The 224,386-nt window shown below is 71.0% G+C and carries 205 protein-coding genes, 2 tRNA genes and 2 pseudogenes (2 of these 209 running past the window's edge); 89 read left to right on the forward strand and 120 right to left on the reverse strand.

What is annotated here, in order from left to right; translation table 11 throughout:
• The 3 genes from OG514_RS09270 to OG514_RS09280 form a co-directional block, all read left to right on the forward strand.
• On the forward strand, window positions 1-1,167 hold the 3' portion of the coding sequence (locus tag OG514_RS09270; protein WP_266892763.1) for an FG-GAP-like repeat-containing protein. It extends 549 nt beyond the left edge of the window; only the last 1,167 of its 1,716 coding nucleotides appear in the window; the start codon falls outside the window, past its left edge; it ends in the stop codon at window positions 1,165-1,167.
• Window positions 1,168-1,433: 266 nt separating this feature from the next.
• Window positions 1,434-3,140: a VCBS repeat-containing protein gene (locus OG514_RS09275; protein ID WP_266892765.1), complete on the forward strand. Its 1,707-nt coding sequence runs from the start codon at window positions 1,434-1,436 to the stop codon at window positions 3,138-3,140.
• A gap of 175 nt (window positions 3,141-3,315) precedes the next feature.
• Window positions 3,316-5,019, forward strand: coding sequence for an FG-GAP-like repeat-containing protein (locus OG514_RS09280; RefSeq protein ID WP_266892767.1), 1,704 nt, complete (start codon window positions 3,316-3,318; stop codon window positions 5,017-5,019).
• A 79-nt stretch (window positions 5,020-5,098) separates the two neighbouring features.
• On the opposite strand, the gene OG514_RS09285 is transcribed toward OG514_RS09280, so the two are convergent.
• Entirely contained in the window at window positions 5,099-5,941 is an 843-nt protein-coding gene (locus OG514_RS09285; RefSeq protein WP_266892769.1) for a trans-aconitate 2-methyltransferase, read from the reverse strand.
• 163 nt (window positions 5,942-6,104) lie between these two features.
• On the opposite strand from OG514_RS09285, the gene OG514_RS09290 reads away from it, so the two are divergent.
• Window positions 6,105-6,602 (forward strand): MarR family winged helix-turn-helix transcriptional regulator, encoded by a 498-nt coding sequence (locus tag OG514_RS09290; protein ID WP_266892771.1) that lies wholly within the window; start codon window positions 6,105-6,107, stop codon window positions 6,600-6,602.
• Here OG514_RS09290 and OG514_RS09295 read toward each other — a convergent pair.
• The 8 genes from OG514_RS09295 to OG514_RS09330 form a co-directional block, all read right to left on the reverse strand.
• Window positions 6,561-7,361 (reverse strand): response regulator transcription factor, encoded by an 801-nt coding sequence (locus OG514_RS09295; protein ID WP_266892773.1) that lies wholly within the window; start codon window positions 7,359-7,361, stop codon window positions 6,561-6,563. The genes OG514_RS09290 and OG514_RS09295 overlap by 42 nt on opposite strands.
• 273 nt (window positions 7,362-7,634) lie before the next feature.
• Window positions 7,635-8,774 (reverse strand): galactokinase, encoded by a 1,140-nt coding sequence (galK, locus tag OG514_RS09300; protein ID WP_266892775.1) that lies wholly within the window; start codon window positions 8,772-8,774, stop codon window positions 7,635-7,637.
• Entirely contained in the window at window positions 8,771-9,769 is a 999-nt protein-coding gene (gene galE, locus OG514_RS09305; RefSeq protein ID WP_266892777.1) for a UDP-glucose 4-epimerase GalE, read from the reverse strand. The genes galK and galE overlap by 4 nt, the downstream gene beginning before the upstream one ends.
• Window positions 9,766-10,809 carry a galactose-1-phosphate uridylyltransferase gene (gene galT, locus OG514_RS09310; RefSeq protein ID WP_266892779.1) on the reverse strand — a complete coding sequence of 348 codons (1,044 nt, stop codon included), beginning with the start codon at window positions 10,807-10,809 and terminating at the stop codon, window positions 9,766-9,768. Before galT ends, galE begins: the two co-directional genes overlap by 4 nt.
• A 134-nt stretch (window positions 10,810-10,943) precedes the next feature.
• Window positions 10,944-11,627: a LuxR C-terminal-related transcriptional regulator gene (locus tag OG514_RS09315; RefSeq protein ID WP_266900801.1), complete on the reverse strand. Its 684-nt coding sequence runs from the start codon at window positions 11,625-11,627 to the stop codon at window positions 10,944-10,946.
• 160 nt (window positions 11,628-11,787) lie between these two features.
• The gene (locus OG514_RS09320) at window positions 11,788-13,674 is read right to left on the reverse strand and encodes a PQQ-binding-like beta-propeller repeat protein (protein WP_266892781.1); all 1,887 of its coding nucleotides are present in this window, start codon (window positions 13,672-13,674) and stop codon (window positions 11,788-11,790) included.
• Between the two features lie 13 nt (window positions 13,675-13,687).
• Window positions 13,688-15,577 (reverse strand): PQQ-binding-like beta-propeller repeat protein, encoded by a 1,890-nt coding sequence (locus tag OG514_RS09325; RefSeq protein ID WP_266892783.1) that lies wholly within the window; start codon window positions 15,575-15,577, stop codon window positions 13,688-13,690.
• A gap of 112 nt (window positions 15,578-15,689) precedes the next feature.
• Window positions 15,690-17,495 (reverse strand): ABC-F family ATP-binding cassette domain-containing protein, encoded by a 1,806-nt coding sequence (locus OG514_RS09330; RefSeq protein ID WP_266892785.1) that lies wholly within the window; start codon window positions 17,493-17,495, stop codon window positions 15,690-15,692.
• A 93-nt stretch (window positions 17,496-17,588) separates the two neighbouring features.
• Between OG514_RS09330 and OG514_RS09335 the strand changes: the two genes are divergently transcribed.
• Both OG514_RS09335 and OG514_RS09340 read left to right on the forward strand, forming a co-directional pair.
• Complete coding sequence (locus tag OG514_RS09335; RefSeq protein ID WP_266892787.1) at window positions 17,589-17,861, forward strand: CopG family transcriptional regulator; 273 nt, start codon at window positions 17,589-17,591, stop codon at window positions 17,859-17,861.
• Window positions 17,858-18,277 carry a PIN domain-containing protein gene (locus tag OG514_RS09340; RefSeq protein ID WP_266892789.1) on the forward strand — a complete coding sequence of 140 codons (420 nt, stop codon included), beginning with the start codon at window positions 17,858-17,860 and terminating at the stop codon, window positions 18,275-18,277. Before OG514_RS09335 ends, OG514_RS09340 begins: the two co-directional genes overlap by 4 nt.
• Here OG514_RS09340 and OG514_RS09345 read toward each other — a convergent pair.
• Window positions 18,264-19,556 (reverse strand): acyltransferase, encoded by a 1,293-nt coding sequence (locus OG514_RS09345; protein WP_266892791.1) that lies wholly within the window; start codon window positions 19,554-19,556, stop codon window positions 18,264-18,266. The genes OG514_RS09340 and OG514_RS09345 overlap by 14 nt on opposite strands.
• Before the next feature lie 113 nt (window positions 19,557-19,669).
• Window positions 19,670-19,810 carry a hypothetical protein gene (locus OG514_RS09350; protein WP_266892793.1) on the reverse strand — a complete coding sequence of 47 codons (141 nt, stop codon included), beginning with the start codon at window positions 19,808-19,810 and terminating at the stop codon, window positions 19,670-19,672.
• Window positions 19,811-20,036: 226 nt separating this feature from the next.
• On the opposite strand from OG514_RS09350, the gene OG514_RS09355 reads away from it, so the two are divergent.
• Complete coding sequence (locus OG514_RS09355; protein WP_266892795.1) at window positions 20,037-21,032, forward strand: hypothetical protein; 996 nt, start codon at window positions 20,037-20,039, stop codon at window positions 21,030-21,032.
• On the opposite strand, the gene OG514_RS09360 is transcribed toward OG514_RS09355, so the two are convergent.
• From OG514_RS09360 to rsmI, 6 genes are all read right to left on the reverse strand, one after another.
• Window positions 21,029-21,958, reverse strand: coding sequence for a 4-(cytidine 5'-diphospho)-2-C-methyl-D-erythritol kinase (locus tag OG514_RS09360; RefSeq protein WP_266892797.1), 930 nt, complete (start codon window positions 21,956-21,958; stop codon window positions 21,029-21,031). The two genes, OG514_RS09355 and OG514_RS09360, sit on opposite strands and share 4 nt — an antisense overlap.
• Entirely contained in the window at window positions 21,955-22,827 is an 873-nt protein-coding gene (gene rsmA / locus OG514_RS09365; RefSeq protein WP_266892799.1) for a 16S rRNA (adenine(1518)-N(6)/adenine(1519)-N(6))-dimethyltransferase RsmA, read from the reverse strand. Before rsmA ends, OG514_RS09360 begins: the two co-directional genes overlap by 4 nt.
• A 60-nt stretch (window positions 22,828-22,887) precedes the next feature.
• Complete coding sequence (locus OG514_RS09370; protein WP_266892801.1) at window positions 22,888-24,168, reverse strand: resuscitation-promoting factor; 1,281 nt, start codon at window positions 24,166-24,168, stop codon at window positions 22,888-22,890.
• Window positions 24,169-24,289: 121 nt separating this feature from the next.
• On the reverse strand, window positions 24,290-25,159 hold the full coding sequence (locus OG514_RS09375; RefSeq protein WP_266892803.1) for a TatD family hydrolase: 870 nt from the start codon (window positions 25,157-25,159) through the stop codon (window positions 24,290-24,292).
• 73 nt (window positions 25,160-25,232) lie between these two features.
• Window positions 25,233-25,652, reverse strand: a complete 420-nt coding sequence (locus OG514_RS09380; RefSeq protein WP_266892805.1) for a hypothetical protein — start codon at window positions 25,650-25,652, stop codon at window positions 25,233-25,235.
• A 139-nt stretch (window positions 25,653-25,791) separates the two neighbouring features.
• Entirely contained in the window at window positions 25,792-26,679 is an 888-nt protein-coding gene (gene rsmI, locus OG514_RS09385) for a 16S rRNA (cytidine(1402)-2'-O)-methyltransferase (protein ID WP_266892807.1), read from the reverse strand.
• Between the two features lie 52 nt (window positions 26,680-26,731).
• Here rsmI and OG514_RS09390 point away from each other — a divergent pair, with 52 nt between their 5' ends.
• The 6 genes from OG514_RS09390 (at window position 26,732) to OG514_RS09415 (ending at window position 33,387) form a co-directional block, all read left to right on the forward strand.
• On the forward strand, window positions 26,732-28,486 hold the full coding sequence (locus OG514_RS09390) for a dolichyl-phosphate-mannose--protein mannosyltransferase (RefSeq protein ID WP_266892809.1): 1,755 nt from the start codon (window positions 26,732-26,734) through the stop codon (window positions 28,484-28,486).
• Between the two features lie 219 nt (window positions 28,487-28,705).
• Window positions 28,706-29,629, forward strand: a complete 924-nt coding sequence (locus OG514_RS09395; RefSeq protein WP_266892811.1) for a serine hydrolase — start codon at window positions 28,706-28,708, stop codon at window positions 29,627-29,629.
• A gap of 98 nt (window positions 29,630-29,727) precedes the next feature.
• The gene (locus OG514_RS09400) at window positions 29,728-31,374 is read left to right on the forward strand and encodes a penicillin-binding transpeptidase domain-containing protein (RefSeq protein ID WP_266892813.1); all 1,647 of its coding nucleotides are present in this window, start codon (window positions 29,728-29,730) and stop codon (window positions 31,372-31,374) included.
• Between the two features lie 120 nt (window positions 31,375-31,494).
• Window positions 31,495-31,989 (forward strand): YbaK/EbsC family protein, encoded by a 495-nt coding sequence (locus tag OG514_RS09405; protein WP_266892815.1) that lies wholly within the window; start codon window positions 31,495-31,497, stop codon window positions 31,987-31,989.
• Complete coding sequence (locus OG514_RS09410) at window positions 31,986-32,837, forward strand: DMT family transporter (protein WP_266892817.1); 852 nt, start codon at window positions 31,986-31,988, stop codon at window positions 32,835-32,837. Before OG514_RS09405 ends, OG514_RS09410 begins: the two co-directional genes overlap by 4 nt.
• A gap of 142 nt (window positions 32,838-32,979) precedes the next feature.
• On the forward strand, window positions 32,980-33,387 hold the full coding sequence (locus tag OG514_RS09415) for a nuclear transport factor 2 family protein (protein WP_266892819.1): 408 nt from the start codon (window positions 32,980-32,982) through the stop codon (window positions 33,385-33,387).
• Window positions 33,388-33,559: 172 nt separating this feature from the next.
• On the opposite strand, the gene OG514_RS09420 is transcribed toward OG514_RS09415, so the two are convergent.
• Together OG514_RS09420 and OG514_RS09425 are read right to left on the reverse strand one after the other, a co-directional pair.
• Window positions 33,560-34,561 (reverse strand): hypothetical protein, encoded by a 1,002-nt coding sequence (locus tag OG514_RS09420; RefSeq protein ID WP_266900802.1) that lies wholly within the window; start codon window positions 34,559-34,561, stop codon window positions 33,560-33,562.
• 191 nt (window positions 34,562-34,752) lie between these two features.
• Window positions 34,753-35,535, reverse strand: a complete 783-nt coding sequence (locus tag OG514_RS09425; RefSeq protein ID WP_266892821.1) for an SDR family NAD(P)-dependent oxidoreductase — start codon at window positions 35,533-35,535, stop codon at window positions 34,753-34,755.
• 196 nt (window positions 35,536-35,731) lie between these two features.
• On the opposite strand from OG514_RS09425, the gene OG514_RS09430 reads away from it, so the two are divergent.
• Window positions 35,732-36,469, forward strand: a complete 738-nt coding sequence (locus tag OG514_RS09430; RefSeq protein ID WP_266892823.1) for a 2OG-Fe dioxygenase family protein — start codon at window positions 35,732-35,734, stop codon at window positions 36,467-36,469.
• A gap of 109 nt (window positions 36,470-36,578) precedes the next feature.
• The gene (locus tag OG514_RS09435; protein WP_266892825.1) at window positions 36,579-37,196 is read left to right on the forward strand and encodes a LysE family translocator; all 618 of its coding nucleotides are present in this window, start codon (window positions 36,579-36,581) and stop codon (window positions 37,194-37,196) included.
• A gap of 18 nt (window positions 37,197-37,214) precedes the next feature.
• Here OG514_RS09435 and OG514_RS09440 read toward each other — a convergent pair whose 3' ends face one another.
• The 6 genes from OG514_RS09440 to OG514_RS09465 form a co-directional block, all read right to left on the reverse strand.
• Complete coding sequence (locus OG514_RS09440) at window positions 37,215-37,709, reverse strand: YbaK/EbsC family protein (RefSeq protein WP_266892827.1); 495 nt, start codon at window positions 37,707-37,709, stop codon at window positions 37,215-37,217.
• 57 nt (window positions 37,710-37,766) lie between these two features.
• Window positions 37,767-38,801 carry a helix-turn-helix domain-containing protein gene (locus tag OG514_RS09445; RefSeq protein ID WP_266892829.1) on the reverse strand — a complete coding sequence of 345 codons (1,035 nt, stop codon included), beginning with the start codon at window positions 38,799-38,801 and terminating at the stop codon, window positions 37,767-37,769.
• Between the two features lie 133 nt (window positions 38,802-38,934).
• A complete protein-coding gene (locus OG514_RS09450) occupies window positions 38,935-40,125 on the reverse strand; it encodes a serine hydrolase domain-containing protein (RefSeq protein WP_266892831.1) in 1,191 nt (396 codons plus the stop codon).
• 60 nt (window positions 40,126-40,185) lie between these two features.
• Window positions 40,186-40,935, reverse strand: coding sequence for an energy-coupling factor ABC transporter ATP-binding protein (locus OG514_RS09455; protein WP_266892833.1), 750 nt, complete (start codon window positions 40,933-40,935; stop codon window positions 40,186-40,188).
• Entirely contained in the window at window positions 40,932-41,693 is a 762-nt protein-coding gene (gene cbiQ, locus OG514_RS09460) for a cobalt ECF transporter T component CbiQ (protein WP_266892835.1), read from the reverse strand. The genes OG514_RS09455 and cbiQ overlap by 4 nt, the downstream gene beginning before the upstream one ends.
• A 1-nt stretch (window position 41,694) precedes the next feature.
• On the reverse strand, window positions 41,695-42,735 hold the full coding sequence (locus OG514_RS09465; RefSeq protein WP_266892837.1) for an energy-coupling factor ABC transporter permease: 1,041 nt from the start codon (window positions 42,733-42,735) through the stop codon (window positions 41,695-41,697).
• A gap of 135 nt (window positions 42,736-42,870) precedes the next feature.
• Between OG514_RS09465 and OG514_RS09470 the strand changes: the two genes are divergently transcribed.
• Window positions 42,871-43,281: an SsgA family sporulation/cell division regulator gene (locus tag OG514_RS09470; RefSeq protein ID WP_266892839.1), complete on the forward strand. Its 411-nt coding sequence runs from the start codon at window positions 42,871-42,873 to the stop codon at window positions 43,279-43,281.
• Between the two features lie 27 nt (window positions 43,282-43,308).
• Here the strand turns inward: OG514_RS09470 and OG514_RS09475 are convergent, their stop codons facing one another.
• Entirely contained in the window at window positions 43,309-45,513 is a 2,205-nt protein-coding gene (locus OG514_RS09475; RefSeq protein WP_266892841.1) for an MMPL family transporter, read from the reverse strand.
• A 119-nt stretch (window positions 45,514-45,632) separates the two neighbouring features.
• Window positions 45,633-46,205 (reverse strand): TetR/AcrR family transcriptional regulator, encoded by a 573-nt coding sequence (locus OG514_RS09480; protein WP_266892843.1) that lies wholly within the window; start codon window positions 46,203-46,205, stop codon window positions 45,633-45,635.
• A gap of 321 nt (window positions 46,206-46,526) precedes the next feature.
• Between OG514_RS09480 and OG514_RS09485 the strand changes: the two genes are divergently transcribed.
• A complete protein-coding gene (locus OG514_RS09485) occupies window positions 46,527-49,859 on the forward strand; it encodes a S41 family peptidase (protein WP_266892845.1) in 3,333 nt (1,110 codons plus the stop codon).
• Window positions 49,860-49,935: 76 nt separating this feature from the next.
• On the opposite strand, the gene OG514_RS09490 is transcribed toward OG514_RS09485, so the two are convergent.
• Window positions 49,936-50,442 (reverse strand): GNAT family N-acetyltransferase, encoded by a 507-nt coding sequence (locus OG514_RS09490; protein WP_266892847.1) that lies wholly within the window; start codon window positions 50,440-50,442, stop codon window positions 49,936-49,938.
• Window positions 50,443-50,583: 141 nt separating this feature from the next.
• Between OG514_RS09490 and OG514_RS09495 the strand changes: the two genes are divergently transcribed.
• Window positions 50,584-51,684, forward strand: a complete 1,101-nt coding sequence (locus OG514_RS09495) for a barstar family protein (protein WP_266892849.1) — start codon at window positions 50,584-50,586, stop codon at window positions 51,682-51,684.
• A 78-nt stretch (window positions 51,685-51,762) separates the two neighbouring features.
• Here the strand turns inward: OG514_RS09495 and OG514_RS09500 are convergent, their stop codons facing one another.
• The 4 genes from OG514_RS09500 to OG514_RS09515 form a co-directional block, all read right to left on the reverse strand.
• Complete coding sequence (locus OG514_RS09500) at window positions 51,763-51,948, reverse strand: hypothetical protein (protein WP_266892851.1); 186 nt, start codon at window positions 51,946-51,948, stop codon at window positions 51,763-51,765.
• A gap of 155 nt (window positions 51,949-52,103) precedes the next feature.
• Window positions 52,104-52,994, reverse strand: coding sequence for an SDR family oxidoreductase (locus tag OG514_RS09505; RefSeq protein WP_266892853.1), 891 nt, complete (start codon window positions 52,992-52,994; stop codon window positions 52,104-52,106).
• Window positions 52,991-53,896, reverse strand: coding sequence for an alpha/beta fold hydrolase (locus OG514_RS09510; protein WP_266892855.1), 906 nt, complete (start codon window positions 53,894-53,896; stop codon window positions 52,991-52,993). The genes OG514_RS09505 and OG514_RS09510 overlap by 4 nt, the downstream gene beginning before the upstream one ends.
• Window positions 53,893-55,443: an NAD(P)/FAD-dependent oxidoreductase gene (locus tag OG514_RS09515; RefSeq protein ID WP_266892857.1), complete on the reverse strand. Its 1,551-nt coding sequence runs from the start codon at window positions 55,441-55,443 to the stop codon at window positions 53,893-53,895. The genes OG514_RS09510 and OG514_RS09515 overlap by 4 nt, the downstream gene beginning before the upstream one ends.
• A gap of 284 nt (window positions 55,444-55,727) precedes the next feature.
• Between OG514_RS09515 and OG514_RS09520 the strand changes: the two genes are divergently transcribed.
• Complete coding sequence (locus OG514_RS09520) at window positions 55,728-56,366, forward strand: MerR family transcriptional regulator (protein WP_266900803.1); 639 nt, start codon at window positions 55,728-55,730, stop codon at window positions 56,364-56,366.
• A gap of 247 nt (window positions 56,367-56,613) precedes the next feature.
• On the opposite strand, the gene OG514_RS09525 is transcribed toward OG514_RS09520, so the two are convergent.
• Window positions 56,614-57,417, reverse strand: coding sequence for an exodeoxyribonuclease III (locus tag OG514_RS09525; RefSeq protein WP_266892859.1), 804 nt, complete (start codon window positions 57,415-57,417; stop codon window positions 56,614-56,616).
• A 50-nt stretch (window positions 57,418-57,467) separates the two neighbouring features.
• On the opposite strand from OG514_RS09525, the gene OG514_RS09530 reads away from it, so the two are divergent.
• Window positions 57,468-57,947: a GNAT family N-acetyltransferase gene (locus OG514_RS09530; protein WP_266892861.1), complete on the forward strand. Its 480-nt coding sequence runs from the start codon at window positions 57,468-57,470 to the stop codon at window positions 57,945-57,947.
• 96 nt (window positions 57,948-58,043) lie between these two features.
• Here the strand turns inward: OG514_RS09530 and OG514_RS09535 are convergent.
• From OG514_RS09535 to galU, 7 genes are all read right to left on the reverse strand, one after another.
• Window positions 58,044-58,117, reverse strand: a tRNA-Ala gene (locus OG514_RS09535).
• 93 nt (window positions 58,118-58,210) lie between these two features.
• Window positions 58,211-59,239 (reverse strand): gephyrin-like molybdotransferase receptor GlpR, encoded by a 1,029-nt coding sequence (glpR, locus tag OG514_RS09540; protein WP_266892863.1) that lies wholly within the window; start codon window positions 59,237-59,239, stop codon window positions 58,211-58,213.
• A gap of 137 nt (window positions 59,240-59,376) precedes the next feature.
• Window positions 59,377-59,988 (reverse strand): GNAT family N-acetyltransferase, encoded by a 612-nt coding sequence (locus OG514_RS09545; RefSeq protein ID WP_266892865.1) that lies wholly within the window; start codon window positions 59,986-59,988, stop codon window positions 59,377-59,379.
• The gene (locus tag OG514_RS09550; RefSeq protein WP_266900804.1) at window positions 59,985-60,488 is read right to left on the reverse strand and encodes a molybdenum cofactor biosynthesis protein B; all 504 of its coding nucleotides are present in this window, start codon (window positions 60,486-60,488) and stop codon (window positions 59,985-59,987) included. Before OG514_RS09550 ends, OG514_RS09545 begins: the two co-directional genes overlap by 4 nt.
• A gap of 68 nt (window positions 60,489-60,556) precedes the next feature.
• Window positions 60,557-61,042 carry a cyclic pyranopterin monophosphate synthase MoaC gene (gene moaC, locus OG514_RS09555; RefSeq protein WP_055600182.1) on the reverse strand — a complete coding sequence of 162 codons (486 nt, stop codon included), beginning with the start codon at window positions 61,040-61,042 and terminating at the stop codon, window positions 60,557-60,559.
• Between the two features lie 57 nt (window positions 61,043-61,099).
• Window positions 61,100-62,368, reverse strand: coding sequence for a gephyrin-like molybdotransferase Glp (gene glp, locus OG514_RS09560; RefSeq protein WP_266900805.1), 1,269 nt, complete (start codon window positions 62,366-62,368; stop codon window positions 61,100-61,102).
• Between the two features lie 169 nt (window positions 62,369-62,537).
• Window positions 62,538-63,449, reverse strand: coding sequence for a UTP--glucose-1-phosphate uridylyltransferase GalU (gene galU / locus OG514_RS09565; protein WP_266892873.1), 912 nt, complete (start codon window positions 63,447-63,449; stop codon window positions 62,538-62,540).
• A 104-nt stretch (window positions 63,450-63,553) separates the two neighbouring features.
• Between galU and OG514_RS09570 the strand changes: the two genes are divergently transcribed.
• The gene (locus OG514_RS09570; protein WP_266892875.1) at window positions 63,554-64,147 is read left to right on the forward strand and encodes a 5-formyltetrahydrofolate cyclo-ligase; all 594 of its coding nucleotides are present in this window, start codon (window positions 63,554-63,556) and stop codon (window positions 64,145-64,147) included.
• Here the strand turns inward: OG514_RS09570 and OG514_RS09575 are convergent, their stop codons facing one another.
• On the reverse strand, window positions 64,148-66,892 hold the full coding sequence (locus OG514_RS09575) for a penicillin acylase family protein (RefSeq protein WP_266892877.1): 2,745 nt from the start codon (window positions 66,890-66,892) through the stop codon (window positions 64,148-64,150).
• Window positions 66,893-67,195: 303 nt separating this feature from the next.
• Here OG514_RS09575 and OG514_RS09580 point away from each other — a divergent pair, with 303 nt between their 5' ends.
• The 6 genes from OG514_RS09580 to mscL all read left to right on the forward strand — a co-directional run bounded on the left by OG514_RS09580 (window position 67,196) and on the right by mscL (window position 72,952).
• Window positions 67,196-68,719, forward strand: coding sequence for a potassium/proton antiporter (locus tag OG514_RS09580; RefSeq protein WP_266892879.1), 1,524 nt, complete (start codon window positions 67,196-67,198; stop codon window positions 68,717-68,719).
• A gap of 252 nt (window positions 68,720-68,971) precedes the next feature.
• Window positions 68,972-70,243: an MFS transporter gene (locus OG514_RS09585; protein ID WP_266892881.1), complete on the forward strand. Its 1,272-nt coding sequence runs from the start codon at window positions 68,972-68,974 to the stop codon at window positions 70,241-70,243.
• A 68-nt stretch (window positions 70,244-70,311) separates the two neighbouring features.
• On the forward strand, window positions 70,312-70,638 hold the full coding sequence (locus OG514_RS09590) for an FmdB family zinc ribbon protein (protein WP_266892883.1): 327 nt from the start codon (window positions 70,312-70,314) through the stop codon (window positions 70,636-70,638).
• Window positions 70,639-70,773: 135 nt separating this feature from the next.
• On the forward strand, window positions 70,774-71,619 hold the full coding sequence (locus OG514_RS09595; RefSeq protein WP_266892884.1) for an S-methyl-5'-thioadenosine phosphorylase: 846 nt from the start codon (window positions 70,774-70,776) through the stop codon (window positions 71,617-71,619).
• Between the two features lie 211 nt (window positions 71,620-71,830).
• Entirely contained in the window at window positions 71,831-72,319 is a 489-nt protein-coding gene (locus tag OG514_RS09600) for a hypothetical protein (protein WP_323181509.1), read from the forward strand.
• Between the two features lie 114 nt (window positions 72,320-72,433).
• On the forward strand, window positions 72,434-72,952 hold the full coding sequence (gene mscL, locus OG514_RS09605; RefSeq protein WP_266892888.1) for a large conductance mechanosensitive channel protein MscL: 519 nt from the start codon (window positions 72,434-72,436) through the stop codon (window positions 72,950-72,952).
• Between the two features lie 19 nt (window positions 72,953-72,971).
• Here mscL and OG514_RS09610 read toward each other — a convergent pair whose 3' ends face one another.
• The 9 genes from OG514_RS09610 to OG514_RS09650 form a co-directional block, all read right to left on the reverse strand.
• Window positions 72,972-73,193, reverse strand: coding sequence for a hypothetical protein (locus OG514_RS09610; protein WP_266892890.1), 222 nt, complete (start codon window positions 73,191-73,193; stop codon window positions 72,972-72,974).
• 93 nt (window positions 73,194-73,286) lie between these two features.
• A complete protein-coding gene (locus OG514_RS09615) occupies window positions 73,287-73,727 on the reverse strand; it encodes a hypothetical protein (protein WP_266892892.1) in 441 nt (146 codons plus the stop codon).
• Window positions 73,724-74,383, reverse strand: coding sequence for a Rieske (2Fe-2S) protein (locus OG514_RS09620; protein WP_266892894.1), 660 nt, complete (start codon window positions 74,381-74,383; stop codon window positions 73,724-73,726). Before OG514_RS09620 ends, OG514_RS09615 begins: the two co-directional genes overlap by 4 nt.
• Window positions 74,380-74,979 (reverse strand): 4Fe-4S dicluster domain-containing protein, encoded by a 600-nt coding sequence (locus tag OG514_RS09625; RefSeq protein ID WP_266892896.1) that lies wholly within the window; start codon window positions 74,977-74,979, stop codon window positions 74,380-74,382. Before OG514_RS09625 ends, OG514_RS09620 begins: the two co-directional genes overlap by 4 nt.
• Window positions 74,980-74,986: 7 nt before the next feature.
• The gene (locus OG514_RS09630) at window positions 74,987-77,299 is read right to left on the reverse strand and encodes a molybdopterin oxidoreductase family protein (RefSeq protein WP_266892898.1); all 2,313 of its coding nucleotides are present in this window, start codon (window positions 77,297-77,299) and stop codon (window positions 74,987-74,989) included.
• The gene (locus tag OG514_RS09635) at window positions 77,296-78,351 is read right to left on the reverse strand and encodes an MFS transporter (protein ID WP_266900806.1); all 1,056 of its coding nucleotides are present in this window, start codon (window positions 78,349-78,351) and stop codon (window positions 77,296-77,298) included. Before OG514_RS09635 ends, OG514_RS09630 begins: the two co-directional genes overlap by 4 nt.
• Window positions 78,352-78,514: 163 nt before the next feature.
• Window positions 78,515-79,312, reverse strand: coding sequence for a pyruvate formate-lyase-activating protein (gene pflA / locus OG514_RS09640; protein WP_266892900.1), 798 nt, complete (start codon window positions 79,310-79,312; stop codon window positions 78,515-78,517).
• A 93-nt stretch (window positions 79,313-79,405) separates the two neighbouring features.
• Window positions 79,406-81,703, reverse strand: a complete 2,298-nt coding sequence (gene pflB, locus OG514_RS09645) for a formate C-acetyltransferase (protein WP_323181511.1) — start codon at window positions 81,701-81,703, stop codon at window positions 79,406-79,408.
• A gap of 157 nt (window positions 81,704-81,860) precedes the next feature.
• Entirely contained in the window at window positions 81,861-83,282 is a 1,422-nt protein-coding gene (locus OG514_RS09650) for an MFS transporter (protein WP_266892904.1), read from the reverse strand.
• A gap of 466 nt (window positions 83,283-83,748) precedes the next feature.
• Here OG514_RS09650 and OG514_RS09655 point away from each other — a divergent pair, with 466 nt between their 5' ends.
• From OG514_RS09655 to OG514_RS09670, 4 genes are all read left to right on the forward strand, one after another.
• Complete coding sequence (locus OG514_RS09655; RefSeq protein ID WP_266892906.1) at window positions 83,749-84,972, forward strand: low temperature requirement protein A; 1,224 nt, start codon at window positions 83,749-83,751, stop codon at window positions 84,970-84,972.
• A 68-nt stretch (window positions 84,973-85,040) separates the two neighbouring features.
• On the forward strand, window positions 85,041-85,217 hold the full coding sequence (locus OG514_RS09660; protein ID WP_266892908.1) for a hypothetical protein: 177 nt from the start codon (window positions 85,041-85,043) through the stop codon (window positions 85,215-85,217).
• A gap of 9 nt (window positions 85,218-85,226) precedes the next feature.
• Window positions 85,227-86,309 carry a P1 family peptidase gene (locus OG514_RS09665; RefSeq protein WP_266892910.1) on the forward strand — a complete coding sequence of 361 codons (1,083 nt, stop codon included), beginning with the start codon at window positions 85,227-85,229 and terminating at the stop codon, window positions 86,307-86,309.
• Window positions 86,310-86,392: 83 nt separating this feature from the next.
• The gene (locus OG514_RS09670; RefSeq protein WP_266892912.1) at window positions 86,393-87,241 is read left to right on the forward strand and encodes a DUF6227 family protein; all 849 of its coding nucleotides are present in this window, start codon (window positions 86,393-86,395) and stop codon (window positions 87,239-87,241) included.
• A gap of 45 nt (window positions 87,242-87,286) precedes the next feature.
• Here the strand turns inward: OG514_RS09670 and OG514_RS09675 are convergent, their stop codons facing one another.
• Window positions 87,287-88,354, reverse strand: a complete 1,068-nt coding sequence (locus tag OG514_RS09675) for a glycosyltransferase (RefSeq protein ID WP_266900807.1) — start codon at window positions 88,352-88,354, stop codon at window positions 87,287-87,289.
• A 302-nt stretch (window positions 88,355-88,656) separates the two neighbouring features.
• Here OG514_RS09675 and OG514_RS39345 point away from each other — a divergent pair, with 302 nt between their 5' ends.
• Window positions 88,657-89,721: a hypothetical protein gene (locus OG514_RS39345; protein ID WP_323181512.1), complete on the forward strand. Its 1,065-nt coding sequence runs from the start codon at window positions 88,657-88,659 to the stop codon at window positions 89,719-89,721.
• A gap of 265 nt (window positions 89,722-89,986) precedes the next feature.
• Here the strand turns inward: OG514_RS39345 and OG514_RS09685 are convergent, their stop codons facing one another.
• Window positions 89,987-91,522, reverse strand: a complete 1,536-nt coding sequence (locus tag OG514_RS09685; protein WP_266892914.1) for an MFS transporter — start codon at window positions 91,520-91,522, stop codon at window positions 89,987-89,989.
• Window positions 91,523-91,584: 62 nt separating this feature from the next.
• On the opposite strand from OG514_RS09685, the gene OG514_RS09690 reads away from it, so the two are divergent.
• On the forward strand, window positions 91,585-92,544 hold the full coding sequence (locus OG514_RS09690; RefSeq protein WP_266900808.1) for a YafY family protein: 960 nt from the start codon (window positions 91,585-91,587) through the stop codon (window positions 92,542-92,544).
• 80 nt (window positions 92,545-92,624) lie between these two features.
• Here the strand turns inward: OG514_RS09690 and OG514_RS09695 are convergent, their stop codons facing one another.
• Window positions 92,625-93,626, reverse strand: coding sequence for an RNA polymerase sigma factor RpoD/SigA (locus tag OG514_RS09695; RefSeq protein ID WP_266892916.1), 1,002 nt, complete (start codon window positions 93,624-93,626; stop codon window positions 92,625-92,627).
• 406 nt (window positions 93,627-94,032) lie between these two features.
• Between OG514_RS09695 and OG514_RS09700 the strand changes: the two genes are divergently transcribed.
• Entirely contained in the window at window positions 94,033-95,079 is a 1,047-nt protein-coding gene (locus OG514_RS09700; protein ID WP_266892918.1) for a questin oxidase family protein, read from the forward strand.
• Window positions 95,080-95,104: 25 nt separating this feature from the next.
• On the opposite strand, the gene OG514_RS09705 is transcribed toward OG514_RS09700, so the two are convergent.
• Window positions 95,105-95,893 (reverse strand): dioxygenase, encoded by a 789-nt coding sequence (locus OG514_RS09705; RefSeq protein ID WP_266892920.1) that lies wholly within the window; start codon window positions 95,891-95,893, stop codon window positions 95,105-95,107.
• Window positions 95,894-96,023: 130 nt separating this feature from the next.
• On the opposite strand from OG514_RS09705, the gene OG514_RS09710 reads away from it, so the two are divergent.
• Window positions 96,024-96,512, forward strand: a complete 489-nt coding sequence (locus OG514_RS09710) for a MarR family winged helix-turn-helix transcriptional regulator (RefSeq protein ID WP_266892922.1) — start codon at window positions 96,024-96,026, stop codon at window positions 96,510-96,512.
• Between the two features lie 37 nt (window positions 96,513-96,549).
• Here the strand turns inward: OG514_RS09710 and OG514_RS09715 are convergent, their stop codons facing one another.
• On the reverse strand, window positions 96,550-98,079 hold the full coding sequence (locus tag OG514_RS09715; protein WP_266892924.1) for an MFS transporter: 1,530 nt from the start codon (window positions 98,077-98,079) through the stop codon (window positions 96,550-96,552).
• A 106-nt stretch (window positions 98,080-98,185) separates the two neighbouring features.
• Complete coding sequence (locus OG514_RS09720; RefSeq protein WP_266892926.1) at window positions 98,186-98,872, reverse strand: TetR/AcrR family transcriptional regulator; 687 nt, start codon at window positions 98,870-98,872, stop codon at window positions 98,186-98,188.
• Window positions 98,873-99,143: 271 nt separating this feature from the next.
• On the opposite strand from OG514_RS09720, the gene OG514_RS09725 reads away from it, so the two are divergent.
• Window positions 99,144-100,415 carry a M6 family metalloprotease domain-containing protein gene (locus OG514_RS09725; protein ID WP_266892928.1) on the forward strand — a complete coding sequence of 424 codons (1,272 nt, stop codon included), beginning with the start codon at window positions 99,144-99,146 and terminating at the stop codon, window positions 100,413-100,415.
• A 9-nt stretch (window positions 100,416-100,424) separates the two neighbouring features.
• Here the strand turns inward: OG514_RS09725 and OG514_RS09730 are convergent, their stop codons facing one another.
• Window positions 100,425-102,065, reverse strand: coding sequence for a class I adenylate-forming enzyme family protein (locus tag OG514_RS09730; RefSeq protein WP_266892930.1), 1,641 nt, complete (start codon window positions 102,063-102,065; stop codon window positions 100,425-100,427).
• Window positions 102,066-102,204: 139 nt separating this feature from the next.
• Here OG514_RS09730 and OG514_RS09735 point away from each other — a divergent pair, with 139 nt between their 5' ends.
• The 3 genes from OG514_RS09735 to OG514_RS09745 are packed head-to-tail and all read left to right on the forward strand — an operon-like array spanning window position 102,205 to window position 104,816.
• The gene (locus OG514_RS09735) at window positions 102,205-102,792 is read left to right on the forward strand and encodes a helix-turn-helix domain-containing protein (protein ID WP_266892932.1); all 588 of its coding nucleotides are present in this window, start codon (window positions 102,205-102,207) and stop codon (window positions 102,790-102,792) included.
• A 58-nt stretch (window positions 102,793-102,850) separates the two neighbouring features.
• Entirely contained in the window at window positions 102,851-104,104 is a 1,254-nt protein-coding gene (locus OG514_RS09740) for an MFS transporter (RefSeq protein ID WP_266892934.1), read from the forward strand.
• Between the two features lie 22 nt (window positions 104,105-104,126).
• The gene (locus tag OG514_RS09745) at window positions 104,127-104,816 is read left to right on the forward strand and encodes a hypothetical protein (protein ID WP_266892936.1); all 690 of its coding nucleotides are present in this window, start codon (window positions 104,127-104,129) and stop codon (window positions 104,814-104,816) included.
• A gap of 96 nt (window positions 104,817-104,912) precedes the next feature.
• Here the strand turns inward: OG514_RS09745 and OG514_RS09750 are convergent, their stop codons facing one another.
• A complete protein-coding gene (locus tag OG514_RS09750) occupies window positions 104,913-109,070 on the reverse strand; it encodes a GDSL-type esterase/lipase family protein (RefSeq protein WP_266892938.1) in 4,158 nt (1,385 codons plus the stop codon).
• A 140-nt stretch (window positions 109,071-109,210) separates the two neighbouring features.
• Window positions 109,211-109,741 carry a hypothetical protein gene (locus OG514_RS09755; RefSeq protein WP_266892940.1) on the reverse strand — a complete coding sequence of 177 codons (531 nt, stop codon included), beginning with the start codon at window positions 109,739-109,741 and terminating at the stop codon, window positions 109,211-109,213.
• A gap of 812 nt (window positions 109,742-110,553) precedes the next feature.
• On the opposite strand from OG514_RS09755, the gene OG514_RS09760 reads away from it, so the two are divergent.
• The 8 genes from OG514_RS09760 to OG514_RS09795 all read left to right on the forward strand — a co-directional run bounded on the left by OG514_RS09760 (window position 110,554) and on the right by OG514_RS09795 (window position 118,697).
• Entirely contained in the window at window positions 110,554-111,087 is a 534-nt protein-coding gene (locus OG514_RS09760) for a hypothetical protein (protein WP_266892942.1), read from the forward strand.
• 50 nt (window positions 111,088-111,137) lie between these two features.
• Window positions 111,138-111,974, forward strand: coding sequence for a DUF4097 family beta strand repeat-containing protein (locus OG514_RS09765; protein WP_266892944.1), 837 nt, complete (start codon window positions 111,138-111,140; stop codon window positions 111,972-111,974).
• A gap of 110 nt (window positions 111,975-112,084) precedes the next feature.
• Window positions 112,085-112,672 (forward strand): hypothetical protein, encoded by a 588-nt coding sequence (locus tag OG514_RS09770; RefSeq protein ID WP_266892946.1) that lies wholly within the window; start codon window positions 112,085-112,087, stop codon window positions 112,670-112,672.
• 129 nt (window positions 112,673-112,801) lie between these two features.
• Complete coding sequence (locus OG514_RS09775; protein ID WP_266892948.1) at window positions 112,802-115,054, forward strand: MMPL family transporter; 2,253 nt, start codon at window positions 112,802-112,804, stop codon at window positions 115,052-115,054.
• Between the two features lie 341 nt (window positions 115,055-115,395).
• On the forward strand, window positions 115,396-116,427 hold the full coding sequence (locus OG514_RS09780; protein ID WP_266892950.1) for an ATP-binding cassette domain-containing protein: 1,032 nt from the start codon (window positions 115,396-115,398) through the stop codon (window positions 116,425-116,427).
• Complete coding sequence (locus tag OG514_RS09785; RefSeq protein ID WP_266892952.1) at window positions 116,424-117,257, forward strand: ABC transporter permease; 834 nt, start codon at window positions 116,424-116,426, stop codon at window positions 117,255-117,257. Before OG514_RS09780 ends, OG514_RS09785 begins: the two co-directional genes overlap by 4 nt.
• Before the next feature lie 184 nt (window positions 117,258-117,441).
• Entirely contained in the window at window positions 117,442-117,978 is a 537-nt protein-coding gene (locus OG514_RS09790; RefSeq protein WP_266892954.1) for a hypothetical protein, read from the forward strand.
• 218 nt (window positions 117,979-118,196) lie between these two features.
• On the forward strand, window positions 118,197-118,697 hold the full coding sequence (locus OG514_RS09795; protein ID WP_266892956.1) for a hypothetical protein: 501 nt from the start codon (window positions 118,197-118,199) through the stop codon (window positions 118,695-118,697).
• A gap of 153 nt (window positions 118,698-118,850) precedes the next feature.
• On the opposite strand, the gene OG514_RS09800 is transcribed toward OG514_RS09795, so the two are convergent.
• Window positions 118,851-119,255, reverse strand: a complete 405-nt coding sequence (locus OG514_RS09800; RefSeq protein WP_266892958.1) for a peptidase inhibitor family I36 protein — start codon at window positions 119,253-119,255, stop codon at window positions 118,851-118,853.
• A gap of 570 nt (window positions 119,256-119,825) precedes the next feature.
• Between OG514_RS09800 and OG514_RS09805 the strand changes: the two genes are divergently transcribed.
• Window positions 119,826-119,898, forward strand: a tRNA-Arg gene (locus OG514_RS09805).
• Window positions 119,899-119,969: 71 nt separating this feature from the next.
• Here OG514_RS09805 and OG514_RS09810 read toward each other — a convergent pair.
• From OG514_RS09810 to OG514_RS09825, 4 genes and pseudogenes are all read right to left on the reverse strand, one after another.
• A complete protein-coding gene (locus tag OG514_RS09810; protein ID WP_266892960.1) occupies window positions 119,970-121,115 on the reverse strand; it encodes a site-specific integrase in 1,146 nt (381 codons plus the stop codon).
• Complete coding sequence (locus OG514_RS09815; protein WP_266892962.1) at window positions 121,115-121,297, reverse strand: helix-turn-helix domain-containing protein; 183 nt, start codon at window positions 121,295-121,297, stop codon at window positions 121,115-121,117. The genes OG514_RS09810 and OG514_RS09815 overlap by 1 nt, the downstream gene beginning before the upstream one ends.
• Window positions 121,294-122,685, reverse strand: a pseudogene (gene repSA / locus OG514_RS09820) (replication initiator protein RepSA). Before repSA ends, OG514_RS09815 begins: the two are co-directional and overlap by 4 nt.
• A gap of 120 nt (window positions 122,686-122,805) precedes the next feature.
• Window positions 122,806-123,756 (reverse strand): annotated as a pseudogene (locus OG514_RS09825) (FtsK/SpoIIIE domain-containing protein); the annotation flags it as partial.
• Between the two features lie 201 nt (window positions 123,757-123,957).
• Between OG514_RS09825 and OG514_RS09830 the strand changes: the two are divergent.
• Together OG514_RS09830 and OG514_RS09835 are read left to right on the forward strand one after the other, a co-directional pair.
• Window positions 123,958-126,591 (forward strand): tetratricopeptide repeat protein, encoded by a 2,634-nt coding sequence (locus tag OG514_RS09830; protein WP_266892964.1) that lies wholly within the window; start codon window positions 123,958-123,960, stop codon window positions 126,589-126,591.
• Window positions 126,591-126,971, forward strand: a complete 381-nt coding sequence (locus OG514_RS09835) for a hypothetical protein (RefSeq protein WP_266892966.1) — start codon at window positions 126,591-126,593, stop codon at window positions 126,969-126,971. The genes OG514_RS09830 and OG514_RS09835 overlap by 1 nt, the downstream gene beginning before the upstream one ends.
• 486 nt (window positions 126,972-127,457) lie before the next feature.
• Here the strand turns inward: OG514_RS09835 and OG514_RS09845 are convergent, their stop codons facing one another.
• The 4 genes from OG514_RS09845 to OG514_RS09860 all read right to left on the reverse strand — a co-directional run bounded on the left by OG514_RS09845 (window position 127,458) and on the right by OG514_RS09860 (window position 129,125).
• The gene (locus tag OG514_RS09845) at window positions 127,458-128,141 is read right to left on the reverse strand and encodes a GntR family transcriptional regulator (RefSeq protein ID WP_266900809.1); all 684 of its coding nucleotides are present in this window, start codon (window positions 128,139-128,141) and stop codon (window positions 127,458-127,460) included.
• Window positions 128,138-128,362, reverse strand: a complete 225-nt coding sequence (locus OG514_RS09850) for a hypothetical protein (protein WP_266892968.1) — start codon at window positions 128,360-128,362, stop codon at window positions 128,138-128,140. Before OG514_RS09850 ends, OG514_RS09845 begins: the two co-directional genes overlap by 4 nt.
• Window positions 128,363-128,534: 172 nt before the next feature.
• Entirely contained in the window at window positions 128,535-128,834 is a 300-nt protein-coding gene (locus OG514_RS09855; protein WP_266892970.1) for a hypothetical protein, read from the reverse strand.
• A gap of 12 nt (window positions 128,835-128,846) precedes the next feature.
• Window positions 128,847-129,125: a hypothetical protein gene (locus OG514_RS09860; protein WP_266900810.1), complete on the reverse strand. Its 279-nt coding sequence runs from the start codon at window positions 129,123-129,125 to the stop codon at window positions 128,847-128,849.
• A gap of 78 nt (window positions 129,126-129,203) precedes the next feature.
• Between OG514_RS09860 and OG514_RS09865 the strand changes: the two genes are divergently transcribed.
• Window positions 129,204-129,959, forward strand: a complete 756-nt coding sequence (locus tag OG514_RS09865) for a GntR family transcriptional regulator (protein WP_266892972.1) — start codon at window positions 129,204-129,206, stop codon at window positions 129,957-129,959.
• Between the two features lie 110 nt (window positions 129,960-130,069).
• On the opposite strand, the gene OG514_RS09870 is transcribed toward OG514_RS09865, so the two are convergent.
• The 4 genes from OG514_RS09870 to OG514_RS09885 form a co-directional block, all read right to left on the reverse strand.
• Window positions 130,070-130,513, reverse strand: a complete 444-nt coding sequence (locus tag OG514_RS09870) for a hypothetical protein (protein WP_266892974.1) — start codon at window positions 130,511-130,513, stop codon at window positions 130,070-130,072.
• Window positions 130,514-131,128: 615 nt separating this feature from the next.
• Window positions 131,129-131,422, reverse strand: coding sequence for a hypothetical protein (locus OG514_RS09875; RefSeq protein WP_266892976.1), 294 nt, complete (start codon window positions 131,420-131,422; stop codon window positions 131,129-131,131).
• Window positions 131,423-131,639: 217 nt separating this feature from the next.
• Window positions 131,640-133,325 carry an MFS transporter gene (locus OG514_RS09880; protein ID WP_323181514.1) on the reverse strand — a complete coding sequence of 562 codons (1,686 nt, stop codon included), beginning with the start codon at window positions 133,323-133,325 and terminating at the stop codon, window positions 131,640-131,642.
• A gap of 380 nt (window positions 133,326-133,705) precedes the next feature.
• Complete coding sequence (locus OG514_RS09885) at window positions 133,706-136,069, reverse strand: D-alanyl-D-alanine carboxypeptidase family protein (protein WP_266892978.1); 2,364 nt, start codon at window positions 136,067-136,069, stop codon at window positions 133,706-133,708.
• Between the two features lie 195 nt (window positions 136,070-136,264).
• Here OG514_RS09885 and OG514_RS09890 point away from each other — a divergent pair, with 195 nt between their 5' ends.
• The 3 genes from OG514_RS09890 to OG514_RS09900 all read left to right on the forward strand — a co-directional run bounded on the left by OG514_RS09890 (window position 136,265) and on the right by OG514_RS09900 (window position 138,491).
• The gene (locus OG514_RS09890) at window positions 136,265-136,963 is read left to right on the forward strand and encodes a GPP34 family phosphoprotein (RefSeq protein WP_266892980.1); all 699 of its coding nucleotides are present in this window, start codon (window positions 136,265-136,267) and stop codon (window positions 136,961-136,963) included.
• A gap of 266 nt (window positions 136,964-137,229) precedes the next feature.
• Window positions 137,230-138,090 carry a helix-turn-helix transcriptional regulator gene (locus OG514_RS09895; protein ID WP_266892982.1) on the forward strand — a complete coding sequence of 287 codons (861 nt, stop codon included), beginning with the start codon at window positions 137,230-137,232 and terminating at the stop codon, window positions 138,088-138,090.
• A gap of 200 nt (window positions 138,091-138,290) precedes the next feature.
• The gene (locus tag OG514_RS09900; RefSeq protein WP_266892984.1) at window positions 138,291-138,491 is read left to right on the forward strand and encodes a DUF397 domain-containing protein; all 201 of its coding nucleotides are present in this window, start codon (window positions 138,291-138,293) and stop codon (window positions 138,489-138,491) included.
• A 162-nt stretch (window positions 138,492-138,653) separates the two neighbouring features.
• Here the strand turns inward: OG514_RS09900 and OG514_RS09905 are convergent, their stop codons facing one another.
• Entirely contained in the window at window positions 138,654-139,499 is an 846-nt protein-coding gene (locus OG514_RS09905) for a hypothetical protein (RefSeq protein ID WP_266892986.1), read from the reverse strand.
• Window positions 139,500-139,581: 82 nt separating this feature from the next.
• Here OG514_RS09905 and OG514_RS09910 point away from each other — a divergent pair, with 82 nt between their 5' ends.
• The gene (locus OG514_RS09910; RefSeq protein WP_266892988.1) at window positions 139,582-140,364 is read left to right on the forward strand and encodes an SDR family oxidoreductase; all 783 of its coding nucleotides are present in this window, start codon (window positions 139,582-139,584) and stop codon (window positions 140,362-140,364) included.
• Between the two features lie 175 nt (window positions 140,365-140,539).
• Entirely contained in the window at window positions 140,540-142,096 is a 1,557-nt protein-coding gene (locus OG514_RS09915; RefSeq protein ID WP_266892990.1) for a sodium:solute symporter family protein, read from the forward strand.
• Here OG514_RS09915 and OG514_RS09920 read toward each other — a convergent pair.
• From OG514_RS09920 to OG514_RS09930, 3 genes are all read right to left on the reverse strand, one after another.
• Window positions 142,081-143,199 carry an ADP-ribosylglycohydrolase family protein gene (locus OG514_RS09920; protein WP_266892992.1) on the reverse strand — a complete coding sequence of 373 codons (1,119 nt, stop codon included), beginning with the start codon at window positions 143,197-143,199 and terminating at the stop codon, window positions 142,081-142,083. The genes OG514_RS09915 and OG514_RS09920 overlap by 16 nt on opposite strands.
• Before the next feature lie 132 nt (window positions 143,200-143,331).
• Window positions 143,332-145,917, reverse strand: a complete 2,586-nt coding sequence (locus tag OG514_RS09925) for a bifunctional FO biosynthesis protein CofGH (RefSeq protein WP_266892994.1) — start codon at window positions 145,915-145,917, stop codon at window positions 143,332-143,334.
• A 168-nt stretch (window positions 145,918-146,085) separates the two neighbouring features.
• Window positions 146,086-146,916: an LLM class F420-dependent oxidoreductase gene (locus OG514_RS09930; RefSeq protein WP_266892996.1), complete on the reverse strand. Its 831-nt coding sequence runs from the start codon at window positions 146,914-146,916 to the stop codon at window positions 146,086-146,088.
• A gap of 100 nt (window positions 146,917-147,016) precedes the next feature.
• Between OG514_RS09930 and OG514_RS09935 the strand changes: the two genes are divergently transcribed.
• Complete coding sequence (locus tag OG514_RS09935; RefSeq protein WP_266892998.1) at window positions 147,017-148,495, forward strand: CehA/McbA family metallohydrolase; 1,479 nt, start codon at window positions 147,017-147,019, stop codon at window positions 148,493-148,495.
• Between the two features lie 15 nt (window positions 148,496-148,510).
• On the opposite strand, the gene OG514_RS09940 is transcribed toward OG514_RS09935, so the two are convergent.
• The gene (locus OG514_RS09940; RefSeq protein WP_266893000.1) at window positions 148,511-149,170 is read right to left on the reverse strand and encodes a hypothetical protein; all 660 of its coding nucleotides are present in this window, start codon (window positions 149,168-149,170) and stop codon (window positions 148,511-148,513) included.
• Window positions 149,171-149,275: 105 nt separating this feature from the next.
• On the opposite strand from OG514_RS09940, the gene OG514_RS09945 reads away from it, so the two are divergent.
• Window positions 149,276-150,028, forward strand: a complete 753-nt coding sequence (locus OG514_RS09945) for a GNAT family N-acetyltransferase (RefSeq protein WP_266893001.1) — start codon at window positions 149,276-149,278, stop codon at window positions 150,026-150,028.
• 146 nt (window positions 150,029-150,174) lie between these two features.
• A complete protein-coding gene (locus OG514_RS09950; protein WP_266893002.1) occupies window positions 150,175-150,642 on the forward strand; it encodes a carboxymuconolactone decarboxylase family protein in 468 nt (155 codons plus the stop codon).
• Here the strand turns inward: OG514_RS09950 and OG514_RS09955 are convergent.
• A complete protein-coding gene (locus OG514_RS09955) occupies window positions 150,608-151,120 on the reverse strand; it encodes a GNAT family N-acetyltransferase (RefSeq protein WP_266893003.1) in 513 nt (170 codons plus the stop codon). The genes OG514_RS09950 and OG514_RS09955 overlap by 35 nt on opposite strands.
• Before the next feature lie 45 nt (window positions 151,121-151,165).
• On the opposite strand from OG514_RS09955, the gene OG514_RS09960 reads away from it, so the two are divergent.
• Complete coding sequence (locus OG514_RS09960; RefSeq protein WP_266900812.1) at window positions 151,166-151,612, forward strand: carboxymuconolactone decarboxylase family protein; 447 nt, start codon at window positions 151,166-151,168, stop codon at window positions 151,610-151,612.
• 67 nt (window positions 151,613-151,679) lie between these two features.
• Window positions 151,680-151,895 carry a hypothetical protein gene (locus OG514_RS09965; RefSeq protein WP_266893004.1) on the forward strand — a complete coding sequence of 72 codons (216 nt, stop codon included), beginning with the start codon at window positions 151,680-151,682 and terminating at the stop codon, window positions 151,893-151,895.
• Between the two features lie 89 nt (window positions 151,896-151,984).
• Here OG514_RS09965 and OG514_RS09970 read toward each other — a convergent pair whose 3' ends face one another.
• From OG514_RS09970 to OG514_RS09995, 6 genes are all read right to left on the reverse strand, one after another.
• Window positions 151,985-153,550, reverse strand: a complete 1,566-nt coding sequence (locus OG514_RS09970) for an APC family permease (protein WP_266893005.1) — start codon at window positions 153,548-153,550, stop codon at window positions 151,985-151,987.
• 238 nt (window positions 153,551-153,788) lie between these two features.
• Window positions 153,789-155,240 carry an aldehyde dehydrogenase family protein gene (locus tag OG514_RS09975; RefSeq protein ID WP_266893006.1) on the reverse strand — a complete coding sequence of 484 codons (1,452 nt, stop codon included), beginning with the start codon at window positions 155,238-155,240 and terminating at the stop codon, window positions 153,789-153,791.
• Complete coding sequence (locus tag OG514_RS09980) at window positions 155,237-156,964, reverse strand: amidohydrolase family protein (protein WP_266893007.1); 1,728 nt, start codon at window positions 156,962-156,964, stop codon at window positions 155,237-155,239. Before OG514_RS09980 ends, OG514_RS09975 begins: the two co-directional genes overlap by 4 nt.
• Window positions 156,965-157,514: 550 nt before the next feature.
• The gene (locus OG514_RS09985; protein WP_266893008.1) at window positions 157,515-158,639 is read right to left on the reverse strand and encodes an LLM class flavin-dependent oxidoreductase; all 1,125 of its coding nucleotides are present in this window, start codon (window positions 158,637-158,639) and stop codon (window positions 157,515-157,517) included.
• A 121-nt stretch (window positions 158,640-158,760) separates the two neighbouring features.
• Window positions 158,761-159,522 carry an SDR family NAD(P)-dependent oxidoreductase gene (locus tag OG514_RS09990; protein WP_266893009.1) on the reverse strand — a complete coding sequence of 254 codons (762 nt, stop codon included), beginning with the start codon at window positions 159,520-159,522 and terminating at the stop codon, window positions 158,761-158,763.
• Between the two features lie 11 nt (window positions 159,523-159,533).
• Window positions 159,534-160,451, reverse strand: coding sequence for an LLM class F420-dependent oxidoreductase (locus tag OG514_RS09995; RefSeq protein ID WP_266893010.1), 918 nt, complete (start codon window positions 160,449-160,451; stop codon window positions 159,534-159,536).
• A gap of 260 nt (window positions 160,452-160,711) precedes the next feature.
• Here OG514_RS09995 and OG514_RS10000 point away from each other — a divergent pair, with 260 nt between their 5' ends.
• Window positions 160,712-161,254, forward strand: coding sequence for an RICIN domain-containing protein (locus OG514_RS10000; RefSeq protein WP_266893011.1), 543 nt, complete (start codon window positions 160,712-160,714; stop codon window positions 161,252-161,254).
• A 191-nt stretch (window positions 161,255-161,445) separates the two neighbouring features.
• On the opposite strand, the gene OG514_RS10005 is transcribed toward OG514_RS10000, so the two are convergent.
• Window positions 161,446-162,666 (reverse strand): amidohydrolase family protein, encoded by a 1,221-nt coding sequence (locus OG514_RS10005; protein ID WP_266893012.1) that lies wholly within the window; start codon window positions 162,664-162,666, stop codon window positions 161,446-161,448.
• A gap of 184 nt (window positions 162,667-162,850) precedes the next feature.
• Between OG514_RS10005 and OG514_RS10010 the strand changes: the two genes are divergently transcribed.
• Together OG514_RS10010 and OG514_RS10015 are read left to right on the forward strand one after the other, a co-directional pair.
• Window positions 162,851-166,030 (forward strand): AfsR/SARP family transcriptional regulator, encoded by a 3,180-nt coding sequence (locus tag OG514_RS10010; protein WP_266893013.1) that lies wholly within the window; start codon window positions 162,851-162,853, stop codon window positions 166,028-166,030.
• A 222-nt stretch (window positions 166,031-166,252) separates the two neighbouring features.
• Window positions 166,253-166,441, forward strand: a complete 189-nt coding sequence (locus OG514_RS10015; protein ID WP_266893014.1) for a hypothetical protein — start codon at window positions 166,253-166,255, stop codon at window positions 166,439-166,441.
• Between the two features lie 357 nt (window positions 166,442-166,798).
• On the opposite strand, the gene OG514_RS10020 is transcribed toward OG514_RS10015, so the two are convergent.
• A complete protein-coding gene (locus tag OG514_RS10020; RefSeq protein WP_266893015.1) occupies window positions 166,799-168,817 on the reverse strand; it encodes a cell wall metabolism sensor histidine kinase WalK in 2,019 nt (672 codons plus the stop codon).
• 40 nt (window positions 168,818-168,857) lie between these two features.
• Window positions 168,858-169,532 (reverse strand): response regulator transcription factor, encoded by a 675-nt coding sequence (locus OG514_RS10025; RefSeq protein ID WP_266893016.1) that lies wholly within the window; start codon window positions 169,530-169,532, stop codon window positions 168,858-168,860.
• Between the two features lie 94 nt (window positions 169,533-169,626).
• Here OG514_RS10025 and OG514_RS10030 point away from each other — a divergent pair, with 94 nt between their 5' ends.
• The gene (locus OG514_RS10030) at window positions 169,627-171,129 is read left to right on the forward strand and encodes a DUF2079 domain-containing protein (RefSeq protein ID WP_266893017.1); all 1,503 of its coding nucleotides are present in this window, start codon (window positions 169,627-169,629) and stop codon (window positions 171,127-171,129) included.
• Window positions 171,130-171,177: 48 nt separating this feature from the next.
• Here OG514_RS10030 and OG514_RS10035 read toward each other — a convergent pair whose 3' ends face one another.
• Window positions 171,178-172,719 (reverse strand): FadD3 family acyl-CoA ligase, encoded by a 1,542-nt coding sequence (locus tag OG514_RS10035; protein WP_266900813.1) that lies wholly within the window; start codon window positions 172,717-172,719, stop codon window positions 171,178-171,180.
• 116 nt (window positions 172,720-172,835) lie between these two features.
• Between OG514_RS10035 and OG514_RS10040 the strand changes: the two genes are divergently transcribed.
• Genes OG514_RS10040 through OG514_RS10050 form a run of 3 tightly spaced genes read left to right on the forward strand, consistent with a single transcriptional unit; the run spans window position 172,836 to window position 175,182 of the window.
• Window positions 172,836-173,978, forward strand: a complete 1,143-nt coding sequence (locus tag OG514_RS10040; protein WP_266893018.1) for a lipid-transfer protein — start codon at window positions 172,836-172,838, stop codon at window positions 173,976-173,978.
• Window positions 173,979-173,983: 5 nt separating this feature from the next.
• Window positions 173,984-174,409, forward strand: coding sequence for a Zn-ribbon domain-containing OB-fold protein (locus OG514_RS10045; protein WP_266893019.1), 426 nt, complete (start codon window positions 173,984-173,986; stop codon window positions 174,407-174,409).
• Window positions 174,406-175,182, forward strand: coding sequence for an enoyl-CoA hydratase/isomerase family protein (locus OG514_RS10050; RefSeq protein ID WP_266893020.1), 777 nt, complete (start codon window positions 174,406-174,408; stop codon window positions 175,180-175,182). The genes OG514_RS10045 and OG514_RS10050 overlap by 4 nt, the downstream gene beginning before the upstream one ends.
• Before the next feature lie 42 nt (window positions 175,183-175,224).
• Here OG514_RS10050 and OG514_RS10055 read toward each other — a convergent pair whose 3' ends face one another.
• Window positions 175,225-175,773, reverse strand: a complete 549-nt coding sequence (locus OG514_RS10055) for a hypothetical protein (protein ID WP_266893021.1) — start codon at window positions 175,771-175,773, stop codon at window positions 175,225-175,227.
• A 124-nt stretch (window positions 175,774-175,897) separates the two neighbouring features.
• Here OG514_RS10055 and OG514_RS10060 point away from each other — a divergent pair, with 124 nt between their 5' ends.
• Window positions 175,898-176,500 (forward strand): hypothetical protein, encoded by a 603-nt coding sequence (locus OG514_RS10060; RefSeq protein ID WP_266893022.1) that lies wholly within the window; start codon window positions 175,898-175,900, stop codon window positions 176,498-176,500.
• Between the two features lie 41 nt (window positions 176,501-176,541).
• On the opposite strand, the gene OG514_RS10065 is transcribed toward OG514_RS10060, so the two are convergent.
• Window positions 176,542-178,962, reverse strand: a complete 2,421-nt coding sequence (locus OG514_RS10065) for a PQQ-binding-like beta-propeller repeat protein (protein ID WP_266893023.1) — start codon at window positions 178,960-178,962, stop codon at window positions 176,542-176,544.
• Between the two features lie 137 nt (window positions 178,963-179,099).
• On the reverse strand, window positions 179,100-179,885 hold the full coding sequence (locus OG514_RS10070) for a VOC family protein (protein WP_266893024.1): 786 nt from the start codon (window positions 179,883-179,885) through the stop codon (window positions 179,100-179,102).
• Between the two features lie 319 nt (window positions 179,886-180,204).
• On the opposite strand from OG514_RS10070, the gene OG514_RS10075 reads away from it, so the two are divergent.
• Window positions 180,205-180,852 carry a TetR family transcriptional regulator gene (locus OG514_RS10075; protein WP_030315615.1) on the forward strand — a complete coding sequence of 216 codons (648 nt, stop codon included), beginning with the start codon at window positions 180,205-180,207 and terminating at the stop codon, window positions 180,850-180,852.
• A 104-nt stretch (window positions 180,853-180,956) separates the two neighbouring features.
• Here OG514_RS10075 and OG514_RS10080 read toward each other — a convergent pair whose 3' ends face one another.
• The 3 genes from OG514_RS10080 to OG514_RS10090 form a co-directional block, all read right to left on the reverse strand.
• Entirely contained in the window at window positions 180,957-181,628 is a 672-nt protein-coding gene (locus tag OG514_RS10080) for a DUF4097 family beta strand repeat-containing protein (protein ID WP_266893025.1), read from the reverse strand.
• A gap of 232 nt (window positions 181,629-181,860) precedes the next feature.
• The gene (locus OG514_RS10085; protein ID WP_266893026.1) at window positions 181,861-182,331 is read right to left on the reverse strand and encodes a nitroreductase family deazaflavin-dependent oxidoreductase; all 471 of its coding nucleotides are present in this window, start codon (window positions 182,329-182,331) and stop codon (window positions 181,861-181,863) included.
• Entirely contained in the window at window positions 182,332-183,576 is a 1,245-nt protein-coding gene (locus tag OG514_RS10090; protein ID WP_266893028.1) for an acyl-CoA dehydrogenase family protein, read from the reverse strand.
• Window positions 183,577-183,681: 105 nt separating this feature from the next.
• Here OG514_RS10090 and OG514_RS10095 point away from each other — a divergent pair, with 105 nt between their 5' ends.
• The 3 genes from OG514_RS10095 (at window position 183,682) to OG514_RS10105 (ending at window position 186,909) form a co-directional block, all read left to right on the forward strand.
• Entirely contained in the window at window positions 183,682-184,857 is a 1,176-nt protein-coding gene (locus tag OG514_RS10095; RefSeq protein WP_266893030.1) for an acetyl-CoA acetyltransferase, read from the forward strand.
• A 109-nt stretch (window positions 184,858-184,966) separates the two neighbouring features.
• Complete coding sequence (locus OG514_RS10100) at window positions 184,967-186,259, forward strand: FAD-dependent monooxygenase (protein WP_266893032.1); 1,293 nt, start codon at window positions 184,967-184,969, stop codon at window positions 186,257-186,259.
• Window positions 186,256-186,909 (forward strand): pyridoxal 5'-phosphate synthase, encoded by a 654-nt coding sequence (locus OG514_RS10105; RefSeq protein WP_266893034.1) that lies wholly within the window; start codon window positions 186,256-186,258, stop codon window positions 186,907-186,909. Before OG514_RS10100 ends, OG514_RS10105 begins: the two co-directional genes overlap by 4 nt.
• A gap of 13 nt (window positions 186,910-186,922) precedes the next feature.
• Here the strand turns inward: OG514_RS10105 and OG514_RS10110 are convergent, their stop codons facing one another.
• The 5 genes from OG514_RS10110 to OG514_RS10130 form a co-directional block, all read right to left on the reverse strand.
• Complete coding sequence (locus tag OG514_RS10110) at window positions 186,923-188,788, reverse strand: long-chain fatty acid--CoA ligase (protein ID WP_266900814.1); 1,866 nt, start codon at window positions 188,786-188,788, stop codon at window positions 186,923-186,925.
• A 162-nt stretch (window positions 188,789-188,950) separates the two neighbouring features.
• Window positions 188,951-189,595, reverse strand: coding sequence for a TetR/AcrR family transcriptional regulator (locus OG514_RS10115; RefSeq protein WP_266893036.1), 645 nt, complete (start codon window positions 189,593-189,595; stop codon window positions 188,951-188,953).
• Between the two features lie 69 nt (window positions 189,596-189,664).
• Window positions 189,665-190,063 carry a hypothetical protein gene (locus OG514_RS10120; protein WP_266893037.1) on the reverse strand — a complete coding sequence of 133 codons (399 nt, stop codon included), beginning with the start codon at window positions 190,061-190,063 and terminating at the stop codon, window positions 189,665-189,667.
• Between the two features lie 166 nt (window positions 190,064-190,229).
• Complete coding sequence (locus tag OG514_RS10125; RefSeq protein ID WP_266893039.1) at window positions 190,230-191,555, reverse strand: dicarboxylate/amino acid:cation symporter; 1,326 nt, start codon at window positions 191,553-191,555, stop codon at window positions 190,230-190,232.
• Window positions 191,556-191,928: 373 nt separating this feature from the next.
• The gene (locus tag OG514_RS10130) at window positions 191,929-192,195 is read right to left on the reverse strand and encodes a DUF4229 domain-containing protein (RefSeq protein ID WP_266893041.1); all 267 of its coding nucleotides are present in this window, start codon (window positions 192,193-192,195) and stop codon (window positions 191,929-191,931) included.
• A 144-nt stretch (window positions 192,196-192,339) separates the two neighbouring features.
• On the opposite strand from OG514_RS10130, the gene OG514_RS10135 reads away from it, so the two are divergent.
• The gene (locus tag OG514_RS10135) at window positions 192,340-192,873 is read left to right on the forward strand and encodes a GNAT family N-acetyltransferase (RefSeq protein ID WP_266893042.1); all 534 of its coding nucleotides are present in this window, start codon (window positions 192,340-192,342) and stop codon (window positions 192,871-192,873) included.
• Between the two features lie 80 nt (window positions 192,874-192,953).
• Window positions 192,954-193,832: an AraC family transcriptional regulator gene (locus OG514_RS10140; protein ID WP_266893043.1), complete on the forward strand. Its 879-nt coding sequence runs from the start codon at window positions 192,954-192,956 to the stop codon at window positions 193,830-193,832.
• 51 nt (window positions 193,833-193,883) lie between these two features.
• Here OG514_RS10140 and mqnE read toward each other — a convergent pair whose 3' ends face one another.
• Both mqnE and OG514_RS10150 read right to left on the reverse strand, forming a co-directional pair.
• Window positions 193,884-195,062, reverse strand: coding sequence for an aminofutalosine synthase MqnE (gene mqnE, locus OG514_RS10145; RefSeq protein WP_266893045.1), 1,179 nt, complete (start codon window positions 195,060-195,062; stop codon window positions 193,884-193,886).
• 64 nt (window positions 195,063-195,126) lie between these two features.
• Complete coding sequence (locus tag OG514_RS10150) at window positions 195,127-195,582, reverse strand: Lrp/AsnC family transcriptional regulator (protein WP_266893047.1); 456 nt, start codon at window positions 195,580-195,582, stop codon at window positions 195,127-195,129.
• Between the two features lie 113 nt (window positions 195,583-195,695).
• On the opposite strand from OG514_RS10150, the gene OG514_RS10155 reads away from it, so the two are divergent.
• Window positions 195,696-195,833, forward strand: coding sequence for a hypothetical protein (locus OG514_RS10155; protein WP_167346897.1), 138 nt, complete (start codon window positions 195,696-195,698; stop codon window positions 195,831-195,833).
• Here OG514_RS10155 and OG514_RS10160 read toward each other — a convergent pair.
• Genes OG514_RS10160 through OG514_RS10170 form a run of 3 tightly spaced genes read right to left on the reverse strand, consistent with a single transcriptional unit; the run spans window position 195,830 to window position 198,896 of the window.
• Window positions 195,830-196,507 (reverse strand): UbiX family flavin prenyltransferase, encoded by a 678-nt coding sequence (locus tag OG514_RS10160; RefSeq protein ID WP_266893051.1) that lies wholly within the window; start codon window positions 196,505-196,507, stop codon window positions 195,830-195,832. The genes OG514_RS10155 and OG514_RS10160 overlap by 4 nt on opposite strands.
• Before the next feature lie 32 nt (window positions 196,508-196,539).
• The gene (gene mqnP, locus OG514_RS10165) at window positions 196,540-197,442 is read right to left on the reverse strand and encodes a menaquinone biosynthesis prenyltransferase MqnP (protein ID WP_266893053.1); all 903 of its coding nucleotides are present in this window, start codon (window positions 197,440-197,442) and stop codon (window positions 196,540-196,542) included.
• Window positions 197,439-198,896 (reverse strand): menaquinone biosynthesis decarboxylase, encoded by a 1,458-nt coding sequence (locus OG514_RS10170; RefSeq protein WP_266893055.1) that lies wholly within the window; start codon window positions 198,894-198,896, stop codon window positions 197,439-197,441. The genes mqnP and OG514_RS10170 overlap by 4 nt, the downstream gene beginning before the upstream one ends.
• 90 nt (window positions 198,897-198,986) lie before the next feature.
• Here OG514_RS10170 and OG514_RS10175 point away from each other — a divergent pair, with 90 nt between their 5' ends.
• Together OG514_RS10175 and OG514_RS10180 are read left to right on the forward strand one after the other, a co-directional pair.
• Window positions 198,987-199,382: a PLD nuclease N-terminal domain-containing protein gene (locus tag OG514_RS10175; protein ID WP_266893057.1), complete on the forward strand. Its 396-nt coding sequence runs from the start codon at window positions 198,987-198,989 to the stop codon at window positions 199,380-199,382.
• A gap of 1 nt (window position 199,383) precedes the next feature.
• The gene (locus tag OG514_RS10180; protein WP_266893059.1) at window positions 199,384-200,268 is read left to right on the forward strand and encodes a LysR family transcriptional regulator; all 885 of its coding nucleotides are present in this window, start codon (window positions 199,384-199,386) and stop codon (window positions 200,266-200,268) included.
• Here OG514_RS10180 and OG514_RS10185 read toward each other — a convergent pair.
• From OG514_RS10185 to OG514_RS10200, 4 genes are all read right to left on the reverse strand, one after another.
• Complete coding sequence (locus OG514_RS10185; RefSeq protein ID WP_266893060.1) at window positions 200,171-201,100, reverse strand: DMT family transporter; 930 nt, start codon at window positions 201,098-201,100, stop codon at window positions 200,171-200,173. The two genes, OG514_RS10180 and OG514_RS10185, sit on opposite strands and share 98 nt — an antisense overlap.
• 139 nt (window positions 201,101-201,239) lie before the next feature.
• On the reverse strand, window positions 201,240-201,431 hold the full coding sequence (locus tag OG514_RS10190) for a hypothetical protein (RefSeq protein ID WP_266893061.1): 192 nt from the start codon (window positions 201,429-201,431) through the stop codon (window positions 201,240-201,242).
• Window positions 201,432-201,578: 147 nt separating this feature from the next.
• Entirely contained in the window at window positions 201,579-201,899 is a 321-nt protein-coding gene (locus tag OG514_RS10195) for a hypothetical protein (RefSeq protein WP_266893062.1), read from the reverse strand.
• Between the two features lie 32 nt (window positions 201,900-201,931).
• Window positions 201,932-202,291 carry a hypothetical protein gene (locus OG514_RS10200; protein WP_266893063.1) on the reverse strand — a complete coding sequence of 120 codons (360 nt, stop codon included), beginning with the start codon at window positions 202,289-202,291 and terminating at the stop codon, window positions 201,932-201,934.
• Window positions 202,292-202,454: 163 nt separating this feature from the next.
• Here OG514_RS10200 and OG514_RS10205 point away from each other — a divergent pair, with 163 nt between their 5' ends.
• The 5 genes from OG514_RS10205 (at window position 202,455) to OG514_RS10225 (ending at window position 207,915) form a co-directional block, all read left to right on the forward strand.
• A complete protein-coding gene (locus OG514_RS10205) occupies window positions 202,455-202,718 on the forward strand; it encodes a GntR family transcriptional regulator (protein WP_266893064.1) in 264 nt (87 codons plus the stop codon).
• A 31-nt stretch (window positions 202,719-202,749) separates the two neighbouring features.
• Window positions 202,750-203,202, forward strand: coding sequence for a nucleoside deaminase (locus tag OG514_RS10210; RefSeq protein WP_266893066.1), 453 nt, complete (start codon window positions 202,750-202,752; stop codon window positions 203,200-203,202).
• A complete protein-coding gene (locus tag OG514_RS10215) occupies window positions 203,195-204,118 on the forward strand; it encodes an isopenicillin N synthase family oxygenase (protein WP_266893068.1) in 924 nt (307 codons plus the stop codon). The genes OG514_RS10210 and OG514_RS10215 overlap by 8 nt, the downstream gene beginning before the upstream one ends.
• 161 nt (window positions 204,119-204,279) lie before the next feature.
• Window positions 204,280-206,340: a hypothetical protein gene (locus tag OG514_RS10220; RefSeq protein ID WP_266893070.1), complete on the forward strand. Its 2,061-nt coding sequence runs from the start codon at window positions 204,280-204,282 to the stop codon at window positions 206,338-206,340.
• 3 nt (window positions 206,341-206,343) lie between these two features.
• The gene (locus OG514_RS10225; RefSeq protein ID WP_266893072.1) at window positions 206,344-207,915 is read left to right on the forward strand and encodes an ABC transporter substrate-binding protein; all 1,572 of its coding nucleotides are present in this window, start codon (window positions 206,344-206,346) and stop codon (window positions 207,913-207,915) included.
• A gap of 6 nt (window positions 207,916-207,921) precedes the next feature.
• Here OG514_RS10225 and OG514_RS10230 read toward each other — a convergent pair whose 3' ends face one another.
• From OG514_RS10230 to hemL, 8 genes are all read right to left on the reverse strand, one after another.
• Window positions 207,922-208,455, reverse strand: a complete 534-nt coding sequence (locus OG514_RS10230) for an SRPBCC domain-containing protein (RefSeq protein ID WP_266893074.1) — start codon at window positions 208,453-208,455, stop codon at window positions 207,922-207,924.
• Window positions 208,456-208,492: 37 nt separating this feature from the next.
• Complete coding sequence (gene ccsB / locus OG514_RS10235) at window positions 208,493-209,578, reverse strand: c-type cytochrome biogenesis protein CcsB (protein WP_266893076.1); 1,086 nt, start codon at window positions 209,576-209,578, stop codon at window positions 208,493-208,495.
• Window positions 209,575-211,365, reverse strand: coding sequence for a cytochrome c biogenesis protein ResB (locus tag OG514_RS10240; protein ID WP_266893078.1), 1,791 nt, complete (start codon window positions 211,363-211,365; stop codon window positions 209,575-209,577). Before OG514_RS10240 ends, ccsB begins: the two co-directional genes overlap by 4 nt.
• Window positions 211,366-211,370: 5 nt before the next feature.
• A complete protein-coding gene (locus OG514_RS10245) occupies window positions 211,371-212,108 on the reverse strand; it encodes a cytochrome c biogenesis CcdA family protein (RefSeq protein WP_266893080.1) in 738 nt (245 codons plus the stop codon).
• 4 nt (window positions 212,109-212,112) lie between these two features.
• The gene (locus tag OG514_RS10250; RefSeq protein ID WP_266893081.1) at window positions 212,113-212,718 is read right to left on the reverse strand and encodes a TlpA disulfide reductase family protein; all 606 of its coding nucleotides are present in this window, start codon (window positions 212,716-212,718) and stop codon (window positions 212,113-212,115) included.
• 77 nt (window positions 212,719-212,795) lie between these two features.
• A complete protein-coding gene (locus OG514_RS10255) occupies window positions 212,796-214,076 on the reverse strand; it encodes a hypothetical protein (protein ID WP_266900815.1) in 1,281 nt (426 codons plus the stop codon).
• Between the two features lie 243 nt (window positions 214,077-214,319).
• Entirely contained in the window at window positions 214,320-215,024 is a 705-nt protein-coding gene (locus OG514_RS10260; RefSeq protein WP_266893083.1) for a histidine phosphatase family protein, read from the reverse strand.
• Window positions 215,021-216,367 carry a glutamate-1-semialdehyde 2,1-aminomutase gene (hemL, locus tag OG514_RS10265; RefSeq protein WP_266893085.1) on the reverse strand — a complete coding sequence of 449 codons (1,347 nt, stop codon included), beginning with the start codon at window positions 216,365-216,367 and terminating at the stop codon, window positions 215,021-215,023. Before hemL ends, OG514_RS10260 begins: the two co-directional genes overlap by 4 nt.
• A 230-nt stretch (window positions 216,368-216,597) precedes the next feature.
• Here hemL and OG514_RS10270 point away from each other — a divergent pair, with 230 nt between their 5' ends.
• On the forward strand, window positions 216,598-217,224 hold the full coding sequence (locus OG514_RS10270) for a hypothetical protein (RefSeq protein WP_266893087.1): 627 nt from the start codon (window positions 216,598-216,600) through the stop codon (window positions 217,222-217,224).
• A 62-nt stretch (window positions 217,225-217,286) separates the two neighbouring features.
• Here OG514_RS10270 and OG514_RS10275 read toward each other — a convergent pair whose 3' ends face one another.
• Window positions 217,287-219,269, reverse strand: coding sequence for an APC family permease (locus tag OG514_RS10275; RefSeq protein WP_266893089.1), 1,983 nt, complete (start codon window positions 219,267-219,269; stop codon window positions 217,287-217,289).
• Between the two features lie 136 nt (window positions 219,270-219,405).
• Here OG514_RS10275 and OG514_RS10280 point away from each other — a divergent pair, with 136 nt between their 5' ends.
• A complete protein-coding gene (locus tag OG514_RS10280; protein ID WP_266893091.1) occupies window positions 219,406-219,825 on the forward strand; it encodes a MerR family transcriptional regulator in 420 nt (139 codons plus the stop codon).
• A 64-nt stretch (window positions 219,826-219,889) separates the two neighbouring features.
• On the opposite strand, the gene OG514_RS10285 is transcribed toward OG514_RS10280, so the two are convergent.
• A complete protein-coding gene (locus OG514_RS10285) occupies window positions 219,890-220,738 on the reverse strand; it encodes an ABC transporter substrate-binding protein (RefSeq protein ID WP_266893093.1) in 849 nt (282 codons plus the stop codon).
• Between the two features lie 270 nt (window positions 220,739-221,008).
• On the opposite strand from OG514_RS10285, the gene OG514_RS10290 reads away from it, so the two are divergent.
• Window positions 221,009-221,257, forward strand: coding sequence for a hypothetical protein (locus OG514_RS10290; protein WP_266893095.1), 249 nt, complete (start codon window positions 221,009-221,011; stop codon window positions 221,255-221,257).
• 185 nt (window positions 221,258-221,442) lie between these two features.
• Here the strand turns inward: OG514_RS10290 and OG514_RS10295 are convergent, their stop codons facing one another.
• Window positions 221,443-222,027 (reverse strand): TIGR03086 family metal-binding protein, encoded by a 585-nt coding sequence (locus OG514_RS10295; protein WP_266893097.1) that lies wholly within the window; start codon window positions 222,025-222,027, stop codon window positions 221,443-221,445.
• 84 nt (window positions 222,028-222,111) lie between these two features.
• Here OG514_RS10295 and OG514_RS10300 point away from each other — a divergent pair, with 84 nt between their 5' ends.
• Together OG514_RS10300 and OG514_RS10305 are read left to right on the forward strand one after the other, a co-directional pair.
• The gene (locus OG514_RS10300) at window positions 222,112-222,969 is read left to right on the forward strand and encodes a helix-turn-helix domain-containing protein (RefSeq protein WP_266893099.1); all 858 of its coding nucleotides are present in this window, start codon (window positions 222,112-222,114) and stop codon (window positions 222,967-222,969) included.
• 14 nt (window positions 222,970-222,983) lie between these two features.
• Entirely contained in the window at window positions 222,984-223,526 is a 543-nt protein-coding gene (locus OG514_RS10305; RefSeq protein WP_266893101.1) for a GNAT family N-acetyltransferase, read from the forward strand.
• A 6-nt stretch (window positions 223,527-223,532) separates the two neighbouring features.
• On the opposite strand, the gene OG514_RS10310 is transcribed toward OG514_RS10305, so the two are convergent.
• The gene (locus OG514_RS10310; RefSeq protein ID WP_266893103.1) at window positions 223,533-223,982 is read right to left on the reverse strand and encodes a GNAT family N-acetyltransferase; all 450 of its coding nucleotides are present in this window, start codon (window positions 223,980-223,982) and stop codon (window positions 223,533-223,535) included.
• A gap of 134 nt (window positions 223,983-224,116) precedes the next feature.
• Here OG514_RS10310 and OG514_RS10315 point away from each other — a divergent pair, with 134 nt between their 5' ends.
• Window positions 224,117-224,386, forward strand: partial view of an NAD(P)H-binding protein gene (locus OG514_RS10315; protein WP_266893105.1) — the start only. 582 nt of this gene lie beyond the right edge of the window; the window shows 270 of its 852 coding nt (coding positions 1-270); its start codon is at window positions 224,117-224,119; its stop codon lies off the right edge, out of view.

The raw sequence follows: 224,386 nt of genomic DNA on the forward strand, positions 1-224,386 counted from the left end.
GCCGACCTGCTGGCCCGTCAGTACAACGGCGATCTCTACTACTACCGGGCGACCGGCACGACCACGGCGCCCTTCGCCGGCCGCGTGAAGGTCGGCCCCGGCTGGGGCGTCTACGACCAGGTCGTGGGCATCGGTGACAACAGCGGCGACGGCCGCGGTGACGTCGTGGCCCGCGCCACGGACGGCCGGCTGTACTTCTACGGCAGCACCGGCGACCCGGCGTCGCCGTTCAAGCCGCGCAAGGAGCTCGGCAAGGGCTGGAACACGTACAACCAGATCGTCGCCCCCGACGACCGCAACGGTGACGGCAGGGCCGACCTGCTCGCCCGTGACCAGGCCGGTGCGCTCTGGGCCTACAGCGGTCTCGGCAACGGCTCGTACTCGACCCGGGTGAAGCTCTCCGGCAGCTGGCTCGGCGTGGACCAGTTCGCCGGGGCGGGCAACATCCCCACCGCCGGCCGGAGCGGGTTCCTCGGCCGCGACAGGGCCGGGACGCTCTTCTGGTACGGCGACCAGAACAACGGCAAGCTCACCGCACGCGCGCAGTGGGGCACCACCGGCGGCTGGACCGGCGCGAACCTCGCGTACGTCTCCGCCCTGGACGAGGGCGCGTTCGCCGACCTCCTGGAGATCTACCGGGGTCACCTGTACAACAACGACAGGGACCTCGGCGGCGGCTGGCAGATCTACAACCTGCTCGTCGGCCCCGGCGACCTGAGCGGCGACGGCAAGGCCGACCTGCTGGCGCGCGACGGCTCGGGGGTCCTCTGGCTGTACCGGGGCAACGGCTCGGGCAGCGGCGTCGCCTCCCGCATCCGGGTCGGTGACGGCTGGAGCGGGTACAACCGGATCCTGGGCGCGGGCGACTACTCGGGCGACGGCCGTACGGACCTGCTGGCCCGCGACCGCGCCGGCTCGCTGTGGCTGTACCGGGGCACCGGCTCGGCGACGGCCCCGTTCGCCGGCCGGGTGCAGATCGGCGGCGGCTGGAACGCGTACACCAAGCTGGTGGCGCCGGGTGACCTGAACGGTGACGGCAAGGGCGACCTGCTGGGCGTGAACGCGGCGGGTGAGCTGTACCGCCACCTGGGCACGGGCACCGGCTCGGCCCTCTCCCCCGGGGCGAAGATCGGCTACGGCTTCCAGACGTACTCCGACCTGTACTAGGGGGTGACGGGCGCCCCGCACCGGTCCTCCGGTGCGGGGCGCCCGTGCGTTCACGGTGCCTTCGGACCGGTGCCGCCGTCGGGCCCGGAAAAGACCTCTGGCATACGACGCGCACGCGGGTAGACTCGCGTTCAACATCCGGGGGGGTGTTCCGATGTTCGAACGAGGTCGTCTCCGTGTGCCCAGAGGCCTGCGCTGACGCCGTTCGACGCCGTGCGAACCCCCTCTGTTTGGTTCTGTCGAACCTCTGATCCCTGGGGGGGATCTTGCTCTTCCTGAACTCCAAGCGTGCCCGCCGTGTCGCCGCCTGCACCACGCTCGCCCTCTCGGCCGGCATGCTGCTCTCGGGCCCGGCGTCCGCCGACACTCCGTCGCCGGTTCCCTCGGTCGAGAAGGCGGCGCCTTCCTTCGCGCCGCCGAAGCTGACGCTTCCGAAGAAGGACGGCGCCCGTGCGGGCGTCGCCTCGGCCGAGGCCGTCTCCCCGCCGCTGTCCGACCTGGACGGGGACGGCGCCGAGGACATCATCTTCCGCACTGTCGACGGCGACCTCTACGCGAGCACGACCACGGCGCCCGGTGGCGCCTTCGACCTCTACCGCTTCGAGGACGTCGCCAAGGACATCATCCCGATCGGCAACCAGAGCGGCAGCACGACCGAACCCGAGGTGCTCGTCCTCTCCGAGAACGGCACTCTCACCCTGTACACCGACGCCGATCCGACCGGCACCCCGTACTCCTCGGTGGTGGGCGGCGGCTGGCAGGTCTACAACAAGATCGCCTCGCCCGGCGACGTGAACGGCGACGGCCGTGCCGACGTGATCGCCCGCACCCAGGACGGCACGCTGTACCTGTACCTGGGCACCGGCAGCGCGACCCAGCCGCTCAGCGGCCGGATCCTGGTCGGCAGCGGCTGGGGCGTCTACGACCAGCTCGTGGGCCTCGGCGACGGCAACGGCGACGGCACGGGCGACCTGTACGCCCGCGACACCGCCGGCACGCTGTGGTTCTACGCCGGCACGGGCGACAAGAACAAGCCGTTCGGCACCCGCAAGGCCATCGGCGGCGGCTGGGGCGTCTACAACCAGATCCTGCGCGGCGGCGACGGCCACCTGCTGGCCCGGGACAACGCGGGCACGCTCTTCTTCTACCCCGGCAACGGCAACGGCACCCTGGGCGGCCGCCAGCAGCTCGGCGCCACGGGTGACCTGCTGGGCGTCGCACAGCTCGCGGGCGCCGGCAACAACCCGTACTCGGGCAAGGAGGGCGTCTTCGCGACGACCCCCGGCGGAGCTCTGTACTGGTACACCAACTCCACCACCGGCAAGCTGATGCCGCGCGAGGAGTTCCTCGGCGCGGGCGGCGTGAGCGGCCTGACCGTCACGAACCTCTCCTCGCTGAACGCGGACGGCCTGTCCGACCTGGCCATGCAGGAGAACGCCGACCTGACGGGCACCCTGTACGTCGACGGCAACGAGATCGGCAGCGGCTGGAACATCTACACCGCGATCGTCGGCCCGGGCGACCTGAGCGGCGACGGCAAGGCCGACCTGCTGGCCCTCGACCGCATCGGCGCCCTGCACCTCTACAAGGGCAACGGCAAGGGCACGGCCTTCGCGACGCGCGTCACGGTCGGCAACGGCTGGGGCGCGTACAACAAGATCATCGGCGCCGGTGACTTCACCGGCGACGGCCGCACGGACATCGCGGCCCGCACCCCGGGCGGCGACCTGTACGTGTACCCGGGCACGGGCAACGCGACGTCCGCTTTCAAGACGCGGGTGAAGGTCGGCAGCGGCTGGAACACCTACTCCAAGGTGATCGCCCCGGGCGACCTCAACGCCGACGGCAAGGCCGACCTGCTGGGTGTCACCGCGGGCGGCGACCTCTACCGCTACCTGAACACCGCGCCGAACAAGTTCTCCGTGCGGACCAGGCTCGGTGGCGGCTTCCAGATCTACAACAACATCCAGTAACACCGCCCCACGCGTTCCCCGTGCGCCGGGAGTCGTGTCACTCCCGGGCGATATGCTCCCGGGACACCCGGGTGGGTGTTTCGCCCTCCGTACGCGCTCCTGCCGCACGAGGTGCCGCGAACCCCGTTCCCGGTCCGACGACATTCTGATCCCTGGGGGGGATCTCTTGCGTTCTGTGCACACCACGCGTGCCCGCCTCGCGGCCTGCACCGCTCTCGTCCTGTCCGCGGGCATGCTGCTCGCAGCCCCGGCCTCGGCCGGGGAGCCCACGCCGCTCCCCGCGGTCGAGCGGCCGGCGGCCGACTTCACCCCGCCGACGCTGACGCGTCCGTCCGCCGGCGCGGCCCGGGCCGGTGCCGCCGCGGCCGAGGGGCCCAGGGTCGCCGATCCGCTGTCGGACTTCGACGGCGACGGGGTGAGCGACCTGATCTACCGCGCCTGGACCGGCGACGTCTACACGGCGACGACCACGGGCACGGGCGGCCTCTTCAACGGCACCGCCGCCCAGCCCCCGAAGGACATCGTTCCGATCGGCAACCAGGACGCGACCGGCGGCGGTCCCGAGGTCCTGATGCTCTCGGAGCAGGGCGCGCTCACGATGTACGCCGACGCGACGTCCACCGCCGCGACGTACGCGTGGCGGGGCTACGGCTGGCAGATCTACAACAAGCTCGTCTCACCCGGCGACGTGAACGACGACAACCGGGCGGACCTGCTCGCCCGCGACAACAGCGGCAACCTGTACCTGTACTACGCCACCGGCAACCGCACCGCGCCGTTCTCGGCGCGGGTGAAGCTCGGCCCCGGCTGGAACGCCTACGACCAGATCGTGGGCTACGGCGACAACAACGGCGACGGCTGGGCCGACCTGTACGCCCGCGACACCACCGGCACCCTGTGGTTCTACGCCGGCAGCGGCGACAAGAGCGGGCCGTTCGCGGGCCGGGTGAAGGTCGGCTCCGGCTGGGGCGCCTACAACCAGATCATTCCCGTCGGCGACGACAACGGCGACGGCGCGGGCGAGATGCTGGCCCGCGACACCAAGGGCACCTTCTGGTACTACAGCGGCAAGGGCGACGGCACCCTCGCGCCCCGCACGCAGTCCGGCGACGCGGGCTACTGGCACTTCGTCCCGCAGTTCGGCGGGGCGAGCAACAGCCCGGTCGCCGCCACCAAGGAAGTCGTCCTGGCGCGGGACGCGTCCGGCACGATGTTCCTGTACGGCGCCCGGACCAACGGTCTGCTCAGCACGCGCACCCAGTTCGGCCCCACGAGCGGCTGGCAGGGCGCGGACTTCACGCACCTGGCCTCGCTGGACCCGGACGGCGAGTCCGACATCGCGCAGCTCTTCGACAACGGCCTCTACATCGACGGCACCTACATCGGCTCGGGCTGGGGCGTCTACAACGCCCTGGCAGGCCCCGGTGACCTGACCGGCGACGGCAAGGGCGACCTGCTGGCCCGCGACCGCTCCGGCAACCTGTACCTGTACAAGGGCAACGGTCAGAGCACGGGCTTCGCGTCGCGCATCAAGGTCGGCGGCGGCTGGGGCGCCTTCAACAAGATCCTCGGCGCGGGCGACTACACCGGCGACGGCCGCGCGGACGTCGTGGCCCGCACCTCGGGCGGCGACCTGTACGTGTACCCGGGCACGGGTAACGCGGCCACGCCGTTCGGTGCGCGGCTGAGCATCGGCGGCGGCTGGAACACGTACACCAAGCTGGTCACGCCGGGCGACCTGAACGCCGACGGCAAGGCCGACCTGCTGGGTGTCACCTCGTCGGGCGACCTCTACAACTACCTGAACACGGCCCCGGGCAAGTTCGGCACCCGGACCAAGACCGGCTCCGGCTTCCAGATCTACAACGCCATGTCGTAGCACTGTCGCCGCACCCGTACCCGCGGACGCCCCGCACCGGAGTTCCGGTGCGGGGCGTCCCCGTGTCCTGGCGCGCCTGTCAGGACGGCTTGCGGGCGACCGCGAAGATCCGGCGGAACGGGAACACCGTGCCGTGCGGACCTTGGGGGTAGGCGTCGCGCAGGAGGTCGCGGTACTGGCCGAGGAAGGCGTCGATCGCCTCCTGGTCGTCGCCCAGGGTGGTGAGGACGGGCCGCAGGGCCGTGCCCTTGACCCAGTCGAGCACGGGGTCCTCGCCCTGGAGCAGCTGGCAGTACGTGGTCTCCCAGACATCCGTCTCGCAACCCAGGTCGGTGAGGCGGGTGAGGTAGTCGGAGGCGTCGAGGATGTGGACGAAGCGGCGGCCCTGGTCGCCGAGGCGGTGGCGCCACTCGGGGGTGTCGCAGAGTTCGCCGAGCAGGGCGTGGCTGGGCGAGGTGAAGTTGCCGGGGACCTGGAAGGCGAGGGTGCCCCCGGGGCGGAGTCCGTCGATCCAGCCGGCGAAGGACTCGGGGTGGTTGGGCACCCATTGGAGGGCCGCGTTGGAGACGATCAGGTCGTAGGGCTCGGCGGGGGTCCAGTGGGCGGCGTCGGCGGGCCGGAAGTCGATCCAGCCGCCGCCCCGGGTGGTGCCGGACCAGTCCTTCTCCGCCTGTTCCAGCATGTCGGGCGAGAGGTCGAAGCCGGTGATGTGGGCGTCGGCCCAGCGGTCGGCGAGGAGGACCGTCACGTTGCCGGGTCCGCAGCCGAGATCGGCGATGCGGGCGGGCCGGTCCTGGGCGGGCAGGTGCGGTATTCGGGTGAGCAGGTCGAGGAAGGGCCGGGTGCGGTGCCCGGAGTGCCGGAGGTACTGCTGCGGATCCCATGTCGGTGCGGTTGGTGCGGCGGATTCCACGGAATGCATGTTCGAAGCCCCCTTGCTGGAACGAGTTGCCGAAGCGGAACGGAGTTCCGGCCGGGTCCCTTCCCCATAGTCCAGGGAAATATATCTTGATTCCAAGATACTTGACATGGAGAAACTCGACCCCAAGAGACTTTATGTCAACAGACCCTCTACACTGATCGACATGGAGGACGAGGTCGACCGACTGGTCGCAGCATGGCGCCGCGAGCGCCCCGACCTCGACGTGGAACCGCTCGAGGTGCTCAGCCGCGTCTCACGGCTCGCCCGGCACCTCGACCGCGCCCGTCGGCTCGCCTTCTCGGAGCACCAGCTGGAGCCCTGGGAGTTCGACGTCCTCACTTCCCTGCGCCGCGCCGGAGCGCCCTACCAGCTCTCCCCCGGCCAGCTCCTGACCCAGACCCTGGTCACCTCCGGCACCATGACCAACCGCATCGACCGGCTCACCAAGAAGGGCCTCGTCGAGCGGCTCCCCGACCCCAGCGACCGGCGCGGCGTCCTGGTCCGGCTCACCCCCGAGGGCCGCGACCGCGCCGACGAGGCGCTCGCCGGACTGCTCGCCCAGGAGCGCGCCATCCTGGCCCAGCTCTCCCGGACCCAGCGCGGCGAACTGGCCGGGCTGCTACGCCAGCTGACCGCCCCGTTCGACAACGTCCCCGGATAGTCCGGCCCCCGAGAGCCCGGACAGCGGCGCCTCGCCCAGCTGGGCCGGCCCCACCCCCGCCCGCCTGGCCAGGGCCACCGCCGCCAGGGTCGAGTGCACGCCCAGCTTCCCCAGCACGTTCTGCATGTGCGTACGGACGGTGTGCGGGGACAGGAAGAGGCGCTCGGCGACCGCCTTGCGGCCCAGGCCCGCGACCATGCAGCGCAGCACCTCCCGCTCGCGCGGGGTCAGCGACTCCACCAGCCGCTCGCTGTCCGTCCGATGCTTGCGGGCCGCCGTCAACTCCCGCAGGACACCCGTGAGCAGCGCCGGCGGCAGATGCGTCTCGTCCCGCAGCACCCCCCGGACCACCGCGAGGAGCCGCTGGAGCGAGCAGTCCTTCGCCACCCAGCCGGACGCCCCGGCCTGCAGCGCGAGGGCGGCCCGCTGCGGGTCGTCCCTCTCCGCGAGGACGACGGTGCGGACCGCGGGCTGGACCGCGCGCACCCCCGCGACCAGGGAGATCCCGTCGACGGCGCCCTCCGCGTCGTCCGGCACCGCACGGGCCACGGCCCCCGCGGGCCCGGCGCCGAGCTCGGCGTCGACGAGCAGCACGTCGAACCTGCGGCCCTCCGAGGCGCCGCGCTCCAGGCAGCGCAGGGCGGCCGGGCCGCTTCCCGCGGCGGCGACGTCGACATCGGGCTCGGCCGCGAGTGCGGCGGCCAGCGATTCGGCGAAGACGCGGTGGTCGTCCACCACGAGGACACGGATACGTGCCACGGGCACCCCCAAGTGTCGAGGAACGGAACCGACGCGGGCACGGCGCCGGAGGCGGGTCCGTCATACGCGCGGCCGCCGCCGTGCGTTGACTGTTACCCCGCTTCCGGCGCCGTACCCGACCGGGTCTCGCCCCCTGAACAGCACCGGCCCCCACCGGCGCTGCCCCTCAGAGTAGGGGCGGGGCGTCGCGGTGGGGGCCGATTCACGGAACTGTCCGAAGTCGTACGGGCGTACGGGGGGTGTCGGAGGCTCCGTACGGGGTGTCCTCGGGGGTCAGAGCCGGCGGGCGCCTGCCGAGGGGATGGCCGGGAAGATGCCGGGGGCCGCGTATCCGGCCCCGGCGAAGGCCTTCTCGACGGCGGCGGCGACCGCGTCCGCCCGGTCGGTGTCGACCAGGACCAGGGCCGATCCGCCGAAGCCGCCGCCGGTCATCCGGGCGCCGAGCGCCCCGGCGGCGTTCGCCGCCTCGACGACGAGGTCCAGCTCGGGGCAGGAGACCCGCAGATCGTCCCGGAGGGAGGCGTGCCCCTCGGTGAGGACGGGACCGACGGCCCGGGTGTCCCCGGCGTCGAGCAGCGCGATCGTCCGCTCCACACGGGCGTTGTCGGTGACGACGTGCCGCACATAGCGCAGAATCGTCTCGTCGCCCAGGAGTGCGAGGGATTCGGATAGATGCGCGGCACTCACGTCGCGCAGGGCCCGGGCGCCGAGCGCCCGCGCACCGGCTTCGCACCCGGCGCGCCGCTCGGCGTACGCGCCGTCCCCGAGCGCGTGCTTCACCCGGGTGTCGACGACGAGCAGCCGCAGCCCCTCCCGGGCCAGGTCGAAGGGGACCTGACGGTACGAGAGGTCCCGGGTGTCGAGATGGAGGGCGTGGCCCTCCTCGGCGCAGGCGGAGGCCATCTGGTCCATCACGCCGCAGGGGACGCCGACGAAGGCGTTCTCGGCGCGCTGGGCGAGCTCGGCGAGTTCGGGCCGGGAGAGCCCGAGGCCGAACAGGTCGTTCAGGGCGAGCGCGGTGACGACCTCCAGGGCCGCCGAGGAGGAGAGCCCCGCGCCGGTCGGCACGGTCGAGGTGAGGTGGACGTCCGCGCCCGCCACCGGGTGTCCGGCCTCCCGCAGCGCCCAGACGACACCGGCCGGGTAGGCCGCCCAGCCGCCGCCGGAGAGCGGTTCGAGGGAGTCGACCGCCAGCTGGACGATGCCGCCGTCGATGTCGGCGGAGTGCAGGCGCAGCACCCCGTCGTCGCGGCGGGACACGGCGGCGACGGTGGTGTGCGGCAGGGCGAGCGGCAGCACGAAGCCGTCGTTGAAGTCGGTGTACTCCCCGATGAGGTTGACCCGCCCGGGGGCGGCCCAGACACCGTCGGGGGCGGCGCCGTACAGCGCCTCGAAGTCGGCGGCGACGCTCATGCGAGTCCCCCCTCGTGCTGCTGCCGGGCGAAGGCCCAGGCGTCGGCGACGACGTCCGCGAGGTCGGGGCGGGACGGCGTCCAGCCGAGCCGTTCGCGGGCGGCCCCGGCGGAGGCGACGAGGACGGCGGGGTCGCCGGCCCGGCGGGGGGCGGTGATCTCCGGGATCGGGTGCCCGGTGACCTTCCGTACGGTCTCGACGACCTCGCGGACGGAGAAGCCGTTGCCGTTGCCCAGGTTGCAGATCAGGTGCTCGCCGGCCGGCACGGTGTCCGCGGTCATGGCGTCGAGCGCGAGGAGGTGGGCCTCGGCGAGGTCGGCGACGTGGATGTAGTCGCGGACGCAGGTGCCGTCGGGGGTCGGGTAGTCCTCGCCGTACACGGAGATCGCCTCGCGCCGGCCGAGGGCGACCTGGAGGACGAGCGGGATCAGGTGCGACTCGGGCTCGTGCCGCTCGCCGAGGGAGCCGTACGCCCCCGCCACGTTGAAGTAGCGCAGCGAGACGGCGGCCAGGCCGTGGGCGGTGCACTCCCCGCCGATCATGTGGTCGACGGCGAGCTTGCTCGCCCCGTACGGGCTGGTGGGGGCGGTCGGCGCGGTCTCGGTGATCGGCACCGTCTCCGGCTCGCCGTAGGTGGCGGCGGTGGAGGAGAAGACCAGCTTGCGGACCCCGGCGGAACGCAGGGCGGCGAGCAGGGCCATGGTGCCGCCGACGTTGTTCTCCCAGTACTTCCCGGGATCGGCGACGGACTCGCCGACCTGGGAGAAGGCGGCGAAGTGCAGGACGCCGTCGTAGGAGTCGTCGAGCCACTTCGCGGCGTCCTGGACGCGGCCCTCGATGAACTCGGCGCCCGCCGGGACGGCTTCGGCGAAGCCGGTGGAGAGGTCGTCGAGGACGGTGACCCGGTGGCCCCGCTCCAGGAGGTGGGCGGCGACGACGCTGCCCACGTATCCGGCCCCGCCGGTCACCAGGTACTTCTTCACGGCCTCGGTCACTTGCTTGCCACCTCTCGGAGTCGCCGGGCCGCCGTCTCCGGCGGTACGTCGTTGCTGAACGCGCTCATGCCGGACTCGGTGCCCGCGAGGTACTTGAGCCTGCCGGACGTCCGACGGACGGTGAAGAGTTCCAGGTGGAGCCCGAACTCCTCGCGGTCCTCGCCGGTGAACGGCGCCTGGTGCCAGGCGGAGATGTACGGCGTGGGCGGCTCCCCCGGTCCGAAGATCCGGTCGAAGCGCCTCAAGAGTTCCAGATAGATCTGTGGGAACTCTGTGCGGGCCGCCTCGTCGAGCGCGCGCAGGTCGGGCACCCGGCGGGTCGGGTAGAGGTGGACCTCGTACGGCCAGTGGGCGGCGTACGGCACGAAGGCGATCCAGTGCTCGGTCTCCAGGACGATCCGCTCGGCGTCGGCGCGTTCCCGGGCGAGGACGTCGTCGAAGAGGTTGCCGCCGGTGCGGGCCCGGTGCTCGGCCGCGTGGCGCTGCATGAGGGCGGTCCGGGGCGTGGCGGACGGGTAGGCGTAGATCTGCCCGTGCGGGTGGGCGAGGGTGACGCCGATCTCCGCGCCGCGGTTCTCGAAGCAGTACACCTGCTCGACGCCGGGCCGCTCGGCGAGTTCGGTGGTCCGGTCGATCCAGGCGTCGAGCACCAGCGCGGCGCGCTCGGGGGTGAGGTCGGCGAAGGAGGCCTCGTGGTCGGCGGTGAAGCAGACGACCTCGCAGCGGCCCGACTCCCCGGCGAGGGTGGGGAAGCGGTTCTCGAAGACGGCGACCTCGTAGTCGGGGGCCGGGATCTCGCTCTGCCGTCCGTCGGCGGACGGGCAGAGCGGGCACTCGCCCACGGGCGGGTGGTACGTCCGGCCCTGGCGGTGCGAGGCGACGGCGACGGAGTCCCCGAGGAGCTCGTCGTACCGGAGCTCGGTGGCCGAGGCGACGGGGTCGAGCGGGCGGGTGTCGACGGCGGTGCGGACGGCGTCGTCACGCGTGTCGTAGTAGATCAGCTCGCGCCCGTCGGCGAGCGTGGTGACGGTCTTCTTCACGGGGTGCCCTCCGGCGGGATCAAACATAACCACGCACAAGGAATCACATTCGAACATCACCGTCAACGCCGAAGCCCGGCCCCACCTCCAGGAGGGGCCGGACGGGGAGATTTCTCAGGTCGGAGGGGAAGCGATCAGGAGGATCGCCGCGGCCCCGGCAGCGCGCGGTCGAGCAGCCCCGTGCGGGCCGCGAGGGCCGCCGCCTCAAGGCGCGACCCCACCCCCAGCTTCATCAGGACCCGCTGCACATGTGTCCGGGCGGTGCTCGGCGCGATCCTCATGCCCTCCGCGATCAGCCGGGTGTCCTCCCCCTCCGCGACCCGGACGAGGACCTCCACCTCCCGCTGGGTCAGGAGCCGCAGCAGCCGCTGGCCCTCGTCGTCCGGCTGCACCGAGGGGTGGAGCAGCTCCGCGAAGGCCGACTGGAGCAGCTGCGGGGCCACCGCCGACTCTCCCGCCCTGGCCTTCACCAGGGCGCGCTCGACGCCCTCGATGCGCTCGTCGTGCCGGACGTATCCCGAGGCCCCGGCCGCGAAGGCCGCCGCGATACCGCGCGGCGAGGGCACCGGCCCGAGGACGACCACCGCCACCTGCGGCCGCTCCCGCTTGATCCGTACGACCACGTCGAAGGCCCCCGGCTCGGCCGGGGCCGCCGTGCCCAGGAGACAGACCTCCGGCGCCCGGCTCACCACCAGCTCCGCCGCCCCGGCCACCGGCGCGGCCGCCGCGAGCACCCGGTGCCCGCGCAGCTTCAGTGCCGAGGCGAGCGCCTCCGCGAGCAGGCGGTGGTCGTCCACCACCACGAGCCGTACGCCCATCCCGGTCATCCCCCATCCTCCGGGCCGCCGTCCGCCGGCCACCCGCTCGACCTCGAATTCCTCACCCACCGGCACCGTGCGCAAACGGCCCGGCGCGTCGGGGTGAACCGACGCGCCGGGCCGCGCGAACCTCACGAACATCCGTGCGATGTCAAGGAGTTCAGCGGTTGCTGAACGACACCGCCAGATACTCCTTGTCGGTCGGCGAAGCCGACGCCCGCGGCTTGGAGAGCATCATGTCGGACATGAACAGCCGCCCGTCGCCGTACAGGATCTCCGAGTAGTCCGGGGAGAAGGCCTTCTCCAGGTTCCGGTTGGTGGAGTTCGACGGGTTCTCCAGGAGGAGCGTCTCCTTCATCGTGCCGCCGTCGACCGAGACGATCTGCCCGCCCTTGTCGTAGGGCGGCTCCTTGTACGCGATGATGTTGCCGCCGTCCATGCGGAGCGGGACCAGGGTGTACTTGTCGCCCGCGTCCGCCTTCTCCGGCGCCGTCCTGCCGGTCGCCAGGTCGAAGGCGATCAGCTCGTTCGTCTCGTCGCCGAACTCGCCGGTGGAGCCCTCGTGATCCTCGGTCGGCACGTACAGCCGGCCGTTGCCGACGAGCGCCTGCGTGCAGGCCTCGACCTTGGTCGCGCGGCAGCGGGCCCCGTACTGTTCGGCGTCCGCCGTGATCTTCACCTTCAGCTTCCCGGTCTTCTCGTCGAGGGAGAAGAAGTCCGAGATGCCGCTGCCGTCGCCGGCGCTCTCGCCGACGTCGGCCGCGACGACCAGCGGCTTGGTGGAGACGATCGACGCGTACTTCACACCGGTCGGCATCTTGAACTGCGAGACCGGGGCGCCCGTCACCGGGTCGAGGTTCTGGATCATCACGTACTGGGTCTCGTACGGGCCGCACTTGCGGACCGCGACGAGACCCGCGCCGCCGCCGTACCCCAGGTCGAAGCAGTTCTGGTCGTTGGCCTGCGGCTTCCAACGCGGGTTGCCGTTGGCGACGTCGAAGGCGGCGCCGCCGTCGCTGCCGCCGGCCGCGACCGTCTTCCCGCTGACAGTGACCTCGCCGAACCGGACCTTCTCGTCCCCGCCGGTGCCGCCGGTGACCGAGGTGGACCACAGCAGCTTGCCCGTGTTCAGGTCGACCAGGCCGACCTCGGTGCACTGCTGGTAGTAGCGCGGCGCGACCCGCTTCTTGGCCTCGAAGAGGATCGCCAGCTTGTTGTCCTCGGTCAGATGACGCGAGCTGCCGCAGACCTGACCGGTCAGGGGCAGCGTCCACAGGACGGTGCCCTTGTCGCGGTCGTAGGCGACGACCGAGTTGACGCCCGTCTTCACGTACGCCTTGTCGGTGAGCCAGGAACCGGTGACATCGGTGATGTCCGGGACCACCGGCGGCTCCAGCTGGAAGGCCTTCCTCGCCTTGGTGTTCGCCGGCGCCTTCTCCTTGCCGCCGCCACCGATGCCCTTGGTGTCACCGGAACCACCGTCGCCGGTCGAGCCCTGCGAGGTACCGGCCGTGCCCTTGGCCTCGTCGTCCTTGCCCCCGCCGTCACCGGAGTTGGCGTACCAGATGCCGACTCCGACGATCAGGACGACGGCGACGACCGCCGCGATGACGATCTGGAGCTGTGCCGACAGCTTCCTGCCGCCCGGCGCCGCGGCCGGGACCGCGGCCGTGGCGGGCTGCTGGTAACCGCCGTAGGGCTGCTGCGGCTGAGGCGGATAGCCGTACGGGGGCTGGGCCGGCTGCTGGTACCCGGCGGCCCCGTAGGGCTGCTGCGGCTGCGTGGGCGGCTGCGCCGGGTAGCCGTAGCCCTGGTCCGGCTGCTGCGGCTGGCCGTACGGCTGCTGCGGCGGCGTCGCCGGGGGCTGCTGCGGATAGCCGTAACCCTGGTCCGGTGCCTGCTGCGGGTACCCGTACCCCTGGTCCGGCTGCTGCGGCTGCGGGTAGCCGTAGCCGGGCTCCGGCTGCTGCGCCGGGGGCGGCGTCGGCGCGCCGAAGCCGCCCTGCGGGTCCGGGGGCTGGTTCGGTGGAGGGGGTGGCTGCGTCATCGGTCCGTGTACCTCACTTGCTGAAGGCCATCATCGTCTTGACCAGCTTTTCTTCCTTGTCGTTCGACGCGGAGACGCGCCCGGCCGCCACGACGAAGGTGCCGGCGCCGTACGCGTAGCCCGGGCTGTAGAAGTTGTTCTCGACCTGGGCCGTCGACGCCGGGTGCTGGAGCACGATCTTCGGCGCACCGCCGGTCGGGGCGATCGTCGCGACGGCGCCGCCCTTGTCGTACGACGGGTCCACGTACACCAGGACCTGGCCGCCCTCCATGCGGAGCGGGAGCATGGACTGCTCACCGGGCGCCTTGGAGCGCCACTTGGCCTTGCCGTTCTTCAGATCGAAGGCGACGACCTCGTTGGGGGTGCCGTACGAGGTCTCGGTGGCCATGTAGAAGGTGTTCGCGTCGGCCGCGACTCCCGTGCAGCCCTGCAGGTTCTTGCCGAAGACCACGAAGCCGCCGCCGCACGAGGGGGCGAACTTGTCCTTGCCGCCCTGGATCTGCGAGCGGAGCGAACCGTTGGCGTTGAGCGCGAAGATGGTCCACTTCTTCTGCTCGCGCTGGGTGGCGGAGACGACCAGCGGGTCGATCGAGTAGACCCGGTCCACCTCCCAGTCGGCCTCCAGCTTGAAGGTCCACTTGGCCTTGCCCGTGTTCGGGTCGACCTGGCTGACGCCCTGGATCTTCTTGGTGGTGCTGCCCGAAGGGCAGTTGACGGCGGCGATCAGCTTGCTGCCGCCGGCGTACGCGAAGGGCTTGCAGCCGGTGGTCGCGCCGGTGAAGAGCTGCTTGCCGTCGGCCAGCGAGAAGCCGTAGGCGCTGCTGGAGCCGGAGACGGTCACCGTGTTGCCGCTGATGGACAGGGTGTTGTCCGAGAAGGCGAACAGGCCCGTGGGCTTCGGTACGGCCTTCTTCCAGCCCGTCTTACCGGTCTTCAGGTCGATCTGCTGGAGCGAGGTGCACTTGGCGCCGTCCTTGGCGCTCTCGGCGTAGGCGAAGACCATGACGCCGCTCGGCGAGGGGTCCGCGGGCGCGGCGCACAGTTCGAACGGCACGTCCACGTGCCACTTCGGGGCGCCGTCGCTCAGGTTGTAGCCGGAAATGCCCTTGTACATGGCCTTGACGACGGTGTCGCCGACGATCCACGGGCCGTAGACGTCGGCGCCGTTGCGGGGCAGGTCGACGTCGTTCTGGAGCAGCCAGTTGACCTTGGCCTCGCCGGCCTCACGGCCGGCGTTGAGGTCGTCGTCGCCCTTGTCTCCGTCACCCGTTCCGTCGCCCTTGTCCACCGACTCGGTGGGCTTGGGGGCGGCGGAGGAGGTGGCGGTGGTGGTCGGCCCGGCGATCGGCTTCTCGTCGTCACCACCGCCGACGACGGCCCAGGTGGTGACGGCGGCCACCAGGACGGCACCGGCGGCCACGGCGGCGACGAGACCGGTACGGCCCTTGAGGCCGCCGCCGGAGGGCGGCGGGGTGGGGGCGCCCTGGTACATCGGCTGGGTGGGGTACCCGCCGTAGGGGTTCTGCTGCTGGCCGTACGGGCCCGGCTGCTGCTGGCCGTAGCCGGGCTGCTGGCCCTGCTGCGGGTAGCCGTACGGCTGCTGCGGAGGCTGCTGACCGTACGGGCCGGGCTGGCCGGGGGCGCCGGGCTGGCCCTGCTGGCCGTAACCGGGCTGGCCGGGCTGGCCCTGCTGCGGGTATCCGTAACCGGGCTGCGGCTGCTGTCCGTACGGTCCGGGCGCGGCCGGCGGCGCGGTCGGCGGCGGGCCGGCGGGCGGCGGCGGGGTCTGCGGTGCCTGCGGCGGGACAGGCGGCACGGGCGGCGTGCCCTGGTGCGGGCCCTGGTTCGGATCCTGGGGAGCTCCGAAGCCCCCCGGCGGCTGGTTGCTGGGCGGCTGGGTCATCAGCAGTTCCCCCTTGACGTGAGCGGGTTTTCTTTCTACCACTCACGCACTGGCGCAAAAGCGACCGGTCCACCCCTTGTACCCAAGGGAGGACCGGCCTGTGATGCCCTCGTTATGCGTCCTCGGCCAGTTCGAGCCAGCGCATCTCCAATTCCTCGCGTTCACCCACGAGTTCCCGGAGCTCCGCGTCGAGCTTCGCGACCTTCTCGAAATCGGTGGCGTTGTCGGCGATCTGCGCGTGCAGCTTGGCCTCCTTCTGGGAGACCTTGTCGAGCTGTCGCTCGACCTTCTGCAGCTCCTTCTTGGCGGCGCGGGAGTCCGCGGCGGAGACGCCGGGCTTGGTCTGCGCGGGCGCGGCGGCGGGCGTCGGGACGGACGCCTCGATCATCTTGCGGCGGCGCTCCAGGTACTCGTCGATGCCGCGCGGCAGCATCCGAAGCGTCTGGTCGCCGAGCAGCGCGAGCGTCCGGTCGGTGGTGCGCTCGATGAAGAACCGGTCGTGGGAGATGACGACCATGGAGCCCGGCCAGCCGTCGAGGAGGTCCTCCAGCTGGGTCAGGGTCTCGATGTCGAGGTCGTTGGTGGGCTCGTCGAGGAAGAGGACGTTCGGCTCGTCCATCAGCAGTCGGAGCAGCTGGAGACGGCGGCGCTCACCGCCGGAGAGGTCGCCGACCGGCGTCCACTGCTTCTCCTTGGTGAAGCCGAACTGCTCGCAGAGCTGTCCGGCCGTCATCTCGCGGCCCTTGCCGAGGTCGACCCGGTCGCGGATCTGCTGGACGGCCTCCAGGACCCGCAGGGTGGCGGGGAGTTCGGTGACGTCCTGGGAGAGGTAGGCGAGCCGGACGGTCTTGCCGACGGTGACGCTGCCGGCGGCGGGCTGCGTCTCGCCCTGGGTGGCGGCCGCGTCCGCGAGCGCGCGCAGGAGTGAGGTCTTGCCCGCGCCGTTGACGCCGACGAGGCCGATGCGGTCGCCGGGGCCGAGCTGCCAGGTGAGGTGCTGGAGAAGGGTCTTGGGACCGGCGGTGACGGTCACGTCCTCCAGGTCGAAGACGGTCTTGCCGAGCCGGGCGTTGGCGAACTTCATCAGCTCGGAGGTGTCGCGCGGCGGCGGCACGTCGGCGATCAGCTCGTTGGCGGCCTCGATGCGGTAGCGGGGCTTGGAGGTACGGGCGGGGGCGCCGCGCCGCAGCCAGGCCAGCTCCTTGCGCATCAGGTTCTGCCGCTTGGTCTCCTCCGTGGCGGCGATGCGTTCGCGCTCGGCACGGGCGAAGACGTAGTCGGAGTAGCCGCCCTCGTACTCGTGGACGTCACCGCGCTGCACGTCCCACATGCGGGTGCAGACCTGGTCGAGGAACCAGCGGTCGTGGGTGACGCAGACGAGCGCGGAGCGGCGCTCCTGGAGGTGCTTGGCGAGCCAGGCGATGCCCTCGACGTCGAGGTGGTTGGTGGGCTCGTCGAGGACGAGCAGGTCCTGGTCGTCGATGAGGAGCTTGGCGAGCGCGATCCGGCGGCGCTCGCCACCGGAGAGCGGGCCGATGACGGTGTCGAGGCCGTTCTCGAAGCCGGGCAGGTCGAGCCCGCCGAAGAGCCCGGTGAGCACGTCGCGGATCTTGGCGCTGCCGGCCCACTCGTGGTCGGCCATGACGCCGATGACCTCGTGCCGGATGGTGGCCTTCGGGTCCAGCGAGTCGTGCTGGGTGAGCACGCCGAGGCGCAGCCCGCCGCTGTGGGTGACGCGGCCGGTGTCGGCCTCCTCCAGCTTGGCGAGCATCCGGATGAGGGTGGTCTTGCCGTCGCCGTTGCGGCCCACGACCCCGATCCGGTCCCCCTCGGAGACGCCGAGCGAGACGCCGTCGAGCAGTGCACGGGTGCCGTACACCTTGCTGACTGCCTCGACATTGACCAGGTTGACGGCCACGTTGACTCCTGTACGGGGGATCGATCGACGTCCCAGGGTACGTCGCCGGGCCCTTCCCGCCCGACGGGTGGCATCAGCGGTAGCATGAGGAGCATGAGCGAGCCCACCCAGAAGTACTCGATCAGCATGCCCCGGGACCTCGCGGAAGCGGCACGCGCGCGCGGAGGCCCCTCCGGGCTCTCGGCCTACGTCGCCGCCGCCGTCGCCCGTCAGATGGAACGGGACGACCTCAACGAGCTCATCGCCGTCGCCGAGGCCGAGCACGGGCCCGTCACGGACGAGGAGGTCCAGGCACGGCGCGAGCAGCTGCGGCAGGCACGCGAGGCACAGAGCGGGACGGCACCCGGCCGGTCGAGTGCGGCGTGACGCCGCCCCGCGCCGAAGCCGCACCCGGCGGCACCCTGGTGCTCGACAGCGAGGGACTCGCCAGGGCCGTCCTGCGTGACCGCGAGGTCACGGGCTGGCTCGCTCTCGCCCGCGCCGACGACCTGCGGGTCGTGACGAGCGCGGCCACGCTGGTGGAGGTGATGCACCCCCGCATCAACCGGGCCGCGCTGGAATGGACCCTGTCCCGCATCGTCGTCGAACCCGTGACCGCCGCCATCGCGCGCCACGCGGCGGCCCTGCTCGGCGAAGCCGGGCTGCACGGCCACAAGTACGCCATCGACGCGATGGTCGCCGCGACGGCCCTCTCGGCCCCGGGGCCGGTCACCGTACTCACGTCCGCCCCGGAGGATCTCCTCACCCTCTGCGGAGGCCGGGCGACCGTCATCGCGATCTGATCCGCCCCGCCCGCTCCACCAGCAGCCACCCCGCCAGCGCGAGACCGACGGCCTCGGGCGCCGTGACCGGGACGGCGATCAGGGTCGCCGCGTGACCGTCGAGCAGCCCGACGAAGCCCGTCAGGGAGAGACCGAGGACGCCGAAGAGCGCCAGCGTGATCCCGAGGGCTGCGCCGGGACCGCCCCTCCCGGTCGACGGGGCCGCCGGCACCGGCGCCTCGAAGCGGCGGAACACCGCGACCAGCAGTGCCGTCAGCAGACCGGCCGCGGCGAACCGCAGTGGGACCTGCGCCCACCAGGCGGCCGACGCCGGGGCCGGCAGCTCCGCACCGAGCCCGAGCATCGCCCCGTACACCCCGAGCATCGCCGTCAGGTGCCAGAGGAACGCCGTCATCGCGATCCCGTTGGCGGCGACCACCGCGCGCCACACCCCGGCGCGGGCGACGAGCCGCGCCCCCGGGCCCCTGAGCAGCTCGACCGCGCCGACCAGCCAGAGTCCGTGGCAGAGCAGGGCGAGCGTCGGCGGGGCCATGTTGGAGACCTTCTCGCCGGGCATCCCCACCATCGACAGCGGATACGGCCCCAGGGCGACCAGCGCCGTCGCACCGACCAGGCCCGCGCCGGCCAGCAGGGCCGGGCGGCGGATCATGCCGTCGGCGCGCAGGAAGCCGAGCTGGTGGACCGCGAGCCACACGAAGGCGAAGTTGAGGAACTCGACGAACGGGACGTCCGCGGCGAACCGCAGCACGTCCACCGCGACCGCGCCGCCCGCGAGCGCCGCGAACGCGCCCCACCCCCACCGCTCGTGCAGCCGCAGCAGCGGCGGTGTGAAGGCGACCATCGCCAGATAGATCCCGATGAACCAGAGCGGCTGCGTGACGAGCCGCAGGGCGACCCCGGTGAGCCCCCCGTCCGCCCCCGAGAGCTGCAGCACGAGCGCGGCGGCGCCCCAGACACCCACGAAGACCATCGTCGGCCGCAGCAGCCGCTGGAGCCGGGCCCGCAGGAAGGCCGCGTACTGCGGGCGGGAGCGGTGGGCGAGGGCGTGCGAGAAGCCCCCGACGAAGAAGAACACCGGCATCACCTGGAACACCCAGGTCACCACCTGGAGTTCGGGCACGACGGCGAGCAGGTTGCCGACCTGCCCGTCGCCGGTGACGGCCGCCATCAGCCAGTGTCCGAGCACCACGACGCCGAGCGAGGCGACCCGAAGCAGATCGACGTACCGGTCCCGGCTCGCCGGCGTGGCGGCGGCGAGCTCACGCGCGCTGAATCCCATGTCCGTACGGTCCCGCGGGGGCCCGGCCGGGCGACAGGGTGCGGGTACTCAACTGCCGGGTGAGTACGGCCCTGTGGTCCGCCGGGCGCCGCGGCGGCGCGTCCGGTGGACGTTCAGGCTCCGGAGCCCAGGTCCGACGGAGGACGCCGGTCGCGCCACTCCAGCCAGGCGAGCGAGGCGGACCGGTAGCAGCCGATGGGCCCGAGTAAGAGGCCAGTGAGCGCGAACCAGTGCCAGAAGCCCGTCCACTTCATATGACGCCCCCCCACAGGCCAGTTCGAGCGAACGGTCCCGTGGTGGCACGCGCCGCCCTCGGACGGGGTGAGTACGGGCCTCCCGGCCCCCGGGCACAGTGCCAACCGGCCCCATGCCGTCGGCCACGCGGGCGACCCCTCGGCCATGGCTGCCGGACCCCGCCACCGGCGACCCGTCAAGTTCTCCTCGGGCCACCGCCCCCGAGCTCCCCCGAAGGAGAGACCCATGACGAGACACCCACGCCTCGCCGCCGTCGCCACCGCCACCGCCGCCCTCGCCGTGCTCGCGGCGGGCCCCGCGTCGGGCGGGGACCCGACCGTGTCCGACCCCCGCGTCGTCGCCCACTTCGACTTCGCCGCCGGGCAGAACGCGGAGAACATCGCCCTCGAACCCGACGGCTCCGCCGACATCACCTTCGCCTTCGCCCGTCAGGTGGCCCGCGTCACCGAGGAGGGCGACACGACGATCCTCGCCACCCTGCCCGAGGTGCCCGGCGCGCAGACCCCGGTCGGCGGGGCCGTGGTCCTGGGCATCGCCCGCGCCCACGACGGCACCCTGTACGTCACCTACGTCACCGGCAAGGAGCAGACCGGCGTCTGGCGCATCGCGCCCGGCGGTGGCGAGCCGGAGCAGATCGGGTTCTTCCCGGCGGACGCCTTCCCCAACGGGCTCGCCCTCGACGAGGAGTGCGGCACCCTCTACACCGCCGACTCGGGGCTCGGCACGGTGTGGTCCCTCCCGGTGACCGGCGGCACGCCCACGGCCTGGGCCACCGGGGCCGCGCTCGAACCCACCGAGCAGATCGCGTTCGGCGCCAACGGCCTCAAGGTCCACCACGATGCCGTCTGGGTGTCCAACACGGCCCGCGCGACCCTGCTGCGCATCCCGAACGGGTCCGGTCCCGACCACGCGGCCGGCCCGATCGAGACCCGGTCGACCGGCCTCACGTCCATCGACGACTTCGCCTTCACCGGACACGGCGACACGGTCCTCGCCGCGCTGAACCAGGTCGACGAGCTGGAGCTCGTACGGCCCGACGGCACCCACAAGACCGTGCTCACCCGGACGGACGGGCTCGACAACCCGACCTCGGTCGCGGTGCGTGCCAAGACCGTCTACGTGAACAGCGCGGCCTTCTTCAACACGCAGGACCCGGACCCGAACCTGCTCCTGGCCCGGATCTCCAAGAACAAGCTCCAGAACTCCGGGAACCGGCTCTAGAGGACCGCGGCGCCCGGCGCCGGCGACGTCGCCACGCGCGCCGTGCGGCAGGTTCCCGAGGCGATCAGGGCGGCGGCGACCGTCTCGGCGGCCTCCGCGTCCTTCACCAGGAACGCCGTCGTCGGGCCCGAGCCGGAGACCAGGGCCGCGAGCGCGCCCGCCTCCGTGCCCGCCGTCAGGGTCTCGGCGAGCGACGGGCGCAGGGAGAGCGCCGCCGCCTGGAGGTCGTTGGCGAGGGCGCCCGCGAGCGCGGACGTGTCGCCGGTGCGCAGGGCGTCCAGGAGGACCGGGGAGGCGGCCGGCTCGGGGACCTCGACGCCCGAGGTGAGCCGGTCGAACTCGCCGTACACCGCCGGGGTCGAGAGCCCCCCGTCGGCGACGGCGAACACCCAGTGGAAGCCGCCGCCGACCGGCAGCTCCGTCAGCTTCTCGCCGCGCCCGGTGCCGAGCGCCGCCCCGCCGACCAGGCTGAAGGGCACGTCGCTGCCGAGCTCCGCGCAGATCTCCAGGAGTTCCTCGCGGGAGGAGTCCAGACCCCACAGCGCGTCGCAGGCGAGCAGGGCGCCCGCGCCGTCCGCGCTGCCGCCGGCCATGCCGCCGGCGACCGGGATGTCCTTGGCGATGTGCAGGTGCACGTCCGGGGAGATGCCGTGCCGGGCGGCGAGCAGCTCGGCGGCCCGCGCGGCCAGGTTGGTGCGGTCGAGCGGCACCTTGTCGGCGTCGGGGCCCTCGCAGGTGACGGTCAGCCCGTCGGCCGGGGTCGCGGTGACCTCGTCGTGGAGGGAGACCGCGAGGAAGACGTTGGCCAGGTCGTGGAAGCCGTCGGGGCGGGCCGCGCCCACCGCCAGCTGGACGTTGACCTTGGCGGGGACGCGGACGGTGACGCTTCCCGTAGCGGTGGACGTGGCGGTGGACGTGGCGGTCACGCCTTGGCCTCCGCGATCCGGGCGAACTCCTCCACCGTCAGCGCCTCGCCGCGCGCCTGCGGCGAGATCCCGGCCTTCACCAGGGCCTCCTCCGCCGCCGCGGGCGAACCCGCCCAGGTAGCGAGGGCCGCGCGCAGGGTCTTGCGGCGCTGCGCGAAGGCCGCGTCGACGACCGCGAAGACCTCCTGCCGGGTGGCGGTGGTCGCGAGCGGCTCGGTGCGGCGGACCAGGGACACCAGACCGGAGTCGACGTTCGGCGCGGGCCAGAACACGTTGCGGCCGATGGACCCGGCGCGCTTGACCTCCGCGTACCAGTTGGCCTTCACCGACGGCACGCCGTACACCTTGTTGCCCGGCTTGGCGGCCAGCCGGTCGGCGACCTCGGCCTGGACCATGACGAGGGTCCGCTCGATGCTCGGGAACCGCTCCAGCATGTGGAGCAGGACCGGCACGGCGACGTTGTACGGCAGGTTGGCGACGAGCGCGGTCGGCGCCGGGCCCGGCAGCTCCTGGACGTGCATGGCGTCGGAGTGCACGAGCGCGAAGCGGTCGGCGCGCGCGGGCATGCGGGCGGCGATCGTGGCGGGCAGCGCAGCGGCGAGCACGTCGTCGATCTCGACGGCCGTCACCCGGTCCGCGGCCTCCAGGAGGGCCAGGGTGAGGGAGCCGAGTCCGGGCCCCACCTCCACGACGACGTCGTCGGGCCGCACTCCGGCCGTGCGGACGATCCGCCGGACGGTGTTGGCGTCGATGACGAAGTTCTGGCCCTTCTGCTTCGTGGGGCGCACGCCGAGGGCGGCGGCCAGTTCACGGATGTCGGCGGGGCCGAGGAGGGCGTCGGGGCTTTCGGGGCCGGTGGTGGTGCTCACCGGTACAGCCTACGGGCCACCGGTGGGGCATCCCTACGACTCACCCCGTCCCACCCCGTCTCACCCGTGCAGCCGCCGCCCGCAGTGGGGCCAGGGGCTCGCCCCCCGCTGGACGTACAGCTTCTTCGCCCGGAACGTCTGCTCGGCGGCGGGCGCGTCCTGCGCGGTGCCGCTGCCGCCGAGGGAGCGCCAGGTGCCGGGGTCGAACTGGTAGAGCCCGCCGTACGTCCCCGAGGGGTCGACGGCGTTCGGCCGGCCGCCGGACTCGCAGGCGGCGAGCGCGCCCCAGTCGAGGCCGTCGGCGCCGACGACGGAGGTGGGCATCGGTTTCGTGCCGACCCGGACCTGGCGGCTGACGGGTTCGCGGACGATCTCCTCGCCGATCCGGCGAGGTCTCTGCTTGACGCCGTTGACCGTGCGCAGGCTGTACGTGACACGGCGGACGCCGGCCGCGCCCTGCCGTGCGACGACCTCGGTGCCGGTGAACAGTTCCGGGTCGCGGGTCCGCTCCACGGCGTACGGGATGGCCTCCTCCCGCACCTGCCGGGAGCCGGTGATCCGCAGCACGTTCACCGTCTGGCCGTCGCGCGGGAAGGAGCCGGGGGTGACGGAGGTGGCGTCCTGCGCGGAGAGCGTGATCCCGGCCTCGGCGAGGGCCTCGCGGACGGTGGCGGCGTTCGTCCGGACGGTCCGCTCGCGCCCGTCGGCGAGGAAGGTCACCGTCCGCTCGGTCCGTACGTCGAGGGCGAGGCCCTGACGGGAGATGGGGGCGCCGCGGGAGACCGACAGGTACGCGCCCTCCGCGCGGACCCCGAGCTGACGCAGCGCGCCCTCGACGGTCCGGGCGGTCGTCCACACCTGGCGGCGCTGCCCGTCGAGGGTGAGGGCGACGGGCCGCCCGTACCGGACGACGATCTCGTCGCCGCTGGCCAGGGCCTCCGCGGGGGCGGGGGCGACGATGTCGTGGTCACCGACGGCCACGCCCTCGTCGGCGAGCAGCTCGTCGATGTCGTCGGCGAAGGTGTGGAGGGTGCGCGGGACACCGTCGACGGAGAGCCGGACGGCCTTGTCGTCGGCGACGAAGGCGCTGGTGCCGCCGGCGAGGAAGGCGACGACGAGGGCTTGCGGGACGAGCCTGCGCAGCCCCTCCCCGGCGGGCCCGGACGCCTTGCGGCGGCGGGCGGCGCGCCGGGACCCGGCCCGGGTGCCCTGCCCGGGGACGAGGCCGGGCGCGGCGCCCGGGGCGGGGGCGACGAGGGGCGCCACCTGGGTGGGCTGTTCGTGGACGGGGACGGCCGCGCCCCGCCGTCCGGCGCGGTGACTGCCCTGGGAAGTGCTCACGAGGCCGGGACACTAGCCCCGGCGGCGGTCACCCTGACGGTCGACGCGACTACTACACGTAATCGTTATGGATCGCGGGGCGCCTGTCCCGACCGGTTCACCGTCTCAGTAACCAACCGTCTCAGTAGTCGAAAGCGCGGGCCGTGTTCACGGCGATCGCCTCGGCCAGCTCGTTCTCCCCGATCCCGCGGACCTCCGCCATCGCCCGGAGGGTGACCGGGATCAGGTACGGGGCGTTGGGGCGGCCCCGGTAGGGCGCCGGGGTGAGGAAGGGGGCGTCGGTCTCGACGAGGACGAGGTCGAGCGGGGCGACGGCGAGCGCGTCGCGCAGGTGCTGGGCGTTCTTGAAGGTGACGTTGCCGGCGAAGGACATGTAGTAGCCCTTGGCGGCGCAGATCTCGGCCATGGCGGCGTCGCCGGAGTAGCAGTGGAAGACGGTCCGCTCGGGGGCGCCCTCCTCGTCCAGGACGCGCAGCACGTCGGCGTGGGCCTCGCGGTCGTGGATGACGAGCGCCTTGCCGTGCCGCTTGGCGATCTCGATGTGGGCGCGGAAGGAACGCTCCTGCGCGGCGATGCCCTCGGGGCCCGTACGGAAGAAGTCGAGGCCGGTCTCGCCCACGCCGCGGACGTACGGGAGGGCGGCGAGCCGGTCGATCTCGGAGAGCGCGTCGTCGAGGGCCGCGTCTCCGCCGCCCTCGCGGGCGCCCTGCCGGGACCATCCGTCGGGGTCGCCGAGGACGATGCGGGGGGCTTCGTTGGGGTGCAGGGCGACGGCGGCGTGCACGTGCTCGTGGGCGGCGGCGGCCTCCGCGGCCCACTGGGAGCCCTTCACGTCACAGCCGACCTGCACGACCGTGGTCACTCCGACGGCGGCGGCCTTGACCAGTGCCTCCTCGACGGTCCCGGACTGGAGGTCCAGGTGGGTGTGCGAGTCCGCGACCTCCACGAGGAGGGGTTCGGGCAGCGGCGGCGGGGCGTCCTTGGCACTCATGACCCCGATCGTACGAGGGTCACGAGTGCGGGCGCGCGGGGTGTCTCGGGGCCGTGGATCCCCGTGGGCGGCGCTACGGGCGGCGCCTGAAGGGGTGCAGGAGGTCGGACAGGTGCCAGTGGTGCGGCACCGGGGGCTGCTCGGAGCCGTCCTCGGTCAGCTCCTGACCGATGGGACCGGCCATCGAGACGGGCTTGGTGGCCCGCGCCCCCTGCTGGTGCTTCTCCGTCGCGGCGATCAGGTCGAGCACCGACGACACCTGCCCCGCGCGCATGATGCGGACGACGTGGCCGCCGCAGTTCATGCAGGTGGGGCTGGACAGCGGGGACGGGACCCGCTCCCCGTCAGCCTTGTAGACGACGAATTCGTGGCCGGCGGCGTCGACGTGGTGCTCGATGTCGTACGCCTGCTCCCAGCCGTATCCACAGCGCATGCAGGCGAAGGCGTACGCCTCATGAGCGACGGAAATGCCGGTGCCGGTGATCTCGGTCATGCCAGCTCCTCTCCACTGATCCAGTGGACGCCTTTTCGGGCCGGAGCGCATCAGCGCGGGTCGAACCATGGAAGGCTTTTGGCTCTTCCCTTGCCAAGGGCCCTGCGAAGAGTCCCGGCGCCGGGTTCGGCTTTGCCTTTCAGATTAGTCCTTTACCGTTTCCGGGGCCCGGTCCAGCCGCATTCTTTGCCGCCACGACTGCATCGAACACCTCTCGTTTGGGAAGCCCCGCGTCGGCGGCGACGGCGGCGATCGCCTCCTTGCGCCGCTCGCCCGCCTCCTCGCGCACCCGCACCCTGCGCACCAGCTCCTCGGCGTCGAGTTCGGCGGGTCCGGTCTCCGGGGCGCCCTCGACGACGACGGTGATCTCGCCGCGTACGCCCTCGGCCGCCCAGGCCGCGAGCTCGGCCAGCGGGCCGCGCTTGACCTCCTCGTACGTCTTGGTCAGCTCGCGGCAGACGGCGGCCCGGCGCTCGGCGCCGAAGACCTCGGCCATCGCGGCGAGGGTGTCGTCGAGCCGGTGCGGGGCCTCGAAGTAGACGAGGGTGCGGCGCTCGTCGGCGACCTCGCGCAGCCGACCGAGGCGCTCGCCCGCCTTCCTGGGCAGGAAGCCCTCGAAGCAGAAGCGGTCCACGGGCAGACCGGAGAGGGCGAGCGCGGTGAGGACGGCGGACGGGCCGGGGACGGCCGTCACCTTGATGTCCTGCTCGACGGCGGCGGCGACGAGCCGGTAGCCCGGGTCCGAGACGGACGGCATGCCCGCGTCGGTCACGAGCAGCACCCGGGCGCCGCCGACCAGGGCCTCGACCAGCTCCGGCGTACGGGCGGATTCGTTGCCCTCGAAGTAGGAGACGACCTTGCCCGTCGTGTGGATGCCCAGGGCGCGGGTCAGTCCGCGCAGCCTCCGGGTGTCCTCGGCGGCCACGATGTCCGCGTTCTCCAGTTCGGTGGCGAGTCGGGGCGGAGCGTCCGCGATGTCACCGATGGGGGTCCCTGCGAGTACCAGCGTTCCTGTCACACGGCCCATCCTCCCAGCCCGGAGAGGCGACGCGCACAGGCGCGTTCCCTACGATGGCGCGGTGACCAGTACCGCACCCGAGGCCCTGGAGGGCCAGCACCCCATGGCAGAGCCCGTGGCAGAGCCCTCTTCGTGGCAGAAGCGGCTGCGGCGTTTCGGCTATGCGCCGCCCGCCGGAAGCGCCGCGCCCATCGGGCTGCGCGAGCGGCTCGTCCCCTCGTACGTCCGCCCGTCCAAGCGCCTGATGTCGCTGCTCGGCATCGGCCCCGACCGGGCCGAGCGGCTGTGGCGGCTGATGGCCTGGGGCGGTCCGCTCCTGGTCACGGCGGTCGCGGGGCTGCTGAGGTTCTGGAACCTCGGCAAGCCGAACGCGGTGATATTCGACGAGACGTACTACGCCAAGGACTCCTGGGCCCTGATCAACCAGGGGTACGAGGGGGCGTGGCCGAAGGACATCGACAAGACGGTCCTCAGGGACCCCGGCTCGGTGCTCGTGCCGACCGACCCCGGCTATGTCGTGCATCCCCCGATGGGCAAGTGGGTCATCGGTCTCGGCGAGAAGCTGATCGGCTTCGAGCCGCTCGGCTGGCGCTTCATGGTGGCGCTGCTCGGCACGCTGTCGGTCCTGATGCTGTGCCGGATCGGCCGGCGCCTGTTCCGTTCCACCTTCCTGGGCTGTCTGGCGGGTCTGCTGCTCGCCGTCGACGGACTGCACTTCGTGATGAGCCGCACGGCGCTCCTCGACCAGGTGCTGATGTTCTTCGTGCTCGCGGCCTTCGCCTGTCTGGTCCTCGACCGCGACCGGACCCGGAAACGGCTCGCGGGCGCGCTCCCGGAGGACGAGGAGGGCGTGCTTCGCCCCGACGCGGAGATCGCGGAGTCGCTGCGGCTCGGGTGGCGGCCGTGGCGGATCGCGGCCGGTGTGATGCTGGGCCTGGCGGCGGCGACCAAGTGGAACGGCCTGTACGTCATGGTGGGCTTCGGCCTGATGACGGTGCTGTGGGACGTCGGCGGTCGCCGTACGGCCGGCGCGGTCCGCCCGTACCTCGCGGTGATCAAGAAGGATCTGGTCCCGGCGTTCGTGTCGGTGGTCCCGGTGGCGATCGTCACCTATCTGGTGACCTGGACCGGCTGGATCGTCAGCGACAAGGGCTACTTCCGGAACTGGGCCGCCGACCAGGACAAGCTGGACGGCAGCGGGACCTGGGGCTGGCTGCCGCAGTGGCTGCGCAGCCTCTGGCACTACGAGTCCGAGGTGTACAGCTTCCACGTGGGCCTGACCTCGCCCCACACGTACGAGTCGAACCCCTGGTCCTGGATCGTCCTCGGCCGCCCGGTCTCCTACTTCTACGAGTCCCCCGCCCCCGGCACCGCCGGCTGCCCGGCGACCGCGAAGGAGAAGTGCGCGGCAGAGGTCCTGGCCCTAGGCACCCCGCTCCTCTGGTGGGCCGCCTGCTTCGCGATCCTGTACATCCTCTGGCGCTGGGCCTTCCGCCGCGACTGGCGCGCGGGCGCGATCGCCTGCGGCATCGCGGCCGGCTGGGTCCCCTGGTTCCTCTACCAGGAACGCACCATCTTCCTTTTCTACGCGGTGGTCTTCGTTCCGTTCCTGTGTCTGGCGGTGGCGATGATGCTGGGCGCGATCATCGGCCCCGCGGGTTCCTCGGAAAGACGCCGCACATTCGGCGCGGTGGCGGCGGGCTGCATCGTCCTTCTCATCGTCTGGAATTTCATCTATTTCTGGCCCATCTACACCGGCACGCCCATTCCGCTGGACCAATGGCGGAACAGGATGTGGCTCGACACCTGGGTGTAGCGGGGGAATGACGACGAGAGGGCGCGACCGACGGTCGCGCCCTCTCGGTCGTTGTGGGGGCGGCCCCCCTGGGCCGGGCCGCCGGCGACCGTCGGTGGCTCGGCCCAGGGGGCGCCCCGACACCCGGTTCACCGGATTCGTACAACCATCCGCACGCTCAGGAGTCGTACAAGGCGAGAGCGCCGTAGGTGTGTTCGTTTCGCTTCCAGGGGGACCCGCATGACTCACCGCATATCTCTGCGTGCCCGCGTGCTTCCGGCCGTGGCTGCCGCCGGGATGCTCGTGCCCATCGTCGCGGGTGCGGCACCTGCTTCCGCCGCTGCCGCGCCGCAGGTCAGCTGCACGTCCGGCAAGGCCGGGCTCGCCGCCAAGCTGCAGAGGGACATCACCGCCGCCCTCGCCACGCGCGCCGGTACCGTTGCCGTCGGCCTGCGCGACCGCACCACGAACACCACCTGCACCCTGCGCGCGACGACCGCGTACGACTCGGCCAGCGTCGTGAAGGTGACCGTCCTCGCCACGCTCCTCTGGGACGCCAAGAAGACCAACCGGTACCTGACCTCGCGCGAGGCCGGCCTGGCCACCGCCATGATCACCAAGTCCGACAACGCGGCCACCACCACCCTGTGGAACCAGCTCGGCATCACGAAGGTGAAGGGCTTCCTGGCGGCCGCCGGCATGACGCGGACGGTGCCGGGGTCCGGCGGCTACTGGGGGCTCACCCGGATCAACGTCACCGACGAGCAGCGGCTGCTTTCACTGATCACCGCCGGGAACACCGTCCTGAGTGACAACTCCCGCGCCTACATCCAGAAGCTCATGGGCCAGGTCGTCACCTCGCAGAGGTGGGGGACCCCCGCCGGCGCACCCTCCTCCGTCGCCGTGCACGTCAAGAACGGCTGGCTGCAGCGCGCCACGCGCGGCTGGCGTGTGCACAGCATCGGCACGTTCAAGGGCGGCGGCCACGACTACACGATCACCGTGCTCACCGACGGCAACAGCACGATGAACTACGGCGTGGCCACCATTCAGGCCGTGTCCAAGGTGATCCACCGGGATCTCGTCCCGACCGCTCCCACCGCGACGCGGTACGCCCCGACCATCACGCCCCAGGAGGCGTACGTCGCGGTTCCCCAGGGCTGACGCCCACCTCTCCGTGTGACAGAGAAGACCGAAGTGGCTCGACACACGCAGGGGGCGCTGCTTGACTCGTGGGTCCACCTGGGGAGGGGAACGCAGTCATGCGCAGTGGGGCCAAGGTCGCGATAGCCGGAAGCGTGTTCGTCGTCGTGGCGGGCGGGGTCGGCTACGGGGGCTACAACCTCTGGAACGGCGTCACGGGCGGCGACGCGTCCCCGGACCCCCGGTCCGACTCCCCCTCCTCGCCCAGAACCGGGCCCGTCACGGGCGAGGAGATCACGACCACCGCTCGGGACTTCCTGGCCGCCTGGGCCGCCGGGGAGTCGGACAAGGCGGCGCAGCTGACGAACGACCCGGTCACCGCCGGGACCGCGGTCCTCTCGTACCGGGAGGGCGCGAAGGTCACCAAGGCGGTGATCACGCCGGGGGCGGCGGTCGGGGCGACGGTGCCGTTCACCGTGAAGGCGACGATCTCGTACGAGGGCGTCACCAAGGACCTGTCGTACGCGTCCGAACTGACCGTGGTCCGGGGGCAGACCACCGGCCGGCCGCTGGTGAAGTGGCAGCCGACCGTCCTCCACCCCAAGCTCACGGCGGACGCCACCCTGCGCACGGGCGCGGCGAAGACCGCCACCATCAAGGCCGTCGACCACAACGGCGTCGAGCTGACGGCGGAGAAGTACCCCTCGCTGCGACCGGTCCTCGCCACCTTGCGCGAGCGGTACGGCTCCAAGGTCGGCGGCTCCACCGGCGCCGAGACCTGGATCGACTCGGGCAGCGAGGCCGTCCCCGACACCACCCTCCTGGTCCTGTCCAAGGGCAGGCCCGGCACCCTGAAGACCACCATCGACGCGGGCGTCCAGGCCGCGGCCGAGAAGGCGGTCAAGTCCTACGCCCGGACCTCGGTGACGGCGATCGAACCGTCGACGGGCGCGATACGGGCGGTCGCGAACAACCCGGTGACCGAGTTCAACACCGCCCTGAGCGGCGCACAGGCCCCCGGCTCGACGATGAAGATCGTGACGGCGACGATGATGATGCAGCACGGTCTGGCCAAGCCGACCAGCCGCGTCGAGTGCCCGCCCACGGTCGACTGGTACGGCTACACCTTCGAGAACCTCAAGAAGTTCAAGATCGACAACGGCACCCTCACCGATGCCTTCAGCCGGTCCTGCAACACCACCTTCATCAAGGCGATCGGCCCCCTCGACAAGAAGGACCTCGCGGACACCGCCCTCGGCGAGACCGCCCGACGCTCGTTCGGCATCGGCGAGGAGTGGAACATCGGCGTCCCGGCGTCGAACGGCTCCGTGCCCGAGTCGACGGGCACCGAGTCCGCCGCCTCGTACATCGGCCAGGGCAAGATCACGATGAGCGCCCTGAACGTCGCCTCGCTCTCCGCGACCGCGAAGAGCGGCCGTTTCCTCCAGCCGTATCTGGTGGCCAAGGAGCTCGACGACCGGGAGTTCGCCAAGGCCGAGCCGCTCTCCGAAGAGGTCGCCTCGGGGCTGCGCACGCTGATGAAGGCGGCGACGACCGGGAACGGCACCGCGGCCGAGGCGATGGCGGGGGTGCCGTCCCCGAAGGGCGCGAAGACCGGCTCGGCCGAGGTCGGCAGCCAGGCCACGTCCAACAGCTGGTTCACCGGCTACTCGGGCGACCTCGCGGCGGCGGCGATCGTCGAGGGAGGCGGCCACGGGGGCGACGCGGCGGGGCCGGTGGTGGCGCGGGTGCTGAAGGCGGGCTAGGGAGTGTCTTGTCGATCAGGCCGGGCTGATCGACAAGACACTCCCTGGGCGGTCGGGGGCCGTGCCCGAGGGGCGGAAGTCGGTCGCATGCCCCCTACACGGACCGCTAGCGTGCGGGCCATGACCGCTGACGACATCACGTCCCTCGCCCACCCCCGATTCGCCGCCGCACTCCACGAACTGGGCCTCGACGTCGAGATCCGCCGCTTCCCCGACGAGACCCGCACGGCGCAGCAGGCCGCCGAGGCCATCGGCTGCGAGGTGTCGGAGATCGTGAAGTCGCTGATCTTCGCGGCCGACGGGGTGCCGGTCCTCGTGCTGATGGACGGCGCCTCGCGGGTGGACGTCGAGCGCGTACGGGAGGAGCTGGGCGCCGAGAAGGTGACCCGGGCGGACGCGAGGGCGGTCCGGGAGACCACGGGGTACGCGATCGGGGGCGTCCCTCCGTTCGGACACCGCACCGAGACGCGGGTCCTCGCCGACCGTGGCCTGCTCGACCACGCGCTGGTGTGGGCGGCGGCGGGCAATCCGCACACGGTCTTCGCCCTCGACCCGAAGACGCTGGTCTCCCACGCCGGCGGCACCCTGGTCGACGTCCGCGAGCCCTCGGCGTGACCCCGCTCGTCACCCTCGCCGTCCTGATCGCCGCCGTCACCCACGCGAGCTGGAACGCGCTGGCGCACCACATCAAGGACCAACTGCTCTCGTTCACGCTGATATCCGGCGGCGGCGCCCTCATCGGCATGGTCGCGGCCTTCTTCGTACCGCTGCCGGCGGCGGGGGCGTGGCCGTACCTGGTGGTGTCGGCGCTGCTGCACGTGGGCTACATGGTGCTGCTCATGCGCTCGTTCACGCTGGGCGACTTCGGCCAGATGTACCCGATCGCGCGCGGTACGGCCCCGCTGGCCGTGACGGCCCTGGCGGCCGTCTTCGTCGACGAGATACCGGACGGCTGGCAGCTGCTCGGCGTCGCGGTGGCGTGCGCGGGCCTGACGGGCCTCGCGGTGTGGGGCATCCGGGGCAAGGGGTCCCAGCCGCAGTGGCCGGCGCTGCTGGCGGCGGGCGCGACGGGCCTGTCGATCGCCCTCTACACGGTGGTCGACGGCGTCGGCGTCCGCGCCTCGGACACCCCGCTCGGCTACATCGCGTGGCTGATGATCCTGGAGGGCCTGGCGATCCCGGCGTACGCCCTCTGGACCCGCCGCGCGGCCCTCCTCCCCCAACTCCGCCCGTACGCGGGCCGGGGCCTCCTGGGCGCGGTCCTGTCGGTGGCCGCGTACAGCCTGGTCCTCTGGGCCCAGACGAAGGCCCCGCTGGCCCCGATCGCGGCGCTCCGGGAGTCCTCGATCATCGTGGGCGCGGCCATCGGGGCGGTCTTCTTCAAGGAACGCTTCGGCGGCCCGAGGGTCGCCGCGGCGGGCCTGATGGTGGTGGGCATCGGGCTGATGCTGCACGCGGGTTGAGGCGGGGAGCATCACGTACGCCCGGTGGGGCGCCGCCGGCACGGGCCGACGGCGCCCCACTTCCGGCCGAGGGTGTCGACCCGCCGCGTACGGCCGGCTCCGGGATGATGTGGACTTCCGTGTCCGAGACGAGGAGGGCCACGTGTCCCGAACGCCGCAGCAGATCTTCGAGAGGTACGTGTACGCCGGCGCCATCACGAGGAACGCCGACGCCCTCGCCGAGAACTTCACCGAAGACGGCGTCTTCGAGGCGCCGCTCATCTCCGCCGGTGCCGGCTTCCCGAGCAGGATGGTGGGTCGCGAGGAGATCCGCAGCGTGATGGCGGCGTACTACGAGCGGCAGGCGAGTGACAACCGCGCGCCCAACCTGGAGAAGTCGGGATACGTGCTGCACACCACCTCCGATCCCGACGTGTTCATCGCCGAGGTCGACACGGTCTTCGACGGCGACCGGGAGGACGTGTCCGTCTCGCTGGTGCAGATCTTCCGGATCCGCGACGGGAAGATCGCCCGGCTGCGTGACTACTTCGCGCCGGATCTGGTGAGCTGAGGACATCGGAGCACCGCGGCCCGCCTGCTTTCCGGACGCCGGGCGCCCGGCGCCCGGTGAACCCTCCGTTCCTCTGGACCGCCCCCCGCGCCGCTGTCACCATGCCCCCCCATGCGATGAGGCCCCTTCCGGATCGCCGCCTTGGCCCTGCGCCCGGTCCGCCGGACCGGCCCTAGCTGCCCTCGCCGGGGAGGCCGCTCTCGTCGAGGTCCTCGTCCTGCATCATGGCGCCGAAGAAGCCGCCCATGAGCTCTTCCAGGTTCAGCTCGGAGGCTCCGGCCGGGGCGGTGGGCTTGCTGCCCGCGCTCATCTTCAGCGCCAGACCGAACTTCTTGACCTTCGCGTTCTCGGTCAGCTTGGCGAGGTCGACGTGCACCTCGGTCAGCTCGCCGTTCTTGAGGGTGAAGTCGGCGGTGACCTTGGCGTCGGGGGCGTCCTTCAGGTCCGCGTCCGTCGGCAGGGCCGTGCCCATGCCGGGCGGCAGGTCCTTGGCGAACGGACGGATCTCGCCGAGGAGTTCGGTGATCAGCGTGCGGAAGGGGGCCGTGGCGGTGATGTGCTCGGTGCCGTCCTCTCCTCCGGCGGTCTTGAAGTCGACCTCACGGGCGATGACCCCGCGGAGGGCCTCCAGGAGCTTCTTCTCCGTCTTGGTGTCCAGCGTGGGCTCGGGCGACGGCTTGACGCCGGGCTCCTGGGCCATCTCCTGGCCGGCCTTCTCCATCTCCTCGGTGTTGAACGTGACCCACTCGCCGTCCAGCAGCTTCTTGAAGCCCTTGGCCTCCGGGGGCAGCTGGTCGGCGGGCGGCACGGGGGCGCCCATCGCCTTGCCGAGGGCTTCGACGTCGGACCGGATGTAGGTGTGGTCGCCGACGACCCGGTACTCGACGAGGTCGCCGCTGGGGGTGCCGACCTTCACGGCCACACCGACGAAGTCCTTCTCCTCGGACTCGTCGAGCGGCTTCTTCGACTCCACGGTGACGCTGATCTTCGCGCCGCTGATCAGCTCGGCCGCCTCGTCGGGCATCTCCTCGCCGGGCTCCGGGTCCGACTCGGCGTCCATCTGCTTGAGGGTCGCGGCGTCGACGTCCAGGTCCAGCTCGAAGGAGATCGACTTCTGCTTGCCCAGCTTCTCGAAGGCCTGGTCGAGCTTCTTCCCGGCGGACAGCTGCTGCACCGTGCCGCAGGCGGCCGAACCCACCAGGACGGCGCCGACGACTGCGGTGGCGGTGAGGGTCTTGCGTATGGCGGTGATGATGTTCTCCTCGTGGGTGCGAGCACCTGCGTGATCGATCAGGAGACTCTCCACCGCCCTGAAGGGTTGCCCTGCCGCCCGTTTTCTTTGCCTTTGCCCACCGGGGCGGGACCTCAGTCCCCCAGCACCTCCGCGAAGTGCGTGTTCACCGCCAGCAGGCCGCCGTCCACGCGGAGCACCGTGCCGGTGATCCAGGACGCGTCCGGCGAGGCCAGGAAGGCGACCGCCGCCGCCACGTCCTCCGGGGTGCCCACCCGGGACAGGGGGTAGACCCGGTCGGCCAGGGCCCTCAGTTCACGGTCCTTGCCCGACCAGGCCGTCGTCGCGATCGTCCCCGGGTTGATCTGGTTCACCCGGACCCCGCGCGGCGCCGCGTCGCCCGCGAGCGTGCGCGTGAGGGACGCCAGGCCCGCCTTCGCCGCGCTGTATGCGTGGTTGCCGAAGTCCGTCTCGGCGTTGACCGAGCCGATGTTCACGATCGCCCCGCGCCCGCCGGCCGCCGCCAGGTGCGGCAGCGCCGCCCGGGAGCAGCGGACCGCGCCCATGAAGGTGACGTCGTGCTGGACGGTGAACACCCTGTCCGGCTCGTCCTCGAAGCGGTCCCGGTCGGCCTCGACCGGGCCGAGCGCGTTGTTGACGAGGACGTCCAGCCCTCCGAAGGTCCGCACGGCGTACGCCGTCGCCTCGTCCACCGAGGACTGGTCGCTCACGTCGCAGTACCGGTACTCCGCGCCCGGGATCTCCGCCGCCGTCTTCCGCGCCGCCTCCTCGTCCACGTCCGTGACCAGGACCTTCGCCCCCTCCGCCGCCAGCCGTCGGGCGCTCGCCGCGCCGATGCCGCGCGCCGCGCCGGTGATCAGTACCGCGTATCCGCCGAAGCGTTCCCTGAGGTCCATGGGACCGATCTCAGCATCGGGGTCCCGTCCCGCGCCAGCCGTGCGTAACATCCCGTTCATCAATTACCCCCGGCCAAAAGCGAAGAGAAACCCTCCGGTGAACAATTCGGCCAGGACCGAAAGGCTTTGACACACCCCTGGCGCGAATACCACGATCTACTTCGCCGACGACCACGCTTTCATCAGGGGGAAAACCATGTCTTCGTACCAGTCCGGCGTCGAGGAAATAGCCGAGTCCCTTTCCTCCCGGAGCTTCGATCTGATCTCCGGCGAGAAGGTGAAGCAGCTTCTCCTCCAGCGGTCCGAGACCGCCCTCGACGACCTGGAGCCGTTCCGCGACAGCTGGACGCGGATGCCGCTCGACAGCTACATGGCGGACGGCGGCCGTTACCGCCGTCGCCGGCACGCCACGCTGAGCGCGCCGCGGGCGAGCGTCGACTACCGCGTCGAGGAGCACCAGCCGCACTACCAGGGCCTCGACTACAACAACCTCAACGGCGGCGTGGCCCGGCACTACGAGCCGTTCGAGGAGCAGATCCTGCGCGGCCGCACGATGGACAGCCTGCTCACCCTCGGATGTGACATATTCGGCCGCCTCGCCCCGTACTCGGGCTGGCACATCGAGGCCCACCAGTTCCGCATCGAGGTCGACGGCGAGGAGGTCGGCCTGCCCACGCCGGAGGGCGTGCACCGCGACGGTGTCACCTTCGTCCTGATGGCGATGGTCGGCCGCTCGAACGCCACCGGCGGCGAGAGCACCGTCTTCAACCTGGACAAGCAGCCGGTCGAGAAGTTCTCCCTGACCGACCCGCTCGACCTGGCCCTCGTCAACGACGAGCGGGTCTACCACGGCGTCTCGCCGATCGAGCAGATCGATCCCGCCACCGCGGCCTCGCGCGACGTGCTGGTCATCACCTACCGTCACAAGCCCTGATGTCAGGTGCGGGTGCGGGGTGGCGGCGGTGTCTGCGAGGGCAACGCCTCCCCCGCGCCCGCTCACCCCTTGAGTGAGTACGTGAGCGAGAAGGCGGGAAGTCGGGTACATGGGTCAGCTCATCGCCGTGGCGGTCATCACCATTCTGGCTGTCATCAGCCCCGGCGCGGATTTCGCGATGACCGTCCGCAACAGTTATCTGTACGGACGGACCGCCGGAGTTCTCGCGGCCGTCGGAATTGCGCTGGGCGTTCTCGTCCACGTCACCTACACGATGCTGGGCGTGGGACTTCTGGTCTCCCGGACCCCGATGCTTTTCACGGCGATGAAACTGATCGGCGCCGCCTATCTCGTGTACATCGGGTACAAGACATTCGTCACCAAGGCGCAGGTCGACATCGACCTTTCGGAGGGCGCCGGCCTTTCGAAGGCCGGCGCGCTGCGCACCGGTTTTCTGACGAACGCGCTCAACCCGAAGACGATGCTGTTCGTGCTGAGCACGTACACCCAGGTGGTCAGCGCCGACACCCCCGTCTTCCAGCAGGTGGGCTACGGACTCTTCATGTCGTTCGCCCACCTGGTCTGGTTCGCCCTCGCCGCGCTCCTCTTCTCCAACCAGAGCCTGCGGTCCCGGCTGTTGAAGCGGCAGACCGTGCTCAACAAGGTCATCGGGACCGTGCTCGTCGGTCTGGGGATGGTGCTCGCGCTGACGCCCTCCATGGCCTGATCCCGGGCCGGGGAGAGGTCAGTCGGTGGAGACGCGCTCCACGCGCGGCTCGGCGATCGCCTTGTAGTCCTCCGCCGACAGGGCGATCGAGCGGTCGAGCCTCGCCGCGTTGAAGTAGAACTCCGGGTGCGCCAACAGGTCGGGGTCGACGAGGAGTTCGAGCCGCTCGTCGAAGGCGAACGGCAGGATCGTGCCGCTCGGCGAACCGGCGAGCTCCTCCGCGATCTCCGGGGAGGCGAAGGAGACGTACGTGCCGCCGTACAGGGCCTTCACCGCGTTCAGGTCGATCCGCCGGTCACCGGGGACGACGACCAGCGCGAAGCGCTTCTCCTTCTTGCCGATCTTCACCATGGCGATGATGCACTTGGCCGCCTCGGCGAGCGTGTGACCCCGCAGCGCGCTGACCGCCTCGGTGGCACCCTCGGGGGCGTGCTCGATGACCCGGTAGGCGGCCCCGCGCTCGTCGAGCAGGGCAAGCAGCTTCTCGTACGTCTCATGTCCGGCGTCGGTCACGTGGTTCCTCCTCGTTACGGCACTTCTCACATGGTTTCGTTGGACGGCGCGTCGACCCTATGCCTGTGGGTCCAGGTGCCTGAGCAACGCGACGCCGGAGCCGTCCAGTTCGTACAGCACCCGTACGCCGGCCCGGCGCCGGCGCACCACGCCCGCGGCCACCAGCAGCGTGAGGTGTTCGGAGACGGTGCTCGGGGCGAGTCCGAGCGTCGTGGCCAGGTCGGAGGTCGTGGTCGGCGCGGCGAGAGCGCGGACGACGGCGGCCCGGCTGCGGCCGAGCAGGATCTCCAGCCGGTCGCCGCGCGCGGGTTCGTCGGCCCGGCCTTCGGCCCGTCGGCCGGACGGCGGCTCTCCGGCGAGTACGGCGGCTCCCTCGGCCTGGTACGACACGGCCGTCACCCCGTTCGGGGCGGAGTTGAGGAGGGTCGCCCCGCGGCCGAACACCAGGGGTACGAGGACGAGTCGGGAGGCGTCGGCCGCCGCCGAGAGCCCGCCGGGCGTCCCGGCGTACGGCCTCGGGACGCCACCGCACCGGGAGGGGCCCCCGCGCAGGGTGCCGAGGAGGCGGTCCGGGCCCTGGGTGGCGAGCACCCGGGCGCGGAGCAGGATGTCGTCCTCCGTGACGGCCCGCAGGGACGCCTCGTACGGGACGAGGGCGGCCCGTACGTAGCGCGGGAGGAAGGCGCACAGTTCGGCGATCCGCGCCGCGGGATCCGCGTGCAGCGGGCGCACTTCGACGGGGACGCCCTGCGGGAACCACCGCTTGAGCTCCTCGCGTACGCGGGCCGGGGACACGGCGCGGAGGAGGGCGATCTCGTCCGCCAGGCCGGCCTGCCCGGCCGAGGAGGGGACGGGGAGGAGGAACGACGGCAGGCTTCCGCCGCTGACCCGATAGAGGTGAACGAGCCACCCCGGGACGGTCACGTCGGCCCGCGTCAGTGAACGGCGTGCGGCCCGGCCCCAGTCGGTGTACGGCCAGGGTGCGAGTCCCCGGTGCGAGGACAGCAGTCCGATGCTGCCGAACGTCTCCCAGAGCCGGCTGTCGGCGATCCGAACGGCTCGGGCATGGGCCCCGCGTTCGGATGTCGTCAACGGAATCTCGATCACATGCGCCCCCGTGCGCCTGGTCCACCGAACGGTGGAGCGGGCACACGGTAGCGCTCGGATGATCACCGATCCGCGCGCCGGACGCTCAGAATGTCAGGTCCGGGATGGCTCGATCCGGTCAGTGGGCGGCGTCCATGACCGACCTGACCGCCCTCACCAGCGACTGCGCCCGCGGGTCCGCCGTGACCGTCTTGCGCATGCCGTTCGTCACGTACCCGAAGGCGATCCCGGAGTCGGGGTCGGCGAAGCCGAGCGAGCCGCCGCGGCCCGGGTGGCCGAAGGACGACGGGCCGTACAGCGGGGAGGCCGGGCCGTGCAGCATGTGGCCGAGGCCGAAGCGGGTGCCGACGAGCAGCACCTTGTCCGCGCCCACCGACTCCTCGGTCCGCGCCAGTGTCAGGGTGTCGGGGGTGAAGAGGCGCTCGGCGCCGTCCACGGGGCCGAGGGTCGCCGCGTAGAAGCGGGCGAGGGCGCGGGCGGTCGCCACCCCGGCCGAGCCGGGGAGTTCGGCGGCCCGGTAGACCGGGTCGTTCTCGTCGGGCTTGGGGTCGATGACCCCGAAGGCGCGCCGGGTCAGGGAGTTCGGGTCCTGGTACGCCTCGGTGACGGAGCGCTTCGGGCGGAGCTTGAGGGCGCCGCTGCCGGGCGGCTCGATCTCCTCGACGGGGCCGAGCCGGCCGACCCGGTGGGCCTCGGTCTCCGGGAGTCCGATCCACAGGTCGAGGCCGAGGGGGCCGGTGATCTCCTCGGCGGCCCAGCGGCCGATGGTGCGGCCGGTGACCCGGTGGACCAGTCCGGAGAGCAGCCAGCTGAAGGTGTGGGCGTGGTAGCCGTGCGCCGTGCCGGGCTCCCAGACGGGGGCCTGCGCGGCTGTCGCGCGGGTCGCGGTCTCCAGGTCGACGGCCTCAGCGAGGGTGAGCGGCCGGTCCAGGACGGGGACGCCCGCCCGGTGGGCGAGGAGCTGCCGTACGGTCACGCGGTCCTTGCCCGCCGCCTTGAACTCGGGCCAGTACGCGGCGACCGGGGCGTCCAGGTCGAGCAGACCGCGCTGGTGCAGGAGCAGGGGGACGGCGGCGGCGACGCCCTTGGTGGCCGAGCGGACGACCTGGGCGGTGTCCTCGGACCAGGGCGCCTCGCCCTCGACGTCCTTGGTGCCCGCCCACAGGTCGACGACCGGAGCGCCGTCGTGGTGGACGGCGACGGCCGCGCCGCGCTCACCGCGCTGCTCGAAATTGCGCAGGAACGCGTCCCTGACCGGCTCCCAGCCCGCCGCCACCGTGCCCTGGACGTCCACGTCCCACTCCTCCATCGCCGATCCGACCCCCCCATGGTGCAACGCGGAGGGAGGGGGACCGATTCCGGGGCGGCCTCAGGCCACCGACTGCGGCACGAAGCCGAACGGCAGCTCCAGGCGGTGCGCGGCCATCAGCTCCTCGTCGGCGAGGATCTCGCCGGTCCGTCCGTCGGCGGCGATGACTCCCTCGCTGAGGATCACCGCGCGCGGGCAGAGCTCCAGGGCGTACGGCAGGTCGTGGGTGACCATGAGGACGGTGACGTCGAGCGAGCGGAGGATGTCGGCGAGCTCGCGGCGCGAGGCCGGGTCCAGGTTGGACGACGGCTCGTCGAGGACGAGGATCTCCGGTTCCATGGCGAGGACGGTCGCGACGGCGACCCGGCGGCGCTGCCCGAAGGACAGGTGGTGCGGCGGCCGGTCCGCGTACTCCGCCATCCCGACCCGGTCGAGGGCCTTCCGTACGACGGCCTCCAGCTCGGCGCCCCGGAGGCCCGCCGCCGCCGGGCCGAAGGCGACGTCCTCGCGGACGGTCGGCATGAACAGCTGGTCGTCGGGGTCCTGGAAGACGATGCCGACCTTGCGCCTGATCTCGGCGAGGTGCTTCTTGCCGACCGGAAGCCCGGCGACGGTGACGCCGCCCGCGCCGCCCGTGAGGATGCCGTTGAGGTGGAGGACCAGGGTGGTCTTGCCGGCGCCGTTGGGGCCGAGGAGGGCGACGCGCTCGCCGCGCCCGACGGTCAGATCGACACCGAAGAGGGCCTGGTGGCCGTCGGGGTACGCGTACGCGAGCCCGCGTACGTCGAGGGAGGGAGGAGGGGTCGTCATAGCGTCCATCCGAGGAGGCAGATCAGCAGTGCGGTGAGGGGGAGCGCGGCGGCGTACGTCCATTGGGCGCGGGTCGCGGTCACCTCGTCGATGACCGGCATCGTGCCCGTGTAGCCACGGCTGACCATGGCGAGGTGGACCCGCTCCCCGCGCTCGTACGAGCGGATGAAGAGCGCGCCCGCCGACTTGGCGAGGACGCCCCAGTGCCGGACGCCCCGCGCCTCGAAGCCGCGCGAGCGGCGGGCGACGGACATCCGGCGCATCTCGTCGGTGATGACGTCCCCGTACCGGATCATGAACGAGGCGATCTGGACGAGCAGCGGGGGCAGCTTCAGCCGTTGGAGGCCGAGGAGCAGCTCGCGCAGTTCGGTGGTGGAGGCGAGGAGCACGGAGGCGGCGACGCCGAGGGTGCCCTTGGCGAGGACGTTCCAGGCGCCCCACAGTCCGGGGACGGAGAGGGACACTCCGAGGACGGTCGTCTGCTCGCCGGGGACCACGAAGGGCATGAGCAGCGCGAACGCGACGAACGGCACCTCGATGAGCAGCCGTTTCAGCAGGAAGCCGGCCGGGACGCGGGCCTTCGCCGCCACGACCGCGAGGAGCAGGGCGTAGAGGGCGAAGGCCCAGACGGCCTCGCGGGGCGTCGAGACGACGACCACGACGAAGCCGAGGACCGCGGCGAGCTTGGTGTGCGGGGGCAGCTCGTGGACCGGCGAGTGCGCGTGCCGGTAGAGCTTGTGGGCGTGCCCGGCTCCCATGTCAGACGGCTTCCGTACGGGGTTCGGCGTGCGTACGGCGGCGGCGGACGACCCAGAACGCGCCCGTGCCGACGGCGAGGGTCGCGCCCACGCCGATCGTGCCGGCGAGGCCGCCGGAGAGGCGGGCGGTCTCGATGCCCTTGACGCCGTAGTCGGCGAGCGGGGAGTCGGCTGCCGCGTGGTCCTCGACCTTGCTGTCGATGCCCTTGTCGGCGGCGACCTTCTCCAGGCCGTCGGGGCTGGCGGAGGCGTAGAAGGAGACGAAGCCGGCGAGGACGAGCGCGGTGACGACACCGCCGATCCACAGTTTCCTCGGGGAGCGGGCGGGCGCGGCAGGTGCGGCGGCCGGGGTCGCGTCGACCAGTTCGCCGCCGACGCGGAGCTTGAGCGGGGCGGTCAGGCCGCGGGCGCCGTAGACCAGGTCGGGGCGGACGGCGACGACCGCGCCGACGGTCAGCATGGTGATGACGGCCTCGCCGATGCCGATGAGGACGTGCACGCCGACCATGGCCGTGAGGACCTTGGAGACCGGGACGTCGGTGGTGCCGCCGATCGCGTAGAGGACGGTGAAGGCACCGGCCGCGGCCGGTACGGAGACGAGCGCGGCGACGAAGGAGGCCGCGGTCACCGAGGAGCGGGTGCGGGGCAGCAGCAGGACGAGGCCGCGGAAGAGCGCGTAGGCGACGACGACGGTGACGACGCCCATGACGGTGATGTTCACGCCGAGGGCGGTGAGGCCGCCGTCGGCGAAGAGGATGCCCTGCATGAGCAGGACGACGGCTATGCACAGCACGCCGGTCCACGGCCCCACGAGGATCGCCGCGAGCGCGCCGCCGAGGAGATGTCCGCTGGTCCCGGCGGCGACCGGGAAGTTCAGCATCTGGACGGCGAAGATGAAGGCCGCGACGAGTCCGGCGAGTGGAGCGGTCCGCTCGTCCAGTTCCCGCCGTGCCCCGCGCAGGCTTACGGCGACGGCGCCGGCGGCGACGACACCGGCGGCGACCGATACGGGGGCGTTGATGAATCCGTCAGGTACATGCACGCCCTGAATGATGAGCGCTCCTGCAAAGCACTTGCAAGAGCGCACAGGTCACAGAAAAGCGGCGCATGGTTCGTGCGCACGCCGGGAAGGAGTGGGACATTAGTCGATAAGAGGACAAACTGTGAGGAGCCCCCGATGGCCGCCGCAGACGATCGCGAACCCGACCACGAAGCCGACCGCTCAGTCGACCGCGACACCGACCTCGCAGTCGAGGACCACGCCAGGGGACGGATCATCAGCGACGCCCCGCTCTCCCGGCCCGTCCCCGTCGACCTCCGCTACGACCCCGGCTTCTCCCCCGCGACCGTCCGCTTCGTCTTCCCCGGCGACGTCGAGTGGTCCTTCCCCCGCGTCCTCCTGGAGACCGGCCTGCGCGCCCCGACCCGCCGCGGCGACATCGGGGTCTGGCCCTGCGGCCGGGTGCAGACGGTCGTCGAACTCCACAAGGACGACGGCCTTGTCACGGTCGTCCAGTTCGACACCACGGCGCTGACCCGCTTCCTGAAACACACGTACGCCGCCGGCGCGTCGATGACGACGAGCTGACGGCGCACGTGGCGAGCGACCTCGGGATCAGACCTTCACGAGGTCCGGCTTCGGGCCGGAGGCCCCGCCGTCCGCCTCGTCCGCGGGCGCGGTGCCGGCGAGACCCTCACCCTCCACGTCCACGTTCGGCAGGATCCGGTCCAGCCACTTCGGCAGCCACCAGGCCTTGTGGCCGAGCAGCGCGAGGACGGCCGGGACGATCGCCATCCGGACCACGAAGGCGTCGAAGAGGACCGCGATGGCCAGGCCGAAGCCGATCATCTTGATCATCTGGTCCGTCATGCCGATGAAGCCGGAGAAGACCGCGATCATGATCACCGCGGCGGCGGTGACCACCCGGGCGCTGTGCCGGAAGCCGGTCACGATCGCCTCGCCGGGCCGCTCCCCGTGGACGTACGCCTCGCGCATCCGGGTGACGAGGAAGACCTCGTAGTCCATCGCGAGACCGAAGACGACACCCACCATGAAGATCGGCATCATCGACATGATCGGGCCGGTCTGCTCGACCCCGAAGAGGCTTCCGAGCCAGCCCCACTGGAAGACCGCGACGACCGCGCCGAGGGCCGCGACCACCGAGAGCAGGAAGCCGAGGGCCGCCTTCAGCGGTACGAGGATCGAGCGGAAGACCAGGGTCAGGAGCAGGAAGGCCAGGCCGACGACGAGGGCCAGGTACGGCACCAGGGCGTCGTTCATCTTCTGCGAGAAGTCGATGTTCATCGCGGTGGCGCCGGTGACGAGGACGTCGTCGCCGGTGGCGTTCCGGATGTCGTGGACGAGGCTCTCGGTGGCCTCCGAGGACGGACGGTCCTTCGGGATCACCGTGATCATCGCGGCGTCGCCGGCCTTGTTCGGGGTCGCCGGGGTGACGGCGGACCAGCCTTCGAGGCCCTTGATCGTGGAGACCGCCTTGTCGGCGGTCGCCTTGTCGCCGTCGACGACGACGAGCAGCGGGCCGTTGAAGCCGGGGCCGAAGCCGTCCGACAGAGCGTCGTACGCCCGGCGCTCGGTGGTGGAGGTCGGCTTGACGCCGTCGTCCGGGAGGCCCATCTCCAGGGAGGCGGCGGGCAACGCGATCGCGCCGAGGCCGAGGACGCCGATCAGCAGCACCATCACGGGGCGGCGGATGACGAAGCGGGCCCAGCGGGTGCCGCCGTTCGGCTTCGCGGCCTTCGGGTCGCCCGTCGGGGCGGCACCGCCGGCCTTCGCGGCCTTGCGCTGCTTGCGCCCGATGACCTTGTCGCCCGCGAAGCCCAGCAGCGCCGGGATCAGGGTGAGCGCGATCAGTACGGCGATGACGACCGTGCCGGCGGCGGCGAAGCCCATCTTCGTCAGCATCGGGATGTTGACGACGGCCAGGCCGACCAGGGCGATGACGACGGTGAGTCCGGCGAAGACGACGGCGGAGCCCGCCGTGCCGACGGCTCGGCCCGCGGCGTCCTCCTTCTCGCGGCCCTCGGCCAGCTCCGCGCGGTAGCGGGAGACGATGAAGAGGGCGTAGTCGATGCCGACCGCGAGGCCGATCATCATCGCGAGGGTGGAGGTGGTGGAGCCGAGGTCCAGGACGTTCGCGAGCGCGGCGATCGACGAGACGCCGATGCCGACGCCGATGATCGCCGTGAGCAGCGGGAGTCCGGCGGCGACGAGCGAGCCGAAGGTGAGGACCAGGACGATGCCGGCGATGACGACGCCGACGATCTCGCCCGAGCCGGTCTCCGGCATCGTCTGGAGGGCGTCACCGCCGACCTCGACGGTGAGTCCCTTGCCCTGCGCGTTGTGTCCGGCCTGGGTCAGCGCCTCGCGCGTCTCGTCGGTCAGCTCCATCGCGTTGACCTTGTAGGCGACGGAGACGTAGGCGGTGGAGCCGTTCTGGGAGACGGCGTGCGCGGTGTACGGGTCGGTGACCGAGACGATCTGGTCCGAGCCGGACTTCAGCGCGGAGACGGTCTCCTGGACGACGGCCTTGTGCGCCGGGTCGGTCATCTTCTGGCCCTCGGGGGCCTTGAAGACGACGCGGGCGGTGGCCCCGTCGGCTCCGGCGCCCGGGAAGCGCTCTTCGAGCAGGTCGAAGGCGCGCTGGGCCTCGGTGCCGGGGATCGAGAAGGAGCCGGAGGTCGGCGCGGGTGCGGTGGCGGCGCCGATCCCGGCGACCGCCAGGAGGGCCACCCAGAGGAGGGCGACGAGCCGTCGGCGCCGGAAGGCGGAACGGCCCAGCTTGTACAGGAACGTGGCCACGGGGGCGTACTCCCATTTCGTGGTGGGACAGGGCATGGGGAGCCGGCCCGACGGCGTGAGCGGTTCGACGTCAGGTGGTGCGGGTGATGCGAGTGGTGCAGGCCGTGCTGCGGGGAAGGTCAGACGCCGAGTGAGGGGAGCACGACGGCGTTGACGTAGTCGGTGATGAAGGCATGGTCGATCGGCTTGTCCTCGACCAGCGGACGGGCGACGAACGCCCCGATGATCATGTGCGGGACGTACTTCAGTGCCGGATTGTCGGCGCTGACCTCACCCCGTTCCACCGCTCGTTCCAAGGTGTCGCGCATGCTGCTGATCTCGGGTTCGATGAGCAGTTCGCGCAGCGCCTGGAGCAGTTCGGGGTTGGTGTGGACAGCGTGGGCGAGGCCGCGCATCAGCGCGGTGTCCTTCTCCATCTGACAGTCGTCGGTCAGCGCCATCATCGCCTGGAAGTCGCCACGCAAGGTGCCCGTGTCGATCTCCGTGAGCCTGATGGGCTTGTTGTGGCGCAGAGCCCTGGCGACCAGCTCGGGCTTGCTCCCCCACTGGCGATAGAGGGTGGCCTTGCTGGAGTGGGTGCGGGCGGCGACGGCGTCCATGGTGAGGGCGTCGTAGCCGACCTCACGCAGGAGGTCGAGCACGGCTCCGTACAGCTCGGACTCACGCTCTGGGGTGAGCCTGCTGCGGGCCATGACCGAACTCCTGTCGAACGAAACGGTTTCGTACAGTAAGAAGATACCCCCGCCCTCAGCGAAACGAAACCGTTTCGTACGTGTCCTGGGCCACACCGAAGCCGAGCCACGACCACCAAGACGCCCGCGAACGCGTACGGGTTGACGCACCCTCTGGCGACGCCCGCAAGCCCGTACGACTCAACACCCCCCGGCGACGCCCGCAAGCCCGTACGACTCACCACCCCCGGCGACGCACGCATGTACCGGTCGCCGACCCCTCACGCCGCCCGCAAACACGTACGAGTTGCCGCACCCCCTCCGCGCGGAAAGCATGAGGAGGTGAGTGACGACGTCGCGTATCTCCGTTTTCCGCACCTCCACGACGACCTGCTGTGCTTCGCCGCCGAGGACGATCTGTGGATCGCCCCGCTCGTCCCCGGGGACCACCGCCCCGGCCGGGCCTGGCGGCTCACCGTCGACCGGACGCGGGTCGGGCACCCGCGCTTCTCGCCGGACGGCCGGCAGATCGCGTACACGAACTGGCGCAGCCTCGACCCAGAGATCCATCTCGTCCCCATCGAAGGCGGGTCCGCCCGGCGGCTCACCTACTGGGGCTCCACCGACACCCGCGTCTGCGGCTGGACACCCCCCGACAAGGACGGCCGCTCCGACATCCTCGCCGTCTCCTCGCACGGACAGCCCTTCTCGTACTACTCCTGGGCCTACACCGTCCACACCGACGGCTCCCCTGGCAGCCGCCTGCCCTGGGGCCCGGTCTCCGACATCGCCGTCACCGAGGACGGCGGCGAGCACGAGGGCGAGCGCCGCACCCTCCTCCTCACCGGAAAGCCGCCGCACGAACCGGCCGCCTGGAAGCGCTACCTCGGCGGCGCCACCGGCCGCCTCTGGCTGCACGGCGAGCGGCTGCTGCCCGACATCGGCGGCCACCTCGACTCCCCGATGGCCGTCGACGGCCGGGTCGCGTTCCTCTCCGACCACGAGGGCGTCGGCAACCTCTACTCCTGCCTGCCCGACGGCACCGACCTGCTCCGGCACACCGACCACGACGAGTTCTACGCCCGGCACGCCTCCAGCGACGGACGCCGGGTCGTCTACCAGTGCGCCGGCGAGCTGTGGATCGTCGACGCGCTCACCCCCGACTCCCGCCCCCGGAAACTGGAGGTGCGGCTCGGCGGCCAGCGCGTCGGCCGCCGCTGCTACCAGGTGCCCGCCGCCCACCACGTCGACGCGGTCTCCGTCGACGAGACCGGCCGGGCCAGCGCCGTCTCCGTGCGCGGCAGCCTCTACTGGCTGACCCACCGCGACGGCCCCGCACGCACCATCATCGACACCCCGGGCGTCCGGGTCAGGCTGCCCGAGATGCTCGGCAGCGGCGGCCAGGTCGCCTACGTCACCGACGCCGAGGGCGAGGACGCCGTCGAGGTCGCCTATCTGCCGCGGGCCAGCGGCGACCGGCCGCCGCGCCGCCTCGCCTCGGGCGATCTCGGCCGGGTCGAGGAACTCGTCGCCGACTCGGACGGCGAGCGGCTCGCCATCGCCTCCCACGACGGCCGGCTGCTCCTCCTCGACGCCACCGAGGCCTCTGGGGGCACCTCCCGGACGGAGTCTGGGGGAGGCGAGGTCACCGAACTCATCCGGTCCGTCAACGGACCCGTCCGCGACCTCGCCTTCTCCCCCGACGGCGCCTGGCTCACCTGGTCCCACCCCGGCATCGGCCGCTCCCTGCGCTCCATCAAGATGGCCCGGATCTCCGGCCCCGGCGCCCGGACCGTCGTCGACGTCACCAACGGGCGCTTCGAGGACGAGAACCCCGTCTTCACCCGGGACGGCCGCTACCTCGCCTTCCTCTCCTGGCGCGGCTTCGACCCGGTGTACGACGTGCACACCGGCGACCTGTCCTTCCCGCTCGGCTGCCGCCCCTACCTCGTCCCGCTCTCCTCCGCGACGCCCTCCCCGTTCGCGCTGCTCCCCGACGGGCGGCCGGCGGCCGGCGGTCTCGACCCCGCCGACGACGACACGGAGGCCACCACCGACGGCACCGTCACGGTCGAGATCGAGGGGCTCCCCGACCGGGTCACGCCCTTCCCCGTCGCCGCCTCCAAGTACTCCGCCATGCACCCGGTCAGCGGCGGCGGCCTGGTCTGGCTGCGCTGGCCCATCTCGGGCGCGCTCGGCGAGACCTTCGCCAACCCGGCCGACACCTCGGGCCGCCCCACCCTGGAGTACTTCTCCATCACCAAGGCCCGCAAGAGCGAACTCGCCAAGGACCTCGACTGGTTCTCGGTCAGCGGCGACGGCACCCGGCTCGTCGTCGCCGACGAGGGCGAGCTGCGGGCCGTGCCCGCGACCGAGTCCGGGGACGGCGACTCCACCGTCTACCTGGACCTGCGGCGCATCCTCCACGAGGTCGACCCGGGAGCGGAGTGGCGGCAGGCCTTCGACGAGGCCGGCCGGATCGTCCGCGCCTACTTCTGGGAGCCCGGCATGGGCGGGGTCGACTGGACGGCCGTCCTCGACCAGTACCGGCCGCTCGTCGAACGGGTCGCCTCCCCCGACGAGTTCGCCGACCTGCTCCGCGAGGTCGTCGGCGAACTGGGCACCTCCCACGCCTACGTCACCCCCGCCCGCCGCAACGAGGGCCCGCCGCATTACCAGCGGCCCATGGGCCTCCTCGGCGCGAACCTGGTGCCCCGCGAGTCCGGCTGGACGGTGAAGCGCATCCTGCCCGGCGAGTCCTCCGACTCCAAGGCCCGCTCCCCGCTCGCCGGTACGGGCATCCGCGAGGGCGCCGTCCTCACCCATGTCGACGGCCGTCCGGTGGACCCGGTCACCGGCCCGTACCCGCTGCTCTCCGGCACCGGCGGCACCACCGTCGAACTCACCTTCACGCCCGCCGAGGGCGAGGGCCGGGCCCGCCGCGTCGCCGTCGTCCCGCTGATCGACGAACGTCCGCTGCGGTACCAGGACTGGGTCGCCAAACGCCGGGCGGTGGTACGGGAGATCAGCGGCGGCCGCTGCGGCTACCTGCACATCCCCGACATGGGCGGCTCCGGCTGGGCCCAGTTCAACCGCGACCTGCGCATGGAGGTCTCCCGGCCGGCCCTCATCGTCGACGTACGCGGCAACGCCGGCGGCAACATCAGCGAACTCGTCATGGAGAAACTCACCCGCAAGATCCTCGGCTGGGACCTCACCCGCAACGCCCAGCCCGTCGCGTACGCCTCCAACGCCCCGCGCGGCCCGATCGTCGCCCTCGCCGACGAAGCGACCTCCTCCGACGGCGACATGATCACCGCCGCGTTCAAACTCCTCGGCCTGGGACCCGTCGTCGGCCAGCGCACCTGGGGCGGAGTCGTCGGCATGACCGGCCGCCATCGGCTCGGCGACGGCACCCAGATCACGGTCCCGATGAACGCGGCCTGGTTCCCCGAGTACGGCTGGTCCCTGGAGAACCACGGCGTCGAACCGGACCTGGCGATCCTGCGCACCCCGCTCGACTGGGCGGAGGGCCGGCACGCCCAGCTCGACGACGCGGTCGAGCTGGCCCTCGAACTCCTCGCGGAAACCCCGGCGGCGAGCCCCCCGGGCTACGAGGGCCTCCCGGACCGCTCCCGCCCGAAACTCCCGCCGCGAGGGACGGCCGAGGAGTAACCCCCCGCGGGGCCGTTCCGTGCGGCGAGCGTGCGTGCCGGGCCGGCCGGCCCCGACAGGAATGGTCAGACACCCCCTAGGCGGCGCTCCGCCCCACGCCGTCGGCCAGATCCAGCTCGTACGACGTCCCTGCCTGCCCGTCGAGCGTCACGCTCCCGACCGCACCGAAGCCGACCCGCCCGAGCACGACCCTCGACCCGTCGTTGTCGAGGGTCGTGACGGCGGTCAGCCGGCTCAGCCCGTACTCCTCGCGCGCCAGCCGGCACACCTCCCGCACCCCGGCCGTCGCCACCCCGCGTCCGGTCGCCTTCTCGGCCACCCGGTACCCGAGCTCGGCGGCCCCGTCGGCGACGTCGACGAGATTGAACCGCCCGAGGATCTCGCCGCCCTCCCCCACGAGCACATGGAAGTGGATCCCCCCGGTCTCCTGCTCGTCGAGCAGCGCCTGATGCCGCTCCTCGAAGTCGGTGAAGTACGCGTCCCCCCGGTCGGGCACGGACGCGGCGAAATACCCCCGGTTGTCCCGCTCGAAGGCGAGCAGGGCGGGGGCGTGATCGGATCGCAGTCGCTCAAGTACGGCCATGGGCGCCACCGTACGAAGATCCGGAGCCCGGTGCGTACAACTTTTCGGCCCTCTGAAGGTCTGACCAGCTGCGGCGCGCTCTGCCCCGGCCCTCCGGGAGGAGAGGAACGTGCCGTACGCCACCTTCGCACGAGGAACGACATGACCGTGGAACAACGCCCCTCGCCCGCCCCCTTCTCCCTGGTCAGGGAGGAGGACGGCCACGTCTGGGGTGACTTCGCCGAGGTGGAGGGCCTCTTCGGCGAGCCCCGGAGCGGGACGTACGAGCTGTTCGACTGGGTCCCGGAGACGACCGGAGCCCCGGCCCCGGCCCCGGCCCCGGAGTGGCTCGGCAGCACCGTCTGGCTGGTCCCCGAGGACGGGACGCTCGACGCCTGGCGCCTGGCGGACGTCGAGGCCGTCGGCCTCCGGGCGGCGGCGGGACGTCTCGTCCTCCTGGGAGAGGACGACTGCGACGGTCCGCCCGAGGGCCACCGCGGCCCCGTACGGATCCACGACGGGACCCGATGGCTGGGCTCCTGCCAGGAGTTCGCCGCCGTCCTGCCCGCGGAGCCGGCCGCGCCTCCGCTCGTCCTGCGCGGCCTCGCGCCGAGCGAGGAGCTGCGGCGGGCGCTCGCGACCGGGACGCGGAAGGCCCTGGAGCTGGAGACGGCCGTCCTGGAACTCCGGGACGCGCACGGCGCACCCCTCACCGACCGGCGCCTGTGGGCCAGCGTCACCGCATGGCGCCCCTCCGCGCTCGGCCCCGAACTGCTCGACGTGGAGTTCGACGGCTCCTTCGTCGACCCCGTCCCCGAGTTCGCCCGCCCGCTCTGGGAGCGGTGGCTCGCCGGGCCGCCGACCACGCCCGGCGCCTGGGCCGGGCTCGACACCCGGCGGCGCGGGGCGTGGCACGACCTCGTCCGGGAGCGGGCCTGCCGCCGCACGCACGAGGACCGGCCCGCGGGGACCGCGTACACGCTCGACGGGCGGCACGTCACCGACGAGCCGAGTCTCTGGCTCGCGCTCGGCGAGGCCGTGAACGGGCCCGGCGGCTACTTCGGCGGATGCCTCCAGGCCCTCCACGACTGCCAGGGCGGTGGCTTCGGCTTCACCGCCCCCTCCACCCTGACCTGGCGGAACTCCGACGTCGCCCGCGCACACCTCTCCCGGGCGCTGTCCCCGGACGGTGATCCGTACGACCTCTTCGCGGTGACGGTCCACGCCCTGGAGGAGGACGGGATGCGGGTCGTGCGGGCATGAGCGCGCGCGGACGCACGTGAAGGCGCACCCGGTGAACCGGGTGCGCCTCCTCGACACAGCACGCGAGAGAACGACGTGTCAGGCGTCGTAGTCCTGGTCGAGACGGTCCTGGGCCTCCTGCTGGGCCCTGCGCGTCTCGTCGTCGGAGCGCTCGCGGCCCTTGGACGCGCGTTCGGACGCCTCGTCCTTCGCCTTGCCCATGGCCTGCTTGGCCTTCTCGCCGAGCTGCTGCGACTTGTCCTTGAACTGGTCTGCCATGCCCATGAAAGTTCACTCCTAGAAGGGTGTGAGGGAGACAGGGGCGGTGTGCCCCTTGGGCCTCGACCAGCCTTGCACGAGCGAACATTCCACGCATTTCGATCAGTTACGGACGGCTACCGCGCGGCGATCCCCCCGGCCGCCGCGCGGCAGCAGCCCCGTCAGTGTCCGGCCCGGCCCGCCGTCCTCGCCTCCTCGTCGGCCGCGCCGCCCGCGCCCACAAGGCCCTTGGAGACCGAACCGAGGCGGGGCTCGAAGCGCTTCATCTCGCGCCGCCCGACGGTCGCGATCATCCCGGGCAGGTAGCCGCGGACCGACTGCATCCCGCGCAGCCACCACTGCGCGTACACGTGCGGGGAGCGCCGCTCGATGCCCGCCACGATCCGGTCGACGGCCGGGCCGAGGGGGTACGTGCGGTTCGCCGGCCACGGCAGCCGCTGCCGCAGCTCCTTCATCACGTCGTCCTGGTCGGCGCCCCGCACCATGTCGGTGTCGGTCCAGGAGAGGTAGCCGACGCCGACCTTCACGCCCTTGTACGCGACCTCGGCGCGCAGGCTGTGCGCGAAGGCCTCGACGCCCGACTTGGAGGCGCAGTACGCCGTCATCATCGGGGCGGGGGTCATGGCGGCGAGCGAGGCGATCTGGAGGAAGTACCCCCGCGACTCCATGAGGACCGGAAGGAACGCCCGGCCGGTGACCGCGCCGCCGATCAGATTGACCTCGATGACCCGCCGCCAGGCGCCCGGGTCCGACTCGACGAACGGACCGCCCGCCGCGACACCGGCGTTGGCGACGACGATGTCGACCTTCCCGAACCGTTCCTTCACCTCGGCCGCGACCTTGGCCATGGCCTCGTGGTCGGTGACGTCGGCGTGCCACCAGTCGGCCTCGGTGTGCAGCCGCCCCGCGACCTCCTTGAGCTGCTCCGGCTCCAGGCCGACGAGCGCGATCTTCGCACCGCGTGCGGACAGCTTGCGGGCGAGGAGCTCCCCGACGCCGCGGGCGCCTCCGGTGACGACCGCGACCTGTCCTTCCAGGCTCACCCGGCTCATGCCTTCTCCTTCACTTCCAGGTACGTGTCGGTCAGTTCGCGGATCCGCGCGGTGACGGCCTCGGGGGCCTCCACAGGTGTCATATGCCCCGTACCTGCCAGTTCGAGCAGCCCCACGCACTGCGGGAGCGCCTCGGCCATGGCGCGGGAGTGGACGGGCGGGGTGAGCCGGTCGGCGGTGCCGACGACGACCGCGACCGGCAGGTCGAGCGCCCGCAGGCCCGCTTCGAGGTCGAGCTCGGAGAGCACCCTGGACCAGCCGACACGTGCCCCGCGGGGGCAGGCGTGCACGATCCGGGCGCAGGCGTCGACCCGCTCGGGGGCCGAACCGGGGCCCATCGTCGCGTACTTGAGGATCTTCCTGGAGACGGCGTTGACCGGCCCGAGGGGGGCCTTCGCGCCGAGGACGCCCCGGGTGAGCCGGGTCCGCCGGTCGCTCGGCCGGCCCGGTACGACGGTGGCCTCGGCGGTCAGCCGCGAGGGCCCGGTGGAGCAGAGCAGCGCGGCCGCCGCGTGCTCCCGGAAGCCCGGCCGGTCGGCCGCCGCCATGAGGGTCATGCCGCCCATCGAGTGTCCGGCGAGGACGGCCTTCTCACCGGGGGCGAGGGTGTTCGCGAGGACCGCTTCGAGGTCGTCGGCGAGCGCCCGGGTGGCGTATCCGGAGGGCCCGGCCGGGGCCGGGGACCTGCCGTGGCCGCGCTGGTCGTAGGCGATGACCCGGTGGTCGGCGGCGAGGGCCCGTATCTGCTCGGCCCAGAAGGAGATCGAGCAGGTCCAGCCGTGGGCGAGGACGACGGCGGGCGCGCCCTCGGGGCCGTACACCTCGACGTGGATCCGGGCGCCGTCGGCGGAGACGGCGGTGAGTTCGCGGGAGGTGGGGAGCGAGGTCAGGTGCCGGCTCACTGGGCGGCCTCCTTCTTCCGGGAGGTGGTGCGGGCCTTCGCGGGAACGGACTTCGCGGGCTTGGGCGCGCGGATGACCTCGTACTCGGAGAGGTCGACCTGCCGGGTCTCGCGCCGGAACTCGCTCGTCGTGCCCGGCCACAGTGTGGTGTTGCGGCCGTTGGCGTCGAGGTACCAGCTCTCGCAGCCGCCGGCCTTCCAGACGGTCCGCTCCATCCGCGCCTGCACCCTGCGGTTCCAGGCGCCGACGGCGGAGGGCCGGACGGCGAGGGCGGCGCGCCCGCCCGGCCCGGAGGGAGTGAGCAGAGCCAGCTGGCGCAGGTAGTCGGCCATGTAGTTCAGCTGGGACTCGATCATCAGGATCATCGAGGAGTTCCCGAGGCCCGTGTTGGGGCCGATGACCGTCATGAAGTTGGGGAAGCCGGCGGCGGTGGCGCCGCGCAGCGCCTCCATGCCGCCCTTCCAGGTCTCGGCGAGCGTCTTGCCCTCGGCGCCGACGACCCGCTCGGCGATCGGCATGTCGGTGACGTGGAAGCCGGTGCCGAAGATGATCGCGTCGACCTCGGTCTCGGTGCCGTCGGCGGCGACCACGGTCGAGCCGCGGACCTCGCGCAGACCGGAGGCGACGACGTCGACGTTGGGCTGCGCGACCGCCGGGTAGTACGTGCTGGAGAGCAGGATGCGCTTGCAGCCGATGCGGTACGAGGGCGTCAGCTTGGCCCGCAGGACGGGGTCCTTGACGGCCTTGGCGATGTTGGCCTTGGCGAGCTTCTCGATGAGTCCGAGTTCGTTCGGGTGCTTGGTGAAGGCGCCGACCTGCAGTTCGCGGATGCCCCAGAGGAGACCGCGGCGCAGGGTTCCGGTGACGGGCACGGCCCGGTGCAGCCAGCGCTCGGGGCCGCTGATGGCGCGGTCCATCCGGCGCATGACCCACGGGGGCGTGCGCTGGAAGAGGGTCAGCTTCCCGACCTGCGGCTGGATCGCGGGCACGATCTGGATGGCGGAGGCGCCGGTGCCGATCATGGCGACGCGCTTGCCGGTGAGGTCGTAGTCGTGGTCCCAGCGGGCCGAGTGGAAGACCTTGCCGGGGAAGTCGGCGATACCGGGGATGTCGGGGATCTTGGGGTCGGAGAGCGGCCCGGTGGCGGAGACGACGACCTCGGCGCTGAAGGTGCCCTGACTGGTCTCGATCTCCCAGCGGAGCGCCTCGGCGTCCCACTCCATCCGCCGTACCTCGTGGTCGAGCCGGAGGTGGGGGCGGATCCCGAAGGTGTCCGTGACATGCTCCAGGTACGCGCGGATGTGGCGCTGTCCGGAGAAGGTCCGCGGCCAGTCGGGGTTGGGCGCGAAGGAGAAGGAGTAGAGGTGGGAGGGGACGTCGCAGGCGCAGCCGGGGTAGCTGTTGTCCCGCCAGGTGCCGCCCACGGAGTCGGCCCGCTCCAGGACCACGAAGTCGGTGATTCCCTCGCGGCGCAGCCGGACGGCGGCGCCGAGGCCACCGAATCCCGATCCGATCACCGCCACACGTACCTGCTCGTGCTTCGCCATGCCGCCTCCCACGCGCCCGGCCAATCCCGCCAGCAATCACTGGCACAGTCGGGACTGTAGAGCAGCTCCATACCGAGCGGTAGGGGTCGGGCGAGGGAAAGTTACCGGCGGTACAACATAGGCTGGCGTGCGTGGCAGAAGGATCAGGCGAAGGATCGGGACCCGGCACCGTGACACCCGAGGGCGCACGCGGGGGTCGGCGGTCGGGCGCGGGCGAGCCCGAACGCGTACGTGAGGGTCGGCAGTCCGCCGCGGGCGAGCCCGAGGGCGTACGCGAGTACCGCATGGACGAGTTGGCGGCCGCCGCCGGAATCACCGTGCGCACCCTGCGCTTCTACCGCGAGCGCGGTCTGATCCCCCCGCCCCGCCGCGAGGGCCGGATCGCCTGGTACGACGAGCAGCACCTGGCCCGGCTGCGCACCATCGCCGCCCTCCTGGAGCGCGGCCACACCCTCAACGGCATCGCCGACCTCACCACCGCCTTCGAGAGCGGCCGCAACGTCCGCGAGGTCCTCGCCCTCGGCGCCCCCAGCGAGGAGGAGCCGGTCCGCCTCACACCGGAGGAGCTCGCCGACCACTTCGCGGGCGAGGTCACCCCGGAGAACCTCGCCGCCGCCCTCGACCTCGGCTACCTCGTCACCGACGGCGAGGAGATCATCCACATCAGCCGCCGTCTGCTCGACGTCTCCGCCGCCCTCGTCCGCGAGGGCGTCCCGCTCGCCGAGGTCCTCAAGGCCGGCGCCCGCGTCCGCGAGCACGCCGACGCCCTCGCCGAACTCTTCACCGACCTCCTGCGCACCCACGCCGCCGAGGACGACCTGTGGCGGCTGCGCCCGCTCGCGAAGAGCGTGGTGGAGGCCGAACTGTCGATGGCACTCGATCGCCGGCTGCACCAGGAAGGACCGGCGGAACCGGCCTCATGATCGCCTGACAGGTTCTTCGAAAGTTGACGACGAGATCCGGGCGTACGGAACGGATCCGGTCCCATGCGGAACGCCCGTCGGCGACCACCTGGACGGTATTTCCTTCCCGCTCCAGATAGATGCGCATGAGCCGTGACTGCTTTTCGTCGTCCTCGGCGATCAGAATGCACGCGCTCAACAATTCCCCCCACCAGGTCCCGTGGTACGGCAGCACGGGACCGCGCGGGAAACGAACGGCGAAAAGGAACTACATCTCGTAGACGGCGGTCACGGGTGCGTGGTCGCTCCACCGCTCGGCATGGGTCGCGGCCCGCTCGACGTAGGCCTTGACGGCCTTGGCGGCGAGTCCGGGGGTGGCGATCTGGTAGTCGATACGCCAGCCGCTGTCGTTGTCGAAGGCGCGCCCGCGGTAGGACCACCAGGAGTAGGGCCCCTCCTGCTCGGGGTGGAGCGCGCGCACGACGTCGACGTACCCGCCGTCCCCCTCGTCGAGCACCTGCCCCAGCCACTCCCGCTCCTCGGGCAGGAAGCCGGCGTTCTTCTTGTTGGCCTTCCAGTTCTTGAGGTCGGCCTCGTGGTGGGCGATGTTCCAGTCGCCGCAGACGACGACCTCGCGCCCGTCGGCGGCGGACCGCTCCCGGAGCTCCTTCAGATACGGCAGGAACTCCCCCATGAACCGGCACTTCTCGTCCTGGCGCTCGGTGCCGACCTCGCCGGAGGGCAGGTAGAGGCTGGCGACGGTCACGCCGGGCAGGTCGGCCTCGACGTACCGGCCGCTGTCGTCGAACTCGCTCGACCCGAAGCCCACGCGCACCCGGTCGGGCTCGCGCCGCGTGTAGAGGGAGACCCCGGCGCGCCCCTTGGCGGCGGCGGGCGCGTGGACGGTGAACCAGCCCTCGGGCGCCCGCACCTCCTCGGGCAGCTGCGCCTCCTCGGCGCGCACCTCCTGGAGGCAGACGGCGTCGGCGGAGGTACCACCGAGCCACTCGACGAACCCCTTCTTGGCGGCTGCACGAAGACCATTGACATTCACGGACGTCACAGTGAGCATCCCGGGAGAATACCGACACCCAGGCATCGCATACATGTACGATACTCCGCATGAACATCCAGCCCACGCCCTATGACCACCCCGACGCCGTCAAACTCAACGACGCGGTCCAGGCGGAGTACGCCGTCCGCTACGACGACGAGGGCGATGTCACACCGCTGGACGCCGGAATGTTCGCCCCTCCCCGCGGCCTCTACCTCCTCGCGTACGACCCCGCGGGCAGCCCGGTCGCCACGGGCGGCTGGCGCACCCAGGACAAGAACGACGAGGGCTACGAGAACGGCGACGCCGAACTCAAGCGCATGTACGTGGTCCCCGAGGCCCGCGGCCTCGGCCTGGCCCGTCGCATCCTGGCCGCCCTGGAATCCGACGCCCGCGAGGCCGGCCGCACCCGCATGGTCCTGGAAACGGGCACCGCCCAGCCGGAGGCGATAGCCCTCTACACGTCGAGCGGCTACGAACCCTGCGCCAAGTTCGGCCACTACCGCGACTACCCCAACAGCCGCTGCTTCGCGAAGCCGCTGACCTGAGCGGGTCCGGGTCCCGGGAGACCGGGACCCCCACCCGATCCCGGAAAAGCGGAAATCCCGCCCGATCTTTCGATCGGACGGGATTCCCGGTGTCTGTGGACCTGTGGGGATTTGAACCCCAGACCCCCTCGATGCGAACGAGGTGCGCTACCAGACTGCGCCACAGGCCCTTGCGACGTGTGAAACATTAGCATCCCGACCGGCTCAGGCAAAAATCCATTCCCTCGCAGGTCAGCCGGGGGCCGTCGCGGGCCCCCGGTGGGTCATTCGTTGGCCGCCCGGGGGCGGTCGTCGTCCGCGTACTGGTCGAAGAGCGGGGTGCGGCCGTGGTCGCGGGTGCGGCGGGGCTGAGCGGTGCGCTGGCGGGGCGCCGGGGACGGAGCGGGGGCCGGGTCGGCCGCCGTGGAGGAGCGGGCCGCGCTCCAGGTCTCCGGGTCCGTGATGTCGATGCCGCTCGTGGCACGCGGGGCGACCGGGGCGGTGACGTACGTCGGGAGCGGGACCGGGACCGGGTCCCAGCTCTCGCCGCGGGCCGGGCCGCGGTCGCGCTGCTGGTCCACCCACTCCGCGTGGTCGGTCTGCTCGACCAGGGCGCGCCGGTCCGCCTCCTGCGGGGAGGGGGCCGAGGCGGAGTCGGGCTGCGGTTCCGGCGTGGGCGCGGGGCGCCGGCTCTCGCGCAGCCGGGCCGCCGCCGCTTCCGCGCGCCGCCGGTCCATCACGTACACGAACCGGCGGCGTTCCTGGACCCGCAGATGCACGATGTAGGCGCTGAGGAGCAGTGCGGGCACGGCCGGCGCCCACAGGAAGGCGACTCCGCCGACGGCCGCGACGACCGCGCCGAGGGTGAAGCCGGCGAAGAGGAGCGTCGTGGTGCGGCGGCGCCTCGCGAGGACCTTGCCCCGGCGGGCGCGCTCGGCGGCGGCACCCGTGGCCGCGCGGGCCTGGGCGGGATGCGGCGCCTTTTCCCGTTCGGGTTCCGGGAGTTCCAGGCGCGCTTCCGTTCTGGCCGCGGGCGCGGAAAACGCCCGGACGTCGACCGAGCTCAAATGCTCGGTTTCCGCGTCCGGGTCCACGTCGGGCGTCGGACCCTCCGCCGTACGGTCCCGCTCCTTGAGCTCCTTGGCGTACCGGCGCTCCATGCCCGCCCGTCCGGAAAGCAGCCGGATGGCGGTGCTGAAGCGTTCCGTCGGACGGGCTTCGTTCAGCTCGTCCTGCCTGCGGAGCCACATCGGCACCAAGTAGGCGGCCCAGGCCCCGACGATGACTGCGTAGATGAGGCCGCTGCTGCTCACGCCTCACACGGTAGAGGGGTTCGCGGGACGGCATCGGCCAATTGGCCCGGTGTGTCGCACGATCTGGCTGATATCACTGAACTTTTTTGTGATTGTTCCGATCGATTGACTGCCAACTACCGATTGAATTCGAACACTTATTTTATTCTTGCCTGGTGCCAGCGGCGCAGCAGCCCCTCCGGCACCTCCTCCGCCGTCAGCGCGAAGACCAGATGGTCCCGCCACGCGCCGTCGATGTGGAGGTAGCGGGGCCGCAGCCCCTCCTCACGGAATCCCAGTTTCTCCACGACCCGGCGCGAAGGCCCGTTCTCCGGGCGGATGCAGACCTCCATCCGGTGCAGCCCCACCACGCGGAAGCAGTGGTCGACCGCGAGCGCGACCGCCGTCGGCATCACCCCGCGGCCGGCCACCTCGCTGTCCACCCAGTAGCCCACGTGCCCCGAGCACATCGAGCCCCACGTGATCCCGGCGACCGTCAACTGGCCGACGAGCCGCCCCCGGTACTCGATCACGAACGGCAGCATCCGGCCCGCGTTCGCCTCCGACCGCAGATGACGGACCATCTGACGGTACGTCGGCCGCTGCGTCACCGGCCCGCCCGGGGCCGGCGGCGGAACCGTCGCCTCCCAGGGCCGCAGCCACTCCCGGTTGCGCCGGTTCACCTCGCGCCAGGCCGCGTGGTCACGCATCTTTATCGGACGGAGCACCACCTCGCCGTCCACGAGCACCACGGGCCAGGTCGGGATCACGACGGTCTCGGGTGGTCGCCGCCGCGGATCTGGTCGACGGCGTGCCGCAGGATCGGCTCCAGGACGGTCAGCCCGTCCCGTACCCCGCCGGGCGACCCCGGCAGGTTCACGATCAGCGTGCCGCCCGCGACGCCCGCGAGGCCCCGCGAGAGCGCCGCCGTCGGCACCTTCTCCCGGCCGTATGCCCGGATCGCCTCCGGGATGCCCGGGATCTCCCGCTCCAGGACCCGCCGGGTCACCTCGGGCGTCTCGTCGGTGGGCGAGATGCCCGTACCGCCGGTGGTCACGATCGCGTCGTACCCGGCGGCGACCCCGGCCCGCAGCACCGCCTCGACCGGCGCCCCGTCCGGAACGACCTGCGGGCCGTCCACGGCGAAGCCCATCCGGGTCAGGCCCTCGACGATCAGCGGACCGCCCTTGTCCTCGTACACCCCGGCCGCCGCCCGGTTCGAGGCGGTGACGACGAGTGCGGCGTACGGGGCGAGGAGCGCGCCGCCGATGTCGTCGCCGAGCGCCGCCGGGGGCGGCTCCTCGTGCTCGTGCACGCCCGACACCCGGCCCCCGCGCGTCACGACTCGCTCCGCGTCCAGTGGCCCGACTTTCCGCCCGTCTTCTCCTCCACCCGTACGTCGGAGATGACCGCGCCCTTGTCGACCGCCTTCACCATGTCGACCACCGTCAGGGCCGCCACCGAGACCGCCGTCAGCGCCTCCATCTCGACGCCCGTGCGGTCCGTGGTCTTCACGGTCGCCAGGATCTCGACCGCGTCGTCCGTGACCGCCAGGTCCAGGGTCACGCCCGACACGGCGAGCGGATGGCAGAGCGGGATGAGGTCCGGGGTCTTCTTGGCGCCCATGATCCCGGCGATCCGGGCGGTGGCGAGCGCGTCGCCCTTCGGGACGCCCTCGCCGCGCAGCAGCTCGATCACGCGCGGCGAGACGAGCACCCGCCCGCTGGCGCGCGCCGTGCGGGACGTGACGTCCTTCGCCGATACGTCGACCATGCGGGCCGCGCCCGCCTCGTCGATGTGGGTGAGACCTTGCTGCGTGCTCATCGCCGTGACACTCCCGGTCGCTGTGTGGGACGACACCGTACCCCCACCCTCGCCCCCTCAGCCGAGGAGGACCACTTCCAGGACGGCACCCGGCTCCACGCTCTCCGTCTCCTCCGGGACCACGAGCAGGCAGTCCGCGTGCGCGAGGGCCGCGATCAGATGGGAGCCCGCACCGCCCACCGGAGTGACGGTGCCCGCCTCCGGGTCGTACGTCCCCCGGAGGAACTGCCTCCGCCCGGCCGGCGAGGACAGCGCCTTGTCGGCGACCAGCTCCGCCCGCACCCGGGGCCGGTGCAGGTCCTCGACGCCCATCAGGGACCGGATCGCGGGCCGGACGAACAGCTCGAAGGAGACGTACGAGGAGACCGGGTTGCCCGGCAGGGCGAGCAGCGGGATCTGCTCGGCGCCGATCGCGCCGAAGCCCTGCGGCTTGCCCGGCTGCATGGCCAGCTTGCGGAAGTCGACCTGCCCGTCGGCGGTCAGCGCCTCCTTCACCACGTCGTACGCGCCGACGCTCACGCCGCCCGTGGTCACGATCAGATCGGCCCGGATGAGCTGGTCCTCGATGGTGGCGCGCAGCGACTCCGCGTCGTCGGCGACGGCCCCCACCCGGTACGCGAGGGCGCCCGCGTCCCGCGCGGCCGCGGCCAGCGCGAAGCTGTTCGAGTCGTGGATCTGGCCCTCGCCCAGCGATTCGCCGGGCTGTACCAGCTCGCTGCCGGTGGACATGACGACCACCCGGGGGCGGGGCCGCACCCGGACGGTGCCGCGACCGATCGCGGCGAGCAGTCCGATCTGCGGCGGTCCGAGGACCGTGCCCGCCGCCAGGGCCAGCTCCCCGGCCCGGACGTCGCTGCCCCGCTCGCGGACGTGCGCGCCGGCCTCGGCGGCGCGGTGCACCCTGACCTCGCCGGCCGCGCCCTCGGGGGCGGCGCTCGCGGCGGTCATGCCGGTGGCCGCGCCGCCGCCCGTACCGCCGTCGGTCCACTCGACGGGGACGACGGCCTCGGCGCCGGGCGGCAGCGGGGCGCCGGTCATGATCCGGGCGGCCTGGCCGGGGCCGACCTCGGGCAGGCCGCCGGCGCCCGCCGCGACATCGCCGATGACGGTGAGGACGGCGGGGAACTCCTCGGTGGCACCGGCGACATCGGCGATCCGGACCGCGTACCCGTCCATGGAGCTGTTGTCGAAGGGGGGCAGCGCGACCGGCACCGTCACGTCCTCGACGAGGACACAGCCCTGCGCGTCGAGGAGTTGCAGCTCGATGGGGTCGAGCGGGCCGACCGTCGCGAGGATGTCGGCCAGGTGCTCGTCCACCGACCACAGCCCGCGCGCGGGACCCGCGCAGGGGTCGACCGCGCCCGTCCCGTCACCATGGCCGTGATCACCGTGATCACCGTGGTCATGGTCGCCGTGGACGTGGTCCCCGTGTCCCCGGTCGCCGTGATCCTGGTCGTCGTGGGACGGCGACGGTGCCGCGCTGCTGCTCAAGGTGCTACATCTCCTCGCTGACGTATCTCCGGAGCCAGGCCCGGAAGTCCGGTCCCAGATCTTCACGTTCGCACGCGAGTCTGACAATGGCACGCAGATAGTCACCGCGGTCACCGGTGTCATAACGGCGCCCCTTGAACACGACGCCGTGCACCGGGCCGCCGATCTTCTCGTCCGAGGCGAGCTTCTGCAGGGCGTCGGTGAGCTGGATCTCCCCGCCGCGGCCCGGCTCGGTCTCCCGCAGCGTCTCGAAGACGGCCGGATCCAGCACATAACGGCCGATGATCGCGTAGTTGCTGGGTGCCTCGTCCGCGTCCGGCTTCTCGACCAGGTCCGTCACCTTCACGACGTCCGAGTCGACGGTCGCCTCGACCGCCGCGCAGCCGTAGAGGTGGATCTGCGAGGGCTCGACCTCCATGAGGGCGATCACGCTGCCGCCCTCCCGCTCCTGGACCTCGACCATCCGCGCGAGCAGCGGGTCGCGCGGATCGATCAGGTCGTCGCCGAGGAGCACCGCGAAGGGCTGGTCGCCGACGTGCGGGGCGGCGCAGAGCACGGCGTGACCGAGGCCGCGCGGGGCGCCCTGGCGCACGTAGTGCATGGTGGCGAGGTCACTGGACTCCTGGACCTTGGAGAGGCGTTCCGCGTCGCCCTTCCGGCTCAGGGCCTCCTCCAGCTCGTAGTTCCGGTCGAAGTGGTCCTCCAGGGGACGCTTGTTCCGGCCGGTGATCATCAGGACGTCGGAGAGGCCGGCCGCGACGGCCTCCTCGACGACGTACTGGATGGCCGGCTTGTCGACGACCGGCAGCATCTCCTTCGGCGTCGCCTTGGTCGCCGGGAGGAAGCGGGTGCCGAGGCCGGCGGCCGGGATGACAGCCTTGCTGATCCGGCCCAGCCTGGGGAGCGAGTGATTCATGCGGAGCACTTTAGTCGTTCGGAATGAGAGAAAGATGTGGCTCCGATTAACTTCCTCCAGATAAAGACAGTTACGAGAGTTTAGTGAATTCGCATGGGGCCGACATGACACCTGAGATGTCCGAAAAGACCGTGCTGCGCAGTCGGCTTCTGGCCGCCCGCGCCGCGCTGAGCACCGATTCCCTGGCCCGCACGGCCGAATCCCTCGCCCGCCGGGGACTGGAACTGGCCGAACTCGCGGAGGCGTCCACGGTCGCCGCCTATGTGTCCGTGGGCCGCGAGCCCGGCACGCGCGCGTTGCTCGACGCGCTCCACGCGCGCGGGGTGCGGGTCCTGCTCCCCGTCCTGCTCCCCGACAACGACCTGGACTGGGCGGCGTACGAGGGCCCGGAGGGGCTCGCGAAGGCCGGCCGGGGCCTGCTCGAACCGGTCGGGCCCCGGCTCGGACCGGAGGCCGTGTGCGCCGCCGACGCCGTCCTGCTGCCGGGCCTCGCGGTCGACGGGCGCGGGATGCGGCTGGGGCGGGGCGGCGGCTCGTACGACCGGGTGCTCGCCCGGCTCACGCGCGCGGGTGCCGATCCCGCGCTCGTGGTGCTCCTGTACGCGGACGAGGTGGTCGCCCGGGTCCCGGAGGAACCGCACGACCACCCCGTGCACGCGGTGGTGACCCCGGAGGGGGTCACCCGCTTCCGGCCCTGATCAGGGCTTCAGCTTCAGCGTGTCCTTCGTCGCCGCGTCGACGGCCGCCCTGCCGTAGGCCCAGTCGTACAGGTCGCCCTTCGCCCACGCGTCCGTCTGGTCGGTGTAGTGGGAGTTGAAGGCGTGGCCGGAGGCTCCGGTGAGGTTGATCCACCGGGACTTGTCCCAGTCGCCGACGTTGACGACCATCCGCATCGACGGCACCCAGATGACCTCGTAGCCGCCGGCCGCGTTCCAGCCGGTGGCGTCGACGGCCGCCTCGCCGCCGCCCATGTTCCAGGGGCCGCGGTTGAGGAGCTGCTGCACGACGCCGGGACCGGCGGTGCCGAGCGTCTGGTTCTTCAGGGTCAGCTGGTGCAGCCGGCCCCAGCTCCAGGTGGAGACGTCCTTGCCGAGCTTGGCGGTCAGCTCCCAGCGCGCGTCCTTCATGGCGCGGGCGAGCAGCTGGTCACGGGTCTCGGTGGCCTGGTCGGTGCGGTTGCCGGGGGTGACCCACCACTCGCTCTTCTCCTGCTTGAGGAGCGGGCGGACCACCTCGTACCAGCGGTCGCCGCCGTCCGGCTGGGCCGAGTCGGGGTCGCGCTGGCCGCATTCGCGTACGAGCTTGTTCTGCTCGTCGACCGGGCCGGTGGCGTCGGCCGGGCGCACGTTGATGCATTCGCCCTCGACGCGGAGCTCCTTGGGCAGCTTGTCGCCGAAGGACAGCTTGAGGAGGTTGCGCCAGACCGCGTTGAAGTAGGCGGCGGCAGCCGAGTCCGGCTCCTGGGTGTAGTCCCAGCCTTCGAGCAGCTTCTGCGCCTCGCGGACGTACGGGTCCGCGATGTCGATCTTCAGCAGCAGCGGGTTGAGCAGGGTCGCGATCTCGCTGCGGTTGTCCGTCTGCATGGTGCGCATGTCGTCCGGCGAGATCTTTCCGCCGTCCTTGATCTTCGACTCGATGAGGTCGTTGATCCGCTGGCTGCGCGAGCCGTAGCCCCAGTCCTTGGTGAGCAGGTCGGGGTAGGTCTTGGAGTCGATCACGGCCTGGTTGGCGGTGACGATGTAGCCGCGCTTCGGGTTGTACTCGTACGGCAGCCGGTCGAAGGGGATGTAGCCCTTCCACCGGTACGAGGAGTCCCAGCCGGGCGCCGGGAGGGTGCCGTCCCACTTGCTGCGCTGCGGGATCTTGCCCGGGGACTGGTAGCCGATGTTGCCCTGGGTGTCGGCGTAGATCAGGTTCTGGGACGGGACCTCGAAGTTCTTGGCCGCGGCCCGGAAGGTGGTGAAGTCCTTGGCGCGGTCGAGGGCGAAGATCGCGTCCATCGACTTGCCGGGCTGGAGCGCGGTCCACTGGAGGGAGACGCCGTAGCCGGTGCCGCGGTCGGGGGCGGCGTTGCCGACGGGGGCCTTCTGGCCGACCTTCTCCAGCTCGGAGGAGCGGTCGGAGACGAGCGGGCCGCGGTCGGTGGCGCGGATGGTGATCGTCCGGTCCTCGCCGCCGGCGACCTTGATGATCTCGTCGCGGACCGTGAAGGGCTTGACCTTGCCGTCGACGAGGTAGCCGTCGGGGCCGATCTTCTCCAGGTAGAGGTCGGTGACGTCGGCGCCGAGGTTGGTGAGACCCCAGGCGATCTTGTCGTTGTGTCCGATGATCACACCGGGCATGCCGGAGAAGGTGTAGCCGGAGACGTCATAGCGGCAGGTCGCCGAGACCGAGCGGCAGTGCAGGCCCATCTGGTACCAGAGGGACGGCAGCTGCGGCGCCAGGTGCGGGTCGTTGGCCAGCAGCGGCTTGCCGGAGGTCGTGTAGTCCCCGGAGACGACCCAGGAGTTCGAGCCGATGCCGTTGCCGTTGGGGCCGAGGAGGGCGGGGACGCCGTCCAGGACCTCCGAGAGCGCGCCGAGCTGGGACTCGATGCCCTGCGAGGAACCGGAGGAACCGGACGCCGGGGTCTCGCCGGTGGTCAGGCCGTCACCGTCGCCGTCGCCGGGCTTCGCCTTCGGGTCGAACTTCCCGGTGGACTCGTCGACCGCGCCCCGGTCGACGATCGGCTGGTGGAGCGCGTACGGGTACTCCGGGTACAGCGTCTTGATCTGGCTCGCGCTCAGCCGACTCGTCATCAGCGAGCGGTCGATCTCGTCCTGCATGTTGCCGCGCAGGTCCCAGGCCATCGCCTTGAGCCAGGCCACCGAGTCGACCGGGGTCCAGGGCTCGATCGCGTAGTCGTTGGTGAAGGCCAGGGCCGCGTACTCGACGGAGATGTCGGCGGGGTCCCGGTCCTTCAGATAGGCGTTGACGCCCTCCGCGTACGCCTGGAGGTACTTCTTCGTCTCCGGCGTCAGGACCTTGTCGTACTCCTGCTGCGCGACCCGGCGCCAGCCGAGCGTACGCAGGAAGGTGTCCGTCTCGACCTGGCTCTCGCCGAACATCTCGGAGAGCCGGCCCGCGGTCACGTGCCGCCGGACGTCCATCTCGTAGAAGCGGTCCTGCGCCTGGACGTAGCCCTGGGCGCGGAAGAGGTCCGTCTCGTTGTCCGCGTAGATCTGCGGGACGCCGTTGGCGTCGCGCTTGACCTCGACCTCACCGGAGAGGCTGTCGAGCCGGATCTCGCCCGTGGTCTGCGGGAACGAGGCCCGGACGGTGCTCACACCCCAGAACCCGCCGTATCCGACGCCCGCGACCAGGGCGAGGACCAGGACGAGGAGGATCAGGCGGGCGCGCCGCCCTTTCTTCTTGGCGGGAGGCGCGGTCGTGTTGGAGGGCATCGCTGTCCTTCGAGGGGCAGGGTGGTCCTGGAGTACGGGAGCAACCTTAGGCGCAGCGTCCGGACGGCCTGGACGCGGTGTCAGGAAGACAACCGTGAGGAGAACCGTACTGGTGAGCGAGATGCGCAAAGAGGGCGTCAAGAAAACGTTAAAGATTAGGTAAGGTAACGAAGTGTCGGCCGCTGGAGGAACGATCCAGCTGCCTGTGACGGCCGCTGGAAGAACGATCCGGCTGCACGTGAGGGGAAGGAACGGCCACTGACTGTCCACGATCTCAACGAACTCCTGCTCATCAGCTCCCTCGTGCTGCTGATCGCGGTGGCGGCCGTCCGGATCTCGTCCCGGAGCGGGCTCCCCAGCCTGCTGCTCTACCTCGGCATCGGCGTCGCCATCGGCCAGGACGGCATCGGCAACGTCGCCTTCGACAACGCGGAACTGACGCAGGTCATCGGCTATGCCGCCCTCGTCGTGATCCTCGCCGAGGGTGGCCTCGGCACGAAGTGGAAGGAGATCAAGCCGGCGCTGCCCGCCGCGGTCGTCCTCTCCACCGTCGGCGTCGCGGTGAGCGTGGGCATCACCGCCTCGGCCGCCCACTACCTCGTCGGTCTCGACTGGCGACAGGCCCTGATCATCGGCGCCGTCGTCTCCTCCACCGACGCCGCCGCGGTCTTCTCCGTGCTGCGCAAGGTGCCCCTCCCGTCACGGGTCACCGGTGTCCTGGAGGCCGAGTCCGGCTTCAACGACGCCCCCGTCGTCATCCTCGTCGTCGCCTTCTCCACCACAGGACCGGTCGACGACTGGTACGTCCTCGTCGGCACGATCGCCCTCGAACTGGCCATCGGCGTCGTCGTCGGTCTCGCCGTCGGCTTCCTCGGCGCCTACGGGCTGCGGCACGTCGCCCTGCCCGCCTCCGGCCTCTACCCGATCGCCGTCATGGCCATCGCCGTCGTCGCGTACGCCGCCGGTGCCATGGCCCACGGCTCCGGCTTCCTCGCCGTCTACCTGGCGTCGATGGTCCTCGGCAACGCCAAGCTGCCGCACGCGCCCGCGAACCGCGGCTTCGCCGAGGGACTCGGCTGGATCGCGCAGATCGGCATGTTCGTCCTGCTCGGCCTGCTCGTCACCCCGCACGAGCTGGTCCACGACTTCTGGCCCGCCGTCGTCATCGGCCTGGTCCTGACCGTGGTCGCACGGCCCATGGAAGTGCTGGTCAGCCTGCTGCCCTTCCGCATCCCCTGGCAGGAACAGGCCCTGATGTCCTGGGCCGGCCTGCGCGGAGCCGTCCCCATCATCCTCGCCACCATCCCGATGGTGTCCGACATCGACGGCAGCGAGCGGATCTTCAACATCGTCTTCGTGCTCGTCGTCGTCTACACCCTCGTCCAGGGGCCGACCCTGCCCTGGCTGGCGAAGGCCCTCAAGCTCGGCGACTCCGGAGAGGCCGCCGACCTCGGCGTCGAGTCGGCACCCCTGGAACGGCTGCGCGGCCACCTCCTCTCCGTCGCCATCCCGGAGCACTCCCGGATGCACGGCGTCGAGGTCGCCGAGCTGCGGCTCCCCGCCGGAGCGGCCGTCACCCTCGTCGTACGGGAGGAGACGAGCTTCGTACCGGGTCCCGCGACCGTCCTGCGGCGCGGCGACGAACTCCTCGTCGTCGCCACCGACCCGGTACGGGACGCCACCGAGCGGCGACTGCGCGCGGTCGGCCAGGGCGGCAAGCTCGCCGGCTGGCTGGGGACCGGGGGCGCCACGGCGGCCTCGACCCCGACGGACACGTCCCTTCGCTTCCATCGGCACGGCGAGCATCACAAGCGAACATCCGGTTAATCCGAGGCATTAATTCAAGGACAGGAGCGTTTTCCCAGGCAGGAAGACGCTCCTCCCTGTACCATGAAGGCACACCTGATCGAACCAACTCTGCCTGACGCAGAGCTGGCGCGACCGTATGGCGGCCGTGGCGCCCCTCCGCAGTGGGGCCGGCCCGGTATCTACCGCAGTAACGCGCATGAGGACAGCTCTCGGCGACACCCGCACCACAGTGCCGGGGGCGCGCTACCAGGCGGCAGAAAGGCCAGGACCGTGGCGTCCACGGTCATCTCGGACAAGCGGCCCGGCTACGGGCAGCTTCTGCGCACACCCGGTGCGCTGTCCTTCCTGCTTCCCGGCTTCGCCGCCCGGCAGCCCTTCGCGATGCTGACCATCGGCATCGTCCTGCTCGTCCAGCACACCACCGGCTCCTTCGGCAGCGCCGGCGCGGTCGCCGCCGTCACCGGCGTCTCGATGGCGCTGTTCGCTCCGCAGAGCGGCAAGCTCGCCGACCGCTTCGGCCAGCGCGCCGTACTGATCCCCGGCGTCCTCGTCCACACCGCGTCCGTCTCCCTGCTCGTGGTGCTCGCCCTGAGCGGCGCCCCGCTGTGGGCGCTGTTCCTGGCCGCCGTGCCCGCCGGCGCCTCCGTGCCCCAGGTCGGCCCGATGGTCCGGGCCCGCTGGGCCGCCAAGCTCGACGGCACCCCGCTGATGCCGACGGCCGCGGCCTTCGAGTCCGTGACGGACGAGTTCACCTTCGTCGTCGGTCCCGTCCTCGCGACCGCCCTGTGCACCGGCGTCCACCCGGCCGCCGGCCTGATCGCCGAAGCCGCGCTCACGCTCTTCGGCGGACTCTTCTTCGCCGCCCAGCGCGCCACCCAGCCCGCGTTCGGCATCGCCGCGGCCGGCTCCGGCGAACCGCGCCGCTCGGCCCTTTCCATCCCCGGCGTCCGGGTCCTCGTCGTCGCCTTCCTCGGCATCGGCTCCGTCTTCGGCGGCATGCAGGTCTCCCTCACCGCCTTCACCGAGGAGATCGGCAACCCCGGCGCCAACGGTCTGCTGTACGGGGTCTTCGCCGCCGGCAACATGCTCGCGGGCATCGCCATGGGCACCGTCGCCTGGAAGGTCGGCCCCCGCCGCCGTCTGATCCTCGGCTACGCCGGCCTCACCGTCGCCGCGTCCCTGCTGTGGACCACGCACTCGGTGCTGCTCCTCGGCGCCCTGGGCCTGGTCGTGGGCCTGTGCATCGCCCCCGCCCTGATCACCGGCTACACCATCGTCGAGACCCTGATCCCGGCGTCCTCCCGCACCGAGGCCTTCACCTGGCTCACCGGCGCGGTCGCGCTCGGCCAGGCCGCGGCCGTCACGGTCGCCGGCCGCCTCGCCGACGCCCACGGCGCGAGCACCGGATTCCTGGTGCCGATGGTGGGCACGGCGCTCGCCCTGGCCACGCTCCTCGCCCTGCGCTCGCGCCTCAAGCCGCGCGAGACGAGCCGGGTCGCGGCGCGTGGTATCGGTCACCGCGTGCCGGTGGCGGTGGACTGAACCCGCGGAATACGTCAGTATGGATTGTCGTTAGCACTCGATGAGTGTGAGTGCCAGGAGGAAGACAAGTGCCGACCTACCAGTACCAGTGCACCGAGTGCGGCGAAGGCCTCGAGGCGGTGCAGAAGTTCACCGATGACGCGCTGACCGAGTGCCCCCAGTGCAAGGGCCGCCTGAAGAAGGTGTTCTCGGCCGTCGGCATCGTCTTCAAGGGATCCGGCTTCTACCGGAACGACAGCCGCGGCTCGTCGTCCAGCAGCTCGCCGGCCGCGTCGAAGTCCTCGACCCCGTCGTCTTCGTCCACGTCGTCCTCGACGTCGGACGCGAAGCCGGCCGCGTCGACCTCGTCCGCCTCCTCGACGTCCTCGTCGAGCACCGGAAGCTCGGCCGCCTGACGCCTGCCGCCCGACACGCAACAGCTGACGTCCGACGCCTGTTTCAGGACAACGTTCGTACGTTCCTCACCGAGGGCCCCGTCGTTCACGACGGGGCCCTCGGTGTTTCCCCGCACCGCGCATAGGGTGATCGTCATGGCGACCCATGATGCGTACGCGGACATCGGCGTGATCGGCGGCTCCGGCTTCTACTCCTTCCTGGAGGACGTCACGGAGGTGTCCGTCGACACCCCGTACGGCAGCCCCAGCGACTCCCTCTTCCTCGGCGAGATCGCCGGCCGAAAGGTCGCCTTCCTCCCCCGCCACGGCCGCGGCCACAGCGTCCCGCCGCACCGCATCAACTACCGCGCCAACCTCTGGGCCCTGCGCTCCGTGGGCGTACGGCAGATCCTCGGGCCCTGCGCGGTCGGCGGACTCCGCGAGGAGTACGGGCCGGGCACGCTCGTCGTCCCCGACCAGCTCGTCGACCGTACGAAGGCCAGGGCGCAGACCTACTTCGACGGGGAGCGACGGGCCGACGGAGCCGTGCCCCGCGTCGTCCACGTCACCTTCGCCGACCCCTACTGCCCGGACGGGCGGCGGGTCGCGGTCAAGGCCGCCCGGGGGCGCGGCTGGGAGCCGGTCGACGGCGGAACGATGGTCGTGGTCGAGGGGCCCCGCTTCTCCACCCGGGCCGAGTCCCGGTGGCACGCGGCGGCCGGCTGGTCGGTCGTCGGCATGACCGGCCACCCCGAGGCCGTCCTCGCCCGTGAGCTGGGCCTCTGCTACACCTCGCTGGCACTCGTCACCGACCTGGACGCGGGCGCCGAGACCGGCGAGGGCGTCTCCCACACCGAGGTGCTGCGGGTGTTCGGCGAGAACGTGGGACGGCTGCGCGAGGTGCTGTTCGACGCGGTGGGCGCGCTGCCGGCGACGGTGGACCGGGACTGCCTGTGCACGCACGCGCACGACGGCTGGAACCTGGGGATCGAACTGCCGTAAACCGCCTGGGAGGGTGAGGGAGTTGTCCACAGGCAGGGGGTGATCCCCAGGCCGGAGCGGGGAATCGGCGCGGCCCGGAGAGTGGGAGCCGATCCCACTCCCGACCAGGACGGCGGCACCCGCGATGACGACTCCCTTCCCCTCCCCACCGCCTTCCCTTTCCCCCGCTCCTCCCTCTGCCCTTGCCCCTTCCCCCGTCCCGGCGCCGTGCGTGGTGCCGCCCTTCGAGCCCCTACGGGTACGGGGCACCCGGCACCGGCTGCGCAGGGCGCTGCGACGGGGACGGCTCGTACCGGCGGTGCTCCTGGCCCTGGTGGCGGCGGCCCTCGCCGTCGCGAGCGGTACGCCGCCACCACCAGCGCCGTCACCGGGAGCGCCGACCGCCGGCGTCGCCGCTCGCGCGCGGCCGTCCGTCGCCGACCGGCTGGTGTCCGCTCCGGTACGGATCGCCGACGCCGCGACCGTACGGCTGCTGCGTCCCGGTGACCGGGTCGACGTGATCGCCGCGCCCAACTCGCCGCTCGGCGGGGAGGGTGAGGCCCGGGTGGTCGCGACGGGCGCCCGAGTGGCCGAAGTTCCGCACCCGGGCGAGACTCGATCGGACGGTGGGGCGCTCGTCGTCCTGTCCGTGCCGCGGTCGACGGCGACGGCGCTGGCAGGTGCCGGTGTCACGTCCCAACTGGCGGTGACGATGTGCTGATTCGTACTGACTGCCTGTCAAGTCACCGGTCCGCGTGTACGGATTGGACGGCTCTGCGCCGTTCGCGGCCTAATGGCACGGCACACAGCAGCACAAGCGACGAAAGGCACCTTGGTGGCCGAGAACAAGGAAAGTTTGCTGGCGGGCTTCAAGGCCTTCCTGATGCGTGGCAACGTGATCGACCTGGCAGTGGCGGTCGTCATCGGTGCCGCGTTCACCAACATCGTGAACTCGGTGGTCAAGGGCATCATCAACCCGATCGTCGGCGCCTTCGGCACCAAGGACCTGGAGAGCTACGCGTCCTGCATCAAGGACTCGTGCAAGGTCGTCAACGGGGAGGTGCAGGGCATCCAGCTCCAGTGGGGCCTGGTCCTCAGCGCGGTCCTGAGCTTCCTGATCACCGCGGCCGTCGTCTACTTCCTGATGGTCCTGCCGATGGCGAAGATCCTCGCGAAGCGTGCGGCGCACGACAAGGCGAAGGAAGGCGTCGCGGAGACCATGGAGATCAGCGAGCTGGAGGTCCTCAAGGAGATCCGCGACCACCTCGTCGCCCAGCGCGGCCCCTCCACGGGAACGGGCACGGGTACCGGTGCGGGCGCCGGGGGCGGTTCGGGGACGCACCCCACCTCCTGACCGGCGCCTCACGCCGGTGTCAGAGGTGGTGCGGCGGCTTCTCGTCGAGGAAGCGCGCGAGGTCGGCGGCGCTGCTGCCGCCGGCCGGAGGCCGCTCGCCCCATCCACGGTCCGTGTCGTCCGCGGACTGCTGGTCCAGCGGATCGTCGAAGACGAGTGCCGGCTTCGGACTGTTCTCGGGGCTGGGACGTACGCCGGGCCGCTTCGCGTCTCGCGGTCCGTGGGCGGGGGCGGTACTCATACCTCAAGGGTACGCCGCTTCCCCCACCCCGAACCCCGCTGATCTGCGGTCTTTCGGTCCCGTAGGACGTCCGTCCGTACGACGTCCGTCCGTTCAACGGTCCTTCGGGTCGATCAACCAGAGGCCCAGGACCACGAGGAACGACAGACAGAGGAAGCCCGCGCCCCACCAGGCGGTGCCGGTGTCGCCCGCCATCCACTCGTCCACCACGATCGTCAGCCCCCAGAGCTGGCCGATGACGACCGTGAGCGCCAGCGTGAGGCGGGCCGTCAGCTTCGAGGAGCGCTCCGGCTCCTGCTCCGTACCGGCGCCCGGTCCCGGACCGGTGTGGATGATCCGGGGATCGCCGTACCCGCTGGTGGCGCGGATCTGCGGATACCTCTCGTGCACGGGCCGGTTCAGGCGCGGCTGGGCACTGCCGGGGGTGTACGCCGGAGGCCGGGGGGTCTCCGGAACAGCCGGTGCCGCCGGGGCGACGGGGGGCTTCGCCGGCTCCGGGGCCTCCGGGTCGCGAGGGAAGGCGTCCTCGGTCATGTGCGTTCACTCCTCTCCGGCGCCGTGCCCCGCGCGGAGGCGCCGGGGCAGCCCAGACGGTCGGCGAGTTCAGGGCGGTCGTCGCCGAGCTGGCGGCAGAGGCCCTCGCGGGCGCTCTCGCCCGAGCGGGCGGTGCCGATGGCCCAGACGCTGCCGTCGACCTCCTCCACGAGCACCACCTTCGGCAGTCCCCGGGGCGGCGGGCCCGCCGTGACCTCTCCGGTACGGGCATCGAAGATGCCTTCGTGGCAGGGGCAGTACAACTCGCCCTCGCTGCCCCGGTCCTTGCGCCAGAGCACGGCGCAGGCGAGGTGGGTGCAGACGGCGGAGTAGCCGGCGAGGGTGCCGTCCTCCAGGCGGACGGCGACCGCGCGGTCCTCGGAGCCGGGGTAGCGGAAGGCCAGGGATTCGCCGGGCAGGATCACGTCCGCGATCTTCTTCGCCTCGGGCGGCCCGTCGCTGTCCCCGTGCCGGTGCAGGATGCCGGAGGCGACGGCGACACCGCCGACGGCGAGGCCGCCGGAGACGGTGGCGACGATCCGCAGGTAGTCGCGGCGGGTGGTGAGCGAGTCGGCGGCGATCCGGTCGTGGAGCGCTTCCTGGGCCGCGTCGGAGCGGGGGTCCGACGCGGGCGGCTGGGGGTCGGTGACGCTCAACGGACATCCCTTCCGTTGATCTCGACGACGGGAAGGCCGCCGGGTACCGGCCACTGGACCTTGTCGGCGGGGACGACCATCGCCACGCCGGTGGAGACGGTGGTGGTGCCGAAGGTGAAGGAGTCGGCGACCTGGACGCCGGGGCGTTCGGCCTGGAGCTCTTCGAGGGTTCCGTAGAAGAGGGCGCCGGTGGGGCAGACGGTGGCGCACATCGGGGCGAGGCCGTAGGCGGTGCGGTCGTAGCAGAGGTTGCACTTCATCTGGAGCTTCGCCTGGAGGTCGATCTTGGGGACGCCGAAGGGGCAGGCGTTGACGCAGTTGGCGCAGCCGATGCAGCGGGTGGTGTCGGCCTGCTGCACGACGCCGTCGGCGGTGACGAGGATCGCGTCGGCGGGGCAGACCTCGGCACAGGGGGCGACGGGGTCCTCGCAGTGCATGCAGACGGTGGGGAGGGAGGCGACGGAGTGGCCCTCGTCGGGGTAGTCGAGGTGGATCATCGACTTGCCCCGGTGGGAGTCGCATTCGCGGCAGGCGGAGACGCAGGCCTGGCAGCCGATGCAGCGGCCCGGGTCGATGAAGATCGTGCGGCCCATCATGTGCGGGTCAGCTCCTCTCCGCGGTGCCGCGGCCCTGGGGGGAGGTGGGGGGCAGCGGGTCGGTGCGGGAGACCTGGGTCTCCGGGTAGGCCTGGTGGCCCGGTGCGGTGGGTGGGGCGGGGACCTCGTCGACCTGCGGGGCGGCCTCGATGCGGGCGGCGCAGACCTTGTACTCCGGGATCTTGGAGCGCGGGTCGAGGGCGTCGATGGTGAGGGCGTTGGCCGCGGTGGGGACCGGCCAGTGGTACGGGATGAAGACGGTGTCGGGGCGGATGGCCTCGGTGACCAGGGCGGGGAAGACCTCGCTGCCGCGGCGGGTGACGACCCGGACGGGGTCGCCGTTGCGGAAGCCGTGGGAGGGGTGGACCTCGACCCAGGGGCGCGGCGTCTGTTCGACGAGGGCGCCCAGGCGGCGGGTCTGGTTGCCGGAGAGGAAGTGGGCGACGGTGCGGCCGGTGGTCAGCGAGAGGGGGAACTCCTCGCTGTACGGGTCCATGGGCGGGTGCCATTCGACGACCTGCAGGTGGATCTTGCCGTCGGGGTGGTACGTGCGGCCGTCCTCGAAGAGGCGGGGGGTGCCGGGGTGCTCAGTGCTGGGGCACGGCCAGGCGATGCCACCGGTCTCCTCAAGGCGTTCGTAGGTGATGCCGTAGTAGTCGTTGACGGTGCCGGCGGAGGCGATGCGGAGTTCCTCGAAGACGGAGCGGGAGTCGGGGAACGCGAACTTGTCGGCGGCGCCGAGCCGGCGGGCGAGTTCGCAGATGACCCAGGTGTCGGTGCGGACGCCGGCCGGGGGTTCCTGGGCCTTGTTGTGCTTGACGACCCGGGCCTCGGCGTTGGCCATGACGCCCTCGTCCTCGGCCCACACGGTGACGGGGAAGACCACGTGCGCGTTGGCCGCGGTCTCGGAGAGGAAGAAGTCGAACTGGGCGTGGAATTCGAGGGTGTCGTAGCCGTCCTTGACGGTCGCGTAGTTGGGCAGCGAGACGAAGGGGTTGTTGCAGATGCCGACGAGGCCGCGGATCTCCTTGCGCTGCATCTGCCAGACCATCTCCATCATGGAGGTGCCGGCGGGCGGGAGTTCGGCCTCGTCGATGCCCCAGATCTGGCAGATCTGGCGGCGGTGCTCGGGGTTGGTGATGGAGCGGCCGCCGGGGAGGAGGTCGGACTTCTGGCCGTGCTCGCGGCCGCCCTGGCCGTTGCCCTGGCCGGTGATGGTGCCGTAGCCGGCGCCGGGCTTGCCGATGTGCCCGGCGGCGACGCACAGGTTGATGATGCTGAGGCAGTTCTCGACGCCCTGGGAGTGGTGCTCGACGCCGCGGGCGTGCCAGGCCATGGCCCGGTCCGCGCCCGCGAACATGCGGGCGACCTGGACGATCTGCTCCTCGGGGACGCCGCAGATCTGGGCCGACCGGGCCGGCGGGTAGTCGGCGACGGTCCGCTTGACCTCTTCCCAGCCGGTGGTGTGGGCGGCGAGGTAGGCATCGTCGGTGAGGCCCTCGGCGACGACGACGTGGAGGACGGCGTTGAAGAAGGCGGAGTCGGTGCCGGGCTTGATTGCGACATGGACGTCGGCCGTGCGGGCGATGGCGGTCTCGCGCGGGTCGACGACGATGAGAGTGGCGCCCCGGTCGCGGGCTCCCCACAGGTACTGGGTCATGACGGGGAAGCATTCGCCGACGTTGGAGCCCGCGATGAGGAGGCAGTCGGTGAGGAGGATGTCGGAGAAGGGGTTGCCGGCCCGGTCGATGCCGAAGGCGAGTTTGTTGGCCCCGGCGGCGGAGACCATGCAGAGGCGTCCGTTGTAGTCGACGTGCCGGGACTTCAGGGCGACCCGGGCGAACTTGCCGACGAGGTAGGTCTTCTCCGAGTAGAGGCTGGCGCCGCCGAGGAGACCGAAGGCGTCGTTGCCGTACTCGCCCTGGATGCGGCGGATCTCGGCGACGGTGTGGTCGAGTGCCTCGTCCCAGCTGACCTCGCGGAACTCCTCGTCGCGATTGCGCCGCATGAGGGGCGCGGTGAGCCGGTCGGGGTGGTTGACCTGCTGGTAGGCGTTGATGCCCTTGGGGCAGAGCCGCATCCGGTTGATGTCGTGGTTGCGGGGTTCGACGCCGAAGACCTTGCCGCCGCGGTCGACACGGAGGTACATGCCGCACTGCACACCGCAGAAGCAGCAGTGGGTGGGGACGAGGGTCTCGCCGTTCTGGTCGGCGTGCCAGCGGTCGGCCGGAATGCCGCCGGCGTCGCGGAAGTTGCGGGTGCCGGGCGGGGCCAGGGAGGGGTCGAGCGGCAGCGCCCGGTTCGGGTCGGTCGCGGTCACTTGAACCCCTTCTTGACGTGGTCGAGGTAGGCGTTGCCGCGCAGGACGCGCTTGCAGCGGGGGCAGTACTCGGCCCACTCGTCGAAGCCGAGGTCGAGGTCGCGCATGGTGCCCTTGAGGTTCTCCACGTACGGGGCGGTGTCGATGGGCTCGTGGCAGCGGCGGCAGGTGAGCGCCTCCTCGTCCTTGCTGCGGGAGGTGTACTTGAAGAGCTGCATGCCGACGGCGGCGGGCCGCTGGACGATGTGGAAGAACTTCCCGAAGGGGATGTAGATGAGGGTGAAGACGACCGACACCATGTGGAGGATCGCGAGGAACTCGTAGCCTCCGCCGTGCAGGAAGATCGACGAGAAGGTGAGCAGCAGCCCGGTCACGGAGATGACGATGAGGGCGAGCAGCGGCACCAGGTCGTAGGCGAAGCGCTGGCCGGTGATGGCGCCGCGGTCCTTCATGCGGCGCCAGAGGAAGTAGCCCGCGCCGGGGATGACCAGGACGGCGGCGATGTCGAGGCCGTGGAACATCAGCCAGCCGACGACGTTGAGGGCGTCGAAGCCGATGATCTTGAAGCCCCAGATCCGCATCTCGTAGCCGGGACCCGAGCCGGTGGAGGAGGTGAAGGTGAACCAGCCCCAGGTGAGGGGGAAGGTGATCGCCGCGGCCAGCAGGCAGCCCCAGAAGATGAGCTGGTGGGCGGCCCAGCGGGCATGCGAGCGGGCTCCGAGGAACTTCTGGAGGCCGAGGTAGGTGGCGATCATCTTCGGCAGCGCGGTGGGCGCCTTGCGGAAGTTCGCGACGGAGAAGAAGGAGCCCCAGCCCTTGCGGAAGAGGCGGCGGGCGCCGGGGGCGGAGATCCAGACGGTGTAGCGGTAGGCGACGCCGAAGGCGAGGAAGACGGTGGCGACGGCGTAGGGCAGCAGGGCCGAGTCGAAGTCGCGGAGCAGGCGGCTGCCGAAGACGATCGCGAGGATCAGCAGCACGGAGACGACGGTGCCCGCGAGGGTCGCGCGGCGGCGCACGGCGGCCGGGGTCTGCGGCGGGGGCCCGACGGCCATCCGGCCTCCCGGGGCTGGGCCGCCCGGGGCTTGGGTGCCGTGGGTGGGGTCGTCCGGCGGAGGTGTCGGCTCGGCTGTCTGAGGTGGCTCGGTCACGCGGCCACGGTAAGGCCATACGGGGCATTTTGCCCTGTTTTAGAGGGCTGTGGAATGAGGGCGTCGCTCAGACGGCGTTCAGGCCGTGGGCGCGGAAGACCTCGCGGACCTCGGCGACCCGCTCGGGCGTCGGGGAGGGCGTGTCGTGCGGGGTGAACGGCATGGCGAGTGCTTGCCACTTCGCTTCGCCGAGCTTGTGGAAGGGCAGGATGTCCACGCGGGAGACGTTGCCGAGACCCCCGGCGAAGGCGGCGACTCCCTCCACGTCGGCCGGGTCGTCGGTGAGGCCCGGGACGAGGACGAAGCGGACGTGGACCTCCTGGCCGAGGTCGGCGAGACGCCTTGCGAAGTCCAGGGTCGGCGCGAGCGGCCGGCCGGTGACCTTCTTGTACGTGTCGGGGTCCCAGGACTTGATGTCGAGCAGCACCAGGTCGGTGTCGCGCAGCAGGGCGTCGGTGGCGCGGGCGCCCAGGAAGCCCGAGGTGTCGAGGGCCGTGTGCAGGCCGAGCTCGTGCTTCATCCGGTGCATCAGCTCGCCGGTGAAGACGGGCTGGAGGAGGGGTTCGCCGCCGGAGACGGTGGCGCCTCCCCCGGATGCGGAGAGGAAGCGGACGCACTTGCCCGCCTCGGCGATCAGGGCGTCGGCGGATGTCCTCTTGCCGTCGCGCATCTTCCAGGTGTCGGGGTTGTGGCAGTAGAGACAGGTGAGGGGGCAGCCGGAGAGGAAGGTGACGAAGCGGGTTCCGGGCCCGTCGACGCCGGTGGACAGGTCCCAGGAGTGGACCGAGCCCTCGGAGGGACGCCGGGTCACGGCGGCGGCCGGGGTGGCCGTCGGGGTCACGGGTCCGATGGCGAGGCCGGTCATGGCAGGGCCTCCTTCGGAGGGGCCTCGGAGAGTGCGGGCGCGACCCGGGGCCGGGGGTGAGGGCCACCGGCCCCGGGCGCGAGGAGGTGGCGGTTACAGCGAGCCGTGGAAGGTGCGGTTCAGGACGTCGAGCTGCTGCTCGCGGGTGAGCCGGACGAAGTTGACCGCGTATCCGGAGACCCGGATGGTCAGCTGCGGGTAGTTCTCGGGGTGCTCCATGGCGTCCGTGAGCGTGTCGCGGTTGAGGACGTTGACGTTCATGTGGAAGCCGTCGCTGACCATGTAGCCGTCGAGGACGCCCGCGAGGTTCTTGATCCGTTCCTCGGGGGTGCGGCCCAGGCCGTCGGGGGTGACGGTGTTGGTCAGCGAGATGCCGTCCTCGGCGTCCTCGTACGGGAGCTTGGCGACCGACAGGGCCGCGGCCACGTAGCCGTGGGTGTCGCGGCCGTTCATCGGGTTGGCGCCCGGGGCGAAGGGCTCGCCGGCGCGGCGCCCGTCGGGGGTGTTGCCGGTCTTCTTGCCGTAGACGACGTTGGAGGTGATGGTCAGGACGGACTGGGTGTGTTCGGCGTTCCGGTAGGTGGGGTGCTTGCGCACCTTCCTCATGAACTCCTCGACCAGCCAGACCGCGATCTCGTCGGCCCGGTCGTCGTTGTTGCCGTAGGCCGGGAAGTCGCCCTCGACCGTGTAGTCGGTGGCCAGGCCGGACTCGTCGCGGTGCACGGTGACCTTGGCGTACTTGATGGCGGCCAGCGAGTCGACGGCGACCGAGAGGCCGGCGATGCCGAAGGCCATGGTGCGGCGCACGTCGCGGTCGTGGAGGGCCATCTCGATGCGCTCGTACGCGTACTTGTCGTGCATGAAGTGGATGACGTTCAGCGAGTGGACGTAGACGTTCGCGAGCCACTCCATCTGCTCGTCGAACCTGGCCATGACCTCGTCGTGGTCGAGGACCTCGGCGGCCCCCGTCTCCATGGAACGCAGCGCGCCCGTGTCGGGGCCGACCTGGGCGCCGGACGTCTCGTCCCGGCCGCCGTTGATCGCGTACAGGAGGGTCTTGGCGAGGTTCACGCGGGCGCCGAAGAACTGCATCTGCTTGCCGACGGGCATCGCGGAGACGCAGCAGGCGATGGCGGTGTCGTCGCCGAAGCGGGGGCGCATCAGCTCGTCCGACTCGTACTGGACGGAGGAGGTGTCGATGGAGACCTTCGCGCAGAACTCCTTGAAGCCCTGCGGGAGTCGGGGCGACCAGAAGACGGTCATGTTCGGCTCGGGGGCGGGTCCGAGGTTGTAGAGGGTCTGGAGGTAGCGGAAGGAGGTCCGGGTGACCAGCGGACGGCCGTCCTCGCCCATGCCGGCGAGGGACTCGGTGACCCAGGTCGGGTCGCCGGAGAAGCCCTGGTCGTACTCCGGGGTGCGCAGGAAGCGGACGATGCGGAGCTTGACGATGAAGTCGTCGACGAGCTCCTGGGCCCGCTCCTCGGTGAGGAGACCGGCCTCGATGTCGCGCTGGAGGTAGACGTCGAGGAAGGTGGAGGTGCGGCCGAGGGACATCGCGGCGCCGTTCTGCTCCTTCACGGCGGCGAGGTAGGCGAAGTACAGCCACTGGACGGCCTCGCGGCCGGTGACGGCGGGGCCGGAGATGTCGTGGCCGTAGGAGGCGGCCATCGCCTTGAGTTCGCCGAGGGCGCGGATCTGCTCGGCGAGTTCCTCGCGGAGCCGGATGGTCTCCTCGATCGAACGGTTCCCGGCGGGGAGCGAGTTGAGCTCCTCCTTCTCCTCCTTCTTCACCTCGACCAGGCGGTCGACGCCGTAGAGGGCGACGCGGCGGTAGTCGCCGATGATGCGGCCGCGGCCGTAGGCGTCGGGGAGTCCGGTGACGACGCCGGCCTTGCGGGCGGCGCGGATCTCGGGGGTGTACGCGTCGAAGACACCGGCGTTGTGGGTCTTGCGGTACTCGGTGAAGACCTTCTCCAGCTCGGCCGAGACCGGGTAGCCATAGGTCTCCAGGGCGCCCGCGACCATGCGCCAGCCGCCGTACGGCATGATCGCGCGCTTCAGCGGGGCGTCGGTCTGGAGGCCGACGATCAGGTCCTTGTCGCGGTCGATGTAGCCGGGGGCGTGGGCGGTGATGGTGGAGGGTACGTCGTACGAGACGTCGTAGACGCCCTTGTCGCGCTCCTCGGGGAACCTGTCCGTGATGGCCTTCCACACGGCGGTGGTCCGCTCGGTGGGTCCGGCGAGGAAGGAGTCGTCACCCTCGTACGGCGTGTAGTTCTGCTGGATGAAGTCGCGGACGTCGATGGCGTCGCGCCAGAGTCCGCCCTTGAAGCCCTTCCAGGCCCGCTCGTTCACCGTTGCTTCAGCAGGGGTCGCAGTCACTGCCCGCACCGCCTTCTTCGATTCATTCGATGGCGTCGTTGCCTGCTTCCATTCCACTCCTTCTGATCGATCATCTCGGTCGGCATTGGTCACCTCCGGGCGGCCTTTGGTCCCGTTCCGGGTACGCAAAAAGACCCCGCCTCGCGGGGTCTTTTTCCGGAGTGGCTCAGCTGGGCGCCTCGGCGTTCTTGCGGGCGTAGAACCACCAGGTCACGACCATGCAGCTGGCGTAGAAGGCGACGAAGCCCCACATCGCGCTGGTCACGGCCACCGAGCCGAACAGGGCGGGGATGAAGAAGAAGCCGTAGGCCGCGATGGCCGAGGTGAATCCGGTGACGGCGCCGGACTCCATTTCCGCCTGCTTCAGCGCCCTCGCGTATTCCGGGGTGCCTTCCGTGAGTCCCTTCAGGTGGGTGCCGCGGAAGATGACCGGGATCTGACGGAAGGTCGAGCCGTTGCCGATTCCGGAGAAGAAGAACGCGGCGAGGAAGCAGAAGAAGAAGCCGTAGAACGAGCCGCCGTCACTGCCCGAGGGCAGGAAGTCGATCACGCCGACGATCGAGACGGCCATGCCCACGAAGGACAGGATGGTGACCCGGGCGCCGCCCCACTTGTCGGCGATCCAGCCGCCGCCCCAGCGGGCGAGCGCGCCCACGGCGGGGCCCATCCAGGCGTAGGTGGCGATCGAGTAGTCCGGGAAGGTGGTCTTGATCAGCATCGGCAGGGCGGCGGCGAAGCCGATGAAGGAGCCGAAGGTGCCGACGTACAGCCAGGTCATCAGCCAGTTGTGCTTGCGCTTGAAGATGATCTTCTGCTGCTTGAACGGGGTCGAGGCGACCTTCAGGTCGTTCTGGCCGAACCAGGCGACGGCCGCGAGGACCAGCAGGACCGGGACCCAGAGGAACGCGGCGTTCTGCAGGTGGACGGGGGTGCCGTCGGCCTTGTGCTGGGCCGAGCCGATGGCGATCGTCGACCAGGTGATGACGATCGGGGTCAGCAGCTGTACGACGGAGACGCCGAGGTTGCCGAGCCCGCCGTTGATGCCGGTCGCGGAGCCCTTCTTCGCCTTGGGGAAGAAGAAGCCGATGTTGGCGAGCGAGGAGGCGAAGTTCGCGCCGCCGATACCGCAGAGGGCGGCGATGGCGACCATCACGGCGTACGGGGTGGTCGGGTCCTGGATGGCGATGCCCAACCAGATCAGCGGCACGATCAGCACGACCGTCGACAGCGCGGTGAAGCGGCGCTGGCCGACCATCGGACCGAGGAAGGTGTAGAGGATCCGGGCCGTGCCGCCGGTCAGACCGGGGATGGCCGTCAGCCAGAACAGCTGGGAGGTCGAGAAGCCGAAGCCGACGTCCTTCAGATTGGTCGCGGTGACCGACCACACCTGCCAGACGACGAACGCCACGAGCAGCGCCGGCACCGCGATCCACAGATTGCGGTGGGCGACCTTCCTGCCGATCGACTTCCAGAAGAGCTCGTTCTCCGGCTCCCAGTCGGTGATCGGCTTGCCGGGGCGGTACTGCTCCGTGTCGTACGAGGCGGCGGGCGCGCCCCTCCTTCTGCTGTCCTGGACTACGGAACTCATGGCGCTTCCCTGACTTCCCTGTTCGGGCTGACCTCGGGCTGTCCTTCGAGGATTTCCTTGCTCTTCCAGGCTGCGCCGCGGGGTAGGGGGGACGTGAGGGCCGATGGTCGTCGGGTGGGGCGGGCCCAGGTCGGGCCGTCGGGCGGTCCTAGGTCCCCTCAGGGACGGGCCATAGGCACCGGAAGGAGTCCGGCGACTGGGCCGGCTCCTGCCGGTGCCGGTGACCCCGGCCTACCGAACACGCACGCGTGGCGGGCGTGGTGGCGGCGCGCGACGAGGGGCGGGGGTACCGGCATCGGTGGAGGCGCGGGCATCGGTGCGGGAACGGGCATCGTGGGAGGCGCGGGCATCGCTGGAGGCGTCGGCATCGGAGGGGCACGGGCCGCCTGACGTCCCCGGTACCGGCGGTACCGGCCTCCGCGTGGCAGGCGAGCGGGAACACCGCCCGCTCTGCTGTGCTGGGGTCATGACACAACCGTTCCTCCCTCTCACCGCACGCTCCCGCGACGAGTCGCACCGGGCGGCCACGCCCCTGGAGCTCTTCTTCGACCTGTGCTTCGTCGTCGCCGTCGCCCAGGCGGGCGCGGAGCTGGTGCACGCGGTCGCCGAGGGCCACCCGGGCGAGGGGATCATCAACTACGCGATGATCTTCTTCGCGATCTGGTGGGCGTGGATGAACTTCACCTGGTTCGCCTCGGCCTACGACAACGACGACGTCCCGTACCGCGTCGTCACCCTCGTCCAGATCGCGGGCGTCCTCATCCTCGCGGCCGGGGTCTCCCGGGCCTTCGAGGACCACGACTTCCTCGTCGTCTTCATCGGTTACGTCGTGATGCGCCTCGCGCTCGCCTCGCAGTGGCTGCGGGCCGCGCACCACGCCACCGACCCGGCCGAGCGGACGATGTGCCGGCGGTACGCGGGCGGGGTCGTCGTCGTGCAGATCGGCTGGAGCGCACTGCTCTTCGTGCCGGAGTCGGCCCTCCCGTGGGTCTTCCTCGTCATGGCGCTGGCCGAGATGGCCGTACCGCTGTTCGCGGAGAGGGACGCGCCCAGCACCTGGCACCCGCACCACATCGCCGAGCGGTACGGCCTGTTCACCATCATCGTGCTCGGCGAGACCGTCGCCGCCGCGACCGTGGCCGTGAAGACCGGCATCGCGGAGAACGACGCCCTCGGCGAGGTGCTGCCGATCGCCGCCGGCGGTCTGCTGCTCGTCTTCGCCGCCTGGTGGATCTACTTCGTCGTCCCCGCCCACGACCGGCTGACCTCCAGCCGCGAGGCCTTCCGGTGGGGCTACGGCCACTATGTGATCTTCGCGGCGGCGGCGGCCGTCGGCGCCGGCCTGGAGATCGCCGTGGAACAGGCCGTGGGCAAGGCCCACATCTCCACCCTCGCCGCCTCGGGGGCGGTGACGATCCCGTCGGCCGTCTTCCTGCTGTCCGTGTGGCTCCTCCATGCCCGCTACTTCAAGGTCGGCATCGCCCAGCAACTCGTCCTGCCCGTCTCGTCGCTCGCGATCCTGCTGTGCTCCTTCGCGGGCCGCTGGGCGGTCCTGGCCGCCGGCCTCGTCGCGGCGGCCACGGTCGCGGTCGGCGTGACCCTGACGGCGAGGAACCCGGCGACGCGGCCGGGTGCGAGCACGGGCACGGGTCCGGGTGCGGGCACAGGACCGGGTACAGCGACCGGCTGAATTGCCGCAGGCCGCGCGACGATCCGGCTCGGATGTACGGGTGCCGCGACCGGCTGAACCGCCGTACCGTGCGCGAGAATCCGGCCATGCTCGTCCGCGTCCTCGGCCCGCTCTCCGTGCCCGACGCCACCGGCGACCCGATACCCGTCTGCGGCGGCCCCGAGGTGCGCGCCCCGCTCGCTCCTGATCGACACCTCGGGTGGCACGTACCTCGGCCCGAAGCGCTGAACCAAGCAGCGTGGTAGGCAGGGAACATGACACAGGCCGAGCAGACGCGCGAACGCGAACGCGACGGAATCACCGATGTGAGGGGTCTGCGCGTGGGGCACGCGCGCGTGGACGGGGACGGGGCGCTGAGCGGGACCACCGTGGTGCTCGCTCCGGCCGGCGGGGTCGTCGCCGCCGTGGACGTACGGGGCGGCGGACCGGGTACGCGGGAGACCGACGCGCTCGACCCGCGCAACGTCGTCCAGCGGATCGACGCGGTCGTCCTGACCGGCGGCAGCGCGTACGGCCTCGATTCCGCCGCCGGGGTGATGGCCTGGCTGGAGGAGCGGCACCGGGGCGTGCGCGTGGGCCCCGATCCGTCGCACGTGGTGCCCGTGGTGCCCGCCGCCTGCGTCTTCGACCTGGGCAGGGGCGGTGACTTCACGGCCCGGCCGGGCCCGGCGACGGGACGGGCCGCGGTGGAGGCGGCCGACGCGAGCGGGGACCACGCGCGCGTGGAGACGGGCGCGGTCGGCGCGGGCACGGGCGCCGTGGTCGGCGGTCTCCGGGGCGGGGTGGGCACGGCGAGCGCCGTCCTGGAGTCGGGGATCACGGTCGGCGCCCTGGTCGTGGTGAACGCGGTGGGCTCCGCGGTCGACCCCGCGACGGGTGCGCTGTACGGGAGTCTCTACGACGGCGGGCGGCCCGCCTTCCCCGACACGGCGGTGCACGAGGCGGCAGTGCTGCGTCTCGCCGAGGCGCGGGCGGCGGCCGCCCCTCCCCCGCTGAACACCACGCTCGCCGTCGTCGCGACCGACGCCGCGCTGACCCGCGCACAGGCGCAGAAGGTCGCGGGCACGGCGCACGACGGCATCGCGCGCGCCCTGCGTCCGGTGCACCTGATGAACGACGGCGACACCGTCTTCGCGCTGGCCACCGGGGCACGCGAACTGCCGGAGCGGCCCGGCCCGCTCGCCCTGAACGAGATCCTGGCGGCGGGCGCGGACCTGGTGACCCGGGCCATCGTCCGGGCGGTGCTCGCGGCCCCCGGCGGCCTGCGCGGTCCGGGCGGGGACTTCCCCTCGTACAGCGAGCTCTACGGAACGCGTTCGGAGCCGTACTCCCGGTAAGCTCAAGGGAGTTGGGCGAGCGGGGCCAGGACGGGGCGGGAACTTCCCCCGGACGCCCTTCGTTTTCCGGAACCCCGGACACGATGTCAGACCCAGGGACTACGTTAAGCAAGCACCAAGTGACATGCGGCGACGGCCTGGAGACCCTCTTGAACGATCCGCAGGATCCTCACGATCCCTACGAGACGACCGAGACGCACGTTGAGCGACTCCTCGGCCGGGCGCTCAACTCCTTCGACCTGCCCGACTCGACCGTCGAGCGCCTCGGCACGGCGCTCGCGCACTCCAGCGCGCTGCACTCCTCGCACCACAGCGCGTCGCTGCACCGCGCCACCCACCGCCACACGTATCTGCTGAGCGACGGCTCCGCGCTCAGCCTCTGGGAGCTCACGCACAACGCCGGCCGGGACGGCGCCGAGCAGCACGAGCTCTACGCCGAGGAGTCGGAGGCTCGGCTCGCCGCCTCCCGTCTCCCCAGCGGACCGCTGCCGGGCTGGACCGTCGAGCGCTCCGACGGCCGCGCCCTCGACGAGGACGATGACGACGACATCGCGCTGCTGAGCGCCCTGCTGGCCCGCCCGATACCCGCCCAGCCCCGGATGTACGTGCCGGACAACTCCGCCGACCACGCGCGCCGCGTCCTGCGGCGCGCGGAGAACGCGGACCGGCCCGGCGAGCGGACGGCCCGCCGGCTCCGGCTGGCCTTCGCCCACCACATCACCCAGGCCTTCGGCCGCCACTGCCCGGTGGAGGGCGGCCGGGACGCCGGCTTCACCCTCTACGAGCACCAGTTCCTGCTGCTCGACGGCAGCGAGGTGAGCCTCTGGGAGGTCGAGCACACGGCGACACCGGACGGACGCCACATGTGCGAGGTGTACGAGGACGAGCGCGCGGCCCGCGGGGCGATGGAGTCCCGCTCCCGGGTCCGCTGACTCCCGTCGCCCCCCGCGCTCGTCGGCACCGCTCCGGGGCGGTGCTCAGACCAGCGCGGGGACGGCGGCGGCCTCGGTCAGCCGGGCGACGGCGAACGCCCGGTTGGCGCGGGTCTGTTCGCGGTAGGTCTCCGGCAGGTCCGGCAGCGCGAGCAGCCGGTCGCAGGCGGCGAGCGAGGCGGCGTGGTCGCCGACCCAGTACGCGGTGATCGAGTACTCGAAGAGCAGCCCCCACCGGTACACCCAGGGATGCATGAACAGCAGGTCACCGGGTTGCTCCCGGTCCAGGACGGTGGAGACCACGGCGTGGGCGGTCCGGTAGCGGCCCAGCTTCCGCAGTCGGCCCGACAGCTCGTAACAGGCCTCAAGTCGCTCCGGCCGTGACTCCCAGGCCCGCGACAGCGCGTCCATCCCGGCCGGCCAGTCGCCGGAATCGGCACGGAGGACACCGGACTGGAGCAGGGAGTAGTAGACCTCCTCGCCCCAGCCGCCCATGGCCGCTCGCCGCTCGTAGAGGTCGGCTGCCTCCTCGGTGCGGCCGAGGTCGCGCATCGTCTGCGCCAGATAGAAGACGGTGCGCGGGTTCGACGGGTCCCGCTCCAGCTCGGCGCCCAGGAGCCGGGCGTCGCGCTCGAACTTGTCGTGGCGTGAGCCTCCGTCGGCGTAGTCCTCGATGACCAGGGCGTCGAGGTGCTCCTGGGCGAGGTCCCCCTCGGCCGTCAGGTACTCGTGCGTGACGCCCTCGTAGCGCCACGGCAGATCGCCCCTGACCAGGCGTTTGATGCGGTACTCCAGGGCCCCCTCGTGGCGGATCATGTACCCGTCGGCGGTGAGCGCGGACAGCGGGCCCTCCTGGCGCAGGACGTGGTCGGCGTCGAGGAGCAGGAGATAGTCGGCGCGGCCACGCGCGTGCGCGATGTTCAGGCTGCGGTTGTGGCCGAAGTTCACCCACGGCTCCTCGCGCAGCTCGCCGGGGATGCCGGCGAGGGCGGTCCGGATCAGCTCCTGGGTCCCGTCGGTGGACCCCGTGTCCGAGATGACCCAGGTGTCCACGAGGCCGCGGACGGAGGCGAGGCAGCGCTCGATGACTGCGGCCTCGTTCTTGACGATCATGCACAGGCAGATGGACGGCTTCACGGCAACACCACCTCCGGCGGTTCGGTCGGGGGGCGACGGTACGCGGAGCCCCCGGGGAACCGGCGGCGGCACGCCGAAAGACCGCCTCACGTTCGCCGTCACGTACGCAGCCATTCGACTGGTGGGACTACGCCATGGCGGCGCAACGCGTCCGGGACCTATCAAGTCCCCACCGCTGCGGTCCGATGATCCGAAAGGAAGCTCATCACGCTTCCGTCTTGGTCCCACCCCCACATCGTGGCGCCGGCGCACCAGGCCGGCGGAGGAAAGGAGCATGCATGCGTCCTGATCCCAGGACTCTGTCCAGGTCCAAGCTCGGCCCGCTGCCCCGGCGGCGTGTCTGGGTGGGCGGCGGTGCGCTGGCCTCGGTCGCACTCGTCCTCACGGGCCTCGCGCCCACGGCGTCGGCATTCGCCGTCCCGGCGGCTGCGACGGCGGGAACGACCGCCTCCGACCCGGCCGGCGACTGCAAGCCCAGGTCCACGCACGAGCAGGCCGGCCCGCAGCAGCACGACGAGCAGGGCAGGCCGGCGACCGCCGCGCTCCAGGAGTACCTGGACCAGGAGGTCGGACGCCTGGTCGACGAGCCCCGGGCCGTCGCCGCCGCGGAGACGCCGAGCGGCGACTGCAAGAAGGGCCCGAAGGGCCCGCCCGGCCCGAAGGGCCCGAAGGGCAACACGGGCCCGACGGGTGCGACGGGCGCCACCGGAGCGACCGGTGCGACCGGTGCGACGGGCGCCACCGGAGCCACCGGCGCGACCGGAGCCACCGGTGCGACCGGAGCGACCGGAGCGACCGGAGCGACCGGTGCGACCGGAGCCACCGGCGCGACGGGCGCCACCGGAGCCACCGGTGCGACGGGCGCCACGGGAGCCACCGGAGCGACGGGCGCCACGGGAGCCACCGGAGCGACCGGTGCCACCGGCCCGTCCTCCTGCTACGAGATCGACAGCTACGCCCCCTCGAACACCGAGGAGTTCAGCGCCGCTCTCATCAACGGCAAGGCGTACGCCGGTATTGCGACGACCACGGGCGGCCTCATCACGTGGACGGACCTGACCGACGCCCTGCCCAACGGCCGTCCTTCGAACTACCCGGCCAACGCCTGCGGCATCTCCTTCACGGACCAGGGCGACGACGCCTTCGTCAAGGTGGTGACCACGGACGGGACGGTGTGGCAGACACACGGAGACACCAACGGAGCGAACTTCGTCTGGATCGAACCCTGGACGCCTCAGTCGCCCATCCCGACACTGAGGTCCCACCAGGGGAAGGAGTTCAAGGGCGACCTCGCCTTCGGCGGCGAACCGAACCGTCTCCCGAGGACGCTGAAGCGTTCCTGACGGAACGGTGAGACACCGAGGGGTGGTGCGTCCGCCGATACCGCACCGCCCCTCGCGACCGGCCCCGCGCCGGGACCGGGTCAGGCCGCCACGGCCACCCCGGTCTCGGACGGGGTCCGTTCGCTGCCCGGCCGCCCTCCGTCCCTGCCCGGGTACGCCGAAGGGCCCCGCCCCGGGACGAATCCCGGGACCAGGGCCCTGCCACAGCCGTACTCCGTGCATGAGCGCCGAAGACGTACTCCGTGTGTGAGCGCCGCAGCCGTGCTCAGTGCGTGAGCGCCGCTTCCTTCTCGATCACGACGTCGTCGTCACCGCCGGCCTCCAGGTGCTGCTTCGGCTTCGCCGGAAGCGCGAACATCACCAGGAAGATCAGGGCGAGCACGCCCGCCACCCAGCCCATCGCGTTCTGGAAGGCGTCGGCGAACGCCAGGCCCGCTTCGGTCGGGGACTTCGGGGTGGGCTTGCCGTCGATCACACCGAAGAAGACCACCGACACCAGGCCGAGGCCCAGCGCGTTGCCCATCTGGCCCGTCGTGTTGATCAGGCCCGAGGCCGAACCGGCGTGCTCGCGCGGGACGTCCGAGAGCACCGCGTCCGTCAGCGGCGCCACGATCAGGCCCATGCCGAGACCCATGATCACCAGCGGCGGAATCATCTGCCAGGACGCGATCTCCGTGCCGTACCGGCCCGCCTCGAAGAGGTAGAGCAGCACGCCCGCGATCATCGTCAGCGCACCCGTCTGGAGCACCTTCCGGCCGAAGCGCGGCACCAGCTTCTGCACCGAGAGACCGGCGGCCGTCGAGACCGCGATCGAGAACGGCACACCGGTCACGCCGGCCCGCAGCGGGCTCCAGCCGAGGCCGATCTGCATGTACAGCGTCCAGACCAGGAAGAAGATGCCCATCACGACACCGAAGGTCAGCTGCACCGCGATACCCGCCGCGAAGCTCTTCACCTTGAACAGCGACAGCTCGATGAGCGGCGAACCGTCCTTCTTCGTCTTGTACTTCTCGTACGCGATGAGCGCGCCGAAGACGACGAGGCTGCCGGCCATCATCAGGTGGCCCCACAGCGGCCAGTCCAGCTCACGCCCGCGCGTCAGCGGGTAGATCAGCATCAGCAGCGCGGCCGTCACCAGGACCACGCCCACGATGTCGAGGCGGAGCGCCTTCGGGGCCTTCGACTCGGTGATGAACTTGCGGCCCAGAATCAGGCCCGCGATGCCGACCGGCAGGTTGATCAGGAAGATCGGGCGCCACTCCAGGCCGGCGATGTTCCACTGCGTGAGCAGCGCGCCGAGCAGCGGGCCGGAGACCGCGCCCAGACCGATGATCGCGCCGAACATACCGAAGACCTTGCCGCGCTCGTGCGCCGGGAAGGTGACGTGGATGATCGACAGGACCTGCGGCACCATCATCGCGGCCGCCGCGCCCTGGAGGAGGCGGGAGCCGACCAGCATCTCCTGGTTGGCGGCGAAGCCGCAGAGGGCGGAGGCGAGGGTGAAGCCCGCCGTGCCGAGAAGGAAGAGCCGCTTGCGGCCGAAGATGTCACCGAGGCGTCCACCGGTGATCAGGCCGGCGGCGAACGCGAGCGCGTACCCGGCGGTGATCCATTGGATGGCCCCGAAGGAGGCGCCGAGGTCCCGCTCGATGCTGGGGATCGCGATGTTGACGATCGTGGCGTCGACCAGGTCCATGAAGGCGGCCGTCATGACGATGGCCAGGGCTATCCAGCGCCGCTTGTCGCTCGTGTCCGTGGGGGCCGCGTCCGTGGTGACGCCGTCGGCGTCGTGTGCACTCATACGAAGAAGATAAAGGCCATCTAGGTCAAATGATGTCCTAGATGAGCCTCATCCTGGAAGACATGACGGACACCCCGGTACGACTCCTGAATCTGCTCTCGCTCCTGCAGACCCCGCGCGAGTGGCCCGGCAGCGAGCTCGCCGAACGGCTCTCGGTCTCCCCCCGCACCATCCGCCGGGACATCGACCGGCTCCGCGACCTCGGCTACCCCGTCGAGGCGACGCTCGGCGCGGTCGGCGGGTACCGGCTCGTCGCCGGTACGGCCATGCCGCCGCTCCTCCTCGACGACGAGGAGGCCGTCGCCATCGCGGTCGGCCTGCGGGCGGGGGCGGGGCACGCGATCGAGGGGGTGGAGGAGGCGTCCGTACGGGCCCTGGCGAAGCTGGAGCAGGTCCTCCCGGCGCGGCTGCGCCACCGGGTCTCGACCCTCCAGAACGCGACGATCCCGCTGACACGGGGCGACGGCGCGACAGTCACCCCGGCGACCCTGACCGCTCTGGCGAGCGCGGTGACCGGCCGGGAGAAGCTCCGCTTCGGCTACCGGGCGGGCGACGGGGCCGAGTCGAAGCGCCTGGTCGAGCCCTACCGGCTCGTCTCCACCGGGCGCCGGTGGTACCTCGTGGCGTACGACCTGGGGCGCGAGGACTGGCGCACCTTCCGGGTGGACCGCGTGAGCGATCCGCTCGCCACGGGGGCCCGCTTCACGCCCCGCGAGCTGCCGGCGGGCGACGCGGCGCAGCTCCTGGTCCGCTCCATGTCGCGGGCGCAGCCGGAAATCGACCTGGACGTGTCCTTCGAGGCGCCCGCCGACTTCGTCACCGCGCGGCTGCCGTCGCACCTGGTCCCGACCGCGACGGGCCCGACGAGCTGCCGCCTGCGCACCCGCTCGGCGGACTCCGTCGAATGGCTGGCCATCCGGCTCGCCCTGGTGGACGCCCCCTTCACGATCCGGAGCCCGGCGCCGCTGCTCACGTACGTGGAGGACCTGGCGACGAGGTTGACGGCGGCGACACACGGCTGAGGGCGCCGCCGCACGGCAAGGGCCGGGAGCGGGTACCGGGGGCTTGCCCCGGCACCCGCGCGCCTCGGTTGCCGGCCCTTCTAGGCCACCGCGTCGAAGCCCGTGTCGTGGGCCATCTTCTTCAGTTCCAGAAGCGCGTGCTTCTCGATCTGGCGGATCCGCTCGCGCGTGAGGCCGTGCTGCTTGCCGACCTCCGTCAGCGTCCGCTCGCGCCCGTCCTCGATGCCGTACCGCATGCGGATGATCGAGGCCGTCCGGTGGTCGAGCTTGGCGATGAGGTCGTCGAGCTCCTCGCTGCGCAGCAGCGTGAGCACCGACTGCTCCGGCGAGATCGCCGACGTGTCCTCCAGGAGGTCGCCGAACTGCGTCTCGCCCTGGTCGTCCACCGACATGTTCAGCGAGACCGGGTCACGCGCCCAGTCGAGGACGTCGACGACGCGCTCGGGCTTCGTGTCCAGCTCGGCGGCGATCTCCGCCGGCTCCGGCTCGCGGCCGTGCTCCCGGTTGAACTCGCGCTGCACCCGGCGGATCCGGCCGAGCTCCTCCACCAGGTGGACGGGGAGCCGGATCGTGCGGGACTGGTCGGCGATGGACCGGGTGATGGCCTGGCGGATCCACCACGTGGCGTACGTGGAGAACTTGAAGCCCTTCGCGTAGTCGAACTTCTCGACCGCGCGCACCAGGCCCGCGTTCCCTTCCTGGATCAGGTCGAGCAGCGGCAGCCCGCTGCGCGGGTAGCGCCGGGCGACGGCCACCACGAGCCGCAGGTTGGACTTGATGAAGAGGTCCTTGGCACGCTCGCCCGCCTCGTAGAGGGCTTCGAGCTCCTCGCGGGACGCGCCGCCGGCCTCGGTCTGCACCTCTCCGTCGAGTATCTGCCGGGCGTACACCCCGGCCTCGATCGTCTGGGAGAGCTCGACCTCCTTGGCGGCGTCGAGCAGGGGCGTGCGCGCGATCTCGTCGAGGTACATGCCGACCAGGTCGCGGTCGGCGATCTCCCCGCCCACGGCGCGAACGCTGCTTGCCCGTGCGGCCCCGCTCTTGGCGGAGGTCTGACGACGGGCGACGGCACGGGTTGCCATGCGTGCTCCCTTGCTGAGTAGGTCGCGACACCTTTTCGGGTGCCCTGCATCCGACGGAAACAACGACTGGAATCAGGACAGAATTCCCACCCGGCACATGGATTTTCGCGATCATGCAGTATCCTGCAGCGCTGCCGCCCTTGCGGGCATGCCGCGGGCACCCATGGAGGTGCAGGTCAGACCGGGTACGGAGGGTGTTCCGGCGCCGCTCCCGGGCCCCACGACCACACTGTCGGTGAGACCGCGATCACAAGCGGCGTCACCCCTCAAGACGCTCGGACGGGCCATCGGGTTGCCCACCCGGAGGCGGAGCCTCCTCGGCCTCGCGGACTAGGTCCGAGCCGCCTCCCGGACTAGGTCCCGAGTCCGTTACGCCCCACCCCTCCCCCGCCCTAGCGTCGCCTCCATGAGCGACGCACGCGGCACCAAGGAATCCGGCACCCTCGCATCCGGCACCCTCGACGAAGCCCTCGAACGCCTCCACACCACAGGACCCGAGCGCAACGGCTGGCTCACCAATCACGCCCCCATGGCCGTCGAGGCCCTGGTCCGCAACGGCCAGGCCTCGACCGTGCACCGCTGGCTCGACCGGTACGCGCACAAGCTGGAGGAGCTGCCGCCACCGTCCCGGCCCGTCACGGCCGACGGCTGGCGGGAGGCGCTCGGCGACCCGGCCCGGATCACCGACTGGACCCGTTTCTTCGCCCGTGAGCTCGACGGCCGCCCCTGGCGGGAGGTCCTCGCCGAGTGGTGGCCCCGGCTGCTGCCGGGCATCGCGGCCTCGGCGACGCACCCCGTGATCCGTACCGGTCATGCCGTGCGCACCCTCCTGGCGTCCGGGGACGAGGAGGTGACCGCACCCCGCCGCGCCGAGCTGGCGCACGCGCTCGGGTACTGGGCGGCCCGCAGCCTGCCGCTTCCCCCGCTCACCCCGCTCGCCGCGGCACCGACGGCGGCGGCCGCGCTGGACGCCGTACCGCCGGTTCCGGTCCAGGACGGCGGGATCCGGGACCGGCTCGCGCAGCTGACGGCGTTCCCGGTCTGGGGTACGGCCCCGGACCCCGACACGGCGAGGGACCGGCTCGTCGAGCTGGTCACGGCGGCCACGCACCGGTACGCGACCCATGGCCACGGCGAGCCGATCATGCTGGTCCACGCGGCGACCGCGCCGAACGCGGTCCTGCGCGCCCTGCCCGCGCTCCCGCGCGAGCTGTGGGCGCCGAGCCTGGCGGCGGCGTGGTCGGCGTCGGCCGCGGTGACCGCCGCGTACACCCCGCCGGAGCCCGCCGCGTACACGCCGACCGCCCTCACTGCCGAGGAGGTCTTCGAGCGGGCGGCGGCGCACGGCGACGACCACACGATCAAGTTCACCGACACGGCGCTCGACGTCGGCGGCCCGCTCGCCCTCGCCGCCGCCACGCGCTCGATCGAGCTGAACCCACCGGTGTTCTAGCTCCGGGCGGGCCGGCCGGGACGGGCTACCCGAACTGCACCGACCGCTTGGCGAGCCCCATCCAGAAGCCGTCGATCACCGACCGCTCCGCGTCGAGGTCGCCGGCCGCGTCCGCCGCGCCCATGGTGACGAACAGCGGGGCGAAGTGTTCCGTGCGCGGATGGGCGAGGCGGCCGGCCGGTGACTTGTGCTCGAAGTCGAGGAGGGCGTCCACGTCGCGCGCGGCAAGGGCCTCGTGCCCCCAGGCGTCGAACTCGGCGGACCAGCCCGGCACCCCGCCGCCGGTGTGCCGGAGGGCGGCCAGGTTGTGGGTGAAGAAGCCGCTGCCCACGATCAGGACGCCTTCTTCGCGGAGCGGGGCGAGCCTGCGCCCGATGTCCATGAGGCGGCGCGGGTCGAGGGTGGGCATCGAGATCTGGAGTACGGGGATGTCGGCGCCCGGGAACATCTCGACGAGCGGCACGTACGCGCCGTGGTCGAGGCCCCGGTCGGGGATGTCCTGCACGGGGTGGCCGGGTCCGCGGAGCAGCTTGCGGACGGCCTCGGCGAGCTGCGGGGCGCCGGGGGCCGCGTACTGGACGCGGTAGTAGTGCTCGGGGAAGCCCCAGAAGTCGTAGACGAGGGGGACGGTCTCGGTGGCGCCGAGGGCGAGCGGGGCCTCTTCCCAGTGGGCGGAGACCATGAGGATCGCCTTGGGGCGCGGGAGGTCCGCGGACCAGGCGGCGAGTTCGCCGGGCCAGACGGGGTCGTCGGCGAGCGGCGGGGCGCCGTGGGACAGGTAGAGGGCGGGCATCCGTTCGAGCGTGGCGTCCATGGCGACCACCTCCGGTTTCCGACGTAGCCAGTGCACTGGTTCTTGAAACTTCAAGCGTTCTCGCCTACACCGTAGACCTATGTAATTCAACTTTCAAGCATGAGTCGTACGATTGGGCATCATGGGAGACATGACCGAACCCCGCTGGCTCACCGACGAGGAGCAGCACGTCTGGCGCGCGTACCTGCACGCCACCACGCTCCTTGAGGACCACCTCGACCGCCAGCTGCAGCGCGACGCCGGAATGCCGCACATCTACTACGGGCTGCTCGTCCAGCTCTCCCAGGCGCCCCGTCACCGGCTCCGGATGACCGAGCTGGCCAGGAGCGCCAAGATCACCCGCTCCCGGCTCTCCCACGCGATCGCCCGCCTGGAGAAGAACGGCTGGGTACGGCGGGAGAACTGCCCCTCCGACAAGCGCGGCCAGTTCGCCCAGCTGACGGAGGAAGGCGCGGAGGTCCTCCGGCAGAACGCTCCCGGCCATGTGGCGGCCGTACGCCAGGCCCTCTTCGACCGGCTCGCGCCCGAGCAGGTCGAACAGCTCGGCGCGATCATGCGCGTCATGGCCGAGGGCCTCGAACCCACGGACGCGGACGCGGACCTGCCCTGGCTCCGCTGAGCGGAACCAGGGCAGGTCCTGACGGGAACGGTGCGGGTCAGTGCGCGATGACCGGCACCTTCACCTCGTCCTCCGCGCCCTCGCCGGAGGCGGCGACGGCCCCGGTGTCCGGCTTGCCCGTGGTGATCAGGGTGAAGGCGATCACGGCCGAGGCGACCAGGATGCCGACGGCCCACCAGATGGCCGCGGTGTAGCCCTCGACCATGCCCTGGAGCTGGAGCATCTTCTGGGCGGCCGGGGTGGTCGCGCCCGCAGCGTTGTCCACCAGGTACGCGGTGGTCGCCGAGGCGGCGATCGTGTTCAGCAGGGCCGTACCGATGGCGCCGCCGACCTGCTGCGAGGTGTTGACCATCGCGGAGGCCACACCGGCGTCCCGCGGGTCCACGCCGTGCGTGGCGAGCGACATGGCCGGCATGAACGCCGTACCCATGCCCAGACCGAGCAGCAGCTGCGCGGGCAGGATCAGACCGGCGTACGAGGTGCCGACCTCCAGCTGGGTGAGCAGCAGCATGCCGACACCGGCGGTCAGGAAGCCGGGGGCCATGAGCAGCCGCGGCGGGACGCGGGTCATGAGCCGCGTACCGATCTGCGTCGAGCCGATGATCATGCCCGCGATCATCGGGAGGAACGCGAAGCCCGTCATGACCGGCGAGTAGCCCTTCACGACCTGGAGGTAGTAGGTCAGGAAGAGGAACAGGCCGAACATCGCGATGACGGCGAGACCCAGCGACAGGTAGACACCTCCGCGGTTGCGGTCGGTCAGGACGCGCAGCGGCAGCAGCGGGGACTTCACCTTCGCCTCGGTGAGCACGAAGGCGCCGAGCAGCACGACGGAGCCGACGAACAGGCCGATCGTGCCGGCGTCGCTCCAGCCCGCGGACTCGGCGCGGGTGAAGCCGTAGACGAGCGCGACCAGACCCAGGGTGGACAGGATCACGCCGGGGATGTCGAGCGTGGAGCGGTTGCGGCTGCCCGCGGGCTCACGGATGACGAGGTACGCGCCGACGGCGGCGACGATGGCGAACGGGATGTTGACGAAGAAGGTCCAGCGCCAGTTCAGGTACTCGGTGAGGAAACCGCCGAGGATCAGGCCCACGGCGCCGCCACCACCGGCGATCGCGCCGTAGATGCCGAAGGCCTTCGCGCGCTCCTTGGCGTCGGTGAAGGTCACGGCGAGCAGCGAGAGCGCGGCGGGCGCGAGGAGCGCGCCGAAGGCGCCCTGGAGCGCGCGGGCACCGAGCATCATGGCCTCGCCGGTCGCGGCCCCGCCGAGGGCGGACGCGAGGGCGAAGCCGATCAGGCCGACGACGAAGGTGCGCTTACGGCCCCACAGGTCGGCGATGCGGCCGCCGAAGAGGAGCAGACCGCCGAAGGCGAGGGCGTAGGCGGTGATGACCCACTGCCGGTTGCCGTCCGATATCCCGAGGTCCTGCTGGGCGGAGGGCAGCGCGATGTTCACGATCGTCGCGTCGAGCACGACCATCAGCTGGGCGAGGGCGATGAAGACGAGCGCTTTCCAGCGGCCCGGGTCGGGGTGGGTCAGGGTGTTGGCGGGGACTTTCGGCATGGGGGTAGCCACCTCTTGGCGCGTACTGGTGAAAAAGGACGTAAAGCTGAGTCGGGCGGGCGGAGTGCCGGTTACGTAAGTCGGGATCCCCTGGGGAGGACGGCGCTCACGAGCAGGAGTCGCGTCGCAGGTCCTCCAGGGTCGCGGCCTTCCCGGGCAGCTCGGAGCGCGCGGGCGCCTCCAGGCCGTCGAGGAACAGCAGCAGGTGACGGCGGACGAACTGGTCGAAGGACGCGCAGCCCGAGCCGGGCAGCGGTCGGGTCAGCTGGGAGAGCGCCACCATCAGGTCCCCGACGCCCACGTCGGTGCGCAGTCGGCCGGCCCGCTGTGCCCGCTCCACGAGGCCCTGGACGGCCTCCTCCAGGCGGTCGCGCTCGGCGACCAGGTCGGGGTGGTCCTTGTCGAAGGCGCCGTCGAGCATCGGGCACAGGGCGCCGACGCGCTCGTCGGCGGCGCCGAGGGTGAACCGGCGGAGGGCGGCGAACGTGTCGCTCTCCTCCTCGGCGGCCCGTTCGGCGACCTCCGTGACGCGGGCCATGAGCGAGAGGACGACCTCGTGGACGAGGTCGGTGCGCTCGGGGAAGTTCCGGTAGAGCGTGGCGTTGCCGACGCCGGCCCGGCGCGCGATCTCGTCGTAGGGCACCTGGGACCCGAACTCGACGAACATCTCGCGGGCCGCCGTCACGATCCGCTCACGGTTGCGCAGGGCGTCCGCACGCGGGCGGGGTACGCGGCGGGCGGACCCGGAATCGGTGACGGTGCTGGTCACGCCACGACCTCCTCTGAGGGTCATCTCTGGGATATCCGGGGAGGGACTCCCCACTTCGCTGAACACAGTCATAAACGGGGACCGAGTCCCCGGTTATTTCCCTGCCGACGTGTGACCTGAGTCACATCGCTCGTCTCTCCCGGGACACCCGCGCTCCGGTCCCCGCTCGGTCCACCGATCGGGCCACCCGGCGCGCGCCTCGGAACCACGCGCCACAGGCTGATCGCACAGCGCGGGCCCGCGAGTACCGGATGGGGCCGCGCCGCCGACCTGCCCCCACCGGAGAGGCGACCGTATGCAGCACCCCCGCCGACGGATACGCAGACCCGTCGTCCTGGCCGCGACCACGGCGCTCTCCCTCACGCTGCTCGCCTCCGCGAGCACCACGCTCCCCGGGCCGTCCCCCGCCTCGGCCGGCCCCGTGGCCGCCGCGCCCGCCGGTGCCCAGCTGGGACCCTGCCGGATCGCCACCACGATGGGCGTACAGATGTCGGAGGGGCTGCCCACGGCCCCCGGGTACGTACGGTCCACGGGCCAGGTCAGGGCGCTGAACCTGATGGTCGACTTCCCCGACGCCCCCGGGGACGGCGCGGCGATGGGTCGCTTCCGCGAGTTCTTCCCACAGACCGCCGACTGGTTCCGCACCAGCTCGTACGGGCGGCTGCACTACCGGGCCGAGGCACCGATACCCGACTGGCTGCGGATGCCCAAGGCGTTCTCCGCGTACGGGATCGAGCGCGGCTCACCGTACGAACCCGGGTACCGCTCCCTCGTCGAGGACATCGTGAAGGCGGCCGACCCGAAGGTGGACTTCAGCGCGTACGACCTGGTCAACGTCCTGGTCACGCCGAACGCCGGGCCCTCCGCCCTGGACACCGTCCTCTCCGTGACCTTCTCCGGAAACGACGACGCCCCGTACGCGGACGGCGTGCCCCTCGCCAACACGTCCTTCGTCTACAGCCGTCAGGACGACGGCTCCGGCAGCTTCGCCGAGACCGGCTACCGGGTCCTGCCGCACGAGAACGGCCATGTCTTCGGGCTGCCCGACCTGTACACCTCGGACGGCGGCGGGACCGTCGGGCACTGGGACATCATGTCCGAGGACTGGGGCGCCAACAACGACCTGCTCGGCTGGCACAAGTGGAAGCTGGGCTGGCTCGACAACGACCAGGTCGGCTGCGCGTCCGGCCCCGGCACCGGCGACTACACCCTCACCCCGCTCGCGGTCGCGGGCGGCCCCAAGCTCGCGTTCGTCCCGCTCTCCGGCACCTCCGGGTACGCGGTCGAGGTCCGCAGCAAGGACGGCAACGACGAGGCGGTCTGCGAGCAGGGCGTCCTGGTCTACCGGGTGGAGTCCGACGTGGACACCGGCCACGGCCCCGTGACCGTCTCCGACAGCGAGCACGCGAGCGGCGGCTGCACCCGGCGCGCGAACGTCCACGCGGAGCTGTCGGACGCGCCGTACCGCCCTGGAGAAACGTTCACGGACCGCGCCAACGGCATAAGGATCAGCGTGCTGGAGGAGGACGAGAGCGGCACGTACCGGGTCCGGATCACCCGCCGCTGACGGGACCGGTCACCCGCCGCCGAACAGGCCGCCCCGCAGCTCCCGCTTGAGGATCTTCCCGGTCGGGTTCCGGGGCAGTTCCTCCTCGCGCACCAGGACATGGGCGGGCACCTTGAAGGCGGCGAGCCGCGCGCCCACGTGCGCGCGCAGCTCGTCGAGGGCGACGGCGGCGCCGGGCCGCAGCCGGACGACGGCCGCGACCTCCTCGCCCAGGAGGGGGTGCGGCACGCCGAGGACGGCGGCGTCGACGACATCCGGGTGCTGCTGCAGCACGCCCTCGACCTCGACGCAGTACACGTTCTCGCCGCCCCGGACGACCATGTCGGTGAGCCGGTCGACGATGCTGACCCGCCCGTCCGCGTCCACGCGCGCGAGGTCCCCGGTCCGGAACCAGCCGTCCTCGGAGAACGCGGCGCGGGTCGCCTCCTCGTCGCGCCAGTAGCCGCGGACCAGGGCCTGCCCGCGCAGCCACAGCTCGCCGACGCCCTCGGCGTCGGGCCGGTCGATCCGCACCTCGGTGGTGGGCGAGGGCCGGCCGACGCTCCCGGGGTGGGCGCGGTACTCGGCGCCGACGTTGGACAGGACCCCGCCGCTGGTCTCGGTCAGCCCGTAGCCGTTGCGGGGTTCGAGCCGCTCCCCGTACCCGGCGGTGATCCCGTCGACGATGCCGGGCGGGGCTGCGGCGCCCCCGGTGCTCAGCAGGGCGAGGCTTTCGAGCCCGTCGCCGGTGGCGCGGGCGAGGTCGAGCAGTTGGAGGGCGGTGGTGGGGACGCCCGCGTAGTGGGTGACACGGTGCTCCCGGATCAGTTCGAGGGCCCGGCCGGCGTCCCACTTCCGCATCGTCACCAGGGTCCCGCCGGCCGCCATCACCCCGTAGAAGGAGGTGAAGGCGGCCACGTGGAAGAAGGGGAAGGTCGTCAGCGACACGGGCACGGGCCCCGTCCCGGGCACGTCCCCGCGCGCGAGGGCCGCCGCCGCGGCGAAGTACCGCGGATTCATCGCGGCCCCGGCCTGGGCGAGATGGGTGGCGACGGCGCCCTTGGGCCGCCCGGTGGTCCCGGAGGTGTAGATGACGGTGGCGTCGTGCTCGGGCAGGACGTCGACGAGGGGCGGCCCGAGGTGCGGATCGGTGTCGGGGACGTATGCCTCGAAGCCCTCCCACGTCTCCGGCGCCGTCTCCGGGTGGAAAACGATCCCGGGCACGTGGTTCCGGGCGGCCCACTCCCGCACCCGCCCGACCCGCTCCCCGTCCACGAGCAGCACGCCGGGAGCGCAGTCGTCCAGGGCGTACGTGAACTCGCCCTCGGTCCACCAGGCGTTGAGGGGTACGGCGACGAGCCCGGCGAGCTGGGCGGCCCAGAAGGCGACCTGCCACTCGGGATGGTTCCGCATGGCCACCACGGCCCGGTCCCCGGGCCGCAGCCCGTACTCCCCGACGAGTCGCCGGGCGAGCCCGCAGGCGGCGTCGAAGAACTCGCGGTACGTCGTCCGCCCGCCGTCCTCGGAGACGAGGAACACCTGTTCCCCGTATCCCCAGACGACCTCGACGAACTCCCGCAGGGTCCGCGGTCCGGACGCGTACACCCCGTCGCTCACCTCGAAGGGAGCGCCGGGCGCGGTCAGCCGGGATTCCGGGCCGGACGTTTCCATGACGAGGACCTCCTGCGCGCGTGCTCCCGGTGCGCGGCGACGCTATGCCGCGCCCACGGTCAGGTCAATCCCGCCCTGCCGGGAAAGCCGTCGAGAGATATCTCTTGACAGATTTCTATCGAGAGAACACTCTCATTGCATGGAGCAACCGAACGAAGCCCCCCGCGAGAACCCCGAGACCTCCGAGATCTCCGGGGGTGGCGACCAAGCCCCCCGCCGCCTGACCGACCCCGCCTCCATGCGGGCGCTCTCCCACCCGGTCCGCCTCGCCCTCATCGAAGTCCTCACCCTTCATGGGGCCCTGACGGCCACTCAGGCGGGCGAGCTGATCGGCGAGACCCCCACCACCTGCTCCTTCCACCTCCGCCAGCTCGCGAAGTACGGCTTCGTCGAGGAGGCCGGCCCCATGCCGGGGCGCTCGCGCCCCTGGCGCGTCACACGGCTCGGCTGGTCCACGGAGAACGACGCCCCCGCCGACACCGCCGTCGCGGCCCGACACCTCGGCGAACTGACCCTGGAACGCCAGCTGGACCGGCACCGGGCGCACGAGCGCGACGCCCACCGCGCCCACACCGTCTGGTGGGCCACCCCCGACGAGGCGGCCGAACTCCAGGGTGAGATCGACGAGTTGGTGATGCGCTACCGGGACAGGCTCCAGGACCCGTCGAAGCGCCCCGAGGGCGCGGAAGCAATCGAAGTGGTGATCCTCACCCACCCGTTCGCCTGACCACCACCGACACGGACCAGACAACAGACCGGACGACAGACCGTTCTCAGGGGGAGACATGACCGTCCAGGCAGTGACCACGCCGGAGGCGGCGCCCGACACGACGAAGCCCTTGCGGAAGAACAGGGACTTCACGCTGCTGTGGGGCGGCCAGACCGTCTCCCAGCTCGGCACCTCGGTCTCCGTCCTGGCCTTCCCCCTGCTCGTCCTCTCCCTGAACGGCTCCGCCGTGCAGGCGGGCGCACTCGGCACCCTCCAGGCGGTCATCCGCGTCACCTTCCAGCTGCCCGCCGGCGCGTTGGCCGACCGCTGGAGCAGGAAGCGCGTCATGCAGGTCTGCGACGCGGGCCGCGCCGTCCTCTTCACCGCCCTGGCCACGGCGATCCTGCTCGGCCGGGCACCGCTCGCGGTGATCTTCGCGGTCGCGGGCGCCGCCGCGGTCCTGGACGTCCTGTTCGGCGCGGCCGAGACGTCGATCGTCAGCCAGCTCGTATCGCGTTCGCAGCTCCCGGAGGCCTTCGCCAAGAACGAGGCCCGCGCCTACGGAGCTTCCCTGGCCGGTCCCCCGCTGGGCGGCTTCCTCTACGCGCTCGGCCGCTCGGTCCCGTTCCTCTTCGACGCCCTGAGCTATCTGCTCTCCCTCCTCGCGGTCTCGTTCATCCGCAGGCCCGCCCACCCCGAGGAGCAGGAGACCGGGAAGACCTCGCTCCGCCACGACATGCTGGAAGGCCTCCGCCATGTCGTCGCGAGCCCCTTCCTCCGGGCGGTGATCCTGATGGCGGCGCCGGTCAACTTCGCCCTCACCGGCGCCCAGTTCTCGGCCGTCCTGATCCTCACCGACACGGGCCACAGCCCCCGGGCGCTCGGCATCGCGCAGGGCTGCATCGCGGTCGGCGGTCTCCTCGGCGCCCTCTTCGCCGCCCGCGTCCAGCGGCTCCTGCCCTTCCACCGCCTGCTGGTCGTGGCCCTGGCCGTGCTGCCCGCGCTGCTCACGGCGAGCACCGTCCTGAACGGCAGCCTGGCGATGGTGGCCCCGCTGGCCACGGGCCTGTTCCTGGCGCCCGCCGTCAACTCGATCCTCTTCGGCCGGATCGCCGCGACCACCCCGGCCCGCCTCCAGGGCCGTGTCATCAGCGTCGTCGCCCTCGCGGCCACCGCCGCCGCCTCGCTGGCCCCGATCGTCATCGGCACGGTCGTGGAACACAACGGCGGCACGGCGGCCATGACCACGGTCGTGGCGGCCGCCTGCCTCTCCCTCGTGGCGGCCCTCCTGAACCGCCGGACCCTCCGCGACAACCAGGACGCCCACTGAGGGCGTGCGGCAGACTCGGACCATGACGTCACGGATACGCCGTCGATCAGCCCAGGCCGCCTCGCTGCTGTTCGCCCTCGTGCTCGCCGGCCTCAGCGGGTGCTCCCGCGGCCCGAGTGAGAGCGAACTCAAGGGAATCGCCACCTCCGACGAGGTCCGGCAGAAGCGGGAGCGCACCGAGCGCGAACTGCGGGCGCGGGCCGCCGAGATCGGCAGGACGTCTCCGTGGGGCCCGGCTCTGCGCACCACCGTGGTGGACACGTGCGCCCGGGGCGGAGGCAAGAACCACCTCGACCAGAACGCGCCGAAGCAGTCGGCCATGTACTGCCGGATGCGGCTGCACATGTACTTCGTCGTCGACCGTCCCGTGCCCGACGTCCTCGCGGACCTCCGGTCCATGAAGACGCCCGCGGTCTGGAGCGAGGGCTCGATCAGGAGCGCGCTGCGGTACTACGAGACCAGGGTCTACGAGCAGCCGCACGCCTACCGGCCGTCGATCGCGAGCGTCACCGGTGGGATGCTGCTGTCCTGGGAGCCGCCCGGCGACGAGGCGCGGTTGCAGGTCCCGGAGCCGTGCCCCGGGCGCAAGGCCGTGTTCGGCACCTGCGCGTCCGATCCCGCCGACGTCACCCTCTCCGCACTGCGGGAACGGTCGGGCACGCTGTTCGAGTGGACGCTCACGACGGGCTATCACACCGTGCCGGGCGCATAGCCGCGCGGGAAGAGGAAAAGGGCCGGCCGGTGTCGTACTCCCCGGCCGGCCCTCTCTCAGGTGCTACGTACGCTCCTGCATCCGTCTACCGACGGCCTACCATCCGTCGACCGTCGCCTCCATGGCATCGGCGTACGCCCGGGCGCCGGCGATCTTCGGGTGGAAGGACTGCGCCGAAAGGCCGTAGGACTTCAGAAGCGGCCAGTCCTTGAGCGTGTTGTCGCTCTCGACCAGGGTCTTGACCATGCCGTGGATCTTCTCCGGGTCACCGCACACGCCCTTGTTCTCGAAGGCCCAGGTGGGGTCCGAGAACCGGATGTCGATCCCCTTGCTCCGGCCGATCACACCGACGTCCCGCATCTCGTTGGTGAGGTGCGCGGCCACCGTGTTGAGCCAGTCGTTGGACTCCTTCGACAGACCGAGCGGCCCGAGCCGCAGACAGCTCGCGTCGTTGGAGATCAGCTTCGGGTAACCCATGAGCAGGATCTTGGCGTTGGGCGCCTTCTGGTGGATCAGCTCGACGGCGGCGAGGATGTCCGTCTTCACGACCTCGGTGATCAGCAGCGGCAGTGCCGTGCTCATCGGAAGTCCCTGGTACGGCAGGTCCCTGTCCTTCTCGATGTTGCCGTCCCCGTTGATGTCCCGGTCGATCTGGGCGTTGTGGTCGTCGAACGGCTTGTCCTGGCAGCTGCCCGAACCGAAGGCCAGGAGGCACTTCTGGACGACGAACGTGAACCGTGAGTCGTTGCCTCCGATGGACATCGTGACCATGGTGGTGTTCTGGTCCAGGTACCCCTTCTGGATCTGGGCCAGTTCGCCGTTCTCCGGGTCCCTCAGGACGTTGTACGTACGGGCACCCGAGCAGGCGATCAGGTGGTAGTCCATGGCCGGGTCCCAGCGGTCCGCCTGCTCACCGATCGACTCGAACGCCCCCGTCCTCGCCTTGGCCTGGCGGGACCACGCCTTGTCCGAGCGGTGGCAGGCGTTGCGGGTCGTCTCGTCCTGGGAGTCCCGGTAGTTGGTCTCCTTGTAGTAGTTCGCGTTGCCTTCGGAGGCACCCTCGCCGGAGGAGAAGGAGTCGCCCATGGCCACGATCTGGTCCTTGGGCTTGCCCGGCAGCTTCTGGAACGCGACGGAGTCCCAGGCCACGTCCTCGCCGTTGCCGCCGTCCCCGGTGTGGGTCGAGAGGGAGACCGTCGGCCTGCCGGTGAAGTTGAAGACTCCCAGGCTCACCCAGCGGTTCTCACGGGTGCGCTGCGGGACCACGCGAACCTTCGACGTGGAGTCCGTTCCGCCCACGACGTAGGCCGCCTGACGGGTGTGCGCGCCGTGGTCGGGCATGTGCACCAGGACCCGGGACCAGCCGATGTTCGACTCGTTCAGGGTCCACTTGCCGGTGATCAGCAGCCGGGCGCCGTCGTAGGTGGAGCTGTCCCTGGTGTGGGAGAACCAGAAGTGGTTGTTGTCCCCGGCCCCGATCTGGTGCAGGTCCATCTTGCCGGGATAGGTGCCCTGCCAGTCGGTGAACTGGAAGTCGAAGGTTCCCGCCGAGGTGGAGCCGCCGCACGTTCGCGCCGTACTGCCGGCCGGCGTGGCGCCGTAGGGGATGTCCTCGACGATCTGCGCCCCGAGGGGCAGGGTGCCCAGACCGCATTGGGGCGGATACGAGTTGGCGTCCGGCTGTTCCGGATAGGTGTCGTTGAACCGGTGCACCGCGTTTCCGCACTGCGCCATGAGGACGCAGTCCTTCCACTGCACCGAGGTGTTCCACCAACAGTGCAGCCAGTGCGGGTTGGTGTCCGAGTTCCCGTAGTCGAGGGTGCAGGCGCCCTGACCCTGGTCGTTGGAGTCGTTCTCGCCGATGCGGCCCGAGTAGCAGTCGTTGTTCTCCATGGTGCAGAACAGGTCGAGCGGCGGCTTGACGAGCGTGCGGTCGAAGTTGTTGTTCCACCACGCCGCCACGTAGCCGGCCTTGATGTCACCCGGCGTGAAGAGCGCGGCGATGGGGCGGGCGGCCCAGCCGATCACCTTCTCCTGGTACGGCCAGTGCTGCGGGTTCGCGGCGTGGGAGTAGTCGTCGCTGCCGTCCGCCTTCTCCAGGAACGGGGTGCGGTTGAACTTCCACAGCGGGTTGGCCGGGTTGTTGGTGAAGCCGACACCCCAGTGATCGTCGCCGCCGGAGGGGTCGCCGCCCTTCTCGTAGAAGCCCGCGTTGTAGGCCCAGAGGGCGAAGAACCAGTTCTCGATCCACTTCGGGTGTCCGTTGTTGACGGTCAGCCCGGCCTTCGACGTCTGGTTCCACTTCTCGACCAGGATGTTCGCGCCGGCGGCGATGTTCGCCGTGTAGTCGAGCGCGATGGCCTCCTGCTGCGTCTTGCTGAGCGTGACGCCCTGGTCGGAGACCCGCATGCCGTCGGTGACCTGCGTGATGCCGTAACCGCAGTCGGCCTTGGCCCAGTTGATCGACCACGGGTCGGCCTGCGAACCGTCCGCGGAGTACTTGACTCCGTAGTAGTTGCCGATCAGGGAGTTGGCGGTCACGCCCGGAACGGCGAAGCGGGTGGCCTGCCACATGTTGGATTCCTGCGCGGTGATGCCGAGCAGGATCTGCGACGGGATGTGCCAGTCGGCCACGCGGTCCGGGATGCCGTTGGTGTCCCCGTACATCAGGTGCAGCGGGAAGAGCGACTGCGGCTGGTAGGCCGGCATGCCCATGTTCTTCCAGTTCGCGGGCCGCGAGACCTGCTTGTTCAGCGTCCCGGCGACCGCCTGGTCCACCGCCCACTCCACCTGGCGGGGAGTCGGCTGGAAGGCCTGCTTGCGGATGTCGTTGCGGGGCACGGCGCAGGTCCGCTCGGACTCGACCGGGTCGGAGGGCGAACCGGCCGCAGCCGACGCCGTGGCCGACGTCTTCGACGCTGCCGTCTTCGACGAGCCGGCCGTCTTGGACGACGGGTCCGTCTTCGGCGCCTTCGGCGTGCTCGACGCGCTTCCGCCACCGGGCAGCGCCGGGGACATGGCGTTCCCCGAGGACCGCTGCTTCACGTCGCCCAGCGGCTTGCCGCCCGGCACCGCCTCCAGGACCTCGGTCTTCCCGGTGCCCATCAGACGGAGCTCGGTCCGGACGGGGCGGGCCTCGCCCTCGTCGGCGGCGATGAGGGGGGAGTTCTTCCCCGGCGCCCAGGCGGACCCGACGGCGGCTTCGCCGCGCGTGGAGATCCGGGCGTCCTTCGCCAGGTCACCCCGGTTCCTGACGCTTCCCGGCAGCGCGCCCAGCGACTTCGCCTTGCCGGTGACGTACACGGTGCCGTCGGCCGAGGACGCGAGGTCCCACTGGGTGAGGGCGCCGCTGACCAGCGTCGCCGGCGTGGCGCCGCCGTTCTTGATCTGCCCGGCGGTCACCCGGCGGGCCCGGCTGTCGCCCTCGGACGATGTCTTCGCCGCCGCCGGACCGGGCGTCCGCTCGATGAACGTGACTCCCCCGTCCTTGTCGGCCCGGAGCTGGAAGGGAACGCCGTGCGTCCGCGCGATCGTCTTCCGCTTCCCGTCCTTGCCGACCCGGACCAGGCGCCCGCCCTCGGCAGCGACGATGCCCTGCGGGGTCGGTACGGCGGAGGTCACCTGCCCGTCGAGCAGGAGCGGCTTTCCGGCCTTGCCGGCGACCGCGTCGACCGTGATGAGCCGGGTGCCGGTCTTCTTGTCCCCGTCGTAGGACAGCTGGCTGAAGACCGCGTCCTCGCCCTCACCGCAACCGGGCGAGAAGTACGCCAGGGACGCCTGGTGCGGAAGCTTCGTGACCTGCCCCGTCTCCAGGTCCACGACGGCGGTGAACGCCCCTCGCACCATCAGCTCGGGCTTGTTGGTGAACGTGCGGGGCGCGTAGGCCACCGCGGCCCGCTTGCCCGACTCGGTGACGCAGGCGTTCCCGATCCAGGCGTCCGCGTCGAAACCCGGCTCGGACAGGGTGGCCGCGGTCTTCCACTCGTAACCGTTCGCCGCGTCCGCGACCAGGAGGTGGAACCCCTCCGCGTCACCGGACGTGGTCCAGGCGACGTCCTTGGAAGCGGCGTATCCGCTTCCCTGCACCGACGCGCGGCGCTGGGCCGGAATCGCGCCCTCGGGCCCGTCACCGCCCTTCGCCGTCGGCGAGTCCGCCGACCAGCCCTGCGCCGCCTTGCCGGGCCGTACCGGATCCGCGGCCATGGCCTGCGCGGGAAGTGCCGCCACCAGCGCTACCGCGGTGGAGAGCACCACGGGTATGCGTGTCGTCCGCCGTCGTCTCATCGCGCGGCCCCCGGTGCGATACCCGTTCTTCCACCGGGTCCGCCTGAACTGTGTGTCATCAACTGCCCTTTCGTGTCTTCGAATGCGCCGAGATGAGAGGCTCGGCGGCTTCAGCGGTAGACGTCGACGACCAGGCGGTTCGGCTGGGTCAGCTTGAACACCTGGTGGCTCGTCGACGGCCCGAGCGTGATGCCGAACTCGACGCGGCCCTCGAACTCGCCCAGGAGCTGTACGCCCTTGACCGAGGGGAGGTTCAGCGCCTGCAGGGCCGGGCTGGTGAAGGCCAGGTTCCCGGCGTCGTCGTAGAGGTGGGCCCGCTCCATCGTGAGGAACAGGTACGACGTGCCCTTGATCTCCAGGTACTCCGTCTTGCCGCTGTTCGGGACGTACTCGCCCGTCGTGTTCGTCCACGTCGTGACCTGGGGGCTCGCCGACAGGTCGAACACGAGCCGGTCGTAGCCGGTGTGCGTCGCGGCGCGCGTCCCCAGGACACAGACGTCGGAGCACGTGGCGGTCACGCTCGCGCTCCCCGCCCCTACCGAGGTCGCGGCGGATGCCTGGGGCAGCGCGAACACCGAGGCGAGTGCCAGGGCGGCGAGGGGCGAGGCGATACGAGCCCACGTACGGCGTGAAGTGCGCATGAGGTGGGGTTCCTCCGACTTTCCAAGATCGGCGCTGAATAGAGTCGCTCAACCCAAGAGGCATCCCCCTGCCCCTGCATAGCGAATTTCTCGACATTGGCCAGAACCCATGAGTCCACCGACTCGAATCACAGACCCGCCTCACCCCCTCGACATTCACCCCACTGCACTCATATCGACCCTCAGGCCCTCGAAATGGGCGAATTGAATTTCGGACACCCACCTCCCACCCCGGGGCGGGAGGTGAGGGGGACACTCCCCGGCCCATCGACCAAAGTCGCACGTGAAAGCGGTTACCGCCAGGTAGGAGAAGGCCTCCTTGACCAGGCGGACGGAATCACTTCAGGCCGTTCCGCATCGATTTCCGCTTCCCCGCGCCTCCACCGCACCTAAAGCGACGGCCGCGGCCGAATGGCCGGATTTTCCTTCACCATTCACGGTAAATCCGGACAGGCCACCGGCATATCGGATTTGGGTCCGACATAGACCGGATATGCCTTGCATATGGGTCGCACCCGAAAGGCGGCACAGGTGGCCGGTTTCCGCCCGCCGCGACGGAGGAGCGCACGGAAAGTCGACCGGTCATTCCGGAAGGCGGAAGTCGCCTGCACGACGGCCCGCGGTCACGGTGGCCTGCGCCGCTCCGACCGGCGACCTCGCGCGGAGTCCCCTCTCCCGAGGCTCATCTCCTGAGACCCACCCGCCCCCTGGGACCGACCCATGAGACCCCGTGGCGCCATCCCGGCAACACTCTGGCGCATCGTGGCGCCAGAGAACTTGCAATGGCGCCACGGTGGTGCCACTATTGCGTCATGGACCTCACCCCGTACGTTGACAACCTCCGTCATGAGCTCGGCGTGGCCGCCGAGGCGGGCGGCGACGAAGCGCGCGCCCTGGCCGAGCGGCTCACCGGCACTCTTGAGTCGGCCGCCCGCCTGACGCTGCTCAACGCCCTGTCCGACGCGATGGACGAGGTCACCCGTGACCTCGCGCCCGGCTCGGTCGACCTGCGACTGCGCGGTCTGAACCCCGAGTTCGTGGTGACCGCACCGCCCACCGCCGACCTCTTCGACGAGCCCGGCACCCCGGCACAGGCCCCGCCGCCCCCGGCGCCGGCCCCCGCGGAGGCCGAGGACGGCGCCACCTCGCGCATCAACTTCCGGCCGCCGGCCCAGCTCAAGACCCGGGTCGAGGAAGCCGCGAGCCGCGAGGGGCTCTCGGTCAACGCCTGGCTGGTCCGGGCCGTGGCCGCCGCCCTCGAACCCGGCACGGCGGGCCGTACCCGGCAGGGCACGACGGGCCTCGGCCCCGCCGTCGGACAGGGCTTCACCGGCTGGGTCCGCTAGCCGCACGTCACCCGAGCACACACCTCTCCGAGTCGAAGGACGGCACAGCCATGCCCACGTTCGAAACCCCCGAAGCCCTCACCGCCACCGTCGAGCTGGAGATCGGGCGCGTCCGGATCGTCGCCGCCAAGCGCACCGACACCGTGGTCGAGGTGACACCGAGCGACCCCGGCGACAAGCTCGACGTCCAGGCCGCCGCGGACACCAAGGTCACCTGCGCCGCCGGGAAGCTGCTGGTCAAGGGCCCCAAGAAGCGTTCGCTCTTCGGCAAGGTCGGCGCGGTCGACGTGACCGTCGAGCTCCCCGCGGGCTCGGCCCTGACGGGCAGCACGGGCCTCGGCGAGCTGATCGGCGAGGGCCTGTTCGGGAACTGCCGCCTCACGACCGCCGCCGGCGACATCCAGCTGGAAGAGGCCGCGGACGTACGGCTGAAGACCTCGCACGGCGACATCCTGGTGGCCCGTACGACGGGTGAGGCCGAGATCCACGGGTCGGGCCGCGTGCAGGTCGGCCGGATCAGCGGTGCGGCGACCGTCAGGAACCTCAACGGCGAGACCGTGATCGGCGAGATCGGCGGGGAGCTGCGGGTGAACTCGTCGAACGGACCCATCCGTGTCGGGCAGGCGGAGTCCTCGGTCACCGCCAAGACCGCCAGTGGCGCCATCCGCCTCGAACACGTCGTACGCGGCAGGATCACGCTGGACTCCTCCGCCGGGGGCCTCGAAATCGGCATCGCCGAGGGGACCGCGGCCTGGCTCGACGTACGGTCCACGGCCGGCCGCGTCCGCAACGAGCTGGGTACGACGGACGGCCCGGGCCAGTCCGAGGAGACGGTCGAGGTCCGCGGCCGCACGAGCGTCGGCGACATCGTCATCCGCCGCGCGTAACCGCGTCACCGCGCCTACCGGCGAAAACCACGCACCACATCGCACGCCACCGCACCACAACGCATCGCATCGCATCGCATCGCATCGCATCGAGGGGGACGGAGAGCACCATGGAACGCGGCTTACAGACCAGCACCCCCGGCGCCTTCGCCTCCTTCGTGCGCTTCGTGATCTTCGGCGGCGGAGTCGGCCTCGCCTCCAGCGCGGCCGTCGCCCTGCTCACCGCCCTCCTGCCGTTCGCCCTCGCCAACGCCCTGGTCACGGTGGTCTCGACGATCCTCGCGACCGAGCTGCACGCCCGCTTCACCTTCGCGTCGAAGCCCGCGCCCGGACCCGCGCCGAGGCCCACATCGGGGCTCGCGTCGACGCCCGCGTCGAAGCCCGCGTCGGGGCGACGCCCCGCCCGGCGCCGCCTCCTGCGCTGCGGCCTCCGCCACCACCTGCAGTCCGCCGGGACGGCCACCGCCGCCTTCTTCGTGACCACCCTCGCGATGCTCGCCCTGCACACCCTCGCGAGCGCACCCGGTCTCGCCGCCGAACAGGCCGTCTACCTCTCGGCCTCGGGCCTCGCCGGCATCGGCCGCTTCCTGGTGCTGCGCCTGTACGTCTTCACCACCACCCGCAGGCAGCCCACCCCGGTCCCCTTCGACCTGCACCGGTCGCCGACCCGCCGCGAACTGCTCACCACCGCGTCCTGACGCAGGCCTGAGCGCACCCACCCCCGCACCGCCCATGCGCCGCCCATGCGCCGCCGTGGCGCCATGCCGCCATGCCGCCATGCCGCGCCGCGCCCACTCGATCACCACCTACCCAACGGGAGCCCCACCGTGGCTACGTTCCTCTCCAGACTGGGCCGCCTCGCCTTCCGCCGCCGGGGGGTGACCCTGCTGCTCTGGCTGCTGATCTTCGGCGGCATGGGCTTCGCCGCCTCGTCCGCGCCGGCGCCGCCCGCCGACACGTTCTCGATGCCGGGCACCGAATCGCAGGAGGCCTTCGACCTGCTGACCGAGAGGTTCCCGGACGCGAGCGTCGACGGCGCCAGTGCCCGGGTCGTCGTCCGGGCCCCCGAGGGCGCGAAGATCACGACGCCCTCGACGCGGACCCAGGTCGAGCGCCTCGTCGCCGAGCTGGGGACCTCGTCCCCGCAGGTGGTGGGCGTCGCAGACCCGTACAAGTCCCCCGCCGTCAGCATCAGCGAGGACGAGACGACCGCCTACATGGTGGTGACGTACAAGGTCCCCGCGATGGAGGTCGACGACAAGGCGCACGCCGCCCTCGACACTGCCACCGCGCAGGCCCGCAAGGCGGGTCTCACCGTCGAGGCCGGCGGTGACGCGGTCAAGATCGAGCAGGCCATGGGCGGCACCGGCGAGCAGATCGGCATCCTGATCTCCGCGATCGTCCTCGTCCTGACCTTCGGCTCGATGATCGCGGCCGGAATGCCGCTGATCACCGCGCTGATCGGCGTCGGCATCGGCATCTCGGGCATCACGGCGCTCGGCTCCACGCTGGGCCTGTCCGGCACCACCTCGACCCTCGCGATGATGATCGGCCTCGCGGTCGGCATCGACTACGCGCTGTTCATCGTGTCCCGATTCCGCGCCGAGCGGGTCGAGGGGCGTACCCCCGAGGAAGCCGCGGGACGGGCGGTCGGCACCGCGGGCTCGGCCGTCGTCTTCGCCGGTCTCACGGTCATCGTCGCCCTCGCCGGGCTCGCCGTGGTGAACATCCCGATGCTCACCAAGATGGGCCTCGCCGCGGCCGGCACCGTCGCCGTCTCCGTACTCGTGGCGATCACCCTGGTCCCCGCGCTCCTCGGCCTCGCGCCGGTCAAGGTGATGGCCCGCAAGGGACGCCTGCGGTACGCCGTGAAGCCGCTGTCGGACCGCAAGCAGCGCAGGGCCGCCAAGCACGAGGCGAAGCTCGCCGGGAAGACCGGGCCCAACCTGGGCTCCCGCTGGGCGAGTTACGTCCTGCGTCACCCCGTGGTCGTCCTGCTCGTCGGGGTGATCGGCCTCGGCACGATCGCCGTACCGGCCATGAGCCTGGAGCTCGGCCTGCCGGGCGAGGGCCAGATGTCGACGCAGACCACTCAGCGCAAGGCGTACGACCTGCTGTCGGAGTCCTTCGGGCCCGGGTTCAACGGCCCCCTGATGGTCACCGTGCAGGCCGAGGACGCCAAGGCCGCCGGCGCCGAGATCGGCAAGGCCCTCGCGAAGACGGACGGCGTGGCCGCGGTCTCCCCGGCCACCGCCAACAAGGCGGGCGACACCGCGATCCTCACCGTCGTCCCGAAGAGCGGCCCGACGGAGAAGAGGACCGAGGAACTGGTCCACGCACTCCGCGACACCGCCGGCGACCTGGAGGAGAGCACCGCGTCCCGGATCCTGGTGACCGGCCAGACGGCCATGTTCATCGACTTCTCCCAGACCCTCGACGACGCGCTCCTGCCCTACCTGGGCCTGGTCGTGGGCCTCGCCTTCCTGCTCCTGATGGTGGTCTTCCGCTCGGTCCTGGTCCCGCTCAAGGCCGCCCTCGGTTTCCTGCTCTCGGTGGCCGCGGCCCTCGGTGCCGTCGTCGCGGTCTTCCAGTGGGGCTGGCTCGCCGATGTCTTCGGCATCGACGCTCCCGGCCCGATCATGAGCACGATGCCGATCTTCATGATCGGCGTGGTCTTCGGCCTCGCGATGGACTACGAGGTCTTCCTGGTCAGCCGGATGCGCGAGTCGTACACCCACGGGGCACGCCCGGCCGAGGCGGTCGTCGACGGCTTCCGCTACGGCGGCCGGGTGGTCGGCGCGGCCGCGGTCATCATGATGAGCGTCTTCTCGGGCTTCATCGTGGAGGACAACGACTTCGTCAAGATGATCGGCTTCGCCCTCGCGATCGCCGTCCTCTTCGACGCCTTCGTCGTCCGTATGGCGATCGTGCCCGCGCTCTTCGCCCTGCTCGGCAAGTCCGCCCGGTGGCTGCCGAAGTGGCTGGACCGGATCCTGCCGCGGGTGGACGTCGAGGGCGAGAAGCTCGGCCGGGTGGAGGAGGCTCCGCGCTCGCACCAGGAGCGCACCCTGATCGGCTGAGGCCCTCTCGCGGCCCCGGCGGAAGGCGCCCCCGTACCGGCAGAGGCCGGCGCGGGGGCGCCTTCCGCTGCCAGGGGCGGGCTGGGAGGCGGGCCCGGCGGCGTACCGGAATCGCATCAGCGCAGGCCAGAGCAGCGCGGCGCCACATGGCGACACCCAAGGCCACGTATGGCGCCACAATGACTCGACATGGCGCCATCTATGTGCCACGATGATGGCGCAAGCACGGCACCACTTGGCGCCACTCCAGCGCCAAGCCGGTCGACCCGTCGGCCCCGCCCCATCGCCCCACCTCATCAGCCCCGCCCTCGGACTCCCCGCAAGAGAAAGGTCCGCCCACCATGAACACCGCGACCACAGCGGCCACCAGCACGCGCACCGCGGCGATCGCCGCGATCGGCCTTCGCAAGTCGTACGGCGACAAGGTGGTGCTCGACGGCATCGACCTGCGGATCCCCGAGGGCACGATCTTCGCCCTGCTCGGCCCCAACGGCGCCGGCAAGACCACCACCGTCGAGATCCTCTCCACGCTGATCACGGCCGACGGGGGCGAGGCGCAGGTCGGGGGTCACGACGTGGCGACCGACGCCGGCTCGGTACGCCGCCGGATCGGCGTCACCGGACAGTTCGCCGCCGTCGACGGGCTGCTCACCGCCGAGGAGAACCTGATCCTCATGGCCGACCTGCACCACCTGAGCCGCGACGAGGGCCGGCGCCGCACCGCCGAGCTCCTGGAGCGGTTCGAGCTGACCGAGGCGGCCCGCAAGAACGTCGCCACCTTCTCCGGCGGCATGCGCCGCAAGCTCGACCTGGCGATGACGCTGGTCGGCAGGCCGCAGATCATCTTCCTCGACGAGCCGACCACCGGCCTCGACCCGCGCAGCCGCCGCGTCATGTGGGAGCTGATCCGGGACCTGGTCACGGATCAGGGCGTGACCATCTTCCTCACCACGCAGTACCTGGAGGAGGCCGACCACCTCGCCGACCGCATCGCGGTCCTCGACCACGGCAGGCTCGTCGCCGAAGGCACCGCGGAGGAGCTGAAGCGGCTGATCCCCGGCGGCCACGTCCGCGTCCGGTTCGCCGACGAGGCGCACCTCGCCACGGCGGCCGCGATCTTCGGCATCGCCACCAGCGACCACGAGTCGCTCACCCTGCAGATCCCCAGCGACGGCTCGGTCACCAATCTCCGCGCCATCCTCGACGCCCTCGACGGCTCCGGGGCGCGGGCCGAGTCGCTCACCGTGCACACCCCCGACCTCGACGACGTCTTCCTCACCCTCACCGGCAAGCAGAACGCCCCCGCCGTCCCCGGCCAGTCCGCCACCGCCGCGTCCACGTCCGCCACCGCCCAGAAGGAGTCGAACCGATGAGCACCACGAGCCCCGTCACCCTCGCCCCGGCCAAGGCCGCCGAGCCCACCCGCTCGTACGCCTTCCGCGACTCCAAGACGATGCTGCGCCGCAACCTCAAGCGCCTGCAGCGCTACCCCTCCCTCACCATCACGATCGTCGTGATGCCGATCGTGATGCTGCTGCTGTTCGTGTACGTCTTCGGCGGCGCGCTCGGCACCGGCATCGGGGCGGGCGGCGACCGCGGCGACTACACCAACTACGTGGTGCCCGGCATCATCCTGATGGCCGTGACATCGGGGGCCATCACGACAGCCATCTCCGTCTGCACCGACATGACGGAAGGCATCGTCAACCGCTTCCGCACGATGTCGATCTCCCGCGGCTCCATCCTCACCGGTCATGTCCTCGCCAGCGTCATCCAGGTCGCGGTGATCCTCGTCCTCGTCACCGGCGTCTCCTTCGCGGTGGGCTTCCGGCCCGACGCCTCGGCCGTCGAGTGGCTGGCCGCCCTGGGTCTGCTCCTGTTCCTGTCCTTCGGCCTGAGCTGGCTGTCCGCCGCGATGGGCATCGGCGCCAAGACCGTCGAGGCCGCGAGCAACGCCCCGATGCCGCTGACCTTCCTGCCCTTCCTCGGCAGCGCGGTAGTCACCCCGGAATCCATGCCGACCGCCCTGCGCTGGTTCGCCGAGTACCAGCCCTTCACCCCGATCAACGAGACCCTGCGCGGCCTGCTGCTCGGCACCCCGATCGGCAACGACGGCTGGATCGCCCTGGCCTGGTGCGCGGCCTTCGCCGCACTCGGCTACCTGTGGTCCCGCTCGGCCTTCGAGCGCGAGGTCACGCGCTGATCCCGGCGGGGCGAACACGACGTAGGGGCGACTCCCGGCCGGTGCCGGGAGCCGCCCCTACGCCATTCGGCCGACCAGTCGAGGGCCGCTCCCCGACCTGACGTACTCCCCGAAAAGATCTGGCTCGGCTGTCAGGTACCTGCCCTAAGTTGTGGACCCTCCCGACCCGAAGGAGCACGTCGCCATGCCCATAAACAGAAGCGTCATGGGCCGATTGGTCGCACCGACCGCCGCAGCCCTCCTCGCGACGCTCGTCGCCGCTCCCACGGCCTCGGCCGCACCGGCGCGGGCGACGGCCTCGGTCTGTGACCCGATCTGCGTCACCGGGGTCCGCGCCGCCACCCACACCGGCTACGACCGCGTGGTGTTCGACCTGGGGACGGGCCCCCTGCCCACCGTCACCGCCACGCAGAGCACGTCCGGCGACTTCATGACCCCGTTCGGCGAGCCGCGGACGATCAAGACCCCCGGCTCGTCGTACCTGTTCGTCGCCTTCTCCCCTGCCAACATCGGGGACCCCCTGCATTCGGGCCCCGCGGTGACGCCGTTCGGCCTGCCGACCGTCAAGGCCGTCCAGTCCCTGTACGAGGAGCAGCTCGACTCGCCGATCGACTCGCCGGTCGCCTCCCACCTCGGGATCACGCTGGACGGCCCGGTGAGTCGCTACAACGTCTTCACCCTCACCCAGCCGAACCGCGTCGTCATCGACATCTACCGGTAGTCCCGCCCCTCTCCACACGCTCCACACCAAGGAGCCCGGAAAGGCCGTCAGTTCCCTGTACAGGTCCGCGGGTTCGCACGCGCTCCTGCGCAGGTCCGGCCCGACGCCCGACTCCGTAGGAACAAACGAGCCGTCAGTGGCCGGCGGAGGGACCGCCGAGAACTCCTGACAGCACGCCGTACGACGCTCCACCTTTTCTCACCACACCAGGAGTACTCATGCGCAAGACCGCACTCGGCGCGCTGACGGGCACCGCGGCCCTCGTCGCCACCCTTGTCGGCACCACGTCGGCCGTGGCAGTGGCGGCGGCTCCGACCTGTTCCGACATCTGCGTCCTGGGGGTACGGACGGCCACGCACCCCACGTACGACCGCGTCGTCATCGACCTCGGCGAAGGCACGATCCCCGGGTGGACGACCAGCGAGCAGACCACCCCGCTCTACTGGGGCGAGGAAGGCTCGCAGACCCAGGTGCCGATCACGGGCGATTCCTATCTGAAGCTCACTCTCATGCCGGCCGAGACGTTCGACGTGAACTACCAGTCCACGTACACGAGCCCGAGGTCGGAATCCTTCACGTACCCGAGCCTCAAGGGCCAGGCCCTCGTCTACAGCTTCGAGGACAGCAACACCCTCGGCCTCGCCCTTGGCCCGCACACCTCTTACAAGGTCTTCAAGCTGACCGCGCCCAACCGGATCGTCATAGACATCAACCACTGATTTCCTGCTGCCCTGAGGGTGCACGTAAGACGACCGCGCTGAACGCGGTGGCTCGGCGCCGCGAATTCATCGGAATTCCCTCTTCAGCGCATGCGAAACAGCCGACAGGCGCCATGGAAGAACTTCCATGGCGCCTGTCGGCCCGGTGCGCTTCTAGCCGGGGCAAGCCGCGTTGCTCCAGAAACAGTGGGAAGAGACCAGGTTGTCGGTCCACGACTCCAGGTCGTTGAGCGTGGCACCCGACCAAGCCGTCGTGTGGTCGCCCGTGTAGTTGCCGTTGGTGTAGAGCTCGGCGTTGGTGTCGGGATCAAGGTTCTTGACCGACGTCACACTGTCGTTGATGGAGATGCCGGTTCCGTAGTACGTGCCCGTATAAGAGGGTTTGCTGTAGAGCGTGTCGTAGATGGGCCCGCTCGCATTGGCATCGCGGTAGAGGCATATTTCCCCACCACTCGAAGAGTTGCAAACACCGTCATAAGAGGCCGCCTGGGCGGGCGCCGCGAACGCCCCAATGCTGAGCACGGCTGCGGCAAGGCCAAGAATGTGCAGATTGCGCATCGAAATCCCTTTGGTAGACCATTCTGAATATGTCGCGAAAGCAACCACGCAACGATAGGCGACGCCCAACCAGACCCGTCAAGGATCCTTGACCTACGCACTCTATAAATGGCTGGAATCATCACTCGGCGATGACTCAAAGCAGCCTCCACAGAACCCCACCGTTCTCGCGATCGGCAAGGGACAACACGCGGGGCGGAGGGCGGACCGCAGCCGGACGCGCCGCCCGCAATGACGCAGACCCTCGACACCGTCACCACACCCTGGAACCGGTCGAAAGTTCACCCAAGGGACATAAAGGCCCGGCGGCCTCACCAGGATCAGACCGCCCCACCCCCAGATCCCGGAAAACCCGCTGGTCAGCGTGACTCCCCGCGCCCTCCCCGGAACGTTTGCCCCCTGGCGGATGGTCATCCGCTACCCTGTTCTCTGGTCAGCCGTTGGCGCGGCTCCTGTCAGGCAGCGATGCCACTCAGCAGGGTCCACACGGCGCCTGACCAGCGGGCTTGGCTTCCTGGCCGAAGATCCACCCACCGGGTCTTCTCCAAGGTTCCCCCAAGCCCCGGCCACGCCTTCGTAGCTCAGGGGATAGAGCACCGCTCTCCTAAAGCGGGTGTCGCAGGTTCGAATCCTGCCGGGGGCACAAGCGAAAAGGGCACCTACGGATCTCCGTAGGTGCCCTTTGACATCCACGCCTGACATCAACGGCAGCGGTCAGGGACGACCGGGCCGCCTCTTGAGCAGCCGGTCCATGTGGCTGATCGCCTCGCGCTGCGTGTCCTGGACGACGTGTGTGTACACGTCCATGGTGATGCTGATCTGGCTGTGCCCGAGGATCTCCATCACGACGCGTGGCGCCACGCCGGCAGCGGTGAGCAGGGTCGCGCACCCGTGCCGGGCGTCGTGCAGCCGAATGACGCGGAGCCCGCCGGAGGCGGCGACGCGGGTGAAGGACCGGTACACGTTCCGCGGCTCGACCGGACTGCCCGTACGCGTCGTGAAGACGTAGTCACTCCCCTTCCACTCCTCCCCCGCCTTGGCCCGCTGATCGTTCTGCCGCATGCGGTGCCAGCGGAGGGGTGCGATGCACATGGCGGGCAGCGGTACGGCACGCCGGCGACGCCCCTTGGGATCGTCGTCGTACAGGACACCCCGGCGCCGCTGGATCTGCTGGCGGACGTAGAGGACGCGACGGTCCAGGTCGACGTCGGCCCAGCGGAGGCCGATCAGCTCGCCCCGGCGCAGCCCCATGGCGATGGCGAGGACGAAGGCCGCGTACAGCGGGTCCCTGCGGGCGGCGGCGAGGAAGCCGAGCGTCTCGTCCAGGGACCAGGGGCTCAGCTCCCGCACCTTTGGGCGGGGCGGCTCGACGAGGGTGGCCACGTTGCGCGTGATCAGCTCCTCGCGGCAGGCGGCGGTGAGGGCGGTCCGCAGGACGCGGTGGGACTCCTTAGCCGTGGCCGCAGTGGTCTTCTTCTCCAGCTGAACGAGGAAGCGCCGGACGCCGGCCACGCTCAGGGACTCCAGCCGCTTGGAGCCGATCATCGGGACAAGGTAGAGGCGAACGTGTGCCTCGTACTTGTCGTACGTGCTGAGCTTGCGGCGCGGCTGGACGATGTTGTCGAGCCAGTACGGGAGCCACTCGGAGAGCTTCGCCGAGCGGGTCGGCACGGGGATGCCGTTGGCGGCCTTGTCGAGGAGTGCACGGCGCTTGGCGTCACACTCGGCCCAGGTCTTGCCGTACGCGAACTTCCGGGCGCGGGTGCCGTCGGGCTGGAGGACGTAGACGGCGGCCTGGAAACGACCGTCCTTCCGCTGGGTGATGGTGCCAGCGCCGTTCGGGTTGCGCTTGGCGGGCATCAGGCGGCCTCTCGGATTTCGTGGGTGATGAAGTTCCGTACGGCCTCGACGGGTACGCGGCGGGCGCGGCCGACGGTGATCGAGGTGAGGCGGCGCGAGCGGATGAGGTCGTAGACCGTGGAGCGTCCGAGCTTGAGCCGAGCCATGACCTCGGGCACGGTCAGCAGTTCGTCGGTGGTCATGCCGGAGCTCCTTCCAGGGCGAGTTGGTTGCTTAGGGCTTCGCGGGCGGTCTGACGGTTGAGCTGGATTCCGCGCGAGATGGTCGCGGCGAGGGCGGCCTCTCCGGGGGTGTGGCCGTGGCCGGCGTACTGCCAGGAGGCGAGGACGAGCACGGTGTCCGCGTCCGCGTCCATGTGCTCCTGGGCGGCGCGGTAGTCGGCGCGGATCTGGCGGAGGGCGCCGAGAGTGGTCGAGTAGCGGCGGGACTTGGTGGAGAAGTGGCCGCGGAAGCCGAGCATGTGGGCCCAGGCGGTGAGCTTGCGGTCCGGGTAGAGAGGGGCAAGGTCGAGGCAGGCCTCGATGAGGCGACGCGGGTGGTCGGCCACGTCGAGGAGGTCGAGCACCTCCCGGTTGCCGATCCGGCGGTCGAGGCTGCCGGTAGTCTCGGCTAGTCTCGGCGGCTTTGGTGGCGTACTTGGCGACGTACGAGGCCACGGCCTGCTCGGTGATGTCGGAGCCGTCGCCGAACGCCTTGACCGGGCGGATGTCGAGCTGGCGGCCCCACCGGAAGCACCGACGCGACTGGTCTCCGGCGGTCGGAACGGTGACGGTCGTGTACGCGTGGACGGCGACGGCGCGGATCGCGTCGTCGAGGAGCTGCACAGTGGCCCACGAGGGTGGGCGGTGCCGGGCCCGTCCGGTCCGTCGAGCCGGATCACGGCGTGGAAATGGATGGAGCCGCGCTTCTGGAACTCGGCGACCTTCCCGTACGAGACCCGTAACGCGTCCTTCAGCTCGCGCTGAGTGAGCCCGGCCCTGGCAGCGAGTTCGCGGCGCAGTCGGTTGGTGAAGCGCTGCCAGAGCTGTCCGGCGTGGTTGTTGAAGAGCACGGCTCCGGCGTAGTCGTACGACTCGGGGTCGAGCGGCGTGCCCAAAACGGGGTCGCTCTCCGGGTGGCGGGTGCCGCAGCGGCAGGCGCCGCGGACGGGCCGGTTGTGCACGGGGCCGAAGGACGGGGCGGTGAGGGTGGCGAAGACCCGGGGGTGGTCACGGACGGTGGCGGGGATGGCTTTGGACTCGTCGCCGGCGAGGCCCGCGCGGATCAGGTGATAGGTATCCCCCGCGTACGTGTGGGCGCAGGAGGGGCAGCGGGAGGCGCGGCGGTTGCCGCAGGCGAGGCGGAGACGGCCGCCGGGCTCGGCCTCCGTGGAGTATCGGCGGAGGGTCTCGCCGGACGTGCGGTCCTTGGCGAGAGACCAGCCGGTCAGGTGAACGGGGTCAGAGCAGCCGCCAGTGCGGTGCACCTGGTCCTTCCAGCGATCGAAGCCGGGGTTCGCTGCTACCCGGAGAACATCCTCCAAGGTGGCCGGGTCCAGGCCCGCCACGGTGGCGGCGGTGGGCTGGGCCATGATGGGTGATTCCTTCCGGTTGAAAGATCGGCGAGGGATACGGCTCCCGGGCGGCGGATGCTTGGCGGTATCGAGGCCGCCCGGGGGCCGGTCAGCGGCGCTTGGCCGGGGGACGAGGTGCGCGTACTTGTTGCAGGCGTTGACGGCCGTGCGGAGCGATGTGTGCGGCGCACGGATGCGGGCCCAGCCGCCGGAGGCGTCGCCGGTGATCGCGAGGCCGGGAGAGTCGACAGAGATCTGGACGGCGGCAAGGACGGCGTCCGGCGCGATGTCGCCGAAGGTCATGTTGGCGCTGGTCTCGTCGTTGACGCGGTGGGCGGTACGGGCGCTGAGCTGGGCGCGGAGCATGGTGATGCCCTTGCCGAGTTCGGAGCCGAAGCGCTGCCCGCAGATCTCCAGGTAGATGCCGGCGGCGCGGCCGAGCTGGGCGAGCCGGGCGAGTGTGGTGATGATCCGGTCCCGCCGCCTCTCTTCCTCCTTCGTGGCGAAGAGGGCGAGTTCGGCGACCTCGTCGACGAGGACGACGATGGGAACGGGACGGAGGTGGTCGGGCAGGTCCCAGATGTCGGCGGCGATGTCGGCGTCCAGGGTGTCGGCGGTGATGCGCTGTTCGGCGCGGATGAGTTGGTAGACGCCTTCCATGTGCGCGAGGAGGTCGGCGGCGGTGTCGGGGTTGTCGGCGAGGGCGGAGAACCGGCGGGCCAGAGGGAAGAGCTCGACCCCTTGCTTGCAGTCGATCCCGACCAAGGCCACGTCCTGGGCGGCGAGTTCGGCGACAAGATTCCGCTGGTAGACGGACTTCCCAGACTTAGTAGCTCCGATCGTGAGGGCATGCGGAGTGGTGCGGTAGTCGCGGTAATGGACGGCACCGTCCTCGCGCAGAGCGACCGGTAAGCGCATGGTCGAGCGCTCGGCGCCAGCAGGCATCTGAACCCGCTTGAGCACGTCGTAACCGGTCATCCGCAGTTCGACGACGCCGGAGCGGATCTCCCGCGAGACCACGCCATGCATGCCGAACGAGTGCCGCAGCCGGTCGCACGAGGCCGCCACGTCGAAGGCGTCCTGTCCTGGCCCAAAGCCTGACCGAGTTGCCAACCAGCGTACGGCCCCCTGCTCATGCTCGACCCCAGCCCGGGCAGGCCACCGACCAAACCCGCTCCACCAACCTTCGCGTCGAGTTGGTGCGATTCTCCAACCAGCGCCCAGCCTTCTCGGTAGGCTGGACGGACGGGCATCGTTGTGAGATTGATCCGGTTCCGAAGAGGGGGCTATATGCAGCAGGAAGGCGGCGTCAATAACCTGCGGATCTCAGGTCACGCATCAGTAGATAAAGCGGTAGTTATTGACCATGTTGACCATGTTTCACTAGGGGGAGGGGAATTAAAGCAGCGACGAAGGCCACTTCAGACACCGCGCGATATCCCAGAGTTTACTGGCCGCCAGGAAGTCATTCGCCAGATCGAGGAGTCAATCGATAGCACCCGCGACGCGCCCGCTGTCTGGGTTCTTTCTGGAATGGCTGGCGTAGGAAAGACTTCGATTGCAATTCGAGCATCCCACGCCTTTGCGGATAGGTTTCCAGATGGAATCCTTTACGCCAACTTGGCTGGCGCGAGCGTTAAACCCGTCGAGGCCACGGAAATCCTGACTCGATTCCTAAGAGATCTAGGCATTTCCGTTGGAGACCTGCCGGGCGATTACGAGAGCCTGACCACTGCTTATCGAACGTTGATCGCTACTAAGGCGATACTCGTCGTCCTGGACGACGCCGCTGACACCGCACAGGTAAACGACATAATCCCAACGTCGCCAACAAGCGCTGCCTTGATTACAAGTCGGCGCCCCCTTACTGCCCTCCCGGGAGCCCGCAGTATCCCAATCGACGTTTGGCCCCTAGAGGATTGCGCGAGATTCCTTCGCGTCCTTCTCGGGGCTGCGCGCATGGAAGAGTCGACCGAGGAGGTAAACGAACTAGCGGAAAAGTGCGGACGACTGCCGATTGCTTTGCGCATCATTGGCGCCCAGTTGATCCGGAGGCCCCTGTGGCCCCTATCCCGAATGGTGACACGGCTTCAAGATGAACAGAGACGACTTGAAGTTCTAAGGGCAGACGACATTGAGATTCGATCTGTTTTCGCCACAGCTTATGACTCTCTGACTCCAGAACAGGCGCGCATATTTCACATGGTGGGCCTGACTCTCGGCGCTACCTTTAGCGTAGAGTCTGTTGCGCAAATGGCCGCGATTGACGACTACGACGCAGAGGTTCTTCTGGAAGATCTAGCGGATCGCCATTTGATCAGCCCAGAAGATATTCCCGGCCGGTACCGGGTGCATGACCTCATGAGGCTTTTCGCAAAAGAGAAATCCGGGGGCGAAGAGTGGATCGAGGAGAGGGAAGAATCGGTTCGACGTCTACTGGAATGGCACCTGCGCGTACTCGAATCCGACAGTCCTTCAATCCGCACATGGGTGCGTCTAGAAAAAGAAAGTCTAGTAGCTGGCGTATTGATCTCTGCTGAACTTGAGTTGAACGAGATTTGCTGGAAAACCGCCAATGCATTGGCCCAATTTCACTCAATGGAGAGTGACTACAATAACTGGATCACGTGTAACCGAGCCGGACTGGACGCAGCGCGAAAATGCATGACAGCTGAAGGGCAAGCCCTTATGCTGGGCGGGCTCGGCCAGGCGTCGAGAGAACTTGAGAATTTCAGTGACGCCCGGTCCTATCTACAGGGATCTTTGGAGCTCTTTCGGGAAATTGGCGACCCGGCCTTTTGCGCTCACGTGCTCTGGGAGATTGGGAAAACTGCAAGTAGCCAGTGGGATGTCGCCAGTGCCATCTCTGCGTACACCGAGTCGGTTCAGATCGCCAAGTCGATCGCTAGTCCGTATTCCGTTGCGCGCGGGCTCCATGCGCTTGGGCATCTTTACAGTGGAATTGGACGCCACGACGAAGCATTGGAATGCTTCGAAGAGGAGCTACGACTAGCTTCGGAAAATAACGCCAATTCCCATCACTACGGACTCGCCTACCAGGGAATGGCCGCTTGCCTGGCTGCCAGCGGAATGGCTCAGCAGTCTACTGACGCCTATGACAAGTCCATCGCGGCGGCGCGAGAAGGAGGCGACTTCGAAGGATTGCGAGTTCGCTTGACCCGAAAAGCAAAGGTACTTGAAACGCTAGGTCGCACCACGGAAGCTAATTCTGCATACCAAGAGGCGCTAGACCTCGCCCGGAATGCCGACGATTCCGCTTTCATTTGGGCCAGGCATCATTTTGCTGATTCGCTTGCTCGGCAAGGCGAGCTGGATCGGGCTGACGCGCTATTTTTGGAAGTTCTCGATTCAGGCGATATTGAAGATGACCCAGAGGGTTTCATTGCCGCAATGCACTGCTGGGGAGATTCGTACGCTAAACGCGGCAATCCTGATCGAGCTATTGAGCTGCTGGATGGGGCCGTATCGGCAGCTCGCAGGTGCGAGAGGGAAGAAGACCTGGTGGACATCCTAATTTGCCGAAGCCGAGTAGAGCGAGACCGAGGTATACATTCCGCCGGGATCCCTTTCGCCCAGGAAGCGGTAGGGGTTGCCCGTTCATACGGATCGGCTCGAGCTCTGGCGAAGTGTCTCGGAGTGGTCGGGGACCTGCTGGAGAAGCTGGAGAAGCCCCGGGAAGCCGCAGACGCCTACGGGGAGCAGGTTCGACTGGAAGTTCTAATGCAACAATGGGATTCAGCGAGTGAGAGCGCTGAAAGACTCTCGTCGATTTGGGGGCAGTTGGGCGAGCCCGTCAAGTCGGAAGAATACGCCGTTAATGCGCGAGAGTATTCGACAAGAGGAAGCTTGCCGAATACTGAAAAATCGAATCCAGAGCCAAACGAAGAAGGTAGGGATCTGTAATGGCTGAACCCATCTCTCTGGCAGTGGCCAGTCTCGTAGCCGGCGGGTTTCTTGCGGAGGCCGGCAGTGGGGCCTGGCGAACTGCGACGCGCCTAGCCGCCTTCTTGCGGGGTAAGTTTGGCACTGATCAGGAAGCCGTAGAGGTTCTCGAGCAATGCGAGGTGGAACCCTCTAACGAGGCGGCCAGGAACAGGCTGCTGTCGGCGATCGAAAGCTATCTGGGTAGCGATTCTGCTTTTCGAGACGAATTGCTTTCCACTCTCGAGTCCGAAGGGTACGCTCGAGATGATGTAGTGAATGATCGAATTTCGATTTCGGGGCACGCGAATGTAGGGAAGGTTGTGCAGATCAAGACCGTGCAGGGGGATGTCAGCTTCTAAGAGTTCGTCATTCGACCCGATCTCGCCGTGTGATCCACGAGGCGCAGGTTACATGTCCTCTTGGCGTTCGCGAGACTTGAAATCTCACTTGAGTTAAGCAGAGGGCCCCGGTGCGGTTACTGGGGCCCTCTAGCTTGATCATAGTTATTAGTGGGTGGGCGACTTGGGCAGTCGTGCCTCGTCGCCCCCATTAGACAGGACGTTCGTTACTGCTAGCCGGTGACCGCGGCTTATCGCGATGCGAAGGATGTCCCGGAGGGTCTGACTCAAATCAGCTGCCAGGCCGTGGAGTCTCTCCGGATCCATATCCGGGTCGCTCAGGACACCCAGTGTGTCCTTCACGAGGCTGGCGGCCCACTCCAGCTGAATCGCTTCTATGGTGTCGGCCAGGCCGAGAAAGACGGTTGCTGGCGCTGTCGGTGCTCAGGTACGAGGGCTTGCCGTCGGGGCCCGACCACGGCAGGAGGCGGAGCTCGTTGTTGAGGGTCATCCTTCCTGTCCTTTCTCGTCGGTTGCGTGGTGCGTGGTGAAGAGCAATTCGGCGCGGTCGCTGGGGACTGCCAAGAGGGCTGCCTCGACCACACGGCCAGTCGTGTCCGTCGACACGCGGGTGATGGAGAGAACGGCCAGCGTCGAGCTGATGCGGAGAGTGGAGGCTTCCTCAGAGGTTGGGAGTCGGGCGCTGACCTGGTCTCGGCTTTTCGCCACGCTGGATCGGTGCTGAGGGAGCTCGGCTGCCGCCAAGTTCTGCGGGACGTAGATGCGGGCCATGCTGTGCGGCAACTCCCCCTGGTGAGTGAGGTAGAGGAACTCGGTGAGCGGGGTGCCCGAGGGGACCTTGAGTAGGGGGATCAGGCCGCCGCGCGCTCGGAGGTTGGTGGTGCGGATCGTGATGTGGAGGTCTGCATCCGGGGTGAGGCGGCCGTCCGCGTACGTGAGTCTCCGAAGAGGGACGCGGACGAAGTTGCCCTTTCCATGGATCTTCTCGATCAGGCCCTCGGCCTGCAGGAGCGCGAGGGCGTTGCGCAGGGTCGGCGTGCTGACCTTGTAGTCCGCGGCGAGTTGGGGCTCCGAGGCCAGGCGGGCGCCAGCCTTGAGGGTGCCAGCGGTGATTTGGGCCCGGAGGTCGTCGGCGATGGTGTGGCGGAGGGATGGCACGGGGTCGATCACCACCTTCTGAGCACGCGTACGGCGATCAGGCGCGTACAGGTGTGCATGGTCAGGAGTTCGCCCGACTCGAAGAGGAGGCGCTTGGCGCCGCCGGGGAGTTGGCGGAGGTCAGCCACTCGGCACGGCTGGCCGCCGATCTGGATGACGTCGCCGCGCTGCACGGTGGCCGTGGTGATCTCGACTGGGGAGGCGAGTGCCCCGCCGAGGGGCAAGCCGTTCATGAGGCAGCCTCCGGCGCCGTGGTCGTGGAGTGGCAGGGGCAGACGCACAACTCGTAGATGACCGGGATATCGATCGGTGCCGTCGTCGGGCAGGAATGCGCGCACTCGTGGTGGGTGCCGATCCGGCATGGGCTGGACCGGTAGGGGGTGGCTGCCGACGGGGGAACGCGCGTCATCCGTGGACCTCCGCCGGCGTGAAGCACGTGTGGGCGAGGATGTGGTGCGGGACCGGCGCCGAGCGTTGCCGTGCGCGCTGCTCGCTGGCCAGGACGTACGGGCGAACAAGGGCGGTCTCCTCGCCCGGGAAGAAGTCCGTGCCGCCGCGGAACTGCCGAAGGAGCAACGTCAGTGCGTCGGACGGGTTGGGGTGGATCAGGGTCTGGCGGGTGGGCTTTAACGCGTCGCGGTGCCGGGGCTTTTGGGAGTACCGCTCCCTGGTGCGCGCGATGGCGCGGCGGATACGGTTGAGCACGCTGATCAGCTCCTATCGCTGATGGCCGGGTCCCCGGACGTCGCCTGTCGCGGGGACCGCTTTGTTCACGGCGGCCCATAGGGTGCGGCCGCCCAGGCTGGTGGCGAGGAGACCGAAGCGGTCTGCCTGTGCCATCACTTCCAGGACCTCCCGCCATGTCTCGGCGGGGAGGGATTCCGGTACCTCCGCTTCGATCGACGTGTGTCTGGTGTGATCGAGCACGCGTGTGGTCAGTCCGATGGCGGACAACCGGGCGGCGAGGGCCTCCGCGCTTACTTCTGGAGCAGGCACAGGGCAGCCTCCGTCACCGGCGATCACTTTCAGTGAAGCTAGTTAACTAGATTAGAGCTAGTGGACTAGATTTTCCATATGCCTGAGCAGCCGCCCTATCTCCGCATCGCCGACGTACTCCGGCAGCGGATCGCGGAGCACGAGTGGACCCCTGGAGACCGGCTGCCCTCTCGGGCCCAGATCGGCCAGGAGTGCGGGGTTGGCGAGAACGTCGTCCGCCGGGCCCAGGAGTTGTTGATCTCCCAGGGTGTGTTGGAGGGGCGGGCCGGGTCCGGGACCTACGTGGCCGAGCCCCGGGCGCGGGTGCGGATGGTTCGGTCCGCGGCGCGTGAGCAGCCTGACGGGTCGCCGTTCCGGGCGGACATGAAGGCCGTTGGGCGGAACGGCGGCTGGGAGAGCCGGACCGATGCGAAGGTGCCCGCGCCGGCGGAAATCGCTGCGCGGCTCGGGATCGGTGAGGGCGAACTGTGCGTCCGGACCGTGTACGAGTTCCTCGCCGACGGACGGCCCGTGCAGTTGTCGACGAGCTGGGAGCCGTACGACCTCACTGGCGGGACTCTCGTCGTCCTTCCCGAGGGCGGGCCTCACGCCGGAGCTGGCGTCGTGAACCGCATGGTGGAGATCGGCATTACGGTCAGCCATGCCGTCGAGCAGCCGGAGCCGCGGCAGGCGACCGCCGAGGAGGCGTCGCTCCTCGGGATTCAGAAGGCCGCGCTCGTCACGCACATCCGGCGGACGTACTACAGCGACCAGGGCCGGCCCGTCGAGACGGCCGACATCATCGTGCCAGCCGCTCTCTGTGAGATCGTCTACGAGGTTTCCGTCAGTCGCTGACGGAATCTACCATCGAACTCCGCTCTCCTCTATGGCAGCTCCTGTCCAAAGCCGCCGTATCGACCTGATGTGTGGCGCAGAATGCTACCGCCCTGAGTCGCTTCGCGGGCCTATGGGGAGTCGTGGCCCTTTGTGGTGATCGTCCAGCGGCTCTGCAGGTGAGAGATTCGCCCCTTCTTGTCGATTCTCCATCGCCTTCCGAGTGCGTCTCGGAACTTAAGGTCGACCGACTTGTCCTCGATCAGGAACTTTCCTGACACCATTCCGTCGTCAGCGGGGCGCATTCTGACGGTGTGCGTTGTACTGCTGGGGGACCAGTCCCCTCTCTCCCCTTTAGCGACCGGCTCCCGAAATGACTGATTCGCAGGTAGCTCGGCCCATTTTGCAAGTACCCTTCCAGAATTCGAGTCAGCAACTTCGATTTCATAGGCAGGGGCATTTCCGGCGTTAACGATGGTCACATAATAGGGCCCTTGAGTTGCTTCGTATTCCGTGGTGATCCACGCCGCAATCTTTCCTGCGTATTCGCGCTTCTTGTCATTCTGGCTGCGCAAGAAGGAAACGGTTGCTATTCCTAGAGATAGACTCGTAATGGTTGTTCCGACCCAAACTGGCACGCTGCCCCAGTCGGCTCCGAGCCAACCCGCTGACGTAGAGTCAAGTGCCGATACCATGTTCGAAAAGTAGCGGCTCGCCCCATGGGGCCGCCACTCTCGCTACGCCTTTCGGGTCACATCTGATCGAATCCAGCAGTGCGGGTCGCGCCACGCACCCCTCGTCGAAGCCCGATGTAAGGCCGCAGCGCGTAAGCCGCCGCTATGCAGCCAGTGCAGTGAAGCGCCATTGTGATCTCAATCGAACATTGGAGCTGACGGACAGTCCTAGCTGCTGGCTCGCTGAGGCGGCGCCGCGCGGCCAGAGTCTTGAAGCACTGACATCCACCGCCGACATCAACGACTGTGGACAGCGGCAGCATGGGACGGTTGGCCGTAGCGTCGTTGCTAAAGGTGAGAGCAAGCACGACGGCGGTCCAAGCGAACTCCTAAAGCGGGTGTCGCAGGTTCGAATCCTGCCGGGGGCACAAGCGGAAAGACCCCGGACCGATCACGGTCCGGGGTCTTCGGCGTCTGCGACTGGCCTCAGCGCCCGGGGCGCGGCCTGAACCGTCCCTACCGGACGACGACGTTGTGCGCCGGGATGATCGTGGGCTGCAGGTCGGCGTGGCCAAGGTCGGCCAGGACCGGGCCGAAGAGCTTCGCGTGGGTTTCCAGGGCCTCGGCGCTCTCCCAGACCTCGGTCACGCGGAAGCCTCCGTCGACCGGCCCCGCCGCGTGAGAGACGAGGCCTGTGTTCGGCAGGTCCGCGAACTGCGTGAAGCCCTTTCCGCCGGTCACGCGTTCGATGACTGTGTCGTACAGGTCCTGTCCGGCGCCAGGGAGGTCGAAGGTGACGATGATGGCCATGGAGATGCCCCTATCTCGGTCCGCCGCACGGCTGCGACAACGCCCGAGATCCTAGCGGTAAGTAATCCCATGGGTTCACACGGTGACGGTCCGCACGGGGCGGCGGCTGTTGTGGGGGGGCGGGGGTCGTTCTCGTGGCGGGGCGGGGTGGCGTACGCGCGGCTCGTCGGGGCCGTTCCCGCGAGGCCTCCGGGGGCGGCTGCGTGCCGAAGACCGGTCAGCGGAGTTCTTCCGGGCAGGCCGTGCCCCGGGAGAGTTTGTACGGGGCCGCCAGGCGGTAGACGCCCGGTTTCGGGGCCAGGAGTTCCGTCCACTCGTCGCCCTCCGCGTCCGCGTCCGCCTTGAAGAGGCAGCCCTCCTCGTTGGCGAAGACCTTGGGCAGCTCCGTGTCCGACTCCTCGCGTGCCAGTTTCGAGGCTTCCGTCTCCTGCGGGGGTTCGATCTTGCCGCCGTTCTCGTCCACCAGGGCCAGCCACGGGGAGTACGGGACCCGGATGAGGACCCGGCCGGGGGTTCCGACGCGGATCACGACCTCGTTCTCCTCCGCGCTCTGCACCTCGGCCGGCGGGGTCGCGAGGGGGCTCGGGTTCTCGACCTCGTACAGGCGCCAGTTCTCGTCCGACCAGACCTGCGTCAGGTACGGCAGACCCTCGCCGACCAGTTCGGCCTCCTGCTCGGCGCCCGAGTCGGGGGCACCCGTCGGCAGGACCACGTAGTGGACGGCCCAGCGGTCGAGCCACTCCTCGTAGTTCACGGCGTTCAGGGTGTCGTCGTAGAAGAGCGGGTTCCGCTCCATGTCCGCCTGCCGGTTCCAGCCCCGCGCCAGGTTGATGTACGGGCTCAGCGCCGAGGACTCGCGGTGGCTCGACGCCGGTACGACCTCCACCCGCGCCTTGCGCGCGTCCCGCACCTGGAGCTGGTTGATCAGTGGCGCGAGCTCGCGCGCCCAGGAGGCGTCCGGGGCCGTGCGGATGACGTCGTCGACGCCCTTGAAGCCGATCCAGAAGTTCAGTCCGGCGAAGGCGAGCAGCAGCGCGTACCAGCGGCGTGAGCGCGGCGCCGTGTACGGCAGGGCCGCGAGCAGCACGACACCCGCGAAGAGCATCGGGAGCCGCGAGATGTTCGAGCCGATCTGGGAGTCGATCAGCCAGGTCAGCAGCGTGCCGATCGTGTACACCGCCGCGGCGGTGCGGACCGTCCGCCAGTCCTTCGGGACGAGGAGGAAGGTCAGCACTCCGAACAGCAGCGGCAGCGCCGTCGACCCGAAGGCCATCGGCTGCGTGCCCGAGAAGGGGAACAGCCAGGAGGAGAGGGCGACGACCGCCACCGGGGCCAAGCCGAGCGCGTACGCGCCCGGGCGCCGGCGGTTCAGGAACAGCGCCGCCGCCGCCACTCCCAGGAAGAGGCCCGCGACCGGGCTGCACGCCGTCGCCAGGCCCGCGAGCGGCGCGGCCACCGCCGCCTTCGCCCAGCGCTTGCGGCGCCAGCGGTGCGGCCAGCAGAACACGGCCGCCACCGCGCCGACCGCGAACATCATGCCGAGGCCGAAGGTCACCCGCCCCGACAACGCGTTGCAGAGGAACGCGAAGACACCCGCGATCGAGCAGGCGAGTGGGTTGCGGACCGCACGCACCCGCACCAGGATCAGCGCGGTCAGTCCCGCCGACAGCGTCCCGGCGATCATCATCGTGCTGCGCACACCGAGCAGCGACATCAGATACGGCGACACCACGCTGTACGAGACCGGGTGCATCCCGCCGTACCAGGCCAGGTTGTACGCCGAGTCCGGGTGCCGGCCGACGAACTCGGCCCACGCGTCCTGCGCCGCCAGATCGCCGCCGCTGTTCGCGAAGAAGAAGAACCACAGGATGTGGGTGACGGCCGCAAGGCCGGTCGCCGCCATGACCGTGTAGCGGCGCTTCCGCCGCCGGACCGGGGCCGGGGAAGGGGACGCCGGGGCCGGCCGTTGCGCCGGAAGCACTATTCGCGTGAGCGAATCACGAGACGCGTCGGCATCGGTGTCGGCGTCCGCATCCGTGTCGGCGTCGGCCTTGGCACCGGCGCCACCTTTGGCATCGGACTCTTCGGGGTCAGGGACGGAGTCCACGCGGTCGGACCGTGTCGGCTCGGCGCGTGTCGGCTCGGCGGTGGTCACTGCGGCCCTTTCCCGTGCTGCCCGTCTCGCTTCTCTCGCGTGTGTCACGCGTCGTGCTCGTCCCCCCGAAAACGCTAACAGCTGGGCGCCCCGGAGAACCCGGGGAGCCCAGCCGAGCGGGTGGCCGGTCAGCCCACGCGGGTCAGCTTCTTGTCGAAGCCGGGCTCCACCAGGTCCGCCTGGAGGGCGACCGGGGAGCTGACCTTGCCGGCGCCGGTGCCGATCGACACCTGACCGACGACGTCGCCCGCCTTGCCCGTGTGCGGGACGGCCTTGCCGCCGTTCGTCAGCTGCAGCTTCACCCGGAGGCCCGGCCAGCCGATCGCCTTGAGCTCCTTGGTGGCCACGACCGGCGTCCGGCCGCCGAGGCCGTCGTCGATGTAGCCGAGGACCTGGCCCTTGCGGACCACGGCGGCCGAGGTGACGTCCTTCTGTGCCTGCTGGATGATCTTGTAGCTGTTGTCGATGGCGAGCTGGAGCTTCTCACCCAGCTGCACGGCGTCCTTGGCCCCCATCACGATGCCGAGGATGCGGCGGTTCTTGCCGTCCACGACCGTGTTCGCCGACCAGAGCAGGTTGCCGCCGGCCGGGGTGGAGGAGCCCGTCTTGATGCCGCTGACACCCGGCTTCAGCAGGATGTTGTTGTTGTTCTCGATCCGGCCGGGAATGCCGTCCACCGTCAGGTTCGGCATGTTCACGATCTCGCGGAACACGTCGTACTGCATGACCGCCTTCGCCAGCTTCAGCTGGTCCTGCGGCGTCGACACAGTGCTGTCGAGCAGACCCGACGGGTCGGTGTACGTGGACTGGCTCATGCCCAGGTCCTTCGCGGCGGCGTTCATCTTCTCGACGAACGCGGCTTCCGAACCGGCGTCCCAGCGCGCGAGCAGCCGGGCCACGTTGTTCGCGGAGGGGATCATGAGGAGCTCCAGGAGCTCCCTCTCCGTGTACGTCTGACCCTGCTGGACCGCCGCCGTCGACTCGTGCTCCGCCTTGCCCTGCTCGGCGGCCTTCGCGTCGATCTCGATCTCGGGGCCCTTCTGACTCCCCTTGAGCGGGTGGTCGCGGAGGATCACGTACGCCGTCATCGTCTTCGTGACGCTCGCGATCGGGGCCGGCTTCTGCGCCCCGTACGTGCCCATGGAACCGACGCCCTCGACCTCGACGGCGCCCTGCCCCTCGGTGGGCCACGGCAGCTTCAGCTCGCCGCCCTCGAAGGTGAAGGTCGGCGCGGCGGAGAGCGTCAACGCGGGTGCGGGCAGCGGACGGACCATCTGCACGATCGCAAACACGATCAGGAGCAGCAGGACCAGCGGGGTCCAGATCCGCAACCGGCGCATCGTCGTCCGCAGCGGGGTCGGCGGCGGGGGCGGGGTGTTCGTCAGCTCGGCGAGCAGGTCGAGCGGGGGCAGCGGCGGGAGCGGCTGCTGCCGCGTCCGCTCCGCCTCGACGATCCCGGCCGCCGGCCCCGCGGCCGGCGTCGGCTTCGGTGTCGCTACGGGGATGGGGGCCGGGGTCGGGGCCGCCGCGGCGGGCTTCGGCGCCTCGGGCGTCCTCGGGGCCCTGGGGGCCTCCTGCGCCTTCTGTGCCTTCTGCTCGGCCGGGATGTCCGCCCGCAGCGGCAGGAAGGTGCTCGTGCGCTCGCTGTCGGAGTCCGCGGTCAGGGACGGCGGGAGCTTCAGCGCGGTGGTCGGCTGGTCCACGGCGGGCGCGGCCGGCAGCCGGACCGCCTTGAACATCGTCGTCGGCTGGTCGACCGGCTCGTCCTCGACGTCATCGGCCGCGTCGACCCCATCGGCCGCGTCGACCTCATCGGCCGCGTCGTCCTCGTCGGAGTCGGCAGGCGTCTCGGCCGCGGGCTGCTCGGCCTCCGCCGACTTCCGCGCCGCGAACCAGGAGTCCGCGGAGGAAGCGGAGGAAGCGGAGGAATCCGCAGGGGCCTCCGCGGAGTCCGTCACGGAGTCCTCGACAGGCTCCTCGTCCGCTTCGTCGTCCGCCTCGTCCTCGGGCTCGTCGTCCTCCGGCTCATCCGCGGGCTCGTCCTCGACGGACTCGTCCGGCTCCGAATCGCCCTCATCGGGCTCGTCGAGCTCCTCGCCCTCCTCGGACTCGGACTCGTCCTCCGCCTCCGGCTCCTCCGCCGTCGCCACCCAGGCCGCCACCGCGGCCTTCAGACGGTCGCTCTCGGGCTCGGGGGCCGTCTCCGACCCCTGCTCCGACTCCGCGTCCGCCTCCGGCTCCGCAGCGGCCGACGGCGCGTCGTCCTCCGGGGTCCGGGGCGCGAGGGTCTTGAAGACGGCCGTCGGCTGGTCCACCTGAACCGACGACGCCGGGGACGACGCCTCCGAGGACGAGGACGAAGAAACCGAAGCCGACGACGAGGCGTCTGACTCACGGAGTACGGAAAGCCGCGGATCCCGGCCGCCGCCCGAGGCCTTCGTCTCCTGAGACGACCCCTGCTGCTCCGCCTTGTCGGGGGACTCGCCCGCCACCGTGCCTCCTCCATGCGTCGTGCGTACGTACGGACCATGTACCGGTCCGTGTACCAGTGTCCTGTGTGAACCCCTTGGCCCCCGTGCTAGACGAGAACGACATACCTACTGGTTCCCGGATGAACCACCCAGGCACTCTCGACAGATGAATGTGAGAGGGGTCACCCTGTCATTCATCCACGCGGGGAGGCATGGATGGGCAGGAGCCGCAGAAGTATTCCGGAAGAGCTTCTATTGCTCGCTCTGGACCCGACCACGGGTACCACTGCGCAGCCGCAGTCGCTCGACCTCGGCCTGGCCGGTGCACAGCTAGTGGAGCTGGCGCTGGCAGGTCGGATAGCCCCTGACGGGGATCGTATCGCCGTGGTGATGCCACGGCCGACCGGAGATCCGACCTTGGACTCCGCACTGGAACTGCTGCGCAGGCGCGGCAGCCCGGTTCGGGCCGTCCACTGGATCGGCGGGCCCCGACTGGGGCTCCGTCAGACGTATCTCTCGCATCTGGAGCGATGCGGCATGGTGCATGCCGTGGAGGGCCAGATGTGCGGGGTGTTGCCGACGACTCGCTACCAGGCGACGGACACGGCGATCAGTCGGGAGATCCGTTCCCGGCTGGACAGTGCGATCCGCACCGGCGTACCGCCGGACCCGCGGACCGCGGCGCTTGCCGCGCTGGCCCACGCGGTCGGTCTCGGGAAGCACCTCTACCCCGGCAACGAAGGACGGTCGTCGCGGTCCCGGCTGCGCGATCTGATCCGGCACGACCCGATGGGCGGACTCGTGGCGCACGCCGTGATGGACGTCCAGAACGGCGCGGCTGCACAGCCGCGCCGGAGCGCCGCGGGTGTCCCGGCGCAGCCTCGCGGCAGCATGGTCCGCGCGGCGGCGCACTGAGCACTCCGCACGCACCAAGGAACCAACCCGGGAGCCGCACAGGTGTGCGGGGCGGTCTGGACGGCCGCCCCGCACACGTACGGCGTTCCCGCTTTCCCGGCGCACCGGGCTTCACCGGCGTTCCCGGCGGGCGCCATGACGGGGCACGGTCGTTCCCCGGCGCATACGTTGTGGTCATTTTCCAGCGCACACCTGGGCTTTGGTGGCAGTCTGCCAAGCGGTAGATACTCACAGCTACGCAGCAGACAGCCGGAGGTGCAGTTTCCGTGGCGTCCAACGTCAACCCCACCGTCAGGCGACGCCGATTGGGCCAGGAGCTGCGCAAGCTCCGGGAAGCGAAGAACATGACGGCCGAGCAGGTGGCCGAGCGTCTTCTCGTCTCCCAGTCCAAGATCAGCCGGCTGGAGAACGGCCGTCGCTCCATCAGTCAGCGCGATGTGCGTGACCTGTGCGGCGTGTACGAGGTCGAGGACGAGCGCATGGTCGACTCCCTCATGCAGATGGCCAAGGACTCGCGCCAGCAGGGCTGGTGGCACGCCTTCGGCGACATCCCGTACAGCGTCTACATCGGCCTGGAGACCGACGCGGAGAGTCTGCGGATGTACGAGCCGCAGATCATCCCGGGTCTGCTCCAGACGCACGCGTACGCGGAGGCCGTGATCTCCGGCGCGCTGCCGGAGTCGGCGCCCGCGGACATCGAGAAGCGGGTCACGGTCCGTACCCGCCGCCAGGAGCGGATCCGGGACGAGGACCGTCCGCTGCGGCTGTGGGCGGTCATCGACGAGGGTGCGCTGCACCGGATCGTCGGCAGCAGGCAGCTGATGGTGGAGCAGCTGGAGCACCTCATCGAGCAGTCCCACCTGCCGCACGTGACCGTGCAGGTGATCCCGTTCGAGATGGGTGCGCATCCGGGGATCAGCGGCCAGTACTCGATCCTGGAGTTCCCTGACACGTCCGACTCCAGCGTCGTCTACATCGAGGGCGTGACGAGCGATCTGTACCTGGAGAAGGCGCAGGACGTCGGCAAGTACAGCGTCATGTACGAGCACCTCAGGGCGCAGGCGCTGAACGTCGAGCAGACCCGCGACTTCATCTCGGAGATGGTGAAGAAGCACGCCAGGGGCTGAGCCGAACGGCCTTGCGCGCCGGTCCGAAAACAGCGGGGCGGGTACGGTACACCGCGTACTCGCTCCCACGGAAGCTCAGTTGGAATATGCCACTCGGACGTGTGAACGCCGGTCCCGCCGGGCGGGACCAGCAAGTAGCGTCGATCACGCCGGCAAGAACGTTGGCGCGACATCCACTGGCAGAACCGGAGCTGAGCAGCATGGCGATTATTCAGGGTGGCACCGACACCTGGACGAAGTCCTCGTATTCCGGAGGGAACGGGGCCTGCGTCGAAGTGAAGTCCCCCCTCGTGGCCGCGATCGCGGTGCGGGACTCCAAGGCCCCCGAGGGTCCCTCCCTCTCTTTCGGACCGGGATCGTGGAACGCCTTCGTCGGCGAGGTGAGCAACGGGGCTCTCTGAGCCCCGCCGCTCAAGCCGTCACCACCAGCAGTACGAAAGAGCCCTCTCGACCGGTCCGCCGTCCTGGCCGAGGGGGCTCGGCCTTTGCCCGGATACGGCCGATCGGATACGACCGACCGGATACGACCGACCGGATACGACCGGCTGGATACGGCCGACCGGCTACCGCAGTTGGTCCACGTACCGGTCCGTCCCCGGCACCGTCGGGATGAAGGGCGCCACCAGCTCCACCCGGCCGAGGCCACCGTCTCCGCCGCCGCCCAGCGTCTCCAGGTCCGCGAAGTGCTCCGTCCAGCACTCCCTGGGGTCCCGGTCCAGGAACCACAGCAGGGTCAGCCGGGTGTCGACGCCCTCGACCTGCTTCACGTACGTCATGCGGTCGCCGGGGAGCGGGGTCGGGCGGAAGAGCGTGACCATCGCCGCCGGTGAGCCGGCGAGGCGCCGGGGCAGGTCCCGGGTCCGGAGTCGTTCGAGGAGCTCGGCGCGTTCCTCCGGGCCCTCGGAGTCGATCACCTGGAGGATCAGGCCCGCGTAGGGGTGGTCGAGGGCGTGGAAGTCGCGCGGGCCGGCCGCCCCGTCGCGGTAGACGGTCGCCTCGTGGTCCTGGAACGCGGTGAAGACGTGGGTCCGTTCCTGGTGGACGCGGGCATCGCGGTTGAGGCGCTTGTTGATGCCGACGGTCCACTTCATGTGGTCGTCGTAGCGGCCCTCGGTGATCCAGTACGTGGAGAGGTAGCAGCCCGCGGTGACGGGCCGGGCGACGGCGGACTTCTCCGGGCCGCGCAGGTCCTGGAGTTCGCGGGTGGCGACCCAGCGGCGGCCCGCGTACATCCAGGGCATGGCCATGGCGCCGGCGTAGTAGTGGTCGTCCTCGTACCAGCGGTTGTACGCGTACTCGTGGCCCGGGTGCGGCTCGACCATGGTGATCAGCGCGTGGCCGGGCCGCACCCCGTACGGGCCGACGGACGCCAGCTCCGCGTACGTCTCGCTGCGGGTCTCCTCGCTCATCCTCGTTCCCCTTCCCTTGTCGGCGACTCGGCCCTACTCTGACGGACCGTCAGATCGATGAACAGGCCCAGGGAGGACCCGAATGCTGCTCCAGGGGAAGACGGTCGTGGTGTCGGGTGTCGGCGCCGGGCTCGGCCATCGGATCGCCGAGACGGTCGTACGGGACGGGGGCAACGCGGTCCTCGGGGCCCGCACCGAGGCCAACCTCGCCAAGTCCGCCGCCGAGATCGACCCGGAGGGGCGCCGCACCGCGTACCGGGCCACCGACATCACCGACGAGGAGCAGTGCGAGGCCCTCGCCGCCCTCGCGACCGAGCGCTTCGGCGGGATCGACGCGGTGGTCCACGTCGCCGCCTGGGACTCCTACTTCGGCGGCCTCGAAGACGCCGACTTCGCGACCTGGCAGGGGGTGCTCGACGTCAATCTGCTCGGGACCCTCCGCATGACCCGGGCCTGCCTGCCGGCGCTCAAGGAGCGCGGGGGTTCGGTGGTCCTGATCGGTACGCAGTCGGCGGTGGCCGCGCCCACACAGGTGCGGCAGGCGGCGTACGCGGCCTCGAAGGGGGCGCTGACCTCGGCGATGTACTCCCTCGCGCACGAGCTCGGACCGCACCGCATCCGGGTCAACACCGTACTGCCCGGCTGGATGTGGGGTCCGCCGGTGCAGGCCTTCGTCCAGTTCACCGCGCACACCGAGAAGGTCCCGGAGGCGGAGGTGCTCGCCCGGCTCACCGAGCGGATGGCGCTGCCGGAGCTCGCGACGGACGGGGACGTGGCGGAGGCGGCCGCCTTCCTCGCCTCGGACCGGGCGCGGGCGATCACCGGACAGTCGTTGCTGGTCAACGCGGGTGAGCTGATGCGATGAGACCCAGCGGGGCCTCCTGAATCCATCCGAGACAAGTTCATAGACATGAACAAGGGTCAGTAAACAGAACGATTTTACTGTCCCTTGACCCTCCATTGCATTGTCCCTGCCTTGCAACTCGCCACACCATGAACGGCGTTCACAAGGCGGACCAGACCCCTGGAGGGGGCTCTCCATGAACAGTCTCGACTGGGCCGTGCTCATCGGCTACTTCGGCGTGATGGTCGCGATCGGCGTCTGGTCCCACAAGCGCGTGGACACCGTCTCCGACTTCTTCACCGCCGGCGGCCGGATGCCCTGGTGGCTCTCCGGTATCTCCCACCACATGTCGGGCTACAGCGCGGTGATGTTCACCGGATACGCGGGTATCGCCTTCACCTACGGCGTCACGTCCTACGTCACCTGGTCCTTCCCCATCGCGATCGGCATCGCCATCGGCGCGCACCTCTTCGCGCCCCGGCTCAACCGGCTGCGCTCCCGCCTCAAGGTGGCCTCCCCGCTCGAATACCTCAAGGACCGCTACAACCTCCCGACCCAGCAGGCCCTCGCCTGGTCCGGCGTCCTGCTGAAGATCGTCGACGTCGGCGCCAAGTGGGCCGCCATCGCCACCCTGCTCTCCGTCTTCACCGGCATCTCCCTCAACCAGGGCATCCTCATCACCGGCGTCGTCACCGGCATCTACTGCACGGTCGGCGGGCTCTGGGCCGACGCCCTCACCGAACTCGGCCAGTTCGTCATCCAGCTCCTCGCCGGCGTCGCCATGCTCGTCGCCGTCCTCGGCAAGCTCGGCGGCTTCAGTGCCCTGTGGACCGTGTGGGACCGGCCCGAGCTCCAGGGCCACACCGCGCCGACGGCCGGCCCGTACACGCTGACCTTCCTCCTGGCGTACCTCTTCATCAAGACCTTCGAGTACAGCGGCGGCATGTGGAACCAGGCCCAGCGCTACATGGCCACCCCCGACGCCCGTGCGGCCACCCGCTCCGGCCGGCTCTCCGCGGTGCTGTGGTTCGTCTGGCCGCTGGTCCTCTTCTTCCCCATGTGGGTCGCGCCGCTGCTCGTCGACCCGAAGAAGCCCGACGCCTCCGACTCGTACGCCCTGATGACCGAGCAGCTGCTGCCGCACGGCCTCCTCGGCCTCGTCGTCGTCGGCTTCTTCTCGCACACCATGGCCATGTGCTCCTCCGACGCCAACGCCATCGCGGCCGTCTTCACCCGGGACATCGCACCCGCCCTCAGCAAGGCCGCCCGCGGCTGGACGCAGAAGGCCGGTCTGGTCGCCGCGCGCTGGTCGACGATCGCCTTCCTCGCGCTGTCGATGGCGGTCGCCACCCAGGTCAACTCCCCCACCTTCAAGGACATCATCACCGTCGTCATCAAGTGGGTCGCCGGACTCATGGGGCCGATCGCGATCCCCTTCATGCTCGGACTGCTCCGCGCCTTCCGGAAGTCGGGCCCGACCGCCGCGTTCGTCTCCTGGGCCGCCGGACTCTTCGTCTTCTGGCTCACCAACTACGGCCTCGACGGCATCGAGCTCCAGATCCAGATCGTCTCGCCGCTCGCCACGTCCCTCGTCCTGTACGTCCTCATCGGCTTCGTCCGCCCCGAGGACACCCCGGAGCGGGACGCGCTGCTCGCGAAGATCGGCTCGGACGGCGACGGGGACGGGACCGGCGCCGCCCGGATCCCCGCCCAGACCGGGCCCGAGCGGGCCGCCGATCAGCCCCTCGGATAGCGCGCCAGCCAGCCCGGCGACGACTCCACCGGGCCGTGCAGGGCCGCCCCCTGCGTCATCTCCATCGAGAAGTCGTCCGCGAGCTCCAGGACCGTCGCACGGCCCTCCAGTTCGGCCAGCCAGGCCGGCGGGAGGGCCGTCTCGCCGTGCAGGGCGCCGAGCAGCGCGCCCGTGAGCGCCCCCGTCACCGCCGAGGGCCCGTCGTGGTTCACCGCGAGCCGCAGCCCGTGCCGTACGTCCTCGCCGACCAGGGCGCAGTACACGGCCGCCGCCAGCTGCCCCTCCGCCCGGTCCTCCCCCGCGCCGAGGGCGGCCACCCGCTCCGGGTCGGGAACCCCTTCCCGTACGGCTCCGAGTGCCTGGCCGAGTGCCTCGGTGACCGGCTCGTGGCCGGGGCGCGCCGCCAGCTGCCCCAGGGCCCGGTCCACGGCCGCCTCGACGGAGCCGCCGCGCGCGAGGCCGTGGACGACGACCGCGAAGGCTCCCGCGGCCAGGCCGGCGGCCGGAGCGCCGTGGGTCTGTGCCGCGCACTCCACGGCGAGCTGGCAGACGAGCTGCGCCTCCCAGCCGACGAGCAGCCCGAAGGGGGCCGAGCGGACGAGGGCGCCCGAGTCGGCGGCGGTGGGGTTCTTGGGCTTGTCGAGGGTGCCGAGGATGTCGTCGCCGAGGCCGGTGAGGCAGGCGCGGGGCGGGTTGCGGCGGGCGTAGAGCCACTCCTCGCGGGCGAGCCAGCCGTTGTCCTTGCGGCGCTCGTCGGGGCCCCAGTCGCGCTGGGTGGCGGCCCAGCGCAGATGCGCCCGGTGGACGTCGGTGGGCGGGTGCCAGGCGCCGGTGTCGCGGCGGACCTGGGCGCGGATCAGTCCGTCGACGGTGAAGAGCCCCATCTGGGTCGCGGCGGTGACGGCGCCGCGGCGGCCGAACGCGGGCGCGGGCTCGCCGAGTCCGTCAGGTCCGTGGGCCTCGCGCACCTCGGCGAGGGTGAGTCCGTCGACGGCCGCGCCCAGGGCGTCACCCAGGGCTCCGCCGAGCAGACAGCCCCGTACGCGGGCCCGGAAATCCTGCTGTTCGGCGCGGCCCCACACGGCCGCGGCTGTCGTGGCCACGACGTGCCCTCCCCCCGTAGACCGGTCTGCTCAGCACTGTAATGGACCGGGTACGTCCGTTCGGGGACCGGAACGTTATGTGATCCGACGCCCTTCAGGCCGCTTTTGACCGAAGAGCGCCGGACCCGTCCTCTACTCCTGCGGCAGGACCGGAAGGAGTTCCGGGAGGTGGCCGTCCGAGGCCCTCGCCGTGCGCTGCCGCTCCTCCGGCACCTCGCCGTAGAGGGTCGTCCGGGGCTTCGCCGGGCGGCCCGCCGCCTCCGCGATGGCCTCCAGGTCGCGGATCGAGCGGTACGAGCCGTAACTCGACCCGGCCATCCGGGAGATGGTCTCCTCCATCAGGGTGCCGCCCAGGTCGTTGGCGCCCGAGCGGAGCATCTCCGCGGCGCCCTCCGTGCCCAGCTTCACCCAGCTGGTCTGGATGTTGGGGATGTGCGGGTGGAGGAGGAGCCGGGCCATCGCGATGACGGCGCGGTTGTCGCGGGCCGTCGGGCCGGGGCGGGCGATGCCCGCGAGGTAGACGGGCGCGTTGGTGTGGATGAAGGGGAGGGTCACGAATTCGGTGAAGCCACCGGTCTCCTGCTGGATGCGGGAGAGCGTGCGGAAGTGGCCGAGCCAGTGCCGGGGCTGGTCCACATGGCCGTACATCATCGTGGACGAGGACCGGATGCCCAGTTCGTGGGCGGTGGTGATCACCTCGATCCAGGTGGCCGTGGGCAGCTTGCCCTTGGTGAGGACCCAGCGGACCTCGTCGTCGAGGATCTCGGCGGCGGTGCCGGGGATCGAGTCGAGCCCGGCCTCCTTGGCGGCCGTGAGCCACTCGCGGATCGAAAGCCCGGTCCTGGTGGCGCCGTTGACGACCTCCATCGGCGAGAAGGCGTGCACGTGCATGCCGGGGACGCGCTTCTTCACCGCGCGCGCGATGTCGAAGTAGGCGGTGCCGGGCAGGTCGGGGTGGATGCCGCCCTGCATGCAGACCTCGACGGCGCCGACCTCCCAGGCCTGCTCGGCGCGGTCGGCGACCTGGTCGAGGGAGAGGGTGTACGCGTCGGCGTCGGTACGGCGCTGGGCGAAGGCGCAGAAACGGCAGCCGGTGTAGCAGACGTTGGTGAAGTTGATGTTCCGCGTGACGATGTACGTGACGTCGTCACCGGACACGGACCTGCGGACGTCGTCCGCGATCCGGGTCAGCGCGTCGAGCGCGGGCCCGTCGGCGTGCAGCAGGGCGAGCGCCTGGGCGTCGGTGAGCTTCGTCGGGTCGTCGGCGGCGACGGCGAGCGCCTCGCGGACGTCGGCGTCGACCCGCTCGGGGACCATCCCGGGGGCGGCGGCCTCGCGCAGTGCCTCCCAGTCGCCGTACACCTCGTCGAAGTCGTCGCGCCGGTCGTGGGTGCGACCGGTGGTGTCGATGGTGGTGTGCAGATCGGTGCGGCCGGTGGCGGTGAACACCTCGTCGGGCTCCTGCCAGGGCAGGCCGCGCACGGGCGCCTCGGGGTTCGCGAGCCCCGTCTCGGGGTCGGCGAGGGCGCGGACGTGCGGGAGGAGCCGGGGGTCGAGCCAGGGCTCGCCCCGGGTGACGAACTCGGGGTAGACGCAGAGGCGCTCGCGCAGCTCGAAGCCGGCGGCGCGGGACTTCTCGGCGAGCTCCTCGATCCGCGGCCAGGGCCGCTCCGGGTTCACATGGTCGATGGTGAGCGGGGAGACCCCGCCCCAGTCGTCGATGCCGGCCGCGATGAGCCGCTCGTACTCCGAGTCGACGAGGTTCGGCGGGGCCTGGAGGCAGGCGGAGGGGCCCATGATGTGCCGGGCGACGGCGACGGTGGCGACGAGGTCGTCGAGTTCGGCGTCCGGCATTCCGCGCATGGCCGTGTCCGGCTTGGCGCGGAAGTTCTGGATGATCAGCTCCTGGATCGAGTGGTACGCGCGGGAGACGCGGCGCAGCGCGAAGAGGGACTCGGCCCGCTCCTCCAGGGTCTCCCCGATCCCGAGGAGCAGCCCCGAGGTGAACGGCACGGACGACCGCCCGGCGTCCTCCAGGACCCGGAGACGCACGGCCGGCTCCTTGTCGGGGGACCCGTAGTGGGGGCCGCCGGGCTCCGACCAGAGGCGGGTGGCGGTGGTCTCCAGCATCATCCCCATGGACGGGGCGACGGGCTTGAGCCGCTGGAAGTCGGTCCAGGAGAGCACGCCGGGATTGAGGTGGGGCAGAAGCCCGGTCTCCTCCAGGATCCGGATGGCCATGGCCCGTACGTACGCGATGGTGTCGTCGTACCCGTGGGCGTCGAGCCACTCCCGGGCCTCCGGCCAGCGGTCCTCGGGCTTGTCGCCCAGGGTGATCAGGGCTTCCTTGCAGCCCATCTCGGCCCCGCGCCGGGCGATGTCGAGGACCTCGTCCGGCGACATGAACATCCCGTGCCCGGCCCGGCGCAGCTTGCCGGGGACGGTGACGAAGGTGCAGTAGTGGCATTTGTCCCGGCAGAGCCGGGTGAGCGGTATGAACACGCTCTTCGAGTACGTGATGACCCCGGCCCGCCCGGCCGCATCGAGCCCGGCGTCCCGCACCCGCCCGGCGGAGGCGACCAGATCCGCCAGGTCCTCCCCCCGCGCCCGCAACAGCACGGCCGCCTCACCGACATCGAGCGCGACTCCGTCCCTGGCCCGCTTGAGGGCACGGCGCATGGCGTTCGCGGTGGGACGAGCTTCCTGGTCATCCGTCATGAAACGAGCATACGAGCGGGCGCGTGGGAGAAGGTTGGGGTCCCCACCGGAACCGGCCAGGCCCCGGCCGCGGGTCGGCACCGCGCCCGGGTCGGCACCGCGCCCGGGTCCGTACCGCGCCCGGGTCGGTCGGCCGTTCCTCGGAGTACCACGCGTACGCGCCGTTCCTCAGAGGTACTGCGCGTACGCGTCCAAAGTGCGCAGGACCTCCGTCTCGCCCGCCGGGGGCAGCTGGAGGACGACCTCCTCGCAGCCCAGTTCCGTGTAGTGCGCGAGTTTGCCCGGGGTCGGGAGGACCGCGTACGGGACGAGCTCCAGGGTCTTCGGGTCGCGGCCCGCCTTCTCCCACTCCGCCTTCAGGAGCGGGAGCGACTCCGTCAGGCCCCGGCCGCCGATCGGCATCCAGCCGTCCGTCTGCGCGGCGATCTGGGCGAAGAGCTTGGGGCCCGCCGCGCCGCCCAGGAGGGTGCGGGGTGCGCCGCCCGCGGGCTTCGGCCAGGCCTCCGACGCGCGGACCGAGTGGCCGAACTCGCCTTCGTACGCCGTGGGTTCCGGGGACCACAGGGCCCGCATCAGGTTCAGGCGGTCGCGGCCCAGGTCGCGGCGGGTCGGCCAGTCGACGCCGTGGTCGGCGGCTTCCTCCTTGTTCCAGCCGAAGCCGAGGCCGAGGGTGAAGCGGCCGCCGGAGAGGTGGTCGAGGGTGGCGATCTGCTTCGCGAGGGCGATCGGGTCGTGCTGGGCGATCAGTGTGATGCCGGTGCCGAGCACGAGGCGCTCGGTGACGGCGGCGGCCTGGCCGAGGGCCACGAAGGGGTCGAGGGTGCGTCCGTACTCCCTCGGCAGCTCGCCGCCGGCCGGGTAGGCCGTGTCCCGGGCGACGGGGATGTGGGTGTGCTCGGGGAGGTAGAGCCCGCCGAAGCCGCGCTGTTCGAGCTCGCGCGCGAGCCGCACCGGGGTGATGGTCTCGTCGGTCAGGAAGATCGTGGTCGAGATCCGCATAGCGGCACGGTAGGGCGTACGGCCCGGATTTCCGAGGGGTGCGACACGAGTGCGTTCCGCGTTGGCTGGGCGTTCACGGGTGCGGAGCAGGGTGCCCGGTATGAGCGAACCGAGCAGACGTGCACTCCTCGCGACAGGCATCACGACGGGCATCGCTTCGGCCCTCACGCTGGGCGGCGTGAGTTTCGCCCACGCCGAGGACGGCGAACAGACGGAGACGGTGACGGGCACCCTGCCGCCCGGCTCCCCCGACTACGTGTACCTCCCCGTCGAGCTTCCCCGCGGCGTGCGCGAACTCCATGTCGCGTATTCCTACGAGCGGCCCGCCGTCCCCGCCGGCACCCAGGGCAACGCCCTCGACATCGGCCTCTTCGACCAGCGCGGCACCGCACTCGGCGGCAACGGCTTCCGCGGCTGGTCGGGCGGCGCGCGCAAGGAGTTCTTCGTACGGGCGGACGAGGCGACGCCCGGTTACGTCGCCGGGCCGCTCAAGGCCGGGACCTGGTTCGTCGTCCTGGCCCCCTACACCGTGGCCCCGCGGGGACTCCCGTACACCGTCACCCTCACCCTCCGGTTCGGCGCCCCGGCGCCGACGCCCCGCCCCGTGTACCCGCCGGAGCGGGCCGCGGGCCGGGGCCGGGCCTGGTACCGCGGCGACTGCCACCTCCACACGGTGTACTCGGACGGGCGCCGCACCCCCGCCGAGGTCGCCGCCCTCGCGCGCGCCGCCGGGCTCGACTTCCTGACCGCCACCGAGCACAACACCCATGGCGGGCACGGCGCGTGGGCCGAGCTTGCCGGGGACGACCTGCTGATCCTGCTCGGCGAGGAGGTCACCACCCGCAACGGGCACGTCCTCGCCCTCGGCACCGACCCGGGCACCTTCGTCGACTGGCGCTACCGGGCCCGCGACAACCGCTTCGGGCACTTCGCGCGCGAGATCCGCCGGGCCGGCGGCCTCGTCGTCCCCGCCCATCCGCACGCCACCTGCATCGGCTGCATGTGGAAGTTCGGCCTCGGCGACGCGGACGCCGTCGAGGTGTGGAACGGCCCCTTCACCCCGGACGACGAGGTGTCCCTGGCCGGCTGGGACGCGGCGCTCGCCCAGGGCCGCTGGACCCCGGCCATGGGCAACAGCGACGCCCACCGCGACCCGGACCGCGTCGGCACCCCGCAGACCGTGGTCCTCGCCGACGACCTGAGCCGGGAGGCGATCCTCGCGGGCCTGCGCGCGGGCCGCTCGTACGTCGCCGAGTCCTCCGCGGTCTCCCTGGACTTCTCGGTGACGGACGGCCGGGGGCGTACGGCGGGCATCGGCGAGCGGCTGCGGGTCGCCGGCGACGAACCGGTGACGGTACGGCTGAAGGTGACGGGCGCCCCGGAGGGCGGCACGATCCGCTTCGTCACGGACCAGGGCGTGCTGCACACGACGCCGGCGGCCGAGGGCCTCGCCGAGTGGTCGACGACCGCCGCGTACGCCACGTACGTACGCGCCGAGGTCCGCCACCCGGCGGCCCAGCCCCCACTGCCGGGCACGCTCCTGGCCTTCACGAACCCGGTGTTCCTGGACGCCCGCTGACGGAGGAGGGACCCGTCAGCCGTCGAGCGCCGACACCGCCCGCTGTTCGGCCGCCAGGTCTCCGTAGCCGCCGTGCTCCCAGACCCGTTCGCGGAACTGCTGGAGGCTGAGGGGGGCACGGTCCTCGCCGGGGACGTCCTCGAAGTGGACCGTGCCGCAGCGGTGGCAGTACCAGCCGCGCGACCAGAGTTCCTCGGCGCGGTGGCGGCCGCGCGTCCGGCGCGCGAAGGCCGCCTTACGCCGCACCAGGACGACGATCACGAGGACGGTGACGAGCAGGGCGAGGGCCGAGACCCAGCCCAGGAAGTCGAGGTCCGGGCCGAGGCGGTCCGATGGCTCCAGCGGAGCGTACGGGTTCGACGGGTCGTACGCGGCCGAAGAGGGCTCGGGGTCGTCCTCCAGGGCGCCCCCGACGAAGACCCAGCCCATGAACGTGGCGACGGTCACGAAGCCGCTGAACAGGCCGAGGCAGCCGATGGCGTACGTGGGCTCCTTGGGCACGGGCGCGAGCGCGTTGGACAGCCCGGTGGTCACCGTCCGCGTCACGGTCCGCATGTCGCCGTCCCGGTTCCGCTCCCGACTGCTGACGGCGTCCCGTCCCCCCAGGTACACGGCCGGCACGGCCTGCACCCGGTCGTCGCGCCCGCATCCCGGGCAGGTGTGCGTCCTGCTCATCGTCATCTCCCCCCAGCAGATCGTGATCTGAGTGACGGGATCATGCCATGCACGGTTCCCGTCCCGGCCGAAATCCCCGAGCGCTCTCCCGCCCCACCGCCTACCGTGGCCCGCGTGCTGAACCGACTTGAGACGTACTACGACGCCGTCCCCCGATCCGCCGCCCGCGCCGAGGACTTCGGGCCCCTGACCCTGTTCGTACGGGAGGGGGAGGGCTGGCCGTACTACGCGCGCCCCGCGCTCGGGTACGCCGGGGACGTGTCGGCAGCCGAGGTGGACCGGGTCCGGGCGCGGCAGCGGGAGTTGGGGGCGCCGGAGGCCTTCGAGTGGGTCGCCGAGACGACCCCGGGGCTACGGGCGGCCGTCGAAGCGAGCGGGCTCACCGTGCACGAGCATCCGCTGATGGTCCTGGAGGGCGAAGGGCCGCTCGCCGTACCGGAGCCCGAGGGCGTCACCGTACGGATGGTCGACGCCGGCGATCCCGTCCTGGCGAGCGCGGTCGCCGCCCCGTACGCGGCCTTCGGCGCCGAGCCCACGCCGACGGTCTCCGACCAGGTCGCCGCCCGGCTCACGGCGGGCTTCACCCGCCTCGCCGCCGCCCTGGACGCCTCCGGCACCGCGCTCGCCGCCGGGCAGCACCAGCCCGTCGGGGCCGTCTCCGAGGTCGTCGGGGTCGGCACCGTCCCGGACGCCCGGCGCCGGGGCCTCGGGCTCGCGGTGACGGCGGCGCTGGTGGCCGACGCCCGGTCCCGTGGCGTGGAGCTGGTGTTCCTGTCGGCGACGGACGCGGACGTGGCCCGGCTCTACGGCCGGCTCGGCTTCCGCACGGTCGCCACCGCCCTCATCGCGGAGGCGTAGGAAATCTCCGGACCGGCCCCTCGGAAAACTTCTCCGGAAAAAGTTCTCGGAAGCTGTCACACCCTCCGCGTCGGATCCGTCAGTTCAGTGAAAGCGACGGAAGAACGACACCGCGAGACACCGCGAGACGCTGAGGAGCGATCACCATGGCCCACGAGATCACCCCCCGGATGACCAACCCCGCCTACGTCCTCCCCGGCGCCGGTCCCGCCATCCAGAACCTGGTGAAGGCGACCCGTGAGGGCGGCGTCCCGGAGTCCACCCTGGAGCTGGTGCATCTGCGGGCCAGCCAGATCAACGGCTGCGGGTTCTGTGTCGACTACGGCGCGAAGAGCGCGAAGAAGAACGGCGTGAGCGACGAGAAGCTGTTCGCCGTCGCCGCCTGGCGCGAGGCCCCGTACTTCTCCGACGAGGAGCGCGCGGCCCTCGCCCTGGCCGAGGCGGCGACCCGGCTCGCCGACACGTCGGACGCCGTGCCGGACGACGTCTGGGACGCGGCCGCCGACCACTACGACGAGAAGCAGCTCGCGGCGATCGTCCTGATGGTGGCCGTCACGAACCTGTTCAACCGGATCAACGTCACCGTCCGCCAGCCGGCCGGGGTCGGCCTGTGAGGGGTCCGGCGCCGACCGGAGCCTCGCGCACGAGGAGCACGTCCACCGGGTCCTCGCCCTCGTACGCGAAGCCCTCGCGCTCGTAGAGACGGCGGGCGGCGCTTCCCTGGAGCACGACCAGGCGGACCGGGACCGCGGCCTCGTCCGCCCGTGCGAGCAGCTCCCGCAGCACCGCCGTCCCGAGGCCCCGCCCCTGGACCCCGGGGTCCAGGTAGAAGTGCTCCAGGTAGAGCCCTTCACCGCCTTCGCCCCCTTCGTACGGGCGCATCGTGACGCAGCCCGCGAAGCCGCCGTCCACCTCGATGACCGAGGTGTGCTCCGGCGAGAAGCCGTCGCGCAGCCGCTGACGCACCCGGTGCTCGTCGTAGCGGCCGAGGCGCACCAGGTCGTCCCGCATGACGACCGCCCTCAGTTCCGCCATGACCTCGACGTCGCCCGCCGTCCCGGGGCGCAGCGACCAGTTCGTTTCCCGATACATGCATGCATCCTAAGGAGCCCCGCCGTGCAGCTTCGCCCTGCCCGTATGGCCAACCCCGCCGCCCTCCTTCCCCAGGCCGGCCCCGCGATCCAGCAGCTCGTGAAGGCCGTCATGTCGGGCGGCGACGTGCCCGGCACCACCCTCGGCCTGGTCCACCTGCGGGCCAGTCAGATCAACGGCTGCGGCTACTGCGTGGTGGGTGGGGCCCTGATGTCGCAGAAGGAGGGCGAGACGGACGAGCGGCTGCACGCCGTGGCGGCCTGGCGGGAGGCCCCGTACTTCACGGAGGCGGAGCGGGCGGCGCTCGCCCTCGCCGAGTACGCGACCCGGCTCGCGGACCGTCCGGACGCCGTGCCGGACACGGTGTGGGACGAGGCGGCCCGGCACTACGACGAGGAGCAGCTCGCGCAGATCGTGCTGTGGCTGGGGGTCACCAACCTCTTCAACCGGCTCAACGCGACGACCCGGCAGCCGGCGGGTGCGACCTGGTAGTCGTCACGGGCCCCCGGCGCGACCTGGCGGTCGTAACCGGATCCATGCCGTCCGCGTTGGTGCGGGCATGAAGAAGATGCTCACCGCAGTCGCCCTGACCTGTTTCGCCGCGACCGGCGGTCTCGCCGCCGCCGGATCCGCCGTCGCCGACACCGGCGGCATGAACCTTCCCTCGGTGGTGCCGCTCAGCGGTGTCCTGACCCCGAAGGCCAAGCCGGCCGGCACCCCCGACCTGCCGCCCGCCAACGCGGCGGTGGAACGCCTGCTCCCCGGACACCACTGAGCCGTACCCGAGGGACGAAGAACGAAGGTGGCGGGACCCCCCACGGGCCCGCCACCTTCGCGTTTCCTGGACTCAGGTGCGTACGGCCGTCAGTCGGCCACCACCAGCGACGGCGTCTCCTTCGTCAGGACCTCACCCCGGAAGAACGCGGGGCTCCGGCGCTGCATGACCAACATGATCACCACGCCGATGAGCAGCAGTCCGACGCCGATCACGAAGACCGAGCCGACACCGAAGACCGCGGAGCCGGAGCCGTACGCCGGGTCCCACATGTCGTACAGGGTCTTGCCGAAGACGGCCGTCAGCATCAGACCGCCGAGCAGCGGCATGAGGCCCTTGTAGGCGAAGTCCCGGCCGGAGCGGAACAGCTGGCCGCGGAAGTACCAGACGCAGGCGAAGGCCGTGAGCGCGTAGTAGAAGCAGATCATCAGGCCGAGCGCGTAGATGGTGTCGACCAGGACGTTCTCGCTGAGCAGGGTCATCACGGTGTAGAAGACGCCGGTGGCGACGCCCGCGACGATCGTGGCCTTGCCGGGGGTCTTGAAGACCGGGTGGACCTTGGTGAAGGACTTCGGCAGCGCCTCGTACGTGGACATCGCGAGCACCGTGCGGGCGACCGGGATGAACGTGGTCTGGAGGCTGGCGGCCGCCGAGGCGAGGACCGCGACGAAGAGCAGGATGCCGAGCGTCGGGCCCATCACCGGGCCGGCGAGGGCGGCGAAGACGTTGTCGGAGGTCTCCGGGTTGGCCAGGCCGAGGCCCTCCTCGCCGGAGCCGACGACCATCTGGGCGGCGATGCCGGTGGCCAGGTAGGAGCCGACCAGGACGACCATCGCGATGAGTGCGGCGCGGCCGGGGGTCTTGGCGCTGCCGGTGGTCTCCTCGTTGGTCGCCATGCAGGCGTCCCAGCCCCAGTACATGAAGATCGAGAGCGAGAGTCCGGCGGTGAAGGCGGCGAAGGACTGGACCGCGAAGGGGTTCATCCAGGACCAGGAGAAGTCGACCGAGGTCTCGAAGGAGCCGGCCTTCGTCAGGGCCAGGCCGACGAAGACGGCGAGGACGACGAGCTGGAGGCCGACGAGGGTGTACTGGACGCCCTTGGTGGCGGTCATGCCGCGGTAGCTGATCGCGGTGGCTGCGGCGATGAGGGCCAGGCAGGTGACGATGTGGACGGCTTTGTTGTCGTCCAGGGCGGCGATGGATTCGCTGCCGCTGATCTCACCCGCGAGGAGCCAGAAGTAGGAGGTCGCGACGCCCGCCAGGTTGGAGAGGACGATGATCGTCGCGATGACGAGGCCCCAGCCGCACATCCAGCCGATCTTGGGCCCGAAGGCCTTCACGGTCCAGGTGAACGAGGTGCCGCAGTCGGGCATGACCTTGTTGAGCTCCCGGTACGCGAAGGCGACGAGGAGCATCGGGAGGAAGCCCGCGAGGAAGACGGCGGGCATCTGCAGTCCGACCTCGCCGGCGGTGGAGCCGAGCGTCGAGGTCAGGCAGTAGACGGGGGCGACGGTCGAGATGCCGATGACGGCGCTGCCGAGGAGGCCGACGGAGTTTCCGCCGAGGCCTTTGGTACGGACGCCGTTGGCGTCGCCCGGGGCGTTGACGCCCCTTACCGTGTCTCCGGCCTGGGGCCGGGCTTCCACCTGAGTCATGAACAGGACGTTAAATGCTGCGGTTTCCATATCCGGAGGATCAAAATCCGCTCATCTGATCGATCATCGCCTTGCATTGCGAGGGTCGAAGCGGACACCTGCCGATGATTGAAAGATCGATGACCGGCACGGACCGACCAACTGGTAGGTCGGTCGACCCATGTCCGATATGCGGGAACCGCAGCGTGGACCGAAATGTCCGTTTTCAAATTTTCCCGAGGAAGTTTCCCGCCGCTCCTCAGCCCGGCCACACCACCGCCTGCAGCTCGCTGTAGGCGTGCAGCGCGTACGAGCCCACGTCCCGTCCGACCCCGCTCCGCTTGAATCCGCCGAACGGCGCCTCCATGTTCCGGCCGATCGTGTTCACACCCACCCCGCCGGCCCGCAGCCGGGCCGCGATCCGGAAGGCGCGGGCCACGTCGCCCGACCACACGTAGTCGAGGAGGCCGTAGTCGCTGTCGTTGGCCAGCGCGATCCCCTCCTCCTCGTCGTCGAAGGGGACGACCACGACGACCGGCCCGAAGATCTCCTCCCGCACCACCCGCATCTCGTTGGTGCAGTCGGCGAGCAGCGTCGGCGCCACGTAGAAGCCCTTCGGGAGGTCCGGGCGCTCGCCGCCCACCACGACCCGCGCCCCTTCCTTCCGCCCCAGCTCGACGTACGACTCCACCCGGTCGCGGTGTGCCGCCGAGATCACCGGGCCGACGATCGTGCCCTTCTCCGCCGGGTCGCCCACCTTCATGAAGGCGAGATAGCCGGTGAGCCTCTCGACCAGCTGCTCGTAGATCCCGCGCTGGGCGAGCACCCGGGTCGGTGCCGTACAGATCTGTCCGCTGTAGAAGGAGAACGTCGTCCCGATCCCCATCACCGCCGAGTCCAGGTCCGCGTCGTCGAAGACGAGCGCGGCCCCCTTCCCGCCCAGCTCCATCAGCTGCCGCTTGAGCGAGCGGCCGCAGACCTCGCCGATCGCCTGCCCGACCGCCGTGGAGCCGGTGAACGACACCATGTCGACGTCCGGGGAGTCCACGGCCGCCTGCCCGGACTCCACGGAGGAGCCGGTGACCACGTTGACGACACCCGGCGGGACGCCGGCCTCCTCCAGGGCGCGGGTCATCGCGTACACGGAGAGCGGGTCCTGCGGGGCCGGCTTCACCAGGACCGTGTTGCCCATCGCGAGCGCGGGGGCGATCTTGCCGGCCGGGTTGGCCCAGGGGTTGTTGTACGAGGTGATGCAGGTGACCACGCCGACCGGGCGCCGTACCGCCACCGCGCCGAACACTCCGGCCTTCCCCATCGGGCCCGCCTCGTTGATCTGCGGGGGCAGCGGCTGCTCGACCGGCTCCATCGCCCCGCGCGCGTACCGCCGGAAACGGGCGGAGCCGACGGCGACCTGCATGCCGCGCGCGGTGCCGGTGGTGGCGCCCGTCTCGGCGCGGGCGAGGAGCGTGTTCGCCTCGGCGTCCCTGGCCATCAGGTCGGCGGCCCGGTCGAGGATCACCGCCCGCTCCTCCGGCTTCGTACGGGACCAGGTGGCGAAGGCCTCGCGGGCGGCGGCGGCCGCCTCGTACACCTGGGCGCGGGAGGCCTCCGGCGCGAGACCGACGACCTCCTCCGTGGCGGGGTCGATGACGGCGTAATGGCCTCCGTCGGGCTCGACCCACTCGCCGCCGATGAAGAGCTTCTGGTTCACCTGGTCGCCACCGTCCTCGTGTCACGGCCGGAGCGCAGTACCTTCCCCGGGACCGCGCCGGTCACCTCGTCGTCCCGTACCGTCTCCACGCCGTTGACCCGTACCGACACGATCCCGACCGCGCGCGAGTCGAGCCGCGGGCTGTCCCCCGGCAGGTCGTGCACGAGGGTCGCCGGGCCGGCGTCGATCCGCTCCGGATCGAAGAGGACCAGGTCGGCGTGGAAGCCCTCGGCGATCCGGCCGCGCTCGCGGAGCCCGAAGAGCCGGGCCGGGTCGTCGGTCAGCATCCGCACCGCCCGCTCCAGGGGGACGAGCTTCCGGCCGCGCAGACAGTCGCCGAGGAACCGGGTCGTGTACGGCGCCCCGCACATCCGGTCCAGATGGGCGCCCGCGTCCGAGCCGCCGAGCATCACGTCCTCGTGGTCCCAGGTCTCGCGCCGCAGGGCCCAGGAGGCCGGGTCGTTGTCGCTGGGCATCGGCCACAGAATGGTCCGCAGCTCGTCGTTGGCGCAGATCTCGACGAGGCACTGGAAGGCGTCCTGGCCGCGCTCGGCCGCGATGTCGTTGACGACCCGGCCGGTGAGGCCCTCGTTCTCGGGGCTGTACGTGTCCCCGATGACGTACCGCCCGAAGTGGGCGAGGCGCCGGAAGACCCCGGCCTCCTTGGAGTCGGCGCGCCGCAGCATCTCGGCCCGCACGTCCGGGTCGCGGAGCTTCGCGATCCGCTCGGGGAGGGGAAGTCCGAGGATCTCGCCCCACCCCGGGATGAGGTTGAGGGCGCAGAACGTCCCGAGCGACATGTTCATCGGGGTCAGGATCGGCATGGTGAGGGCGACGATCCGGCCGCCGGACTTCCGGGCCCGCTCGGAGGCGGTGAGCTGACGCGGGACGCGTTCGGGGACGGCGGCGTCGATGGTGAGGACGTTCCAGTTGAGGGGCCGTCCGGCCGCCGCCGTCATCTCGACGAACAGCTCGATCTCGTCGTCGGAGAACTGGTCGAGACAGCCGGCCAGGATCGCTTCGAGCTGGGTGCCCTCGTGCTCGCCGACGGCGCGGGAGAGCGCGATGAGCTCCTCCGCGGTGGCGTGCCGGGAGGCGACGGGAGCGCCGTCGCCGTCGGAGTGGGTCGAGGACTGGGTGGTGGACAGCCCCCAGGCACCGGCCTCCATGGCCTCCTTGAGAAGGGCGACCATGTGCGCGAGCTGCTCGGGGGTGGGCTGCCCGCCGACGGCGTCGGCGCCCATCACGTACCGGCGCAGGGCGCAGTGGCCCACCATGAAGCCGGCGTTGACGGCGATCCGTCCGTCGAGGGCGTCGAGGTACTCGGCGAACGACGACCAGCTCCAGTCGACGCCCTCCTCCAGCGCCTTCAGCGCCATGCCCTCGACCTTGGACATCATGCGGCGGGTGTAGTCGGCGTCCTCGGGCCGGTCCGGGTGGAGCGGGGCGAGGGTGAAGCCGCAGTTGCCGCCGGCGACGGTGGTGACGCCGTGGTTCATGGACGGGGTGGCGTACGGGTCCCAGAACAGCTGGGCGTCGTAGTGGGTGTGGGGGTCGACGAAGCCGGGCGTGAGGACGAGACCGGTGGCGTCCTCGGTCGTACGGGCGACCGCGCCGGGCCCGGCGAAGACGATCCGGCCGTCGCGGATGCCGATGTCGGCGACGTGGGCGGGGGCGCCGGTGCCGTCCACGACGGTGGCGCCCTTGATCAGGTGATCGAGCATGACGTTCCCTCCCTTTCTGGACGTGGACACGGGTGTGCCCCGGACCGGGGGCCGCCGCGGAACGGCCTCCGGCCGGGGCCGGTACGGGGCGGCGGTCCGGGAAGACACCACCCCGCGCTTCACGATGCCCGGCGCGTTGTGGGCAATCGCCCCGCCGAGGCGGCGCCCCCCGTTGTGGGCATCTGTTCCGCTGGGGCGGCTCCCACCCACCCCCGCGCCCCCCGTTGTGGGCAATCGTTCCGCTGGGGCGGAACGGGTGGGCACAACGGAACGGCGCCCCTTGCCGGGCCCGGGCTCCCTGCGCCCTGACCCGCACCCCCTGTGCACCGAGCGGTTGGTGCGGGTCCAGGCACAAGGGGCGGAGGCGCCGCCGAGTGCGCCGTCCCGTGTGCCCACCCGTCCCGCCCTGCGGGACGATTGCCCACACGGGGGGGCGGGGGCAGGTGAGGCCCGCGCAGCGGGGGTCACGGGTGCGAACCTCCCGCGCGGGTCGCGGGTCCGGGCCTCCCGCGGGGGCGACGAGCGCGGACCGCCCCCGGAGGGGCTTCCGTTACGTGCCCGACGACTGGCGGAAGCGGGTTGTGCGGTGGATCGGGTCCGTGTCGATCTCGGGGATCACGTGCTCACCGATCAGCTTGATCGAGTTCATCGTGTCCTCGTACGAGATCCCGATCGGGAGCCCGAAGGAGAGCTGGTCGGCCCCGGCCTGCTCCCACCGCTTGCACTGGGCGAGGACCTCGGAGGGGTCGCCGCAGATCATCAGCTCCTCCTGGATGAGGAGTTCGATGATCTCGGCCGAGTACTCGGGCAGGAGCTCCGGCCACTCCGGGATGCCCTCCGGCCGCGGGAAGGTGTCGTGGTAGCGGAACAGGAGGGACTGGAGGTAGTTCAGGCCGCCGCCCACCGCGATCTCGACCGCCTTGTCGTGGGTCTCGGCGCAGATCGCGGTCGAGGTGACCATGACGTTGTCGTTGACGAAGTCGCCGATCGCCTTGGCCTCCTTGATCGCGGTCTTGTAGGACTCGACGACCCACTCCATGTCGGAGACCTTCTGCACGCTGAAGCCGAGGACGCCGAGACCCTTCTTGCCGGCCATGGCGTACGAGGAGGGCGACCCGGCCGCGTACCACATCGCGGGGTGGGACTTCCCGTACGGCTTGGGGAGGACCTTGCGCGGCGGCAGCGACCAGTGCTTGCCCTGGAAGCCGACGTACTCGTCCTGGAGCCACATCTTGGGGAACTCGGCGATGGTCTCCTCCCACAGTTCCTTCGTGTAGTTCATGTCGGTGATGCCCGGCATGAACCCGAGGATCTCGTGGGAGCCCGCGCCCCGGCCGGAGCCGAACTCGAAGCGTCCGCCGGAGAGGTGGTCGAGCATGGCGACCTTCTCGGCGACCTTCACCGGGTGGTTGACGGGGGCGAGGGGGTTGAAGATGCCGGAGCCGAGGTGGATCCGGTCGGTGGCATGGGCGAGGTAGCCCAGGTAGACGTCGTTGGCGGAGAGGTGCGAGTACTCCTCCAGGAAGTGGTGCTCCGAGGCCCAGGCGTACTTGAAGCCGGACCTGTCCGCCTGGATGACGTACTCGGTCTCCTCCATGAGGGCCTTGTGCTCGGCTTCGGGATCGGTCTCGGCGCGCTTGCCGACGTATCCCTGTACGAAGATCCCGAATTCCAAGGGGGTTCACCGTCCTCGTGAGTTTCTGACGGAGTTTCTGACGTGCCGTCAGATTCGTGATGTGCCCGACTGTCGCACCGTGCGGCAGGTGCGTCAATACCTGACGACTCGTCAGGTAGGACTAGAAGAGACTGACCCCGGCCAGCCAGCCGCCGTCGATCACGAAGGGCTGGCCCGTGATGTAAGCCGAGTCGTCCCCGGTCAGGAAGAGCGCGAGGGCCGCCACCTCGTCCGGGCGCCCGATCCGCCCGAGCGGCACGAGCTTGCGGTACAGCTCGGCCGTGGCCGCCGGGTCCACGCCCTCCGGGTTGCTCATGGGGGTGTCGATCGCCCCCGGGCAGACGGCGTTCACCCGGATCCCCTTCGCGGCCAGCTCCAGGGCGGCGACCCGGGTCAGCCCGAGGACGGCGTGCTTGGAGGCGGCGTAGGCGCCGACCCCGGCCATCCCCGTCAGCCCCGTGTACGAGGCGGTGTTGACGATCGTGCCGCCGCCGGCCGTCGCGATCTCGGGCGCGACGGTGCGTATGCCCAGGAAGCAGCCGGTCTGGTTGACCGAGACGATCGCCTGGAACTCCTCCAGAGGGGTCGAGAGCAGCTCGTTGAAACGGAGGATGCCCGCGTTGTTGACGAGCCCGTCGATCTTCCCGAACCGGTCCTTGGCGCGGGCCACGGCGGCGGCCCAGTCCTCCTCCCGGGTCACGTCGAGGTGGACGTAAGCGGCCCGCTCCTCCCCCAGCTCCTTGGCCAGCGCCTCGCCTGCGTCGTCGAGGACGTCCGCGAGGACGACCCTGGCCCCTTCCCCGGCGAACAGCCGGGCCTCCTGCTCGCCCTGCCCGCGCGCCGCACCGGTGACGAGGACGACCCGCCCGTCGAGCTTGCCCATGTCCGTACTCCCTAGAGGTGGGGGGCGACCTCCGTGCCGAAGGCCGCCATCTGGTCGGTGAGTTCGGTACGGCTCCGGGAGCGGAACCGGACCTGGATCTGGTGCACGCCCATCTCCCCGTACGCGCGCAGGGAGGCGGCGATCTCCTCCGGGCGGCCGCTGAGGGTGCGCCGGCCGACGGGCCGGTCGGGCGTGCCGATGTACAGCGGCTCGGCGATCGCGCCGACGGTGATCGGCTCCTCGATCCCGGCCTCGGCGCGCAGCCGCAGCAGCTTCCGGATCTGTGCGGCGAGCTGCTCGCGCGGGTCGCCCTGCGGGAGCCAGCCGTCGCCCTTGAGCGCGGCGCGGCGCACGGCGGCCGGGGAGGAGCCGCCCACCCAGAGGGGGACGCGCTCCTGTGCGGGCCGGGGCAGCTGCCCGAGGTCCTTGAAGGCGAACCGCTCCCCCAGGTGCTCGGGGTACTCCTCGGGCCCGAGCGCGGCCCGCAGCGCGTCCATGGTCTCGTCGAGCACGGCTCCCCGGCGCGCGAAGTCCACCCCGAGCGCCTCGAACTCCTCCTGTACGTGCCCGGCGCCGACCCCGAGGACGAGCCGGCCGGCGGAGAGGTGGTCGAGCGTCGCGTACGCCTTGGCGGTGACGAGCGGATGGCGCAGTCCGACGACGGCGACGTGCGAGAGCAGCCGGACCCGCTCGGTGGCGGCGGCGAGGAAGGAGAGCGTGGCGACCGGGTCGTACCAGACGGTGCTCATGGCCTCGGCGAGCCGCCGTGGGATGGCGACGTGGTCGCAGCTCGCGAGGTAGTCGAAGCCGTGGTCCTCGGCCGCACGGGCGACGGCGAGCAGATCGGCCGGCCCGGCGGCCGCCTCCCAGGGCTCGGCGTAGATCGCGCTCTGCGACTGGACCGGCAGCTGCATCCCGTAGACCACCATGGGAGACCCCCTTGAGCCGTACCTCTGACGTACCGTCACTTATGTGGGCGGGACCCATGCTCGTACCTGACGACCCATCAGACAAGGCTCCCGCAGCACGGGTTCCGGCCGTCCCGGCCGTCCCGGAACACATCCCGGGACGGAGATCCGCCCTTTCCCGCACCGCTGGGGCGGGGCCGGACCCCTACGCTCTCGGCCGCGGGCATCGAAGCCGTAGGCGCTCGGTGCCGTTCAGCAGGAGCCACGGGGAACGAGGAAGCATGCAGACACGCAAGAAGGCCGCCACGGCGCTGCGGGCGCTCGGAACGGCCGTCGCGGCCCTCGCGCTGGTGGGCGGCGTGCAGGCGCCGTCCGCCAGCGCGCAGGACCTGGGCGGGCTCGCCTACAAGAATCTCAACAGCGGGCGATACCTGGAGGTCGGTGGCTGGTCCACCGCCAACGGCGCCCTCGTGAACCAGTGGGACTACCACGGCGGCTCGAACCAGGGCTGGGCCTCCACCGGCAGCTGGGTGAACGGCCGGTGGTGGGGCATCGAGAAGAACGCCAACAGCGGGAAGTGCCTGGAAGTCGCCGACTGGAGCACGGCCAACGGTGCGACCGTCCGCCAGTGGGACTGCCACGGGGGCGCCAACCAGATGTGGGACGAGCACTACATCGACGACGACGTCTTCTACCTGATCAACAAGCACAGCGGAAAGTGCCTGGAGATCAGCGGCTGGAGCACGGTCAACGGCGCCCGGGCCCAGCAGTGGGACTGCACCGGGGGCACCAACCAGATGTGGACGGCCCGGGCGAGGGGCTAGGGGGTGTCGTCCGGAACGCGGCGCCGGCCGCCCGGGGCCTCGGAGAGCCCGGAGAGCCTTCCCGCCGACCGCCCGGAGGACCCGGAGGACTCCCCGCCCCCCAGGGGCGGTCGGGCCCCGGCCTGCCGGGCGTCGAGCGGGCGCGGGCCGATCACGGCGGACAGCCGTGGTCGGCCCGCGGCCCGGCGGCGTCACCGGCCGGGCCAGAGGCCCTCCGGGGTCAGCCCGAGCAGGTCGATCGCGTTGCCGCGCACGATCCGCTCGACGACGTCCGCCGGCAGATGGCCCATCTGCGCCTCGCCCACCTCCCGCGACTTGGGCCAGGTCGAGTCCGAGTGCGGGTAGTCCGTCTCGTACAGGACGTTCGCGGCCCCGATGGCGTCGAGGTTCCGGAGCCCGAACGCGTCGTCGAAGAAGCAGCCGAAGACGTGTCCGGCGAACAGCTCGGACGGCGGGCGCAGCACCTTCTCGGCGACCCCGCCCCAGCCCCGGTTCTCCTCCCAGACGACGTCGGCGCGCTCCAGGATGTACGGGATCCAGCCGATCTGCCCCTCCGCGTACATGATCCTCAGGTTCGGGAAGCGCTCGAACTTGCCGCTCATCAGCCAGTCGACCATCGAGAAGCAGCAGTTGGCGAAGGTGATGGTGGAGCCGACGGCCGGCGGGGCGTCGGCGGACGTCGACGGCATCCGGCTGGACGAGCCGATGTGCATCGCGATGACCGTGCCGGTCTCGTCGCACGCGCGGAAGAAGGGGTCCCAGTGGTCCGTGTGCACCGAGGGAAGCCCCAGGTGCGGCGGGATCTCTGAGAACGCGACGGCCCGCACCCCGCGTGCAGCGTTCCGGCGCACCTCGGCGGCGGCCAGCTCCGGGTCCCAGAGCGGGATGAGGGTGAGTGGGATGAGCCGCCCGTGAGCCTCGGGCCCGCACCACTCGTCCACCATCCAGTCGTTGTACGCCCGGACGCAGAGCAGACCCAGCTCGCGGTCGCTCGCCTCGGTGAAGGTCTGTCCGCAGAAGCGCGGGAAGGTGGGGAAGCAGAGTGCGGACTGGACGTGGTTGACGTCCATGTCGGCGAGCCGCTCGGGCACGGAGTGGGAGCCGGGCCGCATCTGCTCGTAGGTGATGACTTCGAGCCGTATCTCGTCACGGTCGTAGCCGACGGCGGTGTCGAGCCGGGTGAGGGGCCGGTGCAGGTCCTCGTAGACCCACCAGTCGCCGATCGGGCCGTCGTCGCCCTTGGCCCCCATGACGGGGGCGAACTTCCCGCCTAGGAAGGTCATTTCCTTGAGCGGGGCGCGGACGATCCGGGGTCCGGTGTCGTGGTACCGGGACGGGAGCCGGTCCCGCCAGACGTGCGGGGGCTCCACGGTGTGGTCGTCCACCGAGATGATCTTCGGGAAGGTCTCCATGGCTTTCACGGTAGCGCCGATCTGACGGTCCGTCAGCTATCGTGCGCCAGATCGACGGTGTGACGGCCGTACTACGGCCGCATCACGGCCCGGACTACGGCCGACCCGATGCTGACGGAGTCCCTCCGGACAAGGCAGACTGTCCAGGGCGAAACCAGCGGTGGCGGTACGGGCAGGGGGAGCGATGGACCGTGAGAACGGACCGCGAGTTCCGGTGCAACGGGCTCCGAGGACGCGCGCGGGCGCCGGCACGGGCCCGGGCACCGACGAGATCGAGGACACGGGCACGACTGCGGGCACGGCCCGCCCGGAGGCCGGCGAGGCGACGGGTGCGGGTACGCATTCCGGCCATGCCGCCCCCAGCGGCACGGACGCCGCCGACCGGGGCGCGGACGCGGCCGCGACGACCGCGCCGGACCCCGCCGCCGACACCCGGGCCGCCGTCGGCACCGACGACGGCACCGCCCCCGGACTCCTCCGCTTCGCCGTGCTCGGGCCCGTCCGCGCCTGGCGCGACGACGAACCCGTGCCCACCGGGTCGCCCCAGCAGCGGGCCCTGCTCGCCGCCCTGCTCCTCCGCGGCGGGCGCACCGCCACCGCCTCCGAGCTGATCGACGCGCTCTGGGGCGAGGAGTCTCCCTCACAGGCCCTCGCGGCCGTACGGACGTACGCCTCCCGGCTCCGCAAGGCGCTCGGCCCCAAGGTCCTCGTCAGCGAGTCCGGCGGGTACGCCCTGCGCACCTCCGCCGCCGCCCTCGACGTCGCCACCGCCCAGGAACTCGGCGCCGAGGCCGAGAAGCTGCGCGCCGCCGGGAACCGGTCCGGTGCCCGCGACCGGCTCGCCGAGGCGCTCGACCTGTGGGACGGCGAGGTGCTGGCCTCCGTACCGGGGCCGTACGCCGAGACGCAGCGGACCCGCCTGGAGGAGTGGCGGCTCACGCTCCTGGAGACGCGCCTCGACATCGACCTGGAGGTCGGCGCGCACGCGGAGGCCGTGTCCGAGCTGACCGCGCTCACCGCCGCGCACCCGCTGCGCGAGCGGCTCCGCGAGCTGCTGATGCTCGCGCTGTACCGCAGCGGGCGGCAGGCCGAGGCGCTCGCCGTGTACGCCGACACCCGCCGGCTGCTCGCCGACGAACTCGGCGTCGACCCCACCCCCGAACTCTCCCGGCTCCAGCAGCGCATCCTGCAGGCCGACGCCGAACTCGCCCGCCCGGTCGAGGAGGCCGCCCCGGCCGCCGCACCCGTCGCCCGCCCCGCCCAGCTCCCCGCGACCGTCCCGGACTTCACGGGCCGCGCCGCCTTCGTACGGGAACTCGGCGACCGGCTCGCCACCGCCGAGGGCCACGTCATGGCCGTCTCGGCGCTCGCGGGCATCGGCGGGGTCGGCAAGACGACGCTGGCCGTGCACGTCGCGCACGAGGCGAGGCGGCACTTCCCGGACGGGCAGCTGTACGTGGACCTCCAGGGCGCGGGCTCCCGCGCGGCGGCGACCGAGACCGTCCTGGGCTCCTTCCTCCGCGCGCTCGGCACCCCGGACGCGGCCATCCCCGACTCGCTCGACGACCGGGCGGCGCTGTACCGCTCGACGCTCGACGGACGCCGGGTCCTGGTCCTCCTGGACAACGCCCGTGACGCCGCCCAGATCCGCCCACTGCTTCCCGGTACGTCGGGCTGCGCGGCCCTCGTCACCAGCCGGATCCGGATGGTGGACCTGGCCGGCGCGCACCTGGTGGACCTCGATGTGATGTCCCCGGAGGAGGCGCTCCAGCTCTTCACCCGGATCGTCGGCGAGGAGCGGGTCCAGGCGGAACGCGAGGCGGCCCTCGACGTCGTCGCGGCCTGCGGTTTCCTGCCCCTGGCCATCCGCATCGCCGCGTCCCGGCTCGCGGCCCGCCGCACCTGGACCGTCTCGGTCCTGGCGGCGAAGCTGGCGGACTCGCGGCGGCGTCTGGACGAGCTCCAGGCGGGCGACCTCGCGGTGAAGGCGACGTTCGAACTCGGCTACGGGCAGCTGGAACCGGCGCAGGCGCGCGCGTTCCGCCTGCTCGGCCTCGCGGACGGCCCGGACATCTCCCTCGCGGCGGCCGCGGCCGTCCTGGACCTGTCGCTCTGGGACACGGAGGACCTCCTGGAGGCCCTCGTCGACACGTCCCTCCTGGAGTCGGCCGCCCCCGGCCGGTACCGGTACCACGACCTGGTCCGGCTCTACGCGCGTGCGTGCGCGGACCGCGACGAGCAGCCGCCCTCGGAGAAGGAGGCGGCGCTCTCCCGGCTCCTGGACTTCTACCTGTCGACGGCGGCGCGGGTCTACGCGATCGAACGCCCCGGCGACCGCCTCGTCGACCACCTGGAACCCACCACCCACGAAGGCCTCACCTTCACCGACCGCCACACGGCCCAGGACTGGCTCTACGCCGAGGCGAACTGCCTCCTGGCGTGCGTCCGCCAGTCCGCGGCGGCCCCGGGAACCCTCCGCCGCGCGGTGGACCTCCTGTGGGCGTCCCTGGACCTGGCGGAGTCGGGCGCGAACTCCCGCGAGTACGAGACCGTGGCCACGGTGCTGCGCGGCGCGGCGAGCACGGCCGGCGATGTCCGTGCCGAGGCACGCGCCGCCAACACGCTGGCGTACGTCCACCATTACCAGGGCCGCTTCGACCAGGCCGACCAGGAGGCCGACGAGGTCGTCCGCATGGCGCGCTCCGTCGACGACCCGCTGCCCATCTGCTGGGCCCTGAACGCCAGGGGCGCCATAGCGCACTACCAGGCGCGGTACGAGGACGCGGACGAACACCTCAGCCAGGCCATCGCCGGGTTCCGCGATGCGGAGGACCGCGCCGGCGAAGCCGCCGCTCTCTGCAATCTGTCCCGCATCCATCTGGCCGCGGGCCGCACGGCCGACGCCGTCCGCATGGCCCAGCAGGGAGCGGACATGTACGACGAGATGGGACACGCCCTCAAGGGCGCCAACGGGCGCTACGCGCTCGGCCTCGCCCTCACCGAGAGCGGGCGGCTGGAGGACGCCGGCGAGCAACTCCGCGAGGCACTCGCCGTGTTCGTCGACAGCCGCCAGCGGCTGTGGGAGGGCATGACGCTGTTCCGCATCGCCGAGGTCGACATCGCGGCCCGTCGGTACGGGGCCGCGGCCGCGGGGGCGGAGAAGGCCCTCACCGTGCTCCGGGGCATCGGCGGCGACTGGCGACGCGGGAACGTCCTGACCGTCCTCGGGCGGGCGCTGCACGGCATAGGGCAGTCGGGGCGGGCCCAGGTCTGCTGGCGGGAAGCCCTGGACATCTACGAAGAGTTGTCGGTTCCGGAAGCGTCCGAGGTCAGGGCTCTGCTGGCCCCCGTGGCCGCCGCCTGACGCATACCCGTCCCGGCGGCGTTCAGCATTCGTTTATCGCCACCCGGCAGAGTTGTCCTCAACGATCCGCCGCGTCGGGGGGCAGACGGGTCGCCGGTGAGGTCGTCACCTCCACGCACTAGGGTGAGCGACCCCGAGGAGCCCGTTCGGCCGTCCACGGGGGAACAGCCGGACGGGCTCCACCCACCAGCACGCGAAGCCATCCACCACGAGGGGATCAGCATGGGCGACATCGACGCCACCAACCCGGTCGTCACGCCGGAGAACCTGCACATCACCGGCACGGAGACCGACAAGATCGGCACGAAGAACCTGCATATCACCTCCGAGCCGGCAGACGCGATCGCGGACAAGGTCCTCGGCGACGGACCCGCCGAGAACCTCCACATCACGTCCGAGCCGGCCAACTAGCCACTCCCGACGGGGAGCGGCCGCGGCGGCGACTTCGGGGGAGCCGCCGCGGCCCACCAGGGAGGTCCGGTCGACGGGGGGCACACGGAACCGGGGGCGCCCGGGGCGGAACCAGGGGGGATCCGTCCGGGCAGGTCCCGTGAGCAACGCGATCGGACCACCGCAAGTGGAGGGGCCGGGCTGATGCCCGGCCCCTCCTTCGTGCCCGGACAAGGCGCTGTCGCGACCTGACATGCCGACGCAGCACGTCGACGGCGGCGAAGCCGCTCGTCTCCCGGCCTGAGCGCACTCCCGCCGCGCTCCGCGTGGCTCTGGCGCAGGTCGCGCCGCACCGCCTCGCGGAACCGGCCCTCACGTCTACCTGTCGCACCGCGGGTCCAGCGGAGCCCTCGTTTCCCGGGCCACGTACGTCCTCCAGCGGGCCAGCGACGTGGTCGGTTCCTCCTTCGCGTAACGGATCCAGCCGACGCCCCCGGAGTCGGAGAAGTCCTGGTCGTAGCTGACGACGTAGGTGCCGCCGGGGGTGAGAACCGGGCGGAGGGGGTCGGTGCTCGTGTAGCGGCCCTGGGGGTTCACGAGCACACCCTGGGCGAGGGTGAGCGTCGCGGGGACCTCGCCCTTCAGGGAGTGCAGGACTCGGAGGCGGACCCGGAGGGTGCCGGCGTCGCCGTCCCCGCTCGGCACGTAGCGGACGATCTTCTCCACCTTCGCGTAGGCGAGTTGGCTCATCTCGGCAGGGACGTACTCCTCGCGGGACAGGTCCGGCTCGCACGACCATTCCCCGGGGCGGGAATCCCTCGCGGCCCAGGCTGTGACACCGAGGGCGAGCACTCCCGCGAGGGCGAGCGCGAGGCCGATGGTCCAGTTCCGGGGCAGGTGCCGCTCCACCGCTTCCGGTTCGGGGGCGGGGTGCGCAGCCCCCGGTCCGCGCCCCGATGCGGCCGGCGAGCCCCCCTCCGGAAACCGTGCCACGAGGCGCGCCCCGCACTCCGCGTCCTCGATCGTCAGGGTGCCCGAGTGGTCCGTGGCGATGTCGCGGGCGATCGGGAGACCCAGGCCCGCGCCGCCCGACGTGCGGGTGCGGGAGGCGTCGAGGCGGGTGAAGCGGTCGAAGACGCGGGATCGGTCGGCGGGCGGGATGCCCGGGCCGTCGTCCTCCACGGTCAGGATCACGGTGTGGGCCGACGTGACCGTGACCTGCGCCTTCACCGTCGACTTCGCGTGCCGGCACGCGTTCGCCAGCAGGTTGCGGAGCAGGCGCTCCAGGCGGGTCGCGTTGCCGTGGACGAGCGCCGGGGCCGGGGCCTCGCACGTCACCACGAGGCCCGTCGCGTCCGGCAGGTGCTGGTGTTCGCGGACGAGATCCTCCGCGAGGGCCGCCAGGTCCACCTGCTCTCGGGGCGGCGCCGTGGCCCGGTGGCTCGCGAGGAGCAGCAGGTCGTCGGCGAGCGTCTGGAGCCGTACGACATCGGCGGCCGCCTCGGCCACCGCCTCCGGCCAGTCGGTGACCGAGTCAGGGTGCCGCAGGGCCGTCTCCAGCTGGGCGCGCAGGGCCGCGAGCGGGCTGCGCAGTTCGTGGGCGGCGTCCGCGACGAACTGCTGCTGCCGCGCCGAGGCCTGTTCGAGGCGGTCCAGGGTGTCGTTGGTCGTCACCGCGAGGCGGGCGATCACGTCACCCGTCGGCGGGACGGGGACCCGCCGGTCGAGCGACTGGCCGGTGATGTCCGAGAGTTCGCGCCGGATCGCCTCGACAGGGCGGAGCGACGCCCGCGCCGCGACGTGGACGAATACGCCGGTGAGCAGCGTGACGAGCGGGGACCCGGTGATCAGCGCGATCCAGTACACGTCGGCCAGCGACTCCGCGCCCGACGGCTGGGCCCGCCGTAGGACCTCGATGCTCGCCGCGAAGAGCCCGCCGGTGGTGGCCGCTGCCACCAGAACCGTACGACTGCGGTACGGGAGCCGGACCGCGCTGTTGCCGAGCGCCGTCCACACGACCGCCGCCGTCAGGAGGCCGGCCGAGGGGCCGATGAACATCAGGCCCCAGCGGAGGGCCTCCTCCGCGACGAGCCACGGCTTGACCGGGTTCTCCCGGGCGAGCCACGCGCAGTACGTCGCGAACAGCGCGCCCGAGGTCACGGCGGCGGCCCCCGTCGTGCGGAGCCGTACCGCCGTCGGGTGGCCGGTCCCGGCGAACCAGCAGGCCACGGCGACGCACAGCATCCCGATCCACGGGCCCGTGTCGGCGAGCAGTTCCACCTGTGGACCGACCCGGTCGTCCACGATGAGGACGGCGATGACCGGGGAGCGCGGGCCGGCCCTCCGGTCCGCGTACTCCAGCAGGCACACGGCCGCCACCACGACCAGGGTGGCCACGAATCCCGATGCCCAGACCGGGCGGTACCTTCTCCCCCACTCAGACACGTGCCGTCACCCGGTACCCGGCGCCCCGCACCGTCTCGATCGTCTCCCGCCCGAAGGGGGCGTCGATCTTCCTCCGTACCGCCCTGATGTACACGTGCACGATGTTCGGGTCGCCGGTGAAGTCCGCCGACCACACGTCGTCGAGGATGTCGAGCGTCGGCACGACCTCGTCGAGCCTCAGCAGCAGGCAGTGCAGCACCGCGAACTCCTTCGGCGTCAGCGGGATCACCGCCTCGCCCCGGCCGCACGTCCTGCGCGCCGGGTCGAGCCACAGGTCGCCGCATTCCAGGACGGTGCGTGTGCGCGCCCCGCCCCGGCGCAGCAGGGCGCGGAGCCGGGCCTCCAGGACGACGTACGAGAAAGGCTTGGCCAGGTAGTCGTCGGCGCCGGTGTCGAGACCCTCGGCCTCGTCGTACTCGCCGTTCTTGGCCGTCAGCATCATCACCGGCACGGCGTTGGACTCGGCGCGGAGCCGGGAGCAGACCTGGTAGCCGTTGAGGCCGGGCAGCATGATGTCGAGGAGGACGGCCGCGTAGCGGTGCTCCCGGGCCAGGTGCAGTCCGGTGACGCCGTCGTGGGCGACGTCGACCGTGTAGCCGACGGCCGAGAGGCCGCGCCGCAGGGAGGCGGCGATCCCCTCCTCGTCCTCGATCACCAGTATGCGCATGGGCCGAGTATCGCCGGACCGCCGGAGCAAGGGCTGAGGAAATCCTCAGGGTCCTTCAGCACCGTCTCAGGGGCGGACGGCGAGGGTGCCCCGCATGGCCTTGATCACCAAGCTCCCGACCACCGCGCCCCCGACCACAGCGCCTCCGACCGCCGCCTCCCGTACTGTTCCCGCCCTCCTCGCCGCCGTCTTCCTCGCCCTGTACGCGGTGTTCGCGCTGCGCGAGCACGCCCGCTTCCGGACGACCGGCTACGACCTCGGGATCTTCGGGCAGGCCGTGCGCGCGTACGCGGAGGGGCGGGCGCCCGCCTCGGAGATCCGGGCCGCGACCGCCCCGGCCGGTTTCACGGGAGACGCGTATCCGCTGCTCGGCGACCACTTCCACCCCGTCCTCGCCCTCCTCGCGCCGCTCTACCGGCTCGCACCGCACGTCGAGACGCTCCTCGTCGCACAGGCCGCGCTCGTCGCCCTCGCCATGTACGTCCTCGCCCGCACCGCCCAACATCACCTCCCCGCCAGGAAGTTCGCCCCGGTGGCGATCGGGACGGCGTGCGGGCTCGGCTGGGGGACGCAGGCGCTGATCGGCTTCGACTTCCACGAGGTCGCCTTCGCCGTACCGCTGCTCGCCCTCGCCTGCCGCGCGTACCTCGACGGACGGACCCGGGCCGCCGCCTGCTGGGCCGCCGCCCTGCTCCTGGTGAAGGAGGACCTGGGGGCGACAGCGGCCGTGTTCGGGCTGCTGCTCGTGCGGCAGGACCGGCGCACGGGGCTGGTCCTCGCCGCCGGGTCCGTGCTCGGCATGTTCCTGATCGTGTACGGGGTGATCCCGGCGTTCGCGGCGGACGGGCGGTACGTGTACCTGAGCCAGGCCTCCGGGGCGTACGGGCTCCTCGACGGCTGGCCGGTGAAGTCGCTGACCGTCCTGGCGCTGCTCGCCGCGACCGGCGGGCTCGTGCTGCGCAGCCCCCTCGCCCTGCTGCTGCTTCCCACTCTGGCCTGGCGGTTCACCTCGGCCAATCCGGCGCACTGGGAGCCGGGGCTGCACTACTCGGCGGTGCTGGTGCCGATCGCCTTCGCGGCCCTGGTGGACGCACTGAGGAGGGGCGTACGGCTGCCGATACGCCTCCCGGTGGCCGTACGGCTGCCGATGGCCGGCGTCCCCGTGGCCCTTCCGCTCGTCACCGCACTCCTCATGCTTCCCTTCCAGCCCCTCGGCTCCCTCGCCACCCCCGGTTTCTGGCGCGACGGCCCGCGCGAGGCCGCCGCCCGGCAGGCCCTGGAGCTGGTGCCCGACGGGGCCCGGGTCGCGGCGAGCAACAGTCTCGCCCCGCATCTGACCGACCGGGCGACCGTGCATCTGGTCGCGGACGGGGTCCTCGACCGGCGGCCGGCCGTGGAGTGGATCGTCGCCGACGTACGGGAGCAGTGGCCGGCGGGCGCGGTCGAGCGCGTGTTGCGGCGGGCCGGGGAACAGGGGTGGCGGGTGGTGCGGGAGACGGAGGGGATCGTGGTTCTGAGCCGTCAGTGGGGTGTCGGATGCGCTGCACCAGCACGTGCGGCGGACACAGCGTGGTCATGTCGTCCTCGTCAGAGGTGAACAGCGTCACCAGGCCCCTCTGGCGCCCCGCGATCACCGCGTCACACCTCAGCGCCCCCGCAGCTCCCCCTTCACCACCTTCCCGCTCGCGTTCCTCGGGAGTTCCGTCACGAACTCGACCTCCCTCGGCACCTTGTAGTTGGCCATCTCCCGCCGCGACCAGGCGATCAGGTCGTCCGCCGTGACCCGCGCCCCCGGCCTCCGTACCGCGAAGGCCTTTCCGACCTCACCGAGCCTCGGGTCGGGGATGCCGATGACGGCGACGTCGGCGATGTCGGGGTGGAGGCCGAGGAGTTGCTCGATCTCGGCGGGGTAGGCGTTGAAGCCCCCCACGATGAACATGTCCTTGAGGCGGTCGGTGATGCGCAGGTTGCCCTTCTCGTCGAGGACCCCGATGTCTCCCGTGTGGAGCCAGCCGGCCTCGTCGATCGCCGTCGCCGTCTCCGCCTCGTCCTCGAAGTAGCCGCTCATCACGTGGTGGCCGCGGACCAGGACCTCGCCCGTCGGCGAGACCCGGACCTCCGTGTCGGGGATCGCGCGGCCCGACGTGGTGGCCACCGTCTCGGCCGGGTCCTCACGGCGGCACATGGTGACGATGCCGCTCGCCTCGGAGAGGCCGTACGCGGTGAGGACCGTGCCGACGCCCAGCTCCGTGCGGAGGCGCTCGACCAGGCGGAGGGGGACCACCGCCGCGCCCGTCACGACGAGGCGGAGCGAGGACAGGTCGTGGGCGGGGCGGGCAGGGTGGTCGAGGAGGGACTGGTGGAGGGTGGGCGGGCCGGGCAGCACGGTGACGCGTTCGGCGGCGATGTGGGCGAGGACGGTGTCGACGGTGAAGACGGACTGGGGGACGATCACCGCGCCCCGCATCAGACAGGCGAGGATCCCGGCCTTGTAGCCGAAGGTGTGGAAGAAGGGGTTGACCACGAGGTAGCGGTCGCCTTCGCGGAGGCCGGCGAGTTCGGACCAGATCGCGTAGCAGCGCAGGCTCTGGGCGTGGCTGATGACGGCACCCTTGGGGCGGCCGGTGGTGCCGGAGGTGTAGATGATGTCGGAGGGGGCCGCGGGGTCGATGGCGGCGGCCCGCGCGTGGACCCGGTCGGCCGGGACCGCGTCGCCCTCCGCGAGGAACTCCTTCCAGGTGGTCCACTCCTCGGGCGCGGTGTCGCCGAGGACCACGACCTTCTCCAGGTCCGGCAGGTCGACCCCGGAGCGGCGCAGGGAGGCCACGTACGAGGTGCCGAGGAAGGTGCCGGTGACGAACAGCAGCCGGGCCCGGGAGCGCTGGAGGATGTGGGCGGCCTCGGCGCCCTTGAAGCGGGTGTTGAGGGGGACGAGGACGGCCCCGGCGGTGACCGCGCCGAGCGCGGAGACGATCCAGTCGAGGGTGTTGGGGGCCCAGATCGCGACCCGGTCCCCCGTCCGTATGCCGGTGGCGAGGCAGGCCGCCGCCGCCCGTTCGACGCGTTCGCCGAGTTCGGCGTACGTGACGCGGTTGCGGCCGTCGACGACCGCCTCCCGTGCGCCGTACCGCTCGGCGGCCGCCCGTACGAGACCGGGGATCGTGCCCCACTCCAGGTCGCCGCGCATCTCCGCCTCGGCCGCTTGACGCATCTCCACCTCCACCACTCCCCTTAGCTGACTATCCGTCAGATTAGTTGTAACCTGACGCGCTGTCAGTAGCGCTGTCACACGGGGAGGTTGTCTTGCTCAAGGACGCAACGGCCATCGTCGGGATAGGTCAGACCGCCTTCGCCAAACAACTCCCCGAGACGGAGAGGACACTCGCCTGCCGGGCGATCCTCGCCGCCCTCGACGACGCCGGCATCGACCCCTCCGAGGTCGACGGCTTCGCCTCGTACACGATGGAGGAGACCGACGAGGTCGAGGTCGCCAAGGCGATCGGCGCCGGCGACGTCACCTTCTTCTCCAAGGTCGGCTACGGCGGCGGCGGTTCCTGCGCCACCGTCGGGCACCTCGCCGCCGCCGTCGCCACCGGACAGGCGAGCGTCGGCGTCGCCTGGCGGTCCCGGAAGCGGGGCAGCGGCCCCCGCCCCTGGAAGAACACCGCCGTCCAGCTGCCCACCCCCGGCCAGTGGACCCGCCCCTTCGGGCTGCTCCGCCCCGCCGACGAGATCGGCATGCTCGCCCGCCGCTACATGCACGAGTACGGCGCCACCCGCGACCACCTCTTCAACGTGGCCCTGGCCTGCCGCAACCGCGCCAACCAGAACCCGGCCGCGATCATGTACGAACGCCCGCTGACCCGCGAGATGTACATGACCTCCCGCTGGATCAGCGAACCCCTCTGCCTCTTCGACAACTGCCTGGAGACCGACGGCGCGCTGGCCTGCGTGATCGTCAGCGCCGAGCGGGCCCGCGACTGCCGCCAGAAGCCCGTGTACGTCCACTCCGCCGCCCAGGGCCTGCCCGCCCAGCACCACGGCATGGTCAACTACTGGAACGACGACCCGCTCTCCGGCCCCGCCTGGACCGCCGCCCGCCACCTCTGGAAGCAGGCCGACTTCGGCCCCCAGGACGTCGACGTCGCCCAGATCTACGACGCCTTCACCCCGCTCGTCCCGCTCTCCCTGGAGGGCTACGGCTTCTGCGGCCGCGGCGAGGGCGCCGCCTTCACCGAGGGCGGCGCCCTGGAGATCGGCGGCCGGCTGCCCCTCAACACCGGCGGCGGCGGACTCAGCGAGGCGTACGTCCACGGCTTCAACCTCATCAACGAGGGCGTGAAGCAACTCCGCGGCACCTCCACCGCCCAGGTCCCCGACGCCGCCACCTGCCTGGTCACGGCGGGCGAGGGAGTCCCCACCTCCGCCATCCTCCTCAGGAGCTGATCCCGATGCTGACTCCCGTCACCGACGAGGACGGCGCCCCCTTCTGGGAGTACGCCGCCCGGGGCGAACTGCGCGTCCAGAGCTGCGCCGACTGCGGCGAGCTCCGCTTCCCGCCCCGCCCCTGTTGCCCGCACTGCCAGTCCTTCGCGAGCGAATGGCGCCTGATGTCCGGCCGCGGCCGGATCTGGTCGTACGTGCTCCCCCACCCGCCCCTCCTGCCCGAGTACGCCGCCCAGGCCCCGTACAACGCGGTGATCGTGGAACTCACCGACGCCCCCCGGATCCGCCTCGTCGGCAATGTGGTCGCCGCCCCGGACGCGCCCCTGAACTCGGTCGACCCCAGCAGGCTCCGGATCGGCGCCCCGGTGAAGGTGGCCTTCGCCGAGATCGACGGCGTCACCGTCCCGCGCTGGCTCCTGGAGCGCGGATGAGCATCCGTGTCGAGCGGGACAAGGAGACCGGGGTCGCGGTCGTCACCCTCGACCGGGCCGAGAAGCACAACGCGATCACCCTGGAGATGGCCCGCGAGCTGAGCGCCGTCTGGCGGGGGTTCCGGTACGAGGACGAGGTCCGCGCGATCGTCGTCACCGGGGCCGGGGGGCGGGCCTTCTGCACCGGAATCGACCGGGCGGCCGTCGGGAACGTGCCGCAGCCCTCGTCCCCGTACACGATCGACGATCCGCTCCTCGCGATCGGCCCCAAGGCCAACGACCTGTGGAAGCCGGTCGTCGCCGCCGTCGAGGGCATGGCGTGCGGCGGGGCGTTCTACCTGCTCGGCGAGTCCGAGTTCCTGGTCGCCGGCGAGGGCGCCGCCTTCTTCGACCCGCACACCACCTACGGCATGGTCAGCGCCTTCGAGACCGTCCACATGGCGCAGCGGATGCCGTACGGGGAAATCGCCCGGATGGCCCTGATGGGCAGCGCCGAACGGATCTCGGCCCGGCGGGCGTACGAGACGGGGCTCGTCTCCGAGCTGACCCCGCCCGGCGGTGCGCTGGCCGCCGCGTGCGAGGCGGCCGCCGTCATCGCGGGCCACCCGACGGAGGCCGTGCAGGGGACCGTCCGGGCACTCTGGTCGGTGAAGGAGGCGGCCAGAGCCCAGGCGCTCGCGCACGCGCCGCACCTGGTCGCCCTGGGAAACCTGCCGCCGGAGCGACAGGCGGAGCTGTTCGGGCGCAGGGCGGGGGGCCATCGCCTCAGGTGATCCGGCCCCGGCCGGCCGTCCCCGTCCCCGTCCCTCGGATGCCTACTGGACCCGCACGTCGTACACCCAGCAGTTCTTCACCTGGCCGACGGCCTTCGGGTACTCCATCGCGACCTCGAAGGTCTTCGTCTTGCCGCCCTCGACGGTGACGAGGGCCTCGGCCGAGTCCACCGCGGTGCCCGAGGCGCCCTTGAACTCCAGGGTGACCCGGAACGTCTCGGTGTCCCAGGTCTTCGAGGTGATCTCCAGGGTCGCCGTGGTGTCCGCCTTGCGGGCCGGCTTGCCCTTGCGCTTCTTCTGCGCGGGCTTCACACAGTCGACGACCACGACATCGGCCGTCGCCCGGGAGGCGGTGGGGGTGGGCGCCGTGGTGTTCGAGCCGGAGCCGCCCGAACCGCTGTAGTCGTCGTTGCTCTTCTCGTCGCTGGAGCAGCCGCCGCCCGAGTCGTCGTCCGAGTGGCCGCGGCTCTTGCCGCTCTTGCTCTTCCCGCTGCCGCCACCGCTGCTGCTGCCGTGGCCGGTGTGGAAACCGGTCAGCGCCAGCACCACCACCGTGAGTGTCGCCGCGAGCTTCAGGCGTGTGCGTACCATCGCGCTCCCCGTTCTCCGTGTCGTGTCCGCGCCACTTTAGCGAGGCCCCGATGCCGCGTGGCGGGCCCCCCGCACCGGGCGTAGCGTCGGGAGCGAGAGCCGGACCGCCGAGGAGGCCGCATCGATGATTCGCAACATCGTCGGCTCGGTGCTGGCTCTCGCCGGAGCGACGGCCGCCGTCTGGAGCCCCTTCCGTGCCTGGTACGACGGCCGTCACGGTCGTGATTACGCGATCGACGAGCTGTTCACCGGCATCACCGACGACAGGGGCGAGCTGCTCGGCTCGATCCTGGCGCCGTTCCTCTTCGCCGCCCTCCTGACCCTCCTCGGGGTGGTGCTGCGCTCCCGGCTGCTCGTCGCGCTCGCGGGGATCGTCGTCCTCGGCTTCACCGTTCTGTGGATGGTGCGGGTCGGGCAGGCCGAGGGCAGTCTCACGATCGGCGGCGACGGTGCGGGGCTCGGTGACGGGGTCGCGAACGCCTTCGGCGGCGGGATCCTGCTGCTGCTCGGCGCGGTCGTGATGTCGGGCAGGTCCCGTCCGCCGCACCGGGTGGACCAGCCGCCCCGGTTCACGCATCCCACGCTCGACGGCCCGCCGCCGGACGACACGTCCACCCTGGAAGCGCCGCGTCAGCACCCGCAGGCCTCGGCTCCGTACGCGGCGACGCAGACCTTCGACGTACCGACGCCGGACCCGGAACGGGAGAACCCGCCGCCGAAGGGCTAGCGCCCTCCGGTCGACGGGTTCCCGTCCGTACGTCGTACGAGCTAACGCCCCGCGGCACCCCGGCCGGTGGCCGTGCCCTTGACCGCGTCGAGCGCGTACACGCAGCGGTCCTTGCTGCAGGCGTACACGACCCCGCCCCTGACCACCGGGGAGCCGGTGATCTCGCCGCCGGTCGCGAGCTTCCAGCGCAGCTGACCGCCGGTCGCGTCCAGGGTGTAGAGGACGTGGTCGGCCGAGCCGAAGTGCACCCTGCCGTCGGCGACGACCGGGGAGCCGACCAGCTCGCCGCCCGCCGCGAACCGCCACCGGGGCGTGCCGGTGACCGCGTCGAGCGTGTAGAGCGCGCTGCCGCTGCCGACGTGGATGTTGCCGTCGGCGACGAGCAGCGGTTCGGCCGACTGACGCGGCTCGGTCGCGATGCGCCAGCGGTCCTGGCCGGTGGTGGCGTCGATCGCGTACACCGTGCCGAGGTGGTCGGCGAGGTACACCCCGCCGCCCGTGACCGCGGGGCCCTGGGCGAAGGCGGGCGGGGAGAGGAAGACGGCCGGTGCCTCGAAGTGCCAGCGGACGTGTCCGGCGGCGATGTCGAACGACAGGACCCGGGTCCCGGCGGAGACGTACACGCAGCCGTCCTCGGCCGGGGCGACCCGGACGGGCACGTTGGCGCAGGAGGCGGCGTCGCCGATCGGGTACGACCAGCGCTCCACACCCGTGCGGGCGTCGAGGGCCTGGAGCCGGGCCTCCCGCCACACGTACACGGTGTCGCCGTGCACGGCGGGCCCCGCCTCCGGGGTCTCGAAGTCGGTCTGGGCGCCGGTGATCTCCCACAGCTTGGCGCCGTTGGAGGCCTCCCAGCCCTGCACCCCGCCGCCGCGCGTGCCGGTGACGACGGTGCCCCGGTCGACCTGGAGCGAGTACACCCAGGCGTCCGTCCGCAGCCGCCAGCGCTCGCTGCCGTCGGTCGCGTCGAGGGCGTAGAGCGTGGGCCCGTCGGAGGCGTGGATACGGCCCGAGGCGACGGCCATGGACCAGGCCACGTCGCGGGTCTTGAACTGGCGCCGGCCGCTGCCGGTGTCCAGGGCGTGTACCTCGAAAGAGGTCACGTACAACAGGTCGCCGTCCACGACCGGCGTACCCCAGACGTCGTTCGACATCCGGAAGCGCCACGGCCGCCAGGGGCCGGGCTCCGCCGGTGCGGCCTGGTCGGCGCCCTGTGAGGGGACACCCATCGGGCGGGAGCCGGGCGGCGGGCCGGGCTCCCCGGCGTACGAGCCGTGGTCCGCGCCGTGCGGGCCGCCGCCGGGCGGACGGATCCAGCCGGTCGCCGGTCCGGCGTCGGCGCTCCGGCCGACGGCGAGCGCGGCACGGGTGTCGGCGACCCGTGGGCCCGGGCCGATCGGCACGGTCGCGCCGCCGAGGCGTACGGGCCCGCCCGCGCTCTCGGCGGGCCCCGCGTGCCGGCCACCGCCGACGGGCGCGGGCTCCGGGAAGCGCGGGTCGGCGCCCCGGTCGGCGGGCTGCCGGGGCGGGCGCGGCGGCATCGGCGGCGCGGTCGACGCCGGGGCCGGGCGGCCGCCGCGGCGGGTCTCGATCATGTCGGTGGCGCTCCGCGGCAGCCAGGCCGAGGCCGTGCCGCTGTCGTCGCTGCCGGGGCCGAAGAGATGCGGGGCCAGCTGGGCCTGGAGGTCGGCCGGGGTGGGCCGGCGGGTGACGTCCATCTGCATGCAGGCGTCGATGAGGGGCCGCAGCTCGTCGGGCAGGCCCTCCAGGTCGGGGCCCTCGCGGAGCAGCATGAAGACGGTCTCGACCGGGTTGGCGCCGTGGAACGGCGCGTGGCCGGTGGCGGCGAAGACCAGCATCGAGCCCAGCGAGAAGACATCGCTCGCGCCGGTGACGCTGCGCGAGTCGCGGGCCTGCTCGGGCGACATGTAGGCCGGGGTGCCGACGGCGACGTTGGTCATGGTCAGGCGCGTGTTGGAGACGCCCGACGCGATGCCGAAGTCGATCACCCGGGGGCCGTCCTCGACGACGAGGACGTTGGAGGGCTTGAGGTCACGGTGGACCAGGCCCGCGCCGTGGATGGACTGCAGGGCCTCGGCGACGCCGGCGGCCAGCCAGCGCACGGCCTGGGCCGGGAGCGGTCCGCACTCGTTCACTATCTCTTCGAGCGAGGGCGCCGGGACGTACGCGGTCGCCAGCCAGGGCACGGCTGCCCGCGGGTCGGCGTCCACGACGGCGGCCGTGTAGAAGCCGGAGACCGCCCGCGCGGCCTCCACCTCTCGGGTGAAGCGGACCCGGAACAGCTGGTCCTCGGCGAGCTCCGTGCGCACGGTCTTGATCGCCACGCGTCGGCCCGAGGCCGAGCGCGCGAGATAGACCAGGCCCATTCCGCCCGCGCCGAGCCGGCCCAGCACCTCGAAGGGCCCGATGCGTCTCGGGTCGTGCTGCGTCAGCTGTTCCACTTGCCTGCCACCTCCCCGTACGGGCCATGAGGGTACGGCCCCGTGGCCCTGATTCTTCCTGTCCGGGGGCCCGGTTGCGAACCCGGGGGCGGATCGGGGTGTCACAGGTCATATCGGAGCCATCCGGAAGGGAAGCCTCACGTCGTACCGGACGGCTCCGAGAGGACCGCGAAGCGCGCGCCCTGGTTGTCGTGCAGGACGGCGATGCGGCCGTGGGGGGTGTCGAAGGCCGGGGTGGCGACCCGGCCGCCGAGCCGGACGGTGGTCTCGCAGGCCTCGTCGCAGTCGTGGACGGCGAAGTAGACGAGGACGTGGCCGGGCATCTCCGCGGGGAAGTCGTCGCTGATGACGGCGCGTCCTCCGAAGGCGCTGTCGTCGCCGGGCCGGGAGCCGGGAGGTGACCAGACGCGGTAGTCGAAGCCGGGGTCCCTGCCCTCCTCGTCGGGGGCGGCCTGGCGGCCAAGGTAGCCGAAGACGGTGGCGTAGAAGGTGTCCACGGCGTCGGGACGGCGGGTGTACACCTCCATCCAGCAGAAGGAGCCCGGTTCGTTGACGGTCTGGAAGCCGTTGTCGTCGCCCGACTGGCGGAGGCCGAAGACGGCGCCGCCGGGGTCGGCGGCGAGCGCGAGGACGCCGAAGGGGCCGACGGGGTAGGGCTCCATGACCATCTGGCCGCCGGCGGCCTTGATCCGGGCGGCGAGGGTGCCGGCGTTCTCGGTGGCGAGGTAGACGGTCCAGGTGGTGGGCATGCGGCCGTCGCGCTTGGGGAGGAGTCCGGCGACGCGTCGCCCGTCGAGGAGGGCCTCGTCGCGGTCGGGGTCGAAGGTCCAGCCGAAGAGCTCGCCGTAGAAGCGCTTGCCCGCTTCGAGGTCGGGGAGCTGTGCGTCCACCCAGCAGGGGGTGCCCTCAGTGCGTACGGCCATGTCACCACGCTAGGTCCGTGGTGGCGACGCCGCACGCCCCGACGTGCGAACAAAGTGGCGATTTATCGGTCCAGAACCCTTGGGACAGTTGAGTTGTCCACCGAAGTTGTCCACAGGCTGTTCATAAGCCTATTCGGGTACGGGGATCCCGCGGCCGTCCGCCCCACTCCCTGGGAGTGGCGCAATCCCGCCCCTCCCCGTCCGTGCCGCACCCACGGAGACACGCGTGCCGACCTCGCAGAACACGAGTGGCCGGGGGGTGCACCCCATTTGCAGTCGGCCGAATCGCGCGCCGACACCCCCTCGGTAAGCTGACGGCATGACAGGACAAGTACGCACCGTCGACGGCCGCGTGGCCGGACGACGCGGCCAGGCGACGCGGCAGAAGCTGCTCGACTGCCTCGGTGAGATGCTCAGCTCCTCGCCCTACCGGGACGTCAAGGTCATCGATGTGGCCCGGAAGGCGGGTACTTCACCCGCGACGTTCTATCAGTACTTCCCGGACGTCGAGGGAGCGGTTCTCGAGATCGCGGAGGAAATGGCCAAGGAGGGCGCCGGGTTGACCGAGCTGGTCTCCGGCCGTTCCTGGGTCGGCAAGGCCGGCTGGCAGACCTCCGAGGAACTCGTCGAAGGCTTCCTGGACTTCTGGCGGAAGCACGACGCCATCCTCCGGGTCGTGGACCTCGGCGCCGCCGAGGGCGACAAGCGGTTCTACAAGATCCGCATGAAGATCCTGAACTCGGTCACCAACTCCCTCACGGACGCGGTGAAGGAGCTCCAGGCCAAGGGCAAGGTCGACAAGGAGGTCAGCCCCGCCGCCATGGCCGGCTCGCTCGTGGCGATGCTGGCCGCGGTCGCCGGCCACCAGAAGGGCTTCACGACCTGGGGCGTGAAGCAGGCCGAACTCAAGCCGAACCTGGCCCTGTTGGTGCATCTGGGCATCACCGGCAAGAAGCCGACCAGATAGCCCCACCCCCTCCTTCACCCGTCCTGTCGTCGACGCCGACGGCGGCCCGCCCCCACGGACCGCCGTCGGCGTCGCCGTGTCCGGGCGAGCTCCGCGACGGCACGTCACAGGCTGCGGGCGGTGATGTCGCCGTAGGAGGTGGTGGCATGGATGTTCAGGCCGGCGGCGGCGCCGTCGGTGTTGGTGAGGGCGTTGTGGAGGCGGCCGTAGGCGGTGCGGGCGTCGAGGGTGGCGGAGACGCCGCGGGCGGCGCCGACCGTGATCGCGCCGGACTCGGTGCGCAGGACCACTGAGCCGGTGACGGCTTCGGTGATGCGGAGGTCGCCCTTCTGGGTGCTGATCTCGGCGGCGCCGCCGAGGCGGCCGACGGTGATGTCGCCGGCGAGGAGGGTGAGGCGGGCGGTGGCGGTCTCGTCGAGGGTGACGGTGCCCTGTGCGCCGTCGAAGGTGACGTCGCCGAGGCGGCCGACGCCGCGGAGGTCACCGGCGGCGGTCTTCGCCTCGATGCGGGAGCCGGCGGGCAGCTGGACGGTCACCTCGACCGATCCGGAGTCGCCCAGGAGCCGGTTCTTGGCCGGGGCGGCGGCGATCCGCAGGACGCCGTCGGCGTACTCGACCGAGACCTGCTCGGCGGCCTTCAGGTCGGCGGACTTGGCGGGGTTCGCGGGCCGGATGTCGACCGTGGCGTCGTCACGGTCGGCGGCGATGAGCTGGATGCGGCCGGCGGGGATGTCGAGGACGGTGATGATCGCGGCGGTGGCGGCGAACTTCTGCAAGGTTCTTCTCCTTCTTGAGGCGGTCCCACTCTCGGGCCCGCCGTTTCCGATGAAGGAAAAGCTACGTTGCATTCATGGATCCGACAACACATTCATTGCGTAAGATCGTCATCCCCGCAGGTCAGAACGAGTATTTCGTTGCAGTGACCCTGCAGGCTAATGCAACAACCCTCCCTCTTGCAGTTGCAATGAAATGAGAGTGAACGCTCTTCGGTGCCGGTTCGACGCCCGGTCAGCGTCTCGTCAGCCGGAAGAGCCGGATCTCGCGGTCGATCCGTGCCTGGTACGTGGCGTACGGCGGCCAGAACTCCAGGGCCGCCCGCCAGGCCTCCGCCCGCTCCTCCCCCGTGAGCAAATCCGCCCGTACGGGCACGTCCTCGCCCTTCCAGTTCACCTCGACGTCCGGATGGGCGAGCAGGTTCGCCGTCCACGCCGGATGTCCGGGGCGGCCGAAGTTGGAGCCGATGAGCAGCCAGCGGCCGTCCGTCTCCGGCATGCAGGCCAGCGGGGTGACCCGGGGAAGCCCGCTCTTCGCACCCCGGGCGGTGAGCACCACCCCGGGCAGCATCTGGGCGCTGAGCAGCACCTTTCCCCTGGTCAGGCGGTGCACGGCCTTGTCCATGGCGGGCACGACGTGCGGGCCGATCCGGGCGAACGTCCGGGTCGAGGACATCTTCTGCATCAGCTTGCGTCCGACGGGCATCTACGCCGCCACCTCTCCGAAGAGTCCGGTCCGTTCCGCCGCCCGTGCGCGCAGCCGCCGCACGGGCCCGAAGAGCAGTTCGTCGGAGGCGGCCCGCTTGAAGGAGAGGTGCGCCTCGTGCTCCCAGGTGAATCCGATGCCGCCGTGGAGCTGGATGGACTCCCCCGCGGTGGCGCGGAGCGCCTCCAGGGCGTGGGCGAGGGCGAGCGGCCCGCTGTCGGGTCCGGGTCCCGGCTCCCGCGCCGCGCAGTAGGTGAGGGAGCGGGCGGCCTCGACCTGGACGTAGAGGTCGGCGAGCCGGTGTTTGACCGCCTGGAAGGAGCCGACGGGTCGGCCGAACTGCTCGCGCGCGGTGACGTGGGCGACGGTCCGGTCGAGGGCCTCGCGGGCGGCGCCGACGGCTTCGGCGGCCAGCATGACTGCGGCGGTGCGGCCGGTGACGGCGAGCGCACCGAGGACGTCGGCCGGTTCCTCGCCGAGGAGTTCGGCCTCGGTGTCCCTGAACTGGACGGTGGCCTGGGTGCGGGTGAGGTCGAGGGTGGTCTGCCGGGTGCGGACGAGCCCCGGAGCCGCGTCTCCCTCCTGTTCCGCCCGGACGAGGAAGAGCAGGGTGCGGCTGCGGGCGAAGCCGCCGGTGTGGGCGGCGACGAGCAGCAGTCCGGCGCTGTGTCCGTCGAGGACCTGGGCGGCCTCCCCGTACAGCCGCCAGCCTCCGTCGGCGGCGCGTGCCTGCACGCCGCCCGCGCGGCCGCCGCCGGACCAGTCCTCGGCGGTGTTGTCGCCGGTCAGGCCGAGGGCGAGGGCGAGGGCGCCGCCGGGGACGGCGAGGGCGCTCGTGAGGCTTCCGTCGGCGAGCCGCGGGAGGAGTGCGGCGCGCTGCGCGGGGGTGCCGAGGGCGGTGAGGAGCGGGGCGGTGAGGACGCTGGTGGCGAGGAGCGGGGAGGGGGCGAGGGCGCGGCCGGTCTCCTCGCAGGCGAGGGCGAGTTCGGCGGGTCCGCAGCCGACTCCTCCGTACTCCTCGGGGAGGGCGAGCCCGGCGACGCCTAGGGTGCCGGACATCCGGGCCCAGAGCTCGGGGTCGTATCCCTGGGGGGTGGCGGTGGCGGCCCGGTTCTCCTGCGGCCCGGCCCGTTCGGCGAGCAGGTCGCGCAGGGTGCGGCGGATCTCCTGCTGCTCCTCGGTGAGCGGGGCGGCGAGCGAGGCGGTTCCGGCGGCGGCGAGCGCTGCGCTGTCGGCGGCGTCCATGGGGCTCCCTCCGTTTCTGACGGTGCGTCATGCTAGGCCCGCGCCGGGCCGGTTGCCAGAGTCGCGCCGGTCCCGATCGAATGAATCTGATGTACCGTCAGATTCATGCCGACCATCGCACCCACCACCGCACGCAGCCCCCGCCGCGTCGCCGTCGCCGGCGTCGCCCTCGCCGACTGCGGCCGGGTCGACGAGGCCACCCCGTACGCCCTGCACGCCCAGGCCGCCCGGCGCGCCCTCGCGGACAGCGGCCTGGACCGCTCCCTGATCGACGGCCTCGCCTCGGCGGGCCTCGGCACCCTCGCCCCGGTCGAGGTCGCCGAGTACCTCGGGCTCCGGCCCCGCTGGGTGGACTCGACCGCCGTCGGCGGCGCCACCTGGGAGGTCATGGCCGCGCACGCCGCCGACGCGATCGCCGCCGGCCACGCGAACGCCGTCCTCCTCGTGTACGGCTCCACCGCGCGCGCCGACATCCGCGCCCGGCGCCGCACCGCGAACCTCTCCTTCGGGTCGCGCGGCCCGCTCCAGTTCGAGGTGCCGTACGGGCACACCCTGATCGCCAAGTACGCGATGGCCGCCCGCCGCCACATGCACGAGTACGGAACGACCCTGGAGCAGCTCGCTGAAGTGGCCGTCCAGGCGCGGGCGAACGCGGCGCTCAACCCGGAGGCGATGTTCCGCGAGCCGATCACCGTCGACGACGTCCTGTCCGGCCCGATGATCGCGGACCCCTTCACCAAGCTGCACTGCTGCCTGCGCTCCGACGGCGGCTGCGCGGTGCTGCTCGTCGCGGAGGAGTACGTCCAGGACTGCCGTACGGCCCCGGTCTGGGTCCTCGGCACGGGCGAGCACGTCTCCCACACCACGATGTCGGAGTGGGAGGACTTCGCGGTCTCCCCGGCGGCGGTCAGCGGCCGGCTCGCCTTCGAGCGGGCGGGCGTGACCCCGGCGGACGTCGACCTCGCGGAGGTCTACGACGCCTTCACCTACATGACCCTGGTGACGCTGGAGGACCTGGGCTTCTGCGCGAAGGGCGAGGGCGGGGCGTTCTTCCGGGAGAAGGACCGGCTGCCGGTGAACACGGACGGCGGTGGACTCTCGGCCTGCCACCCGGGGATGCGGGGGCTCTTCCTGCTGGTGGAGGCGGTACGGCAGTTGCGCGGGGAGGCACCGGGGCTCCAGGTGCGGCGACCGGACGGAAGCCTGCCGGAGGTGGCGGTGGCGTCGGGCACGGGGGGCTGGTTCTGCTCGTCGGGGACGGTGGTCCTCGGTCGGGCGTGACCCCCGGCCGAGAATCTATACAAGCGTCATAGACAACCGTGTAGGACATCCGTATAGTCATGTCTGCGGGCAGGGGAACGGCCCGCGGCCACCGACAAGGAGTCCTGCCATGAACAGCACCGCGAACACCGCCGCGCGCACCTCCGCGAAGACCGTCCTCATCTCGGGCGCCTCGGTCGCCGGCCCCGCCCTCGCCCTCTGGCTGCACCGCTACGGCTTCACCCCCACCGTCGTCGAGCGCGCCCCCGAACTCCGCACCGGCGGCTACAAGGTGGACATCCGCGGCACCGCGATCGAGGTCTGCCGCCGGATGGGGATCCTGGACGAGATCCGCGCCAACTCCACGGACATGCGCGGCGGTTCCTACGTCGACGACCGCGGCCGCACCATCGGCGAACTGTCCGCCGACATCTTCGGCGGACGCGTCGAGGAGGACGACGAGATCATGCGCGGCGAGCTCGCCCGCATCCTCTACGAGCGGACCCGCGACGACGTCGAGTACCTCTTCGGCGACTCGATCGCCACCCTCGACGAGGACGCCGACGGCGTCACCGTCACCTTCGAGAGCGGCACCGTCCGCCGCTTCGACCTGGTCGTCGGCGCCGACGGGCTGCACTCCCACACCCGGCGCCTGGCCTTCGGCGAGGAGAGCCGCTTCAAGCGCCACCTCGGCGCGTACGTCTCCATCTTCACCGCCCCCAACCACCTCGGCCTCGACCGCTGGGAGACGTACCACGCCCTGCCCGGGAAGCTCGTCTGCGTCTACAGCTCGGCCGGCGAGACCGACGCGAAGAACCTCTTCATCTTCTCCTCGCCCGAGGAACTCCCGTACCACCACCGGGACATCACCGCCCAGCGACGCCACCTCACCGAGTCCTTCGCCGGCGACGGCTGGGAGATCCCCCGGCTCCTCGGCCATGCCGCCGACGCCGACGACCTCTACTTCGACTCCATCTCCCTCATCGAGATGGACCGCTGGTCGAAGGGGCGCGTCGTCCTCCTCGGCGACGCCGCCCACTGCTCCTCCCCGGCCTCCGGCCAGGGCACCGGACTCGCCCTCACCGGCGCATACGTCCTGGCGGGCGAACTGGCCCGGGCCGCAGGCGACCACACCGTCGCCTTCGCACGCTACGAGGCCCACATGCGGCCGGGCGTGGAGCGGAACCAGAAGATGGCGGAGAGCTTCGTCAAGGAGATGACCGTCGGCTCCAAGTGGAAGATCAAGCTGCGGATGCTCATGGTGCGGACGCTGCCGAAGACGCCGTGGAAGAACCTCATCGCGAAGAAGATCCGCGACGAGATCCAGGCGGCGGCGACCGCGGTCCCGCTGGTGGACTACCGGATGCCGATCACGGCCGGCACCCCCGGCACCACCGCCCCGCGCTCTACCGTGACCTCATGACCGACTTCCACCACGCCCTGCGCTCCCTGAAGGTCTGGGACACCGAGCTGCCCGCCTTCGACCCGGCGGGCGCTCCGCCCGAGCCGCTGCCCCTCTTCCACGACTGGTTCACGGCGGCGGTCGCGGCCGGCCAGACCGAGCCGCACACCCTCTCCCTGGCCACCGTGGACGAGGACGGCAGGCCCGACGTCCGCACGGTGATGCTGCACGACGCCGACGCGCGCGGCTGGCACTTCGCCTCGCACGCCACCAGCGCCAAGGGCCGCCAGCTCGCCGCCCGCCCCGAGGCCGCGCTCGGCTTCTACTGGCCGGTCCAGGGCCGCCAGGTCCGGATCCGGGGCCGCGTCACCGTCGGCACCCCGGAGGAGGCGTACGAGGACCTCCACGCCCGCAGCACGGGGGCCCTCGCCTCGGCGCTGGTGGGCCGGCAGAGCGAGGTCCTGGACTCCCCGGAGGTTCTGGCGGAGGCGAGCGCGAAGGCCTGGCTCCGGGCCCAGGAGGAGCCGGACGCCGACGCCCCCACCTGGACGCTGTACGTCGTCGAACCGGCCGAGGTCGAGTTCTTCCAGGGCGACGCACAGCGCCGCCACCTCCGCCTCCGCTACCGCCGCACCGGCGACGGCTGGACCCGCGAACTCCTCTGGCCGTAGCGACTGTCCAGTACTAGTCGGCCGCCCCGGAGCCGTACATCTCCTCGATCTCCCGCGCGAAGTCCCGGAGCACCGCCCGTCGTTTGAGCTTCAGGGACGGGGTCAGATGGCCGGAGCTCTCCGAGAACTCGGCGGTCAGGACCCGGAAGCCGCGGATCGACTCCGCCCGGGAGACGAGCCGGTTGGCGTCGTCCACCGCACGCTGGAGGGCGGCCAGCAGCTCCTCGTCCCGAGTCAGCTCCCAGAGCGCGAGATGGTCCTTGTGCCGCATCCGCCGCCAGTGCGTCAGGCCCTCGTGGTCCAGGGTGATCAGGGCCGTGACGTACGGGCGGTTGTCACCCAGGACCACGCACTGGGCGACCAGCGGGTGGGCGCGCAGCCAGTCCTCCAGGGGGGCCGGGGCAACGTTCTTACCGGCCGAGGTGATGACGATGTCCTTCTTGCGGCCGGTGATCTTCAGATAGCCGTCGGCGTCGAGGGAGCCGAGGTCGCCGGTGGGGAACCAGCCGTCGTCGGTGTACGGCACGGCCGCCCCGCGCTGGGCGTCCCAGTACCCGGCGAAGACATGACCGCCCTTGAGCCAGACCTCGCCGTCGTCGGCGATCCGGACGGACGTGCCGGGCAGCGGCCAGCCGACGGTGCCGGTGCGGGGCCGCCGCGGCGGGGTGACCGTCGACGCGGCGGTGGTCTCCGTCAGGCCGTACCCCTCGAAGACCTCGACGCCCGCGCCGGTGAAGAACTCGGCGAGCTGCGCGCCGAGCGGGGAGCCGCCGGAGATCACGTACTTGACCCGGCCGCCGAGCGCGGCCCGGATGCGGCGGTAGACGAGCGGGTCGTACAGGGCCCGCGCGGCTCGCAGGGAGAGCGAGGGCGCGGCCTCCTGCCCGTACCGGCGGGCGACCCGGGCGGCCCGGTCGAAGGAGGCGGCCTTGCCGCCGCGTTCGGCGGTGGCGCGGGCGGAGTTGAAGACCTTCTCCAGCACGTACGGGATGGCGAGCAGGAAGGTGGGCCGGAATCCGGCGAGATCGCCGAGGAGTTCCTGGCCCTCGACCGAGGGGGCGTGCCCGACGCGGACCCGGGCCCGCATGCAGCCGATGGCCACCATCCGTCCGAAGACATGGGCGAGCGGCAGGAAGAGCAGGGTGGCGGCGGGCTCCTTGCTCTCGGAGACGAAGACCGGGTGGAGGAGCCGGACGGCGTTGTCGACCTCGGCGAAGAAGTTGGCGTGGGTGAGGGCGCAGCCCTTGGGCCGGCCGGTGGTGCCGGAGGTGTAGATGAGGGTGGCGAGGGTCTCGGGGGTGAGCAGCCCGCGCCGGGCGGTGACGGCCTCGTCCGCGACCCGGGCGCCCGCCTTGCGGAGCTGGTCGACGGCGCCGGTTTCCAGCACCCAGAGGTGGGCGAGGCCGGGCAGCTGCATCCGTTCGGCGGAGACGAGGCGGGCCTGTGCCGGGTCCTCGACGACGCAGGCGGCGGCGCCGGAGTCCTGGAGGATCCAGCGCGTCTGGAACGCGGAGGACGTCGGGTAGACGGGGACGGTGACGAGCCCGGCCGCCCAGGCGGCGAAGTCGAGCAGGGTCCACTCGTAGGTGGTCCTGGCCATCAGGGCGAGCCGGTCGCCGGGCCGCAGACCGTGGGCGATGAGGCCCTTGGCGACGGAGTGGACCTGGGCGGCGAAGGCGGAGGCGGTGACGTCGTACCACTCGCCCTGCGGTCCCTTGCGGGAGAAGAGCACGGCCTCGGGACCCTGCCGGGCGTTGTCGTACGGCAGGTCGGCGAGGGAGCCGCGGCGGATCACGGGGACGAGGGCGGGCAGGGAGACCTCCCGCACCACCCCGTCGACCAGGGTCTTGTACGGCTCGACCGGTTCGCTCTCGGACAGTGCGGTGACGACGGACACGTGCGGCTCCTCGGTCTTCGCGATGAACTGAGGTCGTGCGTCGGTGAACTGCTACCGCGCGACGGCGAACTGCCGCCGTACGCCGGTACGTTGCGTACCCTGCAACTGCCTTGACTAGCCGGTAACCTTACTGCGAAGTAAGAGTCAACGGGGAGACCAGCGCTCGCTTTTCATGAGGTTCCCGAGCCCGGACCACGCGAAGTTCATCAGCGTCGCGGCCGCCTCCTTCGCCGTCACCCCCGGAGTCTCGTTGGCCCAGCTCGCCAGCGACTCGGCGGAGCCGACGAGCGCCTGCGCGAGCGCCGCCACGTCCCGCTCGGTGATGTCCGCACCGCCCCGCGCCTCCCGCGCCGCCTCCCCGATCAGCGCCGCCACGAACGCCGTGATCTCGTCCCGCATCCGGGCCGCCTCCCCGGCGAACGGCTCCCCTTGCGTCCGCGCCTGCCGGCTGAGCACCACCCAGGATTCCGGATGCCCGGCGGCATACGTGAAGAAGGCCATCAGGCCGGCCCACAACCGCTCGTCGGGCGGCGCGCTCCGGTCGACGACGGCCTCCGCCACCACCCCGAGCAGCGCCTGCGCCTCCCGCCTGATCACAGCGGTGAAGAGCTCCTCCTTGGAGTTCAGATACAGATAGACGAGCGGCTTGGAGACCCCCGCGAGCTCGGCGATCTCGTCCATGGAGGCCGCCTGGTACCCGTGCCGCGCGAAGCACCGCACGGCCGCGTCCAGCATCTGCCGCTCCCGCACGACCCGCGGCAACCGCCGCGCCTTCGCACCGTCGCCCATGGCGACCCACCCCTGATTCCGAGATCCGCCGGATGCCCCGCGAAGCCTATGCGCCGCGGGGCGGCCCGATCAGAGCTGGCTGGACGTGTAACAGGGGAACCAGTTGCTGGTCTGCGTTTCCGGCACGTCGCAGGTGGCCGTCCGCCAGGGGCTCTCACCGGCCGGTGCGTCGTTCCGGTAGCCGGTGATCTTCACGCGCCCGTGGAACCACCAGCCGGAGAAGTAGGTCCACGTCTCCGGGCTGTCCGTCCAGGGAGTGCAGACGTTCTCGCCGTTCTGGTTGAACCCGCACACATAGATCATGTCCGAGTACGTGGTGCCGACGGCCAGCTGCTGCCCGAGGCTGCCGGCGGCGGCCGGCGAGGCACTGGCCGCCAGGCCGGTGCCGGCCATGGCGAACGCCGCGGCGATGGAGGCCACCTTCCTCCTCAGGCCGGTGGACGTGGTGCCGCTCTTGAACGCGCGCATGATTCCCCCTCGTTGTCCCCGCGCTCCGCGAAATCGGAGCGCACGCTGGGTCATTAAATACGATCATGCAGCTTGAGCAACCGACTTCCCGCGTCCCCTCCCGCACGCCGAAGCGCCCCGGACCGTCAGGGGTCCGGGGCGCTTGCGTCGACTCGACGTACTGGTCCTAGGCGGCGACAGCCACCGACTCGCGGTCGTCGACGGGCGAGGAGGACGCCCCGTTGTACTTGTCGAGGTCGAGGATCTTCTCCTTGGCGGAGACGATCACCGGGACCAGCGCCTGGCCGGCGACGTTGGTGGCGGTCCGCATCATGTCGAGGATCGGGTCGATCGCCATGAGCAGGCCGACGCCCTCCAGGGGCAGGCCCAGGGTGGAGAGGGTCAGGGTCAGCATGACCGTCGCACCGGTCAGACCGGCGGTGGCCGCCGAGCCGATGACCGAGACGAAGGCGATGAGCAGGTAGTCACCGATGCCGAGCTGCACGTCGAAGATCTGCGCGATGAAGATCGCGGCGAGCGCCGGGTAGATCGCGGCGCAGCCGTCCATCTTGGTGGTGGCGCCGAACGGGACGGAGAAGGAGGCGTACTCCTTCGGGACGCCGAGGCGCTCGGTGACCTTCTGGGTGACCGGCATGGTGCCGACCGAGGAGCGGGAGACGAAGGCCAGCTGGATGGCCGGCCAGGCGCCCTTGTAGAACTGGACCGGGTTGACCTTGGCGACCGTCGCGAGGAGCAGCGGGTAGACGCCGAACATGACCAGGGCGCAGCCGATGTAGACGTCGGCGGTGAAGGTCGCGTACTTGCCGATCAGGTCCCAGCCGTAGTCCGCGATGGCGAAGCCGATGAGGCCGATGGTGCCGATCGGGGCGAGGCGGATGACCCACCACAGGGCCTTCTGGAGCAGCTCCAGGATCGACTCGGAGAGGGTCAGGATCGGCTTCGCCTTGTCGCCCAGCTGGAGGGCGGCGATGCCGGCGACGGCGGCCATGAAGACGATCTGGAGGACGTTCAGCTCGGTGAACGGCGTGATGACGTCCGACGGGATGATGCCGGTCAGGAAGTCGATCCAGGAGCCCTCGCGCTTCGGCAGCTTGCCGTCCTGCGGGGTGAGGCCGGTGCCGGCGCCCGGGTTGGTGATCAGGCCGATGGCGAGGCCGATGGCCACCGCGATCAGCGAGGTGATCATGAACCAGAGCAGGGTGCGGGTGGCGAGCCGGGCGGCGTTGTTCACCTTCCGCAGGTTGGTGATCGAGACCAGGATCGCGAAGAAGACGAGCGGGGCGACGGCCAGCTTGAGCAGCTGGACGAAGATGTCGCCGACCTGGCCGAGGGTCTCCTTCAGCCAGGAGACGTCCTGGCTGCGGGCGATCCAGCCGAGGAGGGCGCCGAGGACCAGACCGGCGATGATCTGGGCCCAGAAGGGAATCTTCGGTATGCGCGAGGAAGCCGGGGACTGCTTCTCGGGCGTGGTCGCGGACGCGGACACAGACACACTCCACAGGTGCGTATCGGGCAATACGGGACGGGGGTGCGGCACACACGCGTTTTCACGCGGGCCGCTGCATGATGCCGGGTCAGACTTCGCGGCAACAGACCGCGGACATACAGCGGCAGAGATCGACGTGCAGGCGCGCCACGAGCGGGGTGCTCGCGGCATGAGAGGGGCGCGCTGCTGTCGTCATGTCGAACACGTTAACACTTGAACTTTGAGAACCTCAAAGCCCTCCTTTGGGGTGTACGGACACCTCTCCGCCTCCGAAACACAGAACACCCCAGGCGGGAGCCTTGGAAGCTCCGGCTGGGGTGTCCGGTTGTGCGGTTCTGTGACGAAGCTTACGCAGCCTTTACGGGGCCGCGGCGGCTTCTTACAGCGCGTCCTCCTGGGACTGGTTCGCGGCGAGGCGGCCCTTGGCGCGGTCGACCCTCGCCACGACCTCGGCGCTCGCCTCGTCGCGCACCTTGCGCAGCAGGACGAAGCTCAGCGGGGCGGAGATGACGATGGAGAGGACGAGGACCCAGAGGAGGTTCGAGTCGCCGAGTCCGCGCGGCAGCACACCGGCATAGACGAGGCCCCACAGGGCGAGGAAGCATCCGGCGAAGATGCCGAGACGCATCAGCGTGTAGCGGAGCATGTCAGCCCACTCTTCCGTTCCGACGTTCCGAAAAGTTCCCAAGATCCCATACGGGACAAGCGCGCCTCCAGTGAAGCACGGGGCGCCGGGCACCCCGGGCCCGGGCCCCTTGAGCGCCTCGAAAGTAATGCATACCCTACGCTCATGACCCTTACTTTCGAGGTGGATCCGACGATCGACCCCGCCCTGCGCGACGGCGTGCTCTCCCTCTGGGCCGATGTCTCCAACGCCGGTGGCGCGGTCGGCTTCGTCCCGCCCGTCACCCCCGACGCGATCCGCCCCGCGCTCCTCAAGCACTTCGTCGCGATGAGCGAGGGCGGCACGCGCCTGCTCGTCGGCCGCGACGTGGACGGCGAGATCGCCGCCACCGCGTTCTTCACCTTCAACACCCACCCCCTGATGACGCACTGGGTGTGGCTCTACACGGTGATGGTCGACCCCCGGCACCAGGGCAAGGGGTACGGCCGCGACCTCATGGCGGCAGTCGAGCACACCGCCCGTACCGCCGAGGGCTTCGAGGCGATCGAGGCGATCCGGCTGGCCTGCCGGGGCGGCACCGGCGTCGACGGCTTCTACGCCAAGTCCGGCTACAAGGAGGTCGGGCGCGTCCCCGACGCGATCCGGGTCGCCCCCGGCGACGACCGCGACGACATCATCATGCTGCTGCCCCTGACCTGACCGGATCGGACACAGGATGTCGGGTCCGGGCTCCTGGCCGCTTCCTACGGTGAGGACAAGGAAAGGGAAGGACGGACCACGTGCTGGAGCGGTTGAACCAGGCCCTCGACCACATCGAGGAGCACCTCGCCACCGAGCTCCACGGCGACCTCGACCCGGCCGAGCTGGCCCGGATCGCGACGACCTCGGAGCACCACTTCCGGCGGATGTTCTCGGCGCTCGCCGGGATGCCCCTGTCGGAGTACGTACGGCGCAGGCGGCTCACCGTCGCGGGCGCCGAGGTGCTCGCCGGGGAGCGGACGCTCCTGGAGATCGCGGTGCGCCACGGCTACGGCTCCGGGGAGGCCTTCGCCCGCGCGTTCCGTGCGGTGCACGGGGTCGGCCCGGGTGAGGCGCGCCGTACGGGGGCCGCGCTGAACGCCCAGCCTCGGATGTCCTTCCGCCTCGTCGTCGAAGGGAAGAGCAGCATGCGGTACAGGATCGTGGAGAAGAAGGACCTCCGGGTCGTCGGGCGCAAGGCCCGGGTCCCCCTGGTCCACGAGGGGGAGAACCCGGCGATCGCCGCGCACATCCGGTCCCTCGGCCAGGAGACGATCGAGCGGCTCGGCCGGCTCTCGGACCAGGAGCCCTGGGGGGTCGTCTCGGCGGTCGTGCACCTGAGCGACAGCCGGGAGGAGGGCGCCCAGCTGGACTACTGGCACGCGGTGGTGAGCGACGCCGAGGTCCCGGCGGAGTTCGAGGTGCTCGACGTGCCGGCCGGCAGCTGGGCGGTCTTCGAGAACGAGGGCCCGTTGCCGGAGGCCGTGCAGTACCTGTGGCGGGACATCTTCACCCAGTGGTTCCCGTCCAACCCGTACGCGATCAGGCCGGGCCCCGAGATCATGAGCCTCCGCCCGTCGGAGGACTGGAAGACGGCACGTGCGGAGCTGTGGATCCCGGTGGAGCACACGGCGGAATGAGAGAAGGGCCGGTGGGTGATCCCACCGGCCCTTCACCTCGTCACGAACGGATCAGAAGCGCATCGCCTGCGGCGTCTCACGCCGCTCCGCGTCCGGACCCGGGTACTCGCGGATGATCTCGTACCGCGTGTTCCGCTCGACCGGCCGGAAGCCCGCGTCACGGATCAGTTCGAGGAGATCCTCGCGGCCCAGCTTGTTCGGCGTGCCGTAGTTGTCGGCGTCGTGCGTGATCTTGTACTCGACGACCGAGCCGTCCATGTCGTCGGCGCCGTGCTGCAGCGCGAGCTGCGCGGTCTGGACGCCGTGCATGACCCAGAAGACCTTGACGTGCGGCACGTTGTCGAACAGGAGCCGGGAGACCGCGAAGGTCTTCAGGGCCTCGGCGCCGGTCGCCATCGTGGTGCGCGCCTGGAGCTTGTTGCGGACCTTGCCGTCCTGCATGTCCACGAAGTCGTGCTGGTAGCGCAGCGGGATGAAGACCTGGAAGCCGCCGGTCTCGTCCTGGAGCTCACGCAGCCGCAGCACGTGGTCCACGCGGTGACGGGGCTCCTCGATGTGCCCGTACAGCATGGTCGAGGGGGTCTTGAGCCCCTTCTCGTGGGCGAGCCGGTGGATCCGGGACCAGTCCTCCCAGTGGGTGCGGTGGTCCACGATGTGCTGCCGGACCTCCCAGTCGAAGATCTCGGCGCCGCCGCCGGTCAGCGACTCCAGACCGGCCTCGATCAGCTCGTCGAGGATGTCGGAGGCCGACATCCCGGAGATCGTTTCGAAGTGGTGGATCTCGGTGGCCGTGAAGGCCTTGAGGGAGACGTTCGGCAGGGCCTTCTTGAGCTCGGAGAGGGAGCGCGGGTAGTACCGCCAGGGCAGGTTGGGGTGCAGCCCGTTGACGATGTGCAGCTCGGTGAGGTTCTCGTTCTCCATCGCCTTCGCGAGGCGCACGGCCTCCTCGATGCGCATGGTGTACGCGTCCTTCTCGCCCGGCTTGCGCTGGAAGGAGCAGTAGGCGCAGGAGGCGGTGCAGACGTTGGTCATGTTCAGATGCCGGTTGACATTGAAATGGACCACGTCGCCGTTCTTGCGGGTCCGGACCTCGTGGGCCAGACCGCCGAGCCAGGCGAGGTCGTCGGACTCGTACAGGGCGATGCCGTCCTCACGGCTCAGCCGCTCACCGTCCCGGACCTTCTGCTCCAGCTCGCGCTTGAGCCCCACATCGTTGATGGATGCAGTCATCTCCGGGCGCCTCCCTTTTCTCCGAAATCAGACTTCGTCGCTCACCGTACTCTCAGCCGTTCGGTCAGCCTTCTTCGGGCAGCTCTCCGACCCGGTTCTCCCACTTGGTGGAGAGCACGATCGTCGTACGGGTGCGGGAGACGCCCTTGGTGCCGCTGAGGCGGCGGATCGTCTTCTCCAGGCCGTCGACGTCGCCGACGCGCACCTTGAGCATGAAGGAGTCGTCGCCGGCGATGAACCAGCAGTCCTCGATCTCGGCGAGGTCCTTGAGGCGGCGGGCCACGTCCTCGTGGTCGGCGGCGTCGGAGAGCGAGATGCCGATGAGGGCGGTGACGCCGAGGCCGAGCGAGGCGGCGTCGACGGTGGCGCGGTAGCCGGTGATGACTCCGGCCGCCTCAAGACGGTTGATGCGGTCGGTGACGGAGGGGCCGGAGAGCCCGACGAGCCGGCCGAGCTCGGCGTACGAGGCACGACCGTTCTCGCGCAGAGCCTGGATGAGCTGCCTGTCCACGGCGTCCATAGGTATGAAGCCTTCCATTGTCCAGCGATCCTGCGAGTTTAGGTATAGAATCTAAGGTACACAGGGGCGACACCCTGTGAATCTTTCAGCTGATCAAAGACGATCTTTCAGGAGTGGTGTTCACCGTGTACACGATCGAGATGGCCTACGCACGCATGCGCGAGCTGCAGGACCTGGCCAACCGCTCGCGTGCCCACCAGCCGACCGCCGCCTCGAAGCGTGCCGACAAGAAGCACGCCAAGAAGCGCTAATCCGACCGGAGGGTCGCTCCACCGAGCTCTCCCTCCCACCGGCGGTACAGCCGATGCGGCACCCCTGCCGCGTCGAGGACCCGCCCGGCGACGAAGTCCACCAGATCCTGGATGTGCGTCGCCCCCGCGTAGAACGCCGGAGAGGCGGGCAGCACCACGGCTCCCGCCTCGTCCAGCGCCACCATGTGCTTGAGCGTCTGACCGTTCAGCGGGGTCTCCCGCACGGCGACCACCAGCGGCCGCCGCTCCTTCAGCGTCACGCTCGCGACCCGCTGCAGCAGGTCCTTCGAGAGCCCCAGCGCCACTCCCGCCACTGCCGCGGTCGAGGCCGGCACCACCAGCATCCCCTTCGCCGGGTACGAACCCGAGGACGGGCCGGCGGCCAGATCGCCGGCCGCCCAGTACCGCACGTCGTCGAGAGAACCGGACACGTCGAACGTGTCGGGCTTCCCGTCGGCACCCCGCGCCAGCCAGGCCGCCAGGTCCTCGCGCCAGTGCGCGTCCCGGAACGAGATCCCCGTCTCGTCGAGCAGCGTGAGCCGCGAGGCCCGCGACACGACGAGGTCGACGCTCTCCCCCGCGGCGAGGAGCCCCCTCAACACGGCGGCGGCGTACGGCGTACCCGACGCCCCGGAGACCCCCACGATCCAGGGGATGCGCTTGCCGTCGTTCATGCCGTCGAGCCTATCCGTCATCGGGCCGGGGGCTACGGGGTGAGCCCGCGGACCAGCAGGTCGAGGAGGGCACACACGAACAGGGTGATCCCGATGAAGCCGTTCGTCGTGAAGAACGCCCGGTTCAGACGGGACAGGTCGTGCGGCTTCACGATCGAGTGCTCGTAGCAGAACGCCGCCACCACGATCACCAGACCGGCCCAGAAGAAGACACCGGCGTCGGTGGCCAGCGCGTACCAGAAGAGCAGTCCGGTGGTGACGACCGCCGAGGCGCGGGCGCCCCACAGCGCGGCCGGGATGCCGAAGCGGGCCGGGACCGACATGACGCCGTGCGCCCGGTCCGCCTGCACGTCCTGGCAGGCGAAGATCAGGTCGAAGCCGCCGATCCAGACGCCCACCGCGAGACCGAGGATCACCGCGTCCCAGGACCACTCGCCGGTGACCGCGAGCCAGGCGCCGATCGGCCCTATGGCCTGGGCGAGCCCGAGGATGGCGTGCGGGAAGTTCGTGAACCGCTTGCCGTACGGATAGACGACCATCGGGATGACGGCGAGCGGCGCGAGCGCCAGACAGAGCGGGTTGAGCAGGGCGGCGGCGCCGAGGAAGACGACGACGGCGATCCCGGCCCCGGTCCACGCCGAGCGCACGGACACCGCGCCGGTCACCAGCTCGCGGTTGGCGGTGCGCGGATTACGCGCGTCGATCTCGCGGTCGATGATCCGGTTGCAGGCCATCGCGAAGGTCCGCAGACCCACCATGCAGACGGTGACGAGGAAGAGCGTCCACCAGTGGATGTTCCTGTCCGTCTGGTACATCGCGGTGAGCGCGGCGGTGTAAGCGAAGGGCAGCGCGAAGACCGAGTGCTCGATCATCACGAGGCGCAGGAACGCCTTCGTACGTCCCGGCTGGGCGCCGGGTACGGCCGCGGTGGTCACAGCCCGTACTCCTTCCAGCGGCGGTCCACGAGGGCGGCCGTCGCCGGGTCCGACTCGACCATGTCCGGCCAGCCGCCGTCCCGGGTGTAGCCCTCCTCGGGCAGCTTCTTCGTGGCGTCGATGCCCGCCTTCCCACCCCAGAACTGCTGGTAGGAGGCGTGGTCGAGGTGGTCGACCGGCCCCTCGACGACCGTGAGGTCACGGGCGTAGTCGGTGTTGCCGAGGGCCCGCCAGGACACCTCGTGCAGGTCGTGGACGTCGCAGTCCTTGTCCACGACGATGATCAGCTTCGTCAGCGACATCATGTGCGCGCCCCAGATGGCGTGCATGACCTTCTGCGCGTGCTTCGGGTACTTCTTGTCGATCGAGACGATCGCGCAGTTGTGGAAGCCGCCCGACTCCGGCAGGTGGTAGTCGACGATGTCCGGCACGATGATCTTGAGGAGCGGCAGGAAGAAACGCTCCGTCGCACGGCCCAGCGGACCGTCCTCGGTCGGCGGCCGGCCGACGACGATCGACTGCAGCAGCGGACGCTTCCGCATCGTGATGCAGTCGATCTTCAGCGCGGGGAAGGGCTCCTGCGGCGTGTAGAAACCGGTGTGGTCGCCGAAGGGACCCTCCGGCAGCATCTCGCCCGGCTCCAGCCAGCCCTCGACGACGACCTCGGCCTGCGCGGGGACCTGGAGAGGGACGGTCTTGCAGTCGACCATCTCGATCCGCTTGCCCTGCACGAAGCCGGCGAAGAGGTACTCGTCGATGTCGCCGGGCAGCGGGGCGGTGGAGGCGTACGTGACGGCCGGCGGGCAGCCGAAGGCGATGGCGACCGGCAGCCGCTCACCCTTCGCCGCCGCGACGGCGTAGTGGTTGCGGCTGTCCTTGTGGATCTGCCAGTGCATGCCGATGGTGCGCTTGTCGTGGCGCTGGAGGCGGTAGAGCCCGAGGTTCCGGACCCCGGTCTCGGGGTGCTTGGTGTGCGTGAGCCCGAGATTGAAGAAGGAGCCGCCGTCCTTGGGCCAGGTGAAGAGCGCGGGCAGCAGGTCGAGATCGACGTCGTCCCCGGTGAGCACGACCTCCTGCACGGGCGCGGCGTCCGACTTCACCTTCTTCGGAGGCACGTGGACCATGGAGCCGAGCTTGCCGAACGCCTCGCGGACACCGACGAAACCGTGCGGAAGCTCGGGCTTGAGCAGCCCGCCGATCTTCTCGCTGATCTCGCCGTACGACTTCAGGCCGAGGGCCTTGAGCAGTCGGCGGTCGGTCCCGAAGACGTTCATCGCGAGCGGCATCGAGGAACCCTTGACGTTCTCGAAGAGAAGCGCCGGGCCCCCCGCCTTGTTCACCCGGTCGACGATCTCCCCGACCTCCAGGTACGGGTCGACTTCGGCCTTGATGCGCTTGAGGTCGCCTTCGCGTTCCAGGGCCCTGAGCAGCGAGCGGAGATCGTCGTAAGCCATAGGGGTCAGTATCGGTCACCGGCTACCCTTGACCTGTCACCGGGGCCGTCGAAACGCGCCCCCGCCATTGCTTCCAGGGGGCTGTCCCACATGCTCAGGGCGCTGCTTTTCATCCTGCCTCTGGCGCTGATGATCTACGCCTTCATCGACTGCCTGAACACCCCGGAAGAAGAGGTCAAGCACCTTCCGAAGCCGGTCTGGGCCATCGTCGTCCTGCTGTTCTCCGTGGTCGGCGCGATCGGCTGGATCGTCGCCGGCAAGGACCGGCGGCCGCGGACCCGGGGCGGCGCGGGCGCCGGTGACTGGGTGGCCCCCGACGACAACCCCGAGTTCCTCAAGTCCCTCAAGGACGAGCAGAAGACCGGGCGGCCGGACGCCGGGCCCGACGACGAGTCCGCCCTCAAGGACTGGGAGGCGGACCTGCGCCGCCGCGAGGAAGAGCTGAGGAAGCGCGAACAGGGCGGCGACGACCCCGAGAAGCCCTGACATGGAGCTCCGGCTCCTGGCCACCTTCGAGAAGGTCGCGACGGTCCTCTCCTTCACCCGGGCCGCCGCGGAACTGGGCTACGCCCAGTCCAGCGTCACGGGCCAGATCCGCTCGCTCGAATCCTCGCTCGGCGTGGAACTCTTCGAGCGCCTCGGCAGCCGCATCCGGCTCACCGAGGCCGGGGAGCGGCTCCTGCCGTACGCCCGCCGGATGGCGGAGCTCGCGGAGGAGGCCCGTACGGCGGTGGCGAGCGCGGCGGAACCGACCGGCACGATCGCGGTCGGCACGATGGAGTCCCTGACCTCCTACCGGCTGCCGCCGCTCCTGGAGTACTTCCACCACCGCTACCCCGGCGTGCGGCTCACCCTGCGCCCCACCCTCGGCGACGAGACCCGGCAGGCACTGCGCCAGGGCACGTACGACGTCGGCTTCCTGATGGAACCGGACACGGAGCACGAGGGCCTGGAGTCGGAGGTCCTGGCCCCCGAACCCCTGGTCCTGGTGGCGGGCCCCGGCCACCCCCTGGTCGGCCGTACGGGCCTGACGGCCGCGGACCTGGCGGGGGCACGTCTCGTGGGCACCGAGCCGGGCTGCCCGTACCGCGACCTGTTCGAGGCGGAGCTACGGGAGTGGGCGCCGCCGTTCATGGAGTTCGGCACGATCGAGGCGACGAAACGCGGCGTGGCCGCCGGCCTGGGGGTGGCGCTCCTCCCCCAGGTCGCGGTGGCCGAGGAACTGGCATCGGGGACCTTGCTCCCCCTGGACTGGGAGGCCCCGTTCACCCTCTTCACGCAGCTCGCGTGGCGACGGGGGAAGCAGCTTCCGGCTCATGTCCGGCTGTTCGTGGAGCAGGCGCGGCGACTGGTGTCCGAGCAGCGAGGGTGACCTTGAGGCTGGCCAGCACGATCAGCGGAACGCCGAGCGCCTGGACGAGCCCGATGTGATGCCCGTACACGGCCCAGTCGACGCCCATCGCGACGGCCGGGTAGGTGAAGGCGAGCACGGCGATCTTGGCGGTGGGCAGCTTGGCGTAGGCGGAGTACATGAGGACGTACATCAGCCCGGTGTGGATGAGCCCGAGACCGAGGAGCCAGAGCCACCCGGAGCCGAGTGAGGCGGTGGCGCCGAAGTCGACGAACGGCAGCAGCAGGGGAAGCCCGACGACCACCTGCACGAGGGCGATCAGATGGGGCCGCACACCGGTGATCCGCTTGGTGACGAAGGTGGCGAGGGCGTAGAGCACGGCGGCGGCGAGCGCGAACCCGAGCCCCTTGAGGGAGCCGGTGTCCCCCGGCCGCACCCCGGAGACGAGCACGAGCCCGACGAAGGCGAGCCCGAGCCACCCCAGCTTCCCGGCGGAGATCCGCTCCCTCATGAAGACCGCCCCGAGCAGCACCAGGAAGAACGGCTGCGTGTGATAGACGACGGTGGCGAGGGAGATCGAGGCGGCTTCATAGGCCTCGAACAGGAAGACCCAGTTGAAGACGATGAACAGCCCACCGAGCGCGGCGAGCCCCAGCTTCCTGCCGGTGAACCCGTGCCCGGTGAAGAACCCCCGCAGCAGGCTGTACACCCCGAGCGCGAGCGCCCCGAAGAGGCACCGGAAGAACACCACCTCGAAGGGCGAGGCACCGGACTCGACGACGAAGACGCCGAGCGTGCCGGAAAGCACCATGGCGAGGGTGAGTTCGATGGTTCCCCTGGTCTCGTTTCTCATGGGGACGACGCTACGAGCGCCCCGGATCCGGGTCCACGAGCCAGTGGGGAGACCTCCCGATGGGGGCGATCGGCTGAGCCGATGACCCCTCCGGGCCGCTACCCGCGCGGTGACGCGGCAGGCAGCGGAGCGGGAGACGTCAGTTGTCGGAGCCGACGGTGTTGTCGTGACCGGCGTTGAAGACGTCGTCGTGGGCGAACTGGAGCCAGTCGCCGAACACGATGGTGTGCGAGGCCTCCGGCTCGAAGTCGACGTAGACGTCGGCGCTCGCGACACCGGCGGCGCCGAGGACGAGGACACCGGTGGCGAGGGCGGTCAGCAGGGAACGCATGGAAGACCTCTCGGTAGGACGACGGCCCCGCGGAACGGCGGAGCACCCCGCAACCTAGATCCACCGGCCACGGGTCCTCCGCGCACCTGGCCGGTGGACCCCCGGTCCTCAGCCGATCGGCGGCAGCGACCGGGGGACCCGCGAGCGTCAGGGCCCGACGTGCCCCCCGGAGAGGGGCGCCGGATGGCAGAGGCACCCGCACACGAGATAGCGGACCCCTTCCACACCGCTGTCTCGGGGAACGTGGTCGCGGCAGTGGTCGTGGCGGCCGACAAGGCAGCGCGGTGACGTGAACTCCGGCTCGGGCGGCGTCGTAAGGGCGTGGGCCAGTACGGACACGCTCACCGCGTCGGCGATCTCCGGCGTCACCCACCAGCCGTCACCGGCCCGGTCACGGTGGTGGCCGTCGTGCCCCACGGCGAGCACGCAGACCGAACCGCCCCAGACCGGCCGCACCACGTCCGCCACGGCGAACACCGACCGCCTCGCCCCACACCGGCTCATCGGGCACCCCCGGTGTGGATGTTCCGCTGGTCGACATCGACCCCGACCGTCGCGAACCACAACGCCCGCCGTCGCCGTCGCTGCTCGGCCCGCGCCGAGGCCGCCGCGAGGTAGGGCCGTTCCAAGGGCGACCGAGCACCGTCGAGGAGCAACGCCTGCTCCCTGGCGTACGGGGATCGCCGGGTCGGGACGCGATGGCGCGGCGCGGGGGTCGCGGCGCGGCGGGGCCGCCGGGGTGAGCGGTGGGCGACCGGCCGGGGCCGGTGCCGGCCGGTGGGCGGCAGGGTCAGCATGAGCAGCCAGAGGAGGAGCGGGATCCAGGCCCGGCCCAGTACGCGCGCGATAGGGTTCCGCACGTCATCAACTCCGTTGGTAGTTGGTGGCCATGCCCCGGGGCCGGTAGGACGGTCGCCGGGGTCTTCCGTTCGCGCCCAACGTAGTGCGTGATGCACAGTGCTACATCACTCTGCAGCTAGAGTCAGCCAAACGTGTCTTTGTATGACTATCTAGCCTGGAGGTATGAGCCTTGATCCGCAGTCGGGACGCCCGCTGTACATGCAGCTGGCCGACGTGATCGCAGCGAAGATCGCGTCCGGGGAGTTCGCCCCTGACCGGATGATCCCGACGCCGGGACGTCTCTCCGAGGAGCACGGCATCGCCGTACTCACCGCCCGCCGGGCCATGCGTGAACTGCGCGAGCGCGGCCTGATCATCACCGTGCCCGGCAAGGGCTCTTACGTCACCCCCACCGCCGGAAAGAGCAGCCCTCCACCGGAGGCGTGAGGTCGACGGTCCAGCGGGGAAGAGTCCCCGCATGGACCAGGAACAAGCCCACCGGTGGCTCGCCACCGCCCTCGCCGAGGCCCGGGCGGGACGGGAAGAGGGCGGGATCCCCATCGGGGCCGCACTGTACGGGGCGGACGGCGCGCTGCTCGGGCGCGGCCGCAACCGGCGCGTACAGGACGGGGACCCCTCGACGCACGCGGAGACCGCCGCCTTCCGGGCGGCCGGCCGGCAGCGCTCGTACCGGGGTACGACCATGGTGACGACCCTCTCCCCCTGCTGGTACTGCTCCGGTCTCGTCCGGCAGTTCGGGATCTCGCGGGTGGTCGTCGGGGAGGCGGAGACCTTCCACGGCGGGCACGACTGGCTCGCCGAGCACGGGGTCGAGGTCATCGTCCTCGACGATCCCGAATGCGCCGCGCTGATGCGGGAGTTCATCGCCGGACAGCCGGCTCTCTGGAACGAGGACATCGGTGATGAATGAAGGACCCTCGCGCGAGGCGGACCTCCCCACGATCGATCTGGCCCGCGACACGGCCCCGCAGCTCCCCGCCGTCGACCGCGCCCTCCGCGAGGCCGGCTTCCTGCTGGTGACCGGGCACGGGGTGGACCCGGGGCTCCGGGCCGAGATCCGGTCGGTGGCGCGCCGCTTCTTCCACCTTCCGGGGGCCGTCAAGGAGCCGTACGCCGTGCGGGTCGGCGGCCGGGGCTGGCTCGGGCCCGGCGCGGAGGCCAACGGGTACGCGGAGGGCACGGCGACCCCGCCCGATCTGAAGGAGTCGCTGTCCTTCGCGGCGGACGAGCCGACCGGGGACCCGGCCGTGGACGCCGAATGGTTCCTGCCGAACACCTGGCCGGCCGAGGTCCCCGAGCTGAAGCCGCTGGTGGAGACGTATCTGGCGCAGATGAAGACGCTCTCGGACCGGGTCCTGGACCTGCTCGGCGTGGCCCTCGGCGAGGAGCGGGACTTCTTCACCCGGCACACCGGGCACCCCACCTTCGGCTTCAACATCAACTGGTACCCGGGGCGGGAGCGGACGGGCGAGCCGGAGCCGGGCCAGTTCCGGATCGGCCCGCACACCGACTTCGGCACGGTGACCGTCCTCGACCGGCAGGCGGGCAAGGGCGGGCTGCAGGTCTTCACCGACGCCGACGGCTGGCGTGACGCCCCGCACGATCCGGCGGCCTTCACCGTCAACATCGGTGACCTGATGGCGGGTTGGACCGATGGACGGTGGCATTCGGGCCGACACCGGGTGCTGCCGCCGCCGGCCGACGTCCCCACGGAGGAGCTGATGTCGCTCGTGTACTTCTACGAGTGCACGCCCGGGACGACGATCCACGGCATCGAGTCGCACGGCTACCTGCGGGCCCAGCTCGACGCGATCGCCACGGACTGACACCACCGCCACCAGGCACTCCGTCACAGGACGGCCGCACAAGACACACCTTCGCAACGACTCGAAAGCAGAGTCGAAAAGCGCACCGCTTTCCCAACATGCCGTCGATATCCTGGAGTTGGATGTGACGGGGGTAACGGGGGCAACGGGGGTGGCGGGTCGTGGACAGGGAGTTGTACGGCCGCGAGGCGGCCTTGCACGATGCCGGACTGGTCGCGCGCCTCAGCGGCCTGACGAAGCACGGCGCCTCGCGGGTGCCGTTCGAGCACGGTGACGATCCGCCGGTCACCGTCTTCACCGGCGGGCGCGGCACGGGGAAGACCGCCCTGCTCAAGGAGGTCCGCAACCGCTACAAGGGGTACACGCCGCTCGCGCTCCTCGACTGCGCGCACATCGAGCCGCCCGCCGACCACGGCCCCGGCTGGACCCCGCTCACCGGGGCCCTCGCCGAGCTCGCCGTACAGCTGTCGCCGAAGGTGCTCGGCGCGCGGCCGGTGAAGTTCCCCCGGGTCTCGCTCGGGCTCGTCGCGGTCGCCTCGCTCGGCTGGTCGCACGAGGACGACGAGCGCGCCCGGCGCGACCTCCAGCGGCTCGGACCGCTGCTCGCCACCGTCGACCCGACCAGGGGCGCCGCCACCCACTGGGTCGGCAAGGTCCTCGCCAAGCTGGCCGCCACCTTCGCCGAGGCCACCGTGCCGCTCGCCGGACTGCTGGCCGAGGCCACCGTGGAGACCGTCCTGGAGGAGGTCTTCGGCCGCCTCCAGCGCACCTCGGAGAGCTGGTACGGCGCCTATCGCAACGCGGGCGGACGCGGCAAGGCCGGTCTCCAGCAGCTCGCGATCGACTTCGAGCAGGGCGGCCGGCGCCGCGCCGAGGCCGAGGGCTTCCTCGTCGGCGCCCTCACCGAGGACCTGCTCCACCCGTACGTCGGGATCCGGCGCGGCGGCCGCATCGGCCGCCCGCTCGTCCTCCTCGACAACGCCCACGAACCGCTCGGCCGGCAGCTCGTCGAACCGATGCTGCGCGCCCGCGCCGAGGGCCGCCGCGACCGGGTCGTCGTCCTCGCCACCTCCCGGGTCCGGGAACACGAGGGGCTGCGGCACGCCACCCGCACCCGGCTGCCGGAAACCTCGCACCGGGCGCCCGGCCCGCGCGACGCCCGGGTGGGCTCCGGCATCCTCGCCGTGGAGCTCACGCCGCTCTCCCCGTCGCAGACCCGCTCCGCCTTCGACCACCACGACTCCTCAGGCCGCACGCCCACCGAACTCGCCCGCGCCGTGCACCGGTTGACCGGTGGACGCCCCCTCGGCGTGGCCCTCCTCGGCCGCGCCGCCGGAGAGGCCCCGGAGCACCTGCGGGCCGGCCTCACCCCGGGCGGACTGCTCGACCTGATGGTCGAACTGCGCGAGGACGCCCCACCGGTGCCCGTCGCCCCCACCCTCCTCGCCGAACTCCTCCCGGTGCGGCGGCCCGGCCCGTACACCGTGCTCGCCGCCGCCCACGACGAGGAGTCCGCCCGGATGCTCGCCCACGCCCGGCTCCAGGGCGAGTCCCTCGACGGGGACGTGGCGCTGCGCGTCCGCGACCAACTGCGCTCCGAGGACTGGGTCGAGAGCCCCCGGCACTTCGTCGGCGACCCGCTGCTCCGCGCCCTGCTCCTGCACCGCCTCCGCTTCGAGGACGGCGATCACCCCCGGTACGCGGCCTGGCGCGCCGTCCACGAGACCCTGCACCGGCACTACGGCCCCGAGCCGGGCCCGTACCGGCTCCATCACGACCTGGCCCTCGGCCGCACCGAAGAGGCCGTCACCCAGCTGCGGGTCACCTTCCCGGAGCAGGACGTCCTCGGCTGGCTCGGGCGGCTGCGGTTCATCGGCGCCGCCCCGTACCCCCGCGAGCGCGACCGGACCGGCCCCGACCCGCGCCGGGCGGTCGCCCTCGGCCAGGGACCGACCGGAGACCTCCCGCCGGGACTGGACGCCGACACCATCGAACTCCACCTGTCCGTACGGCGGTTGCTGCACGCCGTATGGCTGCTCACCGATCCGCTCGCACTGCCCGACGACGAGGTGGCGGACCGCCTCGCGCACGAGTTGCGCCGGCTCTCCGGCCGTCATCTGACGGGCAGCGGTTCACTCTGGGACGCGGCCACCCACTGGCCGCGCGACATCCGTGCCTGGCGGGAGCTGTCGCTGCCGCCGGGCCGCGAGGACGGAGTCTGAGGCATGCCCGACCGCCCGACCGACCCACGCATCGGCCGACCGCTCGACCGGCTGCGGCGCCGCGTCCGCACCCCCCGCCAGAAGCTCGTCGCGACCCTCGTCACCGCCGCCGTCGTCATCGGCCTGGGCGGCTACGGCATCGCCCGGCTCACCACCCCGGAGGACCGTTCCTGCGCCGCGGGCGTCGAGAGACCGGAGGGCAGCGGCGAGTGCGTCGGCGTCAACGGCGACGGCCACGCCTTCGGCATACCCGAACTCGCCGAGGTCGCCCGGGCCATCGGCGCCGAGAACGCCACCCTCAAGGCCGACGAGTACGCCACCGTCGCCGTCCTCCTGCCGCTGACCTCCACCGACAGCGGCATGCGGGTCAAGGTGCTGCACGAGGTCCAGGGCGCGTACGCCTACCAGTACCGGGCCAACCACGAGTCCAACAGCGAGACCCCGAAGATCCGCCTCGTCCTCGCCAACACCGGCAAGGGCAACGCCCACTGGCGCGGCACCGTCGACCGGCTCATCAATATGACCGGCGCCCCCGACCGGCTGCGGGCCGTCTCCGGCGTCGCCACCTCCTCCACCGAGATGCGCGAGTCGGTGACCGCCCTCACCGGCGCCGGGATCGCCGTCGTCGGCACCACCATCACCGCCGACGACATCGCCAACGGCCCGGGCCCCGGACACAACCGCTATCCCGGCCTCGCACGCGTCTCCCCCACCAACAACGACGAGGCCAAGGCCCTGGCGAACTTCGGCCGCGTCGACGCCGCCAAGGCGCTCCTCGTCCAGGACACCCGCAGCGGCGACCACTACACCGACACCCTCAAGGCCGCCTTCGCCGCGTCGCTGAAGGGCGCGCCCCACGAGCCGCAGCTCTTCACCTCGCCCGCCGACCCCACCGACGAGGGCACCACCGCCAACACCTTCCGCCAGATCACCCATCTGATCTGCGACACCCGCGCCGAGACGGTCTTCTTCGCCGGCCGCCACACCCAGCTGCGCCAGTTCATCAACGCGCTCGGCGCCCGCGGCTGCGTCGAGCGCTCCTTCACGATCCTGACCGGCGACGAGGGCTCGTACCTGGGCGCGGACGAGAAGCTCGACCGGAACGCGCTGAAGGCGAAGCTGACCGTGCGGTACGCCGCGCTCGCCCACCCGGACGCCTGGAAGCCGGCGAAGGGGCGGCCGGTCCCGTCGACCGGCGGTTCGGTGGTGGCGTACTCGACCTTCGTGACGGACATCGCCCGCGCCTCGAAGGAGCCGGTGCCGCTCACCGACGGCCAGGCGATCGTGGCGTACGACGCGATGGCGCTCGCGGTCCACGCGATCCGCCAGGCCACCCCGCAGGGCTCGCAGTACCCGGAGCTCGCGGACGTGGTCACCCAGTGGCCGCAGGTCAAGGGCTCGCTCCGGGTCCAGGGCGCGAGCGGCTGGATCTGCCTGGACAACTACGGCAACCCGTACAACAAGGCGGTCCCGATCGTGGAACTCGCCCAGGACGGCACCCAGCGCTTCGTCCAGATCGCCTGGCCGGAGATCCACCCACCGACGACGTCCTGCCTGCCGCCGAAGAAGGGCTAATCGGGCCTACGGCACCCACTTGGGCCAGGGCGCTTCGTCCCGCTCGTACAGCGCCCGCAGCTGCTGCCACCGCTCGGACGACCACGCGGCCCAGTCCGTCCGGTCACCGTCGAGCGCGTCGGCCAGCAGCTCGAAGTGATCGTGCCACCCGGCAAGACGGTCCAGCCGGTACTCCCGCCCCGCCCGCAACTCGTTCGTGAAACGCAGCACGGTCGACCCGCCGCCCCCGGGCGCCCCCGGTTCCAGATGGAACCGGATGCGTCCGTGCGTCGGATCGACCGTGTACTCGGCCACGTACCCGGGATCCCAGGCGGTCACCTGCCCCGAGACCACCGTGTCGCCGTTCAGCCAGCGGAGGGTGACCCGGCCGCCGAGCCGGGGTTCCAGCGGGTCCGCCGCGCACAGCCAGCCCGCCAGGCCCCCGGGGGTGGAGACGGCCTCCCAGACCGCCGCCGGCGGGTGGGACAGCTCGACGGCGAACCGCAGCAGGTGCGTGTCGCCGTCGTGGGCCTCGCACCTGCCCCGGGGTATCTCGCTCATACCTCAAGCGTGGCCCCGGGGCCCGTCACCCGCGAGCTCAGACGCCGGCGTACGAGTGCTTGCTGGTGACGAAGATGTTGACGCCGTAGTAGTTGAACAAGAAGCAGGCGAAGGCGATGAGCGCGATGTACGCGGCCTTCCGCCCCTTCCAGCCGGCCGTCGCGCGCGCGTGCAGGTACGCGGCGTAACCGACCCAGGTGATGAAGGACCAGACCTCCTTGGCGTCCCAGCCCCAGTAGCGGCCCCACGCGTCGCCGGCCCAGATCGCGCCCGCGATGATCGTGAAGGTCCACAGCGGGAAGACGGCCGCGTTGACCCGGTACGAGAACTTGTCGAGCGAGGCCGCCGAGGGCAGCCGCTCCATGACGGAGCGGGCGAAGGCGCCCGGGTTCCCGCCGGTCGCGAGCTTGTTCTCGTACGAGTCGCGGAAGAGGTACAGCAGGGTGGCGGTGGCGCCCAGGTAGAAGACCGCGCCACAGAAGATCGCGGTGGAGACGTGGATCCACAGCCAGTACGAGTCGAGCGCGGGGACCAGCTGGTCGCTCGGGGTCTTCAGCCAGGTGGTGGCCATGCCCAGGTCGAGCAGGACCGTGGTGACCAGCGGGAGGCCGAGCCAGCGCACGTTCTTCTTGGCGACGAGGAAGCCAAGGTACGCGCCGACCGCCACCGTCGAGAAGGTGGTGGAGAACTCGTACATGTTGCCCCAGGGGGCCCGCTGCACGGAGAGCGCCCGGGTGACCACGCCCGAGGCCTCGACCAGGAAGGCGAGGACGGTGAGCGAGACGGCGATCCGGCCGTACAGATCGCCCTTGACGGTGCCACCGGCGGCACCGGGACCGTCCGGTACGTCACGGGTGCCGGCCGCGGACCGGGTGACGACCTTCGGCTTCTCCAGGACGGCGGTGCCCCCGCCCGCCTGCTTGACCTGGACGGTCACGGCGGACGTGGCCGCCGAGGACCGCGAGGTGAGCGCGGCGGCGGTACGGCCGACCTTGCTGCGGCTGCCCAGCACCCACTCGGCGATGTGGGCGAAGAAGGCCAGGGTGTAGACGGCCATCGAGGAGTAGATGAGCAGGTCGCTCATCCGCGCCAGGCTCTCGTTGGTCGTGGCGGCGAGGATCACTTGTCGGCCTCTCCAGAAGGGGCAGGGTCTTCTGCGGGTTCTTCCGCGGGTTCCGGTACGTCTTCCGGATCGGCTTGCTTCACAGCTCCGGACCGCACGTCGTCGCGTACGTCCCGGGGTACGGCCTCAGGATCGGCGTCGGGCGCCGGGGGCGCGTCCGCCGTGAGCGCGACCGCGAGGTCGCCCAGCTCCTCGGGGAGCTTCGCGGACTCGCTGCGTCCCAGGCCCGCCATCTCGACGACGGTCACGCCGTCCTCACCGCGCACGGCCCGGACCCAGACCCGGCGCCGCTGGATGAAGAGCGAACCGGTCAGACCCGCGATCGCGGCGATCGCGCCCGCGAGGGCGAGCCCGTTGCCGGGCTGCTGCGAGACCTGGAAGCTCGCCCACTCCTTGATGTCCTTCTCGAAGGTGATCGAGCCGGCGCCGCCGGGGAGCGTCATGGACTCGCCGGGCAGCAGCCGCTCGGCGAGCTTGTTGCCGGACGCGTCCTTGAACTGCTCCATCTTGGACTTGTCGAGCTGGTACACGTTCTGCGGCAGCCCCGAGTTGACCCGCAGGTCGCCGTGGAAGCCGGTGAGCGCCATGACGGGGAAGTCGAGCGCCGGGAACTGGGAGAACATCGTGCCCTTGCCGGAGCCCGCGAACGTCGGCACGAAGAAGGCCTGGAAGCCCAGCTGCTCCTTCTTGTCGTTCTTGTCGCGGTAGCCGTCCATCACCTTGATGGCGCCGGTGGAGGTGATGTTGTTGTCGATGGGCAGCAGCGGTACGGCGCCGTGGAAGACGGTCCTGCCGCGGCCGTCCTTGACGGTGACGACGGGCGCGTAGCCGTGGGCGATCAGATAGACCTTGGAGTCGCCGACCTTCAGCGGCTCGTTGACCCGGATGACCGCCTTCTTGTCGGCGCCGCCCTGGGAGTAGGAGACCTTCGCCTCGAAGGTGCGGGGGGTGCCACGCTGGGGGCCGTTCTTCTCGTACGTGCCGTTGAAGGCGTCGAGCTTGAAGCTGAACGGTTCCAGCTCGTCGATGCCGAACTGGGAGCCGGACTTGAAGTCGTCGTACTGCGTGAGCGTGTTGGAGAAGCCGTCGCCCTCGACGATCAGCTTCCCGCCCTCGGACTTGAAGAGCTGGCCCCAGGCGAAGGCGACGAGCATGACGATGAGGGCGACGTGGAAGGCCAGGTTCCCGGCCTCGCGCAGATAGCCCTTCTCGGCGGCGATCGCGCCGCCGACCGTGTGGGCGCGGAAGCGGCGTCCCTTGAGCAGGGTGAGCGCGGCCTCGCGGACCTGCTCGGGCTCGGCCTCGGTGCGCCAGGTGGTGTACGCGGGGAGCCGGTCGAGGCGCTTGGGCGCGCCCGGCGGGCGGCTGCGGAGCTGACCGACGAACTGCCAGCTGCGGGGGACGATGCAGCCGATGAGGGAGACGAACAGCAGCATGTAGATCGCGGAGAACCACACCGAGCTGTAGACGTCGAAGAACTGGAGCTTCTCGTAGAGCGGCGTGAGCGTCTCGTGGGCGTCCTTGAAGGCCTGCACCTTCAGCTCGTCCGCGCTGGTCTGCGGGATGAGGGAGCCGGGGACCGCGCCGAGGGAGAGCATGAAGAGCAGGATCAGCGCGACCCGCATGGAGGTCAGCTGCCGCCAGAACCAGCGGACCCAGCCGACGACCCCGAGGGTGGGGCCGCCGATGACGGGCTCGCTCCGGTCCTCGACGGGTGCGGTGGAGAGCTGGGCGCCGGCCGCTTCGTCGGCGTGGCGCTCGGTCTCCGTCGTATCGGTCTTGCTCATGGAACTCAGATCCCCACCGTGAAACCGCTGGACCAGCCCTGCATCGTGGCGACCATGTTGTCCCACGCGCCCGTGAGGAGCAGGACGCCGGTGACGATCATCATGCCGCCGCCGATCCGCATCACCCACACGTAGTGCTTCTTGACCCATCCGAACGCGCCGAGCGCCTTGCGGAAGGCGACGGCGGCGAGCACGAAAGGTACGCCGAGGCCGAGGCAGTAGGCGAAGGCGAGTATCGCGCCGCGGCCCGCGCTGGCCTGCTCCAGGGCGAGGGCGTTGACCGAGGCGAGCGTCGGGCCGATGCACGGGGCCCAGCCGATGCCGAAGAGCGCGCCGAGGATCGGCGCGCCGACCAGACCGGCGACGGGCTTCTTGTGGAAGCGGAACTCGCGCTGGGTGAACCAGGGCATCAGGCCGAGGAAGAACACGCCCATGAGGACCATCAGGACGCCGAGAATCATGTTGAGCGTGTCGCTGTACGCCTGGAGGTACGTCCCGAAGTAGCCGAAGAGGGCACCGCCGGAGACGAACACGGCGCTGAAGCCGAGGACGAAGAGCAGGGCGCCGGCGGTCATCCGGCCTCGGCGGCTCTCGCCGAGGTCGGTGCCGGTGACCCCGGTCACGTACGACAGGTAGCCGGGGACCAGCGGGAGCACGCACGGCGAGAAGAAGGAGACCAGGCCGCCGAGGACCGCGACGGGCACGGCGAGCAGCAGGGCTCCGCTGGTGATCGTCTCGTCCACGGGCCTACTTCTCCTTGAGGAGAGGCTCGATCATCGAACGGAGCTTCTCCTCGTTGAGCGCCATGAGCGAGCGTGCGGCGATCTTCCCCTCCTTGTCGAGGACGACGGTGGAGGGGATGGACTGCGGGGAGAGCGTGCCCTTGGGGAAGCCGAAGAGGATGAGCCTGCCCTGCGGGTCGTAGAGGCTGGGGTAGTCGACCCCGTAGTCCTCTTCGAAGGCGAGGGCGGGCTGCTTGTTGGGGTCGCGGGTGTTGAGGCCGACGAACTCGACGCCCTTGCCCTGGAGGTCCTTGGCGACCTTCGCGAAGTGCGGGGCCTCGGCGCGGCAGGGGGCGCACCAGGAGCCCCACACGTTGAGGACGACGACGTTGCCCTTGAGGTCGGCGACGTCGAGCTGCTTGCCGTCGAGGGTCTCGCCCGCCAGCTTTCCGGTGGAGGCGCGCTCGCCCTTGGCCGCGGTGGAGATACCACCCGTGTTGGTCACGAAGTTGGTGTTGCCACCGCCGCCGGACTTGCCGTTGCTGTCGCCGCCGCAGGCCGAGAGCGTGAGGGCGGCGGACAGCACTCCGACGGCGAGCAGGGTGCGTCGAGGGGCACGGCTAAGGCTCATGTGAAAAGTTTCGCATGGGCGTTTGGGGGATCTTGGGCACCCCCCTACGTGCCCGTAAAGCCCCTTGTCAAGATCGCCTAAGCGGACGGGGTGGACGAGGGGGTCGACGACGCGGGCTTGAGGAAAGTGTTCCAGCCGCCGGTCGGCTTCTGTCCCACTTCCAGCGAGCGCAGCCGCTGGAGGATCTTCGGGTCCTGGACGTCGAGCCAGTCGACGAACTGCTTGAAGGAGACGAGCCGGACGTCCTTCTTTCCGGCCATGCCCTTGAGCGCGTCCTCGACGGCGTCCATGTAGATGCCGCCGTTCCACTGCTCGAAGTGGTTGCCGATGAAGAAAGGCGCGCGATTCGACTCGTACGCGCGCGTGAAGCCGCCGAGAAGGGCTTCGGTCGCCTGCTTGCGCCAGCCCGGATAGCGCGAGGGCATGCCCTTCGTCGTGTTCTTCGACTGGTTGGCGAGCATGTTGTAGTCCATCGACAGGACCTCGAAGGAGTGCCCGGGGAAGGGCACGGCCTGCAGCGGGAGGTCCCAGATGCCCTGGCGCTTGGTGGGCCACATCTGCCGGCCGCCGGGCGAGCTGGCGTCGTAACGCCAGTTGAGCCGCTTGGCGGTGGGCAGCAGGTTGTCCTGGCCGAGGAGGCAGGGGGTACGGCCGCCGACGAGCTCCTTGGAGTAGTCGAAGGGCAGCGGGTCGAGGTCGGTCCAGCCGCTGTTCGTCTTCCACTCGGTGACGAACTTCATGGCCTGGTCGATCTCGCTCTGCCACTGGGCCGGGGTCCAGTTGCCGACGGAGCCGGAGCCGCCGCAGAAGTGCCCGTTGAAGTGGGTGCCGATCTCGTGGCCTTCGAGCCAGGCCTGCCGGACGTACTTCAGCGTGTCCTTGATGTGGTCGTCGGTGAGGTAGCCGATGTCCGAGGCGCCGACGCGGTTGTTCGGCGGGCGGTAGAGGTTCTTCTTCGACTCGGGGAGGACGTAGATCCCGGAGAGGAAGAAGGTCATCGCCGCGTCGTGGTTCTTGGCGAGTTCGAGGAAGCGCGGGAAGAGGCCGTTGCCGACCTCTCCGGCGCCGTCCCAGGAGAAGATCACGAACTGGGGCGGGGTCTGGCCGGGTTCGAGCGGGACGGGGGCGTCGGGCTGGTGCGGCTGCTTCCCGGTGTCGGCGGTGGAACCGTCACCGATGAGACGGACGTCGTCCTTGGTCGGGGTGGCCGTGCTCGGGTCCGCCGAGACGTCACCCCCCTTGCCCGGTCCGGAACGCCCCGGCTTGTCCTGGTTGCCGGTGCTGCACGCGGCGATTCCCATCGCCGCCGCGGCGCCAACGCCTGCCCCGAGCAGCCCCCTTCGACTGATCCCGCTGATCCCGCGCATGACATCCCCATTCGCGCTGACGTATGAACTGAACGTCATCCAAACCGACAATGAGTGAGATGCCGGGAGGAACACGGAGGTTCCGGGAATTCGCACAAAAATTTCAGGGCGGTCAGGTTGGCATGAACACCACCTGACCGCCCTGCACTGTGGACCGTGCGCTCCCGCGCTGTCCAGCGGGGCCGTACTCCTTCACCGAAGGACTACACCTCGCCCCGGAAGAACCCGGAAGAACTACGCCCCGAAGGCCTTCGACTTCCCCTTCACCGGCTTCGCACCGGCAAGAAGATGCGCCGGGACGAGGTCCCGGGCCGGCTCGCTGTACCCGACCGAGACGATCTTGTCGCCCTTGTACGTGAACGAGGTCAGCGAGGCGAGCGTGCACTGCCGCCGCCGCGGGTCGTGCCACAGCCGGCGCTTCTCCACGAAGCTGCGGACGATCCAGATCGGCAGCTGATGGCTGACCAGGACCGCCTCGTGCCCGCGGGCCGCGTCCTTCGCCGCGTCGAGCGCGCCCATCATGCGGACGACCTGCTCGACGTACGGCTCGCCCCAGGACGGCTGGAACGGATTCGTCAGGTGCTTCCAGTTCGCCGGCTTGCGCAGCGCCCCGTCACCGACGCCGAAGGTCTTGCCCTCGAAGACGTTCGCCGCCTCGATGAGCCGCTCGTCGCTCGCCAGATCCAGACCGTGCGACTTGGCGACCGGCGTGGCCGTCTCCTGCGCCCGCTCCAGCGGGGAGGCGACGACGTACGTGATGTCCCGGTCGGCCAGGTGCTCGGCGACCCGGTCCGCCATCTGCCGGCCCAGCTCGGAGAGGTGGTAGCCGGGGCGACGCCCGTAGAGGACACCGTCGGGGTTGTGCACCTCACCGTGCCGCATCAGATGGACGACGGTGATGTCCTGGTCGCTCTTCGGGGAGCTCGTCACGTCGCTCATGCCGTCGCCTCCGCGGCGGCGCGGGCGGCGGCCGGCAGGGCGGCGGCGATCCGCTCGATCGCCCGCTCGTCGTGGGAGGCCGAGACGAACCAGGACTCGAACGCGGACGGCGGCAGGTAGACGCCGTCGGCCAGCATCGAGTGGAAGAAGGCGTTGAAGCGGAAGGCCTCCTGCTGCTTCGCCTCGTCGTAGTTGCGCACCTCGTCCGCGGCGAAGAAGACCGAGAACATGTTGGACGCGGTCTGCAGCCGGTGCGCCACGCCCTCCTTCGCGAGCGCGCCGGTGACCAGGCCCTGGATCTCCTTCGAGACCGCGTTCACCTTGGCGTACGCCGCGTCGTCGAGCAGCCGCAACTGCGCGAGCCCGGCGGCGGTCGCGATCGGGTTACCGGAGAGGGTGCCCGCCTGGTAGACCGGCCCGGCCGGGGCGAGGTGACCCATGACGTCGGCGCGGCCACCGAACGCGGCGGCCGGGAAGCCACCGCCCATGACCTTGCCGAAGGTCAGCAGGTCGGCCTTGACGCCGTCGACGCCGTACCAGCCCGCCTTCGACGTACGGAAACCGGTCATCACCTCGTCGGAGATGTACAGCGCGCCGTTCTCCCCGCACAGGTCCGCCAGGCCCTGGTTGAAGCCGGCGGCCGGCGGCACGACGCCCATGTTGCCGGGCGAGGCCTCGGTGATGACACAGGCGATCTCGCCCGGGTGCGCGGCGAACGCGGCCCGTACGGCCTCCAGGTCGTTGTAGGGGAGCACGATCGTGTCCCCGGCCTGGGCGCCGGTCACGCCGGGCGTGTCGGGAAGGCCCAGGGTGGCGACGCCGGAACCGGCCGCAGCGAGCAGCGCGTCCACGTGGCCGTGGTAGCAGCCCGCGAACTTCACGACCTTGGCACGCCCGGTGAAACCGCGGGCGAGCCGGATCGCGGACATCGTCGCCTCGGTGCCGGAGGAGACGAGCCGCACCTGCTCGACGGGCTCGACGCGCGCCACGATCTCCTCGGCGAGCGCGACCTCGCCCTCGCCCGGCGTGCCGAAGGAGGTGCCGCGGACGACGGCCTGCTGCACCGCGGCGGTGACCTCGGGGTGCGCGTGGCCGAGGATCATCGGACCCCACGAGCACACCAGGTCGACGTACTCACGACCGTCGGCGTCGGTGAGGTAGGGACCGGAACCGGACACCATGAACCGGGGCGTTCCGCCCACGGCCCGGAAGGCACGCACCGGTGAGTTCACGCCGCCGGGCGTCACGAGGGAAGCGCGGTCGAAAAGCGTCTGTGAGACTGGGGCTTCGTATGAATACGGCACTGTGATCCTGACCTGCGAGAACGACTTCGGGCACGACATCGGGAACGGAGGGACGGTGTGAACATCCTGGGTATTACGCCGGGGCGTTCGCCCTCCGCGTCTGCGAAACTGGGGCGTCATAGGGATGACTCACGGAATCCATGGTGTCAGAGGCCACGGCGTTCTTGCGGACAGGTGTTTCACCGTACGAACGCGGGGGAGGTCACTGACACGATGATCGGGTTGCGCGGCGGGGTCGTGTTGCCGAGAAAAAGCAGTCGGGTGGAGATATGCATCGCGGTGGCGGACCGGGCGAGGGGACGGACGATCTGGGTCCGGAGTCTGCCCGCCGGGGGAGGCACCGGCGCCGGCGGAGCGAGGACCCGAGCTCGGGAGCCCAGGGCACTCCAGGCATTCCAGGCATCCCGGGGACATCGGGCCCTCCGGGAGAACCGGTCACCGGAAGCGGGAGTGGCCGGTTGGGGGTGACGTACAAGTACTTCGGCGCGCCCGACGGCGCCACGGCGGCGCGCGTCCCGATCTCGATGCGCCCCGAGGAGCTCGGCGGCGACGAGCTCGGCATGGGCGGCATGTTCACCAAGATCAAGCCGGAGACCATAGCGGCCATGGTCCTGACCGGCATCCAGGGCATGCCCCTCAACAAGGTGCCGCCGCTGGAGCTGGTGGTCCTCCACCCGGACTACGCGGTGGTGAAGCTGCCGATGACCGTCGTCGACCCGCTCCGCGCCATCGGCGAGGAATCGGTCGGCGCCGCCGCCTTCATCTGGTCCACGGTCCCCGACCGCGGCGGCCCGCGCGACGCGTTCGACGTCTACCAGCTGCTGCACGAGTGGCAGGACTTCTCGGTCCGCCTCCACGAGGCGGGCCACCAGCCGTACTGCCTGGTGTGGCCGTAGGGACGCGGTAGGGCGTCAGGCCCGCGTCCCGGCGTCTCGCGCGGCAGGGGCGCGGTAGGGCGTCAGGCCCGCTTCTCGGCGTCTCGCGCCGCTTCCGCGGCCTTCGCCGCCCTCGCGCGCTCGGCGGCCAGCTCGCGAGCGGAGGCCAGCCGGTACGGCACGTCGATGACGACGACGTTCTTCATGAACAGCAGCCGGGTCTTGAGGCGCAGCGCGCTCTGGTTGTGCAGCGGCTGCTCCCACCAGTGCCCCACCACGTACTCGGGGATGACCACCGAGATCACCGCGTCCCCCGTCCGCTCGGGCGCGTCCCGGACGTGCCGCAGGATCGGCTGGACGATCGAGCGGTACGGGGAGCTGAGCACCCGCAGGGGTACGTCGATGCCGCGGGCCGCCCAGGTCGCGCGGAGCACCTCCGCCTCCGCCGGGTCCTCGGCGACGGTGACGGCCGTGAGCGAGGCGGGACGCAGGGTCTTCGCGTACGACAGGGCCCGGAGGCTGGGTGCGTTGACCGAGGCCACCAGGACGAGGACGTGGTTCTCGGCGAGGGCGTGGGGCCGCTCGTGGGGGTCGACGGCGACCTCGGCGGCGACGGCGTCGTAGTGCCGCCGCACCCCTTTCATCCCGGCGAAGAGCACCGGCATCGCGATGACGACGAGCCAGGCGCCGTGGGTGAACTTGGTGATGAGCACGATGACGAGGACGACCGCCGTCAGACAGGCGCCGAAGGCGTTGATCGTGAGCCGGCGGTGGATGTTGTGACGGTCGGCGCGCCCGGCGGGTGTGGCGAGTTCTCGCCGCCAGTGCTTGACCATCCCGGCCTGGGAAAGGGTGAAGGAAACGAAGACGCCGAGGATGTAGAGCTGGATGAGGCGGGTCAGCTCCGCGTCGAAGGCGACGATGAGGACGATCGCGGCGAGCGCGAGGAGGACGATGCCGTTGGAGTAGACGAGCCGGTCGCCGCGGTGGAAGAGCTGGCGCGGCGCGTAGCGGTCACGGCCGAGCACGGAGGCGAGCATCGGGAAGCCGTTGAAGGCGGTGTTGGCCGCCAGGATCAGGACGCCCGCGGTGACGGCCTGGAGCACGTAGAAGAGGACGTGCCAGTCGCCGAAGGTGGCCCGTCCGATCTGCGCGAGCGCGGTGGACATCGGGGTGCCGGGCGGGAGTCCGAGTTCGGTGGGGTCCTCGGCGACATGGACCTCGTAGACCATCGCGAGCACGGTGATCCCGAAGAACATGGTCACGGACAGCCCGCCCATGATCGCGAGCGTCATCGCCGCGTTGCGGCTCTTGGGCTTGGCGAACGCCGGTACGCCGTTGCTCACGGCCTCGACACCGGTCAGCGCGGTGCAGCCGGAGGCGAAGGCACGCAGGGCGAGCAGCACGAGCGCGATCCCCGAGTAGGTGGAGACCGCGTGGACGGGCAGGACCGCGGACTCGGCGCGGATCGTCGAACCGGTCGCCATCCGTACGGCGGCCACCGCGAACATCAGGTAGATGACCGCGACGAAGGCGTACGTGGGGATGGCGAACCAGCGTCCCGACTCGCGTACTCCGCGCAGGTTCATCAAGGCGAGCAGGGCCACGAAGAACACCGACATGGCCACCGCGTGCCCGTCGAGCGAGGGGACGGCCGAGGTGATCGCGGCGACCCCGGAGACGACGGAGACGGCGACGGTCATCACGTAGTCGATGAGCAGCGCGGAGGCGGCGGTGAGCGCGGCGGTCTGCCCGAGGTTCTCGGCGGAGACGACATAGGCCCCGCCGCCGCCCGGATAGGCGTAACAGGTCTGCCGGTAGGAGGCGACGACGACCAGGAGCAGGATCACGATGCCGACCGCCGCGTACCAGGCCAGATGGAGCACGGCGAGGCCGCCGAGGGCCAGGATCAGCAGGATCTCCTCGGTGGCGTACGCGACCGAGGAAAGCGGGTCGCTGCAGAAGATCGGCAGGGCGACCCGCTTCGGCAACAGGGTCTCCCCGAGCCGGCCGCTGTCCAACGGACGACCTACGAGCAGGCGTTTCGCCGCACTTCCAGCTCTCATAAGTGCTGAAGTTAGGACGAATGGTATGTAATGCGCGGAAGCCGCGCCCTGTGGGGACCCCGTACGCCCGGTGGGAGCCCCGTACGAGGAAGGACCCTGACGCGTGAGCGGAGTACGAGGCGTGCGAGGAGTACGAATGGCCGGCGAGCCCATGCAGATCGGCGAGGTCGCCGCACGGACCGAACTGTCCCTGCGCACCATCCGGCAGTACGAGGACAGCGGCCTGGTCGTCCCGTCCGCGGCCTCGCCCGGCGGCTTCCCGCTCTACACGGACGCGGACGTGTCCCGGCTGATGGTCGTCCGCCGGATGAAGCCGCTCGGTTTCACCCTCGACGAGACGCGCGAACTCCTCACGGCCGTGGACCTGCTCGCCGCCGAGCGCGCGGGCACGGACACCGAGCTCGACCCGGACGAGCGGGCCGTGCTCGTGGCCCGCGTCCGCGGCTACGAGCAGGCCGCCGCGGAGCGGGTCGCCGAACTGCGGGCCCAGCTCTCCCGCGCGGAGGAGTTCGCCGACTCCCTCCGCCGCACCCGCCTCACCGCGACCCCGGCCTGACGGCGACACCGGCCTGACAGGCGAACGGGCGGACGGGCGGACGGCGGGCGGCTCTTGCGTCGAGTCAGACCGCGAGCGCCTCGGCCAGGGCTCGGAAGAAGCGCGCGTAGGCGGCCGGGCTGGGCGGGGTCTCCGGGTTCCAGGGTGTGAACCGGGCTCCGGACAGGGCCTCGTCCGGCGCCGTGGCATGGGCCCGGCTGTCGAAGAGGACCAGGTCGGGGCGGAGATCGGCGGCGCGGTCCCAGTCCCCGGTGAGCCAGTTCGCCCCGGGACCGGGACCCGGGTCGACGAGCCGGACGCCCAGCTCGGCGAGTCTCGCCAGCTCGGGCCAGGCGAGCGGCCGGGCCAGATGCACCTGGTCGGGCCCGGCCCCGGAGAGCGCGAGCACGGCGAACCCGGACCGGGCGGCCACCTCCCGGAGCGCGTCCTCGGCGGCCCGGAGCTCGGCCGGGGAACCCTCGGCGGGGGTTTCGGCGCGCGGCGCGGCCCCCAGGCTCACCGCCAGCGCGCCGAAGCGATCGAGGATCGCCGGCAGGGTGAGCTCGTTGCCGACCGAGAGCGCGACGAGCGGCACCCCGAGCCGTTCGGCGACGGCCTCGTCGAGCGCGTAGGGGCTCTTCCCGTCGTAGGTCACGTCGACGATCACGTCCGGCCGGAGCTCGCGCAGCAGTCCCTCGTCCAGGACCCGGCCCGGCCCGAGGTACGTCACCGCGGCCGCCCGCAGCCCGCCCTCCTTCGCCGGATCGAGGACCTCGCCGTCGTGGCCGGAGCCGTACACGGCGACCGGCGTCACGCCCAGGTCACACAGGGCGGCCCCGGCCCGTACGTACGCGATCACCCTCCGCGGCACCCGTGCCGCCCCCAACTCCGTACCCCTGTCGTCCGTGAATCCCCATGCCTGTGCCCCGGACATACGGCTGCTCCCTCCCCGGCCGGAATGTGCCTCTTCCGGTCACCTTGGAGCGGTTCCACGGCCCGCACAAGAGGGCCTGCCGGCCGTGCGCGCCACCGGGGCCCGCCCGGTCCGGGACCAAGGTCCCGGACCCCCTGCCGAAAGTCCCCCAGGGTGGTGTTAACTGAACACGTCGGGAGGAAGCAGGAGGAATCGTCGACGCCCTCGTGCCCCCGCGCCACCTGCCCGGGCGCGCAGCGTACGGGCGGCCCTCACGCCCTGGAGTGAGTCATGTCCTTGCCCGGCCAGTTCTCCGACCCCCGTGTGATCACGCTCTTCGGCCTACTCGCCGTCTCGACGGTGGTGTGGCTGTCGCTCGGTCTGCGCGCCCGCGCCCGCGACCGCCGTGACCGGGCGCGCACTCCGCTGGAGCGGGTCTGGCATCCGCAGGAGTCGATAGAGCTGACGCCCGCGGAGGAGCACACCTTCGGCCAGGTCGTCTCGCGGCTCTCCCTGGGCTCGGCGGGCCGCCTGCGCTGAGCGGCGGCGCTCCCCGGGCCTCGGCCGGCCGCCTGCGCCGAGCCGCGCCTCTCCGGGAGTCCGTGCGGCCGACGGTTCTCAGACCCCTCAGGCCTCTCAGGCCCCTTAAGCCCCTCAGTCCCTTCAGAACCCTCAGGCCGGCAGAACCCTCAGGCCTCTCAGACCGCTCAGGCCTCTCAGACCGCTCAGGCCTCCCAGGCGCGCGGATCGCGGCCCGTCGTCGCGAGCAGCCGCTCGAAGAGGGTGGCGTCGGCGGGCAGGTCGACGGCCTCCCCGAAGACGCTCATCTTCCGGGCCATGGGCGCCATCCGCTCCACCTCCTCGACGAGCCCCTCGACCACGGCCGGGTCGGGTGCGAAGCTCCGCCCGGTGGCACGGGCCAGGTCCCAGGCGTGCACGGTCAGGTCGAGCAGCACCATGGATCCGACGGCCCGCGCCGGCATCCCCATGCCCCCGGTGGTGCCCTCCTCGGCGCCGGGCGCCGACCAGGCCTCGACGAGCTTCCCGGCCTCGATCTCGAAGCGGTCCCGCCATTCGGCCTCGGCGAGCCAGTCCTTGGTGGAGTCGAGATCGGCGGCCTGCTTGGCGGCGAGCGCCTGGAAGTGCACGACGACGCCGAGGAGATGGTTCAGCAGGGCGCGGACGTCGTACTCGGCACAGGGCGTGGGCGCACCGAGCGAGGCGTCGTCGATGTCCCTGACCAGCGGCGTGGCACGGGTGGCGGCACTGCGGAGCAGATCGCCGATGCGGGGCGGGGCCTGGTTCGTCATGGGGGCGACGCTAGAGCAGCCTGCCCACCCCCGTCTTGAAGAAACACGCCAGGGCGAGAATGAGACAGCCCCTAGCATCGGAGCATGTCCGACTCCGCTCCCCGCCGGGACACCCGCGGCATCGTCGACCCCGCCGAACTGCTCACCCACGTCCGCTTCCGCCGCCACACCCCGGCGCCGGAGCTGCGGCCCTATCTGGAGCACTACTGGCTGATCGACTGGGAGCTGCCGGAGCCGTACGCGACCCATGTCGTCCCGCACCCGTCGGTGAACATCGTCTTCCAGCGGTACGGGGCGATCGGCGCCCCGGCGGCGGAGGTGCGCGCCTCCGCCGAGGTCGCCGGGGTCGGGCTCGGCCTGTTCACCCAGAAGCTGACGGAGGCGGGCCGGGTCTGCGGGGTGCAGTTCCGGCCCGGCGGCTTCCGGCCCTTCGCGCCCGCGTGGCCGGTGTCGAACTGGACGGGCCGCCGGGTCCCCCTGGCCGAGGTCTTCCCGGACCGGGGCGACGACGAACCGCTGTCCGCCGTCCTCTCCCCCGCCACCGACCACGCGCGCGTGGCGGCACTCGACGCCTTCCTCCTCGCCCACGGCCCCGCCCCCGACCCGGCCGCCCACCGGGCCATGGAGCTCGTGGACCTGGTCCGGGGCGACCGCGCGATCCGCAAGGTGGCCCAGCTGTCCTCGGCGACGGGCCTGTCGGCGCGCTCGCTCCAGCGCCTCTTCGCGACCCAGGTCGGCGTCGGTCCGAAGTGGGTGATCCTGCGCTACCGCATCCACGAGGCCCTGGAGCGTGCCGAGGCCGCGGAGAGTGCGGACGCCCCGGACTGGGTGGCACTGGCGGCGGAGCTGGGTTACAGCGACCAGGCCCATCTCGTACGGGACTTCACGGCGACCGTCGGGGTGCCGCCGACGGCGTACGCCCGTGGACTGTCGGTGCCCTGACCTACCGTACGGACATGGACACCGACACCGCCTCGCCCGTACGGCTCGAACCCTGGTCCGAGGCCGACGCCGGCCTGCTGCGCGCCCTGAACGCACCGGAGTTGATGGAGCACCTGGGCGGCCCGGAGAGCGAGGAGCAGCTCGTCCGGCGCCACCGGCGGTACGTGGACCTGAGCGCCGACGACACGGGCGCGGGGCGGATGTTCCGGATCGTGCTTCTGCCGGAGGAGGCCGTGGCCGGCAGCATCGGCTTCTGGGTGCGGACCGGCGACGGCGAGCCGGCGTACGAGACCGGGTGGGCCGTGCTGCCGGGCTTCCAGGGCCGGGGCGTGGCGAGCGCCGCCACGCGCGCGGTGGCGGTGGAGGCCCGGGCCGCGGGCCTCCACCGTTTTCTCCACGCGTTCCCGTCGACGGAGAACGCCGCGTCGAACGCGGTGTGCCGCAAGGCGGGGTTCGAGCTGCTCGGCGAGCGGGACTTCGAGTATCCGCCGGGGTGCCCGATGCGCTGCAACGACTGGCGCCTCGACCTGGAGAAGCCGGGCCGGGAGGCGCTCTAGGCGCTGCTAGGAGGCGTCTTCCGGTGTGGTGAGCGGCCGGGTGAAGTGGAAGGCCACGATGTCGAAGCGCTCGCGCAGGTAGAAGCGGTGGGCTCCGGTGCGGTGGGTGCCGGAGTCCAGGTTGAGCTCGTGGCAGCCGGCGGCGCGGGCGTGCTCCTCCAGGTGGCCGATGAGCGCGTGGCCGACCCCGGTGGAGCGGGTGGCGGCGGCGGTCACGAGGTCGTCGACGTAGAGCTTGCGCAGGGAGCTGGTGTTGATGACGATGCGCCAGCCGGCCGCGCCGACGCAGCGGCCCTCGTCCGAGTAGGCGGCGCTGAAGCGCAGCCCCTGGGGGTGTCCGGCCTCGTAGACCTCGCGGAAGAGATCCGGGGTGAGGTGAGGGCGGAGCTCGGCGAGAACGGGCAGGAGGTCGTTCTCCAGCCGGGGGTCGCCGGGTTCGAGGTCGATGATCTTCATGCCGGGACGGTACCTCAGGGTTTTATCCGGGTTGACGCGCAGGGCACGACCCTGGATATTTATCTGCGTGACGCAGATGATGCGCCACGAAGGCATACGACTCACCCTGACTCGCCCTTGGAAGGACACTCCTCATGACCGTTCTCGTCACCGGCAGCCGCGGCCGCGTCGCCTCCACCCTGCTCGGCCTCCTCGACGCCGCCGGGATCAAGGCGAAAGCCGCCTCCAAGAACCCCACGGACCTCTCCCCACCGCCCGGCGTCGACACCGTGCGCTGCGATCTCACCGATCCGGCCACCTTCGACACCGCCCTGACCGGCGTCGACTCCGTCTTCCTCTACGCCGAGGCGACCCACGCCGAGGCCTTCGCCGACCGCGCCCGCGCCGCGGGCGTGGAGCACGTC

Origin of the sequence: Streptomyces sp. NBC_00572 (assembly GCF_026341815.1) — a bacterium.
In the GTDB taxonomy this organism is placed as follows: Bacteria; Actinomycetota; Actinomycetes; order Streptomycetales; family Streptomycetaceae; genus Streptomyces.

Excerpts from the sequence above, each read along its gene's own strand:
- OG514_RS09285 (WP_266892769.1), bottom strand. The coding sequence starts at position 5,941 with ATGCATTCCGTGGAATCCGCCGCACCAACCGCACCGACATGGGATCCG.
- OG514_RS09395 (WP_266892811.1), top strand. The coding sequence starts at position 28,706 with ATGACTCACCGCATATCTCTGCGTGCCCGCGTGCTTCCGGCCGTGGCT.
- OG514_RS09980 (WP_266893007.1), bottom strand. The coding sequence starts at position 156,964 with ATGCTCGATCACCTGATCAAGGGCGCCACCGTCGTGGACGGCACCGGC.
- OG514_RS09400 (WP_266892813.1), top strand. The coding sequence starts at position 29,728 with ATGCGCAGTGGGGCCAAGGTCGCGATAGCCGGAAGCGTGTTCGTCGTC.
- OG514_RS09745 (WP_266892936.1), top strand. The coding sequence starts at position 104,127 with ATGACGTCACGGATACGCCGTCGATCAGCCCAGGCCGCCTCGCTGCTG.
- OG514_RS10175 (WP_266893057.1), top strand. The coding sequence starts at position 198,987 with ATGCTCAGGGCGCTGCTTTTCATCCTGCCTCTGGCGCTGATGATCTAC.
- OG514_RS10250 (WP_266893081.1), bottom strand. The coding sequence starts at position 212,718 with ATGAGCCTTAGCCGTGCCCCTCGACGCACCCTGCTCGCCGTCGGAGTG.
- galK (WP_266892775.1), bottom strand. The coding sequence starts at position 8,774 with ATGAGCGTCGCCGCCGACTTCGAGGCGCTGTACGGCGCCGCCCCCGAC.
- OG514_RS09520 (WP_266900803.1), top strand. The coding sequence starts at position 55,728 with ATGGACGAGTTGGCGGCCGCCGCCGGAATCACCGTGCGCACCCTGCGC.
- OG514_RS09990 (WP_266893009.1), bottom strand. The coding sequence starts at position 159,522 with ATGGGCAAGCTCGACGGGCGGGTCGTCCTCGTCACCGGTGCGGCGCGC.
- OG514_RS09715 (WP_266892924.1), bottom strand. The coding sequence starts at position 98,079 with ATGCCGAAAGTCCCCGCCAACACCCTGACCCACCCCGACCCGGGCCGC.
- OG514_RS10270 (WP_266893087.1), top strand. The coding sequence starts at position 216,598 with ATGCATCGCGGTGGCGGACCGGGCGAGGGGACGGACGATCTGGGTCCG.
- OG514_RS09695 (WP_266892916.1), bottom strand. The coding sequence starts at position 93,626 with ATGGCAACCCGTGCCGTCGCCCGTCGTCAGACCTCCGCCAAGAGCGGG.
- OG514_RS09830 (WP_266892964.1), top strand. The coding sequence starts at position 123,958 with ATGCAGCAGGAAGGCGGCGTCAATAACCTGCGGATCTCAGGTCACGCA.
- OG514_RS10310 (WP_266893103.1), bottom strand. The coding sequence starts at position 223,982 with ATGAAGATCATCGACCTCGAACCCGGCGACCCCCGGCTGGAGAACGAC.
- OG514_RS09470 (WP_266892839.1), top strand. The coding sequence starts at position 42,871 with ATGGCCGCCGCAGACGATCGCGAACCCGACCACGAAGCCGACCGCTCA.
- OG514_RS09850 (WP_266892968.1), bottom strand. The coding sequence starts at position 128,362 with ATGAACGGCTTGCCCCTCGGCGGGGCACTCGCCTCCCCAGTCGAGATC.
- OG514_RS09950 (WP_266893002.1), top strand. The coding sequence starts at position 150,175 with ATGGCCCACGAGATCACCCCCCGGATGACCAACCCCGCCTACGTCCTC.
- OG514_RS09335 (WP_266892787.1), top strand. The coding sequence starts at position 17,589 with ATGAGCGAGCCCACCCAGAAGTACTCGATCAGCATGCCCCGGGACCTC.
- OG514_RS09790 (WP_266892954.1), top strand. The coding sequence starts at position 117,442 with ATGCCCATAAACAGAAGCGTCATGGGCCGATTGGTCGCACCGACCGCC.
- OG514_RS10090 (WP_266893028.1), bottom strand. The coding sequence starts at position 183,576 with ATGGACGCCGCCGACAGCGCAGCGCTCGCCGCCGCCGGAACCGCCTCG.
- OG514_RS09570 (WP_266892875.1), top strand. The coding sequence starts at position 63,554 with ATGACACCTGAGATGTCCGAAAAGACCGTGCTGCGCAGTCGGCTTCTG.
- OG514_RS10120 (WP_266893037.1), bottom strand. The coding sequence starts at position 190,063 with ATGCGCGCGTTCAAGAGCGGCACCACGTCCACCGGCCTGAGGAGGAAG.
- OG514_RS10005 (WP_266893012.1), bottom strand. The coding sequence starts at position 162,666 with ATGGAGACCTTCCCGAAGATCATCTCGGTGGACGACCACACCGTGGAG.
- OG514_RS09770 (WP_266892946.1), top strand. The coding sequence starts at position 112,085 with ATGGAACGCGGCTTACAGACCAGCACCCCCGGCGCCTTCGCCTCCTTC.
- OG514_RS09800 (WP_266892958.1), bottom strand. The coding sequence starts at position 119,255 with ATGCGCAATCTGCACATTCTTGGCCTTGCCGCAGCCGTGCTCAGCATT.
- OG514_RS10180 (WP_266893059.1), top strand. The coding sequence starts at position 199,384 with ATGGAGCTCCGGCTCCTGGCCACCTTCGAGAAGGTCGCGACGGTCCTC.
- OG514_RS09355 (WP_266892795.1), top strand. The coding sequence starts at position 20,037 with ATGACGAGACACCCACGCCTCGCCGCCGTCGCCACCGCCACCGCCGCC.
- OG514_RS09405 (WP_266892815.1), top strand. The coding sequence starts at position 31,495 with ATGACCGCTGACGACATCACGTCCCTCGCCCACCCCCGATTCGCCGCC.
- OG514_RS09955 (WP_266893003.1), bottom strand. The coding sequence starts at position 151,120 with ATGTATCGGGAAACGAACTGGTCGCTGCGCCCCGGGACGGCGGGCGAC.
- OG514_RS09915 (WP_266892990.1), top strand. The coding sequence starts at position 140,540 with ATGAACAGTCTCGACTGGGCCGTGCTCATCGGCTACTTCGGCGTGATG.
- OG514_RS10305 (WP_266893101.1), top strand. The coding sequence starts at position 222,984 with ATGGACACCGACACCGCCTCGCCCGTACGGCTCGAACCCTGGTCCGAG.
- OG514_RS09690 (WP_266900808.1), top strand. The coding sequence starts at position 91,585 with ATGACGGACACCCCGGTACGACTCCTGAATCTGCTCTCGCTCCTGCAG.
- OG514_RS09995 (WP_266893010.1), bottom strand. The coding sequence starts at position 160,451 with ATGGTGGTCTACGGGATGCAGCTGCCGGTCCAGTCGCAGAGCGCGATC.
- OG514_RS09505 (WP_266892853.1), bottom strand. The coding sequence starts at position 52,994 with ATGAGCCGGGTGAGCCTGGAAGGACAGGTCGCGGTCGTCACCGGAGGC.
- OG514_RS09720 (WP_266892926.1), bottom strand. The coding sequence starts at position 98,872 with ATGACCCTCAGAGGAGGTCGTGGCGTGACCAGCACCGTCACCGATTCC.
- OG514_RS10115 (WP_266893036.1), bottom strand. The coding sequence starts at position 189,595 with ATGGGCGACGGTGCGAAGGCGCGGCGGTTGCCGCGGGTCGTGCGGGAG.
- OG514_RS10225 (WP_266893072.1), top strand. The coding sequence starts at position 206,344 with ATGCCCGACCGCCCGACCGACCCACGCATCGGCCGACCGCTCGACCGG.
- OG514_RS10050 (WP_266893020.1), top strand. The coding sequence starts at position 174,406 with ATGAGCATCCGTGTCGAGCGGGACAAGGAGACCGGGGTCGCGGTCGTC.
- OG514_RS09760 (WP_266892942.1), top strand. The coding sequence starts at position 110,554 with ATGGACCTCACCCCGTACGTTGACAACCTCCGTCATGAGCTCGGCGTG.
- OG514_RS09490 (WP_266892847.1), bottom strand. The coding sequence starts at position 50,442 with ATGGCCGTACTTGAGCGACTGCGATCCGATCACGCCCCCGCCCTGCTC.
- OG514_RS10015 (WP_266893014.1), top strand. The coding sequence starts at position 166,253 with ATGGGCGACATCGACGCCACCAACCCGGTCGTCACGCCGGAGAACCTG.
- OG514_RS09815 (WP_266892962.1), bottom strand. The coding sequence starts at position 121,297 with ATGACCACCGACGAACTGCTGACCGTGCCCGAGGTCATGGCTCGGCTC.
- OG514_RS09350 (WP_266892793.1), bottom strand. The coding sequence starts at position 19,810 with ATGAAGTGGACGGGCTTCTGGCACTGGTTCGCGCTCACTGGCCTCTTA.
- OG514_RS10295 (WP_266893097.1), bottom strand. The coding sequence starts at position 222,027 with ATGACGAACCAGGCCCCGCCCCGCATCGGCGATCTGCTCCGCAGTGCC.
- OG514_RS10300 (WP_266893099.1), top strand. The coding sequence starts at position 222,112 with ATGTCCGACTCCGCTCCCCGCCGGGACACCCGCGGCATCGTCGACCCC.
- OG514_RS09290 (WP_266892771.1), top strand. The coding sequence starts at position 6,105 with ATGGAGGACGAGGTCGACCGACTGGTCGCAGCATGGCGCCGCGAGCGC.
- OG514_RS39345 (WP_323181512.1), top strand. The coding sequence starts at position 88,657 with ATGCGTCCTGATCCCAGGACTCTGTCCAGGTCCAAGCTCGGCCCGCTG.
- cbiQ (WP_266892835.1), bottom strand. The coding sequence starts at position 41,693 with ATGGGAGCCGGGCACGCCCACAAGCTCTACCGGCACGCGCACTCGCCG.
- OG514_RS09960 (WP_266900812.1), top strand. The coding sequence starts at position 151,166 with ATGGCCAACCCCGCCGCCCTCCTTCCCCAGGCCGGCCCCGCGATCCAG.
- OG514_RS09575 (WP_266892877.1), bottom strand. The coding sequence starts at position 66,892 with ATGCCCTCCAACACGACCGCGCCTCCCGCCAAGAAGAAAGGGCGGCGC.
- OG514_RS09530 (WP_266892861.1), top strand. The coding sequence starts at position 57,468 with ATGAACATCCAGCCCACGCCCTATGACCACCCCGACGCCGTCAAACTC.
- mqnE (WP_266893045.1), bottom strand. The coding sequence starts at position 195,062 with ATGACTGCATCCATCAACGATGTGGGGCTCAAGCGCGAGCTGGAGCAG.
- OG514_RS10130 (WP_266893041.1), bottom strand. The coding sequence starts at position 192,195 with ATGCTCCGCTACACGCTGATGCGTCTCGGCATCTTCGCCGGATGCTTC.
- OG514_RS09345 (WP_266892791.1), bottom strand. The coding sequence starts at position 19,556 with ATGGGATTCAGCGCGCGTGAGCTCGCCGCCGCCACGCCGGCGAGCCGG.
- OG514_RS09905 (WP_266892986.1), bottom strand. The coding sequence starts at position 139,499 with ATGAGCGAGGAGACCCGCAGCGAGACGTACGCGGAGCTGGCGTCCGTC.
- OG514_RS10100 (WP_266893032.1), top strand. The coding sequence starts at position 184,967 with ATGAACAGCACCGCGAACACCGCCGCGCGCACCTCCGCGAAGACCGTC.
- OG514_RS09700 (WP_266892918.1), top strand. The coding sequence starts at position 94,033 with ATGAGCGACGCACGCGGCACCAAGGAATCCGGCACCCTCGCATCCGGC.
- OG514_RS10025 (WP_266893016.1), bottom strand. The coding sequence starts at position 169,532 with ATGCGCATACTGGTGATCGAGGACGAGGAGGGGATCGCCGCCTCCCTG.
- OG514_RS10160 (WP_266893051.1), bottom strand. The coding sequence starts at position 196,507 with ATGAACGACGGCAAGCGCATCCCCTGGATCGTGGGGGTCTCCGGGGCG.
- galU (WP_266892873.1), bottom strand. The coding sequence starts at position 63,449 with ATGAATCACTCGCTCCCCAGGCTGGGCCGGATCAGCAAGGCTGTCATC.
- OG514_RS10045 (WP_266893019.1), top strand. The coding sequence starts at position 173,984 with ATGCTGACTCCCGTCACCGACGAGGACGGCGCCCCCTTCTGGGAGTAC.
- OG514_RS09425 (WP_266892821.1), bottom strand. The coding sequence starts at position 35,535 with ATGGACCTCAGGGAACGCTTCGGCGGATACGCGGTACTGATCACCGGC.
- OG514_RS09635 (WP_266900806.1), bottom strand. The coding sequence starts at position 78,351 with ATGGCCGTCGGGCCCCCGCCGCAGACCCCGGCCGCCGTGCGCCGCCGC.
- OG514_RS10290 (WP_266893095.1), top strand. The coding sequence starts at position 221,009 with ATGTCCTTGCCCGGCCAGTTCTCCGACCCCCGTGTGATCACGCTCTTC.
- OG514_RS09725 (WP_266892928.1), top strand. The coding sequence starts at position 99,144 with ATGCAGCACCCCCGCCGACGGATACGCAGACCCGTCGTCCTGGCCGCG.
- OG514_RS10150 (WP_266893047.1), bottom strand. The coding sequence starts at position 195,582 with ATGGACGCCGTGGACAGGCAGCTCATCCAGGCTCTGCGCGAGAACGGT.
- OG514_RS10285 (WP_266893093.1), bottom strand. The coding sequence starts at position 220,738 with ATGTCCGGGGCACAGGCATGGGGATTCACGGACGACAGGGGTACGGAG.
- OG514_RS10185 (WP_266893060.1), bottom strand. The coding sequence starts at position 201,100 with ATGAGAAACGAGACCAGGGGAACCATCGAACTCACCCTCGCCATGGTG.
- OG514_RS10230 (WP_266893074.1), bottom strand. The coding sequence starts at position 208,455 with ATGAGCGAGATACCCCGGGGCAGGTGCGAGGCCCACGACGGCGACACG.
- OG514_RS09925 (WP_266892994.1), bottom strand. The coding sequence starts at position 145,917 with ATGACGGATGACCAGGAAGCTCGTCCCACCGCGAACGCCATGCGCCGT.
- OG514_RS10205 (WP_266893064.1), top strand. The coding sequence starts at position 202,455 with ATGAGCCTTGATCCGCAGTCGGGACGCCCGCTGTACATGCAGCTGGCC.
- OG514_RS10275 (WP_266893089.1), bottom strand. The coding sequence starts at position 219,269 with ATGAGAGCTGGAAGTGCGGCGAAACGCCTGCTCGTAGGTCGTCCGTTG.
- OG514_RS09685 (WP_266892914.1), bottom strand. The coding sequence starts at position 91,522 with ATGAGTGCACACGACGCCGACGGCGTCACCACGGACGCGGCCCCCACG.
- OG514_RS09865 (WP_266892972.1), top strand. The coding sequence starts at position 129,204 with ATGCCTGAGCAGCCGCCCTATCTCCGCATCGCCGACGTACTCCGGCAG.
- OG514_RS10060 (WP_266893022.1), top strand. The coding sequence starts at position 175,898 with ATGATTCGCAACATCGTCGGCTCGGTGCTGGCTCTCGCCGGAGCGACG.
- OG514_RS10210 (WP_266893066.1), top strand. The coding sequence starts at position 202,750 with ATGGACCAGGAACAAGCCCACCGGTGGCTCGCCACCGCCCTCGCCGAG.
- OG514_RS09625 (WP_266892896.1), bottom strand. The coding sequence starts at position 74,979 with ATGATGGGCCGCACGATCTTCATCGACCCGGGCCGCTGCATCGGCTGC.
- OG514_RS09705 (WP_266892920.1), bottom strand. The coding sequence starts at position 95,893 with ATGGACGCCACGCTCGAACGGATGCCCGCCCTCTACCTGTCCCACGGC.
- OG514_RS09435 (WP_266892825.1), top strand. The coding sequence starts at position 36,579 with ATGGGTCAGCTCATCGCCGTGGCGGTCATCACCATTCTGGCTGTCATC.
- OG514_RS09325 (WP_266892783.1), bottom strand. The coding sequence starts at position 15,577 with ATGACCCAGCCGCCCAGCAACCAGCCGCCGGGGGGCTTCGGAGCTCCC.
- OG514_RS09740 (WP_266892934.1), top strand. The coding sequence starts at position 102,851 with ATGACCGTCCAGGCAGTGACCACGCCGGAGGCGGCGCCCGACACGACG.
- OG514_RS09515 (WP_266892857.1), bottom strand. The coding sequence starts at position 55,443 with ATGGCGAAGCACGAGCAGGTACGTGTGGCGGTGATCGGATCGGGATTC.
- OG514_RS09875 (WP_266892976.1), bottom strand. The coding sequence starts at position 131,422 with ATGGCCATCATCGTCACCTTCGACCTCCCTGGCGCCGGACAGGACCTG.
- OG514_RS09665 (WP_266892910.1), top strand. The coding sequence starts at position 85,227 with ATGACACAGGCCGAGCAGACGCGCGAACGCGAACGCGACGGAATCACC.
- OG514_RS10215 (WP_266893068.1), top strand. The coding sequence starts at position 203,195 with ATGAATGAAGGACCCTCGCGCGAGGCGGACCTCCCCACGATCGATCTG.
- OG514_RS09655 (WP_266892906.1), top strand. The coding sequence starts at position 83,749 with ATGACACAACCGTTCCTCCCTCTCACCGCACGCTCCCGCGACGAGTCG.
- OG514_RS10240 (WP_266893078.1), bottom strand. The coding sequence starts at position 211,365 with ATGAGCAAGACCGATACGACGGAGACCGAGCGCCACGCCGACGAAGCG.
- OG514_RS09935 (WP_266892998.1), top strand. The coding sequence starts at position 147,017 with ATGAGCGAACCGAGCAGACGTGCACTCCTCGCGACAGGCATCACGACG.
- OG514_RS09880 (WP_323181514.1), bottom strand. The coding sequence starts at position 133,325 with ATGGCGGCGACCGGCCTTGCGGCCGTCACCCACATCCTGTGGTTCTTC.
- OG514_RS09315 (WP_266900801.1), bottom strand. The coding sequence starts at position 11,627 with ATGGGCGTACGGCTCGTGGTGGTGGACGACCACCGCCTGCTCGCGGAG.
- OG514_RS09525 (WP_266892859.1), bottom strand. The coding sequence starts at position 57,417 with ATGCTCACTGTGACGTCCGTGAATGTCAATGGTCTTCGTGCAGCCGCC.
- OG514_RS09730 (WP_266892930.1), bottom strand. The coding sequence starts at position 102,065 with ATGGAAACGTCCGGCCCGGAATCCCGGCTGACCGCGCCCGGCGCTCCC.
- OG514_RS09765 (WP_266892944.1), top strand. The coding sequence starts at position 111,138 with ATGCCCACGTTCGAAACCCCCGAAGCCCTCACCGCCACCGTCGAGCTG.
- OG514_RS10070 (WP_266893024.1), bottom strand. The coding sequence starts at position 179,885 with ATGGCCGTACGCACTGAGGGCACCCCCTGCTGGGTGGACGCACAGCTC.
- OG514_RS09965 (WP_266893004.1), top strand. The coding sequence starts at position 151,680 with ATGAAGAAGATGCTCACCGCAGTCGCCCTGACCTGTTTCGCCGCGACC.
- OG514_RS09890 (WP_266892980.1), top strand. The coding sequence starts at position 136,265 with ATGGGCAGGAGCCGCAGAAGTATTCCGGAAGAGCTTCTATTGCTCGCT.
- OG514_RS09930 (WP_266892996.1), bottom strand. The coding sequence starts at position 146,916 with ATGCGGATCTCGACCACGATCTTCCTGACCGACGAGACCATCACCCCG.
- OG514_RS10030 (WP_266893017.1), top strand. The coding sequence starts at position 169,627 with ATGGCCTTGATCACCAAGCTCCCGACCACCGCGCCCCCGACCACAGCG.
- OG514_RS10000 (WP_266893011.1), top strand. The coding sequence starts at position 160,712 with ATGCAGACACGCAAGAAGGCCGCCACGGCGCTGCGGGCGCTCGGAACG.
- pflA (WP_266892900.1), bottom strand. The coding sequence starts at position 79,312 with ATGACCGGCCTCGCCATCGGACCCGTGACCCCGACGGCCACCCCGGCC.
- OG514_RS09375 (WP_266892803.1), bottom strand. The coding sequence starts at position 25,159 with ATGAGTGCCAAGGACGCCCCGCCGCCGCTGCCCGAACCCCTCCTCGTG.
- OG514_RS09835 (WP_266892966.1), top strand. The coding sequence starts at position 126,591 with ATGGCTGAACCCATCTCTCTGGCAGTGGCCAGTCTCGTAGCCGGCGGG.
- OG514_RS09380 (WP_266892805.1), bottom strand. The coding sequence starts at position 25,652 with ATGACCGAGATCACCGGCACCGGCATTTCCGTCGCTCATGAGGCGTAC.
- OG514_RS10010 (WP_266893013.1), top strand. The coding sequence starts at position 162,851 with ATGGACCGTGAGAACGGACCGCGAGTTCCGGTGCAACGGGCTCCGAGG.
- OG514_RS10135 (WP_266893042.1), top strand. The coding sequence starts at position 192,340 with ATGACCCTTACTTTCGAGGTGGATCCGACGATCGACCCCGCCCTGCGC.
- OG514_RS09940 (WP_266893000.1), bottom strand. The coding sequence starts at position 149,170 with ATGAGCAGGACGCACACCTGCCCGGGATGCGGGCGCGACGACCGGGTG.
- OG514_RS09670 (WP_266892912.1), top strand. The coding sequence starts at position 86,393 with ATGTCAGACCCAGGGACTACGTTAAGCAAGCACCAAGTGACATGCGGC.
- OG514_RS10085 (WP_266893026.1), bottom strand. The coding sequence starts at position 182,331 with ATGCCCGTCGGACGCAAGCTGATGCAGAAGATGTCCTCGACCCGGACG.
- OG514_RS09710 (WP_266892922.1), top strand. The coding sequence starts at position 96,024 with ATGACCGAACCCCGCTGGCTCACCGACGAGGAGCAGCACGTCTGGCGC.
- OG514_RS09450 (WP_266892831.1), bottom strand. The coding sequence starts at position 40,125 with ATGGAGGAGTGGGACGTGGACGTCCAGGGCACGGTGGCGGCGGGCTGG.
- OG514_RS10075 (WP_030315615.1), top strand. The coding sequence starts at position 180,205 with ATGACAGGACAAGTACGCACCGTCGACGGCCGCGTGGCCGGACGACGC.
- OG514_RS10095 (WP_266893030.1), top strand. The coding sequence starts at position 183,682 with ATGCCGACCATCGCACCCACCACCGCACGCAGCCCCCGCCGCGTCGCC.
- OG514_RS09650 (WP_266892904.1), bottom strand. The coding sequence starts at position 83,282 with ATGAGTTCCGTAGTCCAGGACAGCAGAAGGAGGGGCGCGCCCGCCGCC.
- OG514_RS09500 (WP_266892851.1), bottom strand. The coding sequence starts at position 51,948 with ATGGGCATGGCAGACCAGTTCAAGGACAAGTCGCAGCAGCTCGGCGAG.
- moaC (WP_055600182.1), bottom strand. The coding sequence starts at position 61,042 with ATGAGCACGCAGCAAGGTCTCACCCACATCGACGAGGCGGGCGCGGCC.
- OG514_RS10170 (WP_266893055.1), bottom strand. The coding sequence starts at position 198,896 with ATGGCTTACGACGATCTCCGCTCGCTGCTCAGGGCCCTGGAACGCGAA.
- OG514_RS09810 (WP_266892960.1), bottom strand. The coding sequence starts at position 121,115 with ATGCCCGCCAAGCGCAACCCGAACGGCGCTGGCACCATCACCCAGCGG.
- OG514_RS09430 (WP_266892823.1), top strand. The coding sequence starts at position 35,732 with ATGTCTTCGTACCAGTCCGGCGTCGAGGAAATAGCCGAGTCCCTTTCC.
- OG514_RS09970 (WP_266893005.1), bottom strand. The coding sequence starts at position 153,550 with ATGACTCAGGTGGAAGCCCGGCCCCAGGCCGGAGACACGGTAAGGGGC.
- OG514_RS09480 (WP_266892843.1), bottom strand. The coding sequence starts at position 46,205 with ATGGCCCGCAGCAGGCTCACCCCAGAGCGTGAGTCCGAGCTGTACGGA.
- OG514_RS10105 (WP_266893034.1), top strand. The coding sequence starts at position 186,256 with ATGACCGACTTCCACCACGCCCTGCGCTCCCTGAAGGTCTGGGACACC.
- OG514_RS09595 (WP_266892884.1), top strand. The coding sequence starts at position 70,774 with ATGGCGACCCATGATGCGTACGCGGACATCGGCGTGATCGGCGGCTCC.
- OG514_RS09780 (WP_266892950.1), top strand. The coding sequence starts at position 115,396 with ATGAACACCGCGACCACAGCGGCCACCAGCACGCGCACCGCGGCGATC.
- OG514_RS09675 (WP_266900807.1), bottom strand. The coding sequence starts at position 88,354 with ATGATCGTCAAGAACGAGGCCGCAGTCATCGAGCGCTGCCTCGCCTCC.
- rsmI (WP_266892807.1), bottom strand. The coding sequence starts at position 26,679 with ATGGGCCGTGTGACAGGAACGCTGGTACTCGCAGGGACCCCCATCGGT.
- OG514_RS09735 (WP_266892932.1), top strand. The coding sequence starts at position 102,205 with ATGGAGCAACCGAACGAAGCCCCCCGCGAGAACCCCGAGACCTCCGAG.
- OG514_RS09900 (WP_266892984.1), top strand. The coding sequence starts at position 138,291 with ATGGCGATTATTCAGGGTGGCACCGACACCTGGACGAAGTCCTCGTAT.
- OG514_RS10055 (WP_266893021.1), bottom strand. The coding sequence starts at position 175,773 with ATGGTACGCACACGCCTGAAGCTCGCGGCGACACTCACGGTGGTGGTG.
- OG514_RS10260 (WP_266893083.1), bottom strand. The coding sequence starts at position 215,024 with ATGAGCGACGTGACGAGCTCCCCGAAGAGCGACCAGGACATCACCGTC.
- OG514_RS10035 (WP_266900813.1), bottom strand. The coding sequence starts at position 172,719 with ATGCGCGGCGACCTGGAGTGGGGCACGATCCCCGGTCTCGTACGGGCG.
- OG514_RS09755 (WP_266892940.1), bottom strand. The coding sequence starts at position 109,741 with ATGCGCACTTCACGCCGTACGTGGGCTCGTATCGCCTCGCCCCTCGCC.
- OG514_RS10280 (WP_266893091.1), top strand. The coding sequence starts at position 219,406 with ATGGCCGGCGAGCCCATGCAGATCGGCGAGGTCGCCGCACGGACCGAA.
- OG514_RS09795 (WP_266892956.1), top strand. The coding sequence starts at position 118,197 with ATGCGCAAGACCGCACTCGGCGCGCTGACGGGCACCGCGGCCCTCGTC.
- OG514_RS10190 (WP_266893061.1), bottom strand. The coding sequence starts at position 201,431 with ATGCGTTCCCTGCTGACCGCCCTCGCCACCGGTGTCCTCGTCCTCGGC.
- OG514_RS09785 (WP_266892952.1), top strand. The coding sequence starts at position 116,424 with ATGAGCACCACGAGCCCCGTCACCCTCGCCCCGGCCAAGGCCGCCGAG.
- OG514_RS09320 (WP_266892781.1), bottom strand. The coding sequence starts at position 13,674 with ATGACGCAGCCACCCCCTCCACCGAACCAGCCCCCGGACCCGCAGGGC.
- OG514_RS09495 (WP_266892849.1), top strand. The coding sequence starts at position 50,584 with ATGACCGTGGAACAACGCCCCTCGCCCGCCCCCTTCTCCCTGGTCAGG.
- OG514_RS09615 (WP_266892892.1), bottom strand. The coding sequence starts at position 73,727 with ATGACCGAGGACGCCTTCCCTCGCGACCCGGAGGCCCCGGAGCCGGCG.
- OG514_RS09610 (WP_266892890.1), bottom strand. The coding sequence starts at position 73,193 with ATGAGTACCGCCCCCGCCCACGGACCGCGAGACGCGAAGCGGCCCGGC.
- hemL (WP_266893085.1), bottom strand. The coding sequence starts at position 216,367 with ATGTCGTGCCCGAAGTCGTTCTCGCAGGTCAGGATCACAGTGCCGTAT.
- OG514_RS09455 (WP_266892833.1), bottom strand. The coding sequence starts at position 40,935 with ATGACGACCCCTCCTCCCTCCCTCGACGTACGCGGGCTCGCGTACGCG.
- OG514_RS09910 (WP_266892988.1), top strand. The coding sequence starts at position 139,582 with ATGCTGCTCCAGGGGAAGACGGTCGTGGTGTCGGGTGTCGGCGCCGGG.